Source organism: Streptomyces sp. BBFR25, assembly GCF_044590125.1.
GTDB classification, from domain to species: Bacteria; Actinomycetota; Actinomycetes; order Streptomycetales; family Streptomycetaceae; genus Streptomyces; species Streptomyces canus_D.
This window is the reverse complement of the sequence record NZ_CP172447.1, coordinates 5670437-5898627: the sequence shown is the minus strand read 5'-3', so window position 1 is coordinate 5898627 and position 228191 is coordinate 5670437. Positions and strand designations below refer to the sequence as shown.

Here is a 228191-nt window from a genome sequence, read left to right as displayed (position 1 = left end):
GGGTCGATCATGTCCTCGTTGTAGGCGTTGGGCTCCTGCCCGTACAGGGAGGTGATCAGGGGCGCGAAGACGGCGACCAGGATGAGGACCAGCACCACGATGCCGCCCGCGAGGGCCAGCCGGTCCCTCTTCAGGCGCTCCCAGGCGATCCGGCCCAGGGAGCGCCCTTGTACCGACTTGGCCTCGGCGCCGGCGACCGCCGCTTCCTCTGCCGCACTCGGGGCCGCTTCCGCGGTCGGCTCGTGCAATGGTGCCGTCATCTGGCAGGGACCCCTCTCAACCGGCGGTAGCCGGCCCGCACTTGCCGCTGTAGCGGCGTGATCCAGTCCGTCGTACAAAGAGGCGAGCATCCACCCCTTGTTGCGGGAGTCTTCAACGCTTTGGCGATCTGTAGCCAGACTTGACGGGGAATGGATGCGCAACCGTGATGCTGTTTGAGGTGTTCCGTTATCCGGACAGTGGGTAACGGGGGCCGGACACGGGCGAGTTGGGACATCGGGGACAAGAGGGTGCTTTGCGTCGTCATCTACGCGCGAAGATCGCCTCTTCCGGCAGGGGTCCGCGGGGTCCGCGAACCCCGCGGCCCTCAGTACCGGCTACCGGCCGGAGGGTATCCGTACCCGCCCGCCGGCGCCTGGGCGGGGGCGGCCGCGTGGGCCTCGCGGTCGTAGAACGGGCGCGCGTTGGCACGCAGCCACAGGGCGACCGGGTCGTGGGCGTCGGTCATCGCCACCGTCGACACCGGCAGCCCGTCCGGCACCGCGCCGACGGACTGCTGCATCATCGCGCGCACCGCGTCGACGGCCGGCGGGGAGGTGTCGTACACGTCCAGACCGATGGCGAGGTACGGCGCCCCCAGCGCCGGCTGCACCCAGGCACGGCGCAGCGCGCGGACCGCCGGGGTGCGGTGGGCGTTCTGCGCGAGCAGGGCGTAGAACTGCGGGATCTCGATGGCCGGTTCGGACAGCCGCAGGGGCCCGGCGGGCTGGCGGTCCAGGCCGGAGGCGATGCGGCGCAGGTCGAGCCAGGGAATGCCGACGCCGCCGCCGGGGGCGTGCGGGTTGAGCCAGAGGCCGTAGTGGTCCGGGTAGAGGGCGCGGGCGACCTCCAGGCCGTCGACCACTTCGTACGACCGGTTCCAGCCGCTGGCCGACAGCTCCTGGGCGGAGGTGACGCAGGGCGCGTAGCCGTAGCCTTCGACCTCCATGTTCCCGTACTGGGCGTCCGGAGAGCCGGCCTGGCCGTGCCACAGCAGCATCCAGACCTGGCCGGAGGCGGGGGTGGCGAGGGCGCGCAGCAGGGCCTCGTAGGCGTCGTAGCGCCCGGGCGTCACCTGGCGCAGCATGTGCTCGACCTGTCCGGTCGTGGTGCCGCTGGCGCTCACGTGTATCGCCCCTTCGAGAGTTCCCCCGGTGTCGGGTCCAGCTTAAGGCTCCGCCGGGTGCGGGGGTGCCTAGGAGCTCGGGGCTCCTTGCCGTCCGGCGGGTGCGGGTTTCGTCGTGGTTGATCGCGCCGTTCCCCGCGCCCCTGGGTGAGTTCTCCCAACCGGCGTTTACAGGCCGCTGTTGTAGAACGGCCTGACCTTTTCGCGCATCCAGTCGCAGACCGGGTCCTGGGCCGCCTCCAGGAGGATCAGGTTGACCTGCCATTTCAAGGGGGACTTGGCGAGGGCTCGGCCGAGGGCGTCCAGGGGGAGGGCGCGGGCGTCGCCCTCCCAGTGGGTGAGTTCGACGCCGACGAACAGGACCGGGTCGGCGGTCTCGACGGCGGCCAGGCAGCGGCGCGCGCTGCGTACGACGCCGATGGCGGCGAACTCGGCGGAGGCCGCGGCCAGGAAGTCCACCGGGTCGTCCTGCCAGTCCGGCTCGAAGAGGCGGACCCGGCCGCCGGAGGAGGGCCCGTCCAGCGGCGTGCGTCCGGCCCGGCACAGCTCGGCCACGGCGGGCGGCGGCAGCGGGATGCCGACCACGCCCTCCGGGTTCACCGCGATGCCGACCTGCGGGGGCAGGCCGCGGGCGAACTCCGCGGCGGGGGCGATGGTGTACGCCATGTGCGCCCCCGCGACCTGGCGCAACTGCTCCTCGGAGCTGAACACCGGCACGTACGCCTGGCCGTCGATCTCCAGCGAGGGCAGGTCGAGGGGGCCGCTGTGCGGGCCGCCGCCGTTGGGCAGGGGTATCCACAGGAAGCTGCGGCCGAGAACCTCCACGATCCGGCCACCGGCCGAGGGGATACCGAGGGAGGCGGACAGCACCTCCTCCAGCTCGTTGCCTGGCCATCCGCCGTGCGGGTGGGGGTGCGCCTGTGCCGGGAAGTCCATCTGCCTACCTACCGCCTGCCTGGTACCGCCGTTCGTGGCTGAAAGGCTAACCCGTTCGATCCCGGGGCCCTACCCTGCGTCACCCCGTGAAGGCGATGCGGCGGAGGGTGTCGGCCGCCGCCCGGTCGAGGACGACCGCCGAGGCGCAGCCGGCGGGCAGGGTGCCTTCGGTCACCTCGCGCAGCAGGCGGGAGTTGGCCGTGCGGTGCCGCAGGAACGCGTACCGCGAGACGCCGCGGCCGCGCTCGCGCTGGCCGGCCAGGGCCTCGCCGGGAGCGACGTCGAGGAGCAGCAGGTGCAGGGTGCCCTCCCGGCGGCGGGCCTCGCGGGCCAGCCAGGCGCGCACCCAGGCCTGGGTGCCGCAGTCGTGCACGACGACGCCCTCGCCGGAGCGCAGCGCGCGGCGCAGCCCCGCGTAGTGGGCGAGGCGGACGAGCGGGCGGTAGAGCGCGTACGGCAGGAAGCGCGGCATGCGGCGGTCCCAGCGGTCGCGGGTGTCCTGGGAGTCGATGCGGCCGCCGCGCACGGTGCGCCGCATCAGCGTGGACTTGCCGCTGCCGGGCAGGCCGGTGATCACCACCAGGTCCCGGGGTCCGAAGAGCAGGGCGTGCGGGCTGCGGCCGTCGCGGTCCCGCAGATCGCGGACGACGGGTGCGGTCAGTGGGGCGCATGCCTCGGGGGCCGGAGCGGCGGGCTGCTTGGGCAGCGCGAGTCCGGAGGTCGTGGCGTACGCCGTGGTCCTGTTCACCGTGATCGTCCTCCCCTGGGGCGGTACACGAGTACCTCCCCGTCGAGTGTAAAGAGAAGGTAATGCGCGGGTCTCGCGTTTTCGTTCGCTTACTGCCACAAGCCGGTTACAGATCACGGTCTGCCACGGATGAGCCGGGCGTGCAATGATGGCGGCGCCAACTGCATACCGGCCGTTTGAATCCGCGCGGGAGAGTCCCCGGCCGCGCCGGGGCGCCGAAGGAGCAAGTCCCTCCCTTGAATCTCTCAGGCCCCGTTACCGCGCGGGCGAGGCACATCTGAAAAGCGGACCGCCCCCGACGGCGGTCCCACCCAAGGTGCAAGCCCTGATCGCCGTACTCCGGTGGCCGTGGCGAACCTCTCAGGTTCCGATGACAGATGGGGAGGACCGACCTCGCCCCGTCCTGTCCTGGGAGACGACCGACCGATGAGCAGTACCGAACTGCGCCGTACCGCGCTCGATGCCACGCATCGCGCACTGGGCGCGACGATGACCGACTTCGCCGGCTGGGACATGCCCCTGCGCTACGGCTCCGAGCGCGAGGAACACGTCGCGGTGCGCACCCGCGCCGGTCTCTTCGACCTCTCGCACATGGGTGAGATCACCGTCACCGGGCCGCAGGCGGCCGAGCTGCTGAACCACGCGCTGGTCGGCAACATCGGCAGCGTGAAGCCGGGCCGGGCCCGCTACACCATGATCTGCCGCGAGGACGGCGGCATCCTGGACGACCTGATCGTCTACCGGCTGGGAGAAGCCCAGGCCGCCTCTTCTCACTACATGGTGGTCGCCAACGCCTCCAACGCCCAGGTCGTGCTGGACGCGCTGACCGAGCGGGCGGCGGGCTTCGAGGCCGAGGTGCGCGACGACCGGGACTCCTACGCGCTGCTCGCCGTGCAGGGCCCGGAGTCCCCGGGCATCCTCGCCTCGCTCACCGACGCCGACCTGGACGGCCTGAAGTACTACGCCGGGCTGCCCGGCACGGTCGCCGGGGTCCCGGCGCTGATCGCGCGCACCGGCTACACCGGCGAGGACGGCTTCGAGCTGTTCGTGAAGCCGGAGCACGCCGTCGAGCTGTGGCAGGCGCTGACCCGGGCGGGCGAGGGCGCCGGGCTGATCCCGTGCGGCCTGTCCTGCCGGGACACGCTCCGCCTGGAGGCGGGCATGCCGCTGTACGGCAACGAGCTGTCGACCGCGCTGACGCCGTTCGACGCCGGTCTGGGCCGGGTGGTGAAGTTCGAGAAGGAGGGCGACTTCGTCGGGCGCGCCGCGCTGGCCGAGGCCGCCGAGCGCGCCGCTTCCGAGCCGCCCCGGGTCCTGGTCGGCCTGGTCGCCGAGGGCCGCCGGGTGCCGCGCGCCGGGTACCCGGTCGTCGCCGGCGGCGAGGTGATCGGCGAGGTGACCTCCGGCGCCCCGTCCCCGACGCTGGGCAAGCCGATCGCCATGGCGTACGTCGACCCCGCGCACGCGGCCCCGGGCACGGAGGGTGTCGGTGTGGACATCCGGGGCAGCCACGAGCCGTACGAGGTCGTGGCGCTGCCGTTCTACAAGCGCCAGAAGTAGACACTGGGCGGCGCCGGCCCCCTGTGTCCCGGGCGGCGTCGCCGCCGTGTGACGTACCGCCCCACCACCCCCTTCACCAGCCACTTCCTCGCGTACAGGAGAATTCAGGCCATGAGCAACCCCCAGCAGCTGCGCTACAGCAAGGAGCACGAGTGGCTGTCGGGCGCCGAGGACGGCGTCTCGACGGTCGGCATCACGGAGCACGCGGCCAACGCGCTCGGTGACGTCGTCTTCGTGCAGCTTCCCGAGGTCGGCGACTCGGTGACCGCGGGCGAGACCTGCGGCGAACTGGAGTCGACCAAGTCCGTCTCCGACCTGTACTCGCCCGTCTCCGGCGAGATCACCGAGGTCAACGAGGACGTCGTCAACGACCCGTCGCTGGTGAACAGCGCCCCCTTCGAGGGCGGCTGGCTGTTCAAGGTGCGGATCTCGGACGAGCCGGCCGACCTGCTCTCCGCCGACGAGTACACCGCCTTCACCGCCGGCTGAGGAGTCCCGACCGCATGTCGCTTCTGAACACACCCCTGCACGAGCTGGACCCCGACGTCGCCGCCGCCGTCGACGCCGAGCTGGACCGCCAGCAGTCCACCCTCGAGATGATCGCCTCGGAGAACTTCGCCCCGGTCGCGGTCATGGAGGCCCAGGGCTCGGTCCTCACCAACAAGTACGCCGAGGGCTACCCCGGCCGCCGCTACTACGGCGGCTGCGAGCACGTCGACGTGGTCGAGCAGATCGCCATCGACCGGGTCAAGGCGCTCTTCGGCGCCGAGCACGCCAACGTGCAGCCGCACTCGGGCGCCCAGGCCAACGCGGCCGCGATGTTCGCGCTGCTCAAGCCGGGCGACACGATCATGGGTCTGAACCTCGCCCACGGCGGGCACCTGACCCACGGCATGAAGATCAACTTCTCCGGCAAGCTCTACAACGTCGTCCCCTACCACGTCGGCGACGACGGCCAGGTCGACATGGCCGAGGTGGAGCGCCTCGCCAAGGAGACCAGGCCGAAGCTGATCGTGGCCGGCTGGTCGGCCTACCCGCGTCAGCTGGACTTCGCCGCGTTCCGCAAGGTCGCGGACGAGGTCGGCGCGTACCTCATGGTCGACATGGCGCACTTCGCCGGTCTGGTCGCGGCGGGCCTGCACCCGAACCCGGTGCCGCACGCCCACGTCGTCACCACCACCACCCACAAGACGCTGGGCGGCCCGCGCGGCGGTGTGATCCTCTCCACGGCCGAGCTGGCCAAGAAGATCAACTCCGCCGTCTTCCCCGGTCAGCAGGGTGGCCCGCTGGAGCACGTGGTGGCCGCCAAGGCCGTCGCCTTCAAGGTCGCCGCGAGCGAGGACTTCAAGGAGCGCCAGGGCCGTACGCTGGAGGGTGCCCGCATCCTGGCCGAGCGCCTGGTGCGGGACGACGCGAAGGCGGCGGGCGTGTCCGTCCTGACCGGAGGCACGGACGTGCACCTGGTCCTGGTCGACCTGCGCGACTCCGAGCTGGACGGACAGCAGGCCGAGGACCGCCTCCACGAGGTCGGCATCACGGTCAACCGCAACGCCGTCCCGAACGACCCGCGTCCGCCGATGGTGACCTCCGGTCTGCGCATCGGTACGCCGGCCCTGGCGACCCGCGGCTTCACCGCCGAGGACTTCGCCGAGGTCGCGGACGTGATCGCCGAGGCGCTGAAGCCGTCCTACGACACCCAGGCCCTCAAGGCCCGGGTGAAGGCCCTGGCCGACAAGCACCCGCTGTACCCGGGTCTGAACAAGTAGACACCGCGCCCGAGGGGTGGGGCGCCGCATCCGCCACAAGCGGCCGGGCGCCCCGCCCCTCGGCACCCCCTCCGCACCACCCCCGTTCTGAGGAGTCCCCGTGGCCATCTCGGTCTTCGACCTGTTCTCGATCGGCATCGGCCCGTCGAGCTCCCACACGGTCGGCCCGATGCGCGCGGCCCGCATGTTCGCCCGCCGCCTGCGCAACGAGGAGCTGCTGGACTCCGTCGCCTCGGTCCGCGCCGAGCTGTACGGCTCGCTCGGCGCCACCGGCCACGGCCACGGCACCCCCAAGGCGGTGCTCCTCGGTCTGGAGGGCGACTCCCCGCGCACGGTCGACGTGGAGACGGCCGACGAGCGCGTCGAGACGATCAGGACCTCGGGCCGCCTCCGCCTCCTCGCCGAGCACGAGATCTCCTTCTCCTACGACGACGACATGGTCCTGCACCGCCGCAAGGCCCTCCCCTACCACGCCAACGGCATGACGCTGTGGGCGTACGACGCCGAGGGCACCGAGGTGCTGACCAAGACCTACTACTCGGTCGGCGGCGGCTTCGTCGTCGACGAGGACGCGGTGGGCGCCGACCGGATCGTGCTCGACGACACGGTGCTCAAGTACCCCTTCCGCACCGGCGACGAGCTGCTGCGCCTGGCCAAGGAGACGGGCCTGTCCATCTCCGCCCTGATGCTGGAGAACGAGCGGGCCTGGCGCGACGAGGACGAGATCCGCGAGGGCCTGCTGGAGATCTGGCGGGTGATGCGGGCGTGCGTGGAGCGCGGCATGACCCGCGAGGGCATCCTGCCGGGCGGCCTGAAGGTCCGCCGCCGCGCCGCCAACACCGCGCGCAAGCTGCGCTCCGAGGGCGACCCGCTGGCCCTGTCCATGGAGTGGATCACCCTCTACGCCATGGCCGTGAACGAGGAGAACGCGGCCGGCGGCCGGGTCGTCACCGCCCCCACCAACGGCGCGGCCGGCATCATCCCGGCGGTCCTGCACTACTACATGAACTTCGTGCCCGGCGCCGACGAGGACGGCGTGGTCCGCTTCCTGCTCGCCGCGGGCGCCATCGGCATGCTCTTCAAGGAGAACGCCTCCATCTCCGGCGCCGAGGTCGGCTGCCAGGGCGAGGTCGGCTCCGCCTGCTCGATGGCGGCCGGCGCCCTCGCCGAGGTGCTGGGCGGCACCCCGGAGCAGGTGGAGAACGCCGCCGAGATCGGCATGGAGCACAACCTCGGCCTCACCTGCGACCCGGTCGGCGGCCTGGTCCAGATCCCCTGCATCGAGCGCAACGGCATGGCCGCGGTCAAGGCGGTCACGGCGGCCCGGATGGCGATGCGCGGCGACGGCTCCCACAAGGTGTCCCTCGACAAGGTCATCAAGACCATGAAGGACACCGGCGCCGACATGTCGGTCAAGTACAAGGAGACGGCGCGGGGCGGGCTCGCGGTGAACATCATCGAGTGCTGAGGACACAGACAGCGGCTGTCTCACATCGTGACATCCGCTTTCCGAAAAACAAGACGACTGAGATCGTTGCAGGGCCCATGTTTCGCGCGTGAAAGACCGAGCCATGCCCGCACCAGCCTCCGGCCCAGCGTCCCAGCCACCCGTCAACCCCCGGTCCCGGGTCCTCATCGCCAGCCTCATGGGCACGACGATCGAGTTCTACGACTTCTACATCTACGCGACCGCCGCCGTCCTCGTCTTCCCGAAGCTCTTCTTCCCGAGCAGCGACCCCACCACGGCCCTGCTGTCGTCGTTCGCGGTCTTCGGCGCCGCGATGGTCGCCCGGCCGATCGGCGCCGTCTTCTTCGGACACCTCGGCGACCGGCTCGGCCGCAAGAAGACGCTGGTCGTCTCGCTGCTCACCATGGGCATCGCCACCTTCCTCATCGGCGCCCTGCCGACCTACGCCCAGGCCGGCTGGGTCGCCACCGCGCTGCTCGTGCTGATGCGGCTCGCGCAGGGCTTCGCGCTCGGCGGCGAGTGGAGCGGGGCCGCGCTGGTCGCGACCGAGAACGCGCCCCGGGGCAAGCGCGCCCTGTACGGGACCTTCCCGCAGCTGGGCGCCCCGCTCGGCTTCATCATCGGCAACGGCCTGTTCCTGATCATCGGGGCGCTGCTGCCCTCGGACGCCGGCGCCGACCCCACCCAGCCCTCCGAGGCCTTCGCGAGCTGGGGCTGGCGCATCCCGTTCCTGTTCTCCGCCGTGATGGTCGCGATCGGCCTGTGGGTGCGCTCGCGGCTCGTCGAGTCCACGGTGTTCGCCAAAACCCGCGAGGCCGGCAAGGTTCAGAAACTCCCGCTGGCCACCGTGGTCCAGGGCCACTGGAAGCAGCTGGTCCTCGGCACCTTCATCATGCTGGCCACGTACGTGCTCTTCTACCTGATGACCACGTTCTCGCTGAGCTACGGCCGCGCCGCGAAGGACGCCGACGTGCCGGGGCTCGGCTACAGCTACACCACGTTCGTCCTGATGATGATCTTCGGCGTGGTGTTCTTCGCCGTCTTCACCCTGGTCTCCGGCCCGCTCGCCGACAAGTACGGACGCCGCGCCACCCTGATCTGGATCACCGCCGCGATCGTGGTCTTCGGCCTGGTCTGGGTGCCCCTGATCGGTCTGGGCACGCTCGGCGTGGTGCTGTGGCTGGTGCTCGGCTTCACGCTGATGGGCATGACCTTCGGCCCGATGGGCGCGCTGCTGCCGGAGCTGTTCCCGACGAGTGTGCGCTACACCGGATCCGGCATCGCGTACAACGTCAGCTCGATCCTCGGCGCGGCCGTCGCCCCGTTCATAGCGGTGGCGCTGTGGGAGGCCGGTGACGGATCGCCGTGGCTGGTCGGCGTCTACCTCTCCGCGATGGCCGTGCTGACGCTGACCGCCCTGCTGCTCGGCAAGGAGACCAAGGACGTCTCCCTGGACGAGGGCGAGCCCGACTCCGCCGAGGAGAGCCCCCGGACGGCCGCGGTCGCCTCCTGAACCCGCCGGTCCGCCCGGCGCCGTCCGCCACCGCCGTACGCCGAGCGCCTCGACGCCCGGCGTACGGTCACCGGCGGCTCAGATGCCGCAGTTCGGGGCCGACCAGTACGGCGACGGGTCGAAGGCCACGTGGGTGTGGTCGTTGTGGCCTGGGTAGCCCGGGCCGAGGATCTCCGAGAAGCCGTGGGTCCTGGACTGCTGGGCGAGCCGGCAGAAGCTGGGCGAGCCGGTGAGGTCGGCGGCGTCGCCGTAGAGGTGGCGGCTGGTGGACGAGCCGCCCACCGCGCTGTTGCAGGCACGGGAGCGGAAACCGCTGGAGATCGTGATCGGCACGTCGCCGAGGGCGTGCCGCATCGCCTCCAGCTTCCACATGGTCTTCAGCGCGTTCGCCTTGGCGGTGGCGGCGGAGACCGCGCCGCCCGACCAGTCCGAGTTGCACTTGTTCAGCTCCGCGTAGGAGAAGTGGACGGGTGTGCAGTCCGCGTCCTGGAGCGCGTAGATCTTGCTGAAGGTCGCCGGGCCCGCGACGCCGTCCGCGCCCAGCCCGTAGGCGGCCTGGAACTTCTTGACGGCGGCGGCGGTCCGGGCGCCGTACTGGCCGTCGTAGGAGAGCCGTTCGCCGGAGGTGACCCAGCCCGCGACGCGGATCTGGAGCTGCGTCACGTCGCTGCCGGAGGAGCCCTGGGAGAGGGTGCGGTTCCAGGTGTAGCAGGAGTCGGCGTGCGCGGTGCCGGCGGTGGCGCCCACCCCGGCCACCGCCCCAGCCATGAGCATGACAAATGAGAGAAGGAGACGTGACACGCGTCTGAACATCCCGGCCTCCCGACCGTCGAGTCGTCCATGAACCGGAGCCCAGCGTGGGGCACCGCGCTACGCGCGTCAATGGCGCCCGGGCGAAGCGAAGTCGACGTTTCCGCTTCGAGTGGGGATCGGCCGTGCCATCGTGGGGAATAACCAACTCCCGTCCCCCCACAGCCCCTCAGGGAGGCCCCATGCTGCGCGGCATCGACGTCAGCGCCTACCAGTCCTCCAGTTACGACACCGACGGCCTCTCCTTCGTCTTCGTGAAGGCGACGGAGGGCCGTTCGTACGTCAACCCCAAGCTCTCGGCCCAGACGAAGCGGGCCCGCGACGCCGGACTCGTCGTCGGCTTCTACCACTTCCTGTGGCCGGGCAACCTCACCGCCCAGGCCGAGTACTTCGTCTCCAAGGCCCCCGACCGCAAGGGCGACATCCTCGCCGTCGACTGGGAGACGAACGGCGAGGGCACCCACCCGAGCAACGCGGAGAAGGACAGCTTCATCCGGAAGCTGAAGGCGCTGCGGCCGGACAACCGGATCGTCCTCTACTGCAACCGGAACTTCTGGCTGAACATCGACACCACCTCGTACGCGGGCGACGGCCTGTGGATCGCCGACTACGTCTCGGCGGGCAAGCCGCGCATCCAGGCCAAGTGGCGCTTCCACCAGTACACCGACGACCCGGTCGACACCAACGTGGCGGACTTCGCGAGCAGGGCCGCGCTCAAGGAGTGGGCCCAGAGCGCCTGAGGGCCGGATCAGCCCCGGAAGGCCGCGGGACGCTCCGGGGACGCCTCCGCCAGCGCCTTGGTGACGCCGTCGACGCCCTCGCGCAGGCCGTAGACCGGGGTGTCCGGCTGCTGGCGCCAGGAGTCGTCGATGCCGCCCGCGTCGACGGTGTCGAAGCCCAGCTCGTCGATCAGGGCGCGGACCTTCGTCTTGGCTGCCTCGTCGTCACCGGCCACCGGGAGCGCCATACGGTCGGGTGCGTCGGCCGGACGGGGGCGGTCCAGGATGTCCTGGGCGTAGGTGCCGTTGAAGGCCTTGATCACCGGGTGGCCGAGGTGGCGTTCGGTCCAGCGGCTCTCGGTGAGGCCCTCGTCCTCGATGCCCGCGATCCTGCCGTCCCGCTGCTGCGGGTAGTAGTTGCCGGTGTCGATGACCGCGACGCCCTCCGCCGCCCCGTCCAGGACGCCGGACGGCAGGTCCGGGACCCGCTTCTGCGGGACCGTGACGACCACGATCTCGGCGCCGCGCGCCGCCTCCTCCACCGGCACCGGGGTGGCGCCGGTCTCCTCGGCCAGCGCGGTGAGCGTGTGCGGCCCGCGCGAGTTGGCGACGGAGACGTCGTGCCCGAGGGCGGTGAGCCGCCGGGTGAGGTTGCCGCCGATGTTGCCCGCGCCGATGATGCCGATCTTCATGATGCCGATCGCCTGGCCTTTCGGAGGTCGTGTCACGCGGAGCCCGACGGCTCACGCCCGTGACCAGCCCAACCTCCGGCCGGGGTGAGCTATTCCGCGACGGGGTCGCCCGTCCGGGTGATCGGCGGGCGCCCCTTGGTCGCGGCGTCGTTACTTGTTCAGGTGGGCCCAGAACTCGTCGAACGACAGCTGCTTGTCGCCGTCGAGGTCGCGGCCGGCGATGATCGCCTCGGCCACCGACTCGGTGACGTTCCAGTCGCCGCCCTGGGCGAGCGCGGACTTGAACTCGGCCGCGGTGATGAGGCCGTCCCCGTCCGTGTCGATCCGCTCGAACTGCTTGCGTGCTTCCTCGATGTCGGCCACCGGTCCGCCCCTCGTTCCGTGCATTGGGTCCATCTGACGCAGGTCAGATTAACCGGACGTCCGAGCGCCCAGTGCGGCGACCACCCACCTGAACTGCTCCTCGTGGGCGGAGGGGGGCTCCAGGCCGTTCACGATCGCCGACAGTTCCCGGTAGCGGGCGAGCCGGACGTTGGTCACCGCGGTGAGGCGTTCGAGTACGACGGCGGGGTCGGCGTCGCCGATCAGCGCGCGCACGATGTCGGCGGCCCGCGGCGAGTCCGGTGCGACGCCCTCGCGCAGGGCGTCGCCCGCGAGCTGCACCAGGCGGCTCACGAACCACAGCGAGGAGCCCGCGGGGACGTCCGGCCCCCGGTCCGCCGCGTTGAACTCGATCATCCGGCGCATCGTCCCGCGGAACTCCGGGTCCTGGATCAGCTCGGCCAGCTCCACCCAGGCGTCCACCTGCTCCGAAGTGGGTTCGTCGGGCAGGTCGGCGGCGGCGAAGCGCAGGCGGGTGCGGATGTCGGGGTCCGCGGTGTCGATACCGGCGAACACCTCGGCCATGAAGTCCTCGATGATGCGCCGCCGTTCGGCGGCGGACAGTCGGGCCAGCTTGTTCATCAGGGTCATCTCCTCGGCGGTCGAGCCGCGTCGTGCCACGGTGGACAGCACCGCGCGGGTCACCCTCAGCGAGCTGATCTGGGCGTCCAGGGCACTCACGTGCGCCGCCGCGACCTGGGCGACGGTGGTCTCTCCGGCCAGGACGCGGCGTACGGCGTCCAGGCCGAGGCCCAGTTCGCGCAGGGTCCGGATCAGCTCCAGGCGGGCGACGGACGCGGCGTCGTAGAGCCGGTAGCCGCCCGGGGAGCGGGTGACCGGGGGCAGGGCGCCCTCGTCGGACCAGTAGCGGATGGTGCGCGCCGTGAGTCCGGTGGTGCGCGCCAGTGCGCCGATGGTCATGAGGCCGGTGCCGTCGTCGGTCATGTCTGGGAGTCTGTGCCTTCCAGTGGGTGGAGACTCAAGGAGCGCAGTGTGGCGGAGAGCCTGCGGGACATTCTGGACGCGGCGGCGCGGGGAGCGTTCCCGCCCGCGGACGGCGGGACGAGCGTGGTGCCGCAGCCCGGTGGGCGGGACGCGGGGGTCATCGCCTTCACGGCGCACTCGGTCGTCTTCACCGACGAGGACGAGGGGTGGGTGCGCAAGACCCTGGCGTCGCTGCGCTGCGATCCCCTGGCCGCGACGATGAACGCCCGGTTCCTGGCGGCGTTCGCGGAGCGCACGGGACGGACGACGGACACGATCGACGTGCTGCTGACCGGTGCCCCGCTCCCTGGGCGCCCGGAGGTCGCGCTGACGGAGGTCGCCGATCCGGGGCATCCCCGCGTGGTCGCGGCCCGGCGGCGTCGCGACGGGGTGCGGGTGTGGGCGGCGGACGGCGGGGTGCTGGTGCTGGGCCGCGGGGTGGCCGGGCGGCTGGAGGTTGCCGTGGAGGTGGCGGAGGGCGCCCGGCACCGGGGGCTGGGGCGGCTGCTGGTGACGGCGGCGCGGCAGCTGGGCGGGGGTGAGCCGGTGTGGGCGCAGGTGTCGGCGGGGAACGCCCGCAGTCTGCGGGCGTTCCAGGCGGCGGGTTACCGGCCGGTGGGTTCGGAGGCGCTGTTCCTGCGGTCCTGAGCCGCGGCCGTCCTCTGGGCGGGGCCGGTCAGTGCCAGGGCTGGTAGTGCGGGTTGCTCTCGCAGTCGCTCATGATCTCGGTCTTGGTCTGCCGGTCGACCGGGCAGACGCCGATGATGTACTTCCGCTGGATGCCGCCGGGGAAGGCGACCTCGACCTGGTCGGCCCACTTGTGGGTGTCGCCGATGGTCTTGTTGACGTCGATGCCGCCGGGGGCGTCGATGTAGTAGTTGTAGCCGGACTTGTACCAGGTCTTGTAGAGGTCGTGGTCGTAGCTCGTCGAGACGTACGGCGAGGGCTGGTTGACCAGGACGTACTTCTCGACGTCGTACTGGCCGTTCTCGACGTCCTTGGCGTGGAAGCCCTCTTCGAAGACGACCTGCGGGCCGCGGCTGTCGCTGCGGTAGAGGGTGCCGCAGGTGGTGCGCCAGACCGGCTCGGGGGTGATGCGGTCGATGTCGACGCCGCGGTCGGCTGCGGCCTTGGTCTTGTCGTCGAACTGGGGGCAGGCCGGTGCGGCCTTGGCGGGGGCGGCCGAGGGGGCCGGGGCGGCTCCGGGTGCGGTGGCGGCGGTGGTGGCGAGGACCGCGGAGAGCGACAGGACGGCGGCGGCGGTCCGTCGGCGCAGGCGAGTGGTGATCATGCGGATACGATCCCGGCTGCGGAGGGTCGCGTTCCGGATTCTCACCCGTAGGTGGCGTGTCCCGCGAACCGGCTTGCTTTCAGCGGCACATGGGCTCTCAGCGGTCCACGACCCGCATCTCGAACCAGGTGGTCTTCCCGCGCGGCAGCAGGTCCACGCCCCACCGGTCGGAGAGCTTGTCGACGAGGAAGAGGCCGCGTCCGCTGATGTCCGTCTCCTGCACCGGCATCAGACAGGGCAGCCCCCGGGAGGGGTCGCGGACCTCGACGCGGATCCAGCCGGGGCGGCGGCGCATGCGGAGGCCGAAGATCCGGGCGCCGGTGTGGCGTACGGCGTTGCCGACCAGCTCGGAGACGAGCAGGACGGCGTCCTCCGTGACCTTGGGGCCGAGCTGCCACTGGCGCAGGGCGACGACCTGGGCCAGTCGGCGGGCGGTGGCGGCGGACTCGGGGCGGGAGGGTAACGGAACCTCGCGCTCCGTCGGGTTGCCGAACAGTTCCAGCGCCTTGAGCGCGCGTTCGTCCTCGACCGCCGGCGACCAGCGCGCCGCGGTCGCACGTCCGGCTCCCCGCGGCAGTTCCGTACCATCCAGCCCCGCCATGCCCCCATCATGGCCGCCCTCGGCGGGCTCCGGGGCCGTTCCCGGGGAATAGGCCCCCGCGGGAGCCGGGCCCGGCGACGGTCGATCGGCATATGCCGCAGGCAGTTCGGGGTCGGAAACAGCCCCACTGACCTGCGAGAACGGCTCGGCCGGAGACAAGCGACGGACTCCCTCGACAAGACGCGCTTAATGGTGCGTTAAGGCTGCCATAAACCGCCCCATCGAGGGACCCGGATCAGACACCGCGTCAATTGCAAGGGGTGCGGGGCGACTTCGGACGAGGCACCGTCAGAGGAACTTCGCCTTGCCGGGGCCCTCTTCCACGAAGCTGCGCATCCCGCGTTCTCGGTCCTCCGTGGCGAACAGGCCCGCGAACCAGTTGCGCTCGACGGCGAGACCGGTCTCGATGTCCGTCTCGAGACCGGTGTCGATCGCCTCCTTCGCCGCGCGCAGCGCGATGGCGGGGCCCTTGGCGAGCCGCGCGGCCCAGGCGTGTGCCTGCTCGTAGACCTCGGCGGCCGGGACCACCCGGTCCACCAGGCCGAGCGCCAGCGCCTCGTCGGCCTTCACCTGGCGGCCGGTGAAGATGAGGTCCTTGGCCTTGGAGGGGCCGATCAAGCGGGACAGCCGCTGGGTGCCGCCCGCGCCCGGGATCAGGCCGAGCAGGATCTCGGGCTGGCCCAGCTTGGCGTTCTCCCCCGCGATGCGGAAGTCGGCGCAGAGGGCGAGTTCGCAGCCGCCGCCCAGCGCGTAGCCGGTCACCGCCGCGACCACCGGCTTGGGGATGCGGGCCACCGCCGTGAAGGAGTCCTGCAGGGCGCGGGACCGCGCGATCATCGCCGCGTGGTCCATCACCTGCATCTCCTTGATGTCCGCGCCCGCCGCGAACACCTTCTCGCCGCCGTGGATCACCACGGCGCGTACGTCCTCGCGCCGGGTGATCTCCTCGGCCAGCTCCTTCAGCCGGTCCTGGGTGGCGACGTCCAGTGCGTTCATGGGCGGGCGGTCCAGGCGCAGCGTTCCGACGCCGTCCGCGACTTCGAGATGTACGGTCATGCTCCGCAGGTTAGCGGGCGTTCACTGCCCGTGGGACTGCGGGTGCGTCGTCGGCGTCATGGCCGGTGGTGGGTTGCTCGCGCAGGTCCCCGCGCCCCTTTGGGCGCGGGGACCGTCCCGGCGCTCACGCCTTCCACTTCTCCCAGGACATGTTCCAGCCGTTGAGGCCGTTGTCGGGGGCGATGGTGGCGTCCTCGGAGTTCTTGACGACGACCACGTCGCCGATGAGCGAGTTCTCGAAGAACCAGCGGGCCGGGGCCCCCTTGTCCCAGCCGCCGCGCACGTCGCGCAGGCCGATGCAGCCGTGGCTGGCGTTGCTGTTGCCGAAGACGTCGCCGCCCCAGTAGTTGCCGTGGATGAAGGTGCCGGAGGTGGACAGGCGCATGGCGTGCGGGACGTCCTTGATGTCGTACTCGCCGCCGTAGCCGACGGTCTCGCCGTTCATCCGGGTCACCGGGAGCCGCTCGGTGATGACCATCTGGCCGTTCCAGGTCTCGTAGCCGGGCGCGCCGGTGGTGACGGGGATGGTCTTGATCGTCTTGCCGTCCCGCACGACCTTCATCGTGTGCTTCTTGGCGTCCACGACGGAGACCTGGCTGCGGCCGACGGTGAAGGAGACGGTCTTGGCCTGCTCGCCGTAGACGTCCTCGCGGCCCTCGACGCCGTCGAGGTTGAGGTCGACGGTGACCTTGGTGCCGGCCTTCCAGTACTTCTCGGGGCGGAAGTCGAGGCGGTCGTTGCCGAACCAGTGGCCCTCGACCTCGACGGCCGGCTCGGTCTTGACGGTGATGGCCTTCTCGACGTCCTCGGGGTTGGTGATGCCCCGGGTGAAGCGGATCGAGAACGGCATGCCGACGCCGACCTTCGAGCCGTCCTCCGGAGTGAAGGTGCCGACGAAGGTGTTCTTCGGCGTCAGGGTGGTGAAGCGGGAGTCCTCGGCGGCGGTGCGGCCCTCGGAGTCCTTGGCGACCGCGTGCACGCTGTACGTGGTGGCGGCGGCCAGGTGGGTGGACGGCGTCCAGGTGGCGCCGTCCCCGGATATCTTCCCGTCGATCTTCGCGCCCTTGCCGTCCTTGACGACGACCTCGGTGAGCTTGCCCTTCGCGGCGCCGACCTTCAGGGCGCCGTTGGTGTCGACGGCCTCGGCCCCGTTCGCGGGAGCGATGGTGACGACGGCCGCGGACTGCTCGCCCTGTGCCGCGGTGGAGTCCTTGGCCTTCTCCCCCTTGCCGTCCCCGGCCCCCGAGCCCGAGCCGCTCCCACCGCACGCGGTGACGGTCAGCATCAGCAGCCCGAGTACCGCCCCCGCTATCGGACGCACGTTCACCTTGATCTCCCCTCGCCGGGCCTGGTCCGGCCCGCACCCCAGTGCGCCAGCGCGCACCGGCGCATCGTAACCGCAGGCCAGGGGGTCGGGGGACAGGTGAATTGTCACCGTTCCGTACCGAGTTGGCGGGGGGTGCCGCGAGGCGCGGCCGGTGTCACTTCACCGCGCTGCCCGCCTTCCATTGCTTCCACTTCATGTTCCAGCCACTGAGGCCGTTGTCGGGGGCCACGGTCTTGTCCTTGCTGCGGACCACCTCGACGACGTCGCCGATGAGGCTGCGGTCGAAGAACCAGCCCGCCGGGGTGTCGGACCCGCCGCCCTTGTCGTCGCGCAGTCCGACGCAGCCGTGGCTGACGTTGGCCCGGCCGAAGGTGTCGGCGGGCGCCCAGTAGTTGCCGTGCAGGAAGGTGCCCGAGCTGGTCAGGCGGATGGCGTGCGGGACGTCGGGGATGTCGTACTCGCCGCCGAAGCCGACCGTGCGGCTGTTCATGCGGGTGACCTCCAGCATCTCGGTGATCACCATCCGGCCGTTGTAGGTGGGCGTCGTCGGTGCCCCCGCGGTGATCGGCACGGTGGCCAGCAGGGTGCCGTCCCGGCGCACCTCCATGGTCCGCTCGGCCGCGTCGACGCGGGAGACCTGGCTGCGGCCGACGGTGAAGGAGACCTTCTTGTGCTGGAGCCCGTAGACGCCCTTGGCGCCCTCGACGTCCCGCAGGTCCAGGTCGACGGTGACCTCGGTGCCGGGCTTCCAGTACTCCTTGGGACGGAAGTCGAGGCGGTCCTTGCCGAACCAGTGGGGGCGGATCTCGGTGGCGGGCTTCGCGGTGACCGTGACGGCGCGTTCGACGGCGGCGCGGTCGGTGATCTCCCGGTTGAACTCCAGCGAGACGATCATGCCGGTGCCGACGACCGAGCGGTTCTCGGGGGCGACGTAGGCGATGAAGCGTTCCTCGGGGACCTCGGTGGTGAACGTGGTGTGCCGGGCGGAGCGGTGTCCGCCGCCGTCCAGGGCGACGGCGTCGACCGTGTACTTGGCGGCGAGCGCGAGCCGGTCGTCGTCGGGCCGCCAGCTGAGGCCGTCCTCGGAGATCCGGCCGGGCACCGGGGTCTCCTGCGCGTCCTGCGACCGGACGACCCGCACCGATTCCAGGCGCCCGTCGGGCACCCGCACCGACAGCTTCCTGTCCGGCCGGACGGCCTTGCTCCCGTCGTCGGGGGTGACGCGGATGACGTCCTCGGCGGCGGGCTGTTTGCCGAACATCTCGCCGATGCCCGAGCCGATCCCGGACCCGGCGCCGCCGCCGTCCGAGGTGCATCCGGCGGCTGCGGCCAGCAGTCCCGCGCATGTCAGTAGGGCGGCCAGAGCGGCGCCCGCGCGCCGTGCGCGCTCGTGTACGTGCCTCACATCCACCCGTAACGACCGGTCGGCCCTGGGGAAACGTGAGTGCGAGCCACCCGGTGGGCAGAACTGTGGGGAGGACGACGCGACGGGGAGCAGCGGCCGGGACGCCGCACGCCCTCCTGCCGGACGTCGTTCCACGAGCCGTGGGAGGCTGACAGGTGTCCAGCGCAGCCGAGCAGGAGGCGGTGCCCGGGGAGCGGGCCGCCGCGGGCGGGCGGCCGGTGGCGGACGGGCGGGCCGCCTCGGACGGTCACCCCGCCGTCGTGGTGAACGGCGGGCGGCGCGCCGCGCCGCCGCCCGCCGTGCCGGCCCGGCCGGGCACTCCGGTGCCGCTGGGCGCCCGGTTCCGGACCGGGCCCGACCAGGTGGCGGGGACCAACTTCGCGCTGTGGGCGGGCGGAGCGGAGGCGGTGGAGCTGTGCCTGTTCGACGGGCCGGGCCCCGGTGCCCGCGAGAGCCGGGTGCGGCTGACCGAGCTGACCCACGAGATCTGGCACGGCTTCGTGCCGGGCGTCCGGCCCGGGCAGCGCTACGGCTACCGGGTGCACGGCCGCTGGGACCCGTGGACCGGCGCCCGCTGGAACCCGGCGAAGCTGCTCCTCGACCCGTACGCCCGCGCCGTGGACGGCGACTTCGGCCTGCCGTCCGAGGTGTACGGCCATGTGCGGGACTGGCCGGAGCAGCGGGTGGCGGACACCGTGCGCGACGACCGGGACTCGGCGCCGTTCGTCCCCAAGGGCGTCGTGGTGCACGACGACGACGACTGGTCGGACGACCGCAGACCCAAGACACCGTGGGCGGACTCGGTCATCTACGAGCTGCACGTGCGCGGCTTCACCAAGCTCCACCCCGGCATCCCGCCCGAGTCGCGCGGCACGTACGCGGGCCTCGCACACCCCGCGGCGATCGAACACCTGACGCGGCTCGGGGTGACGGCGGTGGAGCTGCTGCCGGTGCACCAGTTCGCGCACGAGAGCCACCTGCTGGACCGCGGCCTGAAGAACTACTGGGGCTACAACTCGGTCGGCTACTTCGCCCCGCACGCCGCCTACGCCGCCTCCGGCACCACCGGTGAGCAGGTCGGCGAGTTCAAGCGGATGGTGCGCGCGCTGCACGCGGCCGGCATCGAGGTGATCCTCGACGTGGTCTACAACCACACGGCGGAGGCGGGCGAGCTGGGCCCGACGCTCTCCCTGAAGGGCATCGACAACCGCGGCTACTACCGCCTGCAGCCCGACGCCCGCCGGTACGCCGACTACACCGGCTGCGGCAACACCCTGCACGTCGTCCAGCCGCACGTGCTGCGCCTGATCACCGACTCGCTGCGCTACTGGGTCACCGAGATGGGCGTGGACGGCTTCCGCTTCGACCTGGCGGCGGCGCTGGCCCGCTCGATGCACGACGTCGACATGCTCTCCCCGTTCCTCGCGGTGATCGCGCAGGACCCGGTGCTGCGCCGGGTGAAGCTGATCGCCGAGCCGTGGGACGTCGGCTCGGGCGGGTACCGGGTGGGCGCCTTCCCTCCTCTGTGGACCGAGTGGAACGACCGCTACCGCAACGCGGTGCGGGACTTCTGGCGCCACGCGCTGCCGGACGTACGGGAGATGGGGTACCGCCTGTCGGGGTCCAGCGACCTGTACGCGTGGGGCGGGCGGCGGCCGTACGCCTCGGTCAACTTCGTCACCGCGCACGACGGCTTCACGCTCCGCGACCTCGTGTCGTACGAGCGCAAGCACAACGAGGCCAACGGCGAGGGCAACCGGGACGGCACGGACGACAACCGGTCCTGGAACTGCGGCACGGAGGGGGAGACGGACGACGCCGAGGTGCGTGCGCTGCGGCGGCGCCAGCTGCGCAACCTGCTGACCACGCTGCTGCTGTCGACCGGGGTGCCGATGCTGGTCGCGGGCGACGAGATGGGCCGCACCCAGCGCGGGAGCAACAACGCCTACTGCCAGGACAATGAGACCAGCTGGGTGGACTGGAGCCTGCTGGACGACCCTCAGTGGCGCCCCCTGTTCGCGCTGGCCTCACGCCTGATCGCGCTGCGCCACCGGCACCCGGTGCTGCGCCGCCGGGCCTTCTTCTCCGGCCGCGCGCACTCCGCGGACGGCCTGCGCGATCTGGCCTGGTTCACCGCGGTCGGCACGGAGATGACGGAGCGGGACTGGTACGCCCCCGCCGCCACCCTCGGCATGTACCTGTCCGGCAGGGACATCCCGGGCCGCGACGAGCACGGCGATCCGATCACCGACGACAGCTTCCTCGCCGTCCTGCACGCGGGCGAGGAGCCGGCCGGCTTCGTCCTGCCGGGCGCCCCGTGGGCGGAGCGGTACGAGGTGGTCGTCGACACCGGCCGGGAGGAGCAGAGCGAGGAGCCCGACACCACGTACCCCGCGGGGACCGCGATCACGGTCCCGGCCCGGACGGTGCTGCTGCTGCGGGCAAGCGGCTGAAGTCGTGCTCCGAAGCCGAATGTTGCCTCCCGTTTCGGCTCGGTGAACGCGGCGCCGATCTTCTTGACCGGGTCTCCGCGTGCCTGGAAACGTCCCTGGTCGGCGCCTCTTCGGGCGCACCTCCGACCTCGTCCTCCAGGGGATCACGCATGCCCGAGATGTCCCGCCGCCTCTTCGGCTCTCTGGTCGGCGGCGGCGCGGTGAGCGCCGTCGCCGGTACGTCCGCCACCGCCGAGGCCGCCACGCCCGCCACGGTCACGGCTCCCACCGAGCGCCCGTTCGCGGCACGCACCGGGGCCCGGCCCGGCAAACGCCCCAACATCCTGTTCATCCTCGGCGACGACCTCGGCTGGGCCGATCTGTCCTCGTACGGCGCCCCACACATCAGGACGCCGCACCTGGACCGGCTCGCCGCGCAGGGCGTGCGGTTCACCCAGGCGTACTCGGGGTCGGCGACCTGCTCCCCCACCCGGTTCAGCCTCTACACCGGACGCTACCCGGGCCGTACGAAGGGCGGGCTCGCGGAGCCGATCGGCGACCGCGGCCAGGGCCTGGACCCGAACCACCCGACCCTCGCCTCCCTGCTGAAGCGGGCCGGCTACGCCACCGCGCTGATCGGCAAGTGGCACTGCGGCTGGCTCCCCGACCACAGCCCGACCAAGTCCGGCTGGGACGAGTTCTTCGGCAACTTCGGCGGTGCGCTGGAGTACTTCTCCAAACTGGGCCAGCTCGGCGACTACGACCTGTACGAGGGCGACGCCACGTACAAGGACCTGCGCTACTACACCACCGTCCTCACCGAGCGGGCCGTCGAGTACATAGGCCGCGAGCACGACCGGCCCTGGCTGCTCAACCTCAACTTCACCACCCCGCACTGGCCGTGGCTGGGCGAGGACGACGAGGAGACCGGCGCCGCGATCGCCGCCGAGGTGCGCGGCGGGAACGTGCTGGGCGCGCTGCTGCACAACGACGGCGGCTCGGTGGAGAAGTACCGGGAGATGGTGGAGAACCTGGACGCCTCGGTCGGCAAGGTGCTCGCCGCGCTGCGCCGCTCGGGCCAGGAGGAGAACACCGTCGTCGTCTTCGCCAGCGACAACGGCGGCGAACGCTTCTCGTACCAGTGGCCGCTCAGCGGCGGCAAGTCCGAGCTGCTGGAGGGCGGCATCCGGGTGCCGACCCTGCTGCGCTGGCCGGCCCGTGTCGAGGGACGGCAGGTCAGCCACGAGCCGGTCTACTCACCGGACTGGACGGCCACCCTGCTGGAGCTGGGCGGCGCGCGTCCGGACCCGGCGTACCCCCTCGACGGGCACAGCCTCGCCGACTACCTGCTGCGTGGCCGCGAGCTGCCCGAACGCGACCTGTTCTGGCGGGTGCGGGGCAACCGCGCGCTGCGGCGGGGCGACTGGAAGTACTACCGGGACGCGCAGGGCCGCGACCATCTGTACGACCTCGCCGCCGACGCCCGTGAACAGGCGGACCTCGCGGCCGACCGGCCGGAGCTGCTGGCCGAGTTGAAGGGGGCCTGGGAGCGGATCGACCGCGAGCTGCTGCCCTATCCGACGGCCTGAGACCCGGCCGGGGCGTCAGCCGAGGATGCCCCGGTCGTACGCCGTCGCGACGGCCGCCGCGCGGTCGTTGACGCCCAGCTTGGCGTAGAGGTGGGTGAGGTGGGTCTTCACGGTGGCCTCGCTGATGAACAGCTCCCGGGCGATCTCCTTGTTGGAGGTGCCGCGCGCCACCAGGGCGAGCACCTCGCGCTCGCGGGCGGAGAGGGGTTCGCCACCGGGGGTCTTCGGGGCGCGGACGGCGGAGACCAGCCGGGAGGCGACCGCCGGGGAGAGGACCGTGCGCCCCTGCGCCGCCGCGCGGACCGCGGTGAACAGCTCCTCGCGGGGCGCGTCCTTGAGGAGGTAGCCGGTCGCGCCGGCCTCGATCGCGGGCAGGGTGTCGGAGTCGGTGTCGTACGTGGTGAGCACCAGCACCCTCGCGCGGGCGCCGCGCCGGGTCAGCTCCCGGATGGCGTCCACGCCCGAACCGCCCGGCATCCGCAGGTCCATGAGGATCACGTCGGGGTCGAGCGCGGCGGCCCGTTCCAGCGCCTCGGTGCCGCCCGCCGCCTCGCCGAGGACGCGGAAGCCGGGTGCGGACTCGAACATGCCGCGCAGGCCGTCGCGGACGACGGGGTGGTCGTCGACGATGAGGAGGGAGATCGCGGCGTCGGTGGCCGCGGTGGCATCGGTCATGGCGTCATCGGTCATGGCGGACCAACGGTACGCGGGCCGAGACGGCCGTGCCGTGCCCCGGTTCCGCCTCCAGCGTGAGCGAACCGGCGATGCGCTCGGCGCGGGTCCGCATGCCGTCGAGGCCGAAGCCGCCGCCGGGGGTGCGTTCGCGGGCGGTCAGCGGGTCGAAGCCCCGGCCGTCGTCGCGGACGTCGAGGGTGACCTCGTCGCCCATGTAGGAGAGGGTGACACCGACCCGGTCGGCGGCGGCGTGACGGGCCGTGTTGGACAGGGCCTCCTGGGCGATGCGCAGGAGCGTGGCGGCGACCTCGTCGTGGAGTTGCTCGGCGGTGCCGGTGACGGTGAACCGGGCCTGGACGCCGGTGCGCTCGCCCCATTCCGTCACCGTCTTCTCCAGCGCGTCCGGCAGTCCGTCGTCGGCCAGCGCGACCGGCGAGAGGTTGTGCACGGAGCGGCGGGCCTCGCCGAGGCTGTGCCGGGCCAGGGCGAGGGCCCGGTCCAGGTGCTCGCGGCCGAGCGCCCGGTCCGGGGTGGCCGCCACGACCTGGAGCTGGGCGATGATGCCGGTCAGGCCCTGGGCGAGGGTGTCGTGGATCTCGGCGGCCAGTCTGCGGCGTTCGTCGGCGACCCCGGCCTCCCGGGCCTGGACGAGGAGCTGGGCGTGGAGGGCGGCGTTCTCGTCGAGGGCCTGCTGGAGCGCGGTGTTGGTGCGCTCCAGTTCGGCGATGGTCTCGACCCGGGCGCGGCTGCGGGCCTCCTCCATCTCGGCGAGGCGGGCGAACACCACGAGGAGTACGATGTTGACCGCGAGGATCGCGCCGAACAGCATCCACCCCGTGGTGTCGTCCGGCGGCATCCCGCCCGACTGCGAGCCCGCGATCGTCACCGCCGTCAGGAAGATCCCCGCCTTGAGCAGCCGGGGCGGCAGGAGCCGGTCCCCCCCGAAGTAGCCGGCGTAGGCGTAGAAGCCGAAGAGCGGGTTGAGCCAGGCCAGGACGAAGGCGACGGCGCAGCGCACGAAGTAGAGGCACCCGCTCACCAGGTTCGGCCCGGGGCGGCTGCGGGCCGTTCTCGTCCACCACAGCTGCGTGCCGACCGCGACCGCGATCAGGGCGGCCGCCAGGTACCACTCGGGCGCGGTCATGCCGACCAGGTCGGAGGCGGCCGCGGCGACGGCCGTGCCGACGGCGAGCAGGCCGTACGGCCCCCACTGGTGGAACGCCGTCCACTGGCGCTCGACGGTGCCCGCTTCGGTCATCGGGCCAGTGTCGGCCATCGGCACGTTCATTCCCAGCGGAACCAGCGCGAGGCCGCCGACGTGAGCAGCACCGTCCAGGCCACCAGCACCGCCAGGTGGGACCAGCCGGGCCAGTCTCCGGCGGCGGCCTCGTTGAGGGCCTGCGCGGCCGCGCCGAACGGGGTCCAGCCCACGATCCGGGCCAGCAGGTCCGGCATGGCCTGCACCGGCAGCCACACGCCCGCGCAGAACATCGCCGGGAACAGCGCGGCCGACCCGACCGCACCGGCGATCTTCGTGGTGCGGGAGAGCGCCGAGAGCACGGCGCCCAGGGAGAGCGCGGCCAGCACGGCCAGCAGCAGTGCCAGGAGGTAGCCGAGGGGCTGCTCGGGCAGAGCCACGTCGAAGGCGAGCCGTCCGACGGCGAGCGCGAGCAGCGCGGAGACCAGGGCGGCCGCGCCGCACACCACCATCTGCGCGGACAGCAGGGCCGCCGGGCGCACCGGCGTGGCGGACATCCGGCGCAGGATGCCGCGCTCCCGGTAGCCGGTGAGGACCTGCGGCATGCCCTGGAGGCCGCCGACGGTCAGACCGAGCAGCACGGCCACCGGCACGTAGGCGTCGACCGGGCGCAGCCCGCCGAAGGAGGGGTCGGCCTCGCGGAAGGACGGAATGGAACCGAGGATCACCAGCAGCAGGGTCGGGAACACCAGCATCCAGAACAGGGCGCCGGGTTCGCGGCGGAACAGGCGCAGCTCGGTCCTCAGTACGGCGGTGTCGAAGACGTCGGTGGTCATGCGGTGGCCTCCGTGAGGTCCAGGAAGGCGTCGTCCAGCGTGGTGTCGGTGACCCGGAGCTGGTGGGCGGTGACGCGGGTGCGGGCGAGCAGGGTGATGACCGCGTTGACCGTCTCGTCGGTGCCGGACAGGGTGACGCGGCCGTCCTTGAACTCGACGGAGGCGAGTTCGGGCAGCGCGCGCAGGTCCGCCTCGGCCAGCGGCGCGGACGGGGTGAAGCTGATGACGGTGGCACCCGCCGAGCGCCGGATCAGTCCGGCCGAGGTGTCCAGCGCGGCGACGCGGCCCCGGTCGATCACCGCGATCCGGTCGCACAGCCGCTGGGCCTCCTCCATGAAGTGGGTGACCAGCAGCACGGTGACCCCGCCCGCGCGGATGTCCTCGATCAGCTGCCAGGTCTCCCGGCGGGCGCGCGGGTCGAGGCCGGTGGTCAGCTCGTCGAGGACGACGACGCGGGGGTCGCCGACCAGCGCCAGTGCGATGAACAGGCGCTGCTTCTGGCCTCCGGAGAGCTTGCCGAACCGGGTGTCCAGCATCGGGGCGAGGTCCAGCCGTTCGGCGAGCGGACGCCAGTCGGCCGGGGCCGGGTAGAAGGCGGCGTACAGCTCCAGGGCCTCGCGGACGGTGAGCTTGGCCTGAAGTTCGCTCTGCTGGAGCTGAGCGCCGAGGACCTCGGCGACCCGACGGTGGTCGGCGACGGGGTCGAGGCCGGTGACCCGGACCCGGCCCGCGTCGGGGACGCGCAGTCCCTCGACGCACTCCACGGTGGTGGTCTTGCCGGCGCCGTTGGGGCCGAGGACGCCGAAGATCTCGCCCTCCTCGACGGCGAAGGACACACCGTCGACGACGGGGCGGCCGCCGTAGGACTTGCGCAGGTCGGTGACTTCTATGACGGGCATGGCACCAGCGTCCCGGCGGGCGCGGGTCCGGCGCATCGGCCGACGCGCTCGAAGGCGCATCGGCCGATCGGTTGATGCGCCGGTACGACCCCGGTGGGGCCTCCGTACGACCCCGGTGGGCCCGGAAACTCGGTGGGCAGTGTCAGTGGTGAACCGTAGGCTCGCTCCTGATGCCCACGAAACCTGCCCCCGCCACGGATCTCGCTCCCGAGCCCGCTTCGGAAGCCGCCCCGGACGTCGCCGAGAATCGTTCCACCGTACGTGCCCTGCTGCGGCTGTGGCCCTATGTGCGGCCGGTGCGCGTGCGGTTGGGGACGGCCGCGGTGACAGCGATCCTCGCCTCCTGCGTGGGGCTGGTGATCCCGCTCGTCCTGAAGTGGATGGTGGACGGGCCGGTCGCCGACCGCGATCCGGCGGGCGTGTGGCTCGGGGCGCTGTACCTGCTGCTCCTCGGGCTGGCGGAGGCCCTGCTGTTCGGGCTCCGGCGATGGCTGGTGGCCCGGCCGCTCGCGGGGGTCGAGGCGGGCATGCGGGCGGACCTGTACCGGCATCTGCAACGCCTGCCGGTGGCGTTCCACGACCGCTGGGCCTCGGGGCAGTTGCTCTCGCGCGGCACGACGGACCTGATGCTGCTCCGCATGTTCCTCGCCTTCCCGCTGACGTTCCTCCTGGTCAACGGCGTCACGATCCTGGTCGGCGTGGGCATCATGCTGGTCCAGGACTGGACGCTGGGGCTGGTCATCCTCGGGCCCGCCATTCCGGTGATGATCACCTGCGGGATCTTCGAGAAGAAGTACTCGGCGGTGGCGCGGCGCGCGCAGGACCAGGTCGGCGACCTGACGACCGTCGTCGAGGAGAGCGTGCTCGGCATCCGGATCATCAAGGGGTTCGGGCGGCACCGCAGCCAGGCCCGTGCCTTCCACGAGCTGTCGCACACGCTGCGGGGCACGGAGTTGCGCAAGGCACGGCTGCTGGCGGCCATCTGGGCGGTGATCGTGACGCTGCCCGAGGTGGCGATCGGGGCGGCGCTGGTGGTCGGGGCGGTGCAGGTGGCGGACGGGGCGCTGTCGGCGGGGACGCTGGTGGCGTTCCTGTCGACGGCGCTGGCGCTGCGGTGGCCGGTGGAGTCCATCGGCTTCCTGCTGGCGATGAGCCAGGAGGCGGCGACGGCCACGGACCGGTACTTCGAGGTGATGGACGCGGAGGTCGAGTCGCAGAGCGGCGCGAGCCGCCCCGCGCCGGTGCGGGGCGGTGGGGAGCGCGGCCCGGCGGAGCGGGGTGCCGGACTGCGGTTCGAGCACGTGCGGTTCCGTTACCCCGACGCGCCGCCCGACTCCCCGCCCCTCCTCTCAGACGTCGACCTGCACATCCGCCCCGGCGAGTCCATGGCCCTGGTCGGTGCCACCGGCAGTGGGAAGACGACGCTGACCGCGCTCGTGCCGCGCCTGCACGAGGTGACCGAGGGACGGATCACGCTGGACGGGGAGGACATCACCGCCCTGTCCCGCGAGGAGCTGCGCTCGATGGTCGCCGTGGCCTTCGAGGAACCGACCCTCTTCTCGGCCACCGTCGGCGAGAACGTGCTGATGGGGTCCGGCGAGGGCGCCGGTGAAGAGGAGCTGGACCGGGCCCTCGCCGTCGCGCAGGCCGACTTCGCGCACGCGCTCCCCCAGGGCACCGGCACCCAGGTCGGTGAGCAGGGCCTCAGCCTCTCCGGCGGCCAGCGTCAGCGTCTCGCGCTCGCGCGGGCGGTGGTCGGCAGACCGAGGTTCCTGGTCCTGGACGACCCGCTGTCCGCGCTGGACGTGCACACCGAGGCCGCCGTGGAGGCCGCCCTGCGGCAGGTCCTCGCGGACACCACCGCGCTGATCGTGGCCCACCGCCCCTCCACCGTCCTGCTCGCCGACCGCGTCGCCCTGCTCTCCGAGGGCCGCATCACCGCCGTCGGCACCCATCACGAACTGCTGCGCACCAACGCCGAGTACGCCCATCTGATGTCCGGGCTCGACGGCCACGGGGACGACGAGGGATCCCAGGAAGGGGACGGCCGATGACCGCGTCCACCGCCACCGCGCCGGAGAGGGGCCGGCCGGAGGACCCGCGGCGCGGGGACCCGGCCGAGACGGCGGCCCGCGCCGCCGCCGACGACGCGTCGTTCGACCAGGACGTCCTGCCCAGCCCGCAGGGCGCGACCGGCGCGCTGCTGCGCTCCCTGCTGACGCCCATGAAGGCCCGCGTCGCCCTCACCGTCCTCCTCCTGCTGCTCCAGCAGGCGGCCGTGCAGGCGGGCCCGCTGCTGGTGGCGTACGCCATCGACCACGCCGTGCCGGCCCTGCGGGACGACGACCACGGTCCGCTGGTGGCGGTGGGCGCCGGATACCTGCTGTGCTCGCTGACGGCGGGCGGACTCCAGTACGCCTTCATCGCCGCCGCGGCCCGGGTCAGCCAGGACGTGCTGCTGGACCTGCGCGGCCGCATCTTCCGGCACGCGCAGGCGCTGAGCGTCGACTTCCACGAGCGCTACACCTCGGGCCGTCTCATCTCCCGCTCCACCACGGACGTGGAGTCCCTGCGCGAGTTGCTCGACGAGGGGCTCCAGGAGCTGGTGACGGTCATCCTGTCCTTCGTCTACATCGCCGCGCTGCTGCTCTGGCTGGACTGGGGCCTGGGGGCCGTGGCGGTGGCGTCGTTCGTGCCGCTGTACGCGCTGGTCCGGCTCTACCAGCGGCGCGCGGGACGGGTGTACCGGAAACGGTCCACGGCGATCGCGGCGGTGATCGTGAAGTTCGTGGAGACGATGAACGGCATCCGGCCGGTGCGCGCCTTCCGCCGGGAGGCCGCGAACGACGCCGACTTCGCGGTGCTGAACCACCGGCACGAGCGGACCAACGGCGACGCGCTGCTGGAGATGGCCCGTTACGTGGTCGGTTCCCGCCTGGTCGCCAACACGGCCGTCGCGGGCATCGTGCTGTGGGGCGCCTACCGGGTCGCGGACGGCACGCTGGCGCTCGGGGTGCTGGCGGCGGCGGTGCTGTACCTGCGCCGGCTGTACGACCCGATCGACCGGCTGGGCATGTTCCTGAACTCGTACCAGTCGGCGGCGGCCTCGCTGGAGAAGATCGCCGGGCTGCTGGCCCAGACGCCGTCGGTGCCCGAACCGACCGCGCCGAAGGAGCTGCCGCCGCTGGAGTCGGAGCACCCCGGCCGCGAGGTCGTCTTCGACTCGGTGAGCTTCGGCTACCGCACCGGCGGCGAGGTGCTGCCGCGCTTCGAGCTGACGCTCCCGGCCGGGCAGACGGTCGCCGTCGTGGGCTCGACCGGCGCGGGCAAGTCGACGCTGGCCAAGCTGCTCGCCCGGTTCTACGACCCCTCCGTCGGGCGGGTCCTGCTGGACGGCACCGACCTGCGCGACCTGGCCGTGCCCGAACTGCGGCGCGGGGTGGTGATGGTGACGCAGGAGGCGTTCCTGTTCTCCGGCACCGTCGCCGACAACATCGCCATCGGCCGCCCGGAGGCGACGCGGGAGGAGATCGAGCGGGCCGCGAAGGCGATCGGCGCCCACGACTTCATCGCCGCGCTGCCGGACGGCTACGACACCGACGTCCGCAAGCGGGGCGGTCGCATCTCCGCCGGTCAGCGGCAGCTCGTGGCGTTCGCGCGGGCGCTGCTCGCGGACCCGGCGGTGCTGATCCTGGACGAGGCGACCAGTTCGCTGGACATCCCCGGGGAGCAGGCGGTGCAGCGGGCGATGACGACGGTGCTGAAGGGCCGTACGGCGGTCGTCATCGCGCACCGGCTGTCCACCGTGGAGATCGCCGACCGGGTGCTGGTGATGGAGCACGGCCGGATCGTCGAGGACGGCACCCCGGACGAACTGATCGCCGGTACGGGCCGGTTCGCGGATCTGCACCGGGCGTGGCGGGACAGTCTGGCGTGAGGATCGACGCGTACGAGGACCCGGGTACGCCGGACCGCAGGGGCGGCTGGCGGTACCTGGCGTGGCTGGTCCGGCGGCAGTGGCCGCGGTGCCTGGCGGGGGCGGTGCTCGCCAGCGTCTGGATGGTGCTGCTGGCAGCCACCCCGTACCTGATGGCCCGGGCGGTGGACCACGGCCTGGCGCCCGGCGACCTGGGCGCGCTGGCGGGCTGGACCGGCGCCATGGTGGCCGTCGGCGGGGTCAACGCGTGGCTGGGCATGCTGCGGCACCGCACGATGACGAAGGTGCGGATGGACGCCAACTTCCGCACGGTCAAGGTGGTCGTCGGCCAGGCGACGCGGCTCGGGGCGGCGCTGCGCGGGCAGGTGGGGGCCGGTGAGGTCGTCACCATCGGGGTGGGCGACGTGCAGACCATCAGCACCTCCCTGACGGCGGTCGGGCCGGGCGTCGGTGCGATCGTCGCCTACGCGGCGGTCGGCGGGCTGATGCTGTCCGTGTCGCCCCGGCTCGCCCTGGTGGTGCTGCTCGGGGTGCCGCTGCTCGGGGTGCTCCTCGGCCCGCTGATGGGGCGGTTGCAGGGCCGGGAGGCCGAGTACCGCGAGCGGCAGTCCGTGCTGACCGCGCGGATCGGCGACCTCGCGGGCGGGCTGCGGGTGCTGAACGGGCTGGGCGGCAAGGGCCTGGTCGCGGACGCCTTCCGCCGGGACTCGGACCGGCTGCGCGAGCAGGGCTACCGGGTCGGCGCGGTGACCAGCTGGATCCAGGCCCTCGGCGTGGGGCTGCCGGTGCTGTTCCTGGCCCTGGTGACCTGGCTGGGCGCCCGGCTGGCGGCACAGGGGCACATCAGTGTGGGCGAGCTGGTGTCGGTGTACGGCTACGTCGTCGCGCTGGGCTGGCCGGTGGCGTTCCTCATCGAGATGGGCCACCAGCTCAGCCGCGGTGTGGTGGCCGCCCGCCGCGTCGTCGCCTTCCTGCGCCTGGAACCGGAACCGCACACGGGCACCCGGGACGCCCCCGCGGAACCCTCGGTGCTGTACGACCCCGCCTCGGGAGTCCGGGTGCTCCCCGGCCGCCTGACCGCCCTGGTCGCCGCCCGCCCGTCCGACGCCACCGAGATCCTGGACCGCCTGGGCCGCTACACCCCGTCGGACGCGACGTGGGGAGACACCCCCCTGGCCGACATCCCCCTCCCCCAGATCCGCGCCCGCATCCTGGTGGCGGACCCGGAGGCCGACCTCTTCGCAGGCACCCTGAGCGCTGTAATCGGCGATGAGGAAACGCCCCTCAGGGGCGCGGGCAGTGTCGATGTGCGGCTCCGCCGCGTGGGCGCGACAAGCCACAACGCGCCCGCAGACGCGACACAACCGCCCAGGGCAGACGCGACAGCGAACCTCACCGCAGCCCTCCACGCGGCTGCAGCCGAAGACATCGTCCGCGCCCTCCCCGACGGCCTCAACACCCAGCTCGCGGCCCACGCCCACGACCTGTCCGGAGGACAACGCCAACGCATCCGCCTGGCCAGGGCCCTCCTGTCCGACCCGGAAGTCCTCCTCGCCGCGGAACCCACCTCCGCCCTGGACGCCCACACGGAGGCCACCGTGGCCGACCGCCTCAGACACGCCCGCCAGGGCCGCACCACCGTGCTGGCCGCCACCTCACCGCTCCTCCTCGACCGCGCGGACGTCGTGCACCACCTGGTCGACGGCAAGGTCGCCGCCACCGGCACCCACCGCGAACTCCTGGAGGCCGAACCGGCGTACCGCGCCCTGGTCGCGCGGGACGACGAGGGCGCCGAAGCAGACGACGAGGGCGCCGAAGAAGGGGAACCGGCCCGATGACACAGCTGCCCGTCGCCGAGCGCACCGACGTCCGCCGCGCCGCGGCCGGTCTCGTGCGGGCCGACCGGAAATCCTTCGCGGTCGTCCTGGGTCTGAACGCGCTGGCCGCGCTGGCCGGTCTCGCGGGGCCCTGGCTGCTGGGCCGGATCGTGGACGAGGTGCGCGGCGGAGGCGGGGTGGGCGCCGTGGACCGGATGGCCCTCGCCATCCTGCTGTGCTCGCTGGCGCAGTTGCTGCTGGCCCGCTGGGCGCGGTACGTGGGGCACCGGTTCGGGGAACGGACGCTCGCCCGGGTGCGGGAGCGGTACGTGGAGCGGGCGCTGGCGCTGCCCGCGTCCGTGGTGGAGCGGGCGGGGACCGGGGACCTGACGACGCGCGGCACCGCCGACGTGACCGCGGTCGGCACGACGCTGCGCGACGCCGGACCCGAGCTGCTGGTCAACGCGGTGCAGGCGCTGTTCCTCATGGGCGCGGTGTTCGTGCTCGACCCGCTGCTCGGCCTGGTCGGGGTGCTCGGTCTGACGCCGGCCTGGCTGGCGCTGCGCTGGTACCTGCGCCGGGCGCGGGCGGCCTACCTCGCCGAGGGCGCGGCCGGCTCGGAGGTCGCGGAGAGCCTGGCCGCCACGGTGGCGGGGGCCCGCACGGTCGAGGCGTTCGGGCTGGCCGAGCGGCGCGTGGCGGCGAACCACCGCGCGCTGGAGGTCTCGCGGCGCACCCGGTTCCGGACGCTGTTCCTGCGCAGTGTGTTCTTCCCGGCGGTGGACATCTCCTACGTCCTGCCGGTGGCGGGTGTGCTGCTCCTCGGCGGGGTGCTGCACACGCACGGGTCGGCGAGCCTGGGCGCGGTGGTGTCCTGCGCCGTGTACCTCCAGCAGCTGGCCGGACCGCTGGACGAGGTGCTGATGCGGGTCGAGCAACTGCAGGCCGGCAGCGCCTCCTTCGCCCGGGTGGAGGGGCTGGCGCGGGCCCCGCGGGCGGCGGCGGACGAGTCGGCGGTGCCCGCGGACGACCGTATCGACGTGTCCGGTGTGCGGTACGCCTACGAGCGGGGCGGGGAGGTGCTGCGCGGGGTGGACCTGACCGTGCGGCCGGGCGAGCGGCTGGCGGTCGTCGGTCCTTCGGGGGCCGGCAAGACCACGCTGAGCCGGTTGCTGGCGGGCGTCGACGCGCCGAGCCGGGGCTCGGTGACGGTGGGCGGGGTGCCCGTGGTCGCCCTGGGCCCGGAGCGGCTGCGCCGCCAGGTGGTGCTGGTCACCCAGGAGCACCACGTGTTCCTCGGGTCGGTCCGCGACAATCTCCTGATCGCCGAACCGGCGGCCACGGACGAGGAGTTGTGGGCGGCGCTCGCCGCGGTGGGCGCCGAGGGGTGGGTGCGGGAGCTGACCGGGGGCCTCGGGGCCGAGCTGGGCGCGAAGGGGCACTCCGCGGACGGCTCGCAGGCCCAGCAGCTCGCCCTGGCCCGGGTGGTGCTGGCCGACCCGCACACCCTGATCCTGGACGAGGCCACGGCCCTGCTGGACCCGACGACGGCCCGGCACACGGAGCGGGCGCTGGCCGCCGTGCTGGAGGGCCGTACGGTCATCGCCATCGCGCACCGCCTGCACACCGCGCACGACGCCGACCGGGTGGCGGTGATGGAGGACGGCCTGCTGACCGAGCTGGGCACGCACGACGCGCTGGTGGCGGCGGGCGGGGCCTACGCGGCCCTGTGGGGTTCCTGGCACGGGGAGCCGGTCGACCGGGCTACTGACTGAGCGGGCAGTCAGTAGCCCGCCGACAGCACCGGCAAGCAAAGATTCCGTTTATCGAACGTGAACTCCCGGTCAACGGACCAATTCCAGCCAAGTTGCTGACGCGCCCCTGACAAGTAGCGCTTTCTCCTGCCACTCTTCCGTCGGCCCTCCACAGCGCCCCCACAGCTTCCCCACGAGTGCTGTGCAGCGGCCGGCTCGTAGCACGTGGTTTCTGCGTACCGCACAGTTCCGCCCGGCCGGCCACCCGCCGGCCGGTCTCCCCTGGCCGCGAGACCCGCGGCCACGCAGAAGGAGTCAGTGTTGAGCAGCAGCACTCCCCACAGACGCACCTCCCACACCACCTCCTCCACCACCTCCCGCCGCGCCACACACCGGCGTGCGGCGGCCGTCGCGCTGGCCGGTGTCGCGGCGCTGATCGCCACGGCGGTCCAGTCCGGCACCGCCACCGCGGCCCCCGACCCGTCGCCCGCGAAGGGCAACGAGCTGGTCAGACTCAGCCCGTCCGAGCGCGCCGAACTGATCCGCGACGCCAACGCCACCAAGGCGGAGACCGCCGACGACCTGGGCCTGGGCGCCAAGGAGAAGCTGGTCGTCCGGGACGTGCTCAAGGACCGCGACGGCACCGTGCACACCCGCTACGAGCGCACCTACGACGGTCTGCCCGTCCTCGGCGGCGACCTCGTGGTGGCCGGTGAGGCGGGGAAGACGGAGCAGGTCGTGAAGGCCACGGCCAAGGCGATCAAGCCGGCCACCGTGACGCCGAAGATCTCCGCCGCGAAGGCCGAGTCGCAGGCCGTGTCGGCCGCGAAGGCCGCCGGAGCCGAGCAGCCGGACGCCGACCGCGCCCCGCGCAAGGTGATCTGGGCGGCGAACGGCACCCCGGTCCTGGCGTACGAGACAGTCGTGGGCGGCCTCCAGGAGGACGGCACCCCGAACGAGCTGCACGTGATCACGGACGCCGCCACCGGCGCCAAGCTGTACGAGTACCAGGCCGTCGAGAACGGCACCGGCAACACGATGTACAGCGGCACGGTGACGCTGGGCACCGCGCAGTCGGGGTCGTCGTACACGCTGACCGACACGGCGCGCGGCAACCACAAGACGTACAACCTCAACCGCGGCACCTCGGGCACCGGGACGCTCTTCTCCGGCTCCGACGACGTGTGGGGCAACGGAACCGCGTCCAACGCGGAGACCGCCGCCGCCGACGCCCACTACGGGGCGGCGCTGACCTGGGACTACTACAAGAACGTGCAGGGCCGGTCCGGCATCCGCGGCGACGGTGTGGGCGCGTACTCCCGGGTCCACTACGGCAACAACTACGTCAACGCCTTCTGGCAGGACAGCTGCTTCTGCATGACGTACGGCGACGGCTCCGGCAACGCCAACCCGCTCACCTCGATCGACGTGGCCGCGCACGAGATGACCCACGGCGTCACCTCCAACACCGCGGGGCTCAACTACAGCGGCGAGTCCGGCGGCCTGAACGAGGCCACGTCCGACATCTTCGGCGCGGCGGTCGAGTTCCACGCCAACAACTCCTCGGACGTCGGTGACTACCTCATCGGCGAGGAGATCAACATCAACGGCGACGGCACGCCGCTGCGCTACATGGACAAGCCGAGCAAGGACGGGGCGTCCAAGGACTACTGGTACTCGGGGATCGGCGGGGTGGACGTCCACTACTCCTCCGGCCCGGCGAACCACTTCTTCTACCTGCTGAGCGAGGGCAGCGGCACCAAGACCATCAACGGTGTCACGTACAACTCGCCCACCTCGGACGGCCTGCCGGTCACCGGCATCGGCCGCGCCAAGGCGGAGAAGATCTGGTTCCGCGCGCTGACCACCAAGTTCACCTCGACCACCAACTACGCGGGCGCCCGCACCGGCACCCTCGCGGCGGCCGGTGAGCTGTACGGCACCGACAGCGCCGAGTACACCGCGGTGGCGCACGCGTGGGCGGGCATCAACGTCGGCGCCCGGCCCGGTGGCGGCGAGCCCGGCGAGGGCACCACGTTCGAGAGCACCGCGAACGTGAACATCCCCGACTACGGGTCCGCGGTGACCTCGTCCCTCACGGTCTCCGGACGCACCGGCAACGCGCCGAGCAACCTCCAGGTGGGCGTGGACATCGTGCACACCTGGCGCGGTGACCTCCAGATCGACCTGGTCGCGCCCGACGGGTCGACGTACCGCCTGAAGAACAGCGGCAACGACCCGGCGGCGGACGTGCACGAGACCTACACGGTCAACGCCTCCTCCGAATCGGCCAACGGCACCTGGAAGCTGCGCGTCCAGGACCGGGGCCCGGCGGACACCGGCTACATCGACGCCTGGCGGCTCACCTTCCCGTAGGCGGACCAGGCCCGCGGGTGCACCACCCCAAGTCGGGGCGCCGCTCCGGAGGTTCGATTCCTCCGGGGCGGCGCCCTCTCCATGTCCGGCGCCAACCGCGTTTTTTTGCCGAGCACTTACGCCTGCCTTGTTGCCGCTTGACCGAGGTCACACGGCCTTCACACCCCCGCAACACATCCCGGCCGACGATTTTCGGCCAACATCATCACGCCCTCCTGACATGTACGCGCCTTCGGTGTCAGTCTTCCGTCACCCACAGCACCACTTCGCAGCAACCGGCCGGACACCCCACGCCGTCCGGACTCCCCCCACCGAAGGAGCTTGTGTGTCCTCCGTCTTCGCGCGCCACAAGCGCACCACCCTCGCCCTCGCCACCGCGGTCGCCGCCGGAGCGTTGCTCACCACCGGCCTGAGCGCGGGCAACGCCGCCGCCGACAGCACCGCGCCGTCGGCACTCCCGGGCGCCCCCGTCCTGCTCTCGGGCAGCGCCCGCGGCGCGCTCGTCCAGGAGCAGCAGGCCGGCGCGGCCGGCACCGCCCGGGAGATAGGTCTCGGCGCCAAGGAGAAGCTGGTCGTCAAGGACGTGGTCAAGGACCGCGACGGCACCCTGCACACCCGCTACGAGCGCACCTACGACGGCCTGCCCGTCCTCGGCGGCGACCTCGTCGTGCACCGGTCGAAGTCCGGCGCCACCAGAGGCGTCACCAAGGCGACCGAGGCCGCCATAAAGGTCGCCACCGTCACCCCGAAGGTGAAGGCGGCCAAGGCCGAGCAGCAGGCGCTGTCCGCCGCGAAGGACGCCGGGTCGTCGAAGACCGCGGCCGACTCCGCGCCCCGCAAGGTGATCTGGGCCGCCGAGGGCAGGCCCGTCCTCGCCTACGAGACCGTGGTCGGCGGCCTCCAGGACGACGGCACCCCCAACGAGCTGCACGTCATCACCGACGCCGCCACCGGCGCCAAGCTGTACGAGTACCAGGGCATCGAGACCGGCTCCGGCAAGAGCCTCTACTCGGGCACGGTCGAACTCGGCACCACCAAGTCGGGTTCGTCGTACCAGCTGTACGACACCGGGCGCGGCGGCCACAAGACGTACAACCTGGCCCGCAAGACCTCCGGCACCGGCACCCTGTTCACCGACGCCGACGACACCTGGGGCACCGGCGCCGCCTCCAGCGACCCGCAGGACCAGACCGCCGCCGTCGACGCCGCCTACGGCGCCCAGGTCACCTGGGACTTCTACAAGGAGACCTTCGGCCGCAGCGGCATCAAGAACGACGGCAAGGCCGCCTACTCCCGCGTCCACTACGGCAGCAACTACGTCAACGCCTTCTGGTCGGACAGCTGCTTCTGCATGACCTACGGCGACGGCACGGGCAACACCAACCCGCTGACCTCGCTGGACGTGGCCGGGCACGAGATGAGCCACGGCGTCACCTCCAACACCGCGGGGCTCAACTACAGCGGCGAGTCCGGCGGCCTCAACGAGGCGACCAGCGACATCTTCGGCACCGGCGTGGAGTACTTCGCGAACACCTCCGCCGACAAGGGCGACTACCTCGTCGGCGAGAAGATCGACATCAACGGCGACGGCACCCCGCTGCGCTACATGGACAAGCCCAGCAAGGACGGCGCGTCCAAGGACTACTGGGACTCCGGCCTCGGCGGCGTCGACGTCCACTACTCCTCGGGCCCGGCCAACCACTTCTTCTTCCTGCTGGCCGAGGGCAGCGGGGCGCGCACGGTCGACGGGGTGGACTACGACTCCCCGACCTCCGACGGCTCCACCGTCACCGGCATCGGCCGGGCCAAGGCCCTGCAGATCTGGTACAAGGCGCTGACCGAGTACATGACCTCGACGACCGACTACGCCGACGCCCGCACGGCGACCCTGAGCGCGTCCTTGGACCTGTACGGCGCCGACAGCACCGAGTACAAGACGGTGGGCGCGGCCTGGACCGCGATCAACGTGAACTGACCGGAGACGGCAGCGGCACCAACACGGCGGGCGGCACCCGGAACCAGCGGTTCCCGGGTGTCGCCCTACGCTTGGTGCCCATGTCCTTCACGTACGACGACGTCGGCGCCACCCGCGAGCAGGGCGCCTGCCCGCCCGGCTTCCGCCCCATGCACGTACGCACCCGCCTGGGGGAGGGCGAACCGGTGTTCCGGCGGGCGGTCGAGGCCGTGCTCACCTGGGAGATGCACCGGGAGATGGGCGTCGGCATCGACGCGAGCGCGGAGCGCGCCGCGCCCGGCGTCGATGTCACCGTCACCCTCGCCGGCATGATCAAGGCGCCCTGCCGGGTGGTGTGGACCCTGGAGGAACCGCGCCGGGCGGGCTGGGCCTACGGCACGCTGCCCGGGCACCCCGAGTCCGGCGAGGAGGCCTTCGTGGTGGACCGTACGGGTGACGGCACCGTGTGGCTGACCGTGTCCGCCTTCAGCCGCCCCGCCAAGTGGTACGCCAAGGCCGGCGGACCGGCCGCCCGCGCCTTCCAGCACGCCTACGCCCGCCGGTGCGGCACCGTCCTGCGACGGCTGAGCGGCGGCGACGAGGAGGACTGAGCCCGCCCCGGCCGCCGCCGCCCCGCCGCTCACCGCATCAGCAGCCCCGCCGCCTCCGCCAGGTCGCCCGAGGGCACCGCGACGAGGCCGGTCTCCACACCGGACGCCAGCAGCCGGTGCGCGGGCAGGACCCGGACCGTGTAGCCGAAGGGACCGGTGCGGTCCAGGGCGAGCGGGCCCTCGTACATCCAGCGGCCCTCCAGGTCGGGGCCGCCCACCGGCTTCAGCGGCACCTTCGACGCGTCGGTGATCCGGTCCTCGGAGTCCACCCGGCCGGAGACCGCCTGCACCTCCACGTCCTCCGGCGCGAGGTCGCCGAGTTTCACCCGTACCCGCAGCCCGAGGGTGGCGCCGAGTTCGGCGCTGGCGGTGGTGGCCGATGTCTCCACGTGGTCGACGCTCACCCCGGGCCAGGCCGCCCGCACCCGCGCCTTCCACTCGGCGAGGCCGCGCGCGGAGTCCGGGTCCATCGCGCGGTGCGCCTCGGCGGCCGGGGCGTAGAGCCGCTCGACGTACTCGCGGACCATGCGGCCGGCCAGCACCTTCGGGCCGAGCAGGCTGAGGGTCTGGCGCACCATCTCCAGCCACCGGTCGGGCAGCCCGCTCGCGCCCCGCTCGTAGAAGCGCGGGGTGATCCGCTGCTCCAGCAGGTCGTAGAGCGCGTTGGCCTCTATGGCGTCGCGCCGGTCCGGGTCGGTGCCGACGCCGTCGGCGGTGGGGATCGCCCAGCCGAAGTCCGGCTGGTACCACTCGTCCCACCAGCCGTCCAGCACCGAGAGGTTGAGGCAGCCGTTGAGCGCCGCCTTCATGCCGGAGGTGCCGCAGGCCTCCAGGGGCCGCAGCGGGTTGTTCAGCCAGATGTCGCAGCCGGGGTAGAGCTTCTGCGCCATCGCCATGCCGTAGTCCGGCAGGAACACGATGCGGTGGCGCACCCGCGGGTCGTCCGTGAACCGCACCAGTTCCTGCACCAGGCGCTTCCCGCCCTCGTCCGCCGGGTGCGCCTTGCCCGCGACGACGATCTGGATCGGCCGCTCGGGATGCAGCAGCAGGTTCATCAGCCGGTCCCGGTCGCGCAGCATCAGCGTGAGCCGCTTGTACGACGGGACGCGCCGCGCGAAGCCGATGGTGAGCACGTCCGGGTCGAGGGCGTCGTCGATCCAGCCCAGCTCGGCCGTCCCGGCACCGCGCTGCCGCCAGGAGGCGCGCAGCCGCTCGCGCACCTCCTCGACGAGCTGGGCGCGCAGGGTGCGGCGCAGCTCCCAGATGTCCTGGTCGGGGATGTCCGCGACCGAGTCCCAGCGGTCCGAGCCGCCGACGGCCAGCGCGTCCTCGGCCCGCTGCCCGCCGATCTGCCGGGCACCGAGCCGGAACACCTCGGGGGCCACCCAGGTCGGGGCGTGCACGCCGTTGGTGACGGAGGTGATCGGCACCTCGTCGGCGTCGAAGCCGGGCCACAGTCCGGCGAACATCCCCCGGCTGACCCCGCCGTGCAGCAGGGAGACGCCGTTGGCGCGCTGGGCCAGGCGCAGGCCCATCACGGCCATGTTGAAGAGGCCCGGCTCGCCGCCGGGGTAGGTCTCCATGCCGAGCCTGAGGACGCGTTCGACGTCGATGCGCGGGAGTTCGGAGTCGGGGCCGAAGTGGCGGGCGACCAGCTCACGGTCGAAGCGGTCGATACCGGCCGGGACCGGGGTGTGGGTGGTGAAGACGGTGCCGGCCCGCACCGCCTCAAGCGCGGCACCGAACTCCAGGCCCGTGTCGCACAGTTCGGCGATGCGTTCCAGCCCGAGGAATCCGGCGTGGCCCTCGTTGGTGTGGAACACCTCCGGCGCGGCGTGGCCGGTGAGCCGGCAGTAGGTGCGCACCGCCCGGACACCTCCTATGCCGAGCAGCATCTCCTGGAGGAGCCGGTGTTCGCTGCCGCCGCCGTAGAGCCGGTCGGTGACACCGCGTTCGCCGCTCTCGTTCTCCTCGACGTCCGAGTCGAGGAGCAGCAGCGGCACCCGGCCGACCTGAGCCAGCCAGATACGGGCCCGCAGCTCCCGGCCGCCGGGCAGCGCCAGGGCGACGTGCGCGGGAGTGCCGTCGCTCTCCTCCAGCGGGGCCAGGGGCAGCTCGTGGGGGTCGAGGACGGGGTAGTGCTCCTGCTGCCAGCCGTCCCGGGTCAGGGACTGGCGGAAGTAGCCGTGCCGGTAGAGCAGGCCGACGCCGACCAGCGGCACGCCCAGGTCGCTGGCGGCCTTGAGGTGGTCGCCGGCCAGGATGCCGAGGCCGCCGGAGTACTGGGGCAGCGCTGCGGTGATGCCGAACTCGGGTGAGAAGTAGGCCACGGCGGCCGGGAGTCGGCCCGGCTGGGCCTGGTACCAGCGGTCGCCGGACATGTAGTGGTCGAGGTCGTCGGCCACCGCGGTCAGCCGGCGCAGGAAGCGCCGGTCCTCGGCCAGCTCCGCGAGGCGCGCGGGCGGCACGGTGCCGAGCAGCCGTACCGGGTCGCGGCCGGACGCGGTCCAGCACTCGGGGTCGACGGACTGGAAGAGGTCGCGGGTCTCCGGGTGCCAGGACCAGCGCAGGTTGCGGGCCAGATCACTGAGCGGCCGGAGGGGGTCGGGGAGAACGGGACGGACGGTCAGTCGACGGATCGCCTTCACCCGCACGACGTTACCGCGCGTTGTGTCCCTTGTTGGGGCCTTCGCCCTGATGCGCCGGACAGATCTGACGCACACGGCGTGTCGATATGGCCGGATCTTTCCCCGGGGCCTTCTTGTGGCGGTTCGGCCCAGGCGGAAAGCTGCACGTGTCGCGACGCACGCTGATTGCGGGAGCGGCATGCGGGAAAGCGACGGTCAGATCGCCGTGTGTGTCGCGTTGTCGATATACGCGCGAGTAGTTAACAAAGTGCCGGATTGCCCACCGGAAGAGTGTGGGAAGGCTCCTGCGGTAGCCCCGTACGCACCTCGCAGGACCCACCTCCCCAGAGTCATCCGCCCGCCCAGTTGACGCGGACAGGAGCGGTCATGCCCGCCACGCACCACTCGTCAGCAGCCCCCGCGGAGAGCACCACCGTCGTCGGGCGCATCCCCGTCCTGGACGTCCGTCCGGTCGTCCAAGGGGGGCGCAGACCGGCCAAGGCCGTCACCGGCGAGACGTTCGAGGTCTCCGCCACCGTGTTCCGCGAGGGGCACGACGCGGTCGCCGCCAACGTCGTCCTGAGAGATCCCGGGGGCCGGCCGGGCCCCTGGACGCCGATGCGGGAGCTGGCCCCGGGCACCGACCGCTGGGGTGCCGAGGTCACCCCGGACGCACCCGGGCTGTGGTCGTACACCGTGGAGGCGTGGGGCGATCCGGTCACCACGTGGCGGCACCACGCGCGGATCAAGATCCCGGCGGGGATGGACACGGACCTGGTCCTGGAGGAGGGCGCCCGGCTGTACGAGCGGGCCGCCGCCGACGTCCCCGGCAGCGAGGAGCGGCGCGAGCTGCTGGCCGCCGTCGACGCGCTGCGGGACGAGACCCGGCCGCCCGCGTCCCGGCTGGCGGCGGCGTTGACGCCGCGGGTGGACGCCGTGCTCGCCCGCCACCCCCTGCGGGACCTGGTCACCTCCTCCGACCCGCTGCCCCTGCTCGTGGAGCGCGAACGCGCCCTCTACGGCGCCTGGTACGAGTTCTTCCCCCGCTCCGAGGGCACCCCCGCCCAGCCCCACGGCACCTTCCGCACCGCCGCCCGACGCCTGCCCGCCATCGCCGCCATGGGCTTCGACGTCGTCTACCTCCCCCCCGTCCACCCCATCGGCACCACCCACCGCAAAGGCCGCAACAACACCCTCACCGCCGCCCCCGACGACGTCGGCGTCCCCTGGGCCATCGGCTCCCCCGAAGGCGGCCACGACAGCATCCACCCCGCCCTGGGCACCCTCGACGACTTCGACCACTTCGTACGGGAAGCCGCAAACCTGGGCCTGGAAACCGCCCTCGACTTCGCCCTCCAGTGCTCCCCCGACCACCCCTGGGTCCACAAACACCCCGACTGGTTCCACCACCGCCCCGACGGCACCATCGCCCACGCCGAGAACCCGCCCAAGAAGTACCAGGACATCTACCCCATCGCCTTCGACGCCGACCCCGACGGCCTCGTCACCGAAACCGTGCGCATCCTGCGCTTCTGGATGGACCACGGCGTGAGGATCTTCCGCGTCGACAACCCCCACACCAAACCCGTCGCCTTCTGGGAACGCGTCATCGCCGAGATCAACCACGCCGACCCCGACGTCATCTTCCTCGCCGAGGCCTTCACCCGCCCCGCCATGATGGCGACCCTCGCCCAGATCGGTTTCCAGCAGTCCTACACCTACTTCACCTGGCGCAACACCAAACAGGAACTCACCGAGTACCTCACCGAACTCTCCGGGGACGCCGCCGCCTACATGCGGCCCAACCTCTTCACCAACACCCCCGACATCCTGCACGCCTACCTCCAGCACGGCGGCCGCCCCGCCTTCGAGGTCCGCGCCGTCCTCGCCGCCACCCTCTCCCCCACCTGGGGCATCTACAGCGGCTACGAACTCTGCGAGAACACCCCCCTGCGCGAAGGCAGCGAGGAATACCTCGACAGCGAGAAGTACCAGCTCAAACCCCGCGACTGGACCCGCGCCGACCGCGAGGGCACCACCATCGCCCCCCTCATCACCCGCCTCAACACCATCCGGCGCGAGAACCCGGCTCTGCGCCAGCTGCGCGATCTGCACTTCCACCCCACGGACAAGGAGGAGGTGATCGCCTACTCGAAGCGGCAGGGGTCGAACACGGTTCTGGTGGTCGTGAACCTCGACCCCCGCCACACCCAGGAGGCGACGGTCTCGTTGGACATGCCGCAACTCGGCCTGGACTGGCACGAGTCGGTGCCGGTGCGCGACGAGCTGACCGGCGAGACCTACCACTGGGGCAGGGCCAACTATGTGCGCCTGGAGCCGGGCCGTACGCCCGCGCACGTCTGCACGGTTCTGCGACCGTCCCACCCGCAGATCGGAGGGTCACCCATCACATGATCGTCAACGAGCCCGTGCCGGACAAGTTCGAGGACACCCCCGCCAAGGACCGCGACCCGGACTGGTTCAAACGAGCCGTCTTCTACGAGGTCCTCGTCCGCTCCTTCCAGGACAGCAACGGCGACGGCGTCGGCGACCTCAAGGGCCTCACCGCCAAACTGGACTACCTGCAATGGCTGGGCGTGGACTGCCTCTGGCTCCCGCCCTTCTTCAAGTCACCCCTGCGCGACGGCGGCTACGACGTCTCCGACTACACCGCCGTCCTGCCCGAGTTCGGCGACCTGGCCGACTTCGTGGAGTTCGTGGACGCGGCCCACCAGCGCGGCATGCGCGTGATCATCGACTTCGTCATGAACCACACCAGCGACCAGCACCCGTGGTTCCAGGAGTCCCGCACCAACCCCGACGGCCCCTACGGCGACTACTACGTCTGGGCCGACGACGACAAGCAGTTCCAGGACGCGCGGATCATCTTCGTCGACACCGAGGCGTCCAACTGGACCTACGACCCGGTGCGCAAGCAGTACTACTGGCACCGCTTCTTCTCCCACCAGCCGGACCTCAACTACGAGAACCCGGCCGTGCAGGAGGAGATGATCTCCGCGCTGAAGTTCTGGCTGGACCTGGGCATCGACGGGTTCCGGCTGGACGCGGTGCCGTACCTCTACCAGGAGGAGGGCACCAACTGCGAGAACCTCCCGGCCACCCACGACTTCCTGAAGCGGGTGCGCAAGGAGATCGACGCGCAGTACCCGGACACGGTGGTGCTGGCGGAGGCCAACCAGTGGCCGGAGGACGTGGTCGACTACTTCGGCGACTACGCCGCGGGCGGCGACGAGTGCCACATGGCCTTCCACTTCCCGGTCATGCCGCGCATCTTCATGGCGGTCAGAAGGGAGTCGCGCTACCCGGTCTCCGAGATCCTCGCCAAGACCCCGGCCATCCCGTCCGGCTGCCAGTGGGGCATCTTCCTGCGCAACCACGACGAGCTGACCCTGGAAATGGTCACCGACGAGGAACGCGACTACATGTACGCGGAGTACGCCAAGGACCCGCGGATGCGCGCCAACATCGGCATCCGACGGCGCCTGGCCCCGCTGCTCGACAACGACCGCAACCAGATCGAGCTGTTCACGGCCCTGCTGCTGTCCCTGCCCGGCTCGCCGATCCTCTACTACGGCGACGAGATCGGCATGGGCGACAACATCTGGCTCGGCGACCGCGACGCCGTCCGCACCCCGATGCAGTGGACCCCGGACCGCAACGCGGGCTTCTCGTCGTCCGACCCCGGGCGCCTGTTCCTGCCCACGATCATGGACCCGGTCTACGGCTTCCAGGTGACGAACGTCGAGGCGTCCATGGCCTCGCCGTCCTCGCTGCTGCACTGGACCCGCCGCATGATCGAGATCCGCAAGCAGAACGTGGCCTTCGGCCTGGGCAGCTACACCGAGCTGCCCTCCTCCAACCCCGCGGTGCTGGCCTTCCTGCGGGAGTACGGGGACGACCTGGTGCTGTGCGTCCACAACTTCTCCCGGTTCGCCCAGCCCACGGAACTCGACCTGAGCGCCTTCGGCGGGCGCCATCCCGTCGAGCTGTTCGGCGGAGTCCGCTTTCCGGCCGTCGGCGACCTGCCGTACCTGCTGACCCTGGGCGGGCACGGCTTCTACTGGTTCCGGCTGCGCAAGGACGCCGTCTAGATACCGGCCCCGTCCCCGGGCGGGGCGGTTTCCACCGTTCCGCCCGGGGCACGCATCAGTAACCACCCCGACGATCCGGGGAAAGGACGCGACGCCATGTCGGAAGCCGTCATACGCACCGATACGAACCCTCCGGGCCTCCTTGCGTCACTCGATCCACTGCTGCGGGAGTGGCTGCCGCGGCAGCGCTGGTTCGCCGGCAAGGGACGCCCGGTGACCGGCTTCTCCCTGGTCGCGGCCACCGAACTGCTCCCGGCCGACTCCCGCCTCGGCCTCCACCACGTGCTGGTCCGCGCCCACCAGCCGCACACGCCGGCCGGTGGCGCGGCCGAGGAGCCGGGCGACTGCTACCAGCTCCTGATCGGCACGCGCGAGGCGTTGCCGCCCCGGCTCGCGCCCGCGCTGATCGGGCATGTGACCGAGGGCCCGGCGGCCGGACGCACCGCCTACGACGCCCTGTACGACACCCGTCCCGCCGAGGTGCTGCTGGAGGCGCTGCGCACCCGGGCCCGCATCGGCGGGCTGCGCTTCGAGCGGGCACCGGACGTGGACGTCCGCGCGGGGCTGGTGCCGCGGCTGATGACCGCCGAGCAGTCCAACTCGTCGGTCGTGTACGGAGATACGTTCATTCTCAAGCTGCTGCGGCGGATCGTGCCCGGCGTCAACCCCGACCTGGAACTGCCGCTGGCCCTGGCCCGGGAGGGCTGCCCCCGGGTACCGGCACCGGCGGGCTGGATGACGGCCGACCTGGCCGACCGGTCCTGGGTGCTGGGCGTGCTCCAGCCCTATCTGCAGGGTGCGACCGACGGCTGGGAACTGGCGCTGCGCGAGCTGGCCAAGGGCGAGGACTTCACCGCCGAGGCCCGGGCGCTCGGGCGGGCCACCGCCGAGGTGCACACCGCGCTGACCCGCGCGCTGCCGACCGTCACCCTCGGCCACGCCCAGGCCCGGCAGCTCGCCGACGGCATGACCGAGCGGCTGGCACAGGCCGCACAGGCGGTACCCCTGCTCCGGCCGTACGCACCCGCGCTGCGGACGGCGTTCACGGCGCTGGCCGACCTGGCCGCCGAGGGCCGCGCCTGGACCGCGCAGCGCGTCCACGGCGACCTGCACCTCGGCCAGTGCCTGCGCTCGCCCGGCGGGCAGTGGTCGCTGATCGACTTCGAGGGGGAACCGGCGAAACCCCTGGCCGAGCGCCGGCTGCCGCAGCCGACGGTGCGGGACGTCGCCGGGATGCTGCGCTCCTTCGACTACGCCGCGCACTCGGCCGAGATACGCGTGCCGGGCTGGGCCGAGTCCTGCCGGTCCGCGTACTGCACCGGGTACGCGGAGGGCGGCGGCCGGGACCCGCGCACCGATCCGGTGCTGCTGCGCGCCTACGAGACGGACAAGGCGGTCTACGAGGTCCTGTACGAGGCCCGGCACCGTCCCGACTGGCTCCCGGTTCCCCTGGCGGCGGTGCGCCGCCTGTCCGTGCCCGAGCCCGCATGACGCCCACGCCCGCTCCCACTTCGCCCAGGAGGCCCCGCCCGTGACCCCCCGCCCCTCGTCCAGCGGCCCCGAACCGAAGAAGACGACCGGGAAGAAGACAGCCGGGAAGGAGACGGCCAAGGCCGCGAAGAAGGCGGTCGCGAAGAAGGCCGTCACGAAGAAGACCGTCGCCAAGAAGACCGCCCCGAAGAAGACGGCTCCGAGGAAGACCGCGCCCAGGGAGGAAGCCACCGGTGCCTCCCCCGAGACCGAGGTGGCCGTCTCCCCCGCGCTGGACGCCGGTGACCGGGAGCGGCTGCTCGCCGGGACGCACCACGATCCGCACGCGGTGCTCGGCGGCCACCGGGTGCCCGGCGGGGTCGCGTTCCGCGCGTTCCGGCCGTACGCCCTGGCGGTGACCGTGCTGTCCGGGGAGCTGCGGGTCGAACTGCACGACGACGGCGACGGGTTCTTCTCCGGTCTGGTGCCGCTGAGCGAGGTCCCGCTGCACCGGCTGCTCGTGGCGTACGAGGGGACGGTCCAGGAGGTCGAGGACCCGTACCGCTTCCTGCCCACCCTGGGCGAGCTGGACCTGCACCTGCTCGGCGAGGGGCGGCACGAGCAGTTGTGGCGGGCGCTCGGCGCGCACCCGACGACGCGGGACGGGGTGGCGGGCACCCGGTTCGCGGTGTGGGCGCCGAACGCCCGCGGGGTCCGGGTGGCCGGCGGCTTCAACTTCTGGGACGGCACCGGCCACCCGATGCGCTCCCTCGGCTCGACCGGGGTGTGGGAGCTGTTCCTGCCCGGCGTCGGCGCGGGCGAGCTGTACAAGTTCGAGATCACCCGGCCCGACGGCTCCCGCACCTTCCGCGCCGACCCGCTGGCCCGCCGTACCGAGGTGCCGCCCGCCACGTCCTCCGTCGTGCACGCCTCGCACTACACGTGGGGCGACGAGGAGTGGCTGGCCCACCGCGCGGACGCGCCCGCGCACGAGGCGCCGATGTCGGTGTACGAGGTCCACCTGCCGTCCTGGCGCCCGGGACTGACCTACCGCGAGCTGGCGGAGCAGCTCCCGGCCTACGTCGCCGACCTGGGCTTCACCCACGTCGAGCTGATGCCGGTCGCCGAGCACCCCTTCGGCGGTTCCTGGGGCTACCAGGTCACCGGCTTCTACGCGCCCACGGCCCGGCTCGGCGACCCCGACGACTTCAAGTACCTGGTCGACCGGCTGCACCGGGCCGGGATCGGCGTCCTGATGGACTGGGTGCCGGCGCACTTCCCGCGCGACGACTGGGCGCTGGCCGAGTTCGACGGGCGCCCGCTGTACGAGCACTCCGACCCGCTGCGGGCGGCGCATCCGGACTGGGGGACGCTGGAGTTCGACTTCGGGCGCCGGGAGGTGCGCAACTTCCTGGTGGCCAACGCCGTGTACTGGTGCGAGGAGTTCCACATCGACGGGCTGCGCGTGGACGCCGTCGCCTCGATGCTCTACCTGGACTACTCGCGCGAGCCGGGCCAGTGGACGCCGAACGAGCACGGCGGCCGGGAGAACCTGGACGCGGTGGCGTTCCTCCAGGAGATGAACGCGACGCTGTACCGGCGGGTGCCCGGCGTCGTGACGGTGGCGGAGGAGTCGACGGCCTGGGACGGGGTTACGCGGGCCACCCACCATCAGGGGCCGAGCGGTTTCGGCGGACTGGGCTTCGGGCTCAAGTGGAACATGGGGTGGATGCACGACTCGCTGGAGTACATGAGCCGCGAGCCGGTGCACCGCAAGTACCACCACGGCGAGCTGACCTTCTCGATGGTGTACGCGTACAGCGAGAACTACGTGCTGCCGATATCCCATGACGAGGTGGTGCACGGCAAGAAGTCGCTGGTGTCGAAGATGCCCGGCGACTGGTGGCAGCAGCGGGCCAACGAGCGGGCGTACCTGGGCTACATGTGGGCCCACCCGGGCAAGCAACTGCTGTTCATGGGGCAGGAGTTCGCGCAGGGCGCGGAGTGGTCGGAGGCGCACGGCCCCGACTGGTGGCTGCTGGACCCGGAGTACGGGGCGGCGGCGGACCACCGGGGCGTGCGTGACCTGGTGCGGGACCTGAACACCGTCTACCGGGCCACGCCCGCGCTGTGGCGGCGCGACACCCATCCCTCCGGGTTCGCCTGGGTGGTCGGGGACGCCGCCGAGGACGACGTGCTGGCGTTCCTGCGCCTGGACGCCGACGGCACCCCGCTGCTCGCGGTGTCGAACTTCGCCCCGGTGGTCCGCTCCGGCTACCGCCTCGGTGTGCCCGACGACGTCCCGGCCTGGCACGAGGTGCTCAACACCGACGCCGCCCGGTACGGCGGCGGCGACGTGGTCACCCCCGACCCGGTCAAGCCGGAGGCCCAGGGGTGGCACGGCCGCCCGGCGAGCATCCGCCTGACCCTGCCACCCCTGGCGACGGTGTGGCTCCGCCCGGCCTGACCGGCCGGCCCGCCCGTCAGTCCGCGTCCACCAGCCCCTTCGGCAGCGGCTCGCTGTGCAGGACGGCGAGGTGCTGGGTGGCGCGGGTGAGGGCGACGTACAGGTCGCTGGTGCCGTAGCGGCCGGGCTCGACGACCAGGACGGAGTCGAACTCCAGGCCCTTGGACTGGCGGGGGTCCAGGAGGACCGTCTTGTGCGTCAGGTCCGGTTCGGCGCCCGCCGTCACGCCGTCGAGCCGGGCCGCGAGCACCCGGTGCAGCTCGCGCGGCGCGATGACGGCGAGGCGCCCCTCCTCGGGGAGCAGTTCCCGGGCCGCCTCGGCGACGGCGGCCGGGAGGTCGCCGGTGGCGCGGACCCAGGGGCGTACGCCCGTCGAGCGCACCGAACTCGGCGGCGTGAACTCCGGGTCCTCGGCGCGGACCACGGCCGCCGCCAGGTCCATGATCTCGGCCGGGGTGCGGTAGTTGACGCCCAGGCGGGTGTGCTCCCAGCGGTCCTCGACGTAGGGGGCGAGGATCTTCGACCAGGAGCCGACACCGGCCGCCTCCGCGGTCTGCGCCGGGTCGCCGACCAGGGTCATGGAGCGGGTCGGGCAGCGGCGCATCAGCAGCCGCCAGGCCATCGGGGACAGCTCCTGCGCCTCGTCCACGATGATGTGCCCGAACGCCCAGGTGCGGTCGGCCGCGGCGCGTTCGGCGGCGCTGCGGTGGTCGTCCTCCTCCTGGCGCTCGGCGAACCGCTCGGCGTCGATGATGTCGTGCGCCGACAGCACCTCCGCGTCGTCGTCGTGCTTGTCCTCGAACTCGTAGGTCCGGGACGCGTACGACACGTCCAGCACGCCCTGCGCGTAGGCGATCTGCTCCTCGCGCTCGCGTTCGGCGCGGGAGCGGGCGATCCGGTCGTCCACGCCGAGCAGTTCGGCCGCCTCGTCCAGCAGGGGCACGTCGGCGACGGTCCAGCGCCGGGTGACCGGGCGGCGGACGGCGGCGGCGTCCTCGGCGGGCAGGAACGCCTCGGGGGCGGCGAGGAAGTCGGCGACCAGGCGCTGCGGGGTGAGCCGGGGCCACAGCTGGTCGACGGCGGACCAGACCTCGGGGTTCTCGGCGAGTTCGTCGCGGATCTGGGTGATGTCGCTGGGGTCGAGGAGGTTGGAGCCGTCGTAGGGGTCGGTGCCGATGCGCTCGGCGACCATGTCGGTGAGGGTGTTGAGGATGTGGCCCTCGAAGTGCTCGCGGGCCGCGTTGTGCGGGAGCTTCGCGGCGCGGGTGCGCTCGCGGGCGACGTTGACCAGGTCGTCGTCGAGCATGAGGATCTCGCGGTCGTGCTCGATCGCGATGACCGGGTCGGGCAGCGCCTGCCGGTCGCGGACCACCTCGGCGAGCACGTCCGCCATGTCGGCCCGGCCCTTCACGGCCGCCGCCTCGGGCGTGTCCGTCGCCGTGGCCTTCACGCCGGGGAACAGCTCGCCGACGGTGGCGAGGAGCACGCCGGTCTCACCGAGGGAGGGCAGCACCTCGCCGATGTAGCCGAGGAAGGCCGGGTTGGGGCCGACGATGAGGACGGCGCGCTTGGCGAGCAGTTCGCGGTGCTCGTAGAGGAGGTAGGCGGCACGGTGCAGGGCGACGGCGGTCTTGCCGGTGCCGGGGCCGCCCTCGACGACCAGGACGCCGCGGTGCGGGGCGCGGATGATGCGGTCCTGGTCGGCCTGGATGGTCTGCACGATGTCGCCCATGCGGCCGGTGCGCGCGGAGTTCAGCGCGGCGAGCAGCACGGCGTCGCCGGAGGGGTCCTCGTGGCCGGTGCGGGTCTCGTCGCCGAGGTCGAGGATCTCGTCGTGCAGGGCGGTGACCGTGCGGCCCTCGCTGGTGATGTGCCGGCGGCGGCGCAGCCCCATCGGGGTGTGACCGGTGGCCAGGTAGAAGGGGCGGGCGACACCGGCCCGCCAGTCGATCAGGACCGGGGTGCGTTCGGCGTCGTCGGCGCGCAGTCCGATGCGGCCGATGTGGTGGCCCTGTCCGGAGGTGAGGTCGATCCGGCCGAAGCAGAGGGAGCCGTCCACCGCGTTGAGCGCGGCGAGCAGCCCGGAGCGCTCGGCGACCAGGATGTCTCGCTCCAGACGGGCCTGCTGGGGGGTGTTGCCCTGGGCGAGCGCGTCGGTGACGGCGTCCTCGGTGTCGCCGCGCAGCGCGTCCACGCGCGCGTACAGTCCGTCGATGAATTCCTGCTCGTGCAGCAATTCATCGTCCGGAAATTCGGTGTTTGACAATTCCACTCCCGGCCGCATATACTGTGCCTACTGAACTTCTTCGCGACCTCATATTTCTGAAGTCACGAATCAACGAATATACGCAGAGAAATCCCCCGAGCGCAATTGCTCGGGGGATTTTTTCGTGTGCCGACCGGTCTGCCGGGCCGGTCAGAGCACGTCGGCCAGTTCCTCCAGGAGCCGCCGCTTGGGCCGGGAGCCGACCATCGACTTCACCGGCTCGCCGTCGCGGAACACCAAGAACGTCGGCATCGACAGCACCTTGTACGCGTTCGTCGTCGCCGGGTTCCGGTCGACGTTCAGCTGCACCACCCGCAGCCGGTCGCCCTCCTCCTCGGCCAGCGCGCCGAGCACCGGCGCCATCTGCCGGCACGGCGGGCACCAGTCGGCGGTGAACTCCACCAGCACGGGCAGGTCAGAACCGATCACCTCCGCCGCGAAGTCCGCGTCCGTCACCTCGGGCACCCCGCTGGTCTTCATCCGTGTCCTCCCAGTTCGCACTTGGGCTCCGGACCCCCCGGAGCCGCCGCCTCGGCCCGCGTCAACTGCGCGGCGACCTGTGCGCGCACCGACGTGAGCTGCTCGATCAGCGTGTCCAGCTCGGCCAGCTTGCGCCGGTAGACCACCAGGGACGCCGGGCACGAGTCGCCCTCGGGGTGCCCGGCGCGCAGGCACTCCACGAAGGGGCGGGTCTCCTCCAGGTCGAACCCGAAGTCCTGGAGGGTCCTGATCTGCCGCAGCAGCCTCAGGTCGTCCTCGTCGTAGGTGCGGTAGCCGTTGCCGCCCCGCCGTGCGGGCAGCAGGCCCCGCGACTCGTAGTACCGCAGCGTCCGCGTGGTGGTTCCGGCCCGTGCGGCCAGCTCGCCGATTCGCATGCGGACGAACGTAAGCCTTGACCCGGACGTCAAGGCAAGAAGCCCCGCGCCGGGGGGAGGGCGCGGGGCTTCTTCGGGGGGACCGGGCGGCTGAGCAACGGGGGGAGCACCTCAGCCGCCCGGCGTGCGGGGCGTCGTACGGGTGTCAGGCCCGCGCCAGCTCCTTCTCGCCGCCCTGCTCGGGCAGGTCCGGCGCGTCCTCGGTGTCGGCGGCGCCGTGGCCGTCGTCGAGGAGCGTCTTCTCGTCGAACGGGGCCCGGCCGGCCAGCACCTCGTTCACCCGGTCCTTGTCGATCTCCTTGGTCCAGGTGCCGATGAGGACGGTGGCGACGGCGTTGCCGCCGAAGTTGGTCAGGGCGCGGGCCTCGCTCATGAAGCGGTCGATGCCGACGATCAGGCCGATGCCGTCCACCAGGGCGGGCTTGTGCGACTGCAGGCCGCCGGCCAGCGTGGCGAGACCGGCGCCGGAGACACCGGCGGCGCCCTTGGAGGCCACCAGCAGGAAGAGCAGCAGCGGGATCTGCTCACCGATCGACATCGGCGTACCCATGGCGTCCGAGATGAACAGCGAGGCCATGGTCATGTAGATCATGGTGCCGTCGAGGTTGAACGAGTAGCCGGTCGGGACGGTGATGCCGACCACCGGCTTGCTGACGCCCAGGTGCTCCATCTTCGCGATGAGGCGCGGCAGCGCCGACTCCGACGAGGACGTGGACAGGATCAGCAGGAACTCGCGGCCCAGGTACTTGAAGAGCGAGAAGACGTTGATCCCGGCCACGACGCGCAGCACCGTGCCCAGCACCAGGAAGAGGAAGAGGACGCAGGTGACGTAGAAGCCGAGCATCAGCACGGCCAGGCTCTTGAGCGCGTCGACGCCCGCCGAGCCGGTGACGGCGGCGATGGCGCCGAAGGCACCGACCGGGGCCGCCCACATGATCATCGCCAGGACGCGGAAGACCAGCCGCTGGATGTGCTCGATGCCGCGCAGGACGGGCTGCCCGGCCGAGCCCATCGCCTGCAGGGCGAAGCCGCAGAGCAGGGCGATGAGCAGGGTCTGGAGCACCTCGCCCGCGGTGAAGGCGGAGACGATCGTGGTCGGGATGATGCCCATCAGGAAGTCGACGGTGCCCTTGGCCTCCGCGTCGACCTGTGCCTGGCCGGTCTCCTTGACGGCGTCGGTGACCGCGAGGCCCGTGCCCGGGTCCAGGATGTTGCCGACGATCAGGCCGATGGCGAGCGCCACCAGCGACATCACCAGGAAGTAGACCAGGGCGATACCGCCCACCGCGCCGACCTTGGCGGCCTTGCGGACCGAGCCGATGCCCAGCACGATCGTGCAGAAGATGATCGGCGAGATCATCATCTTGATCAGGTTCACGAAGCCGGTGCCGAGCGGCTTCAGCTCGGTGGCGAAGTCGGGGGCGGCCAGACCGACGGCGATACCGAGGGCGACCGCGATGATCACGGCGATGTAGAGATAGTGCGTGCGGTCGCGCTTGGCTTTGGGTGCGGCAGGTGCCGTAGCGGCTTTGCTGGTCACGGCGGCCCTCCTTGACGACGTCGTCGGCATCACCGGCGTGCGGCTCACGTCCGGGGGTGTTGTAGCGGGGACGGGGTGACTATCTCCCGGCATGTGAGCGCGGTCACCCTTGCGTTCATTGAGTTCACAATCCAGCCACGAGAGAGACTGGCGGCATGCACCTCCGCGTCCCGAGACCCCGCAGCCTGGCCGGGCAGCTCTTCGCCATGCAGGCCGTACTGATAGCGGTCGTCGTGGTCGGGTACGCGCTGTTCAGCTACATCAGCGACCGGGGGCAGGCACAGGACGCGGCCGGGCGTCAGGCCAGGGCGGTGTCGCTGGCGATCGCCGACTCGCCGTCGGTGGCGGAGGCGATCCGCACCCCGGACCCGACGGCGCGCCTCCAGCCGTACGCGGTGCGGGTGATGCGGGACACCGACGTCGACTTCGTGACGATCATGAACCCGGAGGGCATCCGCTGGACCCACCCCGAGCCGAAGCAAATCGGCCATCCCTTCCAGGGCCATATCGAGCGCGCGCAGCGGGGCGAGACCTTCACCGAGACCTACACGGGCACGCTCGGCCCCTCGGTCCGGGCGGTCACACCGATCACGGACGACGGCCGGATCGTCGGTCTCGTCTCCGCCGGGATCAAGGTCGAGGAGATCAGCAAGCGGGCGCAGGAGCAGCTCACGGCCCTGACGGGGGTGGCGGCCGGGGCGCTGCTGCTCGGTGCGGTCGGTACGTACGTGATCAACGCGCGGCTGCGCCGGCACACGCACGGGATGAACGCGGACGAGCTGAGCCGGATGCACGACTACCATCAGGCGGCGCTGCACGCGGTGCGGGAGGGGCTGCTGATGCTGGACGGGCAGTACCGTGTCGCGCTGATCAACGACGGCGGTCGGGAGCTGCTGGGCGTGCGCGGTGACGTGGTCGGCGCCTCGGTGGCGGACCTGGGGCTGCCCTCGCAGCTGACGGGGGCGCTGCTGGCGTCGGAGCAGCGGGTGGACGAGGTGCATCTGGCGGCGGAGCGGGTGCTGGTGGTGAACACCTCGCCGGTGTCCGGCGGTGAGCGCCGGGGCACGGTGGTGACGCTGCGGGACGTGACCGAACTGCAGTCGCTGACGGGCGAGCTGAACTCGGAGCGCGGTTTCACGCAGGCGTTGCGTTCGCAGGCGCACGAGGCGGCGAACCGGCTGCACACGGTGGTCTCGCTGATCGAGCTGGGACGGGCGGAGGAGGCCGTGGAGTTCGCGACGGCGGAGCTGGAGCTGGCGCAGGCGCTGACCGACCAGGTGGTGGCGGCGGTGAGCGAGCCGGTGCTCGCGGCGCTGCTGCTGGGCAAGACGGCGCAGGCCAACGAGCGGGGAGTGGAGCTGGTGGTGTCGCAGGACAGCCGACTGGACGACGGACTGCTCCCGCCGTCGCTGCCCGCCCGGGACCTGGTGACGATCCTGGGCAACCTGGTGGACAACGCGGTGGACGCGGCGCAGGGCGCGGTGCCCGCGCGGGTGACGGTCGCGGCGTACACGGAGGGTTCCGGCGCCGACGGCTCCGAGCTGGTGCTGCGCGTGTCGGACACCGGCGCCGGCGTCGATCCCGCCCACGCCGACCTGGTCTTCCAGCGGGGCTACTCGACCAAGCCGGCCGACGAGGGCGGACGCGGCCTGGGCCTCGCCCTGGTCCGGCAGGCGGTGCGGCGGCACGACGGCACCCTGACCGTGACGGAGGCGGAGGGCGGCGGCGCCCGCTTCGAGGCCCGGCTGCCGCTGGGCGATGCCAGGGGCGGCGAGTCGGCCCCGGCCGCGGTGACGGGCAGCAGACCGGGGCCCGGGGGTGCGGTGTGAGACGGCGGCGACCGGTCATGGGGGCCGTCCCGGTCGGCGCGGGCCGCCCGATCGCCGCCGCGCGCCGTGCGGCTCACGGAATCCGCCGCCCCGGCGCGACGGCTCACCCCGGGGGTGCCGTATGAGCACCGCCGACGCGCAGCCCATCCGGGTCCTGGTCGTCGAGGACGACCCGGTCGCCGCCGACGCGCACGTGATGTACGTCGGCCGGGTGCCGGGGTTCACCGCGGTCGGCAAGGCCCACACCGGCGCGGAGGCCCGCCGCATGCTCGACCGCACGCCGGTCGACCTGCTCCTGCTCGACCTCCACCTCCCGGACGTGCACGGACTCCAGCTCGCCCGGTCACTGCGCGCGGCGGGACACCACACCGACGTGATAGCGGTGACGTCGGCGCGGGACCTGACGATGGTGCGCGAGGGGGTGTCGCTGGGCGTCGTCCAGTACGTCCTGAAGCCCTTCACCTTCGCCACCCTGCGCGACCGGCTGGTGCGCTACGCCGAGTTCCGGAGCACCGCCGGGGAGGCGAGCGGCCAGGACGAGGTGGACCGGGCCCTGGCCACCCTGCGCGCCCCCGGCCCGGCGGCCCTGCCCAAGGGCCTGAGCGGCCCGACCCTGGAGCGGGTGACGGGCGCCCTGCGCGGCGCGACCGAGGGCCTCACGGCCGCCGGGGTCGCCGAGGCGGTGGGCATCTCCCGCATCACGGCCCGGCGTTACCTGGAGCACCTGGTGGACGCGGGGCGCGCTGGGCGGAGCCCGCAGTACGGGCAGGTGGGGCGGCCGGAGTTGGTGTACCGGTGGGTGCGGGGGCGGTGAGCCGCGCCGCCCGGCGGGCCTGCGGGCCTGCTCTGCGTCTCCGGTCGGGTCGGGTACGGGCCCGTCACGGCTTCCACCGTGCCACCCCGTGCGTGGAGGCGACGCCGTGACCGTGCCAGGCCCTGCGAGCAGCCCGGTCACCGCCTCGCCCCACTCCCGTACGGCCTCCCGCCTGCGGGGCGCTCACGCCGGCCTCGCGTACCACACGACCTGCGCGGCGAGCCCCGCCACGGCGAGCGCCTCCAGCACCGAGAGTGCGACGAGCAGGGCACCGGCGTCCCCGTTCGCCCAGAAGACGGCCAACGCCGCCAGCGGTACCGCGCAGAACGCCGTCAGGTCGATCACGGTCTGGATCGTCTTCCGGGACCGGCGCCGGGTGTCGGTCCGGTGGTACGCCTCCCACCCGAAGGTCGCGAACCCGCCGCCGTGCGCCGCGAGTTCGGCCAGCTTGGGCCCCAGGTCGTCCCGGACGTAGAGCCCGATCGCCGAGATCTTCTCGTCGTTGACGAGGTAGGTCCACCCGAGGACGAGGCACACCGGCGGCAGCGCGAGGAGCATCGAGGGCTGCTCGGCCTGTGCCGTGGCGGCGATGACGGCGGCGACGACGGCGAGCGTCACGTAGAGGAGGTTGTCCCGGAACCCGATCCTCGCCCTCTGCTCGCTCTTCACGCTCTCGTACTCGGCGAGCAGCAACTGCCCGACCGTGACGTCCTGTTCCGGCATTCGAATCCCTTCTCCCAGCGGTGGCTCATGACTATGCCGGGCACCCGCGTCGAGAAGGGCCGGCTCCCCGGCAGTCCCTCGGTCCGAGCCGGCCGACTGGACGCCCTGGTGGTCCCGGGCATGCTTGCAAAACAGTCATGTCGGCCAGGCGCGGCCCCCTACCCTGTCCCTGATGACACGGGGTATGGAGATGAACGGACCAACCACACGAGCGTCATGCCACTCGCCTTCTCTCTCGCAACCCCCGTAGGGACAGTAGGGAGCCGTCATGCACATCGAGATCGCGGTCGCAGCGAACGACAGTACGGTCATTCATGACTTGTACTACTGGTTCCGTCAAGACGACGATATTTGGCGTCACGCGGAGATGCGGCTGCGGCCGTCGCAGACGAGCGGCACCATGGGAGCGGCCGAGACCATCGACATGGTTCTCAGCCACGGCTTTGACTTGGCGACTCTGGTACTGAGCTACGCCACATGGCGTGCCGGACGTCCGGCGGCCCCTCCGACAACGATCACCGTTGATGATGTGTCGGTAACGACGCAAAGCTCTTCGGAGGAGGAGGTGCGCCGTATCGTGAGTCTGCTGCGGTCTGCATCGCCCGCGACGTCTACGGACGACGGCAGCGCTGGACAGCAACAGGGACAGTCCGCGTCCGGGGATGCCGGATGAGTCTGCCGGACCCCACCAGATCTCGCGCGGTACTGATCGGAGTGGACAGCTATCGTCATCTCGACGATTTACCGGCGGTGAGTAACAACCTCAAGAGACTTGCCGCGCTGTTGAGGAAACCCGAGGTCTGGGGCCTGCCAAAGGATCACTGCGTTCTGCTTCACAATCCCCCCTCGTCCGAGAGGGTTCTCGACGCGGTCCACGAGGCAGCCTCCGAGGCCCGTGAGGCTTTTGTCGTGTACTTTGCGGGCCACGGACTGCTGTCGCAGAACTTGGAGCTGCAGCTTGCCCTGTCGGGGTCCGAGCCAGGAAGACGGATGTACCGGGGCATTTCCTACGACGCTCTTCGCTCGGAGGTCCTGGAGTGCCGCGCATGGAGCAAGGTCGTCATTCTGGACTGCTGCAACAGTGGGAACGCACTGGCCGGCATGGGCACCCAAGACACTGTCGCGGATCAGACGGCAGTGGACGGGACGTATGTGATCACCGCGTCCCCCAAGGGAAAACCGGCCATGGCCCCGGTCGGGGAGAAGTTCACGACCTTCACCGGCGAGTTGGTGAAGGCTATCGATGAAGGCGTCCCCGACGCCGACAGTCTGCTGGACATGGAGTCCCTTTTCCAGCATGTCCGCCACGAACTGATCGCAAGAGGGCTGCCAAAGCCGCAGAAGCGTGCGGGAAACGACGGGCATCGGATCACGCTGTTCCGCAACCGCTGGGCCGGTCGCCCACGTCCTGCGCCGGATACGGGACCGAGGGGCGGATCACTGCGAACAGTCCCGCGGTCCGGCGTCACGGCCGGGTCGGGCGCCCTGGCGGGCGTCACCTCCTTCCGTGCTGACGACGGAAGTCTTCGCCGGGAAGATTTACAGCAGGACCGAAAGCCGGAAGCACCTTCCGACATCGCTCAGAGATCCCCGCGCAGGGGATTGGCGGCATGGATCGAAAAGCCGGTGGGCACTGCGGTACTCGGGGGCGGGGTGATTCTTCTTCTCGCAGGCCTTCTCGTGGCCGCGATGCTCATGCCGGGCAAAAGCTATGGAGACCTTCGATACCAAGGGGGCGACAAACCGAAGGGTGACGAGGGCGGATGCTATGGCATCAGCTACGGTGGCGGCACCGGAGAGCAATGCCACAAGGCCACTTGGGCTTGGCAACTGCCCCCCGGCAAGTCGATAAGGGCAACGTTTAGATTTGAATCGCCTAAGTCCGATCGAGACCTCGTGGGGAAGATTCAACTAAAGGACAGTTGCGGGGCTGCCGTAGAGTGGTCTCTTTCCGCTGATTCGACCCGGGTGGCCGCGGACGATCGGACCATTGAGGACACCCCGGTAGAACACTCTGCCCCTTTGCCGGAAAAGACCAAGCAGGTGGTGCTCGCCGCACGACGCGTCGACACCGACTCCTGTACCGCCACACTTGAGTGGAAAGGGGTGTACCTGGATCCGTAACACCGTATCGCCGTCGCCGGACAGGAGGACCGCTGCCTCACCAACACCGGCGGAGCGCTCCACGCTCTCGTCGGGGACGTCCTGGCCGGCAGGCCGATCACCCCCTCCGGGGGCAATCCTGCGCACACTCATTGACCTGGCTAGACCACTCCTCTTACGTTCGCCACGCAGCCGTCCAGGCCACAGCGTCGTGTGCCCGTAGGAGGTCATGCCCGTGCGCCCCACCGTCCGGTTCACCGCCCTGTTCACCCTCACCGCGCTCGCCTCCACCTCGCTCGCCGCCTGCGGCAGCGGCTCCGGCGGTGATCCGGACACGGTGAAGGTCTCCTTCAAGCAGTCGACGGACAACTCCATCAAGGTGATGGACACCTATCTCGCCGACGTCAAGAAGCAGTTCGAGAAGGCCAACCCCGGCAAGAAGGTCGAGCTGGTGCCGATCAAGGCGCCGGACTCGGAGTACTACACCAAGCTCCAGCAGATGCTCCGCTCCCCCAAGACCGCCCCCGACCTGGTCTACGAGGACACCTTCCTCATCAACTCCGACATCACCAGCGGGTATCTGAAGCCGCTCGACGACTACCTGGCCGACTGGAAGGACTGGGACCAGTTCATCGACACGGCGAAGGCGGCGGCCAAGGGCGAGGACGGCAAGACGTACGGCGTGCCGGACGGGACGGACACCCGGGGCCTGTGGTTCAGCAAGGACGTGTTCGCCAAGGCCGGGCTGCCCGCCGACTGGCAGCCCAAGACCTGGGACGAGGTCCTCGACGCCGCCCGCACCATCAAGGAGAAGGTGCCGGGCGTCACGCCGATCAACGTCTACACGGGCAAGCCCGCCGGTGAGATGGCCACCATGCAGGGCTTCGAGATGCTGCTGTACGGCACGGGGGACGGCGGCGCCGACCCGCTGTACGACAAGGGCGCCAAGAAGTGGATCACGGCGGGGCAGGGGTTCACGGACTCTCTCGGCTTCGTCGAGACCGTGTACAAGGAGAAGCTCGGCCCGGAGGTCTCCGATGCGCTCGACCCCAACTTCTCCACGAAGATCCGCGGTGAGCTGCTGCCCCAGGGCAAGCTCGGGATCGCGCTCGACGGCTCCTGGCTGCCGCAGGACTGGCTGGAGGGCAGCGGGCACGAGTGGCCCGAGTGGTCGAAGGAGCTGGGCCTCGCCGCCATGCCCACGCAGAACGGGCAGGCTCCCGGCCGGGTGAGCATGTCCGGCGGGTGGACCTGGTCCATCCCGGCCAAGGCGGGCAATCCGGACCTGGCCTTCGACTTCATCAAGACGATGCAGACCAAGGCCAACGCCAAGAAGTGGTACATCGCCAACTCCGGCATCGCGGTCCGCACGGACGTCGCGAAGGACCCCGCCTACGTCGACGCCCAGCCCGGCATCGAGTTCTTCACCGACCTCGTCGCCGACACCCACTACCGGCCCGCCTACCCGGCGTACCCGAAGGTGTCCGTCGCCATCCAGGAGGCGATGGAGGGCGTGACGACCGGAGACAAGTCGGTCGAGGAGGCGGCGCGCGGCTACGACGAGGCGCTCAAGGAGGCCACCGACAACCAGGTGGTGAGCCAGTGACGGCGGCCGCGCCGGAGCACGCGGGGCCGGAGGTCCGCAAGAGTCCGCCCGCCCCGGCCCCCTCCGGCCGGCGGACCGGCACGGCCCGCCGGTCCCTGTACCGCGCCCTGCCCGTCTCCCCCGCCGTCGTCCTGCTGCTGCTCTTCCTCGCCGGCCCGATCGTCTACTGCGTCGTCATCGCCTTCACCGACCTCCAGCTCACCGGTCAGGCCCAGGAGTCCTTCGTCGGCTTCGACAACTTCACCCGTGCCTTCAAGGACGAGGCGTTCCTCAACGCCGTATGGCTGACACTGGTGTTCACCGTGCTGTCCTCGCTGATCGGGCAGAACACCCTGGGGCTGGCGCTGGCCTCGCTGATGCAGCGGGCCTCGAAGCCGGTCCGCACGCTCACCGGTGGCATCGTTGTCACGGCCTGGGTGCTGCCGGAGGTGGTCGCGGGCTTCCTGCTCTACGCCTTCTTCCGGCGCGAGGGCACCCTCAACGCCATCCTGGACTGGCTCCATCTGCCCTCGCAGAACTGGCTGTTCACGCTGCCGATCCTGGCGGTGTCCTTCGCCAACGTGTGGCGGGGCACGGCGTTCTCGATGCTGGTGTACTCGGCCGCGCTGAACGAGATCCCCAAGGAGGTCACCGAGGCCGCCGAGGTCGACGGCGCGAGCGGCTGGCGCCGGATGTGGCACATCACGCTGCCGATGATCCGGCGCTCCATCGGCACCAACCTCATGCTCAACACGCTGCAGACCCTGTCGGTCTTCGGGCTGATCTGGGTGATGACGCGGGGCGGGCCGAGCGGCAAGAGCCAGACGCTGCCGCTGTTCATGTACGAGCAGGCCTTCCAGAACAGCCTGATCGGGTACGGCACGGCGGTGGCGCTGCTGCTGTTGCTGATCGGTTCGCTGTTCTCGGTCGTGTACCTGCGCCTGCTGCGGACGGAGGTCTGAGATGACGGACACGCTCACGCCCCGCCGTACGACCCCCGCCGCGCGGCGCAACCGGCGCCGCACCGCGGCCGACGCCGGGCTCCTGCTCGTGGCCGCCGCCTTCGTGCTGCCGCTGGCCTGGGTGGTGCTGTCCGCCCTCGACCCGCACGCGAGTCTGCGGGTGAAGGTGCCCGACGGGGTGACGCTGGAGAACTTCGACGCGATCCTCACCCCGGAGATCACCTTCACCCCGCTGCTCAACAGCCTGATCCTGTGCGGCGGCGCGACCCTGCTGACGGTGGTGTGCGCGGTGCTCGCGGCGTATCCGCTCTCCCGTTTCCGGTCGCGGCTGAACCGGCCGTTCCTGCTCACCATCCTGTTCGCGACCAGCCTCCCCATCACGGCGATCATGGTGCCGGTCTACGCCCTGTTCGTGCGGGTGAACATGATCGACACCATGCAGGGGACGATCTTCTTCTTCGCCGCCTCGCAGTTGCCCTTCGCGATCTGGCTGATGAAGAACTTCATGGACGGGGTGCCGAAGGAGCTGGAGGAGGCGGCGTGGACGGACGGGGCGTCGTCGTTCCAGTCGCTGCTGCGGATCGTGCTGCCGCTGATGGGGCCCGGGGTGGCGGTGGTGACGGTGTTCTCGTTCGTGATGATGTGGGGGAACTTCTTCGTCCCCTTCATGCTGCTGCTCTCCCCGGACCAGATGCCCGCCTCGGTCAGCATCAACGACTTCTTCGGCAACCGGGGCATGGTGGCGTACGGACAGCTGGCGGCGTTCTCGATCGTCTACTCGACGCCGGTCGTGCTGCTGTACGTGCTGATCTCCCGGCGGCTGGGCGGCGGGTTCGCGCTGGGCGGGGCGGTCAAGGGGTGAGCCCGCCCCGGTCCGTACGTTCCTACAATCCGTATCGCTGGCCGAACAGCCCGTAGTCAGCGTCGCCCGGGACCCCTACGGTGTGGCGCGTGCGCCGACCCTCACCCGGCCCGAGCCAGTCGGGCCCCCCGTTCAACGCCCTCGCCGCCCGTCGGCTGCGTGCCGCCCTCAACATGGGGCCCGAGCACGTCGCCCACGGCATACGGGTCTCGTACGGCCTGCCGTACGTCACGCCCGACCTCGTCGTCGCCTGGGAGCGCGGGACCGCCGCCCCCGAGGGCGCGGAGCTGACCGCGCTCGCCGGGGTGCTGTGGTGCTCGCCCGGTGAGCTGATCGGGCGGCCGCAGTCCCTGCGCGAGCACCGCGTCGCCCGCGGTCTGGCACCCGAGGACGTGGCGCGTGCGGTCGGGCTGGGGCTCCCGGCCTACCTGCGGATGGAGGAGGCGGACGACTGGCGCGGCACCGACCGTCAGTCGGCCCAGCTCGCCGACGTGCTCGGCCTCACGCTGCCCGACTTCGTGACCGTCACGGGGCGCGAGGAGAAGCTGGCCGACCTGCTGACGAGTGCGGTGACCACCCGCTGGCAGGGCTGTGTGCGCCCGATCGCCAAGCTGGCGCCGCTGGACCGGCGGGTCCTGGAGAACGTCCTCCAGGTGCTGCACCAGGACTACCAGGGGCGGATGACCGCCACCCTCAGCTGGGGCGGCGGCGCGGCCGACTCCCACGCCGGGGGCCGGGACTTCCTCGACCGGATCGTGGACCACTTCTGGTCGGCGGTCGAGAAGCACCCCTAGCCGCCCGGGAAGAGGGCAGCCAGGGGCTAGAAGACCGACTCCGCCTCGTCCATCCGGTCCTTCGGGACCGTCTTCAGCTCGGTGACCGCCTCCGCCAGCGGCACCATCACGACGTCCGTGCCGCGCAGCGCCGTCATCCGGCCGAAGTCGCCCCGGTGCGCGGCCTCCACCGCGTGCCAGCCGAAGCGGGTGGCGAGCACCCTGTCGTACGCGGTGGGCACGCCGCCGCGCTGGACGTGGCCGAGGATGACCGGCTTGGCCTCCTTGCCGAGCCTGCGCTCCAGTTCGAAGGCGAGCGCGGTGCCGATGCCCTGGAAGCGCTCGTGGCCGAACTTGTCGATGGCGCCCTTGCCGTAGTCCATGGAGCCCTCGGCGGGGTGGGCGCCCTCGGCGACGCAGACGACGGCGAACTTCTTGCCGCGGGCGAAGCGCTCCTCGACCATCTTGACCAGGTCGGCCGGGTCGAAGGGGCGCTCGGGCAGGCAGATGCCGTGGGCGCCGGCCGCCATGCCGGACTCCAGGGCGATCCAGCCGGCGTGCCGGCCCATGACCTCGACGACCATCACGCGCTGGTGGGACTCGGCGGTGGTCTTGAGGCGGTCCATCGCCTCGGTCGCGACGCCGACGGCGGTGTCGAAGCCGAAGGTGCGGTCGGTGGAGGAGATGTCGTTGTCGATGGTCTTCGGCACGCCGACGACCGGGAGGCCCGCGTCGGACAGCATCCGGGCGGCGGTGAGGGTGCCCTCGCCGCCGATCGGGATCAGGGCGTCGATGCCGAAGTTCTGGATCATGTCCGAGGCGTTCTCGCAGGCCTCGCGGAGCCGGTCGCGCTCCAGGCGGGAGGAGCCGAGGATGGTGCCGCCGCGGGCGAGGATGCCGCTGACCGCGTTGAGGTCGAGGGTGCGGTACCGGCCGTCCAGCAGTCCGGCGTAGCCGTCCTCGAAGCCGATGACCTCGTCGCCGTAATTGTCGACCGCTCGGTGCACGACCGACCGGATCACTGCGTTCAGGCCGGGGCAGTCGCCGCCTGCGGTGAGAACTCCGATACGCATCGTGCTGTGTCTCCTGCTCGCTGTTGACACCGGTGAGCCGATTCAATTGTTCCACGGCCCGGAGGGCGGTGGACGCTGACGGGCGCCTTAACCGTCGCCGGAGGTACTGTCAAGAGGGTTCCGCCCACCCCCTCAGCCCGACGAAACGCTCACCCCTACGAAACGGAGAGCACGCGTGACGCGCAGCGTGTACGTGACCGGTATCGACCGCGGCGACGGCCGCCAGGTCGTCGAGCTGGGGGTCATGGAGCTGCTGACCCGGCAGGTCGACCGGGTCGGCGTCTTCCGTCCCCTGGTGCACGACGGGCCCGACCGGCTCTTCGAGCTGCTGCGCGCCCGCTACCGGCTCTCGCAGGACCCGGCCACGGTCTACGGCATGGACTACCAGGAGGCCTCCCTCCTCCAGGCCGAACAGGGCGTGGACGAGCTGGTGTCCGCGCTCGTCGACCGCTTCCACCTGGTCGCGCGGGACTACGACGTCGTCCTCGTCCTCGGCACCGACTACGCCGACACCCAGTTCCCGGACGAGCTGTCGCTGAACGCGCGGCTCGCCAACGAGTTCGGCGCCTCGGTCCTCCCCGTCGTCGGCGGCCGCAAGCAGAGCGCCGAGTCCGTGCTGGCGGAGACCCACAACGCCTTCCGCGCCTACGACGGCCTCGGCTGCGACGTGCTGGCCATGGTGACCAACCGGGTGGCGCGCGAGGACCGGGACGAGATCGCCGAGCGGCTCGCGCACCGGCTGCCGGTGCCGTGCTGGGTGGTGCCGGACGAGCCCGCCCTGTCCGCGCCGACGGTCTCCCAGATCGCGCACGCCCTGGGCGCCCGGGTGGTGCTCGGCGACGACTCCGGGCTCGCCCGCGACGCGCTGGACTTCGTCTTCGGCGGCGCCATGCTGCCCAACCTGCTGGCCGCGCTGACCCCGGGCTGCCTGGTGATCACGCCCGGCGACCGGGCCGACCTGGTGATCGGCACGCTGGCCGCGCACAGCGCCGGCACCCCGCCGATAGCCGGCGTGCTGCTGACCCTGAACGAGGTGCCGGACGAGGGCATCCTCACCCTCGCCGCCCGGCTGGCCCCCGGCACGCCGGTGCTGTCGGTGACCGGCAACAGCTTCCCCACCGCCGAGCGGCTGTTCTCCCTGGAGGGCAAGCTGAGCGCGGCCTCCCCGCGCAAGGCGGAGACCGCCCTCGGCCTCTTCGAGCGGTACGTCGACACCGCCGAGCTGAACCAGCGGGTCTCCGCCCCCAGCAGCGACCGCGTCACGCCGATGATGTTCGAGCACAAGCTGCTCGAACAGGCCCGCTCCGACCTGCGCCGGGTGGTCCTGCCGGAGGGCACCGAGGAGCGGGTGCTGCACGCGGCGGAGGTGCTGCTGCGCCGGGGCGTGTGCGAGCTGACGCTGCTCGGCCCGGTCGAACAGATCCGCAAGAAGGCCGCCGATCTCGGCATCGACCTCGGCGGCGCCGAGCTGATCGACCCGGCCGCCAGCGAGCTGCGCGACTCCTTCGCCGAGAAGTACGCCGCCCTGCGCGCCCACAAGGGCGTGACGGTGGAGCTGGCGTACGACGTGGTCTCCGACGTGAACTACTTCGGCACGCTGATGGTGCAGGAAGGGTTCGCCGACGGCATGGTCTCGGGGTCCGTGCACTCGACGGCGGCGACGATCCGCCCGGCCTTCGAGATCATCAAGACCAAGCCGGACGCCTCCATCGTGTCGTCCGTGTTCTTCATGTGCCTGGCCGACAAGGTGCTGGTCTACGGCGACTGCGCGGTCAACCCCGATCCGGACGCGGAGCAGCTCGCCGACATCGCCGCCCAGTCCGCGTCGACGGCGGCGCAGTTCGGGGTGGAGCCGCGGATCGCGATGCTGTCGTACTCGACGGGCACGTCCGGTTCCGGCGCGGACGTCGACAAGGTGCGCGAGGCCACCGAGCTGGTCCGCTCGCGCCGCCCGGACCTCAGCATCGAGGGCCCGATCCAGTACGACGCCGCGGTCGAGCCGTCGGTGGCCGCGACCAAGCTGCCCGGCTCGGCGGTCGCCGGGCAGGCCAGCGTGCTGATCTTCCCCGACCTGAACACCGGCAACAACACGTACAAGGCGGTGCAGCGCTCGGCCGGCGCCATCGCGGTCGGCCCGGTGCTCCAGGGCCTGCGCAAGCCGGTCAACGACCTGTCCCGGGGCGCGCTCGTGCAGGACATCGTCAACACCGTCGCCATCACGGCGATCCAGGCCCAGCAGTCCCCCAGTGAGAAGGCGTCCGACCTGTGACCGGCACCCGTGTCCTCGTTCTCAACTCCGGCTCGTCGTCGGTGAAGTACCAGCTGATCGACATGCGCGGCGGCGAGCGCCTCGCCGTGGGCCTCGTCGAGCGGATCGGCGAGGAGACCTCGCGGCTCAAGCACACGCCGGCCGGTGGCGGCAGCCGCGAGTGGAGCGGGGCCGTCCCGGACCACGAGGCGGCGCTGAAGGCCGTGGCGGCCGAGCTGGCCAAGGACGGGCTGGGCCTGGACTCCTCCGAGCTGGCCGCGATCGGGCACCGCGTGGTCCACGGCGGTCTGCGCTTCACCGAACCGACGGTGATCGACGACGCCGTGCTCGCCGAGATCGAGCGGCTCGTCCCGGTCGCCCCGCTGCACAACCCGGCCAACCTCACCGGCATCCGGACCGCGCAGGCGCTGCGCCCCGACCTGCCGCAGGTCGCCGTCTTCGACACCGCCTTCCACACGACGATGCCCGAGTCCGCGGCCCGCTACGCGATCGACGTAGAGACCGCCGACGCGCACCGCATCCGGCGCTACGGCTTCCACGGCACCTCGCACGCGTACGTCTCCCGGGAGACCGCGCGGCTGCTGGGCAAGGCGCCGGAGGAGGTGAACGTCATCGTGCTGCACCTGGGCAACGGGGCGTCCGCCTCGGCGGTGCGGGGCGGCCGGTGCGTGGACACCTCCATGGGGCTGACGCCTTTGGAGGGGCTCGTGATGGGTACGCGCTCGGGAGACATGGACCCGGCCGTCATCTTCCATTTGATGCGTGTTGGGGGAATGTCCGCCGACGAGATCGACACTCTTCTCAACAAGAGGAGCGGTCTGATCGGTCTGTGCGGCGACAACGACATGAGGGAGATCCGCCGCCGTGTCGACGCCGGCGACGAGCGGGCGCGGCTGGCCTTCGACGTCTACATTCACCGGCTCAAGAAGTACATCGGCGCCTATTACGCCGTTCTCGGGCACGTGGACGCCGTGGCGTTCACGGCCGGAGTCGGGGAGAACTCGGCGCCGGTGCGGGAAGCGGCCGTGGCGGGCCTGGAGGGGCTCGGCCTGGCCGTCGACGGCGAGCTGAACGGCGTACGCGGCGACGAGGCCCGGCTGATCTCGCCCGCGGGGGCGCGGGTGGCGGTGGCGGTGGTACCGACGGACGAGGAAATGGAGATCGCGACACAGACCTACGCGCTGGTAAATGATTCGGGGAATCTCAATCTCACCTGAGCGGCATCCCGCCCTTTTGTATTTTCCGCCAGACGGAATATTCCGCGCCGAAACAAACCGATAGGATGGCCCCCATGCGCCGTTCGAAAATCGTCTGTACTCTCGGCCCCGCGGTCGACTCCCACGAGCAGCTCGTCACGCTGATCGAAGCCGGCATGAACGTGGCCCGCTTCAACTTCAGCCACGGCACCCACGCCGAGCACCAGGGGCGTTACGACCGGGTCCGGGCCGCCGCCAAGGAGACCGGCCGGGCCATCGGTGTCCTCGCCGACCTGCAGGGCCCGAAGATCCGCCTGGAGACCTTCGCGGAGGGTCCCGTCGAGCTGGTGCGCGGTGACGAGTTCACCATCACCACCGAGGACGTCCCCGGCGACCGGACGATCTGCGGCACGACGTACAAGGGCCTGCCCGGTGACGTCACCAAGGGCGACCAGGTGCTCATCAACGACGGCAACGTCGAGCTGAAGGTCACCGAGGTCGAGGGCCCCCGGGTGAAGACGATCGTCATCGAGGGCGGCGTCATCTCCGACCACAAGGGCATCAATCTGCCCGGCGCGGCGGTCAACGTCCCCGCGCTGAGCGAGAAGGACGTCGAGGACCTCCGTTTCGCGCTGCGCATGGGCTGCGACCTGGTCGCGCTCTCCTTCGTCCGGGACGCCAAGGACGTCGCCGACGTGCACCGCGTGATGGACGAGGAGGGCCGCCGGGTCCCCGTCGTCGCCAAGGTGGAGAAGCCGCAGGCGGTGGAGAACATGGAGGACGTCGTCGCGGCCTTCGACGCCGTCATGGTCGCCCGCGGCGACCTGGCCGTCGAGTACCCGCTCGAGAAGGTCCCCATGGTGCAGAAGCGGCTCATCGAGCTGTGCCGCCGCAACGCCAAGCCGGTGATCGTGGCGACCCAGATGATGGAGTCGATGATCACCAACTCCCGTCCGACCCGCGCCGAGGCCTCCGACGTGGCCAACGCGATCCTGGACGGCGCCGACGCGGTCATGCTGTCCGCCGAGTCGAGCGTGGGCGCGTATCCGATCGAGACCGTCAAGACGATGTCGAAGATCGTCACCGCCGCCGAGCAGGAGCTGCTCTCCAAGGGCCTCCAGCCGCTGGTGCCGGGCAAGAAGCCGCGCACGCAGGGCGGTTCGGTGGCCCGCGCCGCCGCCGAGATCGCCGACTTCCTCGGCGGCAAGGGCCTGGTGGCCTTCACCCAGTCCGGCGACACCGCCCGCCGGCTGTCCCGCTACCGCGCGGCCCAGCCGATCCTCGCCTTCACCACCGACGAGTCGACCCGCAACCAGCTGGCGCTCAGCTGGGGCGTGGAGCCGCACGTGGTGCCGTTCGTGAACAGCACCGACGAGATGGTCGACCTGGTGGACCAGGAGACGGCACGCCTCGGCCGGTTCAGCGACGGCGACATCGTCGTGATCACCGCCGGTTCGCCCCCCGGCGTGCCCGGCACCACCAACATGGTGCGGGTCCTCCACCTGGGCGAGACGCGGCGCGGCTGACCGCCCCCTCCCCCGTGGTACGCACCGAGGGCGCCCCCTGCGACAGGGGGCGCCCTCGGGGCGTGGTGCGGGGGTGACTCAGGTCGTGTACTGGTGCAGCCCCGGGACGTGCAGCGTGCCGCCGAACTGACCGGCCTGGACGACCGTGACCTTGGTGAAGTAGATCAGCGGGATGTCCAGCGGCGGCGGGTTCTCCGGGTCGAAGGTGATCGGGATCAGCCCGAGCAGGTTGCCCGAGATGCTCTCGGTGTACATCACCGTCTCGCCGTCGCGGATCGTGGACGTGGAGCCCTTGGCCGCCTGCACGTGGTAGGTCTTGCCGGCCTGCTCGTCCTTCACCGTCTGGTGCAGGTCGCCGATGTCGGTGCCGTTGGAGATGACGTACTTCAGCACCTTCTTGGTGGTGCCGTTGGCCGTCCGCACCTCGACGACGCCCTTGTAGGAGGCGCCCTTCAGCAGCAGCGAGCTGGCGTTGAGGTACCACGGGTCGTCGGGCAGCGGCAGCTTGTTGTCGACGCCGCCCTCCGCGTCGGTGGCGGCCGGGCAGTCCTCGGCGTCCTTGGCGGCCTCGTCGGCGCTCTCGGAGGCGCTGGGGCTGGGCGTGGCGGTGGCGGCGTCCTCCTTGGCCTTCGCCGCGTCCTCCTTGGCCTTCCGGGCCGCCTCCTTGGCCGCCTCGGCCGCCTTGTCCACCGTGTCCGCGGTGTCCTCGGCCGCCTTCGACGCCGTGTCGGTCGCGCCCTCGACGGTGTCCTTCGCGGTGTCGGTGACCGTGCCGGTCGTGTCCTTCAGCGCGTCGGACGCATCGCCCGCGCCCTCGGACGCCGACGGGGTCGGCGTGGGGCTCGGGCTCTCCTCGGCCTTCTTGCCGCCGGTGAAGATGCCCTCGATGGCGTCGCCGAGGCCGTCCAGCAGCCCGCCCTTGTCCTCCGACTCGGAAGGGGACGGCTCCGCGGCGCCCGCACCGGACGCCTCCTGGCTCTGCGACGCGGAGGGGCTCGGGGCGGGGGCGTCCTGCTCGTCCTTGGCGCCCTTGTCGTCGGAACCTGAATCCGACGAAGAGGGGTCGCCCTGGTCCGAGCCGGCGTCCGTGCCCGCGTCCTCGCCGGTGTCGCCGGTGGAGGCGGAGGGGTCGGGCTCCTTCGCGTCGTCCTTGCCCTCGTCGGCCCCGTCGGTCGCCGAGGGCGAGGGGGTGGGCGAGGCGGACGGGTCCTTCTCGGCGTCCTCCAGGGCCGCCACGCAGTCCTTGTACTCGTCGGCCGTCAGGCTGTTGGAGGGCGGCGCCGCGTCGTTGCCGTCGGCAAGGGCGAGCGTCGGGGTGAACCCCATCCCCATGAGGACGGCCGTGGGCATCGCCGCGATGGCTATCGCCTTGCCGGCCGGCATGTGGAACCTGGTGAACAACGGCTTCTTGGGTGCCGCGTGGCGCGGCCCGGTTCTCACACGGGACGACTCCACGTCAGTCCCGCGGGTCACCTCGTCAGCCGGCACTGTGCCTCCCGTTCGCCCCGTTGGCCGGGCTCGTTCCTGACAGATCGTGCGCCCCCGGTGCCGTGAAGACCTGGGAGGGCTCCCCGTCGTCCATCCCGCCCCGCGGCCCCGGCACCGCGGGGCCGGACGCCTGGGTCCCGGGCGCCGGGTAGCCGGGGAACGCGGTGTCGTCGGCCGCGGGGACCGCGCCCTCGGGCGCGCCGTCCGTGCCCTTGCCCTCCAGCGGCGGCTCGGCCCGCGGCGGCTCGCCCGGCACCCACGACACGGCCATGGCCCCGCCGACCAGCGCGAACAGGAAGCCGATGAGGAAGCCGCCGAGGTTGGAGACGGGGATGGACACCAGCGCCAGCAGGATCGCCGCGACGCCCGCGAAGACCCGGACGTGCTTCTGGAACCACAGGCTGACGCCCAGGACGACCAGCAGCACGCCGATGATCAGGGACCCGGCGCCCGCGGTGGTGGACATCGCCAGCGTCAGGTGACCGATCTGGAGGTTCGCGTACGGGAAGTAGGCGATGGGGAGTCCGCCGAGCGCGACGAACAGTCCGGCCCAGAACGGCCGCGCGCCTCGCCAGGCACGGAACTGCAGCCTCCGGCGGGTGAACTGGCCGGCTGCGGCAGGAGTCTCGGCGCTCATGAAAACAGCTCCCTGGTACGGCTTTGCTGTGGTGGAGATGTGGGCCGCGTGTGAAGTACGGCCGGAGAGGGGACGGGCGGGGGCGCCACCGGCTCCCCCGCCCGTCAAGGAGTGCTTAGTAGCACTCCTTGACACCCTTGGACAGCGACATCTTCAGACCGCTGAGCTTGAAGGTTCCGGCGGTGGTCGCCCACGCCGTCTGCTTCACACCGGTCAGCGTGGCCGAGTCGGCCTGCTGCGAGAACCCGTACGGGTTGGTGGTGTCGCCCTTCTTGATGCCGGGACCCTTGTTGGCGTCCTTGGCGGCCACACCGATGTCGATGCCGCGGAACGTGGCATCGGCCTCGAGGTCCTCGACGTCGATGTACAGGTTCTCCGCCTTGACCGGGGTGTCGCCACCGCCGGCCTTCAGCATGAGACTGACCGAGCCGATCAGCGGGATGTCCGGGGTGACCACGGACTGGCACATGTTCTTGATCTGCGCGGACTTGAACGCCGAGACCGCGACGGGGTGAGCCGTCTTCTCGCCCTTCAGCGTGTAGCCCGAGTCGATCGCGCCGTACTGCATAAAGCCCGTGCCGTCGAGCCGGTCCGCCGTCACCTTGAACGACTGACCGGACACGCTGAACGACGCGGCGAGAGCGCCCTGCGCGAGGGCGACACCTATCGCAGCCGTGGCGGCAACGCTGGGCACCATGACCACAGCGAACCGCTTCCATCTGGTCCCGCCACGCACCTGGGACTCCATATTTCCTCCTTCTCGGACGTACATCTCCTGGCCTCGGCCCCGTCGCCAGTCGGCGACTCGGCCCGGCAGGGATGGGAGAAGTGCTACGTCCTCGGGAAGGAGAGCGCCCGCACTCGGCGGCACGTACCACGCGCCCGAATAACCGGCGATCACCCCCGAGCGACAACCACTGGTCGCGCCTGACACGCATCACGCACAACCCTGCTGGACAGGCTTCGCCGGGTGAGCGAAGACCCCCCTGCCCAAGGGCCGGCATCACTGCCGCCGACCCTGCTCGGTGGGGACCCAGGAACCCCCGCCACCCGACCGGCTGTCGGGGTACGGGAATGGACCGAGCGTCGCCGATCGTGGTGCATTCTCGCCGCCGACACAAGGGGGTTCGTTACTGGCTAGTAGCGGCCGTGTTGCCGCGGGACGACACACCGGTCCCGTACGGCGACGCTGGGTGTGCCCTGAGGGCGGAACAAAACTATTGATCGATGGACAGAGTCCGACAGATCGACGCCGTCGACTTACTGGCAGTAACAGCGGCCGCGATTACCAAGTTTTGGTAAAGCGCGGCCGCAGTGACGCCTCTTCGACAGGTCCTTCACACCCGCCACACGTCGATGGCGTTTAGAACCACCGACCGCGGAGCGGACTAGAACAGAGCGCGGGCGAGCGCCCGACGCGCCGCGGTCACCCGCGGGTCGTCGGCACCGACCACCTCGAACAGCTCCAGCAGCCGCAGCCGTACGGCGTCCCGGTCGTCGCCGGCCGTGACGCGCACCGTGTCGATGAGGCGTCCGAAGGCGTCCTCCACGTGACCGCCCACCAGATCCAGGTCGGCGGCGGCGATCTGCGCCTGGGCGTCGCCCGGCTTGTCGGCCGCCGCCTGACGGACCTTCTGCGGATCGGCGTCCTGCACCCGCTGGAGCAACTCGGCCTGGGCCAGACCCAGTTTGGCCTCCGTGTTGCCCGGCTCCTCGGCCAGCACGTTCTTGTACGCCTGGACGGCACCGCCCAGGTCGCCCGCGTCCATCGCCTGCACGGCGGCATCGAGGGCCGCGTCGTGCGGCCCGGCGGGGCGCTCGGGGGCGGCGGGCCGCTCGGCGCCCGGCTCCGCCTCGGGGTCGACGACGAGACCGGTCAGGCCGAAGCGCTCCTCGGCGACCTGCACCAGCTGGTCCAGGGTCTGGCGGATCTGCGCCTCGCCCGCGGCCCCCTGGAAGAGGGGCAGCGCCTGTCCGGCGACGACCGCGAACACGGCGGGGATGCCCTGGACGCCGAACTGCTGCATCAGCATCTGGTTGGCGTCGACGTCGATCTTGGCGAGGAGGAAGCGCCCGTTGTACTCGACGGCCAGCCGCTCCAGGACCGGGCTCAACTGCTTGCAGGGCTCGCACCACTCGGCCCAGAAGTCGATGACGACCGGGACCTCGGTGGACCGCTGCAGGACCTCACTCTCGAAACCGGCCTCGTCGACCTCGATGACGAGGTCGGCCGGGGAGACGGCTCCCGTACCGCCGTGACGGGCCGCCTCGGCGCGCGCCTGCTCCGCCTTCGCCTTGGCCTCCTGGGCCTGCTTCACCGCGGCGAGGTCGACGACCCCGCTCATGGACATGTTCCGTGGCTGCATGGGTCTATCCTCCCCCGTACGGCGCGCGCGTGTGAAAACCGGGTCGAAAGCCCGCCCGGATGTGTGCTGTTCGGCGTGTGTCCTGCTCGGCGCCGGGTCCCCACCCCACGCCCGTGGTCGTCGCTGGGGCGCGGGCGGACCCGCGCTTTCGCTACGACTCGTAGCGTAATACCGGGACGGCCCACCGGAACACCCCGCCGCGGTGATCTGCCTCACGGCCTGACGCGTGTTACCCGCCGGTTAAGGTCGGGGGATGCAGAGCAGCACCCCCGCCGGCCGTGCCGGACGCCCGCGCAGTGCCGCGGCCGACACCGCGATCCTGGCCGCGACGCGGGCCGCGCTGGTCGACCTCGGCTGGTCGAAGCTCACCCTGGGAGACGTCGCCACGCGGGCCGGGGTTGCCAAGACGACGCTCTACCGCCGCTGGGCGGGCAAGAACGAGCTGGTCGTGGACGCGGTGGCGGAGCTGTTCGACGAGCTGGAACTGCCCGACCGCGGTTCCCTCGCCGCCGACATCGAGGGCGTGGTGCTCCAGTTCGCGGCGATCCTGGCCCGTCCGGAGGCCAGGAGCGGTCTGATGGCGGTGGTCGCGGAGTCCACCCGGGACGACGCGCTGCGCGAGCGCATCCGCACCTCGATCGTCGAGCGGCAGAAGCGCCTGGTGCTGGAGGGCAGGGCACGGGCCCAGGCCCGGGGCGAGCTGCCGCCGGAGCCGGACGCCGCGGAGGCGGCGCGCACCGCGGACCTGATCTTCGACGTGGTCGCGGGAGCGGTGGTGCACCGCACACTGGTCAGCGCCCAGGCGGCGAACGAGGAGTGGGTGCGCGGTCTGACGCAGGTACTGCTGTGGGGCTTGGCCTCACAGCCGACCGAGCCGGCCGACGGCTGACGGGTGACCTCTCGGCCGACCGAGTCGGGTGGTGGGTGGGCATAGGCCGGGGGTCCAGGGGGCGGAGCCCCCTGGAGACACCCGCACCGGCCCCGGCCGCTAGAACCCCGCCGGCTCCGTGTACACCCCCCACTCGTCCCGCAGCACCCCGCAGATCTCCCCGAGCGTCGCCTCCGCCCGCACCGCGTCCAGCATCGGCTCGATCATGTTCCCGCCGGAGCGCGCCGCGGCGAGCATCGCGTCCAGCGCGGAACGCACGGCCGCGTCGTCACGGGCCGCCTTGCGCTCGCCCAGGACCCGCACCTGCTCGCGCTCGACCTCGTGGCTGACCCGCAGGATCTCCAGGTCGCCGGTGACGGAGCCGGTGTGGACGTTGACGCCGACCACCTTCTTGTCGTCCTTCTCCAAAGCCTGCTGGTAGCGGAAGGCCGACTCGGCGATCTCACCGGTGAACCAGCCGTCCTCGATGCCGCGCAGGAGACCGGAGGTGATCGGGCCGACGGGGTGCTGCCCGTCGGGGTGGGCCCGCAGCCCGCGCTCCTTGATCTGCTCGAAGATCTTCTCCGCGTCGGCCTCGATGCGGTCGGTCAGCTGCTCGATGAACCAGGAACCGCCCAGCGGGTCCGCGACATTGGCGACGCCGGTCTCCTCCATCAGCACCTGCTGCGTGCGCAGGGCGATCTCGGCCGCCTGCTCGCTGGGCAGGGCGAGGGTCTCGTCGAGCGCGTTGGTGTGCAGGGAGTTGGTGCCGCCGAGCACCGCCGCGAGCGCCTCCACGGCCGTACGGACCACGTTGTTGTACGGCTGCTGCGCGGTCAGCGAGACACCGGCGGTCTGGGTGTGGAACCGCAGCCACTGGGCCTTGTCGGTCCGCGCCCCGTACACGTCGCGCATCCACCGCGCCCAGATCCTGCGCGCCGCGCGGAACTTGGCGATCTCCTCGAAGAAGTCGAGGTGCGCGTCGAAGAAGAAGGAGAGGCCGGGCGCGAACACGTCCACGTCGAGGCCGCGGCTGAGCCCCAGCTCCACGTACCCGAAGCCGTCCGCCAGCGTGTACGCCAGCTCCTGCGCGGCCGTCGCCCCGGCCTCGCGGATGTGGTACCCGGAGACGGAGAGCGGCTTGTAGGCGGGGATGCCGGCCGCGCAGTACTCCATGAGGTCGCCGATGAGCCGCAGGTGGGGCTCGGGCTGGAAGAGCCACTCCTTCTGGGCGATGTACTCCTTGAAGATGTCGGTCTGCAGCGTGCCGTTGAGCACGGACGGGTCGACGCCCTGCCGCTCGGCGGCGACCAGGTACATGCAGAACACGGGAACGGCGGGCCCGCTGATCGTCATGGAGGTCGTCACGTCCCCGAGCGGGATGTCCTTGAACAGGACCTCCATGTCGGCGGCCGAGTCGATGGCCACCCCGCAGTGCCCGACCTCGCCCAGCGAGCGCGGGTCGTCGGAGTCGCGGCCCATCAGCGTCGGCATGTCGAAGGCGACCGAGAGCCCCCCGCCGCCGTTGCGGAGGATCATCTTGTAGCGCTCGTTGGTCTGCTCGGCGTTGCCGAACCCGGCGAACTGCCGGATGGTCCACGTACGCCCCCGGTACCCGGTCGGATACAGGCCGCGGGTGAAGGGGTACTCGCCCGGCCAGCCGATCCGCTCGAAGCCCTCGTACTCGTCCCCCGGCCGGGGACCGTACACCGGCTCCACGGGGTCGCCGGAGAGCGTGGTGAAGTCCGCGTCGCGCTTGCGCGCCGCGTCGTACCGGGCCTGCCAGCGACGGCGGCCCTCTTCTATGGCGTGAGCGTCCATACCCTCGAATTTACTAGGACGTCCAAGTAAATGTCGATGGGCTACCGCCGTACGGGTGTCCGCACGGCGGTGGGACGGCCGGTGAGGCCCCGGTTACACCTTCGCGGCGGCGGGCGCCTCGGCGCCGGCGACCTTCGCGTCCAGCTCCTGGCTGACCCTGCGCTCCACGAAGAACGCCGCGGTCGGCACGGTCCCGGCGAGCAGCACCCAGAGCTGCTTCTTCACCGGCCACTTCGCCTTGGAGCCCAGGTCGAAGGCGAAGACCAGGTAGATCACGTACAGCCAGCCGTGGGCGATGCTGACGACCTGGGTGAAGTCGGCGGCGCCGCCCAGATCCAGCACGTACTTCGCGATCATGCCGAGGCACAGCGCGATCAGCAGCACACCGGTGACGTACGCCATGACCCGGTAGCGGGTCAGCACGCTCTTTTTCATGGCTCCGAGCGTAACCGTCCGTTTCGCGCGATCTTCGACCGGGTCGGGCGACTCGCCGGGCTCGCCCGGCCCGCCCGGCCCTCCTCGCTCAGTCCTCCTTGAAGTCGCCCGCGGCGACCCTGAGCGGCCTGAGCATCGCGAAGATCTCCCCGCACTCCTCGGCGTCGTACGCGCCCAGGCCGAAGTCCATCGCCATCAGGTCGCGGGTGGCCGCCTCGACGACCTCACGGCCCTTGTCGGTGATGATGGCCAGCGTGCCGCGGCCGTCGTTGGGGTTGGGGCGCTTGGCCACCAGGCCCGAGCGCACCAGCCGGTCGACGGTGTTGGTCACGGAGGTGGGGTGCACCATCAGGCGCTCGCCGATCTTGGACATCGGCAGTTCGCCCGACTTGGAGAAGGTGAGCAGCACCAGCGCCTCGTACCGCGCGAACGTCAGCCCGTACGGCTTGACCACGGCGTCGACCTCGCCCAGCAGGATCTGCTGGGCCCGCATGATCGAGGTGATCGCGGCCATGGAGGGCACACCGCCCCAGCGCTGTGCCCAGAGTTCGTCGGCTCGGGCGATGGGATCGAAGGAGAGACTGAGGGGCTTCGGCACGGCAAGAGACCTTACCGGCCGGTCATATGCCGGTCAGCCCCGTCTCGCCTTTCGATACCACTCGTCACCACCGCCCGCGCCGGGGCGCTCATCCGGCGAGGTGGCGCTCGACCGTCTCGACCTTCGAGGTGAGGCCGTCCGTCACGCCGGGGCGGATGTCCGCCTTGAGGACCAGGGAGACCCGCGGCGCCCGGGCCTCGACGGCGGCCACGGCCCGCCGGACGACGTCCATGACCTCGTCCCACTCGCCCTCGACGGACGTGAACATCGCGTCGGTGCGGTTCGGCAGCCCGGACTCGCGGACCACCCGGACGGCGTCGGCGACGTACTCCCCCACGTCCTCGCCGACCCCGAGCGGCGTCACGGAGAAGGCGACGATCATGCGTTGACGACCCCTTCCTGGCGGGCGCGGGAGGCGATGACCGCGGTCTCGGCCTCACGCTTGAGCTTGCGGTCGGCGAAGAAGCCGCCGGTCGGCAGGACCGAGAGGACGAAGTACAGGGCGGCGGTCTTCAGCGGCCACTTGGCGCGGTTCCAGGCGTCCGCCCAGAAGATCACGTACAGCACGAAGAGGACGCCGTGGATCATGCCCATCGCCGGCACCGCGTTGAAGTCGGTGGTCCGCTTCAGGACGGAGCAGACGAGCAGGAGGAGGAACGAGATCGCCTCGGGGGCCGAGACCAGACGGAGGCGGCGGAGGGCGGTGGCGGTCTTGAGGTCCACGGGTCACCTTCGGTGGGAGGGAGTCGCTGACGGCGCGGCTGGCGTGTGCGCTCCGCCTTGTGAACGGAAGCACAATCGTTCGCCCATTGTGGCAAACAATGCCCCAAGGGATGGACTCAGGGTCGGTCTCCACCCGTGGGCCCTGTTCCGTCCACCCGTGGCGGGGCTACTTTCACAGCGTGGCGATGTTCCGACTTCAAGGCAGCAAGGTCCTCGCCGTCGACCTGACCTCGGACGCCGTGAAGGCGAAGAACGGCTCGATGGTCGCGTACGACGGGGAGATGGCCTTCAAGAAGCTGAGCGGCGGCGGTGAGGGCCTCCGGGGGATGGTGACCCGGCGGATCACCGGCGAGCAGATGACGGTGATGGAGGTGAGGGGGCAGGGGACCTGCTGGTTCGCGGACCGGGCCTCGGAGATCACCCTGGTGGGTCTCCAGGGCGACAAGCTGTACGTCGAGTCGAGCAACTTCCTGGCGGCCGACGCCGGACTGCGCACCGGCACCAGTTTCACGGGCACGCGCGGTGCCTCCCAGGGCAACGGGCTGTTCACCACGACGATCGAGGGGCACGGGCAGGCGGCGATCATGTCCGACGGGCCCGCGGTGGTGCTGCGGGTCGGCGCCCAGTACCCGCTGACCGTCGACCCGGGTGCGTACGTGGCGCACCAGGGGAACCTGCGGCAGTCCTTCCAGTCGGGTGTGACCTTCCGCACGCTGCTCGGGGAGGGCGGCGGCGAGGCCTTCCAGATCCGCTTCGAGGGCGAGGGTCTGGTGTACGTGCAGCCGAGCGAGCGGAACACGATCGCGGGGGATGTCTGAGATGGCCTTCCAGGAGATCAACTCCAAGATGGTCCAGGCGACCGTCGCACCCGGGCAGCGGCTGTTCAGCCAGCGCGGTGCCATGCTCGCCTACCGCGGCGAGGTGTCCTTCACCCCGAATCTCCGCGGCGGCCAGGGCGGGGTCATGTCGATGATCGGACGCCGGGTGGCGAACGAGGACACGCCGCTGATGACCGTCGAGGGCAGCGGCACGGTGTTCTTCGGGCACGGCGGCCACCACGTCCAGGTGATCAACCTGTCGGGCGACACCCTGTACGTGGAGGCGGACCGCCTCCTCGCCTTCGAGGGCACCCTGGAGCAGAGCACGGTGTTCCTCGGCTCGCAGGGCGGCGTCATGGGCATGGTGCGGGGCCAGGTGAGCGGCCAGGGGCTGTTCACCACGTCCCTCAAGGGCCACGGCTCGGTGGCGGTGATGGCCCACGGCGGTGTCTTCGAGGTGCCCATCACCCCGCAGCGCCCGGTGCGCGTCGACCCGCAGGCCTACGTCGCCCACCACGGCGACGTGCGCAACAAGCTGTCCACGGCCCTGGGCTGGCGGGACATGGTGGGGCGCGGCTCCGGCGAGGCGTTCCAGCTGGAGCTGAGCGGCAGCGGCACGGTGTTCGTCCAGGCGTCGGAGGAGAAGCTGTGAGCACGGTCCACCACGACCCGGCGACCCTGCCGGCCGACGACAACGTCAACGCGTACACCTTCTGCGTGGAGCTGAAGGGGAGCCAGTGGTTCCTCCAGAAGGGGAAGATGATCGCCTACTACGGGACGATCGATTTCAACGGGATCGGGCACGGCCGGCTGGACCGTCTGGTGCGCACGTCGTTCCATTCGCCTCTGCACGCGAGCGACTGGGTCGTGGCGGAGGGCTCGGGCAAGATGCTCCTCGCCGACCGGGCCTTCGACGTGAATTCGTACGACCTCGAAGACGGCAACCTGACCATTCGCTCGGGCAACCTGCTCGCTTTTCAGCCAAGCCTCGCGCTCAAGCAGTCGATCGTGCCGGGCTTCCTGACGCTGATCGGAACCGGAAAGTTCGTGGCCGCGTCGAACGGTCCGGTGGTGTTCGTGGAACCGCCGGTCCGGGTCGACCCGCAGGCCCTGGTCGGCTGGGCCGACTGCCCGTCCCCGTGCCACCACTACGACCACGGGTACATGACCGGCCTACTGGGCGGTCTACGTGCGATGACGGGGCTCGGCGGGGCCTCCGGGGAGGAGCACCAGTTCGAGTTCGTGGGGGCCGGCACGGTGCTGCTGCAGTCGAGCGAGGCGCTGATGGCGGAGCAGGCCGTGGGAGCTCCGCCGCAGCAGGCGGGGGTGCCCGGAGGCGGCGCTTCCGGAGGGCCGGGAGGCCGGTCGGGGGCACCGGGGCTTCCCGGACAGCTGGGGGACCTCCAGCGCCGCTTCGGGCTGTGAGCGGTAATCTGCGGAGTGTGACATCGAACGCGTGCGCACCGTCATCGTCACGGACAACCCCTCACTAGTTCGCCTTTCAACCTTTTAGGTAGACTTCATTCATGGAGACCGAGACGGCCACTCGCTGGCTGACCGATACGGAGCAGTGTGCTTGGCGCACCCACCTGGAGGTCAACAGGCTGTTGACGCACCAGCTCGAGAAGGACCTGCAGCCGTTCGGCCTGACAATGAACGACTACGAGATCCTGGTGAACCTCTCCGAGTCGGAGGGCGACAGAATGCGGATGAGCGATCTGGCCACCGCCACGATGCAGTCCAAGAGCCGCCTCTCCCACCAGATCACCCGCATGGAGAACGCGAACCTGGTCCGGCGGGAGAACTGCGAGTCCGACCGCCGCGGGCTCTTCGCCGTCCTCACCGAGCACGGTCTTGAGACGATGCGGAAGGTCGCGCCGCACCACGTGGCCTCCGTCCGCAGGCACTTCATCGACCTGCTGGCCCCAGAGGATCTGACGGAGCTGGACAAGGCGCTCAAGCCCATCGCGGAACACCTGCGCGGGCAGCGGGGACGCTCCTGATCACGCCTTTTACGGCCGTACGGGCCTAGGCACCCGGCAGGCGGAGCTCGAACAGGGCGCCGCCTGCCGGTGCGTCGTGCACCGTGAGCGTGCCGCCGTGCCGTACGGCGACGTCGCGGGCGATGGCCAGCCCGAGTCCGGCGCCGCCGTCGTCACGGCTGCGGGCGGCGTCGAGCCGTACGAAGCGCTCGAAGATCCGCTCCCGGTCGGCCGCCGGCACGCCGTCGCCGTCGTCGGCCACGGCGACCACCACCGCGTCCCCGTCCCGCCGCACGGACACCTCCACCGCCGAGCGGGCGTGCCGCTGGGCGTTGTCGAGCAGATTGGCCAGGACCCGCCCCAGCTGCCCCCGTGATCCGGCCACCCGCACCGCGCCCGCGCCCCGCACACTCACTCCGTCCCGGCCCTCGGCCGCCTCCCGCGCGAGCGCCGCGAGGTCGACCCGGGCGTCGGCAGGCCGCTCCCCCGCGTCCAGCCTGGCCAGCAGCAACAGGTCGGCGGCGAGCCGCTGGAGCCGTACGGTGTCCGCCACGGCGCCCTCCAGGTCCAGCAGTTCCGGATGGGCGGCGGCCACCTCCAGCTGGGTGCGCAGCGACGCGATCGGGCTGCGCAGCTCGTGCGAGGCGTCCGCGACGAAACCGCGCTGCCGCTCCACCGAGGACTCCAGCGCGGCCAGCGTCTCGTTGGTGGTCGAGGCGAGCCTGGCCACCTCGTCGTGGGTGTCCGGCACCGGGACCCGGCGGGCCAGGTCCTCGCTGGCGGTGATCGCGGCCATCTCGCGCCGGATGCCCTCCACCGGGCGCAGCGCGCGCCGGGTGACCAGCCAGGTCACCCACGCCACGACCGCGAGCAGCAGCGGGAAGCCGATCAGCATCACGGTCAGCGCGGTGTTCACGGCGCCGTGTTCGGCGGAGAGCGGGGCGCCGGCGTAGACGGTGAGCGTGCCCCGGTCGTCGGTCTTCACCGGGACGGCGGCGAAGCGGTAGTCCTCCGTGTCCCCGTCGATGGTCGCCGAGCCGTCGCTGACGGTGATCCGTTCGCCGATCTCACCGGGGTCGAGGGACTCGCCGGAGTCGTCATCGTCGTCGGCGTCCTCGTCCCGGCCGTCCGGGGAGGCGGCGGGCCGCGGCTTCACCGCGTCGACGCCGGTGCCGCTGATCCGTTCCAGGTCCTCGCTCGCGGCGACCAGCGCATCGTCCTCGTCGACCACCTGCACCGGCCGGTCGTCCACGTCCAGCGACAGGTCCGCGTACGGCGTCCCGACGGCCAGCTCCGTCGCCACCTCCCGCGCCGAGCGCTCGGCCTGGGTGCCCGCCTCGCCGAGCAGGTTGGAGCGCAGGGACACCAGGACGGCGGTGCCGGCCGCGACGAGGGCGACGGCGACCACGAGGGTCGCGGCGAGCGTGGCGCGGGCCCGCACCGAGCCGAAGAGGCGGCTCACCGCCCGGTCTCCAGCCGGTATCCGGCGCCGCGCACGGTCCGGATGAGCCCGGCGCGCAGCTTGCGCCGCAGCGCGCTGACGTACACCTCGACGATGTTCGGGTCGCCGTCGTAGGCGAAGTCCCAGACGTGCTCCAGGATCTCCGCCTTGGACACCACCTCCCCGGCCCGCACCACGAGCTGCTCCAGGACGGCGAACTCCTTCGCGGTGAGGGTGACCTCGTCCTCGCCGAGGAAGACCCGGCGGGCGGCGGTGTCGACCCTGAGGTCGCCGTGGACGTGCACGGGAGAGGCCCCGGCGCCCTGTCCCCGGCGCCGCAGCAGGGCCTTCACACGGGCGACCAGGACGACGTACGAGAAGGGCTTGGTGAGGTAGTCGTCCGCGCCGGTGTCCAGGCCCTCGGCCTCGTCGTACTCGCCGTCCTTGGCGGTGAGCATCAGGATCGGCACGTCGTGCCCGGCGGCGCGCAGGGCGGCGCAGACCCGGTAGCCGTTGAGACCGGGCAGCATGATGTCGAGGATGACGAGGTCGTACACGCCCTCGCCCGCCCTGTGCAGTCCCTCCAGGCCGTCGTGGACGACGTCCACGGCGTATCCCTCCGCGGTGAGGCCCTTGGCGAGCGACACGGCGAGGCGCTTCTCGTCCTCCACGATCAACAGGCGCATGTCTAGAGGGTCCCAAAGCTGAGCTGAAGATCCCTTCAGGCGGCTTCAGCCTGGCCTCAGCGTCGGTCCGCGACAGTGAAGTCACCGGAAACCGCCGGACTCTGGACGCTTGGAGGAAAACCGCATGAAGCGCAACATCGTGATCGCCGCCGTCACCGCCGCCGCACTGGTCGGGGGCGGTACGGCGACGGCTCTGGCGACGACGGGGGACGACGACCGGGGCACGGCGCCCCGCGCGGACGTGAGCGTGTCGGACGACGGCGGCGTACGGGACGAGGCCGACGACCGCGACGACGACCGGCGCGACGACGACGGCGCCGCCTCCTCGAAGGTGACGGCGGCCGACGCCGTCGCCTCCGCGCTGGCCGACACCCCGGGCACCGCCGTCTCCGCCGAACTGGACGACGAGGACGACGACGGGGACGACTCCGACGACGGGGACGACCGCCGGGAGCGCGCGGCCTGGGAGGTCGACGTCCTCTCCGGCGACGGCACCTGGCACAGCGTCCGGGTCGACCCGGCCACCGGCAAGGTGCTGGGCTCGGAGCGGGACGACGACGAGGACGACACCGCCGAGGTGCGCGCGGCCCTCAAGGGTGCCTCCGTCGACGCCGCCGAGGCGGCGAAGGCGGCGACAGGACACGGCACCGTCACCTCCGTCGAGCTGGACGAGGACGGCTACCGCGGCGACGGCAAGCCCGCCTGGGAGGTCGAGACGCACGCCTCCGGCAAGGGCGAGCAGGACTGGCGGGTCGACCCGAAGACCGGCAAGGTCACCGCCGACCGCTCGGACGACTCGGACGGCTCTCAGGACGCGGACGACTCGGGCGACTCGCACGACTCGGACGACGACTGATCAGTCCCGCCCGCCGGACAGCACCACCGCTGCGGTACCCCGGCACCAGTGCCGCCGCCGCGGCGACCGCGCCGGCGACCGCGAAGCACACCGGCAGCGGCAGCCGTTCCACGAGCACGCCCACCGCGGCGGCGCCGGCCGACATCCCGGCGTTCACGGCGGTGTTGCACCAGGCGCCCGCCCGGACCCGGAATCCGGGCGCCACGCTCTCGTCGGCGATCAGGTACGCCGTGGTCAGCGCCGGGGCCACGAACAGGCCCGCGCACATGACGGCCAGGACCAGCGTGCCGAGTCCGGGCGCGAGGCCCGCGGCGGCGAGGCAGAGACCGACACCGGCCGCGAAGAACGGGAGCCGCGCCCGGGTGGGCGAGGTCCAGGCGACGGCGCCGTTGGCGAGACCGCCGACCGCACTGCCCAACGACAGCGCCGCGAGCACCCAGGCGACCGCGCCGTCCCCGAGGCCGCGCTCCCCCGCGAAGGCCACGACGAGGAGGTCGACGGCGCTCACCGAGACGCCGACGGCCGCCGCGACGACGACGGGCTGCAGCAGGGCCCGGCCCTGTCCGGGGCCGCCCGGCCCGGGTGCGGGGCCGTCGCTCTTCTCCCGCCCCGCCGGACGCAGCGCCGCGGTCGCCGGTGAGGTGACGAAGGCGAGGGTGCCGACCGCCACCAGCACCGCGCTGAGCACGACGCCGACCACCGGCGAGGCGACGGCGACGATGCCGCCGACCAGGAGCGGGCCGGAGACGAAGAGCAGTTCCTCGGCGACGCCGTCCACACTGTAGGCCCGCTGCAACAGCCGCGGGTCCGGGAGCAGTTCGGCCCACACCGCGCGCATCGTGGGGCCGAGCGGGGGCGTGCAGGCGCCCGCGAGCGCGGCGGTCACCGCGAGGACGGCCTCGGAGGTGCCCGGACGCCCGCAGACCGCCGCCAGCGCGCAGAGCAGGACGGCGTAGAGCAGGGCCATGGGCAGCAGGGCCCGGCGCGGACCGTGCCGGTCGACGAGGGAAGCGCGGTAGGGGGACAGGAAGACGCTCGTGGCGCCGAAGACCGCCATGACCATCCCGGCCACGGCGTACGACCCGGTGGACCGGGTCAGGGAGAGCATCAGGGCGAGGGAGACCGTGCCGTACGACAGCCGACCGACGAGGGCGGCCGCGAAGGTTCGGCGGGCATGGGGGACGCGGAGCACGGCGGCATAAGAGGGCCGCGAAGATGGCGTGGACACGGGAAAGTTCCTCAAGGGGAGGCAACGAGGGGACGCCGATGCGCGCGACGGCCGGATACGGCGGTCGCGCGCGGGGCGGGCCCTAGGCCAAGAGGAGGAACATGCAGGGCAGTTTAGCCCCTCCGGCGCTTGAGGACGAGGCCGTTCAGGCCGAAAGCGGGGTCTGGGGGCGCAGCCCCCAGGGACGGGAACGGGAAGGGGCGGCGGGGGCGAAAGAAACCCCGCGCCGTCAAGCCCCCCGCGCCGCTCAGCCCTGCGTCAGCCCCGCGACCAACTCGTCCGCAGCCCGGTACGGATCCAGCTCCCCCGCCACGATCCGCTCCGCCAGCGCGCCCAGCCGCCGGTCCCCGTGCAGGTCACCGATGCGCTCGCGCAGCGTGGTGACGGCGATCGTCTCGACCTCGCGGGCGGCCCGGGCACGGCGCCGTTCGGCGAGGACGTCCCGTTCCTCCATCCACGCCCGGTGCTTCTCCAGCGCCTCGACGACCTCGTCGACTCCCTCGCCGCGCGCGGCGACCGTCTTGACGATGGGCGGGCGCCAGTCACCGGCGGCGCGGGCCTCGCCGAGGCCCAGCATGTGGTTCAGTTCGCGGGCGGTCGCGTCGGCGCCGTCGCGGTCGGCCTTGTTGACGACGTAGACGTCGCCGATCTCCAGGATTCCGGCCTTGGCCGCCTGGATGCCGTCGCCCATGCCGGGGGCGAGCAGGACGACGGAGGTGTCGGCCTGGGAGGCGATCTCGACCTCCGACTGGCCGACGCCCACCGTCTCGACCAGGACCACCTCGCAGCCGGCCGCGTCCAGCACGCGGATGGCCTGCGGCGCTGCCCAGGCCAGGCCGCCGAGGTGGCCGCGGGTCGCCATCGAGCGGATGTAGACGCCGGGGTCGGAGGCGTGCTCCGACATCCGCACCCGGTCACCGAGCAGGGCGCCGCCGGAGAAGGGGGAGGACGGGTCGACGGCGAGCACGCCGACCCGCTTGCCCTGCTTGCGGTACGCCGTCACCAGCGCCGAGGTGGAGGTCGACTTGCCGACGCCCGGGGAGCCGGTCAGGCCGACCACGTAGGCGTTGCCCGTGAGCGGCGCGAGCGCCTCCATGACCTCCCTGAGCTGCGGGGACGCCCCTTCCACCAGGGAGATCAGCCGGGCCACGGCCCGCGGCCGGCCTTCTCGGGCCTGGGCCACCAGTGAGGAGACGTCCTGCATCACAGCTCCGTTCAGCTCCGTTCGGAATGTCGTGGCTCCGGGGGTGTCAGGCCCCGGGCACCCGCACGATCAGCGCGTCGCCCTGACCGCCGCCGCCGCACAGCGCCGCCGCGCCGACGCCGCCGCCGCGCCGCTTCAGTTCCAGGGCGAGGTGCAGCACCAGCCGGGCGCCGGACATGCCGATCGGGTGCCCCAGGGCGATGGCACCACCGTTGACGTTCACCTTTTCGGTGGACACGCCGAGGTCCTTCATTGACTGGACGGCGACGGCCGCGAACGCCTCGTTGATCTCGATGAGGTCCAGGTCGCCGACCTCCAGGCCCTCCTTCTTCAGGGCGTGCCGGATGGCGTTCGACGGCTGCGACTGCAAAGAGTTGTCCGGGCCCGCGACATTGCCGTGGGCGCCGATCTCGGCGATCCACTCCAGGCCCAGCTCCTCGGCCTTGGCCCGGCTCATGACGACCACGGCCGCCGCGCCGTCGGAGATCTGCGAGGAGGAGCCCGCGGTGATGGTGCCGTCCTTGGCGAAGGCCGGACGCAGCTTGCCGAGCGACTCGGCGGTGGTGTCGCCGCGGATGCCCTCGTCCTTGCCGAACAGCACCGGGTCGCCCTTGCGCTGCGGGATCTCGACCGGGGTGATCTCGGCGTCGAAGACGCCGTTCTTCTGGGCGGCGGCGGCACGCTGGTGGGACAGGGCGGCGATCTCGTCCTGGGCGGCGCGCTCGATGCCGAGCCGGGTGTTGTGCTTCTCCGTGGACTCGCCCATGGCGACGTTCTCGAAGGAGTCGGTCAGGCCGTCGTAGGCCATGGCGTCGATCATCTGGACCGCACCGTACTTGTAGCCCTCGCGGGACTTCGGCAGCAGGTGCGGGGCGTTGGTCATGGACTCCTGGCCGCCGGCGACGATCACGTCGAATTCACCCGCGCGAATGAGCTGGTCGGCGAGTGCGATGGCGTCCAGGCCGGAGAGGCAGACCTTGTTGATCGTGAGCGCCGGGACGCTCATGGGGATGCCGGCCTTGACGGCGGCCTGGCGGGCGGGGATCTGCCCGGCACCGGCCTGGAGCACCTGCCCCATGATCACGTACTGGACCTGGTCGCCGCCGATCCCCGCGCGGTCGAGCGCGGCCTTGATCGCGAAACCGCCGAGGTCGGCCCCGGAGAAGGACTTCAGGGAGCCGAGCAGCCGCCCCATCGGGGTGCGCGCACCCGCGACGATGACGGAAGTCGTGCCGTTCGATGCAGAAGACATGGCTGCGATCCCCTTTTCCGGCCCGCACAGGCCGAGGAGTGAACGAGGGTTTACTCGAATGTACTGAGCGGTATGCCGCCCGTCACCGGGCTGTCGGTGTGATCGCGCGCACGTTGCGTAACCACCTCCGGAGCGCTGCACTGAGACCATGCTGACGCGAATCGACCACATCGGAATCGCCTGCCACGATCTCGACGCGACCGTCGAGTTCTACCGTGCCACCTACGGCTTCGAGGTGTTCCACACCGAGGTCAACGAGGAGCAGGGCGTGCGCGAGGCCATGCTCAAGATCAACGATACGTCGGACGGGGGCGCCTCGTACCTCCAGCTCCTGGAGCCCACCCGCGAGGACTCCGCGGTCGGCAAGTGGCTCGCGAAGAACGGCGAGGGCGTCCACCACATCGCGTTCGGTACGGCGGACGTGGACGCGGACGCCGCGGACGTCCGGGGCAAGGGCGTACGCGTGCTGTACGACGAGCCCCGGCGCGGTTCCATGGGGTCGCGGATCACCTTCCTGCACCCCAAGGACTGCCATGGCGTACTGACAGAACTGGTCACATCGGCGGCCGTTGAGTCACCTGAGCACTGACCCTCGTACATAGGGGCCGGTAGGGTTGGGTGCGGTCGCCGCTCAGTCCAGGGTGACCCGGTCCTGTCATCGTGCGACGACGGGACCGCCGGGGTCGTGTTTCGGGGGGTCGGCGACGGGGCAGCAGCACACGCTCCGCCGTTGATCTGACACCATTCCCCGGGGGCCCCGTCCGGCGGACGGACGGAGCCCGTTCGGGAAGATTTGCGACCAGGGGACGGATGGGACCGCGCAGTGCGGGGCTACGAGAGCCAGGAGCGAGAGCCGGCGGCTGACGTCGACCACCTCTCTCGGTTCGAGGCCGAGATGAAGCGGCTGAAGACCGAGCGGGAAAAGGCGATCCAGCACGCCGAGGACCTCGGCTACCAGGTCGAGGTGCTGCGCGCCAAGCTGCACGAGGCGCGGCGCACCATCATGTCCCGGCCCGCCTTCGACGGCGGCGACATCGGGTACCAGGCCGAGCAGTTGCTGCGCAACGCGCAGACGCAGGCAGACCAGCTGCGCGCCGACGCGGAGCGGGAGCTGAGCCAGGCGCGGGCGCAGACCCAGCGGATCCTCCAGGAGCACGCCGAGCAGGCCGCCCGGCTCCAGGCGGAGCTGCACCAGGAGGCGGTGACCCGCCGCCAGCAGCTCGACCAGGAGCTGGCCGAGCGCCGGCAGACCGTCGAGTCGCACGTCAACGAGAACGTGGCGTGGGCCGAGCAGCTGCGCGCCCGCACCGAGCAGCAGGCCCGGCGCCTGCTCGACGAGTCCCGTGCCGAGGCCGAGCAGGCGATGGCCGCGGCCCGCGCGGAGGCGGAGCGGCTGACCGCCGAGGCCCGGCAGCGGCTGCGCAGCGAGGCGGAGAGCGCGCGGGCCGAGGCCGAGCAGTTGCTGCGCCGGGCCCGTGCCGACGCCGAGCGGCTGCTGAACGCCGCCTCCACGCAGGCGCAGGAGGCCACCGACCACGCCGAGCGGCTGCGCAGCTCCACCGCCACCGAGTCGGAGTCCACCCGCCGCGAGGTCCAGGAGCTGAGCCGGGCCGCCGAGCAGCGCATGTCGGAGGCCGAGGAGGCGCTGCGCAAGGCGCAGGCCGAGGCCGAGAAGGTGGTCGCCGAGGCCGAGGAGGCCGCGGCCAAGGCGCTGTCGAGCGCGGAGGCCACCAACGAGCAGCGCACCCGCACCGCCAAGGAGCAGGTCGCCCGGCTGGTCGGCGAGGCCACCAAGGACGCCGAGAACACCAGGTCCGAGGCCGAGCAGGTGGTCGCGGACGCCCGTGCCGAGGCCGAGCGGATCGTCACCGAGGCCGCCGAGAAGGCCCGCACGATCACCGCCGAGGAGTCGGCCACCCAGCTGTCCAAGGCGGCCAAGACCGCCGAGGACGTGCTGAACAAGGCGTCCGAGGACGCCAAGCGCACCACGAAGGCCGCCACCGAGGAGGCCGAGCGGATCCGCACCGAGGCCGAGGCCGAGGCGGACCGGCTGCGCGCCGAGGCGCACGACATCGCCGAGGAGCTCAAGGGCGCGGCGAAGGACGACACCAAGGAGTACCGCGCCAAGACCGTCGAGCTGCAGGAGGAGGCGCGCCGGCTGCGCGGCGAGGCCGAGCAGCTGCGGGCGGACGCGGTCGCCGAGGGCGAGAAGATCCGCGCCGAGGCCCGCAAGGAGGCCGTGGCGCAGATCGAGGAGGCGGCGAAGACCGCCGAGGAGCTGCTGGCCAAGGCCAAGGCGGACGCGGACGAGCTGCGGCAGAGCGCGACGGCGGACAGCGAGAAGGTCCGTACCGAGGCCATCGAGCGGGCGACGACCCTGCGCCGGCAGGCCGAGGAGACCCTGGAGCGCACCCGCGCGGAGGCCGAGCGGCACCGCGCGGAGGCCGCCGAGCGGGTGGCGGAGCTCCAGGCGGAGGCCGAGCGGGCCGCCCGCGAGCTGCGCGAGGAGACCGAGCGCGCCGTCGAGGCCCGGCAGGCGGAGGCCGCCGAGGAGCTGACGCGGCTGCACACCGAGGCCGAGGAGCGCCGCACCGCCGCCGAGGAGGCGCTGAGCGGCGCCCGCGAGGAGGGCGAGCGGATCCGCCGCGAGGCCGCCGAGGAGAGCGAGCGGCTGCGCACCGAGGCCGCGGAGCGGATCCGTACGCTCCAGCAGCAGGCCGAGACGGAGGCCGAGCGGCTGCGCACCGAGGCCGCCGCGGACGCGTCCGCCTCCCGCGCGGAGGGCGAGGCCGTCGCCGTACGGCTGCGTTCGGAGGCCGCGGGCGAGGCGGAGCGGCTGAAGTCGGAGGCGCAGGAGAGCGCCGACCGGGTGCGGGCGGAGGCGCAGAGCGCCGCCGAGCGCATCGCGGCCGAGGCGTCGGAGGCGCTGGCCGCCGCCCAGGAGGAGGCCGCCCGGCGCCGCCGCGAGGCGGAGGAACTCCTCGGCTCGGCCCGGCAGGAGGCCGACCAGGAGCGCGAGCGGGCCCGCGAGCAGAGCGAGGAGCTGCTGGCCTCGGCGCGCAACCGCGTGGAGGAGGCGCAGGCCGAGGCGACCCGGCTGGTCGAGGAGGCCGACCGGCGCGCCACCGAGATGGTGTCGGCCGCCGAGCAGCACGCGGCGCAGGTGCGGGAGTCGGTCGCCGGGCTGCACGAGCAGGCCCAGGAGGAGATCACCGGGCTGCGCAGCGCGGCCGAGCACGCCGCGGAGCGCACCCGGCACGAGGCGCAGGAGGAGGCGGACCGGGTCCGCGCCGACGCCTACGCGGAGCGGGAGCGGGCCAGCGAGGACGCGGGACGGCTCAGGCGGGAGGCGCAGGAGGAGACCGAGGCCGCCAAGACGCTGGCCGAGCGGACCGTGTCCGAGGCCATCACCGAGGCCGACCGGATCCGCGCGGACGTCGCCGAGCACGCCCAGCGGGTGCGCACGGAGGCCTCCGACGCCATCGCCGAGGCCGAGCAGTCCGCGTCCCGCACCCGGGCGGACGCCCGCGAGGACGCCAACCGCATCCGGTCCGACGCGGCGACGCAGGCGGACACCCTGATCACCGAGGCACGTTCCGAGGCGGAGCGGCTCACCACCGAGACGGCGGCCGAGACCGACCGGATCCGGACCCGGACGCTCGCGGAGGCGGAGCGCGTCACCGCCGAGGCGGCGAGCGAGTCCGAGCGGGTCAGGACCGAGGCGGCCACCGAGGCGGAGCGGCTGCGCACCGAGACGATCGCCGAGGCCGACCGGGTCCGGGCCGAGGCGAGCGCCCGGGCCGAGCAGCTGGTCTCGGACGCCACCGGGGAGGCGGAGCGGCTGCGGGCCGAGGCCGCCGACACCGTCGGCTCCGCGCAGCAGCACGCCGAGCGGATCCGCACCGAGGCGGACCGGGTCCGCCGCGAGGCGGCCGCGGAGGCCGAGCGGGTCACCACGGCAGCCCGCGAGGAGGCCGAGCGCACCCTCGACGAGGCCCGCAAGGACGCCAACAAACGGCGCTCCGAGGCGGCCGAGCAGGTCGACACGCTCATCACGGAGACCACCGCCGAGGCCGACAAGCTGCTCACCGAGGCGCAGCAGCAGGCGCAGAAGACCACCGCGGAGGCCGAGTCGCAGGCCGACACGATGGTCGGCGCCGCCCGCACGGAGGCCGACCGGATCGTCCAGGAGGCGACGGTCGAGGGCAACACCCGGGTGGAGAAGGCCCGTACGGACGCGGACGAGCTGCTGGTCGGCGCCCGCCGGGACGCGACCGCCATAAGGGAGCGCGCGGAGGAGCTGCGCGAGCGCCTCACCTCCGAGATCGAGGAGCTGCACGAGCGGGCCCGCCGCGAGGCCGCCGAGACGATGAAGTCGGCCGGCGACCGCTGCGACGCGCTCGTCAAGGCCGCCGAGGAGCAGCTGGCCAAGGCGGAGGCGAAGGCCAAGGAGCTGGTGTCGGAGGCCAACTCCGAGGCGGGCAAGGTGCGTATCGCCGCCGTCAAGAAGGCCGAGGGGCTGCTCAAGGAGGCCGAGCAGAAGAAGGCCACCCTGGTCCGCGAGGCCGAGGAGCTGAAGGCGGAGGCGGTCCGCGAGGCCCGGCGCACGGTCGACGAGGGCAAGCGCGAGCTGGAGGTGCTGGTCCGGCGCCGCGAGGACATCAACGCGGAGATCTCCCGGGTGCAGGACGTGCTGGAGGCACTGGAGTCGTTCGAGGCACCCGGGGGCGCGAAGGACAACGGGGTGAAGGCCGGTGCGACGGTGGGCGCCCCACGTTCGGGTGGCAAGTCGTCAGACGGCTAGCATTCGGGGTGGTTTGGGTGTCTGCTGGAGATCTTTGGCCGAGTCCCGATGGGACCCCCGCCCGAGGCTTTGGCAAGCCATCCGAGGGTCAGCCACTCAAAAGAGGTGTCATTCTCCGTATCAAACGTGCATCCGCTCGATGACACACCGCATTGGCGCCTAGGATTCCCTCTATCACCTCACCCGGTCTCTTTCGACAGGAACCCCATGAGCGACACTTCCCCCTACGGCTTCGAGCTTGTGCGGCGTGGGTACGACCGCGCTCAGGTGGACGAACGTATCTCCAAGCTCGTCTCCGACCGTGACAGCGCTCTCGCCCGCATCACCGCTCTGGAAAAGCGCATCGAGGAGCTCCACCTCGAAACCCAGAACGCCCAGGCCCAGGTCAACGACGCCGAGCCGTCGTACGCCGGTCTCGGTGCCCGGGTCGAGAAGATCCTGCGGCTCGCCGAGGAAGAGGCGAAGGACCTGCGCGAGGAGGCCCGGCGCGCGGCCGAGCAGCACCGCGAGCTGGCCGAGTCGGCCGCCCAGCAGGTGCGCAACGACGCGGAGTCGTACGCCGCCGAGCGCAAGGCCAAGGCCGAGGACGAGGGCGTCCGGATCGTCGAGAAGGCCAAGAGCGACGCCTCCCAGCTGCGCTCCGAGGCGCAGAAGGACGCGCAGTCCAAGCGGGACGAGGCCGACGCCCTCTTCGAGGAGACCCGCGCCAAGGCCGCGCAGGCCGCCGCCGACTTCGAGACGAACCTCGCCAAGCGCCGCGAGCAGTCCGAGCGCGACCTGGCCTCCCGTCAGGCCAAGGCCGAGAAGCGGCTCGCGGAGATCGAGCACCGCGCGGAGCAGCTGCGCCTGGAAGCGGAGAAGCTGCGCACGGACGCCGAGCGCCGGGCCCGCCAGACCGTGGAGACGGCGCAGCGCCAGTCCGAGGACATCGTGGCCGACGCCAACGCCAAGGCCGACCGGATCCGTTCGGAGTCGGAGCGCGAGCTGGCCGCCCTCACCAACCGCCGCGACTCCATCAACGCGCAGCTCACCAACGTGCGCGAGATGCTGGCGTCCCTCACGGGCGCCGCGGTGGCCGCCGCTCCGGCGGTCGAGGACGAGTCGGTCTCCCGCGGAGTGCCGGCCCAGCAGTCCCGCTGAGGCTGTTCGGCCGACCCAGGTGTGTACGCCTGCTGAATACGTACGAACAAGGACGAGGCCTTCTGTCACTGGGGTGGCAGTGGGCCTCGTCCCGTTCTAGCGTGGGCGCCATGATCGAGCTCGAGGGGCTGACCAAGCGGTACGGCGAGAAGGTGGCGGTCAACAATCTCTCCTTCACCGTCAGACCCGGCATCATCACGGGCTTCCTCGGCCCCAACGGCGCGGGCAAGTCGACGACCATGCGGATGGTGCTGGGCCTGGACCGGCCGACCGCCGGGGACGTGCGGATCGACGGCAAGCACTACGACCAGCTCAAGGACCCGCTGACGTACATCGGCGCGCTCCTCGAGGCGAAGGCCTGGCACGGCGGGCGCAGCGCCTACAACCACCTGCTGTGCCTGGCGCAGAGCAACGGCATCCCGGCGAGCCGGGTGCGCGAGGTGCTGGACACGGTCGGTCTCTCGGCGGTCGCCAAGAAGAAGACCAAGGGCTTCTCGCTCGGCATGGGGCAGCGGCTCGGCATCGCCGGCGCGCTGCTCGGCGACCCGCGGATCCTGATGTTCGACGAGCCGGTCAACGGCCTGGACCCCGAGGGCATCCACTGGATCCGCAATCTGATGAAGACCCTGGCCTCCCAGGGCCGTACGGTCTTCGTCTCCTCCCACCTGATGAGCGAGATGGCGCTGACCGCGGACCATCTGGTGGTCATCGGCCAGGGCAGGCTGCTGGCGGACACGTCGATGGCCGAGTTCATCGCGGAGAACTCCCGCAGCTACGTCCGGATCCGCACCCCGCAGCGCGAGCAGCTGCTCGACGCGCTGCACGGTGCCGGGGTCGCGGTCGTCGAGGCGGGCGAGGGGGTCCTGGAGGTGGACGGCGACAAGTCGGAGGCCGTCGGCGAGCTGGCGGCGCGGCAGCAGATCGTGCTGCACGAGCTGAGCCCGCAGCGCGCCTCGCTGGAGGAGGCGTTCATGCAGCTGACCGCGGAGTCCGTGGAGTACCACGCGCACGACGGGCAGCCGCCCGGCGCGGTGCCGCAGCAGCAACAGCCACCGGGGCAGCCTCCGCAGCAGCCGTGGGGCAGCGACTGGAAGAGGGGTTGAGCATGGCGGCGACACAGGTCGTCCGGTCCGAGTGGACCAAGATCCGGTCGGTCGCGTCCACGGTGTGGACGCTGGGCCTCGCCGTGGTCGTCACCATCGCCCTCGGCATGCTGATCTCGGCCCTGTCGAAGAGCGAGTTCGGCGACATGAGCCGGCGGGACCAGCTCTCCTTCGACCCGACCTTCATCAGCTTCGCCGGCACCAGCCTCGGCCAGCTGGCGATGATCGTGTTCGGGGTGCTGGTCGTGGGCAACGAGTACAGCTCCGGGATGATCCGCACCTCGCTGGCCGCCGTGCCGCGGCGGGGCACCTTCCTGTCCAGCAAGATCGCGGTGGCCACCGCCCTCGCGCTGGTCGTGGCCATGGTCACCAGTTTCGCCACGTTCTTCCTGGGCCAGGCGATGCTCGGCGACCTCAAGGCGTCGATCGGCGACCCGGGCGTGCTGCGCGCGGTGTTCGGCGGCGGCCTCTACATGACCCTCATCGCGATGTTCTCGATGGGCGTCGCGGCGATGCTGCGCTCACCGATGCTGTCGCTGGGCATCCTGATGCCGTTCTTCTTCCTGATCTCCAACATCCTGGGCAACGTCCCCGCGACGGAGAAGGTCGGCCGGTTCCTGCCGGACCAGGCCGGAAGCAAGATCATGCAGGTGGTCACGCCGATCGACGACGACGTCCCGTACGGACCGTGGGGCGGCCTCGGGATCATGGCACTGTGGGTGATCGCGGCACTCGTGGGCGGATACCTGGTGCTGAAGCGGCGGGACGCCTGACCCCCGCCCGGCTTCCGGACGGCGTCGGATTTTGCCCGCGCTTGAACGGAACCGTCAGCGCCTGGATATCCTCCTAACCCTTACGGGGGCGTGTGCCCTGCTGTCCCTGAACCTTTCGATGGGTGCGGAGCATGATCGAGGCTGTCGGCCTGACCAAGCGATACGGCGACAAGACCGCTGTGTACAACCTCTCCTTCCAGGTGCGGCCCGGTGCCGTCACCGGCTTCCTGGGGCCCAACGGCTCCGGCAAGTCGACGACGATGCGCATGATCCTGGGCCTGGACAACCCCACCGCGGGGCACGTGACGATCGGCGGCCACCCGTACCGCAGGCTGCCGAACGCCGCGCGCCAAGTCGGCGCGCTCCTGGACGCCAAGGCGGTGCACGGCGGCCGGTCCGCCCGCAACCATCTGCTGAGCCTCGCCCAGCTGTCCGGCATCCCGGCCCGGCGGGTGGACGAGGTGCTCGGCGTGGTCGGCCTCCAGGACGTGGCCAAGCGGCGCTCCAAGGGCTTCTCGCTCGGCATGGGCCAGCGGCTCGGCATCGCCGCCGCGCTCCTCGGCGACCCCCAGGTGCTGCTCTTCGACGAGCCGGTCAACGGCCTCGACCCCGAGGGCATCCACTGGGTGCGCAACCTGATGAAGGCGCTCGCGGCGGAGGGCCGCACCGTCTTCGTCTCCTCGCACCTGATGAGCGAGATGGCGCTGACCGCCGACCACCTGATCGTCATCGGGCGCGGCCAGCTGCTCGCCGACATGAGCGTGACGGAGTTCATCTCGGCCAACTCCGCCGACTTCGCGCGGGTGCGCACTCCGGACACCGATCCGCAGCTGCGCGAGAAGCTGACGTCGGCGCTGACCGAGGCGGGCGGGCACGTGATGCCCGAGCAGGACGGCGCGCTGCGCGTGACCGGCCTCGCCCTCCCTCGGATCAGCGACATCGCGCACGACACCGACGTACGGCTGTGGGAGCTGTCGCCGCACCAGGCCTCGCTGGAGGAGGCGTACATGCGGATGACGCAGGGCGCCGTGGACTACCGGTCGACCGCCGACCAGAAGGCCGGGCTCCAGCAGCCCCTGCCGCCCGGCGCGCAGCCGCCGATGCCGGTGCCCGGACAGGGCCAGCCCGACTGGTACGCCCCGCCGCCGCCCCAGCAGGGCGGTCAGCCCTTCGCCGCGCCGCAGGGCGCGCCGGGTCAGGTGCCGGCGGGCCCGTACGGCGCGCCGGTGGCGCCCGGGGCGGTGCCGGGGGGCCGGCCGGCCAACCCGTACGCGGCGCAGCAGGCGCCCCAGGCCCCGCCGATGCCCCAGGCCCCCGCCGCGGCTCCGGCGCCGCCCGCGGCCGCCTCCGCGCCCGTCACCGACCCGAACAAGCCCGAGGACGCCCGATGAGCACGCCCCAGCCCCCGATGCAGCAGGCCGCGCCCGACTGGCACGCGGCGCCCGGTTCGCCGTACCCGACGTACACGTCGCCGATCCCGGTGGTGCGCACGACCCTCGCGCACGCACTGGCCTCGGAGTGGACGAAGATCAAGTCGGTGCGCTCGACGATGTGGACGCTGGGCGTGTTCGTCCTGCTGGTGCTCGGCATCGGGCTGCTGACCGGCGCGGTGGTGGCGAGCTCGGACTCCGACCTGGCCGGCGAGAGCGCGCTGAGCCTCGGCTTCTTCGGGCTGCTGCTCGGCAGCATGTGCGTGATCACGCTCGGCGTGCTGACCACCGCCTCGGAGTACGGCACGGGGATGATCCGCACGACGATGACCGCCTGCCCCAGCCGCGGCCGGGTGCTGGCGGCCAAGGGCATCGTGTTCTTCCTGGTGGCCTTCGTGGTGACGCTGGTCTCCGCGACGCTGGTCGGGCTGGCCCACGTGTCCATGCTGGAGGGCAACGGCGCCGAGAACCCGACCGGCGCGGAGTGGCTGAAGGGCACCGTCGGCGTCTCGCTCTACGTCGCGCTGCTGGGGCTGCTCTCGCTGGCCATGGGCTCGATCATCCGGCACTCGGCGGGCGCCATCACCATCATGATCGGCGTCCTGCTCGCCCCGCTGGTGATCGCGCTGTTCATGTTCTCGGAGTCGCTCAAGGACGTGCAGCAGGCGCTGTTCGAGTACTCGATCCCGAACCAGATGAGCATCTTCTACGCCAACTCGCTCTCCGAGTCCGGGCCCTCGGGCTGGGACCCGCTGTGGATCGTGCTCGGCGTGACGGCGGCCGCGTTCGCCGCCGCCTTCGCCCTGCTGGAGAAGCGGGACGTGTAGAGCGGCTCAGAACCTCGGCGCGTTACGGGACCGCTGCACCCGCGTGGTGCGGCGGTCCTTCGCGCTCCAGCAGGCCTTGTGCCAGTGCCGGCGGTCGTCGACACCCGCGTGCCCGGGCCAGGCCACCACGTGCGGGACACCGTCCGGAATGAGCTGGTCGCACCCCGGGCAGCGGTACGCCTTGCCCTGCGCGCTGGCGCCCGCCACGTGCCGTACGTTCCACTCCTCGCCCTGCCAGCTCTCCGAGGACTGCCAGCCGCCGTACCGGCCGGAGCCGTCCTCCTCGGCGCTCCGGCCGGACGAACCGGCTCCCTTGGGTCGGTTGCGACGCGGGGACACGGGACACCTCACGGAGCTATACAGGAAGCAGGGCGGCATCCAGCCTACGCGGCACGGACACGGGTACGCGTACGGCGCCGAACACCGCAAGCCCCCCGACCGGTGTTGCCCGTCCGGGCCCACGCACCGTCCCACAACGGCCGATTCTGCAGACAATCCGCAAATCCCTCCGTCCGGCCGTGTCCTCGGCACGTGTCAGGCGGTTATGCCGTGTGGGGGAGCTCCATGTCGGGGCCGAGGAAGCAGGAAAAGGCAATGCGCGTAGGAAGTTTCGTGTTGGGTGCCCAGTTCCCGGGCCAGGGCCAGGGGGAAGCGCTGCACCGCGCGGTCCGCTCGGCCGAGGTCGCCGAGGAGGCCGGGCTCGACACCGTCTGGCTGGCCGAACACCACTTCGTGCCGTACGGCACGTGTCCGTCGGCCGTGACCCTGGCCGCCCTGCTGCTGGGCCGCACCCGGCGCATCCGGGTCGGCACCGCGGTCAGTGTGCTGCCCACCGTCCACCCCGTGGCGCTCGCCGAGCAGGCCGCGCTGCTGCACGTCACGAGCGGCGGCCGCTTCTCGCTGGGCGTGGGCCGCGGCGGTCCGTGGGTGGACCTGGAGGTGTTCGGCGCGGGTCTGGAGGCGTACGAGAAGGGTTTTCCGGAGTCGCTCGACCTGTTGCTGCGCTGGCTGCGCGAACCGGCCGTCGGCGCCTCGGGGGACCGGTACCGCTTCCGCGAGGTGCCGGTCGTGCCGCGGCCGTCGGAGTCGCTCTCCGAGGAGCCGGGCCCGGAGGTCGTCGTCGCCTGCACCTCGCCGTCGAGCGTGCGGCTGGCGGCCGAGCGGGGACTGCCGATGCTCCTCGGGATGCACGTCGGCGACGAGGAGAAGGCGGAGATGGTCGCCCTGTGGAGCCGTCACGCCCGCGCGGCCGGGCGCCCGGCGGCGGAGATCCACGACGCGGGGCACGTCTCGGCCGGCGTCTGCCAGATCGCGGACCGGCGCACGGACGCGGCGGAGACCCTGCTCAAGGCGATGCCGGGCTGGCTGCGGCAGGGCCTGGGCGCCCATGTCACGGTGGACGGCCGGGCCCGGCAGATGCGCGACCCGTACGCGTACACCGAACTCCTCTGCGGGCTGCACCCGGTGGGCACGCCCCGGCTGTGCGCGGACCGGCTCGCGGCGACCGGCGAGCGGACCGGCATCTCCCGCTTCGCCCTGCTCGTCGAGGGCTCGGGAGACCTGGCGGCGACCGAGGAGAACGTACGCCGGCTCGGGGCCGAGGTACTCCCCCAGCTCCGCTGAGCCGGCGGGCGGGGAGCTTGCCGCTCCGGTACAGAACTGCACCTCCCGCGTACGGAGCGGCAAGCGGGCGCTCTAGGGGCCGTCAGCAGTCGCGCAGTTCCGGCGACTGGTTCAGCAACTGGCTGCGCACCGAGGTGAACTTGGTCAGTGTCTCGTCGACGGAGGAGTCCAACGGGAACACCGCCACCCGGTGGCAGTTCTGGAAGGCCAGCCGCACCCCGAAGTGCCGCTGCAGTGCACCGCGTATGGCGTCACTCGCGAGCGCACGCAGGAGCTGACCGCGCGCCTGCTCGTCCGGCGGGGGCGTCTGGTTGTCGGCGAACGCTCCGCCGTCGACCTTCAGCTGTGCCACCAGGGAGCTGACCATCTCCCATGCGTAGGGCAGGGAGGTCCGGACGCAGTCGACGAAGTCTGCTTCGTCGACCTCGCCTCGCTCGGCCTGTTCGAGTAGGGCCGGTGAGACGTCGAGCGACATGGGTTCTCCTCTCGCACCCCCGACCAGCAGGGGTTGCCGGACAGTTAAGGGAGTGCGCGATTCCGAACACGCTGCGTACACAGGTCGCGACCTCCCGTTCAATACCGTAAGCAACCGATCGTGACCGCACCAGGAGAATGCCCAGATGGACACCATCCCGTAGGCCCACAATCGGCCAGTGCGCAAGACGGGGCCAATGGGAGAAGTGGGACAGCGCACGCGGTGCCCGGGTCCGGGCGAATCGCGTCGGGCCGGGCGCGTCGAGTAGCGTTGCCGACCATGCGTCTCGTCATTGCCCGCTGCTCCGTCGACTACGCCGGACGGCTCACCGCCCACCTGCCCTCGGCCCCCCGGCTGATCCTGGTCAAGGCGGACGGCAGCGTCTCGATCCACGCCGACGACCGGGCCTACAAGCCCCTCAACTGGATGTCGCCGCCCTGCACCCTGAAGGAGGGCACGGGCGAGGAGGAGGGCGTCTGGACCGTCGTCAACAAGGCGGGCGAGAAGCTCATCATCACGATGGAGGAGATCCTCCACGACTCCTCGCACGAGCTGGGCGTCGATCCGGGCCTGATCAAGGACGGCGTGGAAGCACACCTCCAGGAGCTGCTCGCCGACCGCATCGACACCCTGGGCGAGGGCTACACCCTCATCCGCCGCGAGTACATGACCGCCATCGGCCCGGTCGACATCCTGTGCCGGGACGCCCAGGGCGGGACCGTCGCGGTCGAGATCAAGCGGCGCGGCGAGATCGACGGTGTGGAGCAACTCACGCGCTACCTGGAGCTGTTGAACCGCGACCCGCATCTCGCCCCGGTGCGCGGCGTCTTCGCCGCCCAGGAGATCAAGCCGCAGGCCCGCGTGCTCGCCACGGACCGCGGCATCGGCTGCCAGGTGCTGGACTACAACGCTCTGCGAGGCATCGAGGACGACAAGCTGCGGCTGTTCTGAGGGCGCGTCAGGTACGACGTGCGGGAGGGCCGGGTCCGTGCGGCGGACCCGGCCCTCCCGCGTTGTCGCCCGTCCGGTGGGGTCAGATGACCGGGCCCGGCACCGTGCCCGGTCCGCCGGTCGCCGCGCCGCTCTGCGAGGCGGTCGCGGGGGACCCGGCGACGGTGGGGGTGTTGCTGTCACCGGCGCTGGTGGACGATTCCGGGGGCGTCCCGGTCGTCTCTCCGCCCGACGGCTCGGGACTGGTGGACGGACTGGTCGTGGGGTCGGGCGGCGGCGAGCTGGACGGCGGCGGCGGCGAGCTGGAGGTGCTCGGCGGAGTACTCGGCGACTTGCTCGGCTCGTCCGGCGACCCGGGGTCGTCCGGGCTCTCCTCGTCACCGGGGTCGGTGGTGCCGCCGGTGCTGCTGGGCCCGTCCGAGGGCCGCCCCGACTCCGTCGGCGTCGGGTCGTCCGTCGTGCCCGGGGTGCCGTCCGGGCCCGAGTCGGTCGGGCCGCCGGGCGTCTCCCGGTCCTTGCCGTCGTCCGAGGGCCGGTCGGCGCCCAGGCTGCCGTCGTCGACGCCCTGGCTGGCCGACGGGTTGACGCCGACCTCGTTGGAGGGATCGCCGGGGTCGTTCTCCGACGTGGCTCCCAGGGTCACCACCGTGCCGAGCACGGCGACGAGCAGCGCGCCCGCTCCGGCGGCCACCAGGTTCCGCCGGGCGAAGCCCTTGATGCCGCCCGCGACCGTGCGGGAGGGCTCCTCCTCGGGCTCCCGGCGGGTGACGAGGGTCGGGGACTGGGGCGGCGGCTGGAGCGGCGGGAAGGGCGCGGGGACGCCCGCGGACGGCGACACCGACTCCTCGTTGCGGGTGTCGGGCACCTCCTCCCCCACCGTCGGACCGAGCCCGGCGCCGACGACGCCGAACCCGGCGACCGGCGCCGCCTTGCCGAACGCGCCCGCGCCGCTGCCCAGGCCGGGGGTGTCCCCGGTGCGGTCGGCGACCAGCGCGAGGGCGCGGCGGCCCGCCACGGCGCCGCGCTTGTCGGAGAGCGCGCCGCGCAGCCCGATGGAGGCCTCCAGCTCGGCGCGCGCCCGGTCCAGTCGGTCCTCGCACAGCGCGAGGACGCCGAGCTCGTGGTGGAAGTAGGCCTGTTCGGCGACGTCACCGGCGAGCCGGGAGGCCTCGGTGCCGGAGCGCAGCGCCCGCTGCCAGGCGCTCCAGTGCAGTCCGGCGGCGAACGCGGGCGCCGCGGTGCGGGCCAGCTGGACGGCGGGGCTCTCCGCGTCGTCCCCCGGCGGGGTCGTCGTCGGCACCAGCACGGCGAGGGCGGCCAGGACGGCGTCGGCCTCGGCGCAGACCCGCTCCGGGGTGACCGAGGGGTGCCCGGCCCACCAGGCGTAGTGCTGGGCGGCGGCCAGCGCCCGCTCCCGTACGGCGTCGGCGTATCCGGCGCTCTCCAGCTGGGTGAGCACCCCGGCGGCCAGCCGGTAGCGGGAGCCGACCGGGGAGACCAGTCCGCAGTCGGTCAGCTCGCCGAGGGCGGCGTCCGCGTGGGTGTCGCCGACCAGGGCGGGCAGGTGCGCCTGGTGCGGCACCTCGCCGCCGAGGGCGACGGCGAACTCCAGGGTGGCGCGGGCGGAGGCGCTCAGCCGGGAGGCGAGCAGCGGTGCGGGCGCGGCGGCCTCGCCGAGGGACGGCAGGGGGACGTCGTCGGCCTCGGCGGCGTCGTAGGGGGTGTCCTCGGCCGGACGGGCGTCGGCGAAGACGCCGAACTCGTCGACGGCGTCGGCACCGGCCCGCTCCCGGTCCCGGCGGCGCAGCAGGGCTCCCGCCTGGACGAAGCGCAGCGGCAGGCCCTCGGACTCGAACCAGAGGTCTCCGGCCCAGTTGGCCTCCTCCTCGGTGAGGGGGCGTCCGGCGGCGCGCTCCAGCAGCTCCACGCCGTCCGAGCGGTCCAGGCCGGTGAGGAAGACCTCCTCGACGGCCGAGTCGGCGGAGGGTGCGGCCACCTCCGGGGTCGCGCCGAGGAGGAAGGCGCACTCGGGGGTGGCGTCGAGCAGCTCGTCGAGCGCGGCGCCGCCGAACTCGAGGTCGTCCAGGACGACGACCGCGCCCACCTCGCGCAGGTGTCCGAGGAGTTCCGCCCGGTCCGGGCGGTGCAGGGGCGCGCGGTGGACGGCGTAGAAGAGGTCGTGGAGCAGGTCGTCGGCGGTGCGGTGGTGGCCGCTCAGCCGGATGACGCCGTCGGGCGCGAGGCCCGCGCAGTCCTCGGCGACGAGGTCGAGGAGGCTGGTGCGGCCGGAGCCGGCGGGGCCGGTGAGGCGGACGGAGCGGCCGCGGGCGAGCAGCCGCACCAGGCGTTCGCGTTCGTCCTCGCGGGCCAGCAGGCCCAGGACGGTGCGGACCGGTCCCGGGGGCACGGGCGGGCGCGCGGCGCGCTCCGCGTCGGCGCGTTCGGCCGCGGTGAGCTTCTCGGGCCGGGTGGGCCGCTCGGTGGGCGGGCAGACCTCTATCTCGCTGCCGTCGACGGGATTGACGGTGAGCAGGAAGTCGCCGGACACCAGCTGCACCGTGCGGGCGAGCGCGGGCGCGTGCTGTCCGAAGTCGGAGGTGAGGGGGTCCCTGTGCGGGCGCGGGCGCGGCGCCTGGTGGTCGCCGTCCTGGCCGTACTCCTCAGGGCCCCGGTTGTTCGGGTCCATTGGTTCAAGCCCCCCAAAAGCGTCGTGTGCAGGGCCCTGGCAGGGGCCACCCTCCCGGCCCTGCCGCACACCGCACTGTCGCTTCTGGTCCGGGCCCGCCGGCGGGTTTGCAAAGGCAGCGGGCAGCCAGACCCTAAACCTTCGCCCAGTATCGCCGACAGTCCGGGGTGCCGGGCCGCCCGAGAGGTCACGGTCTCGTGAGGATTGCGTGTGTCGGAGGTGTGAACCTTCACTTACACGCGGGGCAGGGTCTCCACACCGATGCCGCCCTCGATGGCGAGGATCCGGTGCAGCCGGGTGGCCACCAGCAGGCGCTGCATCTGCGGCGGCACGTCGCGCAGCACCAGTCGCCGCCCGCAGCGCCCGGCCCGCCGGTGGGCTCCCATGATCACGCCGAGTCCGGTGGCGTCCCAGGAGTCCAGTTCGGACAGGTCCAGCACCAGGTCGCCGACTCCGTCGTCGACGGCCGAGTGCAGGACCGTACGGGCGTCCGCCGCGCTGCGGACGTCGAGGCGGCCCCCGACGACCAGCTCGACGTGGTCGCCCCTGATGTGCATATGCGCTCCCCGGCGTGCGTCTTCTTCGTCGTCTTCTTCGTCTTGGCGTTGCGTTCCGTGCGTGTGGTCTCTCGGCGATATCAGGTGTTGCATCCTCTGACTGGCCGAAACGACCGGAGGTTGCCGCCTGTAAGCGAACCGATACCGAATTCACCCCGGCGTGTGACGTCTGCCGCGGCTGATGTGACCTCAGTGCTTGTAGAAGCCCTGCCCGCTCTTGCGGCCGATGTCACCGGCGTCCACCATCCGGCGCATCAGCTCCGGCGGGGCGAACTTCTCGTCCTGGGACTCGGTGTAGATGTTGCCGGTGGCGTGCAGCAGGATGTCGACGCCCGTCAGGTCGGCGGTGGCCAGCGGTCCCATGGCGTGGCCGAAGCCCAGCTTGCAGGCGAGGTCGATGTCCTCGGCGGTGGCGACGCCCGACTCGTAGAGCTTCGCGGCCTCGACGACGAGGGCGGAGATGAGCCGGGTGGTCACGAAACCGGCGACGTCGCGGTTGACGACGATGCAGGTCTTGCCGGTGGACTCGGCGAACTCGCGTGCGGTGGCGAGCGTCTCGTCGCTGGTCTTGTAGCCCCGCACCAGCTCGCACAGCTGCATCATGGGGACCGGCGAGAAGAAGTGGGTGCCGACGACCCGCTCGGGGCGCTGCGTCACGGCCGCGATCTTGGTGATCGGGATGGCGGAGGTGTTGGACGCGAGGATCGCCCCGTCCTTCACCAGCTTGTCCAGGGTACGGAAGATCTCGTGCTTGACTTCCAGTTTCTCGAAGACGGCCTCGACGACGACGTCCGCGTCGGCGGCGGCGTCCAGGTCGGTGGTCGCGGTGATGCGCCCGAGGGCGGCCTCGGCGTCGTCGGCGGTGAGCTTCCCCTTGGCGACGAACTTGTCGTAGGAGGCCCTGATGCCGTCGGTGCCGCGCCGCAGCGCCTCGTCGGTCACGTCGCGCAGGACGACGTCCCAGCCCGCCTGCGCGGAGACCTGGGCGATGCCGGATCCCATGAGACCGGCTCCGATGACGGCGAGCTTCCGTGCCACTGTGCGACTCCCCTGATACGCGCTGATTTCCGTCTCTCGGCCGGAGATTAGCGGGCGTGAGGCGCTGTGTGACCGGTTAGTAACGCGCGTCACGTCTCAAATGACGGACGTCACACCGAGGGGTGCCGCCCCGGTGTCACTCGGCGCCCCGTACGGCGTAGTTGAGGACCTTCTCGCTCAACAGGTCCTCCATCTCGTCCAGCAGCAGGAGCACCTCGCGGGAGACCTCCGAGGGCTTGCCGCCTGCGAGCATGCGCTGTCCGATGGTGGCGATGACCGTGCCGTGCAGCCAGTTGATCTGACCGGCCATCAGGGCGGAGGTCGTGTCGTCGGCCGCACCGCCGGTCTCCTCGCGCAGGGTGTGCTCCAGGTTCAGGAGCACTTCCTGGCCGATCGCCCACATCCGCGAGCGCAGGGCGGGCGAGTCCTGGATGACCTTCATGAACTTCGCGTAGCCGTCCATGAGACCGACGCGGGGCGAGACGGTCTCGACCTCCTCGCGCAGTTCGCGCAGGACGGCCCGCGCCGCCGACTCCCCGTCGCGCCGGCCCCGCACCCAGCGCGACAGCCGGTCGATCACGCCCTTGGAGCGGTCGAGGAACAGGTCCTCCTTGGCCGGGAAGTAGTTGTAGACGGTGTTGACGGAGACGTTCGCGGCGTCCGCGACCTCCGCCACCGTCACGGCCTCGAAGCCGCGCTCCAGGAACAGCCCCGTGGCGACATCCGAGATGTACTGCCGGGTCTGCCGCTTCTTCCGTTCCCTGAGTCCCTCGGCCATGCCCGCATCCTAGCTTCACTGGGGCCGATGGAAATTTGGGGCCGTTGCAAAATTTCAGTGACTCTGTTTTTCTGGGGCGCATGGCAATCATCAGTACGGCCGGACTGGCCCGTACCTTCGTGACCAAGCGCGGTCCGGTCGAGGCGGTGCGCGGCATCGACCTCACCGTCCGCGAGGGCGAGATCCTCGGCTTCCTCGGCCCCAACGGCGCCGGGAAGACCACCACCCTGCGGATGCTCACGACCCTGCTCGCCCCCACCGGCGGCGCGGCCACCGTCGCCGGGCACGACCTGGCGACCGACCCGGCCGGGGTGCGCGCGGCCTGCGGGTACGTGGCGCAGTCGGGCGGGGTGGACACCCAGATCACCGTGCGGGAGGAGCTGGTCACCCAGGGCCGCCTGTACCGGCTGACCAAGGCGCGGGCCGTGGAGCGCGCCGACGAGCTGGCCCGCGACCTGGACCTCACCGGGCTGCTCGACCGCAAGTGCGGCGCGCTGTCCGGCGGGCAGCGGCGCCGGCTCGACATCGCGATGGCGCTCACGCACCGCCCCGAGGTGCTCTTCCTGGACGAGCCGACCACCGGCCTGGACCCGGGCGCCCGCGCCGACCTGTGGGACCTGGTCCGCGGACTGCGCGACGAGCACGGCACCACGGTCTTCCTGACCACCCACTACCTCGACGAGGCCGACGCCCTCTCCGACCGCCTGGTGGTCGTGGACGGCGGCGTGGTGGTCGCCGAGGGCACCCCGGCCGCCCTGAAGCTGGAGTTCGGCGGCTCGCCCGACGCCTCCCTCCAGGACACCTTCCTCGCCGTCACCGGCCGCAGCGCCGCGCCGGCCGACGCCACCCCCGTAGCCGTCTGACACCCCGTAGCCGTCCGACCCCTGGGAACACCGATGCTGCTCCACGACACCGGCCTCGTCTACGGCCGCTATCTGCGCCAGTCGCTGCGCTCCCGCTTCGCGCTGCTGTTCGGCGTGCTGATGCCGCTGCTGTACCTGCTCTTCTTCGGCCCGCTGCTGACCGACCTGCCGCTCGGCGGGCGGGGCAGCTCCTGGCAGGTGCTGGTCCCCGGCCTGCTGCTGCAACTGGGCCTGTTCGGCGCCTCCTTCGCCGGGTTCTCGATCATCATCGAGAACGGCCAGGGGGTGGTGGAGAGGATGCGCGTGACGCCCGTCAGCCGCCTGGCGCTGCTCCTGGGACGGGTACTGCGGGACGCGACGGTCTTCGCCTTCCAGGCGGTGCTGCTGGTGCTGGCGGCCGTGGTGATGGGCCTGCGCGCGCCGCTGCCCGGCGTGCTGATCGGCTTCGCCTTCGTCGCCCTGCTCACGGTCTCGCTGGCCTCGCTGTCGTACGCGCTGGCGATGAAGGTGCGTACCCCGCAGGAGTTCGGGCCCACGATCAACGCGCTGACCATGCCGTCGATGCTGCTGTCCGGCCTGATGCTGCCGATGACCCTGGGCCCGGCGTGGCTGGACGTGCTCTCGCACCTGATGCCGTTCCGCTATCTGGTGGACGCGGTGCGGGACGCGTACGTCGGCTCCTACGCGACGGCGCACATGCTGTACGGCGTCCTCGTCGCCCTGGCCTTCACCGCGCTGGCCGTGACGGTGGGCACACGCGTGTTCCGGACCGCCGGGGCGTAACTACGCTGGCCCCATGGTCAACCTGACGCGCATCTACACCCGGACCGGCGACCAGGGCACCACCGCCCTCGGTGACATGAGCCGGGTCCCCAAGACCGACCTCAGGATCTCCGCCTACGCCGACGCCAACGAGGCGAACGCGGTGATCGGCTCCGCCATCGCCCTGGGCGGCCTGTCCGAGGAGGTCGTCAAGGTCCTCGTCCGCGTCCAGAACGACCTGTTCGACGTGGGCGCGGACCTGTCGACACCGGTGGTGGAGAACCCGGAGTACCCGCCCCTCAGGGTCGAGCAGTTCTACGTCGACAAGCTGGAGGCGGACTGCGACCGCTACCTGGCCGAGGTGGAGAAGCTCCGCTCCTTCATCCTCCCCGGCGGCACCCCCGGCGCGGCCCTGCTGCACCAGGCGTGCACGGTGGTCCGCCGGGCCGAGCGCTCCACGTGGGCGGCGCTGGAGGTCCACGGCGAGACGATGAACCCGCTCACCGCGACCTATCTGAACCGGCTCTCCGACCTCCTGTTCATCCTGGCCCGAGTGGCCAACAAGGAGGTCGGGGACGTGCTGTGGGTGCCGGGCGGGGAACGCTAGACGCTCCGCTGCGTGTGCCGGGGACCGGTGCCGTCCTTCGGCTGCGACTCCGTCGTGGCCGGTCGCGCCCACGCGGCGGAGCCGCATGTCGACTCAGTCCCGCGCCCCTTCGGGGCACTTTCCGGCGGGCCCCGGACCGACTCCGTGTGTCAGACGTGCCGGCGCGCGGCACCGTACAGGCCCCAGGCGGTCTGCGCGCCGCCGACGCACATCAGTACGACGCCCACCTTCGTCAGGGTGACCAACGGGACCTCCACGCCGCCGGTGGTCAGCCACACGGCCAGCCCGGCGAGCAGGGTGACGACGCCCTCCAGCAGGTTCTTCGACGCCCGGGTCACCGGTGTGCCTCCTGCTTCCGCGCCTCGGCCGGGACCTCAGGCGTGCCGGCCGGGTCCTTCTTCGGCCAGATCAGGTACGCGAGGGCCACCGCGCCGTGGATGCCGAGGGCGCGGATCGCCGCCCACTGGAAGGCGCGCAGGGACGAGACGTCGCCCTCGTCACCGACGTACCAGACCGCGCCCTGGAGCAGCGCGCAGGCCACGGTCGCGCCGAGCAGGGTGCGCAGCCACAGGCGGCCCTCGTGGGCGGCCCGGGCCCTGCCGTAGCGCGGGGGCTTGGGCGGTGGCGGGCCGCCGGCCAGGCGGTGTGCGGCGTGGCCGTCGAGCCAGCGGATCGTGTAGTGGCCGTAGGCGACGGTGTAGCCGATGTACAGCGCGGCCAGGCCGTGCTCCCAGCCGGGCTCGGCGCCGTTCTTGAGGTCGTACGCCGTCACGGCGAACAGCACCAGTTCCAGCACCGGCTCGCACAGCAGCAGGACCACGCTGGTGCGCCGCCACTTCAGCAGGTAGCGGGCGCCGAGTCCGAGGGCCAGCAGCACCCAGAAGCCCACCTCGCAGGCGATGATCAACGCGACGACCACGACGTACCCCCTTCGTTCACCCTTCCAGGCTCCCGTGGGAATCCGCCCGGATCGTCGTCGGCGGTGACGAACCTCCGGTACATCGAAAGATGCAGTGCGTGACCCTTCCCGGGGATCAGGCGGGCGGGGCGCGGGCCGTGTTGGATGGTGACATGGCCGCACGACTCCCCCGCCCGCGCCGCTTCGACGTGTACGTCGCGTCGGCCGGTCTGCTCGGCGGGCTGCTCCTGTGGGGCATCGGCCTGGGCGTGCGGCCGGCCGACGAGCCGATCGTGCTGTTCGACGGCCGCTGGCCGCTGCTGGTGCCGCTCGCCGTCATGGCGGGCTGCGAGCTGCTGCGCCGGGCGGCCCCGCGCACGGGTCTGCTGATCGGCACGGTGGCGCTGATCGCGGACACGCTCACGCAGGGCAGCCTGGTCACGGTGATCATGTACACCGACCTGATGTACGCCGCCGTGCTGTACGGCACGCCCGCCTCGGCCCGCCGCATCCCGTGGATCACCGGGCTGCTCACGGTCGCCTCGACACTGGTGCCGTTCGCCGTGTGGCGGGTGCCCGAGACGCTGCTCATCGGCGTCGCCGTCGGCGTCGTGTCCTTCGCGCCCGCCTCCACGGGGCTCATCGTCCGCAACCACCGCGAGGCCGCCGACGCCGCCCTGCTGCGCGCCGAGCAGACCGCGCTGCTGGCCGAGATGGACCGGGTCCAGGCGGTGACGGCGGAACGCTCCCGGATGGCCCGCGAGCTGCACGACATGGTCGCCAACCACCTCTCCGCGATCGCCATCCACTCCACCGCCGCCCTCTCCCTGGACGACGCGGCGACCACCCGGCAGGCACTCGGCGTGATCCGCGAGAACAGCGTGGCGGGACTGGCCGAGATGCGCCGCCTCATCGGCATCCTGCGGGACAGCGGCGGGGACACCGAACCGGCTCCGGCCCCCACCCTCGGCGGGCTCGGTGCGCTGGTCGACGGCGCCCGCGCCAACGGCCTCGATGTCGCCCTGGAGTCGGCATCCGGGGACAACCTGCCCGCGCCGGTCGAGCTGGCCGCGTACCGGATCGTGCAGGAGTCGCTCACCAACGCGCTCAAGCACGCCTCGCGGGGCACCGTCCGGGTCCGGCTCGACCGGCACGACGGCGCCCTGCGGGTCGAGGTGACCAGCCCGTACGGCGACCGGGACACCCCGCGCGCCCCGGGTTCCGGTGCCGGTCTGGTCGGGATGCGGGAGCGGACCGCGCTGCTGCACGGCACGTTCGAGGCCGGGGCGGTGGCGGACCCCGGCTCCGCGGGCGGCAAGATCTGGGCCGTGCGCGCCACGCTGCCCCTGACCGAAGGAGACCTCGCATGATCCGCGTCCTCGTCGCCGAGGACCAGTCCGCCGTCCGTGCGGGACTGGTGCTGATCCTGGGCAGCGCACCGGACATCGAGGTGGTCGGCGAGGCCGCGGACGGCGAACAGGCGGTGGCGCTGGCCCGGGAACTGCGCCCCGACCTGGTGCTGATGGACGTGCAGATGCCGCGCCTGGACGGCGTGACGGCGACCCGGACCGTGGTCGGGGAGGGTCTCGCCGACGTGCTGGTGCTGACCACCTTCGACCTGGACGAGTACGTCTTCGGGGCGCTGCGGGCGGGAGCCGCCGGGTTCCTGCTGAAGAACACCGAGGCCAAGGACCTGATCGCGGCCGTGCGCACGGTGGCGGGCGGCGAGGGCATCGTCGCCCCGGCCGTCACCCGGCGGCTGATCGCCGAGTTCGCCGCGCGGCCGGTGCGGGAGCCGACCGCGGACCCGGAGGTGCTGCGGGACCTGACCCGGCGTGAGCGCGAGGTGCTGTCCTGTCTCGGCGAGGGGCTGTCCAACGCGGCGGTCGCCGAGCGGCTCGAGATGGCGGAGGCCACGGTGAAGACGCACGTCAGCCGGCTGCTGGGGAAGCTGGGGCTGCGCAGCCGGGTGCAAGCGGCGGTGCTGGCACAGGAGTTGGGCGTCTAGTTTTCCCTCTCCGGCACAGGCTCAACCACCGGTTCGCACATTGGTCCAGACCTATTGACCTATGGTCCAGACCTTTCTATTCTCGCGGCACTGCGGGCATGAGGCTCAGTCATGCCCTCGACAACACCCCATATAAGGAGGCGCACATGCGCTTCAGACACAAAGCCGCGGCACTCGCAGCGACCCTGGCGCTTCCCCTCGCCGGGCTGGTCGGCCTCGCGAGCCCGGCCCAGGCGGCCACCAGCGCGACGGCCACCTTCGCCAAGACCTCGGACTGGGGCACGGGCTTCGGCGGCAGCTGGACGGTGAAGAACACCGGCACCACCTCGCTCAGCTCCTGGACCGTCGAGTGGGACTTCCCCTCCGGCACCAAGGTGACCTCCGCCTGGGACGCCACCGTCACCAACTCCGGCGACCACTGGACCGCCAAGAACGTCGGCTGGAACGGGACGCTCGCCCCCGGCGCCTCGGTCTCCTTCGGCTTCAACGGCAGCGGCCCCGGCTCCCCGTCCAACTGCAAGCTCAACGGCGGCAGCTGCGACGGCACCTCGGTCCCCGGCGACGCGGCCCCCTCCGCGCCCGGCACGCCCACCGCCTCCAACATCACCGACACCTCGGTGAAACTGTCCTGGTCGGCGGCGACCGACGACAAGGGCGTCAAGAACTACGACGTCCTGCGGGACGGCGCGAAGGTCGCCACCGTCACCGGCACCACCTACACGGACAACGGCCTCACCAAGGGCACCGCCTACTCGTACAGCGTCAAGGCCCGCGACACCGCCGACCAGACCGGTCCGGCCAGCGGCTCCGTGAAGGTCACGACCACCGGCGGGGACGGCGGCAACCCCGGCACCGGTGACGAGGTCAAGCTGGGCTACTTCACCAACTGGGGCGTCTACGGGCGCAACTACCACGTGAAGAACCTGGTCACCTCCGGCTCCGCCGACAAGATCACGCACATCAACTACGCCTTCGGCAACGTCCAGGGCGGCAAGTGCACCATCGGCGACGCCTACGCCGACTACGACAAGGCGTACACCGCCGACCAGTCCGTCGACGGCGTCGCCGACACCTGGGACCAGCCGCTGCGCGGCAACTTCAACCAGCTGCGCAAGCTGAAGGCCAAGTACCCGAACATCAAGATCCTCTACTCCTTCGGCGGCTGGACCTGGTCCGGCGGCTTCCCCGACGCCGTGAAGAACCCGGCCGCCTTCGCCAAGTCCTGTCACGACCTGGTCGAGGACCCGCGCTGGGCCGACGTCTTCGACGGCATCGACCTGGACTGGGAGTACCCGAACGCCTGCGGTCTCAGCTGCGACGAGACCAGCGCCCCGAACGCCTTCAGCAGCATGATGAAGGCGATGCGCGCCGAGTTCGGCCAGGACTACCTGATCACCGCGGCCGTCACCGCCGACGGCTCGGACGGCGGCAAGATCGACGCCGCCGACTACGGCGAGGCCTCGAAGTACATCGACTGGTACAACGTGATGACGTACGACTTCTTCGGCGCCTGGGCGAAGAACGGGCCGACCGCTCCGCACTCGCCGCTGACCGCGTACGACGGCATCCCGCAGCAGGGCTTCACCACCGCCGACGCGATGGCGAAGTTCAAGTCCAAGGGCGTCCCGGCCGACAAGCTGCTGATCGGCATCGGCTTCTACGGCCGCGGCTGGACCGGCGTCACGCAGTCCGCGCCCGGCGGCACCGCCACCGGCCCGGCGACCGGCACGTACGAGGCGGGCATCGAGGACTACAAGGTCCTCAAGAACAGCTGCCCGGCCACCGGCACCGTCGCGGGCACCGCGTACGCCCACTGCGGCTCCAACTGGTGGTCCTACGACACCCCGGCCACCATCAAGTCGAAGATGGACTGGGCCGAGCAGCAGGGCCTCGGCGGCGCCTTCTTCTGGGAGTTCAGCGGCGACACCACGAACGGCGAACTGGTGAGCGCCATCGACAGCGGCCTCAAGTAACACCAGCTGTCAGGACAATTAAGCGACATTGACGCGCTGACCGGGCGGGGCTGCTTCCAGCCACGCGAGGAATCCGGTCAGCGCGTCTTCGCTCATCGCCAGTTCGAGCCGTGTGCCCCGGTGCAGACAGGCCAGGACCACGGCGTCGGAGAGCAACGCCAGCTCCTCCTCCCCGTCCGGCACCCGGCGGCCGTCCACCTCGATCGAGGAGCGCTCGAGGACGCGGCGCGGGCGGGGGGAGTACGAGAAGACGCGGTACCACTCGACCCGGTCGCCGTTGTAGCGGGCCACGCCGTAGGCCCAGCCCTTGCCGTCGGTGGTGTCGCCCTCCTTGGGGGCGTCCCAGCGCAGGGAGCAGTCGAAGGTGCCGCCCGAGCGCTGGATCAGCCGGCGGCGCAGACCGAAGACGAAGAGGCCGATCACCACCACGGCCACCACGATTCCGCACACAGTCAGAGCGAGGGCCATCGACACCGACCTCCTCGTCTCCTAGGTAACGGAACGGAAAAAACACCCGGATCTGCCTCAGCCGCGGCCGGGTCCGGATGGCTCCGGTCCCAGCCGCGGCTGAGTGACGTCATGGCACGACGCTATCGCACTGTGCTGTGGATCAGCGTCCCGCCGCCGCGCGCAGTCGGACGTCCGCGCGACGCTCGGCGTGGGCGTCGCCCTCCGCCTTCGCCTGTTCGAGCTTCCGCTCGGCGCGGTGGACGTCGATCTCGTCCGACAGCTCGGCGATCTCGGCCAGCAGCGACAGCTTGTTGTCGGCGAACGAGATGAAACCGCCGTGCACCGCGGCGACGACCGTCCCGCCGTCACTCGTACGAATGGTCACCGGGCCCGACTCCAGCACACCGAGCAGCGGCTGGTGACCGGGCATGACGCCGATGTCGCCGGACGTGGTGCGCGCGACGACCAGGGTGGCCTCGCCGGACCAGACCTCTCGGTCGGCCGCGACCAGCGCGACGTGCAGCTCAGCAGCCAAGGTGGCTCCTCGGGTCACCACCCGGCGGGAGAGCCGGGTGTTGGTTACAAGTCTAAGGGGCGTGCCGGAGGGGACGGGACGCGCCCGCCCCCTCCGGGTGGTGAACCGTGCGGCTCACCGCGAGCCGGGGCTCAGGAGACGCCCAGCTCCTTGGCGTTGTTCTTCAGGTCCTCGATGCCACCGCACATGAAGAACGCCTGCTCCGGGAAGTGGTCGTACTCGCCGTCGCAGATCGCGTTGAAGGCCGCGATCGACTCGTCCAGCGGGACGTCCGACCCGTCGACGCCGGTGAACTGCTTGGCGACGTGGGTGTTCTGGGACAGGAAGCGCTCCACGCGACGGGCGCGGTGGACGACGAGCTTGTCCTCTTCGCCCAGCTCGTCGATACCGAGGATCGCGATGATGTCCTGCAGGTCCTTGTACTTCTGCAGGATGTTCTTCACGCGCATCGCGGCCTGGTAGTGGTCCGCCGCGATGTACCGCGGGTCGAGGATGCGGGACGTCGAGTCCAGCGGGTCCACGGCCGGGTAGATGCCCTTCTCGGAGATCGGACGGGAGAGCACCGTCGTCGCGTCGAGGTGGGCGAAGGTGGTGGCCGGGGCCGGGTCGGTCAGGTCGTCCGCGGGGACGTAGATCGCCTGCATCGAGGTGATCGAGTGACCACGGGTCGAGGTGATGCGCTCCTGGAGGAGACCCATCTCGTCGGCCAGGTTCGGCTGGTAGCCCACCGCGGAGGGCATGCGGCCGAGCAGGGTCGACACCTCGGAGCCCGCCTGGGTGAAGCGGAAGATGTTGTCGATGAAGAACAGCACGTCCTGCTTCTGGACGTCGCGGAAGTACTCGGCCATGGTCAGGCCGGCCAGCGCGACGCGCAGACGGGTGCCCGGCGGCTCGTCCATCTGACCGAAGACCAGCGCGGTCTTGTCGATGACGCCGGACTCGCTCATCTCGTCGATGAGGTCGTTGCCCTCACGGGTGCGCTCACCGACACCGGCGAACACGGAGACACCGTCGTGGTTGTTGGCGACGCGGTAGATCATCTCCTGGATGAGCACCGTCTTGCCGACGCCGGCGCCGCCGAACAGACCGATCTTGCCGCCCTTGACGTACGGGGTCAGCAGGTCGATGACCTTGACGCCGGTCTCGAACATCTCGGTCTTCGACTCGAGCTCGTCGAAGTTCGGCGCCTTGCGGTGGATCGGCCAGCGCTCACCGGTGTAGGTCTCGTCGACGTTCAGCACCTCACCGAGGGTGTTGAACACCTTGCCCTTGGTGAAGTCGCCGACGGGCACGGAGATGGCCGAGCCCGTGTCGGTCACCGCGGCCTGGCGGACCAGACCGTCGGTGGGCTGCATGGAGATGGTGCGGACCAGGCCGTCACCCAGGTGCTGGGCGACCTCCAGGGTCAGCGTCTTCAGCTCGCCCGCCTGCGCCGGGTCGGCGACCTCGACGTGGAGGGCGTTGTAGATCTCCGGCATCGCGTCGACGGGGAACTCCACGTCGACGACCGGGCCGATGACCCGGGCGACGCGGCCCGTGGCCGTCGCGGTCTCAACAGTGGTGGTCATTAGTTGTCACTCCCCGCGTTCGCGTCGGCCAGGGCACTGGCGCCACCGACGATCTCGCTGATTTCCTGGGTGATTTCGGCCTGGCGGGCCGCGTTGGCAAGACGGGAGAGCGTGTTGATCAGCTCGCCCGCGTTGTCGGTGGCCGACTTCATCGCGCGCCGGGTGGCGGCGTGCTTGGAGGCAGCCGACTGGAGCAGCGCGTTGTAGATGCGGCTTTCGACGTAGCGAGGCAGCAGGGCGTCGAGGACGTCCTCCGCCGACGGCTCGAAGTCGTACAGCGGAAGGATCTCGTCCTTCGCGCCCGACTCGGCGGCCACCTCGTCGAGGCTCAGCGGCAGCAGCCGGGAGTCGATCGCCGTCTGCGTCATCATCGAGACGAACTCGGTGTAGACGATGTGGAGCTCGTCCACGCCGCCCTCGGCCGTGTCCTTCTCGATGGCCTCGATCAGCGGCGCCGCGACCTTCTTGGCGTCCGCGTACGTCGGCTCGTCGGTGAAGCCCGCGAACGACTCCGCGACCTTGCGCTCGCGGAAGTTGTAGTGGGCCAGACCGCGGCGGCCGACGATGTACGTGTCGACCTGGCGGCCCTCACGCTCGAGGCGCTCGGTCAGCTGCTCCGCCGCCTTGATGGCGTTGGAGTTGAAGGCGCCGGCCAGACCGCGGTCGCTCGTGAGGAGCAGGACCGCGGCACGGCTCGGGCTGTCCGCCTCCGTGGTGAGCGGGTGCTTCGTGTTCGACCCGGTACCGACCGCCGTGACCGCGCGGGTGAGCTCCTGCGCGTACGGCGTGGAGGCCGCCACCTTGCGCTGCGCCTTGACGACGCGCGAGGCGGCGATCATCTCCATCGCCTTGGTGATCTTCTTGGTCGCGGTGACGGATCGGATGCGACGCTTGTAGACCCGGAGCTGGGCTCCCATGAGTCAGGTCCCTTCCTTACGTCACTTGGCGGCGGACGGGGCGTCCTCGCCGAGCAGCTTGCCGTCCGAGGTCTCGAACTGCTTCTTGAACGACGCGATCGCATCGGCGACGGCCTGCAGGGTGTCGTCCGACATCTTGCCGCCCTCGCGGATGGAGGTCATGAGGCCCTGCTCCTGGCGGTGCAGGTACTCGAGCAGCTCCTTCTCGAAGCGGCGGATGTCGCCGACCGGCACCTCGTCCATCTTGCCGGTGGTACCGGCCCAGACGGAGACGACCTGGTCCTCGGTGGCCATCGGCTGGTACTGGTCCTGCTTCAGCAGCTCGACCATGCGCTGACCGCGCTCCAGCTGCGACTTCGACGCGGCGTCCAGGTCGGAACCGAAGGCGGCGAACGCCTCCAGCTCACGGAACTGGGCAAGGTCCACGCGCAGTCGGCCGGAGACCTGCTTCATGGCCTTGTGCTGGGCGGAGCCACCGACGCGGGAGACCGAGATACCGACGTTCAGGGCCGGACGCTGACCGGCGTTGAACAGGTCGGACTCCAGGAAGCACTGGCCGTCGGTGATGGAGATGACGTTGGTCGGGATGAACGCCGACACGTCGTTGGCCTTGGTCTCGACGATCGGCAGACCGGTCATCGAGCCGGCGCCCTCGGCGTCGGAGAGCTTCGCGCAGCGCTCCAGCAGACGGGAGTGCAGGTAGAAGACGTCACCCGGGTAGGCCTCACGGCCCGGCGGGCGGCGCAGCAGCAGCGACACGGCGCGGTAGGCGTCGGCCTGCTTCGACAGGTCGTCGAAGATGATCAGGACGTGCTTGCCCTCGTACATCCACTGCTGGCCGATGGCCGAGCCGGTGTACGGCGCCAGGTACTTGAAGCCGGCCGGGTCGGACGCCGGGGCGGCCACGATGGTCGTGTACTCCAGCGCGCCGTTCTCCTCCAGCGCACCGCGCACGGACGCGATGGTGGAGCCCTTCTGGCCGATGGCGACGTAGATGCAGCGGACCTGCTTGCTCGGGTCGCCGGTGCGCCAGTTGTCGCGCTGGTTGATGATCGTGTCGACGGCCAGGGCGGTCTTGCCGGTCTGGCGGTCGCCGATGATCAGCTGACGCTGACCGCGGCCGATCGGGGTCATGGCGTCGACGGCCTTGTAGCCCGTCTCCATCGGCTCGTGCACCGACTTGCGCTGCATGACCGTGGGGGCCTGCAGTTCGAGGGCGCGGCGACCGGACGTCTCGATCTCGCCGAGGCCGTCGATCGGGTTGCCGAGGGGGTCGACGACGCGGCCGAGGTAGCCCTCGCCGACGGCCACGGAGAGGACTTCACCGGTACGCGAGACCGGCTGCCCCTCCTCGATGCCGCTGAACTCACCGAGGACGACGCAACCGATCTCGCGCTCCTCGAGGTTGAGGGCGAGGCCGAGGGTGCCGTCCTCGAACTTCAGCAGTTCGTTGGCCATGGCCGAGGGCAGGCCCTCGACCTTCGCGATGCCGTCGCCGGCAAGGGTGACCGTACCGACCTCCTCGCGCGAGGCCGCGTCCGGCTTGTACGACTGGACGAAGTTCTCCAGTGCGTCCCGGATCTCCTCCGGCCGGATCGTGAGCTCCGCCATCTGAGTTCCCTGCTCTCCTTGTTGGGCCCGAAGTTTCACTTGGGGGGTATTCCACGAGTCGGGACTCCCCCCAATAAGAGGTGAATCCTCTGCACGGCCCAACCAGGGCCGTCGTAAGTACGTACTGCTACTGCTCTGTTACTGCTGTTTTGCTGTGCTGTTGTCGCGACCGCGGTCGCGGGAAGCGTCAGCTCGCCAGCCGGCGGCCGGCGTCCTCCAGGCGGTCCGCGATGGAGCCGTTGATGACCTCGTCACCGACCTGCACCCGGATTCCGCCGAGGACCTCGGGGTCCACGTCGAGGTTGAGGTGCATCGGACGGCCGTAGACCTTCGCGAGGGCCGCGCCGAGGCGCTGCTTCTGCGTGTCGCTCAGCGGCACCGCCGAGGTGACCACGGCGACCATCCGGTCCCGCCGGTCGGCGGCGAGCTTGGACAGGGACTCGAGTCCCGACTCCAGGCTACGTCCCCGCGGCACGGTGACAAGGCGCGTCACCAGACGCTCGGTGGTCCGCTCCGCCCGGCCGCCGAGCAGTTCGCGCAGCAGCTCGCCCTTGGCCGCGGTGGTGGCCGACCGGTTGGTGAGCGCGGCGCGCAGCTCGGTGTTGGAGGAGACGATCCGGCCGAACCGGAACAGCTCGTCCTCGACGTTGTCGAGCCGGCCCCGCTTCTGGGCGGCGGTGAGGTCGGCGGTGTTCGCCAGCTCCTCCAGTGCGTCCACCAGGTCGCGGGACTGCGACCAGCGGGAGCGCACCATGCCGGCCACCAGGTCGACGGCCGGGCCGCTGACCTGGGTGCCGAGGAGACGCTGCGCGAGTTCGGCCTTGGCCTCGCCGGCCTGCGCCGGGTCGGTGAGGACCCGACGCAGCGACACCTCGCGGTGGAGCAGCGCGGTGACGGCGGCCAGCTCGTCGGCGAGCGCGCCGGCGTCCACGGACGTGGAGTCCGTCAGCGCGTCGAGACGCTCGCGTGCGGCGGCCAGCGCCTCGCGGCTCGCTCCGTGCATCCCACTCATCGGGTTGCCTCTGCCGTCGTCGCCTTGTCGTCCAGCTCGTCCAGGAAGCGGTCGATGACGCGGCTCTGGCGGGCGTGGTCCTCGAGGGACTCGCCGACGAGCTTGCCGGCCAGGTCGGTGGCCAGCTTGCCGACGTCCTGGCGCAGCGCGGACGCGGCGGCCTTGCGGTCGGCCTGGATCTGGGCGTGACCGGCGGCGATGATCTCCTCACGCTGCCGCTGGCCTTCCGCGCGCATCTCGGCGATGAGCGTGGCGCCCTGCTCCTGCGCCTCCTGACGCAGTCGCGCGGCCTCGTGCCGGGCCTCGGCGAGCTGGGCCTTGTACTGCTCAAGGACGCTCTGGGCCTCGGTCTGCGCGGCCTCGGCCTTCTCGATACCGCCCTCGATGGCCTCGCGACGCTCTTCCAGAACCTTGTTGATGTTCGGGAGGAGCTTCTTGGCGAGGAAGCCGAAGACGATGACGAAAGCGATGAGGCCGATGACAACTTCCGGCCACGGCGGGATGAGGGGATTCTCCTTCTCACCCTCAGCCGCCAGGAAAACCAGGGCGGAGTTCACATCAGTGCCTTTCGTCGAAAGGGTCGGTCGTCAGTGCTCGTCTTAGTAGACGAACGGCATGACGAGACCGATGAGGGCGAGCGCCTCACAGAACGCGAAGCCCAGGATCTGGTTGGCGCGGATCAGACCGGCCGCCTCGGGCTGGCGGGCGAGGGCCTGGGTGCCGTTACCGAAGATGATGCCGACGCCGACGCCGGGGCCAATGGCGGCCAGGCCGTAACCGACGGAGCTGAGCGAACCTTCGACGGCAGCAAGGGTCTGGGACATGCCAGTTCTTCCTTCTCTTTACGGACCGGTGGGGGTTGGCCACCGGACGGCTGGGGTGTGATGCGGGACGACTCAGTGGTGCTCGGCGAGCGCGCCCTGGATGTAGGTGCAGGTCAGCAGCACGAACACGTACGCCTGCACGGCCTGGATGAAGAGCTCGAAGGCCGTCATGATGATCGTCATCACGAACGAGACGCCCGCGTAGGCGATGCCGATGCCGTTCAGCATGTACCAGCTGGCGATCGTGAAGAGGAGCAGCAGCGTGTGGCCCGCGAACATGTTCGCGAAGAGCCGGACGGCGTGGGTGAAGGGGCGGACGATCAGGTTCGAGAAGAACTCGATCGTCATGGCCAGCGGCAGCACCGCGCCGAGCGACTTGTCGTAGCCCGTGACGTTCTTGAAGAAGCCCACGAAGCCGTGGCGCTTGAAGGTCAGCGAGACCCACAGGACGTAGACGATCAGGGCCATGCCCGCCGGGTAGGCGATGATCGACGTCACCGGGAACTGGGCGACCGGGATGATCGACCAGAGGTTCATCATCCAGATGAAGAAGAAGAGCGTCACGACGAGCGGGACGTACTTCTCGCCTTCCTTCTTGCCGATCGTCTCGTACACCACGCCGCGGCGGATGAAGTCGTAGCCGGCCTCGGCGACCATCTGGAGCTTGCCCGGGACAACCTTCGGCTTGTTGAAGGCGGCCCAGAAGAAGCCCACGATGATGATCGAGCCGAGCAGGGCGAGCAGCATCGGCTTGTTGAAGTACATGCCGTTGCCGTCTGCGTTGCCCCAGAGCGGCTCGAAGAGGAACGAGTGCAGGCCGGGAGCCGGGAAGCCACACCCGTCGAACAGGTGGCAGTCGGTCTCGAAGGCGAGCACCTGCGTCGGGTCAGCACTCACCGCGGGCTCCTTCATCGTGGCGCATGGGTACGGCAACCTCGTTGTGTCGGCGCGGCGCGTAACCGCTGTTCGGCACGGGACTGGTGTAACGGATGTGGGGGCGGCTGTGGGGCATCTCGCCTCGCGATTCAGCAGGCGTCAGCCGAGATGCCCGCGCCCGCGATGCCGCAGTTGGCACCGGACGATAGCAGGACTTCACATGCCTCTTTATCCCGGCCCTACCCCTCACGACGAGTGGCCCGTCTTTTCGGGCTTTTCGCCCTTCGGTTCGGGCTCGACGTAGAGGATCTTGGCCTTCATGTGCGCCCGCGTCTGCGCGGCGATCCACGCGAGCGTGACGGCGACCAGGGTGATCGCGAAGGACCGGGGGTTGAACAGCGTCGTGTTCTTGAACGCCGCGAGGAAGACGAACAGCAGCAGGATCTGTGCCGCGTAGAGCATCAGGCCCATCGCCTGGAAGAGGTGCGGAAGCGATTTGGCGGTGCGCTGCAGGACGTAGAGGCCGATCCCCATGAAGAGCATCGCCACCACGGTCGCGACGACGGCTCCGACCGCACCCTTGCCACCGGCGACCACGGCGCTGACGACGGCGGCTACAGCGCCGACGGCAGCCGTGGGCACGGCAGCCTGAAGCAGGATCCGGACGTCATTGGACGGCATGGCGGCAACTCCGCTTTCAACACACAGGGGGCAGGTGTCGTCATGGACGAGCGTAGCCCCGGGGCGGACGGTGTCCGCACGTTCAAGAGACCGTCGCACTACGGTCCTTGGGCTCTACCCCGGGAATACTCGTGAACCGTATCACAAACTATTTGATGAGGTCTTTACCTGTGGGTGTGCTTGCTGTCACACGTGAGAGTGACAGTGCGCGTTTGTGCAATTACCGCGCCCACTTGTCTGGTAATGGGGGGTTTCGCCCCTCTCACCTTTTCTACCGTGCCCGCGTACGGGGTCCGACGGCGGTCGCCCCGTTGACGCCCGAGACGCCGACGGTGACGCGCACCCGCTCCTCGTCGTCGTCCTCGTCCGCGGCCACCGCGGCCTCTTTCTCGGCCGGGGCGGCGGCCGCCCGGCGGCGCCGGTAGCGCGGCGGCACGAAGGCCTCGGCCCAGCGGGGGGCGCGCGGCGTGAAGCGCGGCAGCAGGAGCAGGACCAGGCCGATCGCGCTGAGGAAGACGACGCCCAGCACGATCCACATCGACGCCGCGTTCACCGAGTAGGCGAGCGCCCCGAACGCGATCAGCGCCGAGAAGAAGTACATGATCAGCACCGCGCGGCTGTGCGAGTGGCCGATCTCCAGCAGGCGGTGGTGCAGGTGCCCCCGGTCGGCGGCGAACGGCGACTGGCCGCGCCAGGTGCGGCGCACGATCGCCAGGATCAGGTCGGCGGCCGGGATGGCGATGATGGTCAGCGGCATCAGCAGCGGGATGTAGACCGGCACCATCTGGTGCACGGTGTTGCGCTCGGAGCCGCCGAAGAGGCTGTCCGGGTCCACCTGGCCCGTGATGGAGATGGCGCTCGCCGCCAGGACCAGGCCGATCAGCATCGAGCCGGAGTCGCCCATGAAGATGCGCGCGGGATGGATGTTGTGCGGCAGGAAGCCCAGGCACATGCCCATCAGGATGGCCGCGAACAGCGAGGCGGGCGCCGCGGCCTCGATGCCGTACGAGTACCAGATCCGGTAGGCGTACATGAAGAACGCCGCCGCCGCGATGCACACCACGCCGGCCGCGAGACCGTCGAGGCCGTCCACGAAGTTGACCGCGTTGATGGTCACGACGACCAACGCCACGGTGAGGAGCGTGCCCTGCCACTGGGTCAGCGCGACCGTGCCCACGGTCGGGATGGGAAGCCACAGGATCGTCAGACCCTGCACAACCATCACGCCGGCGGCGATCATCTGACTGCCCAGCTTGATCAGGGCGTCGATCTCGAACTTGTCGTCCAGGACACCGATCAGCCAGATCAGCGCGGCGCCGGAGAGCAGCGCCCGCGGTTCGTTGGACTTCTCGAAGACCTGGTGGAGGTTGGTCAGGTGGTCGGCGACCAGCAGACCCGCGCACAGTCCGAAGAACATGGCGATACCGCCGAGCCGCGGAGTGGGTTCCCGGTGCACGTCACGTGCCCGGATCTCCGGCATCGCTCCCGCCACGATCGCGAACTTCCGTACCGGCCCGGTCAGCAGATACGTCACCGCGGCCGTGACGCAGAGCGTCAGCAGGTATTCACGCACGGGCTTCCCCACAGGTCTCGCTGGCCATTCCCAGCCTCACAGCCTAGCGATGCAGGCATATGGATGAGGACTTCCGGGTAGCGACGATGGTTGCACGTGCCGCTGTGCACGCGTGTGCGCCCACCCTGCCTCATTCCGGATACGGGGGAAACTCCGTCACCAGATCCCGTACGTCGTCCCGCGCCGCGGCGGCCTCCGTGTCGCCCCTGAGCACCCCGGCGAGCAGCGTGGCCACCGCCCGCATCTCCCGCTCCCCCATGCCCTGCGTGGTCACCGCCGCCGTGCCCAGGCGCAGGCCGCGGGCGTCGCCGTGCGGCAGCGCGCAGCAGTCCAGGACGATCCCGGCCGCCGCCAGCCGGCCCCGGGCGACCTTCCCGTCGACGCCGAGCGGGGCGGGGTCGACGGTGAGCAGGTGGGTGTCCGTACCGCCGGTGGTGACGACCAGTCCCTCGGCGGCCAGGTGGGCCGCGAGCGCCCGCGCGTTGGCGACCACCTGGTGGGCGTACGCGGCGAAGGCGGGGGTCGCCGCTTCCCCGAAGGCGACGGCCTTGGCGGCGATGGTGTGCATCTGGGCGCCGCCCTGGGTGAAGGGGAAGACGGCCCGGTCGACCCGCTCGGACAGTTCGCTTCCGCACAGGATCATGCCGCCGCGGGGTCCGCGCAGCACCTTGTGCGTGGTGGCGCAGACGATGTCGGCGTACGGCACCGGGCTGGGCGCCGCTCCCCCGGCGACCAGGCCGATCGGGTGCGCGGCGTCCGCGATGAGGTAGGCGCCCACCTCGTCGGCGATGGCGCGGAAGGCGGCGTGGTCGAGGTGGCGGGGGTAGGCGATGGAGCCGCACACGATCGCCTTGGGGCGGTGGGTGCGGGCCAGGGTGCGCACCTGGTCATAGTCGATCAGCCCGGTCTCCGCGTCCACGCCGTAGCCGACGAAGTCGAACCAGCGGCCGGAGAAGTTCCCCGGCGAGCCGTGGGTGAGGTGGCCGCCGTACGGCAGGCCCAGGGCGAGGACGGTGTCGCCGGGGCGCAGCAGTGCGGCGTAGGCGGCCAGCACGGCGGAGGAGCCGGAGTGCGGCTGCACGTTGGCGTGCTCGGCACCGAACAGCGCCTGGGCCCGCTCCGCGGCGAGCCGCTCGGCGACGTCGACGATCTCGCAGCCGCCGTGGTGCCGGGCGCCCGGGTAGCCCTCGGCGTACTTGTTGGCCAGCGGCGAGCCGAGGGCGGCCAGCACGGCGGGGGACGTGAAGTTCTCGGCGGCGATCAGCTGGAGGGTCGTCGACTGCCGACGGCCTTCGGCGAACAGGATCTCGGCCAGCTCGGGGTCCTGGCGCAGCAGGACGCCGAGCGAGCTGTCATCGGCCTCGATGATGTCGTGGGTGACCGACATGGTGCGCTCCGGGCATGCGTCGACGGTGACGTACGACCAATGTAGGCCCGCAACCCCCACCCCGCCTCACGCCCGCGCCGGAACCCCCGTCAGTGCTGTCACCACGGGGACCCCGACCCTCACGCGCCCCTCGCACCGCCCGGCCCTGGCGGGCCTCACGCCCGCGCGGGGACCCCCGTCAGGGCCGTCACCACCGGGTCGAGTGCCTGGTGTATCTCGTCGCCGATCGAGCGGAAGAAGGTCAGGGGGGCGCCGTACGGGTCGTACACCTCGTCCGCCTCCACCGTGGGGGCCAGGAGCCACCCGCGCAGCGCGGCGGCCGCGCGGACCAGGGCGCGGGCGCGGGTGACCACGCCGTCCTCCAGGGGAGGGAGCGTCGCCGGGTCGATGGCGTTCACCAGGCGGGTGAACTCCTTCAGGGTGAACGTGCGCAGGCCCGCCGAGTGGCCCATGGAGATGACCTGGGCCCGGTGGTCGCGGGTCGCGGTGAGCACCAGGTCGGCACGGATCACGTGCTCGTCGAGCAGCTCTCGGCCGGTGAAGCCGGCGGGGTCGGCGCCGAAGTCCGTGAGGACCGTCTCGGCGTTCGCCTCCATGGGGGCGCCTTCGTGGCCCCAGGTGCCGGCGCTCTCCACGATCAGGCCGCCGCCCAGCACACCGAGCCGCTCCTGCACCGCGTGCCGGGTCAGCCGCTCGGTGATGGGCGAGCGGCAGACGTTTCCGGTGCTGACGTGGAGGATGCGGAAGCTGTCGCGCGGAAGTCCGACGAACGTGGTCGTGATCTCCGCGGCGCGTTCCCCGTTGCCTATGCCACGCCCCGTCTCAGGGGCCGTCAATTCGCCACCTCGAGGTCGGGTACCACCTTGCGCAGTTCCTCCGCCGACAGCGCGCCCGCACGCAGCAGGACCGGCACCTCGCGGGTGACGTCGACGATGGACGACGGGACGATGCCGGGCGTGGGCCCGCCGTCGAGGTAGACGGAGACGGAGTCGCCGAGCATCTGCTGGGCGGCGTCGCAGTCCTCGGGGGCCGGGTGGCCGGTCAGGTTGGCGGAGGAGACGGCCATCGGGCCGACCTCGGTGAGCAGCTCGATGGCGACCGGGTGCAGCGGCATGCGGACGGCGACCGTGCCCCGGGTCTCGCCCAGGTCCCACTGGAGGGACGGCTGGTGCTTGGCGACCAGCGTCAGCGCGCCGGGCCAGAAGGCGTCGACCAGTTCCCAGGCCATCTCGGAGAAGTCCGTGACCAGGCCGTGCAGGGTGTTCGGCGAGCCGATGAGGACCGGGGAGGGCATGTTGCGGCCGCGCCCCTTGGCCTCCAGCAGGTCGCCGACGGCCTCCGCGGCGAAGGCGTCCGCGCCGATGCCGTACACGGTGTCCGTCGGCAGCACCACGAGCTCGCCCCGGCGGACGGCGGACGCGGCCTCGCGCAGACCGGTCACTCGGTCGGTCGAGTCGTTGGTGTCGTATCGCCGTGCCATTTAGCGGGCCTCCTCGTACACGTACTGCGGGATCGAAGTCAGCGGGGTGCGGCCGCTCACGGCAGTGCCTTGCGGGCGGTCGCGAACCTGGGCCGGTTGTTGAGGTCGGGGTGGTCGGCCGCGTCGGCCCAGCCCCGCTCCTCGGTGAAGATCCACGGCACCTGGCCGCCCTGGGTGTCGGCGTGCTCGACGACGACCACGCCGCCGGGGCGCAGCAGCCGGTGCGCGGTGCGTTCCAGGCCCCGGATCAGGTCGAGGCCGTCCTCGCCGGAGAACAGGGCAAGCTGGGGATCGTGGTCGCGGGCCTCGGGGGCGACGTACTCCCACTCGGTGAGCGGGATGTACGGCGGGTTGGAGACGACCAGGTCGACCTGGCCGTCGAGGTCCGGGAAGGCCGTCAGGGCGTCTCCCTGGCGCAGGTCGACCCTGGACCCCTCCATGTTCTTGCGCGTCCACACCAGGGCGTCCTCGGACAGCTCCACGGCGTGCACGCGGGAGCGCGGCACCTCCTGGGCGAGCGCCAGCGCGATGGCGCCCGAGCCGGTGCACAGGTCGACGATGCAGGGCTCGACGACGTCCATGGCGCGCACCGCGTCTATGGCCCACCCGACGACCGACTCGGTCTCGGGGCGGGGCACGAAGACACCGGGGCCGACCTGGAGCTCCAGGTAGCGGAAGTAGGCGCGGCCGGTGATGTGCTGGAGCGGCTCGCGCGCCTCGCGGCGGGCGACGACCTCCCAGTACCGGGCGTCGAAGTCCGCGTCCGGCACGGTGTGCAGCTCGCCCCGCTTGACGCCGTGCAGATACGCGGCGAGTTCCTCCGCGTCGGTGCGCGGCGAGGGCACGCCGGCGTCGGCCAGCCGCTGGGTGGCCTGGGCCACCTCCATGAGCAGCAGGTTCACGCTGGTCCTCCGGGGCTGAGCTGTGGTCCGGTGCGGGTGGTGCGGCGGTGCTCAGGCGGCGGCGAGCTTGGCCGCCGAGTCCGCGTCGACGCAGGCCTGGATCACCGAGTCGAGGTCGCCGTCCAGGACCTGGTCCAGGTTGTACGCCTTGAAGCCGACGCGGTGGTCCGAGATGCGGTTCTCCGGGAAGTTGTACGTGCGGATCTTCTCGGAGCGGTCGACGGTGCGGACCTGGCTGCGCCGGGCGTCCGCGGCCTCCTTCTCCGCCTCCTCCTGCGCCGCCGCGAGCAGCCTGGAGCGCAGGATACGCATCGCCTGCTCCTTGTTCTGCAGCTGGCTCTTCTCGTTCTGGCAGGAGGCGACGACTCCGGTCGGGATGTGCGTGATGCGCACGGCGGAGTCGGTGGTGTTGACGGACTGGCCGCCGGGTCCCGAGGACCGGTAGACGTCGATGCGGAGGTCGTTGGGGTTGATCTCGACGTCGATCTCCTCGGCCTCGGGGGTCACCAGGACGCCCGCCGCGGAGGTGTGGATGCGGCCCTGGGACTCGGTGGCCGGCACCCGCTGCACGCGGTGCACGCCGCCCTCGTACTTCAGCCGCGCCCAGACGCCCTGTCCGGGCTCGGTGGCGCCCTGACCGCCCTTGGTCTTCACGGCGACCTGGACGTCCTTGTAGCCGCCCAGCTCGGACTCGGTGGAGTCGATGATCTCGGTCTTCCAGCCGACCCGCTCGGCGTACCGCAGGTACATGCGCAGCAGGTCACCGGCGAAGAGCGCCGACTCGTCGCCGCCGGCGCCGGCCTTGATCTCGAGGATGACGTCCTTGTCGTCGCTGGGGTCGCGCGGGACCAGGAGCAGGCGCAGCTTCTCCGTCAGCTCATCGCGCTGCTTGTCCAGCTCCTTGACCTCGGCGGCGAAGTCGGGGTCGTCGGCCGCGAACTCGCGCGCGGTCTCGATGTCGTCGCCGGTCTGCTTCCAGGAGCGGAACGTGGCGACGATCGGAGTCAGCTCGGCGTACCGCTTGTTCAGCTTGCGCGCGTTGGCCTGGTCGGAGTGGACCGACGGGTCGGCGAGCTTCTTCTCCAGGTCGGCGTGCTCGGCGACGAGTTCCTCGACGGCCTCGAACATCTTGGGCTCCTGCTTACTGCTCGGGAAGGGGAAGGCGGGCGACCAAAAACGCCGGTCCCGGCGCTCCCCGGGGAGGGGATGCGGCCGTGGACCGGCGGTTGGAGGCTCGCTACTTCTTGGAGCCGGCGGCCTTGCCGAAGCGGGCCTCGAAGCGGGCCACACGGCCACCGGTGTCGAGGATCTTCTGCTTGCCCGTGTAGAACGGGTGGCACTCGGAGCAGACCTCGGCCCGGATGGTGCCGGACTGGATGGTGCTGCGGGTGGTGAACGACGCGCCACAGGTGCAGCTGACCTGCGTCTCGACGTACTCGGGGTGGATGTCGCGCTTCAAGGTGTCTCCTACTGTTCCGGGAGGGCGCCGGGTCGCAGCCGCGGGGTGCGGAAGCGTGAACCGGAGCCGACGTACCAGTCTGCCAGGACTGGCGCCATCCCCCAAAACCGGGGGGCGGGGTGAACTATTCCCCGGAGTTGACGACGCCCTTGGCCTCACCCGTGGCCGTGCCCTGCGTGGCCGACTCGGGGATCGGGCGGTCGTTCTTCAGGGCCGTCCAGACCTGCTGGGCCTTGCCCTCCTCGACCAGGACGCGGTTGGCGTCGGCGGGGTCGTAGATCACCGGCATGGTCACCATGTGCATCTTGTCCGGGCCGATTCCCTTCAGGCCGCTCGCGAAGGACATCAGGGAGTTCACCGAGCCCAGGTCGGAGTCGGTGGTCACGGTCTTGGTGGCGGTGTCGGCGATGTCGTACAGCTTCTTGGGGTTGCCGAGCAGGCCGACGTCCTTGACCTGGTCGACCAGGGCCTTGACGAAGGCCTGCTGGAGCTGGATGCGGCCGAGGTCGGAGCCGTCGCCGACGCCGTGCCGGGTGCGGACCAGGCCGAGGGCCTGCTCGCCGTCGAGCCGGTGGGTGCCGGCCGTGAGGTCGAGGTGGCTGTCGGGGTCCTTGATGTCCTCGGTGGTGGTGACCTCGACGCCGCCGAGGTCGTCGATGAGGTTCTGGAAGCCGCTGAAGTCGACCTCCAGGTAGTGGTCCATGCGCAGGCCGCTGATCGACTCCACGGTCTTGACGGCGCAGGCGGCGCCGCCGGTGGAGTAGGCGGAGTTGAACATGACGTCGTCGGCCGCGGGGTGCTCGCCGCCGTCGGTGTCGGTGCAGTCGGGGCGGTCGATGAGGGTGTCGCGCGGGATGGAGACCACGCTGGCCTTCTTGTGGCCCTTGTAGACGTGCACGATCATCGCCGTGTCCGAGCGGGCGGTGCCGTCGTCGGTGCCGCCGCCGAGCTTCTTGTTGCCGCCGGACCGGGTGTCGGAGCCGAGGACCAGGATGTTCTGCGAGCCGTTGTCGGCCTTCTCGGGCCGGTCGGCGCCGAGCGCCTGGTCGATGTCGACGCTCGTGAGGTTGCCGTTGAGCTTGAAGTACAGGACTCCGGCTCCGGTGCCGCCCAGGACCACGATGCCCGCGGCGCTCCAGGCCGCGACAAGCAGGGCCTTGCGCCGCTTGGCCGTGGGCTTGCGGCGGCGGCCCTTGCCCCGGCGGCCGGGGCCGGGGGTGCGGGACTGGCCGGGGCCGGGTATCGCGGGATCCGGCGTGCTCTCGGCGGACATGGGCTCCTCGGTGTTCGTCCGGTCGGTTACCCCCTGCGCTCAGGGTCGGGTCGGTCGGCTCCGGCGGTTTCGGCGCCGGTACCTCACCATGGTCCCTCCGTAGCTCAGACGGCGGAACTCGGGACAGGGTTGCACAACCGTCTGTGGCGACCCGGTGGGGAAACGGTGACGGAGCGTGTTCGGCGGTCCGGGGCACACCTCGCTGACCTGGGCGTCCGCCGGGGCGGGTCCGTACGCACCGGATCGGGCCCCGGGCCGGGGCGTGTGGCGAAGGTCGCAGCCGCGGGCCTGCCGAACGGCGACGGGGCCGCCCCCGAGGTGGAGGCGGCCCCGCGGGGATCGTTCGCTCAGCCGAAGAGGTTGAACGCGTTCCAGCCGCCGCCGACCCGGACCCGGGCCTTGAACGTGGCCGTGCCCGACGTGCCGGTGCCCTTGTACAGCCACAGCACACCGGAGCTGTCGCGGGCCAGCAGGTCGGGCCTGCCGTCCCCGGTGGTGTCACCGGCGGTGGCGAGGGCGCTGTAGGCGTTCCAGCCGCCGCCGACCCTGACCCGGCTGCCGAGCGCCGGAGCGGCCTTCCCGGTGCCCGGGTACAGCCACAGGACGCCCGAGCCGTCCCGCGCCAGCAGGTCGGGCCTGCCGTCCCGGGTGTAGTCGCCCTTGCCGGTGATCGTGTACGAGGCCCAGCCGCCGCCGATCCGGACGCGGCTGCCGAACGTGCCGTCGCCCTTGCCCGGGTAGAGCCACAGGACGCCGTCCTTGTCCTTGGCGACCAGGTCGGGCAGGGCGTCGCCGGAGAGGTCGCCCGGGACGCGGAGGTCCTTCATCGCGTTCCAGCCGCCGCCGACGCGGATCGACTCGTAGGCGTCCTCCCCGTTGAAGGCGAGCGTGTACAGCACGCCGTCCGAGGCGCGGTACACGTAGTCCTGCCAGGAGTCGCGGTCCAGGTCGCCCTGGCGCACCAGGTTCACCCCGCTCCAGTCGCCGAGCGAGAGGCGGTCGCCCAGGTAGGGGAACTGGTCGCCGAACGAGTAGTACTCGTACGCCTCGCCGCCCGGGGTGCGGGCGAAGAGGTCCGCCAGGCCGTCGAAGTCGAGGTCGGTGTCGTCGACGCGGGAGTTGACCTCGCCGACGTACGAGCTGACCTTGGCGTAGACGGCGTAGGCGCCCGAGGCGACGCAGTCCTCGACGCCCCAGGACACCACGCCGGCGATCCGGCCGTTGACCACGAGCGGGCCGCCGGAGTCCCCGTTGCACGGGGAGACCGTACCGGCGTCCTGGCCGGAGGCCGGGTCACCGGCGCAGGCCATCTGGCCGGGCACGAAGTCGGAGCCCCAGAACGAGGTGCAGGAGGCGTCCGGACGCATCGGCACGGTCGCCTTCTTCAGCGTCGGCGAGATGTCCTGGCTGGTGGAGCTGGTGCGCCCCCAGCCGTACACCGTCGCCGGGGTGCCGTTGGAGTAGGAGGCGGTGTCGCCGCTCGTCGTGGGCCGCAGCGTCTTGTACGGCAGCGCCTCGGTCAGCGTGAGCACCGCCAGGTCGCCGCCCGAGGTGGTGCTCGGCCGGTACGTGGGGTTGACCCACTGGCTCCACACACCGGCGACCCGGCCGCCGTGCACGTCGGCACCGTCGGGCAGCTGGGCGGTACCCGCGAGGACCGCCCCGTTCTCCGACCAGTCCAGGCCGTACACGCAGTGCGCGGCGGTCAGGACCTTCGCCGGGGCCACCAGGGTGCCGCCGCAGAAGTAGCCCTCGTCGTCGGCGGGGTCGGCGTTGCCCTTGTCGTCGTAGTAGTGCAGCTGCACCATCCACGGCGCCTCGGAGATCGACGCGTCCTTGCCGCCGATGATCTTCGGGTCGACCCGGCCGGACGGGGCCCCGGCGCTCGGGGTGGCCTCGGGCGTGCCGGGGGCGGTCGCGGTGTCGCCCTTGAGGGCGGCACCGGAGTCCCGGACGCGCTGCGCCAGCTCGGCGGGGGACGCGGTGGCGGGCCGTTCGGTGACGGCCGGCCGGGGCGGGACGGGGGCCCCGCCGGACGCCTGGGCGGGGGCGGCGGCGAGGACCGCGCCCGACAGGGCGAGTGCGGCGGTGGCCGCGGGAAGAGCCAGCCGGGCTCTTCGAGGGGTAGAGGTCACTCAGGTCTCCTGTCGCTGTAGACGCAGGCAGGAGAGAAGCGCCCGGCGGGCACGGGTCCGTGCGTGCGGACAGCACGGATCGCCGATCACCCTGTGGGCGTATCCGAAAATACGTTCCCCCCCACTGCGGTGCGCTGATCCTACAAGCCCGGCAAGCCGAAAGTCCCGCCCCGTCACCGGTGTGACGAAGCGGGACCTCGGACTGCGATCGGGAGGACCGGCGGTGACTCAGTCGCCGTTGCCGGGCGTCGGCGTCGTCTTCTGGATCTGCATCAGGAACTCGGCGTTCGACTTGGTCTGCTTCATCTTGTCGAGGAGCAGCTCGATCGCCTGCTGCTGGTCGAGGGCGTGCAGCACCCGGCGCAGCTTCCAGGTGATGGCCAGCTCGTCGCTGCCGAGCAGGATCTCCTCCTTACGGGTGCCGGACGCGTCCACGTCCACCGCGGGGAAGATGCGCTTGTCGGCGAGCTTCCGGTCGAGCTTCAGCTCGGCGTTGCCGGTGCCCTTGAACTCCTCGAAGATGACCTCGTCCATGCGGGACCCGGTGTCCACCAGCGCGGTGGCGAGGATGGTCAGCGAACCGCCGTCCTCGATGTTGCGGGCCGCACCGAAGAAGCGCTTCGGCGGGTACAGGGCGGTCGAGTCGACACCACCGGACAGGATGCGGCCGGAGGCCGGGGCGGCGAGGTTGTACGCACGGCCCAGACGGGTGATCGAGTCGAGCAGCACGACGACGTCGTGACCCAGCTCCACCAGGCGCTTGGCGCGCTCGATGGCCAGCTCCGCGACCGTGGTGTGGTCCTCGGCGGGGCGGTCGAAGGTCGAGGAGATGACCTCGCCCTTCACCGACCGCTGCATGTCGGTGACCTCTTCCGGACGCTCGTCGACCAGGACGACCATCAGGTGGCACTCGGGGTTGTTGTGCGTGATCGCGTTGGCGATCGCCTGCATGATCATGGTCTTGCCGGTCTTCGGCGGGGCCACGATCAGACCGCGCTGCCCCTTACCGATCGGCGCGACCAGGTCGATGATGCGGGTGGTGAGGACGCCCGGGTCCGTCTCCAGACGCAGTCGGTCCTGCGGGTACAGCGGCGTCAGCTTGTTGAACTCCGGCCGACCGCGGCCGTGTTCGGGCGCCATGCCGTTGACGGAGTCCAGGCGCACCAGCGCGTTGAACTTCTCGCGGCGCTCGCCCTCCTTGGGCTGGCGCACGGCACCGGTGAGGTGGTCGCCCTTGCGCAGGCCGTTCTTGCGGACCTGGGCGAGGGAGACGTACACGTCGTTGGGACCGGGCAGGTAGCCGGAGGTCCGGATGAACGCGTAGTTGTCGAGGATGTCGAGGATGCCGGCGACCGGGATGAGGACGTCGTCCTCATTGATCTGCGGCTCCTGCTGGATGTCGTCGCGCCCGCGACGGCCCCGGCGGTCCCGGTAGCGTCCGCGGCGGCCGCGACGGCCGCTGCCGTCGTCGTCGTAACCGTCGTCGTGCTGCTGGCGGTCCTGGCGTCCGCCGCCGCCCTGCTGCTGACGGTCCTGGCGTCCGCCGCCCTGGCTCTGCTGGTCGTCGCCCTTGCTGCGCCGGTCGCGGCCGCCACGGTCGCCACGCTCGCCGCGGTCGCCGCGGTCGCCGCGCTCACGGCGGTCGCGACGGCGGCCCTCGCCGCCCTCGCCGTCGGATCGGGCGTCGCCCTGGCCCTGCTGGTGGCCCTGCGTCTGCTGCGTGGCCGACGCGTCGGCCTTCGGCTCGGCGCGGGTCTCGACGGCGACCGTGTCGGTGCCGCCGGACGGGCTGCCCGCGTCGGCGGTGGCCCGGCGACGACGGCGCTCGGAGGGGGCGTCGTCGGCGGGGGCGGCCTGCTCGGCCGAGGCGTTGACCTTGGGGGACGGCTGACCGGGAATCTCGATCTGCTGCTGGGCGGCCTTGTCGGCGGCCGCCTTGTCCGCCTTCTTGTCGGCCTTGCCGGCCTTCTCCGCGCTCCCCGCCTTCTCGGCGGGGGCCTCGTCGCCCGTACGGGTCCGGGAGGTGCTGCGGCGCTTCGGCTTGGTCTCGCCGGCGGTGTCCGCGGCGGGCGCGGCCTTGGCGGGGGCTCCCCCCGCGGCCTGCGCCTCCTTGATGACCTCGATCAGCTGGCTCTTGCGCATCCGCGCGGTGCCCCTGATGCCGAGGCCGGATGCGACCTGCTGCAGCTCGGCCAGCACCATGCCCTCGAGGCCGGTACCGCGGCGCCGCCGGGAGCCGGCACCGGTGGCAGGCGCGGAGGCGTCCGTGGCGGGCGCGGCAGCGGTCTCCTCGACACGTGCGCCCATCAGATCGGTGGTGTCGCTCACGAAGGGTCCTTCCCTGGAGCGGACGTCGGCCTGTCTGGCTCGGCGACCGGTTGTGCTGTCCGGCTTCGGTCCTTGCTGTGCGAACCGTGCCGGGGCGGTGGTCCGCCTGAACGGCGGAAGAGATATCTGGTGATGGCGCTTCCCCTAGCCGTGGCACCCGGTGTCTGTGTCAGGCGGCGTGGTCGCACCGGTTCCGAAACTCCCCCAGAGGGGGTAACCCCCTCTGGCGGGCCGCTCAGTGCCCGTGTCGGCCGTACTGATCACGTACGACGTCCACTGCACAATGCGGCTTGGGGGGCTCCCGGAAGAATGTCTGTCCCGGACGGGGACACGAGGCACCTCGCCATGGTGGGGTCGGGTGCAGACTTGAGATTAACACTACCGGATCCAACAAACATTCCCCCTCTCGAAATCCGGCAACCGTCCGCGTCAGGTGTCACTGGCGGTCGCCAGAGGCAGGACGCTCGCGCCCTGCTGGTCCAGGTCGAGCCGGTTGGCCGCCCAGTCCGTACCGGCCAGCGCCTCGACCTTGTCGGCCGTGTCGGCGTCGGCCAGTGCCATCACCGTGGGTCCGGCACCCGAGATCACCGCGGGGATGCCGTCACCACGCAGCCGTTCCACCAGCGCCGCGCTCTCCGGCATGGCCGGCGCGCGGTACTCCTGGTGCAGGCGGTCCTCGGTGGCCGGCAGCAGCAGCTCGGGGCGCCGGGTGAGGGCCTCGACGAGCAGCGCGGCGCGGCCGGCGTTGGCGGCGGCGTCGACGTGCGGGACGCTGCGCGGGAGCAGTCCGCGCGCGGTCTGGGTCAGCACCGGCTTCCCGGGCACGAAAACCACCGGAACGATGGAATCGGCGGGCTCCATCCTGATCGCCCGAGCGGCGCCGGAATCCATCCAGGACAGGGTGAAACCGCCCAGCAGACAGGCCGCCACGTTGTCGGGGTGGCCCTCGATCTCGGTGGCGAGGTCGAGCACCGCGGCGTCGTCGAGGCGGGCCTCGCCGCCTATGGTCACCGCGCGCGCGGCGACGATGCCGGCGCAGATGGCGGCGGAGGAGGAACCGAGGCCGCGGCCGTGCGGGATGCGGTTGGCGCAGACGATCTCCAGGCCGCGCGGCTGTCCGCCGAGCAGGTCGAAGGCGGTGCGCAGGGAGCGGACGAGGAGGTGCTTCTCGTCGCGCGGGAGGGTCTCGCTGCCCTCACCCGCGATGTCGATGTGCAGCCCGGAGTCGGCCACCCGGACGACCACGTCGTCGTAGAGACCCAGCGCTAGGCCGAGGGCGTCGAAGCCCGGACCGAGATTGGCGCTGGTGGCGGGGACGCGCACCCTGACGGCGGCGGCGCGGAAGGCTGGACCGGCCATCGCTCGATGACTCTCCTTGAGCTGCGTGACTGTCGAGAACTGGCGTGACTGTCGAATGACATTCGATGACGGTGACGTACCGAACCCTGGGCGCGACGCGGGGACGGCGCGGCACCGCGGCATATGCGGCAGGCGGGTTAGGTACAGCCTATCGAAGGAAGGTTCTGTGGCGACATAGGGCGCACAGGAGGCGCACGATGCGTGTCGTAAGCCCCCCGTGCACCCCCTGTCGGTGGCCTTCCCGGCCGGGCGTCGCTTACGCCCTCTTGCGCCGGTCGTGTCGCACCGGCGCGGCGTCCCGGACCAGGCCGGGCCGCTCAGACCAGGGCGCTCAGACCAGGCCGAGCCGCTCGGCCGCGGTCGCCGCGTCGACCGGGACGGTGACCGGCTGCGGGGCACCCGCGACGGCCCAGTCCGGGTCCTTGAGCCCGTTGCCGGTGACGGTGCACACGATGCGCTGCCCCGGGTCGACCTTGCCCTGCTCGGCCGCCTTCAGCAGACCGGCCACCGACGCGGCGGACGCGGGCTCCACGAAGACACCCTCCTGGGAGGCCAACAGCCGGTAGGCGCGCAGGATCTCACGGTCCGTCACCTCGTCGATGGCGCCGCCCGACTCGTCCCGCGCGGCGAGCGCGAAGTCCCACGAGGCGGGGTTGCCGATCCGGATGGCGGTGGCGATGGTCGACGGGTCCTTGACGACCTCGCCGCGCACGATCGGGGCGCTGCCGGAGGCCTGGAACCCCCACATGCGGGGCCGCTTCGTGCTGACCTTGTCGGCGGCGTACTCCTGGTACCCCTTCCAGTACGCGGTGATGTTGCCCGCGTTGCCCACCGGGAGGACGTGGATGTCGGGCGCGTCGCCGAGCATGTCCACGATCTCGAAGGCGGCCGTCTTCTGCCCCTCGATACGCACCGGGTTGACCGAATTGACCAGCGCCACGGGGTAGTTGTCGCTGAGCGCGCGGGCGAGCGTGAGGCAGTCGTCGAAGTTGCCGTCGACCTGGAGGATCTTCGCGCCGTGCACGAGGGCCTGGCCCATCTTGCCGAGCGCGATCTTGCCCTGCGGCACCAGCACGGCGGAGACCATGCCCGCGCGCACACCGTAGGCGGCGGCGGAGGCGGAGGTGTTGCCCGTGGAGGCGCAGATGACGGCCTGCGCGCCCTCCTCCTTCGCCTTGCTGATGGCCATGGTCATGCCGCGGTCCTTGAAGGACCCGGTCGGGTTCGCCCCCTCGACCTTGAGGTGGACCTCGCAGCCCGTGCGCTCGGAGAGCACCTGCGCGGGCACGAGCGGGGTGCCGCCCTCACGGAGCGTCACGACGGGCGTGCTGTCGGAGACGGGCAGCCGGTCCCGGTACTCCTCGATGATTCCGCGCCACTGGTGGGTCATTGCTGGTTACTCTCCTTCAACCCGCATGATGCTGGCGACACCCCGCACGGTGTCGAGCTTGCGCAGCGCCTCGACCGTACCGCCGAGGGCGGCGTCGGACGCGCGATGGGTGACGACGACGAGGGATGCCTCGCCGTCCTTGCCGGACTGCCGCACGGTGTCGATGGAGACACCGTGCTCCGCGAACACGGTCGCGACCTGGGCGAGCACGCCCGGTTTGTCGGCCACGTCGAGGCTGATGTGGTAGCGCGTGACGACGTCGCCCATCGGCGACACGGGGAGCGCGGCGTACGCGGACTCACCGGGTCCGGTGGCACCGCCGATCCGGTTGCGGCAGACGGCGACGAGGTCGCCGAGCACGGCGGACGCGGTCGGCGAGCCGCCGGCGCCGGGCCCGTAGAACATGAGCTGCCCGGCGGCCTCGGACTCCACGAACACGGCGTTGTACGCCTCGCGCACGTTGGCCAGCGGATGGCTGAGCGGGATCATCGCGGGATGCACGCGCGCGGTGACCGATCCCCCGTCCGCGGCCCGCTCGCAGATGGCGAGCAGCTTGATGGTGCAGCCCATCTCCCTGGCGGAGGCGAAGTCGGCTGCGGTGACCTCGGTCATGCCCTCGCGGTAGACGTCGTCGAGGCGCACGCGCGTGTGGAAGGCGATCCCGGCGAGGATGGCGGCCTTGGCGGCGGCGTCGAAGCCCTCGACGTCGGCGGTCGGGTCGGCCTCGGCGTACCCGAGGGCGGTGGCCTCGTCGAGCGCCTCCTGGTACCCGGCCCCCGTGCTGTCCATGGCGTCGAGGATGAAGTTGGTCGTCCCGTTGACGATGCCGAGCACTCGGTTGACCTTGTCGCCGGCCAGCGACTCGCGCAGCGGCCGGATCAGCGGGATGGCACCGGCGACGGCGGCCTCGTAGTAGAGGTCCTTGCCGTGCTCGTCGGCGGCGGCGTGCAGCGAGGCGCCGTCCTGGGCGATGAGCGCCTTGTTGGCGGAGACCACGGAGGCGCCGTGCGCGAAGGCGGTGGTGATGAGCGTCCGCGCGGGCTCGATCCCGCCGATGACCTCGACGACGACGTCGATGTCCCCGCGCTTGACGAGGGCGGTGGCGTCCGTGGTCACCAGGGCCGGGTCGATCCCTTCCCGCACCTTGTCGGGCCGCCGTACGGCGACCCCCGCGAGCTCCACCGGGGCCCCGATCCGGGCGGCGAGGTCGGCGGCGTGCGTCGTCATGATGCGCGCCACCTCTGAGCCGACCACTCCACAGCCCAGCAGCGCCACCTTCAGCGGACGCGTACGCATCATCCGACCTCGTTTCCTCTTACCGTCTACGGTTGGACCAGTCTCACGCACCGGACGGGATTTTCTGCCTTTCGTCCGGATCGTGAGACGTTTATTTCATTTTCGGAGGGGTCGCGGGCCGCAAGATCTTCACCCGCGGGGCTCCGCCGCCGCGGGGCGTCACCCCACGTCGAGCCGCAGCAGGTCCTCCTCGGTCTCCCGCCGCACGATGACCCGCGCCGCGCCGTCCCGCACGGAGACGACCGGCGGACGCAGCACGTGGTTGTAGTTGCTGGCCATGGAACGGCAGTACGCCCCCGTCGCCGGTACGGCGATCAGGTCACCCGGTGCCAGGTCCCCCGGCAGGAACGCGTCCTTGACCACGATGTCCCCGCTCTCGCAGTGCTTGCCGACGACGCGCACGAGCATCGGCTCGGCGTCCGAGGTGCGGGAGACGAGCGCGACGCTGTACTCGGCGTCGTAGAGCGCGGTGCGGATGTTGTCCGACATCCCGCCGTCCACGGAGACGTACGTCCGCAGCCCGTCGAGCGGCTTGACGGTGCCGACCTCGTACAGCGTGAAGGCGGTGGGCCCCACGATGGCGCGCCCGGGCTCGACGGAGATACGGGGGGTGGCGAGCCGGGCGGACTCGCACTCCCTCGTCACGATCTCGGTGAGCGCCTTGGCGATCTCGTGCGGCTCGCGGGGATCGTCGTCACTGGTGTACGCGATCCCGAGCCCGCCCCCGAGGTCGATCTCGGGCAGTTCGACCCCGTGCTCGTCCCGGATGTCCTTGAGCAGCCCCACGACCCGGTGCGCGGCGACCTCGAAGCCCGACATGTCGAAGATCTGCGAACCGATGTGCGAGTGGATCCCGATGACCTCGAGCCCGTCCAGCTGGAGCGCCCGACGCACCGCTTCCGCCGCCTGCCCCCCGGCCAGCGGAATCCCGAACTTCTGGTCCTCGTGGGCGGTGGCGATGAACTCGTGCGTGTGCGCCTCGACCCCGACGGTGATCCGGATCTGCACCCGCTGCCGCTTGCCGAGGGACTGCGCGAGGTGCGCGACCCGCACGATCTCCTGGAACGAGTCGAGCACGATCCGCCCGACCCCGGCGCGGACGGCGCGCTCGATCTCCTCCGGGGACTTGTTGTTGCCGTGGAAGGCGATCCGCTCGGCGGGCATCCCGGCGGCGAGGGCGGTGGCCAGCTCCCCGCCGGAACACACGTCGAGGTTGAGCCCCTCCTCGTCCAGCCACCGCACGACGGCACGGGACAGGAAGGCCTTCCCGGCGTAGAAGACGTCGGCGTCGGTCCCGAAGGCGGTGCGCCAGGCCCGCGCCCGGTCCCGGAAGTCGGCCTCGTCGAGGATGTAGGCGGGGGTGCCGTACTCCTCGGCGAGCTGCGTGACGGTGATCCCGCCGACGGTGACGACGCCGTCCGCGTCCCGCCCGACGGTGTGGGCCCAGACCTTGGGATCGAGGGCGTTCAGGTCCTCCGCCGGGGCGGTGTAGTGCCCCTCCGGCAGGACATCGGCGTGACGGGGCCCGGCGGGGTGTGCGGAACGGCTCATGGCGTCTTCTGTGCTCTCTCAGAGGTGGTCGGGTGCGTCGATGCCGAGGAGGGCCAGGCCGCCGGCCAGCACCGCCCCGACGGCTTCGGCGAGCGCCAGCCGGGCACGGTGGGCGGCCGAGGGTTTCTCCCCGCCGCGCGGCAGCACGGTGGGCAGGAACGGCAGCGCGGCGTCGGCGACGGTGACGAGATGCCGGGCGAGCCGGTCGGGGGCGCGGTGGTCCGCGGCGGCGGCGAGGACGCGGGGGTGGTCGGCGAGGGCGGCGAGGAGGTCCTCCTCGGCGCTCTCGCCGAGGGGGCCTGGTGCGGCGGTGAACCCGAGGTCGGCGGCGTTGCGAGCGGCGGCACGGGCACGGGCGTGCGCGTACCGCACGCGGAAGAGGGGGTTGCTCTCGCGTTGGACCAAGTGCTCGCTGCCGACCCGGGGCCGGTCGTGGGCCGCGGGGTGGAGCAGGGCCCAGCGTCCGGCGTCCCGGCCGAGGGACATCGGGTCGGCGGACTCGAGGGCGGGGACGGGTCGGACGTTGACGGGCAGCTCGGCGGGGGCGTGACCGACGGCGTCGACTCGGACCCCGAGGACGGAGGTCCAGGCGTCCTCGAACCCCTCGGCGGTCACCCGCACCAGCGCCCCCTGGGACCGCAGCAGCCGCGCGCATACTTCAGCGACGACGACGGCACGCAGCTCGTGCGGACAGTGCAGCTGCACGACGCGCCCGTCAGCGTGGTCGGCGTACCCGTACCGCTCCCCGCGGCGCAGGACCTCGCCGACGACCCCGATGGCGGAGGAGGCACTGTCGAGCGAGATGTTGATGAACCCCGGCCCGGTGAGGACGACGTCGGTGATCCCGTCGGCCCCGAGAAGGTGGGGCCGCAGCACCTCGGCGACCCGGAGCGGCGGCTGTCCGGCCGGCCGGGCCAGCTGGAGGGCGATGTTGGTGGCGTAGTCCCCGCACCCGCCGGGCCCCGGCGGCGTGACCACGGCACGCGTCGGCACGGCCACGCTCAGCTCCCCCGCGTCGACGGCGCGACGCACCGCGTGCAGCACGGTGCGGGAGAGCTCGACGGGGGTCACGGGACAAGCGTATGGGAGGAGGGGGGTGGGGAGGCCAGCCGATATGTGTCAGTCCCGGGATATGGACGCGGGCCGCGGACGGCTCACTCTCCCCCGGCGAGCCCCGGCACCGGCGACGGCGAGGCTCCGGCTCCGGAGCCCGGCCCGGACGCCCCTCGGACGGCGGACCCGCTGATCTTCCGCTCGACCAACTGCCGTACGAGACGGATCAGCTCGGCCGGCTCGAAGGGCTTGGACAGAAAGGCGTCGGCCCCCGCGGCGAACCCGGCGTCGACCTCGTACTGCGTACAGGCACTGACGATCGCGATCGGCAGGTCCCGGGTCCGCGGATCGGCACGCAGCCGGGCGGCGGTCCTGAGCCCGTCCAGCCGGGGCATGACCACGTCCAGTGTCACGGCGTCGGGCCGCACCTGATGGACGACTTCCAGACACTCGACACCATCGCCCGCGGTCACGACCTCGAAGCCCTCCAGCTCGAGGTTGACCCTGATCAGCTGCCGGATGACCTTGTTGTCGTCCACAACAAGAATCCGGCCGGACGCCCTAGGCACAACTCGAGAGTAGGTCCGGACCGGCCACCGCGTCCGGGTTTTCCCCACTTCCACCCCCTGCGGGGGACAACGCCCCGCACAGGCACCGCCACGACCCGCCAAAACCCGTTCATGACCACCCCGGACGAGCTGGTAGTGTTCTACCCGTCGCCGCGAGCAACACCGACCGCGACGGACACGCCCCCGTAGCTCAGGGGATAGAGCAACGGCCTCCGGAGCCGTGTGCGCAGGTTCGAATCCTGCCGGGGGCACTCGCCAAGGACAGCAGAAATCATCTGCTGACCAGGGCGGATGCCGACAGAAGAGAGCGGGAACCAGTCTCACTGGGTCCCGCTCTTTGTCGTTGGTTCGCACTGATCGCGAGTGAGCGACGAGTGGAGTGGCTTCGACCTCAGCCCTTGATGCGCGCTCTGCCCGCGCTTGGACGGAGCTCCCGTGGTCTGCGACGGGGTGCATCGTGGGCACGCGGCTCCGACGCCTGCTCACGATGCCTAAGCCATCGGCGAACGCCCCCGCGCCCGGCCTTCCTTCGAAACGATCCAAAGCGCCTTAGGCCCGCCTAGACTTTCCGACGCCGTAGTGGTCACCGAGAAGCGGACGTTCCCACGTGCGCAGGTGTAGCTTTCACAGCAAGACCCAAGGGAAGGATTGCCCGTGAGCCCTCTTGAAGGAAACGGCATTGATATCTGGTACGAGGAAGGTGAAGAAGACGACCTGCGTTCCGTCGTCGCGAAATACCTCCCTCGGACGGTCGTATGGACGACGGACTGGACGACCGGGGCTCTCATGGATCAAATCCAGCGCGAAGTCTTTGACGTTGATCCGCCATTTCAGCGCCGATCCGCCTGGACGGATCGCAAATCTTCCCTCTACATTGAGTCACTTCTGCTGGGCTGCCCGGTCCCACCAATCACACTGGCTGAACTACCGCCTGAATTGGGAAGCGATTTCCAATATGCAGTAATCGACGGGAAGCAGCGGCTTGGCGCCATCAAAAAGTTTGCCGTCGAACAGAAACTTGCTCTAACGGGCCTCGAAACCCTTCCGCACCTCAATAAATTGAAGTACACAGACGTGCGAGAGATTCCAGAATTCTCCCGATTCGAGAATCTCCCAATTCGCACCGTTGTCATGCGAAACTGGGCGAAGAGCGAGGTGTTGCAATTCGTCTTTCATCGCCTAAACACTCAAGTAACGCCTCTATCCACACACGAACTCCGCCGTTCCCTTTACACCGGAAAATTTACCGACTTCCTGGATGCGAGTTCAGGGCAGAGCAAAGGCCTGCGACAGATCCTCAACATCAGCCAGGCCGACTCCAGGCTCCGTGATGCCGAACTACTTCTCCGCGCCGTTGCATTCTCATGCTTCTTCTCAAGCTACAACGGGAACCTCAAGACCTTCCTTGACCGAGCCACTGAGACTCTCAACAAAAACTGGACGGCGTCAAACCAGGGGCAAATTCAAAAACTTGTAACGGAGATCGACCACGCCATCTCGGCAACATACGAGATCTTCCAGGACGCCGCCTTTCAGCGTATCGAGGCGGGGGAACCGATCGGACGCTTCAATAGGACCATTTTTGACATGATGGTTCTCTCCTTCAGGTTCCCTGAGGTCCGCGCCGCCGCTGTCGAGAAGGGCGCCGCCGTTTACGAGGCGTTCGAGCAATTGAACGCAGATCCCGAGAAGTCACGCTGGTTGCAGTCCACGACCAAGACTAAGGATGCCGTTCGGGGCAGGGTGACGGAGTGGGGCAAGCTACTCACTGCGGCGCTAGGAATGCCGGGCCTGGACGAGAAGCTCACCCAGTCGGCAGTGAGCGGGCTCTCACTGGGCGGTCGAGGAATCTGAGGAATGAAGAACCGTGACCTCATGCGGATAGCGCAGCGTGTTGATCGACGCGAGGTGTGCCTCAGAAGTAGATTCATCACCCCTATTGCCCAAATCACAGCCTGGGACCCGGAGTCTTTGGACTTCAGCGCGGCCTATGTGGGCCTCCTGCATGCCGAAGCAGAGTCCGCCCTAGAGGAAATGGTTAAGGGGATCCTTAAGAACTCTCGGGAGAAAACCGAGAAACACTCCGTTCATCCGGTACTGCTGAATTGTGTGGCGTACTTTTCGGCACAACTGAAGAATGGGGTAGGGGATCTTGGGCTGATCCCACCTCGTTCGGCGCTAAGGAAGGATAGCGCCAGTCTCATGCAGGCATGGGACAACTTGGGGGCAAGAGTATACTTCGACAACCTAATCAAAGGGAATAACGGCGCCGGCCTGAAGTACGTAGAGAAGCTACTCCACCCACTCGGGATCTCCGTGACTCCGAAGAAATTCAAATCACTCAGCAGCGCCGGAGTCACGGAGGTTTTCGCGTTAGGCGGAGAGGACTATACGAAACTGCAGGAGCTCGTAAAACTTCGCGGCCTTGCAATGCATGTGAGCTCTCGGGAATTCGCAGACGGCGTGCAGGCTTACACGCCTCTTTCAATTTCCAAGAGCGGCCGAGAAGCTGCAGAATTCACCCTATCCTTGGGCAAGAGGCTTGCTCGATCTGCACTATAGCGATAGCACAGCTTTCTGGTGTACCGTCGCTGGTGGGCACCGCTTGATGCGATGCCCACCACGAAGAATCATTGACCAGCTAGTTTCTGTTATTCCACCCCATCGCCTGCTCGATCTTCTTGTTATTCTCTGCCTCGCTCTCATCAATACATCCCGCGTACCTGCGGTGGATGACCTCTGGCGAGTTGCCGGCGCGTCGCGCCACTTCGGCAACGGGAAGGCCGGCACGAAGCCAGTTCGTGATGCAGGTAGCACGAAGGTGGTACGGCTTCCGGGCCAGTGGTGACTCCACCTTGTCGGGTGGCAGCGCCAGCGGTCTGGCTTCCTGCCACACCCGCCAGTAGCTTGAGGTACCGAGCAGCTCTCCCCGTTCGTTGGAGAACAGTCGCCCATCCCTGGCGGTGCCGAACTCCGTTAGATGTGCTCGGAGCATCGCCACTAATACGGGTGGAATCGGTACGGGCCGGTCCGTCCCGGGATCCCGTGACTTCAGCCCTCGCTTATCGTGGCGTTCGCCTGAGTCGGTCCATTTCCTTCCGGAGATCGGCCGGGTCTCCCGGAGAGTAAGGGTTCCCCATCCATTCTCGGGGAGATGGCAGTCCGACAACCGGAGTCCGACCACTTCCGCCGGTCGCATCGCTGCGTACAGGATGCAGGCGAAGAACGCGACAAGGCGCCTCCCCCGGTTACGGTGCACCGAGCCGACATACGACACTGCCGTAAGCAGTTGCCTTCCCTGTACCTCATTGACCAAGACCCGCGGGTCCACGGCGTCGCTCTTACTTGAAGTGGGCCGCTTCAGTCCAGCGAGCGGATTTTCGTCTAGGTAGTCCTCCTGGATCGCATACTCCATAGCCGTGTTGAATCCGCGACGGCGACGCTTGTACGTGTCCGCTGCCGCCGGGGTGTCATCCAGTTTGAATGACAGCCGGTAGTGAACGTCTCGAACGACCTTAGGGTCTCTGAGTGAGGACAGGGAAAGTGAGTGGTTCGCCAGCCACGCACAGACTTTCTCCAGGGCCGGCGGGGGCTGTTCGTCCTTATGAGCAGGCACGACGGCCCAACGCACGGCGAGCCGTACGTCTTCCAGGTGTGGCGCTCCCGGGTTATCCGCCATCATGCCCAGCGCTGCGGTAGCGAGGCTGTCCGCCAGCCCCTCGCGGGTCTTGGCGGCTGCCGTGCGCCAGCGGACTCCCATGTACTCACGGCTGAAGTCCCACCATGAGAGGTCGGGCTTCGCGTTCTCTTTCGCGGCGGCAGCTCGGAGTTCGGACTCCGGCAAGCCGCTGTCGACGGCGAACGCTTCGCCCCTGCGCATTGCCTGCCACAACTCGGAGCGACGACTCTCCGCGAGTGCCAGAGTGGCGAAGCTAGCCGACTTCACCTTGCCGGCCACAGTCCAACGAACCTGGTACGGAGCTCTCTTGCTCCGCACCTTGTTCACCTTCCATACGCGTACGTCGGTGGAGAGAACGGGTTCGTCCGACGCGGGCGGGCACCCCCGGCGGGGGGTGCCCGGATCCTGATGGTTGCTGCGACGGTTCACGCGGTTTCCTCCAGGCTGGAGATCCAACGCTCTAGATCCGACCTGCGGACGCGCACGGCACCGTTCGGGAGCTTGATCGCCTTGGGCCCTTTCCTGAGTTGTCGCCAGCGGTAAAAGGTTGCGCGTGGAACGCCAATTTCGGCGATGACCTGGGGGATGCTCAGCATCTCGTCTCGAGCCACAGTCACTTCCTTCCGTGCTGGACGGCGGACGCAGAGTCGGACAGTCGGACACCGGGGTCTTGAAGGTGTCCGGTCTGTTCGTGCAGGTCAGATGGGACAGTCGGACAGTCGGACACCTGGGACACCTCCGGGGGTGGAGTGTCCGGGTAGTAGCGGCCGCCTGCGCCCTTAGTGAGCTGTCCCGCTTCTGCCATCCGGGAGCAGTACCGGCGCACGGTGTCCGCATCGATATCCGGCAGCGCGGCGACGATTTCCCTCGGGCGCACGCCGGGGTTCTCCCTGACGTACCGCAGGATCGATGCGCGGGTGTCGCCAATGGTGTGGTCCGAGACCGGTCCATCGAGCATCTGCCAGGCGCCGGAGGCTGCTTGGAACTTCAGGGCGTATTCGGCTTCGTCGACGTCGCGTCCCGTGACGTGCAGGATGCCGTCCGCCTGACCGCGCGCCCGTTTCAGCACAAGCGTGGCGTCTGCCGCTCCGGCGATGCCGTTGGTGCCGGACACCTCCGTGAGGAAGTCCTCCGAGGCTGCCTTGCGGACGTGGTGGACCAGTACCACGGCGATGCCGTAGTAGTCGGCGATCCGCTTGGCGTAGCCGACGGCGACGTAATCCGCGTCGTACGCGGACACGCCCTGCGGTGCGGGACCGCGCATCTTGGCGAACACGTCGATGACGACTATGCGCGCGTCCGGGTTGCGCTCCAGCCAGTTGGCGATGGCATCACTACCCCCCTGGGGGAAGGAAGGGCACTCGGTGACCAGAGTCAGCCCGGCCGGGGCCGCCTGTCCTCCCAAGATCTTGCGCATACGGGTCTGGAGACGGCGGGGGGTGTCCTCCAAAGCGAGGTAGAGGACCGGGCCGCCTTGCACGGGCACGGAGTCGAAGGCATGCCCGCCGGCCGCGACCGCTAGGGCCAGACCGAGGGACAGCCAGGACTTTCCAACCTTGGGCGGGCCGGCGAGCAGGGTCACGCCCTCAGCGAGGATGCCGGGCACGGCCCACTTCGGTTCCGGGAAGTCCGCGGCCATGAGCTGATCGGCGGTCCATGCGGTGCGGGGGCGCTCCCGCTTCGGCAACTCGCGCGGAGTCGCCTCGGGGTCGCTGGGAACGGAGTACAGGTGCAGCGGTGGGATGGGGTTGGTACTCATGCCGCAACCTGCCTGGGGCGGTGGGCTCCGGCGCGCAGACCGGAGGCGATGGTGCGGCGGGCTTCGCGCTCGCTCTGGCCGACGCTAAGTGCCGCTTCGATGAGCTTCTCTGTCACCTCGTACGCGTCTAGCTCTCCCCCGGCAACCAATTGACCGAGGGCGACGGAGGCGATGTAGAGCGCGTTGTTGTGTTGGTGCTCGCCGGAGCCGGTGACGCGGGCCAACTCGCCGTTGACTGCGGCGTTCAGGAACTTGCCGCGCCGGTCGCGGGCCGTGAGCGGGACCGTGACCGGCCGCTGCGGGGGCAGCGGTGCCGGGCGCAGCCGCTCGGCGAGCCAGCCCGGCAGCGGTGCTACAGGGCCGTGGTGGGCGACTGTGTAAGGACGTCCGCCGAAGGTGCTGCCCGCGCCGACGACGAGCCCGCCGACGGCGCGGGTGTCGACCTTCCAGCCGAGCCCGCGGGCGCTGTCTCCGGCGGTGTTGCGCAGCGGCTCGCCCTCGGGGGCGGCGAAGTACAGGTGCGTGCCGCCGCTCCAGGTGCGGACCGTGTACGTGCCGGCGGGGAAGGGCTTGCTGTGGCGCTCGCAGAGCAGGGCGAGCACGTCGGCGCCGTCGGTGACGCCGTGCGCGGCCCATTCGGCCGGCGGGGTGTCGTCCGGGCCCTTGGGGGTGTCGAGGTCGATGACGATGAGTCCGGAGGGGCCGGTGGCGATGCCGACGTTGTAGGGGGCGTGTGTCCAGCACCGGGTGATGCGTTCTTGATCGGTGGTGGCGCGGGTCTCCCAGTCGCGGACGGCGGGGCGCTTGGCGCCGGTGATGAGGGGAAAGACGTGCCAGCCGCGCGACGCTGCGTCAAGCGCCGCGGTGAGCTGGGCAGGGCCGTCCAGTTGAGGCATGCTGGAGGTTCTCCTGTTCTGTCGAAGGGACAAGGGAGCCGGGGCGGGCGCGGTCTTGTGGTGAGAGGCGCCCGCCCCGGGCGTGTCTAGAACGGCGGCTCGTTGCCCGCAGCCGGAGCACCGGCCGAAGCGGGCGCGCCCCATCCGCCGGAGGCGGGGGCAGCGGTGTTCCATGCGTCGGTGGCCGGGCCGGAGGCGGCGCCGTTGCGCTGGACGCGTGCGACCTTGGCCGTGGCGAACTGGAGCGAGGGGCCGATGTCGTCGACTTCCAGGCCGAGCATCGAGCGGTTCTCGCCCTGGTCGTTCTGCCAGTTGTGCTGACGCAGACGGCCGGTGACGACCACGCGCATGCCCTTGGTCAGGCTCTCGGCGATGTGCTGGGCAAGGTCTCGCCACGCGGTGCAGCGCAGGAACATCGCGGTGCCGTCCTGCCACTGCCCGGAGGTCTTGTCGTAGCGGCGCGGGGTGGACGCAACAGAGAACTTGACCAGCGCGGCACCGGACAGGGTGAACCTCAGCTCGGGGTCAGCGGCGAGGTTGCCGACGATGGTGATGGGGGTCTCTCCCACGGACATGGGATCACTCACTTTCGGGACAGGGTCGTCAGGCCGCATCGAGGGTGGGTTGCTGCCAGGTGGGCAGCGCGCTGAGGACGTGCGTGCGCCAGCGCAGCGCGTAGGGGAGGCAGTTGGCGCAGTTCTTGTGCGTGTGGCCGGGCAGCGGGGGCCTGCGGCGTGCGTGGTAGCTCCATGCAGCAGAGTCCGCGGAGGCGAGCAGATAGCCGACCTGTGCCAGACCGAGGGTTTTGAAGCCGAAGCCGTGCAGGCGCAGTCCGCGCGCGGCCATGGCGGTGACGATCGCGGCGCCCTCGCGGGTGGACTGCAACCGGCACACCGATCCCAGACCCACCACCGGCTCACGGGCGAGGTCGACACCGGCCCGCGCGTACTGCTCGGCGCACCATTCGTAGTCCGGGACCGTGCGGCCTTGTAGGACGGGGATGATGCGCAACTCGGGGGCGAGTGAGCGCAATTCCAGAAAGTTCGCCACGGTGCGGTGCTGGTGCTCGCGCACGCTCAGGTGCGTCCCGGCGAAGGTGAGCGGGCCCGCGGTGCCGCCGTGGATGATGAGGTCTTCGCACATCCAGTCCTGCGGTGCCGCCCAGTCGTAGGGGCCCACGCACTCCCATATGCGGCGCAGGTCGTCCACGTACTGCCGCGGGGTGCGCGTCCAGCGGCCGTGCCGCTGGAGTTCGGTGAAACCGCCGGAGTCCACCGCGTACGGGCCCTGCGCCGCATCGAGCTTGACCGCGGCGGTGAAGTGCTCGGACTTCAGGAACAGCGGCACGCGGGTCAGGCGCACCCAGTGCCGTTTGTGGGTGGTCAGGTAGAACTTCACCGGTCCCCCCGCGCGGCCGGGAGCTCCGGGAGTCCCGCGGCTTCGAGGGCCTTGGGGTCGAAACCGGGCAGCGCGGCGCGGGTGACGAGTGCCTGCGCGAGCTGTTCGGCATAGGCGGCGCCGGTGCGGGCCACCTCGATCTGTGTCGTGGCTCGCAGGGTCTCGACGCGCTCGACGTGGGCGCGTTCCTCGCGCCGCTCGCTCGCGTGCCGCTCGTACGTGACGCGTTCGCGGCGGTCCTTGCGCCAGTAGCGGGCGGCGAGCCCGTACGCGCCGGCGGTGGCGACCGACCACAGCAGCAGTGGCAGCGGGAGCCCGTCGGCGTATCCGGCAACGCCCGCGAAGGCGAGGGCGCCGGAGGCGGCGAACGCGGTCCCGGCAATCGTGCTGTCTCCGGCGCGGCCGACGCTCGCGCACGCTCCCGCGGCGGCGGCGCCGATGGACAGTGCGGCCATGAGCACGGCGTTGCCGACGGAGTGTTCGGCGCCGTTGGCGTTCCAGATCCGGGCCAGCGCGAGCACGGTTGTGGTGGCGAGTGCGGGTGCAGCCTTGGGTGCGACGATGGCGAGCCAATGACGCTGCACGGTCGGTTCGTTCACGGTGTCGGTCTCCCGTCAGTTGCCGAGGTCGCTGAGGGCGTCGGCGCACGCCTGCACGACGTCATGGATGGGCTCGTACGCGCCGGTCCCGGCGGCGAAGAAGCCGAAAAGGAACAGCACCAGGGCGGCGCCGCCTCCGGCGGACTTGGTCTTGACGGCGAAGGCGGACGCGGCGCCGAACAGCAGCACGGCGGAGATGTCGAGGATCATCGGGAGCCTTCCGGGCGGGGGGTGTCGGTGCCCGCGCGGTAGATGCGGGCCCAGCGGTTGTAGAGCCAGCGGCCGACGCGTATGCGCTTGCCGGTCGCGCGGCAGCGGCGGCAGTCCTTGCCGCGCTTGAGCCGTCCCTTGCGGTCGGTCTTGAGCGCGTGGCCCATGCCGCGGCACGTGCGGCAGTTACCGAACGGCGAGGCCGCACACACGGCGACGTAACACAGTGTGACGCCGAGCAGGAGGGTGATAGCGAGCAGGGCAGGGGTCATGAGGGGCCCTTCCAGGCGGGTTTCAGGGGATTCCGCAGGTGGGCCGCTATCCGCTAGCAGCCTGATCAAAGGCGGTTTGGGGCGCTAGCGGGGCCGCTAACGTTAGCGGGGCGTGCCGCTATCGTTAGCGGCCCCGAACACTCAGCCCGCGTCCCGGTTTCCGTCACGCTCCGCAATCACTGCGGTGACGTGGGAGCGGTCGATGCCGCGCCGGTTGACGACCTTGCCCTTGATCCGGCGCCCCACCTGGATCGTGGAGACGCCGTGCGGCTTCAGGGCCGCGGCGAGGGACTCGGGGTCCCAGCCGCCGTAGACGTCCTCGCGCAGTTCGGCGAGCCGGGCGACGACGGTTTCGGACCACACCTTGGGCTCATCAGCCGGGACGACGGCGAGGATGTCGGCGAGCAGGTCGTAGCCGCTCGCGACCGGCTCGGGTGCCTCCCCGAGCGCGTACCCGGACAGCAGTCCGGCCTTCTCGCGGGCCCTGCGGGCACGGGCGGCGATGTTGTCCGCGCCCGGCGCGTCCACGTAGACGGAGGACACGATGCGGGCATCGGAGCCTTCACCGACGAAGTAGTGAATGCCCTTGTCACCCCAGGCGAACATGGTCGCCCGCACGCCGCGCTTGTACGCGGACGTGCCGAGCACCATGTCGTTCTCAAGCTGGCCCATGACTTTCAGGCACCAGCGGGCCGACGCGTTCGCGGAGATGCCCGTGGGCAGCGCCTTGGCGTCCGGGCGCTGCGTGGCCAGCAGCAGCACGATCCCGGTGGCGGGGCCGCGCTTGACCAGGTCGGTGCCGATTTCCTCGAACTCCTTGCCGTGCTCCGGGTGCTCGAAGAGCACCTGGCACTCATCCACCCCGATCACGATCGGGTGCAGACCAAGGGAGCGCTTGTCGGCAAGAGCGCTGGTTACCTTCGACTCGGGGCAGATGTCCCGGGGCAGCGAGCGGATCACCTTGGTACGGCGCCGCAGTTCCTCGCGCAGCGCCCGCCAGTCGTTGAGCGCGTACAGGATGGCTTCGTCGTCGTCTCCGGCGGCGTGCCGGTGGGAGACGGCGTTGCCGACCGGGTCCAGGTCGCCGGTGCCCTTCATGTCGTAGGTGTGCAGCTCGGCGCGCGGGTCCAGGGCGGCGATGAGCAGCAGCAGCCTGAGCAGGAACGTCTTGCCCATGCGCGGGATGGCGCCGATGATGCCCGCGATGTACATCAGCGTGACCTCGATCCAGCGTCCGCGCTGGTCGGTGCCATAGGCGACGGGCTTGAACAGGTCCACCGATCCGGACTTGAGCAGGGGCCATGTGGGCTTCTTGGCCTTGTTCATGTCCTGGTCGCCCACCCACAGCACGAGGTGGCCGGTGTGCTCGTCCGGCACCGCTTCGGGCCACACGCAGCCCAGCGGGCGGCGCAGGCCGGAGGCGAGCCGGTCGCGGCGCTCGATGACGTCCGTGACGGTGACGCCGTAGGGGAGGTTGCCCTCCGCCCGCCAACCGGGGCCGTCGCGGGTGATCGGGGCGGTGAACTCGAACCCGTCCCTGCCCTTGGACTGCGCCTGGTTGATGGCCGGGATGCCCAGCGCACCCAGTGCCCGCAGCACGATGTCACTGGTGAGCTTGACCGCCTTGGGCAGCTCAACCGCGCGGTGGATGACCGGTGCGTCCGCCCGGCGGCCGGCGAACCCGAGCGCCATCACGACCGTGCCCACCGACACCGCCTGAAGCCAGCCGGGGGCGAGCACGTACAGGGCGAGCGCGGAGCCCAACCCGACGAACATCGCCAGCACGGCCACAAGGGTGCGCAGTCGAACCCTGCCGTCACGCTGCCGCGACAGCTTCAGGTACTCGGCCGCGTCCTCGCGCCGTACGGCGGCGAGTCGGACCGGCTCGCCCTCGCGGTCGGCCACCCACCGCATGGTGCCGCCCACGAACCGCGCGGCACCGGTCGGCGCCTGCAAGGCAAGGCGGGCGGCGTAGACCGGGGCACGCAGCGCGTGGTACCCGGCGGCGTGCGCGTAGTGGCGGGCCACCCACACGGACGCGGTCCGCAGTTCCGCCAGCGAGCGCAGCCACACCGGCACGACCGCCCTGCGCTGCGCTGCGGCCAGCCGACCGAGGTAGCCCGGACCGGTGGCGGTCGGGGTCGACTGGTCGACTGTCACGGGAGCGGTCGGGTCGGCCAACTCGGCACCCGACCGGCTCGCGTCGGAGTCGGGCGACCGGTCGGCGTCGGGTCGGGTGGTCGGGTCGGCCCACTCGGTGCGTGCCGACCGTGCCTTGTCGAGGTTGACCACGTCGCCTCCGGACGGGGTGTCGGAGTCGGCGGCCATCTCGGCTTCCAGCCGGTTGAAGAGTTCGTTGTCGTCGTCGGGGTGCTTCACTGAGACTTCCTTCCGGAAATGGCGGGAGGGTGGGCCCGGCCGACGCTGTAGGAGGTGGGCGGCCGGGCCCGTGTTGGCGATGGTGAGTGCAGGGCAGCGCTGGAGAGGACCGGAATCCGGTCGCCGGAACGCGCGTGCTACAGGTCGAACAGGCCGCACTGATCCGTAGCGGCCGCAGGCAGTCGCTTGCGGGCGAGCCGGGCGGCAGCGGTGTGGCAGTCGGGGCACCACGCCCGCAGCTCACTCGCCGGGAGGCGAGCGGCGGCGACGTCGGTGGCGAGCGGGTCGACCGGCGCGGCCATGAGCCGTACCCGGCGCCCGTGCTTGCTGGTGTAGTGGTCGTGCTCGTGCTGGCACCGGCCGTCGCCCTTGGCGTGCGCGTTGCCGCACTCGCCCTCGCACTGGCAGCGGTAGTTGGCCGCACCCATGACCGTGGTGAACACGGCGGCACCGACGAGGGGCTGTGACTTCACGCCGCCACCCCCACCACGGGCGAGTCCTGGCGGGCGCCCGTTCGGCCGGCACGTCGTCCGGTGACGCTGGCGAACAGCCAGCCGAGCCCGGCGCGCCGGGTTCCGGCGCGAGCCTGTTTGGCCGCGTACATCGCCTCATCCGCCCGCCGCAGCAGCGCGGACAGGTCGTCGGCGGGGAAGTCCGCGGCACGTACCCAGCCCAGCGAGACCGTGGTGGATACGGCCGGGTCCTGGCCGTCGACCGGCCGGGCGAGCACCCCATGTAGCACGGGGAGCAGATCTCCGGCCGTGCCGTGGTCGTCGATGAGGACGGCGGCGAACTCATCGCCTCCGAGCCGCCCGGCGACCCCGGTACGGCCGACGTGGTGGGCGAGGCGGTCGGCGGTCGCCTTCAACAGCGCGTCCCCGGCCGCGTGCCCGTAGGTGTCGTTGATCTGCTTGAACTTGTCGACGTCGGCCAGCACCACGACCGCGCGCGGGTCCTTGAGTAGAACCGTGGCGCGGCGGGTGAAGCCGTCGCGGGTGCGTAACCCGGTGAGCGGATCACGCCGGGCGGTGTTCAGGCAGCCTCGCAGCCACCACACATGGACCGCCCAACCAGCGGCGAGCGGCAGCGCGGACAGCAGGACCGTGGCCAGGGTGTTCACGCTGCCACCCCCTCGGCACCGTCGCCGGACGCGTCCGACTCGGGGTTGTCGACAGAGTGCAGGGCGCGCCCGTCGGCTCGCTCGGCGAGCAGGACGTCACGCACCTGCCGGGCAGGGCCGGAGCCGCAGTGCAGTTCCTTGCGCAGCGCCTCGGCGTTGATCTGAGCATCCGTCCAGTCGGCCGTGGCGGTGCGTGCCTCGGCGAGCAGTTCGGCCGTCGTGCGCTGCACCGTCCTGGCCTTGCCCGTCGTCGGCCGCTTGCGCGACGGCTTCGTTGCCTCGCTCTTCGGCTTCTCGGGTGCCTGATCCGGCTTCGGGCTTGGTACGTCGTCGCCAGCGGGGGCGAGTTCGCCCGTGCGCAGCATCACGCGCTCGCGCCGCGGGGTCTTCCAACGCCACTTCCAGCCGTACCGCTCGTGCAGGTCCGCGCGGGCCAACAGCCGCTCCCGCTCGTAGGCGAGCGCCCGGCGGTAGGAGGTGACCTCCCACAGCGTCATGCGCCGCCACAGCGCGAACGTCGACACCGGGGCCAGGAACCAGCGAGAGAACCGGATCTTTTCCATGCGTCGGCCGGTGGCGGCGCCGATCCGGGCGGCGTAGATGTGGGCGCCGACCTCGGAGAACACCACCCACAGCAGCGGCATGGTGCCGTGCGCGACCTTGGCCCACACGTCGTGTCCGGCGGCGACGTTGAGCCCGCAGGTGACCAGGGTGAGCGCCCAGGGCACGAACCGCACCCACGCGAGCGCCATGTCCATCCGGATCAGCAGCAGGTTGGCGACGGTGAACACCGGGATGGCCACGTCGATACCGACGGGCAACATCCACGGTTCACCGAACCCCCACCTCGCGGCGGCGGCCGACACGGCGTCGAAGGAGGAGATCAGGCCGAGCGCGCCGACTCCGGCCGCGGCGAGCGCGCCGAACCCGGCAAGGCCCATTTCCGGCTTGGTCAGCGGGGGCACCGCCGGACGTTCGGCGGTGGGTGTCGTCTCGGTGGTGGTCATACCGCACCCCCGTTCAGCGGCCGGATCTGGGTCGCGGCCATCAGTTCCACCTGCACTGGGTGCGGGTGGTACTCGGAGGTGGCGTCCTCGCACCACTCCCATTCAGCGTCCTCGGCGAGCGTGAAGCCGAGCGAGGCGAGCGCCGCCGCGCGCTCTTCGACCGTCGGGGCCTGCGGCGACGTGGGCCACGTGAAGGTGGGCCAGTCACTGACCAGGCCGGTCATGACGATGAAGAGCTGCCAGCACGGCCCGGCGGTCCGCTCCGGAGCCGTCGTGCCGCAGCAGCGCATCGTGATCTGAGCCCGCAACACCCGCCGGTTCATCGCGCACCCCCGACCGCGAGCAGGACAGCCAGGATGAGCAGGGCGCCGCCCATGCAGGTCACGTCGACCGCGCGCCGCAGGCAGGTGAACTTGGCGACCGCGAGGCGGGACAGACCCGCGATGTCGGCAGCCAGATCACGGGACACGGCGTCGCTGATCTGCTCGGGGGTCAGGGTGGCCCACAGCGGGAAGCCGTGCCGCCCCTTGATGTTCGGCCGCACCGATCGCAGCAGCAGACCGGCCGCCGCGACCAGCACCGCCATGCCGAGCCCGCCCACCACGTACGCGGGCAGGTTCATCGGCAGGTCACGGGCGACCGTCCAGGCGCCGGCGAGCACCGCGCCGACGAACGCGAGCAGGAGAGCCGTCTTGGTGTCGGTCCGCGTGATCTCCGCCTTCACCTCCGCATGAGCGGCGGCGAGCAGGGTGCCGGTGTCCGGGGCGCTCATGCCGCCGCTCCCTTCCGGGAGGGCCGACGACGCACGGCCGGGCGGACCAGCGGGACGACGTTGAACAGCTCCGGGGCGTGCGCCTCGATCACCTCGGCGGCGATGCGGGCTACGTCGTCGGGGAGCTCCGGGTTGTCGGCGAGGATGTCGCGGGCCGCGTCCAGCCGGGCCGCGCGCTCCTCCTCGGTCTCGCCCTCTTCCCCGAGCCACAGCTCAGCCGGGGTGCCCAGGGCCAGTTCGATGAAGTCGTTGACGGAGACGGCCTGATGACCGCCGATGTACGTGCGCATGCAGCGCTCCTGATGTCGAAGGGACAAGGAAGGTGCCGGCGGTCGTGGCCTGGTGGTGAGAGGCGACCGCTCTGGAGAGCAGGCAGTGAAGTGCGTTCCGGCTCCCCTCGACGCTGCTCGTACGAGACGAGCAGCGGAGGCAACCGGCGCAGCGCGGATGCATGACGCTGCGGAGGGGTTGGAATCGCGCGGTCTTGCATCCGCGCGGCCGTCACTTCGGGGGAGACGGCTCAGAGACCCACTTATGTACGCCTGCGACCAGGCGTTTCTCAAAGATCAACCGCTTCCTTCAGGCCCGTTTCACGGGGCCCTCCGGGCGTGGATTCAGATTGACTTATGTCAATCGGGCTGTCAAGGAGGTCCGGCGAGAACTCTGAGATTGACTTAGTCCGGCTACTCTCGAACCCATGGAGCACAGCTCAGAAGCGCCCAGGCAGGCGCCCACGGCCAAGGACATCGCTGCGGACTTCCGAGCGAAGATCACAGGATCGAAGCGCGAGTACGAACCGGGAGATCGACTCCCCGCGGCTCGCACACTCGCCAAGCAACTTGGCGTGCAGCTCCTGACCGTTCAGAGCGCGTACGGCCAGCTCCGCGACGAGGGGTTGGTTCTCACCCAGCAAGGCCGCGGAACGTTCGTCCGTGACCCCTCGATGCCGCTCGGCACCGAGCCGGGCAGTAGCCCCGCGTTCACCGCACTGGCCGCAGAGCTCAGCTCGATTCATGACGCTCTTCGTCTGCTCGGTGAGCGACTGGACCGCCTTGAACAGCATGGGGGCGAAGGGACTCCACCCTCGCCGTGAGTTCGTCCGCACGCCTCAGCAGTCGTTCAGCCGTGGCACGCGCCTCGCTCAAACTCGCTTCGATCAAGGCAAGTTCCGTGGGAGTCAGACCTCCCAACTCGCCGCTTCGCTCATTGATCCTTGGCATGGCAATGAGCATGCGGCCGGAAATGGAAGAGGACCCGGACAGACTGTCCGGGTCCTCTTTCCTGGCAGGTCAGGCAGGTTGACGACTCGTCACCGCGTGGCTTCCTCCACGGCGTCCAGTACTGCGGCCCACGGAAGTTCACGCCCCGCTGGCGCTTCCCTCGGCTCGTACAGCGGCCAGACGTCGGGGCCGTAGACGACGTGCACTCCCCCAGCACGAAGAGCGTTGATGTGGCCTTGCCACGCGGGGTGGCGAGCATGCGCAGCGTTCACCCGCGGGAAGACGACGACCGGCAGACCAAGGGTGCCGATAGCCTCGCCAACCTGGGTCAATGCCTGGTTGTCCATCAGGCCAGTCGCGAGCTTGGCGACCATGTTGGCGGAGGCGGGAGCGACCACGTAGCAATCAACCGGCGGATGCGGCCGGGCCTCACCAGGCAGGCGCGGTTCGTCGCGTACGGGTAGACCGGTGAGCTTCTCCAGCCGCTCAACCTCCCCACTCATCCGCAGCCACTGACCTGCGGTCGGCGTCAGCGTGACGGCCACCTGCCACCCGCGATCCATCGCGGGTTCGACGAGACCGGTACGCAATGCCTCTACGCCTCCGGCCGCCGACCCGACGACCCCGAGCACCCCGCGTTTGCCTGAACTCACTGCACCGCCCTGCACCGTTGCGCCATCACGAACACCTCGGACGAACGCGAACCGCCGGTCACGGGGGACTGCTTGATCAAATCCCGCAGCGTCTCGCGCACCCTCGGATTGTTGCGTACGAGCTGCGGCGACGTGCGCTCAGCCGTACGCAGCTCCGCGAACGCCTCGTCTCCTTGGCCGGCGAGCGACAGAGCCCGCGCGTAGTCGATGCGGTGGGAGACGCTGCGCTCCTGCGGCATGTGGTCGACGTTGATCCGGCCGTGTTCCACCACGTACGAGACGTTGTCCAGGTCCAGCTCAACAGACAGGCGATGGAGCAGGACGTTCGTCGGCCCGAATCCGGTCTGCCAGTAGTTCTCATCCGACCCGAGGTCGTCCGCGAGTTCTTCGGCACGGTCCAACAGCCCCGTTGCAGTGGGCCGATCCTGATGCCGCGCTGCCGCGACTGCGGCACGCAGGTGGATCATCCCGAGCAGGCTGAGCGCGGCCGGGTCGTTCTCTGTTACCTGGGACGACAGCCACCTTGCCGCCGTGTTGCCCAATTCGAGAGCGTCGTCGTAGCGCCCGTTGGCAAGCAGAGCATGCGTGCCGGACCGGGCCGCGGAGGCCAACACGAGCGGGTCGTCCGACTCGTCAGCGGCTCGCATCGCGCGCTCGGCAGCGAGCCATGAGATGTCAGACTCACCGATCTTCGCGAGCGTCGTGGCAGCGAGGTGGTGCGTGCGCGCCGACACTGCCCAGCAATCGCTACGGTCGTCACCGCGACGCGCCGCGCGCTCCTCCAGTTCCTGTGCAGTCTGCAACAGCACGGGAAGAGCGGCGATGACACTGCCGAGCCGTCCGCCCTGGTAGTCGTTCCATGCCTGCTCCACCCGCACGGCTACAGGGGCGGGCGTCGGCAGCTGGGTCTCAGCCTCGGAGCCGAAGAGCAGTCGCGAGAGGCGACGCGGGCTCATGAGGGCGTCGCGTACGGCGGGGACGTCGTCCTGTTGGCGCTCGTCTTCCATGAGGACGGCCTGTCCGAGCAGGTCTCCGAGTGGTACACGCAGAATGCGCGACAGATCCGCGAGCATGTCGATACGGGGCGGCTTCCGGCGCCCCGTCTCGATCTTCGCGAGCCAGTCAGTGCTACGACCGACCAGACCGGCCAGCACCTCTTGCGTGTAGCCGCGGCGCTTCCGGTAGAACGCGATGCGCTCGCCAATGCTGAGGTGATCTCCAAGACCACGCATTGCGTGTTGCCTCCTGCGTTGTAGGGGCCCGCTTCACGGTACCGAGCCTGCCGTCACACTGGACAGATGGTCCTTCCTGTCCGCTCGACCGAGCGTGAGGCACCCAACGGCAAAGGACCCGGACGAAGTGTCCGGGTCCCTGCTCACTCGATCAGGAACGGAGCCTGTGGACAGGCCATGTCCCTACTGTCCGAGCGTCCCGATACCTGAGTTGACCTGGCCGAATGGGTGGGACAACAGGGCGCTCCGCTGAACTGCCTGTCCGATCGCGACGTGGCTGCCCCCGGGGTGTTACAGCCACGCGGCAGCGCGCCCCTGGTAGGCGCTTCACGGACCTCCCTCTACGCGTTTCCGGCTTTCGGTTGCGATCGCTTCGAGCTCTGGAGGGAGTAACTGAATGAAGTTAGATGCGTTACCCCAGCTACGAAAGGAGACGAGATCGCGAATCACTCTAGAGGACAGTTCCTCATCACCAGCCGAAGCTGCAATTGTCACAAATTCTGCCACCTCACGCTCAGCGACTAACTCAACCAGCGACTGAATCAACCCCTCCCGAATATCCCACATCTCTTTCTCCCCCAGCAACTGGTACAGATCCCATCGATGCTTACTAGAGTGACCACTTCCGTAACGAGCAACAAGCGTGGACACACCCTCTGGACAACCTAGCGAGAGGAATTCTCGAATTAGCAGCAGAACAGCGCTCGGAGAAGCAGGCCAAACATCGTCAGAATTCCAAGTGTTTCCCACTTTCCAGCCGTGGCCCCTTTTATGTAGCGAGACCAGGAGCCCGGCTATTTCCGCTAGGCTCCTTTCATCCCGAACGACCCTGACCAAGGTAGCTGCATAACCAGTGGCACCAGCCCGCATCATCAGGTCAGCAAGTTGACAGACATCGAAGATGGGTCGCACTCTGGCAAACGCACCCACGAAGATCCTCCCCTCTGCCGGAAACCATCCATCATCCGATGAGGGCGGAAGGAGGGAAGCCAAGGCTGGAACACGAGAGGGGGGCAAGCGTTCAGCCAACCCTTCCAGTAGCCCCTTGGCGAAGTTGACCCAATTGCGCTCCTTCAGTTTGTGCAGAATATCGACGATGGTTTCCGGCGGCCGATTCTCAGCCAACTCAATAATGGGAGTTACATCACCCGAAGCGCTAGCTTCCTCAAAGGCTCGAAGTGTGGGATCTTTAGAGTAAGTTTCAGTCACCGCTTCCACAAACGGTTCCTCTGCCGCAACCCAGAGAGCAATAAACCGCGAACTTTCGGCATCCTCTCCGGGACCGCTGATGGCCTGACTGGCCAAAACGCGAACGAGGCTGTCCAATTGCTTGACCGTAGGCCAGCGTCGCCCGGAGAGGATTTGTGAGACCAAATCTCTGTTCATAGTCGCACTGAGATCGTCTCTCTTTAATACCTCGGTGCTTATGCTGCGAACGCCCGGGGTGTCAGCTAGGCGGTAGAGCCTGTGTAGCTCAATGAGCACGTCGCGTCTTGGACCTGGAGGTATCTGGTCCGTTCCGGGCAGGGAGATCCCCCGAGCACCCCTAGTGGACATGCGTCCTATCCCGTCTGTAAGTGTCAGCAAGTGTCATCAGGTGTCCAACACCCTAGATGAACCAAAGCCTCTGAGCTGTGCGAACGACCAGTCTCCTCTTCGAGCTGTCACCGGGTTGCCAGCTACTCCACGCGTCGCCAGTCAATGGAGATGCAGTCGCGGGCCGTCCACGGAACGGGCTTCCCCACGCCGCGCTGCGAGCCGACCAACTGGAGGACAGGTGACAGGACAGCGCCCGAGTGAGCGCCACGAGATGAGACGTCGGACGATAGGGATGCAACTGCTTCTCGCAACCCTTGGCGGGGTCTGCTCTGCGGCCGGCAAGCGAGCCTTGGAGTGGTGGCTAGGTTGGTGCGGCGGAGACTGAGTCTGCCGCTCGGCACAACTGACACCCCAGGCAATGGGAGCCTCGGCGTGTGAGGGGCGTGTGGATCAGAGAAGCGCACGCCCCTTGCGCGGCTTCTTCGCAGGCCGGAGCCCTGGCAGAGTCTCAGTGAGCGTGCTCTCCGGAGCCATCTGCGCCAGTCAGAACGTGCTCAGGGTGCTAGTGCAAGCGTTCCGCTTCAGACTGCCGTCTGCACTGCTTTTAGGAACTCTGTCCACAGGGGCATGCTCCGGCCGGGCAGGACGCCCTTGAGGGTGAGTTGCAGGGTGCGGCGCAGGGGGTGGGGGGACTGCATGATTGCCTCGTTCCGGGCTGCTAGACGGGCGAGTTCCACCTGGGTGGGCAGCCGATCGCTCTTGGCTCCGTTGCAAGCGGCATGCGCCGGGGCGAGGTTCCACAGGGCGTCCAGATCCGGGCCGTTCCAAGAGCCGACGCTGCCGAAGCGGTGCATCAAGGAGAACGGAAACACGTGGTCGACGGCTATGGCATCGCTCGCGCTCAGGACGTCGTCGCAGATCAGGCAGCGGCCATGTTGGAAACCAACCGTGGCCTCAACGATGCCGGTCACCGAGCGGCGGCGGCGTTTGTCAGTGATCTTAAGCGTGTCCCAGTCGACCGTGATGCCCTCCTCGACCAGGCTGCGACCGACGCCAGCAGCGAAGGAGCTCTCTACGATGCTCCAACGCGCGCCCAACTCCGCAGCCAGGACTGGTGCCTGCTCCGACTGTGCCAATCGGAGCAAGTCTGAGGTCAGCCGCACCACGCGCTGCCGCCCTGTTCCAGCCAACTCATAGAAGGTATGGGGCACCGCAGTGTCACCGCGCAGGTTGTGGAACTTCTGCATCACCATCGTCGGCATTGAGCGCACCGCGGACGCCAGCAGCCGCTCAGTGGGATTGTCAGCAGCCAGCGTCGCAGCACTCTCCTGCTCGGCGACGACTAGGAAATCTTTCTCGCCCAACTCCACTGCTTGCGGCGCCTGTGGGTCCCGGGCCAAGTGGCGCACCATGCCCAAGCTGTAAGAGGCGGCGAACTCGGCAAGCGGAACATCGTCTCGTCCATGCCTCCCGAACTCCAACAACGCCTGGCCAAGGGCGAACTTATAGGTGCGCGAGTTGGCGCCCATCAGCACTGCCAGCCTCCACGACGCGCGCGCCGAAGCATCCTGGGCGTAGAACTCCCGCCCGCTCACTCTCCCCCCTTGCGCAGGGCAACCGTCTGCCACCACACCTCGGCACGGCCGAGCCGGTCCGTGCCCTCCTCTACGAGTCGCACCAACTTCAGCCCCGCTCGCTCCCCGTCCCGCACGACCTCCTCGGCGGGCACGTCGAACATCACGCGGTCCGTCGGCGGAGCTCCGCGTCGTAGCGAAATGATCAGCAGTCCTGACGGAGCCAGCAGCGCGGCAAGGCGCTCCATCGCTTGGTCACGCACCGGCGGGGGGAGGTGCATCCAAACCGCCGACAACAGCGCCAGCTCAAAAGGCCCTTGCAGCCGGGACAGCTCAGGGAGCGATTCCTCCACCCAGCAGACGTTTTCGCTCGGGTGCAGGCTCCGCGCGACCTCCTGTAGCTCGCGCACCGGCTCTGCCGCCACCACCTGGTAGCCGCGCTGCGCCAGTGCCGCGGCATCCCGCCCAGTGCCAGCGCCGACATCCAGCACCCTCGCTGGGGCTGGCGGCAGCAGATCCACCACCCCGCCATGCACTTCTTCGAAGGTGACGCTGCCGTACCGCTGCCCAAGGGTGCCGGCGTTTTGTGCGTAGTAGGGCTGGACACCCGCAGCGAGCTGGCCCACCGCCGGCGACTCGTTGGGGTGAGTGAAGTTCTCGCCTGTAGCGACCATGGCCTCAAGTTACGGGAACGCTCTGACAACGTCAGGCGCGCGAGGGCAAAGGGAGAGCCCGCCCAGGACTGCCGGGACACCATGTGTCCCATGTGTCCGGCTGTCCGGTTAAAGCCCTGGCCTGCACAAATAGGCCGGACACCGTCATCGGCCCCGTGTCCGGGTGTCCGGCCTGGAAGGCTGCAACACGCATAGCTCGGTGTTGCAGCCTTCATGCGCGCAGCACTCAGCGGGGCGCCCAGCGCCAATATCTCCTTGGCGCTGTGGATCTTCCATGAACACGCCACCTCGTTCGCCTGCACTTCCAAGAAGAAGCGATCAGCCGACATGCTTGAGGAGTGACCACCCCTCCGAGAAAGACCCATGAAGAGCCTGTGGCCCCGGTGCTACTCTTCTCCGCTGACGGCCATATGGATGTCATTCATGACCTGGCGGTAACCGACGAACTCATAGACACACCCGACGAAGTCCATAAAGCCTTCGACGGCCTGGGCCGCCCCCTGCAAGCTGTCGGCCCGGCCGGCAAGGTTTCGTTCCGTCTGACTTCCGACCAGCCAGAGGAAGCCAAACTTCGAGCACGCGTTGCTCGCTACTACTCGGTCTACGCCAGCCGACATCCGACCGGGGTCCCGCCTCAGGAGACAGATCTCGCCGCGTTCGTACGCGCAGTCGCCAACGACGAAGTTGTCGAGTAACGGCAGCAAGGCCACTACCTGTGTCCCAGTCACGGACCGGGCAACCCTAGACAGCCGCAACGGCCCGACCTGCTTTGGCAGGTCCACAAAGCTGCCTGACGCGCTGGAAGGCTATGGAGCCACGCTCCCCCGCGACAGCACCGCCGCGGGGCAGTTGGAACCACGACCCATTGTCAGACACTTGGCGTAGCCTCCGTCCAGTGCCGAGAGATGGCACCTCGACATGCAACCGCCACGGGGGTGACGTTCGTGACTGCTTGGCTCCTTACCTGCAACCCTGACGTTTTTAATCTGGAAGCATTCCGACGTGACGGCAGGCCGTTGGAGGCCTGGAGTGTGGCTCGCTACCGGTCGGAGCTTTCAGATGGGGACAGCTTCGTCATGTGGCTTACTGGTCCCCGTGGAGGGTTGATTGGGCGTGGCCACCTGACCGGCGAGCCGTTCTTCAGCGAAGGCGCCAGCAACGGCGACTACTGGCAGCAAGACCCCGGACCTCGCTGGTACGTCCCCTTGAAAGTCGACGACTGGCTCGACACCCCAGTTGCCCGCAGCCAGTTCACGGAGGATGAACGCTTCACGGACACCACGACTCTGCGGACTCTGTTCGCAGCCAATCCGCACCGCCTCTCCGAGGTCCAGTGGGAGGCCTTTGACGAGGCGTTCGCAAAGGCCTCCACTGCCCTACCCGAGGAAGAAGAGTGGCATCTCCGGCCTGGGGACATGATCCGTCGGGTGGAGCTGCATGACCGGTACGGCGGGAGCCGGCAAGGCGGCATCTGCAAGTCCGCTCGCACCGACAACGTGCTCATCTTCACCGATCCTAAAACAGGTCATCAGCACGGCTACTTCGACGAGTGGGCGGAGGATGGTTCGTTCCACTACACCGGCGACGGCCAAGAAGGGCCCCAGACCTTCGACAGCTTGGGCAACAGGTCGATCCGTGACCACCTTCAACTGGGCCTCAAGCTAAGGCTTTTTGAGGGATCTCGTGGAATCGTGCGCTACGTGGGTGAGTTTGCCGTTGACCCAGCTTCGCCTTATTCCTACGCGCAGGCTCCTGAAACAGGTGGTGGACCGCTTCGCCGGGTCATTCGGTTCCACCTCGTGCCCGTGGGCTCAACCGAACAGCCGCCCACAGTCCCGATCGGCTGCGGCTATCGCCCCGTCGATGAATTTGTGCAGCCTGCGCCGGCACAGCCGGGCACCCCAGACGCAGGGCTGACCGAGCGGAACCTCCAAGCGCACCGAAGGCTGCAGAATGAGTTGGCGACGGCTGCCGCGGCTCGTGGTCTGGAAGTCCTGTCACCACGTGCCACCGATCCTGACTTTGACCTTGCTTGGCGCAGCTCTGAGAAGAACCTCACCGTCTGCGAAGTTAAGTCGCTAACGGAGGCGAATGAGACTCGGCAACTCCGTGCGGGCGTCGGTCAGTTGCTTGACTATCACGACAGGCTTCAGGGGCGAGCCACGAAGGTCCAAGCCGTCCTCTGGGTCGAGTATGAGCCGAGCGAGGCACGGTGGATCGACCTGTGTCAGCGAGTAGGCATCACGCTGGCGTGGCCCGGCAGGGAAGATGACGTCCTCGCCTAAGTGCCGTCACCCCCGCCGGCGCCCAGCAAGGTCACGGTTTCGAGTGAGTGGCGAGTGAGAACCGAGCCCTGACCTGCTTCACGCCCAAGAAGTCGCAGGTCAGGCGCATATCCAACTATGCCATGCGCATGCTCTCCGGAGCCGTGTGCGCAGGTTCGAATCCTGCCGGGGGCACCTTGCAGAAGGTGCCCAAAGACCCCGTCACCAGCGGAAACGCTGGAGCCGGGGTCTTCGCGTATGTGCAGGCGGATGCCGCCGGAAGCAGCCGTTTGCCACTGATCACGTTGTAATGGCGTGTTGATCTTGGAGGGCTCCGCAGCAGGTCAGCGGAGGTTTCGAGAGGCCTCAGCACGTCTCTGTGGACTATGCGTGGACGGACGGAAGCCCCGGATCGCTCCGGGGCTTCCGTCCATTGATCGTGACCGTCTTCAGTTCTCGGTGTCGTCCTCCCCGAGCCCTTGCATGATCCGGTCGTTCATCTCCTGCTCCTGGCCGTCGATGCACTTGGCGTAGATCTTCAGGAGCACGTCCACCGAGTGGCCGGCGCGAGCGGCGACCTCCGGGGCGGGCACTCCCGAGTTGAGCCACTGGGAGACGCCCGCATGCCGGAGGTCGTACGGCCGAAAGGCGAGGACCGAGGACACCTGGTCGGGGACGAGAGCCAGTTCACGAGCCTGCTTCCACGCTCGGGAGTACGACGAGGCGGCGATCACGTTGCCCCGCTCACTGGAGAACAGCCGGCCGTCCTCCGCCGTGCCGAACTCGTCCAGGTGGTCGAGGAGCAGCCTCACGAGCGGGGGCGGAATCGGCACGGTGCGCACCTCTCCCTGGGCCCGCTGCTTCAGCCCTCGCCGATCGTGCGCCTCGCCGGAGTCGGTCCACGCCTTACCTGCCGTCGGGCGGGTCTCCGCCAGCTCGATGCGGCCCCAGCCCTGGGCCGGAAGCGTGCAGTCGGAGCGGCGGAGGCCGAGTGCCTCGCCCGGCCTCATGGCCGCGTAGTACAGGCATCCGAAGAAGGCCCGCAGCCGCCGGCCGCTTGCCCGCTCGTAGCCGCCCACGTAGGTGAGTGCTGTGAGAAGCTCTCGGGCCTGTCGCGGGTTGACCACCACCCGGCGGTCGACTTCCTGCACCGCCCGCTTGCCTCGCTTGCGCCGGACGCGGCTCAGCGGGTTGGAGGTGAGGTGCTCCAGCTCCACCGCGTACTCCAGTGCGTTGAAGACGACGGCCCGCCGACGCCGATAGGTCTGGGTGGCCGCAGGCTTGCCGTCCAGCCTCCGGCTCAGCCCGTCGATCAGCTCATGCACACGGCTGATCTCCTGCAGCTCCCCCACCGGAAGCGAAGCCTTTTCGATCCACCGGACGGCAGAGGCGATCTCCTCCGGACGCTCCCGCTCCCTGCGCGGCACGGGCAGGACGTACGAGCGCAGCGCCCGACGCAGCACCTCTGGAGCGGGCCGCCCCCGTCCCGGCTTGACCAGGACGGGAACAACCGTCGCCAAGGCGTCCGTCATGCTGTCCCGCTGCTTGGCCGACGCCTCCGCCCACCGGGCATCGACGTACTTGGTCGCCAGGTCGAGGAAGGACAGCGCCGCCTTGCCGCCACGCAGAGAATCGGGCAGTCCGGTCACCGTGTCGAACGGCTCGCCCTTGTCGAGCGCCCGCACGAGCTTGGCGCGGAAGCGGTCGGCCAGTGCCTTGGTCTTGTGCGACTCGCTGAAGGGCTGTCCGTCCACCACCCAGCGCACGAGGTAGGTCGGTTTCTTGGTGGTCTTGTTGACCGAGAGCTTCCACACGGAAGCCTTGTAGGACTTCACGACGCCGCCCCCTCCGCCCGTTCCTCCAACCAGTCGTCGAGCACGTCACGCCGGACCCGGAGCTCACCGTTCGGCAACCGGATGCAGGCCGGCGCGAGGCGCAGTTCCCGCCAGCGGTAGAAGGTGCGTCGGGAGATGCCGCCCAGTTCGTCGAGCACCTGGCGCACGGTGAGCAGCTCGGCAGTCGTCGAGCGGGTGTCACGCGCCATGGGAAGCACCGCCCTCCCGCACCGAGGCAGCGAGGAGCGCCGCTTCCGGCGAGTAGCCGCGCCCCGCGTAGCGCCACCGACCGACCGTGACCGTCGGGTGGCCGGCCAGACCGAGGGAGGCCCGTTGCTGGTCCGCCCGGTGGTCGGTACGCGCCTGCCGGAGGGCGGTCAACGTGGTCGAGTAGCGGCGGGACTTGGTGGAGAAGTGGCCGCCGTACCCGAGCATGTGGGCCCAGCGACGCAGGCCGAGCGGCGCGAACTCCGGTAAGCCGCCGAGCCACCAGCACGTGGCGATCATGCGGAGCACGTGAGCGCGCACCGGCAGCATGACCATGTCCCGCGCGTGACGGATGCGACCGTCCACCGCGCCGGCGGACTCCGCTCCCTTGGTGGCGTACTTGGCGATGTAACCCGCAACGGAGGCCGGGGAAGCAGGCCGCTCCCCCGCGTCCCGCCGGTACGAGGTGACCGGACGTACGTCGACCTGGGCGCCGAAGCGCAGTGCCCGCGGACCGATGACGCCCGCACCGGGGGCGTTCAGCCCCACGCGTCCGACCACCGCCCGTACGGAGTCGACCAGGAGCGGGACGGTTGCCCAGCGGGGCGGATGCGAGTCGGGTCCGTCCGGCCCGTCGAGGCGGATCACGGCATGGAAGTGGACCAAGCCCCGCCGCTGGTACTCGGCGACTTTCGCGTACGACAGTCGGGCGACCTCCCCGAATTCGGTACGGGACAGACCGGCTCGGCGTGCGGTCTCCCGCCGGAGCTCCAGCCCGAAGCGGTGCCAGAGCCTGCCGGCGAACGCGTGCCAGAGGACGGCTCCCGCGTAGTCGTAGCAGCGCGGGCAGAGGGGTTCGCCGAGGCGAGGATCATCCTCTGAATGCCGCTCCCGGCAGCCGGCCGGAGTTCCGTGCGGGCAGCGGTCCCCTGTCCGACGAGGCCGACAGGGTGGCACGCGTCCGCCACGTTCACGGGTGTGGACCGGGCCGAACCCGGGGGCGGTGAGCGTGGCGAACACCCGCGGGTGACCGCTCACCGCCTCCGGGACGTTCTTGCCGCCGACGAGGCCGGCACGGACGAGTTGGTACGTGTCCGCCCGGTACAGAGCCGAGCAGGCCGGGCAGACCGTCGCCCGCCGGTTGCCGCACGCGGTGAGCAGGCGACCGCCGTAGACGTCCGAGCCGTAGGAGAGCAGAGCGGCACCGTTCGTCGTGTCGTAGACGGTGGCCGCGCCGACCAGGTGAATCGGGTTGGTACAGCCGCCGAGGCGGACGATGTTCCGGCGCCAGGCCTCGAACTCCGGCTCCGACGTCCTGTCGACGAGAGCGACGACGCTCTGTGGAAGGGCGGTAGTCATCAGCGACCACCCCCGTCGCCGAACGCCTGCCCCATCACGGCCGAAATCCCTTCCGGCCGAGTCTTGGCGCTGAAGCGAAGTGTCGGGTCGGTGAGCCAGACGGCGGCCGCGTGTGCGGGACACAGCCACTGCTCGGTTCCGTCGAGTTCGACGAGGACGATCTGTTCCCGTCCGGCGCAGGTCGAGACCTGCGTGTCGCGCTGCCTGAGGTCGCAGTCGAGCGACGGGGATTTGCGCGAATGATGCGCGGTGGACAAAGTGTGGGTGCTCCTTTCACTGCTCATGTGGCGGATGGAGTGGGTTCCTGACGGGGTCGGGTTTGGCGACTTCGCGCCCCGTCGGGAGCCCTTCGTACGGGCGATCACTGCCGTTCCTCGGGAGGGATCCCGACGGCCCCGTACGAGATCGGGCCGAAGTCGCGGCGCGCGTCGAAGTAGCCCCGGCCGATGTCCTCCGTCGGCACGCCGAGCGGAGCGGCGACGGACTCCACGCCGTCGCGGCGGGCGTCGGAGTCGGAGGCGTCGACCAGGACGACGACGGACGAGTGGCGCGGTACGGCGACGGCCGGATTGGCGGTCAGGAAGTCGGCCAGCTCCCGCAGACCGGCCAGGAAGGCGGCGCGGTCACCGGAGCGGATGACGTAGTCGGACACAGGAAGTCCCCTTGTCGGGTCGGTGATGAGGCGTTTCAGAAGCGGAGTTGGCCGAGGAAGCCGTTCACGCCGTCGAGGAGCGCTTGAACGAACGGCGCGGCCACGGTCCGGGCGAGCAGGAAGCCGAAGGTTCCGCAGAGCAGCGCGTCGGCCCACCTGAGGTACCGGATGCGCAGGAGGAACCAGATCAGCAGGCCGAGCAGCAGCACGGCCGACATGGACACCAGCACGGCAGTCCCCTCTCACAGCGCTTCGACGTGGAGCTCGGACAGGACGGGGGTCAGGTGCGCGTACTCCGCGGCGACGGCTTCCGCCTCCGCTTCCGTGATCAGGTGGGACCGGGCGCGTTCCCAGCCGTCGCCGGAGGCGAGGACGGCCGTACCTGCCTGTTCCGGGGCGATGGCCTGCGCCGCCTTGAGCGCGTCGGGGTTGAGGTCGCCGAGGGCCATCTCCGCCGTACCGGGGTCGGCCACGCGGTGACACACCCGGCCGCCGAGCTGTGCCCGCAGAGCTGTGACACCGGGTCCGAGGTCGGAGCCGACGCGTTGTCCGGCCACGACGAGGAAGACACCCAGTGCCGCACCGAGTTGGGCCAGCCGGATCAGCGCCGTGCCGGCTGCATGCGCTTCGTCCTTCTCGCTCCGGCTCGCCACGAGGAAGAGTTCCGCTATCTCGTCGACAATGACGACGACGGGGACCGGGCGTTCTTTGTCAGTCAGACCCCAGATGTTCCGGACGCGGGCAGCCCGGCAGAGGGTCATCCGGTCGAGGGTCAGGTCGACGAGAGCCGCCAGCAGCCGGACGGCTTGTTCTCGGTTCGTCGCCAGGGCGGACAACCGCGGCTCGTAGAGGGACAGTTCCATGCCGCCCTTGCAGTCGATCCCGACCAGGGCGACGGATTGCGGGGCGAGGCCCGCCACGAGGGCGTTGATCAGGGTCGACTTGCCGGAACGGGTGGCGCCGACGATCAGCCAGTGAGGCACGCGCCGCAGGTCGACCACCCACGCGGCCCCGGTCTCCAGGGCACCCACGGTCACGCGGAGCAGATGGCCGGGCCCTCGCTGCTTCGGCACCCGAGGATCGGCCAACGGGTCGGCCGCCGAGGCGACGATGCGCACGATCCCCGGCTTCCAGGAGGTCACCCGTACCGCGTGCACCTGCCAGTTCTCCGCCATGGCGGGAGCGGCCTTGACGAAGTGCTCCGGCACCTGCCCCGGCAACAACCGCACGAGGAGTGCGAAACCGCCGGAGGACGGGCGTATGAGCCCTCTCCGGGGCACCCGCGGCTGCAGCGGAGGCGCCCCTTTGCCGACGAGCCCGGACACCACGGTCAGCGCCGGTCGACGACTCACGGCGAGCCCGCAGCCGGCCATCAAGGGCCGCCAGGTCTGCACGACCCGGAAGGCCACGGCCGGGAAGCCGCATAACAGCCACCAGGCGGCGGGGTAGCGGCGGTGCAGGGCCGGGCCCGCCAGAAGCAGACCCGACACCAGCACTGCGGCCACCACCAGAACCCAGCTCGGCCAGGTCTCACCGGCCGAAGTGGCGGAGGCCAGTTTCATCACTGCCCGGCCCCCTTGCCCGCCGTGGTGGCGGGAGCGCTCAGGGGCCGGATCTCCGCCGCACGGAACGCGATCCCGTGCCGCCCCTCGTTCTCCCACGGCGTGGCGACCAGGTCCCGCACGGCCACCGGCATGCCGAGCTGCACACCGGCCGGCTCGCCGGCCACGCTCACGTTCACGACGTCGGCCGACGCACCCGCCATCAGGCAGAGGCCGACCTGGTACACGGTCTTGCCCGTGTCGCGGTCAACGCGAAGCTGACCGGTCTCACGGTTGGCGACCCGCGGAGCCGGGGGCACGGCACAGATGATCCCCGTGTACTTCGCGGTGTCGATCGGAAGGGTTGTCACTTTTCGGATCTCCTCATCTCAGGCACCCGAAGGCCATTCCTCCGGGTTGCTAGACCACCCGTACTACGGGCGCCACGGACAAGATTGGCCACCCGTAGTACGGGTTGTCAACCGCCTTCGTGTGGGAGAAGCTAGGTTCCGTCCGTGGGCGGTTACGTTCCACCCACGGACGGAAGAAGCAGTGACCACGGCCGTGGAGGGCACGCATGCCGCCGAAGAACACGCAGCCGAAGTACCGGCAGATCGCCGACTACCTGCGCGAAGGCATCCTGGACGGCACCTTCCCCGCCGGCCAACCGCTGCCTTCCGAGGAGGCGTTGGCGAAGCAGTTCGGCGTGACGCGCCCCACTGTCCGCCAGGGCCTGAGCGAACTCCGGGCATCAGGTCTCGTCGAAGCCATCATGGGCCGCGGCACCTTCGCCCGCTCCCCCCACAGCCGCCCCAGCCACACGCGCCCGCGCGGCGTACGCCGGACCACGGACGGCCGCTACATCGAGGCGGACGGCATCCGCTGGACAGACGCCGAGCCGCCGGTAGCCACCCGTACCGACGCCCCGCTAGCCCTGGCGGACCTACTCCGCATCCCGCCGGGCGAGCCGATGTTCACGTACGACGCGCTGCAAACCGCGGACCACGGCCACCTCCGTCAACTCCACCGGACGTATGTCCCGTTCTCGGTGCTCATCGACACCAAGTACGAGGAGGAGGCCCCACCGCCGGCGCCGGAGCTCTACACGGCGCTCGCCGGCCTGGGACACGAGCTCCACTTCACGGAGTACATCCGCACCCGCATGCCCCTACCCGATCAGGCTCAGGCGCTACGACTCGCCGACGGGGTCCCGATGCTCCACGTCATCCGCGTGACCCTCACCGAGTCGGACAAGCCCCTCGCCCTGGAGGAGTTCCACCTTCCAGGCGACGAGCTGGAGCTGTCGTTCCGGCTGTAGCACGGCCGAGTTGGCTCAGACTTTCTCTACGTCATCAAGGCGGCTCGCTCCGCTCACCGCGCGCGGCCCGGGCGCCGGCCGGGCCTGCGCTCCTGTCTCCGCCCCGCTCCAGCCCGGCCGGCGCCCGTGCCGCGCTCAGAGCAATCAGCCGCCTGATGCCAGAGAAGGGGCACGCCGGGGCTGGGGCGGTCGGCTCCACGGCTTTAGGCAGCCACTTTGGCGCGAGCCTCGCAGATCATGGCCCCAACGTCGTGCTTTACCGGGCATGTCCACAGACTGCCCGACGCGCCGGAAGCTTACGGGGCCATGATCACTCGCGCCAAAGCAGCTCCAGCCCAAAGCCGCTCCACCGACCTCGTCCTTCACTCTGCACCGAGGGACGCAATGTCCTAATTCACGACGGTGACTGACCAATTGAGCCGTTGCGAGTAAGACACAAGGCCCGAGCTGTACGATCACGGCATGGACGCCGGATTGGCCGCTATAGGCGGCGCCGTAGTTGGATCTTTTGCAACCCTCGGAGCTTCGCTTGCCGCCGGCTGGTACCAGCGAGAAGGAGTCCGAATAACCGCTCGAAGCGAACATCGAAAACAGCGCCATAACGCACAGGAGGGCGCGTATCGAGAGTACATCAAGGCCGTGACAGAAACTATCACGCTACTCACAGACGTCCACTTGCCCACAACCACGATAAGGGGAACGGATGGCGAGATTTTCACAACAATTAGTTCCCGCTTCGATCCGTCAATAGTTTTCACCGATGAATTTTTCGATGAGTTAGAGCTTCGCGAGACCCAGTTTAGATCAGCTTGGATTGAAGTCTCACTCGTGGGCCCATCAAGGGTTGCCGAGAAGGGGAAGAAGCTGATCCAATCTATTCAGCAGGCCAGCATGATGGCAGGGTTTACCGCAGCGGTCATTGATGAAAGCAGCAGTAACCTGGAGGACGAAAGCACTGGGCGGGATCTCGCCCGCACCTTCAAGGATTTTGCGCGCGACGTCCACGAGGCCAGCACCCAGCTTGATTCATTTACTTCTGCCGCACGGGATTGCCTCGACGATGATGGGGTCTCAAAGAAAGCGCAGATCTGACCTTCAAAGCAATCATGAACCGCTTGCTGCCAGCAGCACACGGACAGGACAGATGGTTTCCAAGCCCGTGCGGCGTTCGCCCTCATAGTAGGGCGCGAGACAAGGCGGGTGCGCAGGCTGGGCTGCAACCCGGCTGACTCCCGCATGACGACGGAAGCCACTTGGGATCTGCGTAACAGGGCACCGCATACGGGTACATCGACGGCTGTAGCCCCAAGCGAGTCGCCGACAATATGAGGAAGTATGGTGGCTTCATCCCGGGCATCCGGGCTGGCCGACCGACCGCTGAGTACCTCTCGTACGTGCTCAACCGGATCACCTGGCCGGGTTCGCTGTACTTGGGCCTGGTCGCTCTCGTGCCGACGATGGCGTTGGTTGGTTTTGGGGCGAACCAGAACTTCCCGTTCGGCGGGACCAGCATCCTGATCATCGTGGGTGTCGGTCTCGAGACGGTGAAGCAGATCGAGAGCCAGCTCCAGCAGCGCAATTACGAAGGGTTCCTCCGCTGATGCGAATCGTCCTCGTCGGGCCGCCGGGTGCCGGTAAGGGTACGCAGGCCACGCGCCTCGCTGAGAAGCTGCGGGTACCGCACATCTCCACGGGCGACCTGTTCCGGGCCAACATCAGCCAGCAGACCGAGCTGGGCAAGCTCGCCAAGTCCTACATGGACGCCGGCAACCTCGTCCCCGACGAGGTCACCATCGCCATGGCCAAGGACCGCATGGAGCAACCGGACGCGGAGAACGGCTTCCTGCTGGACGGCTTCCCGCGCAATGTCTCGCAGGCCGAGGCGCTGGACGAGCTGCTGACGACCGAGGGCATCAAGCTGGACGCGGTGCTGGACCTGGAGGCCCCCGAGGAGGAGGTCGTCAAGCGGATCGCCGGCCGGCGCATCTGCCGCAACGACTCCGCGCACGTCTTCCACGTCACGTACAAGAAGCCGGCCAAGGAAGGCGTCTGCGACGTCTGCGGCGGCGAGCTGTACCAGCGTGACGACGACACCGAGGCGACGGTCCGCAACCGGCTCGAGGTCTACCACACGCAGACCGAGCCGATCATCGACTACTACAAGGCCCAGAGCCTGGTGGTCACGATCGAGGCCATGGGCCCGGTCGACGAGGTCACCGGCCGCGCGCTGGCGGCACTCAAGCGCCAGCGCTGAGTAATCGGTTGGAGCTCCTTTGCGACTTCCGCAAGGTTCGCCCAAAGCCCGCCGGGCCACGTGCAATGCGGCCTGGCGGATACTCAACGTAGAGCCCAGCGAGGCTAGTGCTGTGACCGCATAGGTTCACCGGGTTGCTCGTTGTGCTGGTTGGAAGCGATGTCGCTTCCAACCAGCAGGGGAGGCGGGATGGCACCACCGGTCACGGTCCGGAGACTGACGGAGCAGGAGGGGCAGAAGCTTCAGCAGATCGTTCGGCGAGGTAGTACGAGCTCGGTGCGGTTTCGGCGGGCGATGATGCTGCTGGCCTCGGCCGGCGGCAGCACGGTCCCGGTGATCGCGCGGCTAGTCCAGGCGGACGAGGACACCGTCCGGGACGTGATCCACCGCTTCAACGAGATGGGGCTCGCATGCCTCAACCCTCAGTGGGCGGGAGGCCGTCCCCGCCTGCTGAGCAGTGACGACGAGGACTTCGTCATCCAGACGGCCACCACCCGCCCGACCGTGCTGGGCAAGCCCTTCACCCGCTGGTCGGTCCGGAAACTTGCCGACCACCTGCGCCGGAACATAACCAGGCCCGTCCGGATCGGCCGCGAGGCCCTGCGGTGCTTACTGGCCCGCCGGGGGATCACTTTTCAGCGAACGAAGACCTGGAAGGAGTCCCCGGACCCGGCCTTTGATGCCAAACTGGAGCGAATCGAGTACGCGGTCAACGAGCGTCCTGAACGCACGTTCGCCTTCGACGAGTTCGGGCCACTGGGCATCCGCCCCACCGCCGGCTCCTGCTGGGCCGAACAGAGCCGCCCCGACCGGCTGCCTGCCACCTACCGCCGCACCCACGGCATCACCTACTTTCACGGTTGCTACTCCGTCGGCGACGACAAGCTGTGGGGTGTCAACCGGCGCCGCAAAGGCATCGATCACACCTGGGCCGCCCTGCGGTCGATCCGAGCAGCCCGCCCGGACGGCGGCCCGATCTACGTGATCCTGGACAACCACTCCGCCCACCTGAACTGGAAGATCCGCAGGTGGGCGGCCAGGAACAAGGTCGAGCTGTGCTTCACACCCACCTACGCGTCCTGGGCCAATCCCATCGAGGCTCACTTCGGGCCGCTGCGGCAGTTCACCCTCGCCAACTCCCACCATCCGAACCACACCGTCCAGACCTGGGCCCTGCACGCCTACCTGCGCTGGCGCAACCCGAACGCCCGCCACCCCGGCGTCCTGGCCGCCCAGCGCCGCGAACGCGCACGCGTCCGCAGCGAACGAGGTCTCCGCTGGGGCGGCAGGCCACTGCCGGCCGCAGCCTGACCCCGCTCAACCCGGCGAAGTCACAGCATTAGTCGTCGAACTCGAAGCCCGAAGCCTCCGCACGGGCAATGATGTCGCGGACTGCCTCGGGGCTCGTGATGACGGATTCGACGGCCGTCTTGAGTCGCGCGAGGTCGCCCGAACTGCCGACCGCGCAGAACATGCCAGCCTCGCTGTCGAAATCGACGTGCTCGGCAATATCCGGCCAGGCAAACCGAACGAGACCCTCCCAGAAGTACCCGTTCGGCTCGTGCCCGGCGGCAACTACTGCGGCATCGGCAGCAAGGCTGCCGGCATCCAACGTCAGCGAGTGCTCGCCATCGAGGTCATGGAGGTGGATGGTCACGGCGCGATCGTCTCACCCCAGCACGCGAACCGTTCGTCTGGTCCCTCACAACTCTCGAACCCGGTGAACCTTCTCGGTCACAGCACTAGCCAAAAAGCAGGCTCGCTACACGATGGGTGGGGAGATGCAGTAATCGGTCATTTTTTCAATGCCGTATCTAGCACCACCAGGCCCTCGATGCGGTACTGATGAGGCGGCCATGTCGACATTCAGCGCTAGCAACTGCGCCACCAAGTCATCGTCGGTATTGAATCCGTAGGCAGCTAGCACTGCCTCATCGAGTTGCGCGTGAAGCTCGCGAAGCTTGTTTTTACCGGGAATCTGGAGCGAGTCGTACTGCTTTGCCAACGAGACTCCTCGCTCAATATATTCCTCACGCGTTTGGAGAATCTTCGCGCCGATGCTAGCGACGACGTCGGCTAGCTGCTTAGTTGCCGATTGAGGCCATGGGAAGGAGTCCCAAACAGTAGTCGACGTGTACCGCGGGTCGCTCTTGATATGCGAGCAACGTGCCCGCAGCCAAGCGGCGTGCGTAGAGGAGCTGAGGACGCCGAAAGAAAATTCATCATCGAGCGCAAAGGCCGTGACGGCATCACCAGGGTGAATGGCGGAATCTACGAAGGCAAAAATCGCGATTCGATTCTCCGTCATGTGGCGCGAGGTGGCCAAATAGCGTGGAATTTTGACGATTTCGTTTATCAGTTCAGGACGTCTACGCCACAGTTGCCACCAGCGATTCATAAAAAGTTGATGCTGGTTTTCGGGTCGAAACTTTGGGTTACTGTCGGCCCCCTTCTGATTCTTGACACGTTCCTTAGCCAACAACTGCTCTCGCTTCGGCAGGACGAAATTTTTGAGGTGGCCTGCTAGACGAGGATGGAGCGCATCCAAGCGGCCGAAGTCAGATTCGGGGACATCCACTACCCAGCGATTGATGGCGGCGCTGTGGAGAAGCTCTCGACCACCCAAGAAGGGGTGAATATACTTCACACTCTCCGGTTCCTTGCTGATGATTTCACGGCGCCTGCTGCGATCAATCAGATAGCCCGCAACGATGCCTGCTGTCTGCCCCTGAAAACATGTTGGTGGACTCTGGTTACAGGCAAGCGGCTGCGCCTTGCGGGCGTCAACGGCTGTCGAAAGCGAACTGGAAATATAGTCGGCAGTTAGGCGCAGATCCCCGTCGTTCAGCCATAGAATTTTTGGGCTGACGTCAACCGCCTTACTCCAGTTTACGATCGAGACGTGAACTGTAGCGTCACCAGACCACGGCTTACTCGATACGGCATTGAAGATGTGCCCATCGTTATCGACTACGTAGTCGAGACTAGCAATTCGTGATTGATTGTCGCGAATGGAATTTGTCGCCACAAATCCGGCGCGGGCACCAGGCTTAAGGTGATCATGCGCCAGCGGAAACCAGTAGGTGACGAAGTCGGAGACGCCTCTAACGTTCGGATACCTCTGTGCCAGGCGTTGGCAGTAATCCGCACCGAGCTCCTCTGACATCCTGCGTCGCCCCATGAACGGCGGATTACCGATAATTACATCGGCCTTCGGCCATGGCGTGAATAGCGCATCTGCGGCGATGATGCTGCTGTCCAAGTTCTCAAGGGGAAGCACCTGCTGATCGTCGTGCAGCTCATCCGATGACAGCTTTTTTGCGAGCATCATCGTGACTTTAGCAATTTCAACGGCGAACTCGTTTTTGTCAATCCCATGGAAATTCGCCGTCGGAATGAAAGAGAGCGTCCCCTGTCCACTGGGGCCAGACTTACGACGCTCCGCCAGCTTGGCGTGGATGTCGCGCTCTAGCCTACGGATCTCCCGATACGCGACATATAGAAAGTTCCCAGATCCACATGCAGGATCCAAGACCTGGTATGCGGCCAGCTCGCCAAGCAAATTTTCCAAATCAGCGATCGTGGTCGCATCGTCAATCTTCTGTCGCCAAGGGTCGACAATCGTAGGGCCAACCACCAATGCTATGTCGGCCTGACTAGTGAAGTGTGCGCCGTATGCGTGACGCTCACCTTGATCCATGCTGGTCTCAAAAAGAGTACCGAAGATTTCCGGCCGGACAGCCGACCAATCCGTTTGACAGGCCTTATGCAAGCGCAGCAGTTCGTCTCGTTCGAGGTCGAATCCCGCGATATCTGCGAACAAGCCACCATTGAAGTATGGTGTGCCCTTGAATCTGCCGGCGGGAGTAGTTCCTCGAGTGTTCATTTCGCGGAACAGACCAAAAATAAGGTCGTAAGAGCTCGCCCCCTGAGTGCACTCTTCAACCGCCTGAGAGAAGCTATGCCTGGGCAGAAGGCCGATGTCTTGGGCGAACATCGCCATCACCGACTGCAGTACGAAGCGCTGCGCTTGCCTTCGTTCTATCGACCGGTCCAAGAGGGTCCGGAAGACACTTGTTACCTGAGCTGCAGCCTCCCGAGTGACTTCAACGAGATCGTTGCCAAAAGACGGCTTTTCCTCAATCGGCAACAAAAAGGCAAGCGCATCCCATCGCTGAGCGAGCTTACTTATAGGTACACGGTCGACCGGCTCGTCCATTTGAGCGTTGAAGTCGTAGATCCAGAACTCATCAAAATTACAGAGGATTACATATCGCGGTCGATCAGGTACCGCGCGAACCCAGTAATCAAAGGCCTGACGGTAATGCTGCAGAAGATTGGCGCCAGCCTTCTTCATTTCGATGAGGCAGCGACCAGGCCACAAGAGGTCAGCGAATGAGGTGCCCTTGTCGTCCTTTTTCTTTAGGCGGTGTTCAAGAGTCGCACCGGCCTCGGCGACACCAGCATGCCCGAACGCCCTAAACAGACGGTCCAGGAACATTTGCGCTTCGCCTTTTTCGTCCCCTTTTAGAAACGCATGCCGGTACGCAACAAATTCATCGATACGCTGCCTGAGAGGTCCGGGATCCGTCGCCGTCATGCGCGAAGTATAGAGGCCGTGGGCGCGTCGGGCCTCGCTATCTTCGATCTGCCACCTATCATGAGGTCGGTGGCCAGGCGAGGACACGATCACTGAGGCTACTCGTTCCGCGCGGAAGCTCGCTCGCCTCGGCCGTTCCCCGGCAGGCATGAGGACTGCCAAGCCAGTGGATTGGCTCGCTGCCCCGTGTAGCTTGGGCTGTGGCGCTTGTTGTCCGTCAGCTTCTGTTCGGCCGACACAGCTAGAAGCGGCTCCGCGAGGCGTGCAGCCCGGCCTGGGGGCAACCAGACCGGGCCTAAACCCGCGGAGCGGTGGTTGAGCCCGGCTGGCGTTTGCGGTCGGGCTCAACGCCCCGTTTGCTCCACGAGGGCAGCGACCGCTACGAGGAGGCTGAGGGCTGACAGGATTACCTGCCAGCGGTCCGGCTCTGGCCAGCGCTTCCGCTTTCTCCTCAACGATCGATCCTGCATCGCTGCTCTCCTCTTCCTGGAACGCCGGCTTGTCTGCTCGGCTGGAGTCTGCAGAGAGGAGGAACAAGCAGGCAGAGATTAACGCACCAACTATGGTCAGCGCGGGCCACGTTGAATCGCGCAAAGCAAAACTGCCTCATCGGTAATACTTTCACGAGTACTTCTTCTGAAACGTCTTCTTCTCCGGGGGTCTTTTTTGGTCCCCTGGCTCCAAGCAAGCCCTCAGGCGGCGACACGGCGGCTTGAGCGGAACAGAACAAGTATTCATCCCGCGTGGGCGTATGTGGCCCAAATCACATGCACCCGGTCGCGTCGGTAGTCTAGGTTCCGCCCTACGACGCGGCGGGATCGCCACTGATGCGGGCGAGGGTCGCCGCGAATTCTCGGTTGTCGGCGCCGATGTGACAGGCTCGCGTCCAGTACCAACCGAAATACTGGCGTTGAACCGGCAGGGTCAGTTCTAGTGGTGCTTCGGCAGGGCGTCGTGGACCATTCGTGGACGAACCCTGCTTTGCGGATTGCAGACGTGCCGCTGACCAGCTCCGTTCCATAGGACCGAAGGGCCCTCCGGAGCCGTTCCCGCGAGGCGCGCTCCGCGTCAGCGGGGCACGTCTGCCGCCGCCTTCTATGCAGCCGAGCCGAGGGCTGCTGCATGGGGTTGTGGCTGCTTTGTGTCAGGCGTCAGGGGAGCCTTGATCGATGCCGAAGTGTCGGGAGACCTCTTCGATAGTGAAGCGGGCGCGGAGCTTGCATGCGGAGTTCTGGTTGGCGAAGAAGCCCGTGCGCCACAATGCCTCTTCGCGTGGCACAGCACGCTCCCAAGTGACCGGGACGATCCACTCACGAGGATCCTCCGTACCGTTTGCAGCTCCGTCCGCGGCACGTCGGTAGGTGCCCGCCAAGGAGAGATCGGACATGCGGCGGCTTTCACCCTCGATGCTGAGGGCTGCGTCTTCGAACGGTTGCGGTTCGCCGGAGACCGTGCCGACGCCCACGTAGCCCACCTTGGGGATATGTGTGAACACCCTCGCCCCCAGTGGGAGGGACCGGAGCGTCCGCGAGAACCATTCCCCGCCGCCGGCTGACACGAATCCGTAGCGAAGGGCGTCGTCCCAATTTCTGCCCCCGGTCTCATCACCGAACGACACGTACCAATCCGACCCGTTCCACGGCTCCTGCTTGCCACGGCCCTTCGCCCCAGCTGACGGCACCACGGCCTCGGTCTCGTCCATCAACCAGGTGCGGGCCAGATAGGAGCGCCCATCGTCCTCGAAGTAGCGAAAGAAGAGCACGTTGACCGGGACCTGGAACCCAGAAGCCAGGTAGGTGACGATCCGCTCCGTTGCGGCATCGATCTCACTCGCGACGATGGTGAGAGCGTGGGTCGAATTGAGGGCTTCCGGCGGAGTGCCGCCGAACCGCACCGCGAACGCCTCGTCCAACTCCTCCGCCAGACCTCTGCCGCGGGCGTAGGAGGTGTAGATGTCGCGTATCTGCTCGTTTGTGAGCTCCTGGACCCAGGAACCGTAGTCGAGAACCTGAGCCACCACTTCCCGAGGTGTGCGGTCTCGCTTGAGCTCCAGAACGTGCAAGCCCCCCTCGGCATCCATACCTAGCAGGTCAACGACCTTGCCGTACTGCGTGACCACCTGCCGGCCGATCAGCAGCAACGGATGCCCCAGGATGCCGGGATCGGCCTCAATGAGCTCTTCCAGCCGGGACTCCAAAGGCATCGGCCGCGTAGCGACTCGCACGGGCTTGTCGTCCACACGCCACAGCCCAAACTCCAGCGGCATCGCCGATCCCCCTCCGTTCAGACCACAGAACCCGGCTGACCAGGCACGGCAAACGACAGTATGACGCCGAAGCCTCGCCTGCCAGTGGGCCTAGTGTGGTCCGGCTCCACGTGATTGCCGTTGCGGTACAGCAGCGAAGTACAGCAACCACCATGACCGCAGCCGACCGCCAAGAGCCGTCAAGGGCTGACTGACCAGCCCACCAGACTTAAATGACCATCCAACCGAGAGCTCGGGACGAAGAGGGCGTGGGTTCACGTATCAGCGCAGAGGCTTCCGGCGCAGCTTGGGGAGGGGCTTGGCGGGACCGAACTGCCAGTCGAGACGGCTGCCAGGATTCTTCTCGATCCTCAGCATGATCGACTGGGAAGCGGAGAACTTAAGGACGAGTCCAGCGCGGAACCTTCCATCTGCTTGCCGGTCCCAGACAAGATCACTGTTTGTCCTGGCCCACGCCGCCACATCCATGAACCTTGAGAGCAAGGGTGGTGGCTCGGCGTCCTTCTTCTTGCCCTCGTCCATCAACTCTTCCCCCACGCTTCTGAAAGATCGGCACCTTGACGATCTCAAGGTTCGTACGTCTCTCGGGCTCCAACTCACGCTTGCTGGTCTCGGCCGCGCTCGCACTGTAGGACACGAGGGACCGGACCCGCTGACGATTCGGGCAGTTCCGCTCCACCGTGAGTTTGTCCATGTGGCCGACAAGTTGGCTGTCCTCCTGGCCGACGAGCAGGAGCCTGATAGCAAGCCTCGCTGGGCCGTGACAACGGACAGCCCGATCGCGATGTGTTCGTCGACCCCACAGTCCCTGCCACACCTACCTGCGACGCCGGACACACAGCCCACAACCAGCACGACTAGAAGCGAAGCAACGAACACCCAAACGGTTGTCGCTGCGTCGTAGGACTGGTACACGACGGCCAGCATGCAGCAGCGGATATGCGGCATGCGGCTGGTAGCCCTGCACCACTAGCGCACCAGATCGAGCGGGGAACAGCGGGGAATCACGGTGAGAGCAGCCAGGCCCGACAAGACCACTCACCGAGCCTCTACCCAGGTCAGCGCACGAACGAGCTCATCATGAACCGCAGTTTCCCAAGCTGATGTCATCACTGGCCTGCCGCTTCGTCCGGGCTGCGGCGCTGGGGCGCCGGTCCCGGCCGAGCGGCAGACCAGCCACGTTCGCGAGGACAGCAAATGGCCCCGTACGACAACGCTGAGAGAACGATGTCGTACGGGGCCAGACCAGTCGACCGCAGGAGCACGCTCGAACCGCGGCCGACCGGCGTTTGAGCAGCGGTTCAGACGGCAGATGTCTCGGCCGTCGTGCCGTGCAACTCTGCTTGGAGCCCTGCCGCGATGAGCTTCGCCAGCATTTCGGCCGCGTCGGGGCGCACGGTTCCCAGCTGCACCAATCCGTCGCCGAAGACGTTCACGTCGGCCATCAAGCCGGGGAAGTCGGAGTCCAAGCCGAGCAGCACGAGTTGGTCGGCCAGGGTGCCGGCGCTTCGGCGCGCACGGTTCCAGCCTCGGACGTAGGGCACGCCGGGCACCAGGTCCTCCGCCCGTTTGGCCACCACTCCTCGCCGGTCGGTCATGACGTCAGATCCTTCCCTTGTGTTCATCGGCTGTGGTTGATGCGTGACCGTCGCCGTCACAGTCGCGGCCGTATCCGCTTGCCAGTGCCAGCCGCAGAAGCTCGGCGAGTCGCTCGGCCGTGTCGGGTGAGACCCGTCCCAGCTCGACGAGACCGTGTCCGAAGGCGTTCAAGTCCGCACGCAGGTAGGGGAAGTCCTTCTCCAGCCCCGCTCGCACGAGGACGTCCCGCAATGCGGTGGTGGCGTTTCGAGCCGCGTACCAGCCGTCGCTCTCAAGAGGTGACCACGCGGCAGCGTCGCGCCCGACGGTCGGCTCATCCGGCATCGGTGGTCGTCTCCTCGGGGAGCGCGGCAACCGCCGCGTAGGGAGTCGGGTACTGCTTGTCGAAGCGGTCGATCCTCGCCAAGAGTTCCGCGGAGGCGACCAGCGCAGTCGCGAGAGCCACCGGCCGCAGCGGGTTGGCCTCCGGCCGGCGCGTCGGTGCCCGGAGCCACTGGTAGCGGTCTTCGGACAGCGGAATGGGGCCGGGCACGACGACGGCCGAACCATCGCTGAGGTAGCGGTAAGGAGGCGGAGACGAGGTTTCACGGTCGAGGTAGTACGTGAAGGTCTCCCGGCTCTGCGAGCCCAGGAAGAAACCGACTCGCTGCGCCTTGCGGTCGATGACCGAAGGTCCCATCGGCATCCCGCTGCGCTGGAGGCGGTCGAACATCTCCATTCCGAGGCGCTGTTCCACGCTCACCACGTCGAAGAAGCGGCCGGTTGGCAGGAGGCAGGGCATCCGCGGGTCATCCGCCCAAACCTGTCGGCACTCGGTCGGGTTGTCCGCTGCCGCAGACAGCCACTCCATGCCCCGCCTGGTCATCCTCTGCACGTCATCTCACCCTCAGTCGGACTGCGGTGCGGCCTCGGTGCCGCCGTGGGTCCACACTCCCGGCCCTGCACCTGGCCAGGGCAGATGACGAGGGGTGACGGGGGATGACGCGTCCACGCCCGTCGCGTCATCCCCCGTCACCTGCTCCTTGCGAGCGATCTCCGATTACTACGTGCAAGAAGCAATGACCAGCGCGTACATTCGGTCGGGCAGACCGAGTGTTCGTACCGGCGTACGCACAGGGAATGAAGGGCTACGTCCTCATGAAGCCGACCAGTGCCCGCTTACGGGAAGCTCGCACCGGCCGGGGCTGGAGTCAGCCGCGGTTAGTGAGGGAGTTACGCCGAGCGGCAGCCCAGCGCGGGCATCAACTCCCGTCGGACGCCAGTGTGAAGCGCCGTATCGCGAGTTGGGAGAACGGGCACAGCTCGCCCGACGACTTCTACGGGCCGCTTCTGTGCGATGCCTTCGCGACGAGTCCGACGGAACTCGGCCTGGACTACGGAGAGGCGGAGGACGCTTCGGTACTCGACGCCTCGTACCCCGCCAGCCCTGATGACGCCATTCAGACGGTCGGCCAGTTGTGGCGCGCGGACCTCAACCACTACGACCCGCTACTCACCGCGGAACCGTCCGAGCCGGCGTGGAACGAAGCGTCCCTCCGGTGGCTCGTTGCTCCCGAGCCGAGCATTCCCCGGCCGCGTGCCGAGGGGGTGCGAGTCGGTCTCGGCGACGTGGCAGCGATCAAGACCACCGCGGACATGTTCGCCCAGCTTGACGATCAGTTCGGCGGTGACCATGCACGCCACTCGGTCATCCAGTACCTCAACAACGATGTGGCCCCACTCCTGCAAGGCCGGTACACCGAGCAGGTGGGCAGGGCCCTGTTCTCGACCGTGGCGGAAGCAACGCTTCTTGCCGGTTGGATGTCCTACGACGCCTGCCACCACGGACTCGCCCAGAGGTACTTCCTCCAGGCCCTCCGCCTCGCCCAGGACGCCAACGACCGTCGGCTCGCGGGCAGCATCCTGTCAGCGATGAGCCACCAGGCGACCTTCTTGGGGCGGTACACGCAGGCCGCGACTCTTGCCCGTGCAGCGCTCATGGGTATCTCTCCGGTGGCCACACCGACGCTGCGGGCTCAGTTCCACGCGATGGAGGCCCGCGCACTTGCTCGCACCGGAGATGTCGCCGCCTGCGAGGCCGCGCTCAACGCGGCGACCAAGGCCCTCGAAGGTCGAAACAGCGACGACGAGCCGGAGTGGATCAGCTACTTCGACGAGGCCGAGCTCGCCGCCGAAGCCGCCCACTGCTTCCGCGACGTCAACAGCGCCCGTCGGGCGGTGTCCCACGCTGAGAACGCCATGAGCGGCAGCCATGTACGAAGCGACTTCTTCGCGACGATGGTCCTCGCCGACGCCCACTTGCGCGCGGGGGACGTCGAGGAGGCATGCCGTGTAGCCCTGGACGCTCTGGATCTCGGCGAACAGCTCAAGTCTGCGCGGTGCGTCAGCTACCTCGCCGAGTTCCGCCGGACCCTCAGCGCCGCCGGCCACAGTGCCGCTGCACGCGACCTCGCAGACGAGGCCAGCGAGCACCGGCTGTGGATCGCCGCGGGGGCGTAGGGCTTCTCGGCCTGTTCCAGGGTCACGGAGCTAGCCAGTGCTGCGCTCAGGCTGCGCTGCCAGTGCCTAGAAGGCACTCCACGAGTCGCGTCCCTCGCCCGCCCGCAGCGACCGCATCCGTCGAGCGAACTCGGTCGCAGAGCGCTCACTCACGTCGACTTGGTGACCGAGCCACGCCACCATCATCAGTTCCCGCAGGTCGGCCAGAGTCTCGTACCCCGGCCAGTTCATGAGGTCGAAGCCGTACCGGTGGACGAACTCCGCGTACTCCGCCTCCGTGTGCCAGCCGTACCGGTCGTAGTAGAGCGCGGTCAGGATCAGGTCCCACTCGCGCGGGGCGAGGGCGAATCCGTCGAGGTCGATGAGGACCGCATGACCGTCCCGATGGCGGAGGATATTCCCGATGTTGGCATCACCGTGGATCATCCCGAAGGGCAACACGAAGTCCAGCCGGTCGTACTCCTTGGCGAGCTTGGCCGCTCGTTCCTCCAGGAAGGACCGGTCCTCCGGAGAGACAGCGTGCAAGCCGTCCAGCGAGGCCGACAGCTTGGCCAGGGGATCGAAGTAGGGGAGCCTCAGCGACTCGGGTTCTTGCAGCCAATGCAGGCGACGGAGCAGATCGGCCAGCTCGCCGACCGTCGCGTACTCCTCCCGCTCCTGGACGCTCTCCCAGAAGGTCACCACCAGGCCGCGGATGAGGACGGGTTGTGCGATGGCGGTCGGCACACGTGTGGCCGGGAAGTCGATCATCCCCAGCCATCGGGCGACGCCCACGGCCCGTTCCATCTCCGCCAGGACGGCAGGATCACGCGCGATGCGGACGATGATCGGTAAGGACGCCAGCCGGTACACCGCATTGGAGCCCAGGCGCAGCAGTTTTGCCCCGGTGGAGTCGAGGCCGGCCGCCTCGCACGCCTCACGCATGACGGCTTCCACGCCCTCCGCCGTGAACTCCGTGCCGTCGCCGTGCGCTTCGCCGTCAGTGCCCGAGATCATGCCTCCGACGATACGGCGCGGTCCCACCCCCGGACAGGGCACCCACGTAATAGGGGCGTGATGATCTTGACTGGGTCCCACCTCCGGCACCACTCCCCCGCAGGTCAGAGCCCCGGCAGCCTTCACTCTCACCTGGCCTCCGGAGCCGTGTGCGCAGGTTCGAATCCTGCCGGGGGCACCCTGCATGAGGTGCCCAAAGACCCCGTCACCAGCGGAAACGCTGAGGCCGGGGTCTTCGCGTATGTGCAGGCGTATGCCGCCCGGAGCAGGCGCATGTCGGCGTCTGTGGACTATTCGTGGACAGGAGCTTGGACTGTCTCCCCTGGTCGGCCCCATAGTTTCCGGAGGAGCCGTCAGCCGGCGTCCGGCCACTCCTCACGGGGCGAAGGCGGCTCCGGATCGTTCTGCCGCTCCACTCGCCGCGCGTTCTCCCCTCGTAGGGACGTCAACCACGGCCACAGATCCGGCAGAGGTTGTGCAGGGCAGGCGAGGCGGTGCTCGACGCGGCACCGCTGGAACTGATCCGGCGGGCACACCCCGTAGACCGTCACCCGCCCATCGGACAGTTCGATCCACCGGTGCTCCGCCGGCACCGTATGGGCCAGCGGATTCATGTCCGGCTCCAGCAGCACCCACTCTTGCTCAAGCGTCGGCACTCGGTCCTGCAACAGACCGCAGTCAGGACAAAAGGACTGTCCACCACTCAGCCGCCGCGGTTCCCTCTCCAAAAGCCCCATACCGTGAGGGTCGCCAGTCCGTCAGCCTCCGCGTAGAGCGCGAACCGGACGGAACCCGTGGGGCAGTAGTCCACCAGCGGAGCCAAAAGCGACGCGGCAGGTGCAACCGACAACCAACGACCGACGATACGCGGCCGAGATACGGCGAAGCCCCAAGTCCAAAGGGCCAGTCAACAGCGGAAACGCTGTGGTCGGGGCCTCTGCTCTGGATGTCGCGCGATCAGGCCCCGGTGGAGGTCGGCGATCTCAGAAACTTCGGGTGTGTGGGTCACCCTCGTCCAGGGCACGAAAGTTCAGGACGTTTGGCATGACCTCGGCGGAGAGTGTCCAGCCGCCGCGGTGGTCGGCGTCGGGTACGGAGAAGAAGGCGGCTCCGGTGCGTAGGGCGGCTCCGCGCATCAGTTCGTGCCAGGGGTCGGCTGTGCCGCAGTGCATCAACACCAGCTGAACGCCTGGTACCGGGTGACCGACCGCCGGGTGGTTCCGCTGAACGAGGAGGCCCGCGCCTCCGTCGGCGCCGGGGGCACCGGCCTGGCGCGCTACCAGCGGCTGGTCCACCAGCGGTACGCCGACAAGCTGCCGGGGTCGCGGTACGACGAGCGCTGGTACGCCGGTGGGTACGGCAGCCGGACCGACCGGACGCGGGTCGCCGCTGACGCCGATGCCGCCGGCTCGGGGTCGCCGGGCAACGGGCCGGTCGCCGCAGGGGCGGGTGCCCTCGCGGTGGCCGGGGTGGCAGGGGCCGTCGGCGGGCTGGTGGTCCGTCGGCGGCGGCTCGCCAGGGAGTGAACGGGTGATGAGGCTGGGGCCCTCGACGCGCGTGCGGCGGTCGGGGGCCCCTCGGCCGGGCGCGGGGCGTCGCGCGGCCGGGGACCGTCAGCGCGGGATCTCGGTGAGCGCCTCCGTCAGGGGCTTCCGGGTCAGGGCCGGGACCTCGCAGTCGGGGGCCGCGTGGCCGACGGGGAAGAGGATGTAGGGGCGTTCGTTGGCGGGGCGTTCGCAGATTCTGGTGAGGAAGGCCATCGGGTTGGGGGTGTGGGTGAGGGTGCTCAGGCCCATCGCGTGCAGGGCGGTGATGAAGAGGCCGCAGGCGATGCCGACGCTCTCGTTCACGTAGTAGTTCTTGCGCAGCGAACCGTCCGGCATCGCGGTGCTCTTCTCGGCGAAGCAGACCACGATCCACGGGACGACGTCGAGGAAGCCCTTGTCGGAATCCGTTTCCAGGCGGGCGAGCGCGGCGCGCCACTCGGGTGGGATGCGTCCGCCCTCGTAGTTGACCCGTTCCTCCTCCTCCGCGGCGACCCGGATGCGGTGCTTGGTCTCGGCGTCGCCGATCACGGCGAACTTCCACGGCTGGAAGTGGGCGCCGGAGGGTGCGGTGTTCGCGGCGGCGACGGCCAGGTCGACGCACTCGCGCGGGACCGGCTCGTCGCTGAAGAACCGGACGCTGCGCCTGCGGTCGACGAACGACACGAAGTCCTTTCCCCGCCGGACCATTTCGGCCTCGTCGTACCGGTCGGGCCGGTAGGGGACGAACGGGTGCGTGTGCTGCCTCACGGATCTCCTCACGGATCTCCTCCTGTGACGGGAGCACATAGGGTCGGACGCGTAGTGCCTATTGGGCAACAGACCCTTTCTCTGGTTGTCTATTTGGCAAGTGAAGTGGCATCGGGGTGCCCTTCGGGTGGCAGATCGGCAGGTACGGTGGCACGACAGGGGCTCGACCGGCTCGACGGCCGGATGCTGCGGCTGCTCCGGGAACGTCCGCGTGAGGGCCTGCTGGAGATCGCCAGGCAACTCGGGGTCGCCCGCGGTACCTTGCAGGCCCGGCTCGACCGGCTGACCGGTTCCGGCGTGGTGACCGGTTACGGGCCGGACATGGACGTCGCCGCCCTCGGGCACGTGGTCCAGGCGTTCACGACGTTCGAGGTGGACCAGTCGGCCCGCGAGGCCATCGCGGCGCGGCTGCGAGCCGTGCCGCAGATTCTGGAGGCGCACGTCGTGACCGGCCCCGGTGACATCTGGTGCCGTATCGCGGGCACGAGCAACCAGCATGTGCAGCAGGTGATCGACCAGGTGCTGGCGGTGCCGGGGGTGCGGCGCAGTACGACGGTCATCGCGCTGAGTGCGGTCGTCCCCTACCGCGTCCAGCCCCTGGTCGACGAGGTGTCCGGTCTGTCGGAGCCCCGGGGCTGACCCCGCGCTCAGGCCCGCCAGATCTCCCCGATGCGTTCCGCGTGAGCCGTGCCCTGGCGCCTGCCCTCGCGGGCCGCCCCGGGGATGCGGGAGGCGTCCAGGGCGTTGCGGCCGAAGGCGCGGCGGGCCTCCCGGTCGGGGGTCAGCAGGGCGACCCGGGCGCCGCGCGCGGAGAGGGTCTCGGCATGGCTCCGTGCGCTCGGGCTCGCTCCCGCCCCCTTGGGGATCGGGGCCAGCACGACGACGCGCGCGCAGTCGTCGACGAGGTCGGCGTTGGTCGTGGAGCGGACGCCGCCGTCCATCCAGCGGCCCGAGCCGATGGTGATCGGCGGGAAGAGCGGCGGCAGTGCGCAGGTGGCCGACATGGCGTGCAGGAGGTCGGTCCCGCTGTCGGCGTCGAAGGCGGTCGGTTCACCGGTGAGCGCGTCGACGGCGAACATCCGGACGGTTCGGTCGGGCCAGTCGCGGACGGGGAGTTGGGGGCCTATGGCGTCGAAGACCGCGGTCTCCGGCACGTCCCGCACGGAGAGCGCGAGCCGGCCGAGGCGCTTGACCACCGTCGCCGGGTCGCGCGAGCCCAGCGCGGCCCACAGGTACCTGACCGTCATGCCGAGAGTGAAGTCCACGTCCAGCATGACGCGTTCGCCGTTGAGCTGCTCCTTGTAGAGGTCGGCCGGGGCCGATCCCCTGGCCAGGTCGAGCGCCAGCAGCGACCCCGCCGACGTGCCCGCCAGGACGTCGGCGTCCATGAGGTCCACCCCGGCGTCGGCCAGTCCTGCCAGGACGCCGATCTGCCATCCGTACGCGGTCAGGCCGCCCCCGCCCAGCACCAGTGCCGTGTCCGCCACGTCCGCCCCTTCCCATACTGGGGACCACTCCCCGTTTACCGCCGGACGCGACGCTAGCAGGTAAACGGGGAGTGGTCCACGCTTGGGGGGGGTGCCTCAGGAGCGGGCCAGTACCGACCCCACCACCTGGCGCAGCATCGCCGCCGGGTCGGGAGCGGGCCCCGGGGAGCGCCAGGCCACGAAGCCGTCGGGGCGGACCAGGACCGCGCCGCCGCGGGTCACTCCGTGGGCGCGCGCCCAGTCGGTCTCCTCGTCGTCCGGGGTCAGGTCGGCCCCGGGCGTCCCGCCCACGCGGTACGACTTCAGCGGGACCCGCATCCCGGCGGCCACCTCGGCGGCCGCCTCGTGCCAGCCGGTGGGCTGGGCCGCGTCGCTGAGCAGGACGAGGGAGTCCTCGTAGAGGTCCAGGGTGGACAGGCGCTCCTCGCCCCGGCGGAGCCAGAGGTGGGGAGCCCGGCTGCCGGGCGCGCCGGACAGGTCGAGGCCCTCCGGGACCACCGGCGTCGCCGGGTCGGCGCCGACGACCGCGCCCCGGGGGTAGCGGTAGCCGAGGGCGACGTTGAGGATGCCGCGCTGCGGACCGCCACCGGGACCCCCACCGGGACCGCCGCCGGGCGCACCTCCCGGCCCGCCGGGACCACCTGGCGCACCGCCGGGGCCGCCCGGCCCCCCGCCCCCCACGACCGGCGGCGGCGCGAACCCCGGGTGGCTGTGCTCGACCGAGCGGTGGGCGGCACGGGCGCTGGTGGCCTCCGCGACCGGGCGCCGTTCCATGTCGTAGGTGTCCAGGAGGCCCTCGCCCGCCCAGCCCTCCAGGACCGCGGCCAGCTTCCAGGCGAGGTTGTGGGCGTCCTGGATGCCGGTGTTGGAGCCGAAGGCGCCGGTGGGGGACATCTCGTGGGCCGAGTCGCCGGCCAGCAGGACGCGGCCGGAGCGGTAGCTGCGGGCGACGCGCTGGGCGGCGTGCCAGGGGGCCCTGCCGGTGATCTCGACGTCCAGGTCCGGGTCGCCGATCGCGCGGCGGATGTGGGCGGCGCAGCGCTCGTCGGTGAAGTCCTCGACCGTTTCGCCCTGTTCGGGGTGCCACGGGGCGTGGAAGACCCAGTTCTCGCGGTTGTCGACCGGCAGGAGGGCGCCGTCGGCGTTCTCGTCCGTCAGGTAGCAGACGATGAAGCGGCGGTCGCCCACGACGTCGGCGAGGCGGCGGGAGCGGAAGGTGATGCTGATGTTGTGGAAGAGGTCGCCGGGGCCGCTCTGACCGATGCCGAGCTGCTCGCGGACGGGGCTGCGGGGGCCGTCGGCGGCGACCAGGTAGTCCGCGCGGATGGTGGTGTGCTCGCCGGTCTCCCGGCTCTTGACGATGGCGGTGACACCGTCGGTGTCGGCCTCGAAGGAGAGCAGTTCGGTGCCGAAGCGCAGGTCGCCGCCGAGGTTGACGGCGTGGGTGAGGAGTTCGGGTTCGAGGTCGTTCTGGCTGCACAGGCACCACGAGCTGGGGCTGAAGCGGGCCAGTCCGCCGCCCGGGTCGATCTGCTTGAAGAGCCACTCGCCCGCGTCCCCGGCCAGGGTCGGGGCCTGCAGGATGCCGTGGTTGTCGGCCAGGGTGGCGGCGGCCCGGCGGATGTCCGGCTCGGCGCCCGCCACCCGGAAGATCTCCATCGTGCGCACGTTGTTGCCGCGCCCGCGGGGATGGATGGAGGTGCCCGCGTGCCGCTCCACCAGGGTGTGCCGGACGCCCAGCCGCCCCAGGAACACCGAGGTCGACAGGCCCACCAGGGACCCGCCGACGACCAGGACCGGGACGCGGTGGGTCCGGTCGCCCCCTGGGGCGCCGCCGGACCGGTCGGCTCTTTCGTTCATGGTTCGTCCTCCGTTGTGCGACAGGTGTGCGACAGGTGCGACTGACGTGCGTCTGCCGTGCGGCAGACGTGCGGCAGACGTGTGAGTGGGTCCGACAGGGGTGCGCCGGGGCCTTCATGCATGCCCCGTGCGGCCCGTCGGGGCCCGCGGCGGCGCAGGCTTCACCCGCTTAACCCTCCTGGTTCGCGGACCTCGCGGGCACGGCCCACGATCGTGCTTACGCGACCGTCGCACCCCGCCCGCCCGGCGGGCGCCGCCGACGATCGCCCCAGTCCACGACGAAGTTCCCGGAGAAGAGGTGGGCCGGATGACGGTCTCTCCCGTCGTAGCGACGGATGCCCCGAGCACGGACGCGACGGATGCCACCACGGCGTCGGGCACGGCGTCGCCGTCGCCCGCCGTGGCGACGGAAGTGGGTGGCGTGTCGATATCCGCGTTCGACGGCAACCGCGTGCGGGTGGTCCTGATGCTGGACGTCCACGACGGAATGCAGCAGGAGTTCCTGGACGCCTACGAGCGCATCCGCGACCGGGTCGCCGCCGTTGAGGGCCACGTCAGCGACCAGCTCTGCCAGTCCCTGGAGAACCCGACCCAGTGGCTGCTGACCAGCGAGTGGGAGAGCGCCGCGCCCTTCCTGGCCTGGGTCAACAGCGACGAGCACCTGGACACCGTGGAGCCGCTGCAGACCTGCGTCCGCGACACCCACTCGCTGCGCTACAGCGTCCTGCGGGAGACCGAGGGCGCCCGTCCCGCGCCCGGTGAGCCGCGCTCGGCCCCCCGGATCGGGGGCAACGTCGTACGCCACGCCCTGACCTTCACCGTACGGCCCGGCACCGAGGCCGAGACCGCCCGGCTGCTGTCCGAGTACGTGTCGCCCGACGCCCACGTGGACGGCACCACGCGGCTGCTGCGCACCTCGCTGTTCATGTCCGGCAACCGGATCGTGCGGGCCGTGGAGGTGCGCGGCGACCTGCAGACCGCGCTGCGCCACGTCGCCCGGCAGCCCGGGGTGCGGGCCGTGGAGGAGGCGTTGAACCCGTATCTGGAGCAGGACCGGGATCTCGCCGACCCGCGGTCGGCCCGGCGGTTCTTCACCCGGGCCGCCATGCCGGCGGTCCACCACGCGGCCTCCCCCGGCCGGGCCGGTGCGCGCGTCGAGCGGCTCGCGCTGCTCTACCCGGTGCGTCCGGGCGCCGGTGCGGAACTGGCCCGGCTGCTGGCCCGCCAGGACGCGTCCACCGCGCAGGCCCCGGACAGCCCGGTGCTCGCGGCCACCGTCTTCCACCGCGACGACCTCGTCGTACGGCTCGTCGACGTGGACGGCGACCCCGAGGCCGCGCCCGCGGACGTCCTCGGCCTGCGCGGGCCGGAGGCCGCCGAGGCCGCCGGGCGGTTGCTGGACACCGCCGCGCTCGGCGTCGACGGGGTGTCGGCCGAGGCCGCCGCGCAGGCCCGGCTGCTGGCCCCGCTGCGGATGACGCCCCTCACCGACCGGCGTTCGGCCGGCTCCTGAACCACGCTCCCCGCGACCGCGCGGCGGCCGGGTCCGACGGCGTGCCCGCCCGCGGGTCCGCGCGAACCCGCCGCAGCTTCCGCGGTCTTTCCCGCCTCTCCCCGCTTCTCCCCGCTTCTCCCCCTTCCTCCCGTCACCCCGGAGTGAACGACATGACAGACCAGCAGGTACGCATCGTCTCCCTCGGCGACATCGCCCCGAACCGCCGCCGCGGCGGAGACCTCCGCGCCCTTCTCACGCCCACCACCGCCGGGTCGACCAGCGGCTTCATGGGCGTGGCCATCGTGCAGCCCGGCGACCGCATCGCCGAGCACTACCACCCGTACTCCGAGGAGTTCGTGTACGTCACGGAGGGCGCCCTCGAAGTGGACCTGGACGGGGTGCCGCACTCGCTCGCCACCGGCCAGGGGCTGCTGATCCCGCAGGACATGCGCCACCGCTTCCGCAACGCGGGCGACGTCGAGGCGCGGTTGGTGTTCCACCTGGGGCCGCTGGCCCCGCGCCCGGAGCTGGGCCACGTCGACACGGAGGACGCGGAGGGCAACGCGCTCCCGTGCGACGGGGCGCACGCGGGCCACGCGAGCCACCCGGACCGCGCCGGTCACGAGCGGCCCGCCACGGCGGCCGAGGTGGTGTCATGACCCGGCGCCGGGTCGCCGTCACGGGCATAGGCGTCGTCGCCCCGGGCGGGATCGGCGTGCCCCAGTTCTGGGGGCTGCTGTCCGAGGGCCGTACGGCGACGCGCCGGATCTCCCTGTTCGACCCGGCCGGGCTGCGTTCGCAGATCGCCGCCGAGTGCGACTTCGAGCCGTCCGACCACGGGCTCGGCCTCGCCACCGCCCAGCGCTGCGACCGGTACGTGCAGTTCGCGCTGGTGGCCGCCTCGGAGGCGGTGCGGGACGCGAACCTCGACATGGACCGCGAGGACCCCTGGCGGGCCGGTGCCACCCTCGGCACGGCGGTCGGCGGCACCACCCGGCTGGAGCACGACTACGTCCTGGTCAGCGAGCGCGGCTCGCGCTGGGACGTCGACGACCGGCGGGCCGAGCCGCACCTGGAGCGTGCCTTCACCCCCGCCACCCTCTCCTCCGCGGTCGCCGACGAGTTCGGGGTGCGCGGGCCGGTGCAGACGGTCTCCACCGGGTGCACCTCCGGCCTCGACGCCGTCGGGTACGCCTATCACGCGGTCGCCGAGGGGCGGGTCGACGTGTGCCTGGCGGGTGCGGCGGACTCGCCGATATCGCCGATCACCATGGCCTGCTTCGACGCCATCAAGGCGACCTCGCCGAACAACGACGACCCCGCGCACGCCTCCCGCCCCTTCGACGCCGACCGCAACGGCTTCGTCATGGGCGAGGGCGCGGCGGTGCTGGTCCTGGAGGACCTGGAGCACGCCCGGGCCCGGGGCGCGCACGTGTACTGCGAGGTCTCCGGCTACGCCACCTTCGGCAACGCGTACCACATGACCGGGCTCACCAAGGAGGGCCTGGAGATGGCGCGGGCCATCGACACGGCGCTGGACATGGCCCGCCTCGACGGCTCCGCGATCGACTACGTCAACGCGCACGGCTCCGGCACCCAGCAGAACGACCGGCACGAGACCGCGGCCGTCAAGCGCTCGCTGGGCGAGCACGCCTACGCGACGCCGATGAGCTCGATCAAGTCCATGGTGGGCCACTCGCTCGGCGCGATCGGCTCGATCGAACTGGCCGCGTGCGTGCTGGCGCTGGCCCACCAGGTGGTGCCGCCCACGGCCAACTACACCACCCCCGACCCCGAGTGCGACCTGGACTACGTGCCGCGCGAGGCACGCGAGCGGACGCTGCGGCACGTGCTGTCGGTGGGCAGCGGCTTCGGCGGTTTCCAGTCCGCGGTCGTACTGAGCGGCAGTGAAGGAGGGCTGCGATGAGCGGACCACAACGGACCGGCAGCGGCGGTGGAAGCCGGCGCGCGGTCGTCACCGGACTCGGCGTGGTGTCGCCGCACGGCACCGGTGTCGAGGCGCACTGGAAGGCGGTCGCCGACGGCGCCAGCAGCCTCGGGCCCGTCACCCGGGAGGGCTGCGCGGACCTGCCGCTGCGAGTCGCGGGCGAGGTGCACGGCTTCGACGCGACCGAGACGGTCGAGGACCGCTTCCTCGTCCAGACCGACCGGTTCACGCACTTCGCGCTGGCCGCCACCCAGCACGCGCTGGCCGACGCCCGGTTCGGCCGGGCCGATGTCGCCTCGCCGTACTCGGTCGGCGTGGTCACCGCGGCCGGTTCGGGCGGCGGCGAGTTCGGGCAGCGGGAGCTGCAGAACCTGTGGGGCCAGGGCTCGCGCCACGTCGGCCCCTACCAGTCGATCGCCTGGTTCTACGCGGCCAGCACCGGCCAGGTCTCCATACGCAACGACTTCAAGGGCCCCTGCGGGGTCGTGGCCGCCGACGAGGCGGGCGGCCTGGACGCCCTGGCGCACGCGGCGCTGGCCGTGCGCAACGGCACCGACACGGTGGTCTGCGGCGCGACGGAGGCACCGCTGGCCCCGTACTCGATCGTCTGCCAGCTGGGCTACCCCGAGCTGAGCCGGGCCGTCGAACCCGACCGCGCCTACCGCCCGTTCACCGACGCGGCCTGCGGGTTCGCACCGGCCGAGGGCGGTGCCGTACTCGTCGTCGAGGAGGAGGGGGCGGCCCGGGAGCGCGGGGCGGACGTGCGGGCGACGGTGGCCGGGCACGCGGCGACCTTCACCGGGCCCGGCCGCTGGGCCGAGTCCCGGGAGGGGCTGGCCCGCGCGATCGAGGGCGCCCTGGCCGAGGCGGGCTGCCGGCCCGAGGAGGTCGACGTGGTCTTCGCGGACGCCCTCGGGGTCCCGGAGGCCGACCGGGCCGAGGCGCTGGCCCTGACCGACGCGCTGGGCCCGCACGCCGGGCGGGTGCCGGTCACCGCGCCCAAGACCGGCACCGGGCGGGCGTACTGCGCGGCGCCGGTGCTGGACGTGGCGACGGCGGTGCTCGCGATGGAGCACGGGCTGATCCCGCCGACGCCGCACGTCTTCGACGTGTGCCACGACCTGGACCTGGTGACCGGGCGGGCCCGCCCCGCCGAGCAGCGCACCGCCCTGGTCCTGGCGCGCGGGCTCATGGGATCCAACTCGGCGCTCGTCCTGCGCCGGGGCGCCGTCCCGGCCGAGGGCCGCTGACCGAGGGCCGCCGACCGACGGCCCCACGACCGACGTCCACGGAGGAATCCGTGACCGACCAACCCGAGTCAAGGAGGACACCCATGACCGACCAGCTGGACTACCAGGTGACCGTCGAGGAGCTGTCGGCGCTGATGAAGAGCACCGCCGGCGTGCACGTCGACCCGATCATCCTCCAGCAGCAGGCCGACGACGGTTTCGACACCTTCGGCCTGGACTCCCTCGGCCTGCTGGGCATCGTGGCCGAGCTGGAGAAGCGGTACGGACTCGGCCTGCCCGAGCAGGCCGAGCGCTGCAAGACGCCCGCGGATTTCCTCGCGCTGGTCAACGGCGCCCTGAAGACGGGAGTGTGACATGGCAGGGCACACCGACAACGAGATCACCATCGCCGCCCCGATGGAGCTGGTCTGGAACATGACCAACGACATCGAGAACTGGCCCCGGCTGTTCAGCGAGTACGCCTCCGTCGAGGTGCTCGACCGCGACGAGGACCGCGTCACGTTCCGGCTCACCATGCACCCGGACGCCGACGGCAAGGTGTGGAGCTGGGTCTCCGAGCGGGTCGCGGACCCCGTCACCCGCACGGTCCGCGCCCAGCGGGTGGAGACCGGCCCCTTCCAGTACATGAACATCGTCTGGGAGTACGCGGAGACCGCCGAGGGCGTCGTCATGCGCTGGACGCAGGACTTCGCGATGAAGCCGGACGCGCCCGTGGACGACGCGTGGATGACGGACAACATCAACCGCAACTCCCGTACGCAGATGGCGCTGATCCGGGACCGGATCGAGCAGGCGGCGGGCGAGCGGCGGACCGCGTCGGTGCTCGCCGACTGACACCGACGGACATCGGCGAAGGGCAGCACCCCATGCACCACACACTGATCGTCGCCCGGATGGCACCCGGCGCGGCACCGGACATCGCGAAGGTGTTCGCGGAGTCCGACAGCGGTGAACTGCCGCACCTGGTGGGCGTCAACCGGCGCAGCCTCTTCGAGTTCGGTGACGGCGTGTACCTGCACCTCATCGAGAGCGACGAGGACCCGGCCCCGACCATCGGCAGACTGACCGGGCACCCGGAGTTCCGCCAGGTCAGCGAGCGGCTCGAACCGTACGTCTCGGCGTACGACCCGGCGACCTGGCGCGGTCCGAAGGACGCGATGGCGCGCTGCTTCTACCGCTGGGAGCGGTCCCCCGCCGGCTGACGGCGCTCCGTCCCCGCATGCGTCGGGGCCGCCCGGTCTCCACCGGGCGGCCCCGACGCGGGCGTTCTGGGCGAAGACGTTCCGGGGCGTCGAACGGTTGCCCGCACGGGTCGGATGTCCGCGTGAGAAGGCACACCTCGGAAACCGTGCCGCTTTCGCACGTCCGTCCGCTTGGATCTTGGGGGTACAACAGCACATCGGAGTCCGCTGTGCGCGCCCCGACGACCAGCAGAGAGGACGCACCCCGTGGGCCGAACCACCGCCCGCCGGACCGGCCGGAGAACCGGCCCGGACGGTGCCGGGGGCAGATCCCGCTCCCTGGGACGCAGACGCCGCGGACCCGCCCGCGCGGCCCTGGCCTGCCTCGCCCTCGGGGGCGTCCTGGTCACCGCGGGTGCCGCCGTCGCGTACTGGCGGGAGACCCGGCCGCCGGTGACGGACGACCAGGTGGCCGACGTCAAGGACGCCCTGGACGCCTCCACCCGTACGCCGCCCCCCTCCGGCTCCCCCTCGGCGGCACCGTCCCCGAAGACCTCCCGGTCGCCCTCGGCCCCGCCCTCCCCCGGCACCATCGCCATTCCGGCGACCGGACCCGGCACCTTCGTCACCGCCCGGGCCGACGGCTCGACCGTGGGCACCGGCAGCCGCGTACGCCGCTACAAGGTCCTGGTGGAGGAGGGCATCGACGTCCGGCCGAGCGCCGCCGCCGCCGAGATATCCGAGGTGCTCGCCGACCGCCGCGGCTGGACCCGGGACGGGCGCAACTCCTTCCGGCTGGTCGGCAGCGGTTCCTACGACTTCGTGGTGAAGATCGCCACGCCGGGCACCGTCGACGAGATCTGCGGCGCCGCGGGCCTGCTCACCCGGGGCGAGGTCAACTGCAGCGTCGGCACGGACGTCGTGGTGAACCTCAAGCGCTGGGTGCTGGGCTCCCCTCAGTTCGACGGCCCGATCCACGAGTACCGGGCGCTGATCGTCAATCACGAGGTCGGGCACCGCATCGGTCACGGCCACGAGACCTGCCCCGGGGCCGGCCGGCCCGCTCCGGCGATGATGCAGCAGATCAAGGGCCTCAAGGGGTGTGTGGCCAACGCCTGGCCCTACGACGAGGACGGCGCCTACCTGGGCGGCCCCTCGGTGCCCTGAGCACGCCCGGCGCGTTCGGCGGACGGTTTACGGGACAGGACACGGGGCGGGGGGTGAGGATCTGACCATGACCACCACATCTGGCTTCGACCCCCGTGCCCTGCTGGCGGAGAGCCGGCTCGGCGTCCTGGCGACGATCAAGTCGGACGGCCGCCCGCAGCTCTCGCCCGTCATGCCCGCCTACGACCCCGACGCGGGCGTCATCCGCGTGTCCACCCGCGAGGGCCTCGCCAAGACGGCGAACCTGCGCCGGGACCCGCGGGCCGCGCTGGAGGTGACCGCCCAGGACGGCAGGTCCTGGGCCACCGCCGAGGGCGTGGTCACCCTCACCGGGCCGGGCACCGACCCGCACGGACCGGAGGTCGAGGCGCTGGTGGAGTACTACCGCGCCGCGGCCGGGGAGCACCCGGACTGGGACGAGTACCGGTCGACGATGGTGTCCGACCGCCGGGTGCTGCTCACCCTCACGGTCGAGCGCGTGTACGGCGCCGACATCGGCTGAGGCGGGGCGCGCGCTCCGCAAGTTCCGTGCCTCGGCGGTGAAGGATCCGGCCGCCGTTCCCGTATCTCCTGGCGTAGCCGTACGAGCACGCGCGCGAGCGCGCGCGTTCGTCCCCCGCGTCGCCCCTGGAGGCACCATGCGCCTGTCCCGCAGCAGGATCGGAGTCGTCGTCCTGTTCGGTGCGATGACCCTGACCCTCACCGCGCTGGCCTTCCCGGCCGTGCTCGGTCTGGACAAGGCCGACGGCGACCAGAACCGGGTGGTGGCCAGTACGAAGTTCGGTCCGCTCACCGAGGCCGACCGCGACTTCGTGGTCAAGGTCCGCGCCGCCGGGCTGTGGGAGTACCCGCTGGGCGAGATGGTGATGGAGCGCGGTACGACGAAGGCGATGAAGACGGCGGGCGAGCACCTGGTCGTCGGGCACGCCGGTCTCGACGCGATGTGCCGGGAGATCTCCCCCGAGTTGGGCATCACGCTGCCCAACCGGGCCTCCCCGCAGCAGGAGGGCTTCGTGGCCACCGTGGACGCGAAGAGGGGCGGGGAGTTCGACGCGTCGGCGGTCAACATCATGCGGGTGACCCACGGTCAGATCTTCCCGGCCATCGCCAAGATCCGGGCCTCCACCAAGAACACCCTCGTGCGGCAGCTGGCTGACCTGGCCAACGACACCGTCCTGGACCACATCACGGTGCTGGAGAGGACCGGGCTGGTCGAGTACGACCAGGTCACCTTCCAGCAGACCGGCCCGGCGAAGCTGCCGAGGGACAAGGTCACCCCGCCCCCGCCGCAGCCGGGCGAGCGGGTGCTGGTGCTCAAGCCGCGCCCCGACCTGAACGTGAACACCGCCTCCCCGACGCCCACTCCGTCCCCGGCGGCCCCCTGAGCACCGGGGCGCGGGCCCTATTACGACCGCGTCACGACCGGGGGCGCGGGGAACGGGCCGCCGGTCGCGCACGTTCTTACGGGGTGGCGGCCGACGGAGTCCGCCGGGCCATGACCATCCGGTGCCGGACCCGGTGGTGGGCGGGCCGACCCCTCCTCCCGCCCGCGTCCGTCCGGGGCCGACGACGAGAAGAGCGGGACCATGACCGCTTCCGGACCGGGCAGCGGCGACACACCGGGTGAGCCGGACGGTGCGCCGGACGTGCCCGAGTACGTCTGGCGGCTGTTCCTGGAGGACGACGAGCGCGCCATCCGCGCCTCCGCCCCCAGGGAACCCTCCGCGCGCGACCGGGTCCCCGGATGGCGACCGGAGGAGCCGCCCGCCGGTCACACCGATCACCCCGGTCACGAGCACCCCGGTCACACCGACCGCCCCGATCACCCCGATCACCCCGACCGCACTCGTGGCACGGTCGGCGAGGCGTGGCGCCGGGAGGAGACCTGGACCGGACCGGCCTGGCGCGAGCTGGACGGCCGGGCCCGGCTGCGGCGCACGGGGCGCGTGCTCGGCACGGCCGCCGCGGTCGCCCTCGCCCTGACCGCGTGGTCGCAGCTGTCCACCGGTCCGGCCACCCCGGGCAGCGGACCGGCGGAGACCATCGGGCAGCGCCTGGAGGAGAGCCCCGCCCTGCCCACACCGGCCTCACTCGCCCCGGCCTCCCTCTCGCCGACGGAGTCCGCCGCGGCGAGCCCCGCCGTCTTCGAGCCCGCGCCGTCCGCGATACCCCGGGCGTCCGCGTCCGCCTGGACGATCGACTGAACGCCCGGCCCCGGAGCGCACCCACCGGCCGAAGTGACCGCCCGCGCCCCGCCCGTCAGGCGCTGCGCCTGCGGGACGCCGTCTTCTTGGCGGTGCTCTTGCCCGTGCCCCTGGCCGCGGCCTTGTCGCCGCCGCTCCCGCCGGTGCTCTTCGCCGCGGTCTTCTTGGCGGTGCTCTTGGCCGCCGTCTTCTTCGCGGACCCCGCGGACCTCGCCGTCGACTTCTTCGGCTCCGCCTTCTTCGCCGCCGCCGTCTTCTTCGCCGCCGTCGACGTCGACTTCTTGCCGCCGGTCTCCTTGGGGGCCCGCCGGGAAGTGGTCTTGCGCTGCGGCAGGGATCTGACCTCCGCCTCCTCGGCCGACCCGGCCTCCTCGCCGTCCCGGGACTCCCGCGCCGCCCGCACGCTGCTCTCCAGCGCGGCCATCAGGTCCAGCACCTTCCCCGGCGCCGCCTCCGCGGGGGCCTCCGGGGGCCGCTCGCCGGCCGCCTTGGCGGCGATGACCTCCTCGACGGCCTCCTGGTACTCGTCGTGCAGGTCGTCCAGGTCGATCTCGCCGAGGGTGTCCATGAGGGCGTCCGCGAGGTCCAGTTCCTGGTCGCGCACGGTGACCCCGCCCTCCGGGGCGACGCCCTCGGGGGCGCGCACCTCGTCCGGCCACAGCAGGCCGTGCATCGCGATGGCGTCGCCGACGACCCGGAGCATGCCGAGGCGCTCCCGGCCGCGCAGCGCGAACTTGGCGATCGCGACCCGGTTGCTGCGCTTGAGCGCCTCGCGCAGCAGGGTGTACGGCTTGGCGGCCGGGGCGCCGCTCGCCGCGAGGTAGTAGGCCGAGCCCATCTGGAGCGGATCGATGCGGTCCTCGGGGACGAAGGCCACGATCTCGATCGTGCGGGCGGTCGGGATCGGCAGCTGGGACAGGTCCTCGTCGGTGATCGGGATCATCGAGCCGTCGGCGTCCTCGTAGGCCTTGCCGATCTCGGCCTGGGTGACCTCGCGGTCCTCCAGTTCGCACACCTTGCGGTAGCGGATCCGGCCGCCGTCCTCCGTGTGGATCTGGCGGAAGGAGACCGAGTGGCTCTCGGTCGCGTTCACCAGCTTGATCGGGATGCTGACCAGGCCGAAGGAGATGGCGCCGTTCCAGATGGATCGCACGTGCAGCACCTTTCCTGTCGGGCGACTACCGAATGAGTTCCGGGCGGTTTGTCCGGGTTTCGTGAGACTCTCATGGTATGGCGCCTATCACGGAAGTGGAGGGGCGGCGGGTGGCCCTCAGCAACCTGGACAAGGTGCTGTATCCCGCGGCCGGCTTCACCAAGGGCGAGCTGCTGCACTACTACGCGACGACCGCTCAGGTGCTGCTGCCGCACCTGCGGGACCGCGCGGTCTCCTTCCTGCGGTATCCGGACGGCCCGGACGGCCAGGTGTTCTTCGCCAAGAACGTGCCGCCGGGTACGCCCGACTGGGTCACCACCGCCGAGGTGCCCCGCTCGGAGGGTCCGGCCCGGATGGTGCTGGTGCAGGACCTGGCGAGCCTGATGTGGGCGGCGAACCTGGTGACCGAGTTCCACACCCACCAGTGGACGGCGGACGACCCCGGCGAGGCCGACCGGCTGGTGTTCGACCTGGACCCGGGGCCGCCCGCGACGGTGGTGCAGTGCTGCGAGGTCGCGCTGTGGCTGCGGGAGCGGCTGGCGGCGGACGGGATCGAGGCGTACGCCAAGACCTCCGGGGCCAAGGGGCTGCATCTGCTGGCGGGGGTGCGGGGGTCGTCCTCGGAGCGGGTGTCGGAGTACGCGAAGGCGCTCGCGGTGGAGGCGGAGCGGGCGCTGCCGGAGCTGGTGGTGCACCGGATGACGCGCAGCCTGCGGCCGGGGAAGGTGTTCGTGGACTGGAGCCAGAACGCCGCGCGCAAGACCACGGCCGCCCCGTACACCGTGCGCGCCCGCGAGGTGCCCGCGGTCTCCACGCCGGTGACCTGGGACGAGGTCGCCGGATGCGGACGGGCGGAGCAGTTCGTCTTCCTGCCGCCGGACGTCGGCCCCCGCCTGCAGGACTACGGCGACCTGCTGGCGCCGCTGTTCGAGCGGCGCCGGGCGGCGACGCTGCCCTGAGCCGGCCCTCAGAGTCGCTTCCAGGTGGCCCGGTCCCGGGCCATGGCGTGCAGGGCCTCCACGTCCGCCGGTTTCAGCGCCCCTCCCGCGCGGCCCAGGTCCGGCAGCTCCCGGTCGGTGAGGACGCGCACCGAGCGGGGTGCGGCGGTGTGGGAGACGTGCGCCGGCCCGACGAGGACGAGGACGGGGCGGACCTGTGCCGTCAGGGCGTGGGAGGCCCGGTCGGCGTCCGCGCGGACCCGGCGCAGCACGGGGCGGGGAGCGCGGCGGCCCAGCGTCACCAGCGGGTCGGCGATCCGCACCCGCTGGCCGCGGGCGGGCAGCACGTGGAGGGCGAAGAGCCCGCCGGGCCCGATCAGCAGGTGGTGGACGCGGTCGCCGCCGGGCAGCGGGAGGGAGTGCAGGGTGTGCCAGCCCGCGCCGTCGAGACGGTCGAGGGCCGCCCCGGTCGCCTGCTCCGCGGCCAGCTCCCGGCGGCGCGGGTCGCGGCGCAGCCGGTGTGCCGGTGCGGGCTCGCGCTCCAGGGCGACCAGGAGGGCCTCGCCGGGCCGGTTGGGGGCGAGGTCGTCGTCCGGGTGGAGGGTGAGCCGGGCCAGCTCGGCGGGGGTCGGCACCGGGGGCGGGCCGACCGTGACCGGGCCGGTGACGAAGGGACGGAGGGCCTGGAGGACCTCGTCCCTGCGGTCGTCGCTCAGCAGGTTGACGCGGGCCGTCTCACGGTCGTACCAGGCGACGTTCGCGCCGTCCGGAAGGCAGACGTAGAGCCGTTCCCGGCCGTGGTGCCGGGTCGGCACGACGCGCAGTCCGTCCATGCCATCACCACCCCCCGTCCATGGGACCAGGCGGGGTGCTGCCGGGGCAAGAACCCGGCTACCTTGGGGAGGAGTTGGGCAAGCCCTGGGCGGGACTGGGGAGGCGCCGGTGCGGACCCGAGGGAAAGGCCCCGACGTGCCGGCCCCGGACCGGCCGTGGGACGAGATCGTGCCGGGGCTGTGGATGGGCGGGCACGAGTTCCGGCGGTCGGCCGGGCGGCTGGAGTCCGCCGTGGTGCGGGACGAGTTCGACCTCGTGCAGACGCTGCTGCGGCTGCCCGGACACGGGCCGGACGAGGGTGTCGAGCACCATGTCTGGCCGATCCCGGACGGCCCCCTGGACGGCACGCAGCTCGCCGGGGTGATCCGGCTGGCCCGGGCCGCGGGCGAGGCGCTCGACGAAGGCCGCAGGGTCCTCGTCCGCTGCTATCACGGGTACAACCGCTCCGGTCTCGTCGTGGCGCACACGCTGATGCGCCGGGGCTGCGGCGCCGAGGAGGCGATCCGGCTGATCCGGGCCCGGCGCTCGCCGTGGGCGCTGCACAACGACCTGTTCGTGGCCTATCTCCGGGCCGGTCTGGCCACCGTGCGGCTGCTGGAGGAACTGGCCGAGTAGCCCGGCGGGCCCGTGCGCACGCAAAATGGCCTTCCGTACGAAGACGCGTGGGTGCCGCCGGGTCCGCGGTGCCGCCAGCGGCCGTGCGGGACCGCCGACGCCGATCACCGAACCCCTGGAGTGCAGTGCTCCCGAGCCGCCGCGGGCATCCCGCCCGCGTCCCCGCCGCCCTCGCGCTGCTCCTGGCGACCGCGGCGACCGGCGCGCTGGCGGCCTGCGGGGACACCGGCGGGCTCGAGGACGCCGGGTCGACGCCCGCCGCGCGCCAGCCGGCCCGGCTCTGGCCCGGCCTGACGCCGGCGTCCAGTCCGGCGTACGACATCGGCGAGGTGGAGCACGCGCCGGTGCGGGGCGTCGCCGTGCCCGGCGGCGACATCCGCAGGGCGGACCCGGTGGCCGCGGTGCGGGCCGAGATCGCCGCGCACCCGGACGACTACGCGGGCGCGAAGGCGCCGTACCACGAGACGTCAGTGCGGATGGCGGACTGCGGCCCGGACGGCGCCGGTGACGGCGGCTGCCCGGTGCTGCGGCCGTACTACCGCGACCTGACCGGTGACGGGCGGCCCGAGATGACGCTGGGTTTCCGGCTGCTGCCGGACCGGCTGACGGCGGTGCGCGTGTACACCGTCGAGAAGGACCGGCTGGTGCGGATCATGTCCTACGAGGACGCCGTGAGCGCGGTCGAGCTGGCCGGGCGGACGGTGATCGTCCGCTCCCCCTCGGAGGTCGCCGGGTACGAGTACCGCCTGCAGTGGACCTGGGACGCGGACCAGCGGGCCATGCTGCTGACCAGCGACGAGATGCTGCGCACCGACGACGGCGGACAGCACACGAAGCGTCCGTCCGCCGCGCCGTCCACCTCACCGGCACCCTCCGCGTCCTCCTCGGCGAGCGCCCGGTGAGGCTCGCGCTCCCCCGGTGGACCGGACCGCTCGCGGTGAAGGCGGCCGTCTTCATCACCGTGATGTGCTGCGCCCTCGCCGCGCTGCTCGGCGTCCTGGTGCACGTCTCGGTGACCAACCGGACGGTGGGCGAGGCGCGTGACGTCGCCCTGTCCCGGCTGCGGGAGGCGACGGAGTCGTACGAGGCGGGGGACCCGCTGCGCCGCGGGGCCGCGGTCGATCCGCCGGGGCTGCCGCGGGGGCTGCGGGAGCTGGCCGTGTCGGGCCGGCGCGGCACGGTGGTCGACGAGTACGCGGGGCGCCCCACGATGTGGGCGGCGGGTCCCGCCGACGGCGGCCGGGTGCTGGCGGTGCGGGTCGACCACTCCCAGGGTCGGGCCACCATCGACAGCCTGGACGGCACGCTCGTGTGGGCGTCGGCGCTGGCGATCGGGGCGACGCTGCTGGTCGGCGCGTTCGCGGTGACGCGGGTGACGCGGCGGCTGCACGCCACGGCGCGGGTGGCGCGGCGGATCAGCGCCGGTGACCTGGACGCGCGGGTCGGCGATCCGCGGGCGCAGGATGCGACGCGCCCGCAGGACGAGGTGGCGTCGGTGGCCGCCGCGCTGGACTCCATGGCGTCGTCGCTTCAGGGCAAGCTGCTCGCCGAACAGCGCTTCACCGCGGACGTGGCGCACGAGCTGCGCACCCCGCTCACCGGCCTGCACGCGGCGGCCGAGCTGCTGCCGCCGGGCCGCCCCACCGAGCTGGTGCGCGACCGGGTGGCGGCGCTGCGCACCCTCACCGAGGACCTGCTGGAGATCTCCCGGCTGGAGAGCGGGCGGGAGCTGCCCGCGACGGAGCCGGAGGAGCTGGGCGCGCTGGCCCGGCGGGTGGTGCGGGGCTCGGGCACCGGCACGCGCGTGGACGTCGTACGGGACGCGTGGGTGGAGACCGACCGGCGGCGCCTGGAGCGGGTGCTGGGCAACCTGGTCGCGAACGCGCACCGGCACGGGCGGGCGCCGGTGGTGCTGACCGTGGACGGCGCGGTGATCACCGTACGGGACCACGGGGACGGCTATCCGGCGTACCTCCTGGCGCACGGGCCGCAGCGGTTCCGCACCGAGGGCGGGACGAAGGGGCACGGCCTGGGGCTGACGATCGCGCTGGGGCAGGCCGAGGTGCTCGGGGCGCGGCTGGAGTTCACCAACCCGCCGGACGGCGGGGCGCTGGCGCGGCTGACTCTGCCTCAGCAGCCCTGACCACGGCACCTGCCCCGATGGCTCAGCGCGGCGGGCGGCGGACCCGGGGCGCTCCTAATGTGGCGGTTAGTCACCTGAAGACCCGTTCGCTCCCGGGAGGTACTCCCATGTCGCCACTGTCCGCACCGGCCTCGCACTCGTCCCTGGTCCGCGGCCTCGCCACCGCCCTCGCGGCCGGCGCACTCGCCACCGCCGTCGCCGTCACGCCCGCCGCCGCGAGCGACGGGCGGGGCGGCGACGCCGGCTCCGCCTCCGCCGTCACCGGTGAGGGGAACCGCGGCGGGATGGGCGGTGACGAGTGGGGCGGGAGCGACGGCCGCCAGGAGCAGGGCCGCTACCGGGGCGTCGTGACGGCCGACCGGCTCGCCCTGCGCACCTCGCCGACCCGCGGGTCGGACGTCATCCGGTACGCCCGCCGGGGCGAGGTCGTCTCCATCTACTGCAAGACGCCCGGCGACCGGGTGAAGGGCAATCCCCTCTGGTACCTCCTCACGGACGGCACCTGGGCCTGGGGCGCGGCCCGTTACATCGACAACATCGGCCCCGCGCCGCGCTGGTGCTGAGCCGCACGCCGCACACACCCCATCATTTGGGTAAGTTCCGGACATGACCAAGGCCGGAACCGGAACCGGGATCACCGTGGCACAGGCGGACACCCCCGCTCCCGTCGCCCGGCTCCCCCGGCGCCGGGGCATCGAACTCGCGCTCATCGTGATGGCCGTCCTGCTGTCGGTCTTCGGCTACTGCAACGTCGGCCTCGCCCAGCGGGGCGCCCTGCCGCCCGGCGCCGTCGGCTACGGCGCCGGGCTCGGTGTGCTCGCGGTCCTCGCGCATCTGGCGGTGCGGCTGCGCGCCCCGTACGCCGACCCGCTGCTGCTGCCCATCGGGGTGCTGCTCAACGGGCTCGGGCTGGTGCTGATCTACCGGCTCGACCTGGAGACGCCGGGCGACCGGGCGGCCCCGGCCCAGCTGGTGTGGTCGACGCTGGGTGTCGCGCTGTTCATCGTGGTCGTCCTGCTGCTGCGCGACCACCGGGTCCTGCAGCGCTACGCCTATGTGTGCGTCGCCGCGGCGCTCGCCCTGCTCACCGTGCCGATCTTCTTCCCGGCGGTGAACGGCGCCCGCATCTGGATCCGGATCGAGGACTTCTCCATCCAGCCCGGCGAGTTCGCGAAGGTGCTGCTCGCGGTGTTCTTCGCCGCCTACCTGGCCGCCAACCGCAGCGCGCTGGCGTACGCGGGCCGCCGGGTGTGGCGGCTGCAACTGCCCACCGGCCGGGTCCTGGGCCCGATCCTCGCGGTGTGGCTGGTCAGCGTCGGCGTCCTGGTCCTGGAGCGGGACCTCGGCACCTCGCTCCTCTTCTTCGGCCTGTTCGTGGTCCTGCTCTACGTCGCCACCGGCCGCACCGGCTGGATCGCCGTCGGGCTGCTGCTGGCCTCGCTGGGCGCGGTCGCCGTGGGCTGGCTGGAGCCGCACGTGCACAACAGGGTGGAGGACTGGCTGCACCCCTTCGCGTCCATCGAGGCGGGCGACGGCCCGGGCCAGCTGGCCCAGTCCCTGTTCGCCTTCGCGGCGGGCGGGGTGACCGGCACCGGTCTCGGTCTCGGCCACTCGGTGCTGATCGGCTTCGCCGTCAAGTCGGACTTCATCCTGGCGACGGCCGGTGAGGAGCTGGGCTTCCTCGGCCTGAGTGCCGTCTTCCTGCTGTACGGGCTGCTGGTGGAGCGGGGCTACCGGGCGGGCCTGGCCGCCCGCGACCCCTTCGGGCGGCTGCTCGCGGTCGGCCTCTCCTCGATCGTGGCGCTCCAGGTGTTCGTCATCGCGGGCGGGGTGACCGGGCTGATCCCGCTGACCGGCATGGCGATGCCGTTCCTGGCGCAGGGCGGGTCCTCGGTCGTCACCAACTGGGCGATCGTGGCGCTGCTGATCCGGGTCAGCCACGCGGCCCGGCGCGGGACGCCCTCGTGACCCGGTACATCCGGCACGCGGCCGTCTTCTGCGCCCTGCTGCTGGTCGCCCTGGTGGTCAACGCGGCCCGGGTGCAGATCGTCCAGAAGCCGGAGTACGACGACAACCCGGCCAACCGCCGCCCCGACATCGCCCGCTACCAGCAGCCGCGCGGCGACATCCTGGTCGGCGACGAGGCGGTCACCGGCTCCCGGGACACCGGCGAGCACCTGCGCTTCGAACGGACCTACGCGAACGGGCCGATGTACGCGCCGATCACGGGTTTCGCCTCGCAGGCGTACGGGACGACGCTCCTGGAGCACGCCGAGGACGGCCTGCTGTCCGGCGCCGATCCGATGCTCGCGCCGCTGCCACTGTGGAACGACGTCACGGGCGCCCACAACCCGGGCGGCGACGTGGTGACGACGATCGACGGGGCCGCGCAGCGGGCGGCGTTCGAGGGGCTCGACGGACGCAAGGGCGCGGTGGCCGCGATCGAGCCGGCCACCGGCCGCATCCTGGCCCTGGTCTCCACCCCCTCCTACGACCCGCAGTCGCTGTCCGGCAACAGCGCGGCCGCCACCCGCATCTGGCACCGGCTGAACGCCGACCCGGACAAGCCGATGCTCAACCGGGCGGTGAGCCGGACCTATCCGCCGGGTTCGACGTTCAAGGTGGTCACCGCGGCGGCGGCGCTGGACGCGGGCGTGGTCCGCGACCTGGACGCGCCGACCCGCTCCCCCGACCCGTACACCCTGCCCGGGACCCGGACGAAGCTGACGAACGAGGCCGAGGGGTGCCGCGACGCCTCGCTGCGGGAGGCGTTCGAGTGGTCCTGCAACACGGTGTTCGCCAAGCTCGGCGTGGACGTGGGCGTGCGCGGCATGACGGCGATGGCGGAGGCCTTCGGCTTCAACGACGACGGGCTGCGGGTCCCGTTCCCCGTCGCACGAAGCACCTTCGACACCTCGGTGGACCGGGCGCAGCTCGGCCTGTCGTCGATCGGCCAGTACAACACGCGCGCGACGCCGCTCCAGATGGCGATGGTGGCGGCGGCGGTGGCGGGCGGCGGCCAGGTGCGCTCGCCCTACCTGGTGGAACGGACGCTGCGGGCGGGCGGCAGCCTGGTGGCGGCGGCCGGGTCGCGCCCCTCGCGGGAGGTGATGCGCCCCTCGACGGCGGCGCTGCTCAAGGAGCTGATGACCGGGGTGGTGGACCAGGGCACCGGCGCGAAGGCGGCGGTCCCGGGCGCCACGGTCGGCGGCAAGACCGGCACGGCCCAGCACGGCGTCGGCAACTCGGGCACGCCGTACGCCTGGTTCATCTCGTGGGCGCGGGGCGACGGGGACGTGGAGCCGAAGGTCGCGGTCGCGGTGGTGGTCGAGGGCACGACGGCGGACCGGGAGGGCATCAGCGGGGGCGGGCTGGCGGCGCCGATCGCGCGGGGGGTGATGGAGGCGGTTCTTGGGGGGTGAGGGAGGGGATCACCGGCGACGGTTCACGGCGGTGAGGTCAATGTCGATGAGGAAAGGTACGGTCAGTTTGAGGCGGTTGTGGAAGATGCCGGTCAGACCGTACGCCTGCGTGGCAGGGTCGATCTCGTAGACGTAGACGACCGGCAGCCCCTGATTCTCTTCCACACGCCAGTAGTAAGGAATGCCCGCCCGCGCGTACTTCGGCGGCTTCACCTCTCGGTCCCGGTCTTCCGATTCCTCGGACACGACCTCGACGGCAATCACCACGTCCTCCGGCCGGTACCAAGTCTGCTTCGGTCCGGTGTCGGCATCCGCGTGGAACACGAGAACGTCGGGTTCCGGCCGGTTGCGTTTGTTGAGCTTGATGGTCATCTCGCGGATGACGTCCAGCTCTTCCGGCGCCTGCGCCAACAGGGCATTGTCCAGCAGTCGGATGACACGTGAGTGGAAATTGGTCTGCGGACTCACGAAGACAAGGCTCCCGTCGATCAGCTCCGTGTGCGGAGGCAGGTTGGGAAGCTCGTCGAGGTCGTCCGCCGTCCAGCCGCCCTCCGGCGGACGGGGCCACTCGTAGTCGTCGTCCAGCCCGTAGTCACGCGCGGCGCTCATGATCGCTCCCATGTACCGGAGTCTGACGGACACGGCCAGCGTACCCAGGACGAACGCCGACGGGGCGCTCCATCGAGTGGTCCCGCGCCGAGGCGTTGACGCCGCCCCACCTTTACTCGCGGTCAACAACTTCCGCGCAGGGGATTGACGAGCTTGCTGACACGCAGTCTCATAAGACGCAGCACGCTGGAGTGACCGCGGGTAACACGATCCGTTCGACGAGGTGGGACACAGCCATGACGACGCTGACGGAAGCCGACGCGCTCGAGGGCCTGCGCGACGCGCTCGGCCTGCTCAAGGACCGGGAGCAGGTGGCCGAACGGCTGCTCGACTCGTCCGCCAAGCACTCCTTCGACCCGGACAAGGAGCTGGACTGGGACGCGCCGTTCGAGGACGGCAAGTGGTTCTGGCCGCCGGAGCTGGTGTCGCTGTACGACACGCCGCTGTGGCAGCGGATGAGCGAGGAGCAGCGCATCGCGCTCTCCCAGCACGAGGCCGCCGCGCTCGCCTCGCTCGGCATCTGGTTCGAGCTGATCCTGATGCAGCTCCTGGTCCGGCACATCTACGACAAGGCCGCGACGAGCGCCCACGTGCGCTACGCGCTCACCGAGATCGAGGACGAGTGCCGGCACTCGAAGATGTTCGCCCGGCTGATATCCCGCGGCGAGACCCCGTGGTACCCGGTGAGCCCGGTCCACCAGCACCTGGGGCGCCTGTTCAAGACGATCTCCACCACGCCCGGCTCCTTCACCGCCACGCTGCTCGGCGAGGAGGTCCTGGACTGGATGCAGCGGCTGACCTTCCCGGACGAGCGGGTCCAGCCGCTGATCCGGGGCGTCACGCGCATCCACGTGGTGGAGGAGGCCCGGCACGTGCGGTACGCCCGTGAGGAGCTGCGCCGGCAGATGGTGACGGCTCCGAAGTGGTCCCAGGAGTTCACCCGGGTCACCTCCGGCGAGTTCGCCCGCGTCTTCTCCAAGGCCTTCGTCAACCCCGAGGTCTACACGAACGTCGGCCTGGACAAGCGGGAGGCCCTGGCCCAGGTCCAGGCCAGCGGCCACCGCAGGGAGATCATGCAGACCGGCGCGAAGCGCCTCACCGACTTCCTGGACGACATCGGCGTACTGCGCGGCGTCGGCCGGAAGCTGTGGCGGTCGTCGGGACTGCTGGCGTAGTCCGGCCGGTCCGGTCCGCCGACGTGGGTGGGTCCCGGTTCGTGCGGGTTACGCTGCGGTTCATGACCCCGCAGGCCCCCACCCCCGCCTACCGCCGACTCAGCGTCGAGGAGCGCCGCGTCCAGTTGCTGGAGGCGGCGCTCGTCCTCTTCGCGCACCGGCCGCCGGAGGAGGTCTCCCTGGACGACGTGGCCGAGCAGGCCGGGGTGTCGCGGCCGCTGGTCTACCGCTACTTCCCCGGGGGCAAGCAGCAGCTGTACGAGGCCGCGCTCGGGTCCGCCGCCGACGAGCTGAGGCTGTGCTTCGACGAGCCCCGCGAGGGCCCGCTGCTGGCCCGGCTCTCCCGCGCCCTGGACCGCTACCTCACCTTCGTCGACCAGCACGACACCGGCTTCAGCGCCCTGCTGCGCGGCGGCAGCGTGGTCGAGACCTCGCGGACCTCGGGCATCGTGGACGGGGTGCGCCGGGCCGCCGCCGACCACATCATGCGCCACCTCGACGTCACCGAGCCCGGCCCCCGGCTCCGGATGACCGTCCGGATGTGGATCACGGCGGTGGAAGCGGCCTCGCTGATCTGGCTGGACGAGGACAAGCAGCCGCCCGTCGACGAGCTGCGGGACTGGCTGGTGGAGCAGTTCCTCGCGGTGCTGACGGTCACCGCCCGCCGCGACCCGCAGACCGCCACGCTGGTCGAGGCGCTGGCGGCGGGCCTGTGACACCGGGCGCCGGCCTCGGACACCGGCGGCGCCGATCACCGACACTGGTGCCGTGAAGAGCGAAGACACCCCCTTCGAGGGCGGCCCCATGGACGGACGCGTGCTGCCCGTCCTGGTCGGGATGACCGGGCACCCGCCGAAGACGTACCGCATCCCCGTCCCGGACCCGGACGGCGGCCCGCCCACCGTGCTGGTGTACCGGCGCGTGCCCCGGGACGCGCGGGGCGGGCTGCGGTTCGCCCGGTGGAAGTACGCGTACGACCCCTCGGGCGGGCAGGGCTCCGGCCGGAAGTGGCCGTGGTCGAAACCGGACCGCCCGGCGGCCGCCGATCCAGACGCCACGCCGCGCGGCAAGCCGGACGACGCGGACGGGTGACCCCCTTGCGCCGATCCGCGCACACTCGGCGCGCGCGGCCCGCGATCCCGCCACATGCTCACCGTGCGGAGCGGACCCACCGCCCCGCACCGGAGGTGATGGCGTGTCAGGAAGGCTCCTGCGTCTGGTGTGTACGGCGGTGGTGACGGCCGGGATCGTCCTCGCGCCCGTGCCCGCCGCGGCCGAACCCGGACCCGGCCCGGCCGAGGGGGCGCCGGGCGACCGTACCGTGGCCGGACTGCTGACGGACCTTCAGCGGCTGTACCGCGAGGCCGAGCAGGCCACCGAGTCCTACAACGGCACCGAGGAGCGGCTGAAGAAGCAGCGCGCCCGGGTGGCGGGGCTGAACGCCGAACTGACCCGGACCCGGCTGTCGCTGCGGGACAGCCGCGGCGCGGCCGGGCGGCTGGCCCGGCAGCAGTACCAGAGCAGCAGCGACCTCTCCCCCTATCTGCGGCTGCTGCTGGCCCGCGACCCGCAGCACGCCCTCGACCAGGGACATGTGATCGGCCGGCTGTCCAAGGAGCGGGCCGAGACGGTGGGGCGGCTCACCGGCGACGCGAGGAAGGCCGACGAGCTGGCGGGGCGGGCCCGTGCGGCCCTGGACGAACAGGTGGCCCTCGCCGCGCGTCAGGTAAAGGAGCGGGACGCCGTGCGCGAGCGGCTGCGCGCCGTCGAGGAGATGCTCGCCTCCCTCACCCCCGAGCAACTGGCCGCCCTGGCGGAGCTGGAGCGGAGCGGGACCGACCAGGAGCAGGAGCGGTTCCTGGCGTCCGGCGCGCTGGGCGACGACGCCAAGCCGTCCGCCGAGGGCGAGAGGGCGGTGCGCTTCGCGGTGGGGCAGCTCGGCAAGCCGTACGAGTGGGGCGCGGAGGGACCGGCGTCGTACGACTGCTCCGGGCTGACCTCCGTGGCCTGGCAGCGGGCCGGGACGCCGATCCCGCGGACCAGCCAGGAGCAGTGGGCGCGCCTGGACCGCGTGCCGCTGGACGGACTGCGCCCCGGTGACCTGGTGGTGTACTTCCCGGAGGCCACCCACGTGGCGATGTACCTCGGCGACGGCATGGTGGTCCAGGCACCGCGCCCCGGCGCCGACGTCAAGGTGTCCCCGATCGCCGCCAACCCGGTCCTGGGCGCCGTCCGCCCCGACCCCGGCGGGGAGCCCGTACGGACCTACACCCCACCGAGGCTCCCCACGGGGGCGACGGACGGTCCGGACCGGGGGTACGCGGACGCGGGTCCTCCCGCCCGGTAAGTCCCGGGCCCGCGACAGGGGGCGCCGGGTCCGCGCGGCGTGATCCCTGACCGCCCGACGGGCGCGACGTCAGCCTCGGCCGCCCGACGGGCACGGAACCCCGGCCGCCCCACGGACACAGCGTGAACTCCGGCCACCCGACGGGCGCGGCATCAACCCCGGCTACCCGCCAGGCACGGCATCGGCCCCGGCCACCCCACGGGCACGGCGTGGACCCCGGCCGCTCGGGGGGACATGTGCGTCCGGCGGTCGCGACGTGCGTCCGCCGGTGGGTTGCCCCGTCCGACCGCCGAAGGCCTACGCGCCGGCCGCGCCCGAGACCTCTGCGAGGTAGCCCTCGGTCTTCGCCGGGTCGTAGAAGAAGTTCTCGAAGTCGGCCGGGTCGTTGAAGCCGTTGGCGAAGCGGTCGGCGACCGGCTGGAGCTGACCGGCGGCGCCGATCAGGTTCAGGACGTGCTCCGGCGGCGGGGCCAGCATGGCGTTGGTCCACTTGGTGACGTGCTGGGCCGTCTGCCAGTAGCGGTCGAAGGTCTGCTGCATCCAGGCCTCGTCGAACTCCTTCTCCCCCTGCTCCAGGATCGAGGCGAGGTAGGAGGCGGCGCACTTGGACGCGGAGTTGGAGCCCTGCCCGGTGATCGGGTCGTTGGCGACGACCACGTCGGCCACGCCGAGGACGAGACCGCCGCCGGGGAGGCGGCCGATCGGGTTGCGGACGGTCGGGGCGTAGCGGCCGGCCAGGGTGCCCCCGGCGTCGGTCAGTTCGACCTTGGTGGCCCGCGCGTACTCCCAGGGGAGGAACTTCTCCATGAGTTCCAGGGTCAGGGAGAGGTGCTCCGCCGGGTCCTTGACGTCCTTGAAGGCGTCGAGCGGGCCGCCGGGTATGCCCTCCCAGAAGAGGATGTCGGCGCGGCCCGAGGTGGTGAACGTCGGCATGACGAACAGCTCGCCGACCCCCGGCACCAGGTTGCAGCGCACGGCCTCCGTCTCCGGGTGCTCCGGGCGCGGGCCCATCCCGTGGACGTAGGCGACGGCGAGGGCGCGCTGCGGCTCGCTGTACGGGGAGCGGGAGGCGTCCCGGCCGAACATCTGGACCAGCTCGCCCTTGCCCGCCGAGACCAGGACGAGGTCGTAGGCGCGGGAGAAGTAGTCCAGGTCGCCGACGGCCGCGCCGTGGATGACCAGCTGGCCGCCGCGCTGCGCGAAGGTCTCCATCCAGCCCGCCATCTTCACCCGCTGGTCGACCGACTGCGCGAAGCCGTCGAGGTGCCCCAGCCAGTCGATCGCGCGCTGCGAGGGGCCCGGGTCGAAGGAGCCGGGGGCCGCCACCGAGACGCCGAGTCCCTCGATCTTCGGGGCCTGGGACTCCCAGAAGTTCAGCTGGAGATCGCGCTCGTGCTGGAGTGCCGTGTGGAACATGCACTGCGTCGACATGACCCGGCCGGTGCGGATCTCGTCCGCGGTCCGGTTGGACATCAGGGTGACCTCGTAGCCGTGCGACTGCAGGCCGAGGGCGAGCTGGAGACCGGACTGGCCGGCTCCGACGACGAGTATCTTCCGCATGCGGTTTTCCGTCTCCTACTCGGGGTTCGTCTACTCGGGTGTTTCGTCGAGCGCGTGGCCCACGAGGGACAAGAGGGTCTCGATGGCCGAGATCCGACGGCGCGCATCCATGATCATTACAGGTATGTGCGCCGGGATCGTCAACGCCTCCCGCACGTCCTCCGCATCGAACAGCTCGCTGCCGTCGAAGTGGTTGACCGCGACGACGTACGGCAGTCCGCAGCTCTCGAAGTAGTCCAGCGCCGGCCAGCAGTCCTTCAGGCGCCGGGTGTCGGCCAGCACGACCGCACCGATCGCGCCGCGCACCAGGTCGTCCCACATGAACCAGAACCGCTGCTGGCCCGGGGTGCCGAACAGGTAGAGCACCAGGTCGTCGTCGAGCGTGATGCGGCCGAAGTCCATGGCCACGGTGGTGGTGAGCTTGCCCGGGGTGGCGGTGAGGTCGTCGGTCTCCTCGCTCGCCTCGGTCATCAGCGCCTCGGTCTGCAGGGGCGTGATCTCCGAGACGGCGGTGACCAGCGTGGTCTTGCCCACGCCGAACCCACCCGCGACGACGATCTTCGTGGCGACCGGAGCGCGGGTGGGGTCCGTCTGCCAGGGCTGCACGGGCCCGTCGGTGTCGACGAGCGGGGGGACGCCGAACGCGGCGGCGTCAGAGACGACGGAGTCCACTGAGCACCCTTTCGAGCAGAGCGCGGTCCGGGCGGCCCGTGCCGTGGCCGGTCCCGGTGCCGTACACACGGATCTTTCCCTGGTCCGCCAGGTCGCTGAGGAGCACGCGGACCACGCCGAGCGGCATCTTCAGCAGCGCGGCGATCTCGGCCACCGTACGCATACGGCGGCACAGTTCGACGATGGCCCGCATCTCCGGCATCACGCGGGAGGTGAGGCCGCCGTTCGTCAGTTCCTTGCGCTCCTCGGCGGCTTCCAGCGCGGCGGTGCCGGCCGTGGCGCCGACGAACGTCTCGACGAGCAGGACGTGGCCGAAGCGGGTCCGGCCGCCGGTGAGCGAGTAGGGGCGCACGCGGGCCGGTTTGCGGTCGGCGCCGCGCACGGGGAGGTGCCCCCGGCCGTTCTTGGCGGGACTGCTGCTCATCGGGCGCTCCCCGTCGACTCGGACTCCAGGGATTTCCGCAGCTCGGTGCGGAGTTCGGGGGTCAGGACGTGGCCGGCGCGGCCGACGAACAGCGCCATGTGGTACGCCACGACGCTCATGTCGCAGTCCGCGGAGCCGTGCACGCCGAGCAGCGAGCCGTCGCTGATCGACATCACGAACAGGCTGCCCTCGTCCATGGCGACCATCGTGTGCTTCACGGTGCCGAAGTCCATCAGCCGGGCGGCGCCGACGGTCAGGCTGCCCACGCCGGACACGACGGTGGCGAGGTCGGCGGCGGAGCCGCGGGGGCCCGCCCGGGGCGTCTCGCGGACCTGCCGGGCCTCCTCGTTGCGGCCGGGATCGGAGGACAGGAGCAGGAGCCCGTCGGAGGAGACCACGGCGACCGACTGGATGCCGGGCACCTCCTCGACGAGGTTGGACAGCAGCCAGTGGAGATTGCGGGCTTCACTGCTCAGTCCGAAGGTACTGGGCGCGGTCAACTGCTTGCCTCCTCGACGGTGCCCCCCGTGGCTTCTTCGGTTGTGTCCGCGTCGCCCGGCGTCTGGTGCCGTCCGGTGCGATCCGCGATCTCCGCCTCGACATCGCGGCGGCCCGCCTCCGCCCCCTGGCGGAATCCGCCCAGGCGGCGGCGGAGCGCGGCGGCGTCGACGGAACCCGACGTGCGCGGCCGTGGGGCCGCCGCCGGGGTGGTGAGCTTCGGGGTCCGCTTGGGCAGCCCCTTCTCGGTGACGGGCTCGGCGGGCTCGGCACCCTCGTCCGCGGTGCGGTCGTGGGCGTCGGGGCCGATGGCGTAGGGGTCGGCGGCCCGAGGGCCGGGGATCCGGGCGGCGTCGGTATCCGGCGAGGGCTGTTCCGCTGCCGGTTCCGGTGCCGGCTCCGGTGCCGGTGCCTCGGACGGGTCCGGGGGCGTCGGGGGCAGCAGGAGCGCCATCGTCGCGTCGTCGGGGAGGTCGTGGCCGGGGGCGTTCGCCGCCTCGCGGGACGACGCATCCGCCGCGGGCTCCGGATCGGCCGCGGTGCCCGTGCCGGAGCGCGGGTCCGTGCCGGGGCCCGGGTCCGAGTGGGTGCCCGTGTCCGTGTCCGCGTCCGGTGCCTGGTCCGTCGCCGGTCGCGATGCCCGCTCCGGGGCGGTGTCCCGGGTGGTCCCGGAGGCCGGGTCCGCGACGGGCTCCGACGCCGGGGGCGTCACGGAGGCCGGGGCATCGAACGGGTTCGGGTCCCGGCTCTCCACCTCGTCGGCTGCGTCAGACGCGGCGGCGGTCTCGGAACCAGTGCCCGCATCCGACTCGACGGGCGTCTCGGCCCCGGAGCCCGCGCCGCTCTCGGTGCCCGCCTCGGCACCGGAGCCCGTCTCGGACTCGGCCCGTCGTACGGCCCGTTCCGCCGAGGCCACCAGGGGGTCCGCGCTCTCCTGCGTGCCCTTCTCCGCGCGGCCGTGCAGGACGTTGGAGTTGGCCTCCGCGTCGGCGCCGGGCAGGGTGAAGGAACCGGTGCCGTCGGACACCGGCACGGTCGGGGCCAGCGCGGCCGGAGGGGCCGCCGCGAGCAGGGGGCCCGGGAGGACGACGACGGCCGCGACGCCGCCCTGCTTCTGCTCCCGCAGCCGGACCCGCGCCCCGTGCCGGTGGGCGAGCCGGGCGACGACGTAGAGGCCAAGCCCGAGACCGTCCTCGCCCTCCTGGTCGTACGGCGCGTCCGGGTCGAAGTCGGTGAGGCGGGCGTTGAGCCGCTGGAGGCGTTCGGTGGCCATGCCGATGCCCTCGTCCTGGACGGAGAGCATCACCTCGCCGTTCTCCAGGAGCCAGCCGGAGACCTCGACGGGCAGGTCCGGCGGCGAGAAGGAGGTGGCGTTCTCCATCAGCTCGGCCAGCAGGTGGGAGAGGTCGTCGGCGGCGAACCCGGCCACGTGCGCGTGCGGCGGCAGCGCGGCGATGCGCACCCGCTCGTACCGCTCGATCTCGCTGACCGCGGCCCGGACCACGTCGACCAGCGGCACCGGGGAGGCGCTGTGCTGGACGTGCTCGGTTCCGGCGAGGACGAGGAGGTTCTCGCTGTGCCGGCGCATGACCGTGGCGAAGTGGTCGAGCTTGAACAGCGTGGCGAGGCGGTCCGGGTCCTGCTCGCGCTCCTCCAGGCTCTCGATGACGGCGAGTTGCCGCTCGACCAGGCCGAGGGTGCGCAGCGCGAGGTTGACGAAGGTGGAGCCGATGCTCTTGCGCACCACCTCCAGCTGGGCGGCGGACTCGGCGAGTTCGGCGCGCAGTTCCTCGCGGGCGTCGGCCATCTTCTGCCGCTGGCCGACCAGGTGCTTGCGGTCGGACTCCAGCGTGGCGACCCGCCCGGCGAGCGTGGCGGCGTGCGTGTGCAGGGCGTTGACGGAGCGGACCACCTGCGCGAACTCGTCGTTGCGGCCGGTGAAGGCGATCGGCTCCTGAGCCGTCGCGTCCTCCGCCTCGGCCAGCCGGGCCGAGCCGCGGCGCAGCACCGACAGCGGACGGGTCAGGGTGCGGGCCAGGGCGGTGGCGATGCCGACGGCGAGCAGGATCAGGGCGCCGAGGACGGCGATCCGGATCTCCAGCGCGGTGACGTCGTCGTCGCGCAGCTGCTCCAGGGCCTGGACGCGCTTCTCGTACAGGGCGGACTCGGCGCCGCGCATCGCGTCCACGCGGGCGGAGAGCGCGGCGTCCAGCCGCTTGGTGCTGGTGCGCAGGTCGCCGTCGGAGAGGGTGGGCTCGTCGGTGAGGCCGGCGAGGTACTTCTCGGCCGAGTTGACCTCGGGCCCGGCGACGGTGGCGTCGAAGCTGCTCCGTGCCTCCTTGGGTGCGCCCTCGCGGAAGTCGGCGAGGGCCGCGTCGGAGCGCACCCGGGCCTGCTGCGCGGCGGCGGCGAGGGCGTCGCGCTGCTCGGCGTCGGCGTCCGAGGTGCTGGTCGTCTCGGTCGGCAGGCCGGTGACCGGGTCGATGACGGTCTCGGTCGTGCTCGGCACGTTCAGGGCCGCCAGCAGCAGACCGCGGGTGGCGGCGGCCTGCTGGACGGCGGTGTCCAGCTCGGCGAGGGCGTAGGCGCCGGAGCCCGCGCGCGGCGGCATCTCCTCGGCCAGCTGCTCGGCCAGGGCGTGGAGTTCGGTGATGGCCTCCGAGTACGCCTCGTGGGCCTGGAGCGCGGTGCTCTTGCCGGTGAGGGCGGCGCGGCGCAGCGCGGCGACCGCGTCGAGGTCCTCGCGCAGGGAGGCGGGCGTGTCGGGGTCGGCGCGCAGCTCCTCCACCTGGCGGTCGACGCGGGCGCTGCGCTGCTCGGAGGGCGCCTTGGACTTGGGGCGTCCGGCCGCGATGTACGGGGTGACCTCGTCGCGCTCGTCGGCGAGGGAGTGGGCGAGGGTCAGCGCGCCCTGGGTCTGCTCGGCGAGCGTCACCAGCTCCTGGGAGTCGTGCAGTTGCCCGGAGGCGGCCACGACCGACGGGGCTCCGGCTCCGGCGACGGCGGCCGCCACGACCGCCACCGCGACGATGAGGCGGTTGCGTACATGGGTGGGACGGCCCTTGCCGACGGGGGCCTGTGGCGGCTGCGGAGGGGTGGAGGTGCCGGGGGTGCGCTCCGCGCTCCCCACGGGGGCCGCCTGCTTGCCTGTGCGACGAGGCCGCGTCTTCTGCACCGGTGCTCGCATTCCTGACTCGTGTACCCGGGGGTCCGGGTGGCGCTCCGTCAACTGGCCGGTCGGGGGCGCGTGCACCCTCCGCCGGGCGCTGGGCTGCTCCCCTGCCGCCGGCAGTGCGTCGGGCGGGGAGACCGCGTGAGCGGGGCAGGCCCCCCACCGGTTCCCGACCCTCCCAGTGCCGGTGGGCGGTGAGCGCGCATCATCCGACCCGCCACCCGAAGGAGTGAACCCCGGAGGGGAGTTGAGGAGCAAGTTCCCCCGGCTCGTGCCGCACGGGTGTCCGGCGAGCCGGTTGGACGTCTGCGGCGGGCGGTGGCACTATGTGCCGCCACGCGCCGCCGGAGGCTGGAATTCCACCCCAAATCCGGCGCCTGACCTGCGTAGGGGCGTCGATTCCGGGAGGTCCGGAGGAAGTTGCCAGCCTTGTGCGAACGCCGTGAAGGGGTCGTGCAGACTGGCCGGATGCGTACGGAACTCGTCTCGGAACCAGGCCTCGCCGACCAGCCCAACGAGGACTTCGCGAGCGTCGGACTACCGGCCTCGGGACGGGGTGGTTCACTCGTCGTGCTGGACGGCGTGACGCCGCCACGGACCGCGACGGGCTGTCTGCATTCCGTGCCCTGGTTCACGGCGCGCCTGGGTGGGGCGCTGACCGAACTGACCGTTTCACTCCCGGATCTCCCCCTCGCCGATGCCCTGTCCCGCGCCATCGCTCGTACCGCGGCGGTGCACGCGGAAACCTGTGACCTTTCTCACCCACGCACACCGCAGGCAACCGTGGTCCTCGCCCGCTGGTCCCCCGCCGAGGTCGAGTACCTGGTCCTGTCCGACTCGGCCCTGCTGGTGGAGGCGTCCGACGGCACCCTCACCCCCGTCCTGGACGACCGGCTGTCCCGGCTGCCCCGCTCGGCGCTCGTGAGCGACGCGGTGGTCGACGCCGAGCTGCGCAACAAGGAGGGCGGGTTCTTCACGGCCGCGGCCGACCCGGAGGTGGCGGCGCGCGCCGTGACGGGGGCGCTGCCGCGTGCGGAAGTGCGGACGCTGGCGGCGCTGACGGACGGGGCCGCGCGGTGGGTGGAGAAGTTCGGGGAGGGCGACTGGGCGGACTGCCTGGCACTGGTGCGCAAGCAGGGCGCGCAGGCCCTGGTGGACCGGGTGCGGGAGCTGGAACGCGCGGACGCGGCGGGTGCCCGGGCGTTCCTGGGACGCAGCAAGACGCACGACGACGCGACGGTGGTCTACGCCGAGTTGTGAGACGGACGGCCGCAGGGCACCGGTACTACTTCTCCATCCCCCGGTTGAGTTCGTGCAGCAGCCGGGCCAGTTCCGTGACCTCGCGCGGGTCCCAGTCGGCGAGTCGGCGGGCGTACCGGGCCCGGCGGGCCTCCCGGACCCGGCCGACGCGTTCCTGGCCCTCCGGGGTCAGGGTGACCAGCCAGGCCCGGCCGTCCGCGGGGTCCGGCTCGCGGGCGACGAGTCCGAGGTCCTCCAGGGCGCGCAGCTGGCGGGACATCGTCGCCTTGCCGACGCCGATGAAGGCGGCCAGCTCGGTGGCGCGCTGGCCGCCGCACTCGCCGAGCCGGACGAGAAGGCCGTACGCGGACGACTCCAGGTCGGGGTGGACCTCCCGGGCCATCTCCCCCTGGTTGGCCCGTGCCCGCCGCAGCAGGACGGTCAACTCCCGTTCCAGGGCGAGGAACTCGGGTTGGTTCACACCACTGCCGGACAGGCGGGCTTCGCCTGCGCGACCGCCGCCGTTCCCGTCTTCGTGCACGTCAGCCCCTGCCTCGCTTTTTTTCCGGTTTTCCCGGTCCTGAAAGTTTCCACCACTGGCCGCCATCGCCGCAGCTCGCCAAGTATTTCGCAGGCTTAGACCAACGGCGGTTCCCGGACCTCTTCCACCCGCCGTTTCTACGTGCGTAGAGTCTTCACCGGACCTCCGGATGGCATGCGCACGCCATTCCCGTGCCCTCCAGGGGTTCTCCCCACTCGCGCATCCCCCACCGAGCACCACCGAGCCATCGGAGGCACGTCATGCCCGTGCACAGATCCGGATCGGCCCGCGGACGGCGGTTCGCCGTCACCGGGATCCTGCTCGCCGCGTTCTCCCTCGTGTTCACCCTTCCCGCCGACGCCTCGTCGTCCGCGGACGTCCCACCCCGCGGCTCCGCCCACATGGGCATGGGCGTCGCGGCCCACGACGGCGAACACGGCACCCCCGTCCCGGGCCGCGCGGTCCAGACGGAAGGCGTCGACGTCTCCAGCCACCAGGGCAACGTCGCCTGGTCGACCCTGTGGAACAGCGGCGTCAAGTGGGCCTACGCCAAGGCCACCGAGGGGACGTACTACACCAACCCCTACTTCGCCCAGCAGTACAACGGCTCCTACAACGTCGGCATGATCCGGGGCGCGTACCACTTCGCCACCCCGGACACGACGAGCGGCGCCGCCCAGGCCAACTACTTCGTCGACCACGGCGGCGGCTGGTCCAGGGACGGCAGGACGCTGCCGGGCGCGCTCGACATCGAGTGGAACCCGTACGGTGCCGCCTGCTACGGCAAGTCGCAGAGCGCGATGGTCTCCTGGATCCGCGACTTCCTGAACACCTACAAGGCCCGCACCGGCCGGGACGCCGTCATCTACACGGCCACCAGCTGGTGGACCCAGTGCACCGGCAACTACGGCGGCTTCGCCGCCAACAACCCGCTGTGGATCGCCCGGTACGCCTCGACGGTGGGCACGCTGCCGGCCGGCTGGGGCTTCTACACGATGTGGCAGTACACGTCGTCAGGACCGACGGTCGGCGACCACAACAAGTTCAACGGCGCGCTGGACCGCGTCCAGGCGCTCGCGAACGGGTGACGCACGACACGTGCGGCGACGGCCCGGACTCCACAGGGAGTCCGGGCCGTCCCCTTTCCTCATCCGGTCGCGTCCGTCACGCCGCGACCGGAACCTCGCGCTCCGCACCGTTGGTCGCCGGTGCGAGCGCCAGTTCCAGGACCTGGCGGACGTCGGTGACGGCGTGCACGTCGAGCTTGTCCAGCACCTCCGCGGGGACGTCGTCCAGGTCGGGCTCGTTGCGCTTGGGGATGATCACCGTGGTGATCCCCGCCCGGTGCGCGGCGAGCAGCTTCTGCTTGACCCCGCCGATCGGCAGCACCCGCCCGGTCAGCGAGACCTCGCCGGTCATCGCCACGTCGGTGCGGACCAGCCGGCCCGAGAGCAGCGAGGCGAGGGCCGTGGTCATGGTGACGCCGGCGCTCGGGCCGTCCTTGGGGACCGCGCCCGCCGGGAAGTGGATGTGCGCTCCCCGGTCCTTCAGGTCGCCCACCGGCAGTTCCAGCTCGGCCCCGTGACTGCGCAGGAAGCTCAGCGCGATCTGCGCCGACTCCTTCATCACGTCGCCCAGCTGACCGGTCAGGGTCAGCCCCGCCGCGCCGGTCTCCGGGTCGGCCAGCGACGCCTCGACGTAGAGGACGTCGCCGCCCGCGCCGGTGACCGCGAGGCCGGTGGCCACGCCGGGCACCGCGGTGCGCCGCTCGGCCGGGTCCTGGGCGGACTCGGGCACGTGGTGCGGCCGCCCGATCAGCGAGCGCAGGTCGCCCTCGGTGACGGTGAACGGCAGCTCCCGCTCGCCCAGCTCGTGCTGGGCCGCCACCTTGCGCAGCAGCCGCGCGATGGACCGCTCCAGGGTGCGCACGCCCGCCTCGCGGGTGTACTCGCCCGCCAGCTTGCGCAGCGCGCCCTCGTCGACGGTGACCTCGTCGGCGTCCAGTCCGGCCCGCTCCAGCTGGCGCGGGAGCAGGTGGTCACGGGCGATGACGACCTTCTCGTCCTCGGTGTAGCCGTCGAGGCGGACCAGCTCCATGCGGTCGAGCAGGGCCTCGGGGATGGCCTCCAGGACGTTGGCGGTGGCGAGGAAGACCACGTCGGACAGGTCCAGCTCGACCTCCAGGTAGTGGTCCCGGAAGGTGTGGTTCTGGGCCGGGTCCAGGACCTCCAGCAGGGCGGCGGCCGGGTCGCCCCGGAAGTCGGAGCCCACCTTGTCGATCTCGTCGAGCAGGACGACCGGGTTCATGGACCCCGCCTCCTTGATGGCCCGCACGATCCGGCCGGGCAGCGCGCCGACGTACGTGCGCCGGTGGCCGCGGATCTCGGCCTCGTCGCGGACGCCGCCGAGGGCGACGCGGACGAACTTGCGGCCCATCGCGTGGGCGACGGACTCGCCGAGGCTCGTCTTGCCGACGCCGGGCGGGCCGACCAGGGCCAGTACGGCACCGCCGCGCCGGCCGCCGACCACGCCGAGGCCCCGGTCGCCGCGCCGCTTGCGCACGGCCAGGTACTCGGTGATGCGCTCCTTGACGTCCTTCAGGCCCGCGTGCTCGGCGTCGAGCACGGCCTGGGCGCCCTGGATGTCGTAGGCGTCCTCGGTGCGCTCGCTCCACGGCATCTCCAGGACCGTGTCGAGCCAGGTGCGGATCCAGGAGCCCTCGGGCGACTGGTCGGAGGACCGCTCCAGCTTGTCGACCTCCTTGAGCGCGGCCTCGCGGACCTTCTCCGGCAGGTCGGCGGCCTCGACCCGGGCGCGGTAGTCGTCGGACTCCTCGCCCTCCTGCTCGCCGTTGATCTCGCGCAGCTCCTTGCGGACGGCTTCGAGCTGGCGGCGCAGCAGGAACTCGCGCTGCTGCTTGTCGACGCCCTCCTGGACGTCCTTGGCGATGGTCTCGGCGACGTCCTGCTCGGCGAGGTGGTCGCGCAGCTGCTGCGTGGCGAGCTTCAGGCGGGCGACCGGGTCGGTGGTCTCCAGCAGCTCGACCTTCTGCTCGGTGGTGAGGAAGGGCGAGTAGCCGGAGTTGTCGGCGAGCGCGGACACGTCGTCGATGGCCTGGACCCGGTCGACGACCTGCCAGGCGCCGCGCTTGCGCAGCCATGCGGTGGCGAGGGCCTTGTACTCCTTCACCAACTCGGCGACCTGGCCGGGCAGCGGATCGGGAACGGTCTCGTCGACCCGGGTGCCCTCGACCCAGAGCGCGGCGCCCGGGCCGGTGGTGCCGGCGCCGATGCGCACCCGGCCCCGGCCGCGGATCAGGGCGCCGGGGTCGCCGTCGGCCAGGCGGCCGACCTGCTCGACCGTGCCGAGCACGCCGGTGGCGGCGTGGGTGCCGTCGATGCGCGGGACGAGGAGGACCCGGGGCTTGCCGGGCTCGGACCTGGCGGCGGCCTGGGCGGCCTCCACCGCGGCCCGTACCTCGGCGTCGCTCAGGTCCAGGGGGACGACCATTCCGGGCAGGACCACTTCGTCGTCGAGCGGCAGCACGGGCAGGGTGAGCGGTGTGAAGGCGGCGGACTCAGCAGCCATGATCTCCCCTTCGGCAGTCAAGTTGAGTTACATCGACTCAATGAAAGGGAGCCTCGGATTGTTCCCCAAGGGTTGTTCGCTCTGAGCGATCAAGCTCCGCGGGTCGCGACCCGCCTCTCGGACAGCACCGTCGCAACGGCCCGCATTCCTCCGCCGGGGGGTGCCAGGATGGGCCGATGCCCCTCACTACCCACGACTCCCCCGAGGCCCCCGAGGTGCTGGACCGCCGCGAGGGTCCGTACGGCGAGGTGGTCCTGCGCCGGCACGGGACGCTGCTGCAGATCATCGCGAACGGCTGCTTCCTGATGGACACCTCCGACGGGCGTTCGGAGCGGCGCCTGGTCGACGCGGCGGCCGACGCGCTGGCCGCCACCGGCGGGCGGACCGCGCCGCACCTGCTCATCGGCGGGCTCGGCGTCGGCTTCTCCCTGGCACACGCGGCCGCCGACCCCCGCTGGGGCCGGATCGCGGTCGTCGAACGCGAGGCCGCCATCATCGACTGGCACCGCACGGGACCGCTGGCCGCGCTCTCCGCCGACGCGCTGGCCGACCCCCGCGCGCAGATCGTCGAGGCGGACCTGGTGGGTTACGTCAATGAGACATCCGACACGTACGACGCCCTGTGCCTGGACATCGACAACGGCCCCGGCTGGACCGTCACCGAGGGCAACGACGGGCTGTACGCACCGGCCGGACTGGCAGGCTGCGCACGCCTGTTGAGGCCCGGCGGGGTGCTCGCCGTATGGTCCGCGCAGCCCTCTCCGGAATTCGAAGAAACCTTGCGTAATGCCGGTTTCCAGCAGGTGCGTACCGAAGAGATCCCCGTTGCCCGGGGCGTTCCGGACGTCGTGCACATCGGCGTCGGGCCTGGATAGCAAAGGCGCGGTGACTCCCCGTACGCTGCTGCCCTGACGCGGATCATTCAAGCGTCAAGCGCAGTCATGGGATCACCCCACGGATTCCGGAAAGCACACCTCAGGGGCGGGCGATGGAGCAGACACAGACCTCCCACAACGGCACGGCCACCCAGGGCGCCCAGCGTCGGGTGCTGGTGGTCGAGGACGATCAGACGATCGTGGACGCCATCGCGACCCGTCTGCGCGCCGAGGGGTTCCTGGTGCAAACGGCGGGCGACGGTCCGTCCGCCGTCGACACGGCCGAGGCATGGCAGCCCGACCTGCTGATCCTCGACATCATGCTGCCCGGCTTCGACGGCCTGGAGGTCTGCCGGCGCGTGCAGGCCCAGCGGCCGGTGCCGGTGCTGATGCTCACCGCGCGCGACGACGAGACGGACATGCTGGTCGGTCTCGGCGTGGGCGCCGACGACTACATGACCAAGCCGTTCTCGATGCGCGAGCTGGCCGCCCGCGTGCACGTGCTGCTGCGGCGGGTGGAGCGGGCCGTGGTGGCCGCCTCGACGCCGCGCAGCGGCATCCTGCGCCTGGGCGAACTGGAGATCGACCACGCGCAGCGCCGGGTGCGGGTGCGCAGCGAGGACGTCCACCTCACCCCCACTGAGTTCGACCTGCTGGTCTGCCTGGCGAACACCCCGCGCGCGGTGCTCTCCCGCGAGCAGCTGCTCGCCGAGGTGTGGGACTGGGCGGACGCCTCCGGCACCCGGACCGTGGACAGCCACATCAAGGCGCTGCGCCGGAAGATCGGCGCCGAGCGCATCCGCACCGTGCACGGCGTGGGCTACGCGCTGGAGACGCCGACGCCATGAGCCGAGGACGGGAAGCCGCACGCAGGAGCCCCGGCTCCCGGCACTCGGGGGAGCCCTGGGGCGGCGTACGCCCGTTCTCGATCAAGACCAAGCTCGGCGCGCTCGTCGTCACGTCGGTGCTGATCACCACCGGCCTGTCGGTGATTGCGGTGCACACCAAGACGGAGCTGCGCTTCATCACGGTGTTCTCGATGATCGCCACGCTGCTGATCACGCAGTTCGTGGCGCACTCGCTGACCGCGCCGCTGGACGAGATGAACGCGGTGGCCCGGTCCATCTCGCACGGCGACTACACCCGCCGGGTGCGCGAGAACCGCCGCGACGAGCTGGGCGACCTGGCCGTCACCATCAACCGCATGGCCGACGACCTGGAGGCCCAGGACCTCCAGCGCAAGGAGCTGGTGGCGAACGTCTCGCACGAGCTGCGCACCCCGATCGCGGGCCTGCGCGCGGTGCTGGAGAACATCGTCGACGGCGTCACCGAGGCCGACCCGGAGACCATGCGCACCGCCCTCGGCCAGACCGAGCGGCTCGGCCGGCTGGTGGAGACGCTCCTTGAC

The 228191-nt window shown here is 70.7% G+C and carries 215 protein-coding genes, 1 tRNA gene and 1 riboswitch (2 of these 217 running past the window's edge); of the genes, 93 read left to right on the top strand and 123 right to left on the bottom strand.

Translation table 11 applies throughout. The features are described from left to right. The 4 genes from ACGH52_RS27055 to ACGH52_RS27040 all read right to left on the bottom strand — a co-directional run. Window positions 1-260: the 5' end (the start) of an ABC transporter permease gene (locus ACGH52_RS27055; RefSeq protein ID WP_076976431.1), read on the bottom strand. It extends 748 nt beyond the left edge of the window; the window shows 260 of its 1008 coding nt (coding positions 1-260); its start codon is at window positions 258-260; the stop codon falls past the left edge of the window. 326 nt (window positions 261-586) lie between these two features. Further along, on the bottom strand, window positions 587-1384 hold the full coding sequence (locus ACGH52_RS27050) for an enhanced serine sensitivity protein SseB C-terminal domain-containing protein (protein ID WP_076976430.1): 798 nt from the start codon (window positions 1382-1384) through the stop codon (window positions 587-589). Window positions 1385-1552: 168 nt separating this feature from the next. Then, window positions 1553-2320 (bottom strand): enhanced serine sensitivity protein SseB, encoded by a 768-nt coding sequence (locus tag ACGH52_RS27045; protein ID WP_121703864.1) that lies wholly within the window; start codon window positions 2318-2320, stop codon window positions 1553-1555. Window positions 2321-2399: 79 nt separating this feature from the next. Then, complete coding sequence (locus ACGH52_RS27040; protein ID WP_059302271.1) at window positions 2400-3068, bottom strand: AAA family ATPase; 669 nt, start codon at window positions 3066-3068, stop codon at window positions 2400-2402. Window positions 3069-3245: 177 nt separating this feature from the next. Beyond that, window positions 3246-3339: riboswitch (glycine riboswitch) on the top strand. A gap of 155 nt (window positions 3340-3494) precedes the next feature. Between ACGH52_RS27040 and gcvT the strand changes: the two genes are divergently transcribed. The 5 genes from gcvT (at window position 3495) to ACGH52_RS27015 (ending at window position 9375) form a co-directional block, all read left to right on the top strand. Then, window positions 3495-4628 carry a glycine cleavage system aminomethyltransferase GcvT gene (gene gcvT / locus ACGH52_RS27035; RefSeq protein ID WP_399943060.1) on the top strand — a complete coding sequence of 378 codons (1134 nt, stop codon included), beginning with the start codon at window positions 3495-3497 and terminating at the stop codon, window positions 4626-4628. A 111-nt stretch (window positions 4629-4739) separates the two neighbouring features. Continuing rightward, window positions 4740-5117 carry a glycine cleavage system protein GcvH gene (gcvH, locus tag ACGH52_RS27030; protein WP_059302269.1) on the top strand — a complete coding sequence of 126 codons (378 nt, stop codon included), beginning with the start codon at window positions 4740-4742 and terminating at the stop codon, window positions 5115-5117. Between the two features lie 14 nt (window positions 5118-5131). Further along, window positions 5132-6394, top strand: coding sequence for a serine hydroxymethyltransferase (gene glyA / locus ACGH52_RS27025; protein WP_210974404.1), 1263 nt, complete (start codon window positions 5132-5134; stop codon window positions 6392-6394). Window positions 6395-6494: 100 nt separating this feature from the next. Beyond that, a complete protein-coding gene (locus ACGH52_RS27020) occupies window positions 6495-7862 on the top strand; it encodes an L-serine ammonia-lyase (protein WP_399943056.1) in 1368 nt (455 codons plus the stop codon). Window positions 7863-7965: 103 nt separating this feature from the next. Next, entirely contained in the window at window positions 7966-9375 is a 1410-nt protein-coding gene (locus tag ACGH52_RS27015) for an MFS transporter (RefSeq protein ID WP_121700880.1), read from the top strand. 78 nt (window positions 9376-9453) lie between these two features. Here the strand turns inward: ACGH52_RS27015 and ACGH52_RS27010 are convergent, their stop codons facing one another. After that, on the bottom strand, window positions 9454-10188 hold the full coding sequence (locus ACGH52_RS27010; RefSeq protein WP_059302265.1) for a D-Ala-D-Ala carboxypeptidase family metallohydrolase: 735 nt from the start codon (window positions 10186-10188) through the stop codon (window positions 9454-9456). A gap of 179 nt (window positions 10189-10367) precedes the next feature. Between ACGH52_RS27010 and ACGH52_RS27005 the strand changes: the two genes are divergently transcribed. Further along, complete coding sequence (locus ACGH52_RS27005; protein ID WP_076976423.1) at window positions 10368-10925, top strand: glycoside hydrolase family 25 protein; 558 nt, start codon at window positions 10368-10370, stop codon at window positions 10923-10925. Between the two features lie 8 nt (window positions 10926-10933). On the opposite strand, the gene ACGH52_RS27000 is transcribed toward ACGH52_RS27005, so the two are convergent. From ACGH52_RS27000 to ACGH52_RS26990, 3 genes are all read right to left on the bottom strand, one after another. Beyond that, window positions 10934-11605, bottom strand: coding sequence for an NADPH-dependent F420 reductase (locus tag ACGH52_RS27000; RefSeq protein WP_399946885.1), 672 nt, complete (start codon window positions 11603-11605; stop codon window positions 10934-10936). A 141-nt stretch (window positions 11606-11746) separates the two neighbouring features. Beyond that, window positions 11747-11959, bottom strand: a complete 213-nt coding sequence (locus tag ACGH52_RS26995) for an EF-hand domain-containing protein (RefSeq protein ID WP_059302262.1) — start codon at window positions 11957-11959, stop codon at window positions 11747-11749. Between the two features lie 48 nt (window positions 11960-12007). Beyond that, window positions 12008-12922: a MerR family transcriptional regulator gene (locus tag ACGH52_RS26990; RefSeq protein WP_076976420.1), complete on the bottom strand. Its 915-nt coding sequence runs from the start codon at window positions 12920-12922 to the stop codon at window positions 12008-12010. A 48-nt stretch (window positions 12923-12970) separates the two neighbouring features. Here ACGH52_RS26990 and ACGH52_RS26985 point away from each other — a divergent pair, with 48 nt between their 5' ends. Further along, on the top strand, window positions 12971-13609 hold the full coding sequence (locus ACGH52_RS26985) for a GNAT family N-acetyltransferase (protein WP_399943051.1): 639 nt from the start codon (window positions 12971-12973) through the stop codon (window positions 13607-13609). A gap of 28 nt (window positions 13610-13637) precedes the next feature. On the opposite strand, the gene ACGH52_RS26980 is transcribed toward ACGH52_RS26985, so the two are convergent. From ACGH52_RS26980 to ACGH52_RS26960, 5 genes are all read right to left on the bottom strand, one after another. Further along, entirely contained in the window at window positions 13638-14252 is a 615-nt protein-coding gene (locus ACGH52_RS26980) for an ADP-ribosyltransferase (protein ID WP_059302259.1), read from the bottom strand. A 97-nt stretch (window positions 14253-14349) separates the two neighbouring features. Next, window positions 14350-14853, bottom strand: a complete 504-nt coding sequence (locus ACGH52_RS26975) for an ATP-binding protein (protein ID WP_059302258.1) — start codon at window positions 14851-14853, stop codon at window positions 14350-14352. Window positions 14854-15141: 288 nt separating this feature from the next. Further along, complete coding sequence (locus ACGH52_RS26970; protein ID WP_059302257.1) at window positions 15142-15909, bottom strand: enoyl-CoA hydratase/isomerase family protein; 768 nt, start codon at window positions 15907-15909, stop codon at window positions 15142-15144. Window positions 15910-16033: 124 nt separating this feature from the next. Then, on the bottom strand, window positions 16034-17236 hold the full coding sequence (locus ACGH52_RS26965) for an Ig-like domain-containing protein (protein WP_076976417.1): 1203 nt from the start codon (window positions 17234-17236) through the stop codon (window positions 16034-16036). 154 nt (window positions 17237-17390) lie between these two features. Next, window positions 17391-18641 carry an Ig-like domain-containing protein gene (locus ACGH52_RS26960; protein ID WP_121703008.1) on the bottom strand — a complete coding sequence of 417 codons (1251 nt, stop codon included), beginning with the start codon at window positions 18639-18641 and terminating at the stop codon, window positions 17391-17393. 155 nt (window positions 18642-18796) lie between these two features. Between ACGH52_RS26960 and glgX the strand changes: the two genes are divergently transcribed. Together glgX and ACGH52_RS26950 are read left to right on the top strand one after the other, a co-directional pair. Beyond that, on the top strand, window positions 18797-21094 hold the full coding sequence (gene glgX, locus ACGH52_RS26955) for a glycogen debranching protein GlgX (protein ID WP_399943047.1): 2298 nt from the start codon (window positions 18797-18799) through the stop codon (window positions 21092-21094). A 149-nt stretch (window positions 21095-21243) separates the two neighbouring features. Beyond that, window positions 21244-22662 carry a sulfatase gene (locus ACGH52_RS26950; protein ID WP_399943044.1) on the top strand — a complete coding sequence of 473 codons (1419 nt, stop codon included), beginning with the start codon at window positions 21244-21246 and terminating at the stop codon, window positions 22660-22662. A gap of 15 nt (window positions 22663-22677) precedes the next feature. Here the strand turns inward: ACGH52_RS26950 and ACGH52_RS26945 are convergent, their stop codons facing one another. Genes ACGH52_RS26945 through ACGH52_RS26930 form a run of 4 tightly spaced genes read right to left on the bottom strand, consistent with a single transcriptional unit; the run spans window position 22678 to window position 26270 of the window. Further along, window positions 22678-23352 carry a response regulator transcription factor gene (locus tag ACGH52_RS26945; protein WP_121703005.1) on the bottom strand — a complete coding sequence of 225 codons (675 nt, stop codon included), beginning with the start codon at window positions 23350-23352 and terminating at the stop codon, window positions 22678-22680. Beyond that, on the bottom strand, window positions 23342-24595 hold the full coding sequence (locus tag ACGH52_RS26940; RefSeq protein WP_399943040.1) for a sensor histidine kinase: 1254 nt from the start codon (window positions 24593-24595) through the stop codon (window positions 23342-23344). The genes ACGH52_RS26945 and ACGH52_RS26940 overlap by 11 nt, the downstream gene beginning before the upstream one ends. A 26-nt stretch (window positions 24596-24621) precedes the next feature. Next, window positions 24622-25371, bottom strand: coding sequence for an ABC transporter permease (locus ACGH52_RS26935; protein WP_121703003.1), 750 nt, complete (start codon window positions 25369-25371; stop codon window positions 24622-24624). Continuing rightward, window positions 25368-26270, bottom strand: a complete 903-nt coding sequence (locus ACGH52_RS26930; protein WP_399943036.1) for an ABC transporter ATP-binding protein — start codon at window positions 26268-26270, stop codon at window positions 25368-25370. The genes ACGH52_RS26935 and ACGH52_RS26930 overlap by 4 nt, the downstream gene beginning before the upstream one ends. Window positions 26271-26440: 170 nt before the next feature. Here ACGH52_RS26930 and ACGH52_RS26925 point away from each other — a divergent pair, with 170 nt between their 5' ends. The 7 genes from ACGH52_RS26925 (at window position 26441) to ACGH52_RS26895 (ending at window position 38719) form a co-directional block, all read left to right on the top strand. After that, the gene (locus ACGH52_RS26925) at window positions 26441-28324 is read left to right on the top strand and encodes an ABC transporter ATP-binding protein (protein WP_399943032.1); all 1884 of its coding nucleotides are present in this window, start codon (window positions 26441-26443) and stop codon (window positions 28322-28324) included. Next, window positions 28321-30207: an ABC transporter ATP-binding protein gene (locus ACGH52_RS26920; RefSeq protein WP_399943029.1), complete on the top strand. Its 1887-nt coding sequence runs from the start codon at window positions 28321-28323 to the stop codon at window positions 30205-30207. Before ACGH52_RS26925 ends, ACGH52_RS26920 begins: the two co-directional genes overlap by 4 nt. Continuing rightward, window positions 30204-32045 (top strand): ABC transporter transmembrane domain-containing protein, encoded by a 1842-nt coding sequence (locus ACGH52_RS26915; RefSeq protein ID WP_399943026.1) that lies wholly within the window; start codon window positions 30204-30206, stop codon window positions 32043-32045. Before ACGH52_RS26920 ends, ACGH52_RS26915 begins: the two co-directional genes overlap by 4 nt. Then, a complete protein-coding gene (locus tag ACGH52_RS26910) occupies window positions 32042-33799 on the top strand; it encodes an ABC transporter ATP-binding protein (RefSeq protein ID WP_399943023.1) in 1758 nt (585 codons plus the stop codon). The genes ACGH52_RS26915 and ACGH52_RS26910 overlap by 4 nt, the downstream gene beginning before the upstream one ends. A gap of 300 nt (window positions 33800-34099) precedes the next feature. Continuing rightward, on the top strand, window positions 34100-36154 hold the full coding sequence (locus ACGH52_RS26905) for a M4 family metallopeptidase (protein ID WP_171987414.1): 2055 nt from the start codon (window positions 34100-34102) through the stop codon (window positions 36152-36154). A 325-nt stretch (window positions 36155-36479) separates the two neighbouring features. After that, the gene (locus ACGH52_RS26900) at window positions 36480-38129 is read left to right on the top strand and encodes a M4 family metallopeptidase (protein ID WP_399943020.1); all 1650 of its coding nucleotides are present in this window, start codon (window positions 36480-36482) and stop codon (window positions 38127-38129) included. Window positions 38130-38209: 80 nt separating this feature from the next. Next, entirely contained in the window at window positions 38210-38719 is a 510-nt protein-coding gene (locus ACGH52_RS26895; protein WP_007444697.1) for a DUF1990 family protein, read from the top strand. Window positions 38720-38748: 29 nt separating this feature from the next. Here ACGH52_RS26895 and ACGH52_RS26890 read toward each other — a convergent pair whose 3' ends face one another. Then, complete coding sequence (locus ACGH52_RS26890) at window positions 38749-41367, bottom strand: glycosyltransferase family 1 protein (RefSeq protein ID WP_399943016.1); 2619 nt, start codon at window positions 41365-41367, stop codon at window positions 38749-38751. 366 nt (window positions 41368-41733) lie between these two features. Here ACGH52_RS26890 and ACGH52_RS26885 point away from each other — a divergent pair, with 366 nt between their 5' ends. The 4 genes from ACGH52_RS26885 (at window position 41734) to glgB (ending at window position 49395) form a co-directional block, all read left to right on the top strand. Then, window positions 41734-43761, top strand: a complete 2028-nt coding sequence (locus tag ACGH52_RS26885; protein WP_399943013.1) for an alpha-1,4-glucan--maltose-1-phosphate maltosyltransferase — start codon at window positions 41734-41736, stop codon at window positions 43759-43761. Then, complete coding sequence (gene treS / locus ACGH52_RS26880) at window positions 43758-45458, top strand: maltose alpha-D-glucosyltransferase (protein ID WP_399943010.1); 1701 nt, start codon at window positions 43758-43760, stop codon at window positions 45456-45458. Before ACGH52_RS26885 ends, treS begins: the two co-directional genes overlap by 4 nt. A 96-nt stretch (window positions 45459-45554) precedes the next feature. Next, complete coding sequence (locus tag ACGH52_RS26875) at window positions 45555-46949, top strand: maltokinase (protein ID WP_399943007.1); 1395 nt, start codon at window positions 45555-45557, stop codon at window positions 46947-46949. Window positions 46950-46989: 40 nt separating this feature from the next. Beyond that, window positions 46990-49395, top strand: coding sequence for a 1,4-alpha-glucan branching enzyme (gene glgB / locus ACGH52_RS26870; protein WP_399943004.1), 2406 nt, complete (start codon window positions 46990-46992; stop codon window positions 49393-49395). Window positions 49396-49411: 16 nt separating this feature from the next. Here the strand turns inward: glgB and ACGH52_RS26865 are convergent, their stop codons facing one another. The 4 genes from ACGH52_RS26865 to ACGH52_RS26850 form a co-directional block, all read right to left on the bottom strand. Continuing rightward, the gene (locus tag ACGH52_RS26865; RefSeq protein ID WP_076976391.1) at window positions 49412-51679 is read right to left on the bottom strand and encodes an AAA family ATPase; all 2268 of its coding nucleotides are present in this window, start codon (window positions 51677-51679) and stop codon (window positions 49412-49414) included. A gap of 132 nt (window positions 51680-51811) precedes the next feature. Next, a complete protein-coding gene (locus ACGH52_RS26860) occupies window positions 51812-52126 on the bottom strand; it encodes a co-chaperone YbbN (protein WP_076976402.1) in 315 nt (104 codons plus the stop codon). Between the two features lie 11 nt (window positions 52127-52137). Beyond that, window positions 52138-52536: a MerR family transcriptional regulator gene (locus ACGH52_RS26855; protein WP_059301518.1), complete on the bottom strand. Its 399-nt coding sequence runs from the start codon at window positions 52534-52536 to the stop codon at window positions 52138-52140. Between the two features lie 145 nt (window positions 52537-52681). Continuing rightward, entirely contained in the window at window positions 52682-54076 is a 1395-nt protein-coding gene (locus ACGH52_RS26850) for a cation:dicarboxylate symporter family transporter (RefSeq protein ID WP_059301517.1), read from the bottom strand. A 155-nt stretch (window positions 54077-54231) separates the two neighbouring features. Here ACGH52_RS26850 and ACGH52_RS26845 point away from each other — a divergent pair, with 155 nt between their 5' ends. Both ACGH52_RS26845 and ACGH52_RS26840 read left to right on the top strand, forming a co-directional pair. Continuing rightward, window positions 54232-55905: an ATP-binding protein gene (locus tag ACGH52_RS26845; protein ID WP_399942999.1), complete on the top strand. Its 1674-nt coding sequence runs from the start codon at window positions 54232-54234 to the stop codon at window positions 55903-55905. A gap of 121 nt (window positions 55906-56026) precedes the next feature. Next, complete coding sequence (locus ACGH52_RS26840) at window positions 56027-56719, top strand: response regulator (protein ID WP_063124421.1); 693 nt, start codon at window positions 56027-56029, stop codon at window positions 56717-56719. Window positions 56720-56902: 183 nt separating this feature from the next. On the opposite strand, the gene ACGH52_RS26835 is transcribed toward ACGH52_RS26840, so the two are convergent. After that, window positions 56903-57442, bottom strand: a complete 540-nt coding sequence (locus tag ACGH52_RS26835; RefSeq protein ID WP_399942996.1) for a hypothetical protein — start codon at window positions 57440-57442, stop codon at window positions 56903-56905. Between the two features lie 268 nt (window positions 57443-57710). Between ACGH52_RS26835 and ACGH52_RS26830 the strand changes: the two genes are divergently transcribed. The 6 genes from ACGH52_RS26830 (at window position 57711) to ACGH52_RS26805 (ending at window position 63748) form a co-directional block, all read left to right on the top strand. After that, window positions 57711-58115 carry a hypothetical protein gene (locus tag ACGH52_RS26830; RefSeq protein ID WP_399942993.1) on the top strand — a complete coding sequence of 135 codons (405 nt, stop codon included), beginning with the start codon at window positions 57711-57713 and terminating at the stop codon, window positions 58113-58115. Continuing rightward, a complete protein-coding gene (locus ACGH52_RS26825; protein ID WP_399942991.1) occupies window positions 58112-59566 on the top strand; it encodes a caspase domain-containing protein in 1455 nt (484 codons plus the stop codon). The genes ACGH52_RS26830 and ACGH52_RS26825 overlap by 4 nt, the downstream gene beginning before the upstream one ends. A gap of 208 nt (window positions 59567-59774) precedes the next feature. Further along, window positions 59775-61151 (top strand): ABC transporter substrate-binding protein, encoded by a 1377-nt coding sequence (locus ACGH52_RS26820; protein ID WP_399942988.1) that lies wholly within the window; start codon window positions 59775-59777, stop codon window positions 61149-61151. Beyond that, complete coding sequence (locus ACGH52_RS26815) at window positions 61148-62092, top strand: carbohydrate ABC transporter permease (RefSeq protein ID WP_076976384.1); 945 nt, start codon at window positions 61148-61150, stop codon at window positions 62090-62092. Before ACGH52_RS26820 ends, ACGH52_RS26815 begins: the two co-directional genes overlap by 4 nt. 1 nt (window position 62093) lies before the next feature. Then, complete coding sequence (locus ACGH52_RS26810) at window positions 62094-62954, top strand: carbohydrate ABC transporter permease (RefSeq protein ID WP_059301509.1); 861 nt, start codon at window positions 62094-62096, stop codon at window positions 62952-62954. An 80-nt stretch (window positions 62955-63034) separates the two neighbouring features. Next, window positions 63035-63748, top strand: a complete 714-nt coding sequence (locus ACGH52_RS26805; RefSeq protein ID WP_121700553.1) for a helix-turn-helix transcriptional regulator — start codon at window positions 63035-63037, stop codon at window positions 63746-63748. 26 nt (window positions 63749-63774) lie between these two features. On the opposite strand, the gene ACGH52_RS26800 is transcribed toward ACGH52_RS26805, so the two are convergent. Then, entirely contained in the window at window positions 63775-64800 is a 1026-nt protein-coding gene (locus tag ACGH52_RS26800) for an ATP-dependent 6-phosphofructokinase (protein WP_052840620.1), read from the bottom strand. 175 nt (window positions 64801-64975) lie between these two features. On the opposite strand from ACGH52_RS26800, the gene pta reads away from it, so the two are divergent. From pta to pyk, 3 genes are all read left to right on the top strand, one after another. After that, window positions 64976-67069, top strand: coding sequence for a phosphate acetyltransferase (gene pta / locus ACGH52_RS26795; protein WP_076976381.1), 2094 nt, complete (start codon window positions 64976-64978; stop codon window positions 67067-67069). Further along, window positions 67066-68286: an acetate kinase gene (locus ACGH52_RS26790; RefSeq protein ID WP_076976380.1), complete on the top strand. Its 1221-nt coding sequence runs from the start codon at window positions 67066-67068 to the stop codon at window positions 68284-68286. The genes pta and ACGH52_RS26790 overlap by 4 nt, the downstream gene beginning before the upstream one ends. Window positions 68287-68360: 74 nt before the next feature. Next, a complete protein-coding gene (pyk, locus tag ACGH52_RS26785; RefSeq protein ID WP_076976400.1) occupies window positions 68361-69791 on the top strand; it encodes a pyruvate kinase in 1431 nt (476 codons plus the stop codon). Between the two features lie 78 nt (window positions 69792-69869). On the opposite strand, the gene ACGH52_RS26780 is transcribed toward pyk, so the two are convergent. From ACGH52_RS26780 to ACGH52_RS26765, 4 genes are all read right to left on the bottom strand, one after another. Then, entirely contained in the window at window positions 69870-71279 is a 1410-nt protein-coding gene (locus tag ACGH52_RS26780) for a hypothetical protein (RefSeq protein WP_399942981.1), read from the bottom strand. Then, window positions 71269-71916, bottom strand: coding sequence for a DUF6114 domain-containing protein (locus ACGH52_RS26775; RefSeq protein ID WP_399942978.1), 648 nt, complete (start codon window positions 71914-71916; stop codon window positions 71269-71271). Before ACGH52_RS26775 ends, ACGH52_RS26780 begins: the two co-directional genes overlap by 11 nt. A gap of 115 nt (window positions 71917-72031) precedes the next feature. After that, complete coding sequence (locus ACGH52_RS26770; protein ID WP_362767031.1) at window positions 72032-72664, bottom strand: DUF6230 family protein; 633 nt, start codon at window positions 72662-72664, stop codon at window positions 72032-72034. Between the two features lie 640 nt (window positions 72665-73304). Beyond that, a complete protein-coding gene (locus ACGH52_RS26765) occupies window positions 73305-74282 on the bottom strand; it encodes a tetratricopeptide repeat protein (protein ID WP_171987410.1) in 978 nt (325 codons plus the stop codon). Between the two features lie 253 nt (window positions 74283-74535). Here ACGH52_RS26765 and ACGH52_RS26760 point away from each other — a divergent pair, with 253 nt between their 5' ends. Beyond that, entirely contained in the window at window positions 74536-75171 is a 636-nt protein-coding gene (locus tag ACGH52_RS26760; protein WP_076976375.1) for a TetR/AcrR family transcriptional regulator, read from the top strand. A 99-nt stretch (window positions 75172-75270) separates the two neighbouring features. Here the strand turns inward: ACGH52_RS26760 and ACGH52_RS26755 are convergent, their stop codons facing one another. The 5 genes from ACGH52_RS26755 to ACGH52_RS26735 form a co-directional block, all read right to left on the bottom strand. Then, complete coding sequence (locus ACGH52_RS26755) at window positions 75271-76971, bottom strand: methylmalonyl-CoA mutase (protein ID WP_399942974.1); 1701 nt, start codon at window positions 76969-76971, stop codon at window positions 75271-75273. 93 nt (window positions 76972-77064) lie between these two features. Beyond that, entirely contained in the window at window positions 77065-77406 is a 342-nt protein-coding gene (locus ACGH52_RS26750; protein WP_076976373.1) for a DUF3817 domain-containing protein, read from the bottom strand. 88 nt (window positions 77407-77494) lie between these two features. Next, on the bottom strand, window positions 77495-78004 hold the full coding sequence (locus ACGH52_RS26745; RefSeq protein ID WP_399942971.1) for a MarR family winged helix-turn-helix transcriptional regulator: 510 nt from the start codon (window positions 78002-78004) through the stop codon (window positions 77495-77497). Between the two features lie 88 nt (window positions 78005-78092). Continuing rightward, window positions 78093-78386 (bottom strand): MTH1187 family thiamine-binding protein, encoded by a 294-nt coding sequence (locus ACGH52_RS26740; protein WP_030187368.1) that lies wholly within the window; start codon window positions 78384-78386, stop codon window positions 78093-78095. Further along, window positions 78383-78727 carry a DUF3817 domain-containing protein gene (locus tag ACGH52_RS26735; protein WP_059301497.1) on the bottom strand — a complete coding sequence of 115 codons (345 nt, stop codon included), beginning with the start codon at window positions 78725-78727 and terminating at the stop codon, window positions 78383-78385. Before ACGH52_RS26735 ends, ACGH52_RS26740 begins: the two co-directional genes overlap by 4 nt. A 185-nt stretch (window positions 78728-78912) precedes the next feature. Between ACGH52_RS26735 and ACGH52_RS26730 the strand changes: the two genes are divergently transcribed. The 4 genes from ACGH52_RS26730 (at window position 78913) to ACGH52_RS26715 (ending at window position 81548) form a co-directional block, all read left to right on the top strand. Further along, window positions 78913-79545 (top strand): AIM24 family protein, encoded by a 633-nt coding sequence (locus ACGH52_RS26730; protein ID WP_059301496.1) that lies wholly within the window; start codon window positions 78913-78915, stop codon window positions 79543-79545. 1 nt (window position 79546) lies between these two features. Next, the gene (locus tag ACGH52_RS26725) at window positions 79547-80197 is read left to right on the top strand and encodes an AIM24 family protein (RefSeq protein ID WP_059301495.1); all 651 of its coding nucleotides are present in this window, start codon (window positions 79547-79549) and stop codon (window positions 80195-80197) included. Next, window positions 80194-80970, top strand: a complete 777-nt coding sequence (locus ACGH52_RS26720; RefSeq protein ID WP_059301494.1) for an AIM24 family protein — start codon at window positions 80194-80196, stop codon at window positions 80968-80970. Before ACGH52_RS26725 ends, ACGH52_RS26720 begins: the two co-directional genes overlap by 4 nt. Window positions 80971-81071: 101 nt before the next feature. Then, on the top strand, window positions 81072-81548 hold the full coding sequence (locus ACGH52_RS26715; protein WP_076976372.1) for a MarR family winged helix-turn-helix transcriptional regulator: 477 nt from the start codon (window positions 81072-81074) through the stop codon (window positions 81546-81548). Window positions 81549-81573: 25 nt separating this feature from the next. Here the strand turns inward: ACGH52_RS26715 and ACGH52_RS26710 are convergent, their stop codons facing one another. Beyond that, the gene (locus ACGH52_RS26710; RefSeq protein WP_210974646.1) at window positions 81574-82989 is read right to left on the bottom strand and encodes an ATP-binding protein; all 1416 of its coding nucleotides are present in this window, start codon (window positions 82987-82989) and stop codon (window positions 81574-81576) included. Beyond that, window positions 82986-83654 carry a response regulator transcription factor gene (locus ACGH52_RS26705; protein ID WP_121702465.1) on the bottom strand — a complete coding sequence of 223 codons (669 nt, stop codon included), beginning with the start codon at window positions 83652-83654 and terminating at the stop codon, window positions 82986-82988. Before ACGH52_RS26705 ends, ACGH52_RS26710 begins: the two co-directional genes overlap by 4 nt. A gap of 124 nt (window positions 83655-83778) precedes the next feature. Between ACGH52_RS26705 and ACGH52_RS26700 the strand changes: the two genes are divergently transcribed. Next, the gene (locus ACGH52_RS26700; RefSeq protein WP_399942964.1) at window positions 83779-84510 is read left to right on the top strand and encodes a PepSY domain-containing protein; all 732 of its coding nucleotides are present in this window, start codon (window positions 83779-83781) and stop codon (window positions 84508-84510) included. On the opposite strand, the gene ACGH52_RS26695 is transcribed toward ACGH52_RS26700, so the two are convergent. The 3 genes from ACGH52_RS26695 to ACGH52_RS26685 form a co-directional block, all read right to left on the bottom strand. Further along, on the bottom strand, window positions 84428-85738 hold the full coding sequence (locus ACGH52_RS26695; RefSeq protein ID WP_399942962.1) for an MFS transporter: 1311 nt from the start codon (window positions 85736-85738) through the stop codon (window positions 84428-84430). The two genes, ACGH52_RS26700 and ACGH52_RS26695, sit on opposite strands and share 83 nt — an antisense overlap. A gap of 247 nt (window positions 85739-85985) precedes the next feature. After that, window positions 85986-86942, bottom strand: coding sequence for a methylmalonyl Co-A mutase-associated GTPase MeaB (gene meaB, locus ACGH52_RS26690; RefSeq protein ID WP_059301488.1), 957 nt, complete (start codon window positions 86940-86942; stop codon window positions 85986-85988). Between the two features lie 46 nt (window positions 86943-86988). Continuing rightward, window positions 86989-88194 (bottom strand): acetyl-CoA C-acetyltransferase, encoded by a 1206-nt coding sequence (locus ACGH52_RS26685; RefSeq protein ID WP_121702463.1) that lies wholly within the window; start codon window positions 88192-88194, stop codon window positions 86989-86991. Window positions 88195-88342: 148 nt separating this feature from the next. Here ACGH52_RS26685 and mce point away from each other — a divergent pair, with 148 nt between their 5' ends. The 7 genes from mce (at window position 88343) to ACGH52_RS26650 (ending at window position 98271) form a co-directional block, all read left to right on the top strand. Further along, on the top strand, window positions 88343-88783 hold the full coding sequence (gene mce / locus ACGH52_RS26680; RefSeq protein ID WP_121702462.1) for a methylmalonyl-CoA epimerase: 441 nt from the start codon (window positions 88343-88345) through the stop codon (window positions 88781-88783). Window positions 88784-89017: 234 nt separating this feature from the next. Further along, a complete protein-coding gene (gene scy, locus ACGH52_RS26675; protein WP_399942957.1) occupies window positions 89018-92998 on the top strand; it encodes a polarized growth protein Scy in 3981 nt (1326 codons plus the stop codon). Between the two features lie 207 nt (window positions 92999-93205). Further along, complete coding sequence (locus ACGH52_RS26670) at window positions 93206-94138, top strand: hypothetical protein (RefSeq protein ID WP_059301484.1); 933 nt, start codon at window positions 93206-93208, stop codon at window positions 94136-94138. A gap of 110 nt (window positions 94139-94248) precedes the next feature. Next, the gene (locus ACGH52_RS26665) at window positions 94249-95241 is read left to right on the top strand and encodes an ABC transporter ATP-binding protein (protein ID WP_193777659.1); all 993 of its coding nucleotides are present in this window, start codon (window positions 94249-94251) and stop codon (window positions 95239-95241) included. Between the two features lie 2 nt (window positions 95242-95243). Next, window positions 95244-96014 (top strand): ABC transporter permease, encoded by a 771-nt coding sequence (locus ACGH52_RS26660; protein ID WP_193777658.1) that lies wholly within the window; start codon window positions 95244-95246, stop codon window positions 96012-96014. Window positions 96015-96145: 131 nt separating this feature from the next. Beyond that, the gene (locus ACGH52_RS26655; RefSeq protein ID WP_059301481.1) at window positions 96146-97405 is read left to right on the top strand and encodes an ABC transporter ATP-binding protein; all 1260 of its coding nucleotides are present in this window, start codon (window positions 96146-96148) and stop codon (window positions 97403-97405) included. Continuing rightward, window positions 97402-98271: an ABC transporter permease gene (locus ACGH52_RS26650; RefSeq protein WP_361467738.1), complete on the top strand. Its 870-nt coding sequence runs from the start codon at window positions 97402-97404 to the stop codon at window positions 98269-98271. The genes ACGH52_RS26655 and ACGH52_RS26650 overlap by 4 nt, the downstream gene beginning before the upstream one ends. 6 nt (window positions 98272-98277) lie before the next feature. On the opposite strand, the gene ACGH52_RS26645 is transcribed toward ACGH52_RS26650, so the two are convergent. Then, on the bottom strand, window positions 98278-98610 hold the full coding sequence (locus tag ACGH52_RS26645; protein WP_399942952.1) for an ATP/GTP-binding protein: 333 nt from the start codon (window positions 98608-98610) through the stop codon (window positions 98278-98280). 255 nt (window positions 98611-98865) lie between these two features. Between ACGH52_RS26645 and ACGH52_RS26640 the strand changes: the two genes are divergently transcribed. Beyond that, window positions 98866-99894, top strand: coding sequence for an LLM class flavin-dependent oxidoreductase (locus ACGH52_RS26640; protein ID WP_076976363.1), 1029 nt, complete (start codon window positions 98866-98868; stop codon window positions 99892-99894). An 82-nt stretch (window positions 99895-99976) separates the two neighbouring features. On the opposite strand, the gene ACGH52_RS26635 is transcribed toward ACGH52_RS26640, so the two are convergent. Further along, complete coding sequence (locus ACGH52_RS26635) at window positions 99977-100369, bottom strand: SCO5389 family protein (RefSeq protein ID WP_003973607.1); 393 nt, start codon at window positions 100367-100369, stop codon at window positions 99977-99979. A gap of 279 nt (window positions 100370-100648) precedes the next feature. Between ACGH52_RS26635 and nucS the strand changes: the two genes are divergently transcribed. Beyond that, a complete protein-coding gene (gene nucS / locus ACGH52_RS26630; RefSeq protein ID WP_059301477.1) occupies window positions 100649-101320 on the top strand; it encodes an endonuclease NucS in 672 nt (223 codons plus the stop codon). 82 nt (window positions 101321-101402) lie between these two features. Here nucS and ACGH52_RS26625 read toward each other — a convergent pair whose 3' ends face one another. The 4 genes from ACGH52_RS26625 to ACGH52_RS26610 all read right to left on the bottom strand — a co-directional run bounded on the left by ACGH52_RS26625 (window position 101403) and on the right by ACGH52_RS26610 (window position 106379). After that, window positions 101403-104006, bottom strand: a complete 2604-nt coding sequence (locus ACGH52_RS26625) for an ATP-binding protein (protein ID WP_399942947.1) — start codon at window positions 104004-104006, stop codon at window positions 101403-101405. 233 nt (window positions 104007-104239) lie between these two features. Further along, a complete protein-coding gene (locus ACGH52_RS26620) occupies window positions 104240-104563 on the bottom strand; it encodes an STAS domain-containing protein (protein WP_030187305.1) in 324 nt (107 codons plus the stop codon). Between the two features lie 189 nt (window positions 104564-104752). After that, window positions 104753-105601 carry a 3-hydroxyacyl-CoA dehydrogenase family protein gene (locus ACGH52_RS26615; protein ID WP_059301475.1) on the bottom strand — a complete coding sequence of 283 codons (849 nt, stop codon included), beginning with the start codon at window positions 105599-105601 and terminating at the stop codon, window positions 104753-104755. Between the two features lie 136 nt (window positions 105602-105737). Then, entirely contained in the window at window positions 105738-106379 is a 642-nt protein-coding gene (locus tag ACGH52_RS26610; RefSeq protein ID WP_059301474.1) for a TetR/AcrR family transcriptional regulator, read from the bottom strand. 80 nt (window positions 106380-106459) lie between these two features. Between ACGH52_RS26610 and ACGH52_RS26605 the strand changes: the two genes are divergently transcribed. From ACGH52_RS26605 to ACGH52_RS26595, 3 genes are read left to right on the top strand one after another with little or no spacing between them, the layout of a single operon-like run. Continuing rightward, a complete protein-coding gene (locus ACGH52_RS26605; protein WP_059301473.1) occupies window positions 106460-107242 on the top strand; it encodes an ABC transporter ATP-binding protein in 783 nt (260 codons plus the stop codon). A gap of 33 nt (window positions 107243-107275) precedes the next feature. Continuing rightward, the gene (locus ACGH52_RS26600; protein ID WP_059301472.1) at window positions 107276-108025 is read left to right on the top strand and encodes an ABC transporter permease; all 750 of its coding nucleotides are present in this window, start codon (window positions 107276-107278) and stop codon (window positions 108023-108025) included. A gap of 13 nt (window positions 108026-108038) precedes the next feature. Beyond that, window positions 108039-108611: a cob(I)yrinic acid a,c-diamide adenosyltransferase gene (locus ACGH52_RS26595; protein WP_059301471.1), complete on the top strand. Its 573-nt coding sequence runs from the start codon at window positions 108039-108041 to the stop codon at window positions 108609-108611. Between the two features lie 149 nt (window positions 108612-108760). Here ACGH52_RS26595 and ACGH52_RS26590 read toward each other — a convergent pair whose 3' ends face one another. Together ACGH52_RS26590 and ACGH52_RS26585 are read right to left on the bottom strand one after the other, a co-directional pair. Continuing rightward, on the bottom strand, window positions 108761-108949 hold the full coding sequence (locus ACGH52_RS26590; RefSeq protein WP_399942941.1) for a DUF5708 family protein: 189 nt from the start codon (window positions 108947-108949) through the stop codon (window positions 108761-108763). Further along, window positions 108946-109530, bottom strand: coding sequence for a hypothetical protein (locus tag ACGH52_RS26585; RefSeq protein ID WP_399942938.1), 585 nt, complete (start codon window positions 109528-109530; stop codon window positions 108946-108948). Before ACGH52_RS26585 ends, ACGH52_RS26590 begins: the two co-directional genes overlap by 4 nt. Before the next feature lie 152 nt (window positions 109531-109682). Between ACGH52_RS26585 and ACGH52_RS26580 the strand changes: the two genes are divergently transcribed. The 3 genes from ACGH52_RS26580 (at window position 109683) to ACGH52_RS26570 (ending at window position 113490) form a co-directional block, all read left to right on the top strand. Beyond that, on the top strand, window positions 109683-110879 hold the full coding sequence (locus ACGH52_RS26580; RefSeq protein ID WP_076976359.1) for a sensor histidine kinase: 1197 nt from the start codon (window positions 109683-109685) through the stop codon (window positions 110877-110879). Then, entirely contained in the window at window positions 110876-111517 is a 642-nt protein-coding gene (locus ACGH52_RS26575) for a response regulator transcription factor (RefSeq protein WP_059301467.1), read from the top strand. Before ACGH52_RS26580 ends, ACGH52_RS26575 begins: the two co-directional genes overlap by 4 nt. 146 nt (window positions 111518-111663) lie before the next feature. Beyond that, a complete protein-coding gene (locus ACGH52_RS26570) occupies window positions 111664-113490 on the top strand; it encodes a glycoside hydrolase family 18 chitinase (RefSeq protein ID WP_121702608.1) in 1827 nt (608 codons plus the stop codon). A gap of 18 nt (window positions 113491-113508) precedes the next feature. Here the strand turns inward: ACGH52_RS26570 and ACGH52_RS26565 are convergent, their stop codons facing one another. The 26 genes from ACGH52_RS26565 to ACGH52_RS26440 form a co-directional block, all read right to left on the bottom strand. Then, window positions 113509-113958 carry a DUF2550 domain-containing protein gene (locus ACGH52_RS26565; RefSeq protein ID WP_059301465.1) on the bottom strand — a complete coding sequence of 150 codons (450 nt, stop codon included), beginning with the start codon at window positions 113956-113958 and terminating at the stop codon, window positions 113509-113511. A gap of 142 nt (window positions 113959-114100) precedes the next feature. Continuing rightward, window positions 114101-114475 (bottom strand): F0F1 ATP synthase subunit epsilon, encoded by a 375-nt coding sequence (locus ACGH52_RS26560; protein ID WP_030187277.1) that lies wholly within the window; start codon window positions 114473-114475, stop codon window positions 114101-114103. A gap of 131 nt (window positions 114476-114606) precedes the next feature. Next, on the bottom strand, window positions 114607-116043 hold the full coding sequence (atpD, locus tag ACGH52_RS26555; protein WP_059301464.1) for a F0F1 ATP synthase subunit beta: 1437 nt from the start codon (window positions 116041-116043) through the stop codon (window positions 114607-114609). Next, window positions 116043-116960 carry a F0F1 ATP synthase subunit gamma gene (locus tag ACGH52_RS26550; protein WP_059301463.1) on the bottom strand — a complete coding sequence of 306 codons (918 nt, stop codon included), beginning with the start codon at window positions 116958-116960 and terminating at the stop codon, window positions 116043-116045. Before ACGH52_RS26550 ends, atpD begins: the two co-directional genes overlap by 1 nt. Before the next feature lie 21 nt (window positions 116961-116981). Next, the gene (atpA, locus tag ACGH52_RS26545; protein WP_059301462.1) at window positions 116982-118571 is read right to left on the bottom strand and encodes a F0F1 ATP synthase subunit alpha; all 1590 of its coding nucleotides are present in this window, start codon (window positions 118569-118571) and stop codon (window positions 116982-116984) included. 187 nt (window positions 118572-118758) lie between these two features. Continuing rightward, window positions 118759-119574 (bottom strand): F0F1 ATP synthase subunit delta, encoded by an 816-nt coding sequence (locus tag ACGH52_RS26540; RefSeq protein ID WP_059301461.1) that lies wholly within the window; start codon window positions 119572-119574, stop codon window positions 118759-118761. A 5-nt stretch (window positions 119575-119579) separates the two neighbouring features. After that, on the bottom strand, window positions 119580-120140 hold the full coding sequence (locus ACGH52_RS26535; protein WP_079033134.1) for a F0F1 ATP synthase subunit B: 561 nt from the start codon (window positions 120138-120140) through the stop codon (window positions 119580-119582). Between the two features lie 42 nt (window positions 120141-120182). Further along, window positions 120183-120407 (bottom strand): ATP synthase F0 subunit C, encoded by a 225-nt coding sequence (gene atpE / locus ACGH52_RS26530; protein ID WP_030545783.1) that lies wholly within the window; start codon window positions 120405-120407, stop codon window positions 120183-120185. A 72-nt stretch (window positions 120408-120479) separates the two neighbouring features. Continuing rightward, window positions 120480-121319, bottom strand: coding sequence for a F0F1 ATP synthase subunit A (atpB, locus tag ACGH52_RS26525; protein WP_059301460.1), 840 nt, complete (start codon window positions 121317-121319; stop codon window positions 120480-120482). A gap of 210 nt (window positions 121320-121529) precedes the next feature. Beyond that, the gene (locus ACGH52_RS26520; RefSeq protein ID WP_030187255.1) at window positions 121530-121964 is read right to left on the bottom strand and encodes a hypothetical protein; all 435 of its coding nucleotides are present in this window, start codon (window positions 121962-121964) and stop codon (window positions 121530-121532) included. 271 nt (window positions 121965-122235) lie between these two features. Next, window positions 122236-123537: an MraY family glycosyltransferase gene (locus tag ACGH52_RS26515; RefSeq protein WP_076976352.1), complete on the bottom strand. Its 1302-nt coding sequence runs from the start codon at window positions 123535-123537 to the stop codon at window positions 122236-122238. 130 nt (window positions 123538-123667) lie between these two features. Further along, window positions 123668-124924, bottom strand: coding sequence for a serine hydroxymethyltransferase (gene glyA, locus ACGH52_RS26510; RefSeq protein WP_399942929.1), 1257 nt, complete (start codon window positions 124922-124924; stop codon window positions 123668-123670). A gap of 155 nt (window positions 124925-125079) precedes the next feature. Beyond that, on the bottom strand, window positions 125080-125760 hold the full coding sequence (locus ACGH52_RS26505; protein WP_076976350.1) for a protein-tyrosine-phosphatase: 681 nt from the start codon (window positions 125758-125760) through the stop codon (window positions 125080-125082). Further along, window positions 125757-126404, bottom strand: a complete 648-nt coding sequence (locus ACGH52_RS26500; protein ID WP_121700882.1) for an L-threonylcarbamoyladenylate synthase — start codon at window positions 126402-126404, stop codon at window positions 125757-125759. Before ACGH52_RS26500 ends, ACGH52_RS26505 begins: the two co-directional genes overlap by 4 nt. Window positions 126405-126460: 56 nt before the next feature. Continuing rightward, on the bottom strand, window positions 126461-127306 hold the full coding sequence (prmC, locus tag ACGH52_RS26495) for a peptide chain release factor N(5)-glutamine methyltransferase (protein ID WP_059301455.1): 846 nt from the start codon (window positions 127304-127306) through the stop codon (window positions 126461-126463). Window positions 127307-127357: 51 nt separating this feature from the next. Continuing rightward, window positions 127358-128434, bottom strand: a complete 1077-nt coding sequence (prfA, locus tag ACGH52_RS26490; RefSeq protein ID WP_059301454.1) for a peptide chain release factor 1 — start codon at window positions 128432-128434, stop codon at window positions 127358-127360. A gap of 109 nt (window positions 128435-128543) precedes the next feature. Further along, on the bottom strand, window positions 128544-128765 hold the full coding sequence (gene rpmE / locus ACGH52_RS26485; protein WP_059301453.1) for a 50S ribosomal protein L31: 222 nt from the start codon (window positions 128763-128765) through the stop codon (window positions 128544-128546). 124 nt (window positions 128766-128889) lie between these two features. Then, entirely contained in the window at window positions 128890-130038 is a 1149-nt protein-coding gene (locus ACGH52_RS26480) for an LCP family protein (protein WP_121700883.1), read from the bottom strand. A 347-nt stretch (window positions 130039-130385) separates the two neighbouring features. After that, a complete protein-coding gene (locus tag ACGH52_RS26475) occupies window positions 130386-132173 on the bottom strand; it encodes a trypsin-like serine protease (RefSeq protein WP_399942923.1) in 1788 nt (595 codons plus the stop codon). A 228-nt stretch (window positions 132174-132401) separates the two neighbouring features. Further along, window positions 132402-134501 (bottom strand): transcription termination factor Rho, encoded by a 2100-nt coding sequence (gene rho / locus ACGH52_RS26470; protein ID WP_210974659.1) that lies wholly within the window; start codon window positions 134499-134501, stop codon window positions 132402-132404. Between the two features lie 429 nt (window positions 134502-134930). After that, window positions 134931-135860 carry a homoserine kinase gene (gene thrB / locus ACGH52_RS26465; RefSeq protein ID WP_059301449.1) on the bottom strand — a complete coding sequence of 310 codons (930 nt, stop codon included), beginning with the start codon at window positions 135858-135860 and terminating at the stop codon, window positions 134931-134933. 331 nt (window positions 135861-136191) lie between these two features. After that, the gene (gene thrC, locus ACGH52_RS26460) at window positions 136192-137250 is read right to left on the bottom strand and encodes a threonine synthase (protein WP_059301448.1); all 1059 of its coding nucleotides are present in this window, start codon (window positions 137248-137250) and stop codon (window positions 136192-136194) included. A 6-nt stretch (window positions 137251-137256) separates the two neighbouring features. Next, on the bottom strand, window positions 137257-138549 hold the full coding sequence (locus ACGH52_RS26455) for a homoserine dehydrogenase (protein ID WP_076976345.1): 1293 nt from the start codon (window positions 138547-138549) through the stop codon (window positions 137257-137259). Window positions 138550-138705: 156 nt separating this feature from the next. Next, window positions 138706-140097, bottom strand: a complete 1392-nt coding sequence (gene lysA, locus ACGH52_RS26450) for a diaminopimelate decarboxylase (protein WP_059301446.1) — start codon at window positions 140095-140097, stop codon at window positions 138706-138708. 18 nt (window positions 140098-140115) lie between these two features. Next, a complete protein-coding gene (gene nrtL, locus ACGH52_RS26445; RefSeq protein WP_399942918.1) occupies window positions 140116-141168 on the bottom strand; it encodes an ArgS-related anticodon-binding protein NrtL in 1053 nt (350 codons plus the stop codon). Between the two features lie 83 nt (window positions 141169-141251). Continuing rightward, window positions 141252-141719, bottom strand: a complete 468-nt coding sequence (locus tag ACGH52_RS26440) for a response regulator (RefSeq protein ID WP_399942915.1) — start codon at window positions 141717-141719, stop codon at window positions 141252-141254. A 179-nt stretch (window positions 141720-141898) separates the two neighbouring features. On the opposite strand from ACGH52_RS26440, the gene ACGH52_RS26435 reads away from it, so the two are divergent. The 3 genes from ACGH52_RS26435 to ACGH52_RS26425 all read left to right on the top strand — a co-directional run bounded on the left by ACGH52_RS26435 (window position 141899) and on the right by ACGH52_RS26425 (window position 144281). Beyond that, window positions 141899-141970 (top strand) — tRNA-Arg (locus ACGH52_RS26435). Window positions 141971-142373: 403 nt separating this feature from the next. Then, window positions 142374-143573 carry a DUF262 domain-containing protein gene (locus ACGH52_RS26430; protein ID WP_399942913.1) on the top strand — a complete coding sequence of 400 codons (1200 nt, stop codon included), beginning with the start codon at window positions 142374-142376 and terminating at the stop codon, window positions 143571-143573. A gap of 3 nt (window positions 143574-143576) precedes the next feature. Then, window positions 143577-144281 (top strand): hypothetical protein, encoded by a 705-nt coding sequence (locus ACGH52_RS26425; RefSeq protein WP_399942910.1) that lies wholly within the window; start codon window positions 143577-143579, stop codon window positions 144279-144281. 79 nt (window positions 144282-144360) lie between these two features. On the opposite strand, the gene ACGH52_RS26420 is transcribed toward ACGH52_RS26425, so the two are convergent. From ACGH52_RS26420 to ACGH52_RS26345, 16 genes are all read right to left on the bottom strand, one after another. Continuing rightward, complete coding sequence (locus tag ACGH52_RS26420) at window positions 144361-145827, bottom strand: tyrosine-type recombinase/integrase (RefSeq protein ID WP_399942907.1); 1467 nt, start codon at window positions 145825-145827, stop codon at window positions 144361-144363. Beyond that, window positions 145824-146015 (bottom strand): helix-turn-helix transcriptional regulator, encoded by a 192-nt coding sequence (locus ACGH52_RS26415; protein ID WP_399942904.1) that lies wholly within the window; start codon window positions 146013-146015, stop codon window positions 145824-145826. Before ACGH52_RS26415 ends, ACGH52_RS26420 begins: the two co-directional genes overlap by 4 nt. Further along, a complete protein-coding gene (locus tag ACGH52_RS26410) occupies window positions 146012-147157 on the bottom strand; it encodes an AAA family ATPase (RefSeq protein ID WP_399942901.1) in 1146 nt (381 codons plus the stop codon). Before ACGH52_RS26410 ends, ACGH52_RS26415 begins: the two co-directional genes overlap by 4 nt. Further along, a complete protein-coding gene (locus tag ACGH52_RS26405) occupies window positions 147154-148053 on the bottom strand; it encodes a bifunctional DNA primase/polymerase (protein ID WP_399942898.1) in 900 nt (299 codons plus the stop codon). The genes ACGH52_RS26410 and ACGH52_RS26405 overlap by 4 nt, the downstream gene beginning before the upstream one ends. 86 nt (window positions 148054-148139) lie before the next feature. After that, a complete protein-coding gene (gene ssb / locus ACGH52_RS26400) occupies window positions 148140-148628 on the bottom strand; it encodes a single-stranded DNA-binding protein (RefSeq protein ID WP_399942896.1) in 489 nt (162 codons plus the stop codon). Window positions 148629-148656: 28 nt separating this feature from the next. Then, on the bottom strand, window positions 148657-149451 hold the full coding sequence (locus ACGH52_RS26395; RefSeq protein WP_399942893.1) for a hypothetical protein: 795 nt from the start codon (window positions 149449-149451) through the stop codon (window positions 148657-148659). Beyond that, window positions 149448-150050, bottom strand: coding sequence for a hypothetical protein (locus tag ACGH52_RS26390; RefSeq protein ID WP_399942890.1), 603 nt, complete (start codon window positions 150048-150050; stop codon window positions 149448-149450). Before ACGH52_RS26390 ends, ACGH52_RS26395 begins: the two co-directional genes overlap by 4 nt. 15 nt (window positions 150051-150065) lie before the next feature. Beyond that, on the bottom strand, window positions 150066-150260 hold the full coding sequence (locus ACGH52_RS26385) for a hypothetical protein (protein ID WP_399942888.1): 195 nt from the start codon (window positions 150258-150260) through the stop codon (window positions 150066-150068). Then, on the bottom strand, window positions 150257-150532 hold the full coding sequence (locus ACGH52_RS26380; protein WP_399942885.1) for a hypothetical protein: 276 nt from the start codon (window positions 150530-150532) through the stop codon (window positions 150257-150259). The genes ACGH52_RS26385 and ACGH52_RS26380 overlap by 4 nt, the downstream gene beginning before the upstream one ends. A gap of 141 nt (window positions 150533-150673) precedes the next feature. Next, the gene (locus ACGH52_RS26375; RefSeq protein ID WP_399942882.1) at window positions 150674-152911 is read right to left on the bottom strand and encodes a cell division protein FtsK; all 2238 of its coding nucleotides are present in this window, start codon (window positions 152909-152911) and stop codon (window positions 150674-150676) included. A 137-nt stretch (window positions 152912-153048) separates the two neighbouring features. Next, window positions 153049-153384, bottom strand: coding sequence for a hypothetical protein (locus ACGH52_RS26370; protein WP_399942880.1), 336 nt, complete (start codon window positions 153382-153384; stop codon window positions 153049-153051). Beyond that, window positions 153381-154031, bottom strand: a complete 651-nt coding sequence (locus tag ACGH52_RS26365) for a GGDEF domain-containing protein (RefSeq protein WP_399942877.1) — start codon at window positions 154029-154031, stop codon at window positions 153381-153383. Before ACGH52_RS26365 ends, ACGH52_RS26370 begins: the two co-directional genes overlap by 4 nt. After that, window positions 154028-155038 (bottom strand): DUF2637 domain-containing protein, encoded by a 1011-nt coding sequence (locus tag ACGH52_RS26360; protein WP_399942874.1) that lies wholly within the window; start codon window positions 155036-155038, stop codon window positions 154028-154030. Before ACGH52_RS26360 ends, ACGH52_RS26365 begins: the two co-directional genes overlap by 4 nt. Then, window positions 155035-155361 carry a DUF6303 family protein gene (locus tag ACGH52_RS26355; RefSeq protein ID WP_399942871.1) on the bottom strand — a complete coding sequence of 109 codons (327 nt, stop codon included), beginning with the start codon at window positions 155359-155361 and terminating at the stop codon, window positions 155035-155037. Before ACGH52_RS26355 ends, ACGH52_RS26360 begins: the two co-directional genes overlap by 4 nt. Further along, window positions 155358-155810, bottom strand: coding sequence for a Pycsar system effector family protein (locus ACGH52_RS26350; protein ID WP_399942868.1), 453 nt, complete (start codon window positions 155808-155810; stop codon window positions 155358-155360). The genes ACGH52_RS26355 and ACGH52_RS26350 overlap by 4 nt, the downstream gene beginning before the upstream one ends. Beyond that, entirely contained in the window at window positions 155807-156100 is a 294-nt protein-coding gene (locus ACGH52_RS26345; RefSeq protein ID WP_399942865.1) for a hypothetical protein, read from the bottom strand. The genes ACGH52_RS26350 and ACGH52_RS26345 overlap by 4 nt, the downstream gene beginning before the upstream one ends. Before the next feature lie 407 nt (window positions 156101-156507). Between ACGH52_RS26345 and ACGH52_RS26340 the strand changes: the two genes are divergently transcribed. Continuing rightward, window positions 156508-156903 (top strand): GntR family transcriptional regulator, encoded by a 396-nt coding sequence (locus ACGH52_RS26340; RefSeq protein WP_399942862.1) that lies wholly within the window; start codon window positions 156508-156510, stop codon window positions 156901-156903. Between the two features lie 216 nt (window positions 156904-157119). On the opposite strand, the gene ACGH52_RS26335 is transcribed toward ACGH52_RS26340, so the two are convergent. From ACGH52_RS26335 to ACGH52_RS26315, 5 genes are all read right to left on the bottom strand, one after another. Further along, the gene (locus tag ACGH52_RS26335; protein ID WP_399942859.1) at window positions 157120-157683 is read right to left on the bottom strand and encodes a flavoprotein; all 564 of its coding nucleotides are present in this window, start codon (window positions 157681-157683) and stop codon (window positions 157120-157122) included. Next, window positions 157680-158915 (bottom strand): helix-turn-helix domain-containing protein, encoded by a 1236-nt coding sequence (locus ACGH52_RS26330; protein WP_399942856.1) that lies wholly within the window; start codon window positions 158913-158915, stop codon window positions 157680-157682. Before ACGH52_RS26330 ends, ACGH52_RS26335 begins: the two co-directional genes overlap by 4 nt. A gap of 327 nt (window positions 158916-159242) precedes the next feature. Further along, window positions 159243-160241, bottom strand: coding sequence for a hypothetical protein (locus ACGH52_RS26325; protein ID WP_399942853.1), 999 nt, complete (start codon window positions 160239-160241; stop codon window positions 159243-159245). Between the two features lie 794 nt (window positions 160242-161035). After that, window positions 161036-162049, bottom strand: a complete 1014-nt coding sequence (locus ACGH52_RS26320; RefSeq protein ID WP_399942851.1) for an HNH endonuclease — start codon at window positions 162047-162049, stop codon at window positions 161036-161038. Further along, window positions 162046-162702: a class I SAM-dependent methyltransferase gene (locus tag ACGH52_RS26315; RefSeq protein WP_399942848.1), complete on the bottom strand. Its 657-nt coding sequence runs from the start codon at window positions 162700-162702 to the stop codon at window positions 162046-162048. The genes ACGH52_RS26320 and ACGH52_RS26315 overlap by 4 nt, the downstream gene beginning before the upstream one ends. Window positions 162703-163040: 338 nt before the next feature. Here ACGH52_RS26315 and ACGH52_RS26310 point away from each other — a divergent pair, with 338 nt between their 5' ends. Both ACGH52_RS26310 and ACGH52_RS26305 read left to right on the top strand, forming a co-directional pair. Further along, complete coding sequence (locus ACGH52_RS26310) at window positions 163041-163397, top strand: hypothetical protein (protein ID WP_399942846.1); 357 nt, start codon at window positions 163041-163043, stop codon at window positions 163395-163397. 249 nt (window positions 163398-163646) lie between these two features. Continuing rightward, window positions 163647-164987 (top strand): hypothetical protein, encoded by a 1341-nt coding sequence (locus tag ACGH52_RS26305; protein WP_399942843.1) that lies wholly within the window; start codon window positions 163647-163649, stop codon window positions 164985-164987. A 428-nt stretch (window positions 164988-165415) separates the two neighbouring features. On the opposite strand, the gene ACGH52_RS26300 is transcribed toward ACGH52_RS26305, so the two are convergent. The 8 genes from ACGH52_RS26300 to ACGH52_RS26265 form a co-directional block, all read right to left on the bottom strand. Further along, complete coding sequence (locus tag ACGH52_RS26300) at window positions 165416-166801, bottom strand: tyrosine-type recombinase/integrase (protein WP_399942840.1); 1386 nt, start codon at window positions 166799-166801, stop codon at window positions 165416-165418. Then, window positions 166798-167010 (bottom strand): helix-turn-helix transcriptional regulator, encoded by a 213-nt coding sequence (locus ACGH52_RS26295; protein ID WP_399942837.1) that lies wholly within the window; start codon window positions 167008-167010, stop codon window positions 166798-166800. The genes ACGH52_RS26300 and ACGH52_RS26295 overlap by 4 nt, the downstream gene beginning before the upstream one ends. After that, window positions 167000-168367, bottom strand: a complete 1368-nt coding sequence (locus tag ACGH52_RS26290; RefSeq protein WP_399942834.1) for a replication initiator — start codon at window positions 168365-168367, stop codon at window positions 167000-167002. The genes ACGH52_RS26295 and ACGH52_RS26290 overlap by 11 nt, the downstream gene beginning before the upstream one ends. Next, window positions 168367-168624 carry a hypothetical protein gene (locus tag ACGH52_RS26285; RefSeq protein ID WP_399942832.1) on the bottom strand — a complete coding sequence of 86 codons (258 nt, stop codon included), beginning with the start codon at window positions 168622-168624 and terminating at the stop codon, window positions 168367-168369. Before ACGH52_RS26285 ends, ACGH52_RS26290 begins: the two co-directional genes overlap by 1 nt. 104 nt (window positions 168625-168728) lie before the next feature. Then, window positions 168729-169019, bottom strand: coding sequence for a hypothetical protein (locus tag ACGH52_RS26280; protein WP_399942829.1), 291 nt, complete (start codon window positions 169017-169019; stop codon window positions 168729-168731). 35 nt (window positions 169020-169054) lie between these two features. Then, window positions 169055-169249, bottom strand: a complete 195-nt coding sequence (locus ACGH52_RS26275; protein WP_062642117.1) for a hypothetical protein — start codon at window positions 169247-169249, stop codon at window positions 169055-169057. Window positions 169250-169261: 12 nt separating this feature from the next. After that, window positions 169262-170581 carry an FtsK/SpoIIIE domain-containing protein gene (locus ACGH52_RS26270; protein ID WP_399942826.1) on the bottom strand — a complete coding sequence of 440 codons (1320 nt, stop codon included), beginning with the start codon at window positions 170579-170581 and terminating at the stop codon, window positions 169262-169264. Then, entirely contained in the window at window positions 170581-170931 is a 351-nt protein-coding gene (locus ACGH52_RS26265) for a hypothetical protein (RefSeq protein WP_399942823.1), read from the bottom strand. Before ACGH52_RS26265 ends, ACGH52_RS26270 begins: the two co-directional genes overlap by 1 nt. Window positions 170932-171137: 206 nt before the next feature. On the opposite strand from ACGH52_RS26265, the gene ACGH52_RS26260 reads away from it, so the two are divergent. The 5 genes from ACGH52_RS26260 to ACGH52_RS26240 all read left to right on the top strand — a co-directional run bounded on the left by ACGH52_RS26260 (window position 171138) and on the right by ACGH52_RS26240 (window position 175443). Next, window positions 171138-171878: a GntR family transcriptional regulator gene (locus tag ACGH52_RS26260; protein ID WP_399942820.1), complete on the top strand. Its 741-nt coding sequence runs from the start codon at window positions 171138-171140 to the stop codon at window positions 171876-171878. A 462-nt stretch (window positions 171879-172340) separates the two neighbouring features. Next, a complete protein-coding gene (locus ACGH52_RS26255) occupies window positions 172341-172970 on the top strand; it encodes a hypothetical protein (RefSeq protein WP_399942817.1) in 630 nt (209 codons plus the stop codon). 197 nt (window positions 172971-173167) lie between these two features. Next, window positions 173168-173479: a preprotein translocase subunit SecY gene (locus ACGH52_RS26250; RefSeq protein ID WP_399946879.1), complete on the top strand. Its 312-nt coding sequence runs from the start codon at window positions 173168-173170 to the stop codon at window positions 173477-173479. Next, on the top strand, window positions 173479-174132 hold the full coding sequence (locus ACGH52_RS26245; RefSeq protein ID WP_399942815.1) for an adenylate kinase: 654 nt from the start codon (window positions 173479-173481) through the stop codon (window positions 174130-174132). The genes ACGH52_RS26250 and ACGH52_RS26245 overlap by 1 nt, the downstream gene beginning before the upstream one ends. A 189-nt stretch (window positions 174133-174321) precedes the next feature. Then, window positions 174322-175443 (top strand): IS630 family transposase, encoded by a 1122-nt coding sequence (locus ACGH52_RS26240; protein ID WP_399942813.1) that lies wholly within the window; start codon window positions 174322-174324, stop codon window positions 175441-175443. Window positions 175444-175471: 28 nt separating this feature from the next. Here ACGH52_RS26240 and ACGH52_RS26235 read toward each other — a convergent pair whose 3' ends face one another. The 7 genes from ACGH52_RS26235 to ACGH52_RS26205 all read right to left on the bottom strand — a co-directional run bounded on the left by ACGH52_RS26235 (window position 175472) and on the right by ACGH52_RS26205 (window position 183471). After that, entirely contained in the window at window positions 175472-175789 is a 318-nt protein-coding gene (locus ACGH52_RS26235) for an Imm51 family immunity protein (protein ID WP_399942810.1), read from the bottom strand. A gap of 105 nt (window positions 175790-175894) precedes the next feature. Next, on the bottom strand, window positions 175895-178732 hold the full coding sequence (locus tag ACGH52_RS26230; RefSeq protein WP_399942807.1) for a DNA methyltransferase: 2838 nt from the start codon (window positions 178730-178732) through the stop codon (window positions 175895-175897). Window positions 178733-179876: 1144 nt separating this feature from the next. Next, window positions 179877-180998 carry an endonuclease NucS domain-containing protein gene (locus ACGH52_RS26225; protein WP_399942804.1) on the bottom strand — a complete coding sequence of 374 codons (1122 nt, stop codon included), beginning with the start codon at window positions 180996-180998 and terminating at the stop codon, window positions 179877-179879. 261 nt (window positions 180999-181259) lie between these two features. Continuing rightward, window positions 181260-181520: a hypothetical protein gene (locus ACGH52_RS26220; protein WP_399942801.1), complete on the bottom strand. Its 261-nt coding sequence runs from the start codon at window positions 181518-181520 to the stop codon at window positions 181260-181262. Between the two features lie 779 nt (window positions 181521-182299). Further along, window positions 182300-182596, bottom strand: a complete 297-nt coding sequence (locus ACGH52_RS26215) for a hypothetical protein (RefSeq protein WP_399942799.1) — start codon at window positions 182594-182596, stop codon at window positions 182300-182302. A gap of 4 nt (window positions 182597-182600) precedes the next feature. Then, the gene (locus ACGH52_RS26210; protein ID WP_399942797.1) at window positions 182601-182921 is read right to left on the bottom strand and encodes a hypothetical protein; all 321 of its coding nucleotides are present in this window, start codon (window positions 182919-182921) and stop codon (window positions 182601-182603) included. Continuing rightward, window positions 182911-183471, bottom strand: coding sequence for a bifunctional DNA primase/polymerase (locus ACGH52_RS26205; RefSeq protein ID WP_399942794.1), 561 nt, complete (start codon window positions 183469-183471; stop codon window positions 182911-182913). The genes ACGH52_RS26210 and ACGH52_RS26205 overlap by 11 nt, the downstream gene beginning before the upstream one ends. 389 nt (window positions 183472-183860) lie before the next feature. Here ACGH52_RS26205 and ACGH52_RS26200 point away from each other — a divergent pair, with 389 nt between their 5' ends. After that, window positions 183861-185096 carry a hypothetical protein gene (locus ACGH52_RS26200; protein WP_399942791.1) on the top strand — a complete coding sequence of 412 codons (1236 nt, stop codon included), beginning with the start codon at window positions 183861-183863 and terminating at the stop codon, window positions 185094-185096. A 66-nt stretch (window positions 185097-185162) separates the two neighbouring features. Here ACGH52_RS26200 and ACGH52_RS26195 read toward each other — a convergent pair whose 3' ends face one another. Together ACGH52_RS26195 and ACGH52_RS26190 are read right to left on the bottom strand one after the other, a co-directional pair. Beyond that, a complete protein-coding gene (locus ACGH52_RS26195; protein WP_399942788.1) occupies window positions 185163-186092 on the bottom strand; it encodes a phosphotransferase family protein in 930 nt (309 codons plus the stop codon). A gap of 353 nt (window positions 186093-186445) precedes the next feature. Next, window positions 186446-186829: a DUF6083 domain-containing protein gene (locus tag ACGH52_RS26190; protein ID WP_193777789.1), complete on the bottom strand. Its 384-nt coding sequence runs from the start codon at window positions 186827-186829 to the stop codon at window positions 186446-186448. A gap of 429 nt (window positions 186830-187258) precedes the next feature. Between ACGH52_RS26190 and ACGH52_RS26185 the strand changes: the two genes are divergently transcribed. Next, a complete protein-coding gene (locus ACGH52_RS26185; protein ID WP_399942784.1) occupies window positions 187259-187618 on the top strand; it encodes a hypothetical protein in 360 nt (119 codons plus the stop codon). 87 nt (window positions 187619-187705) lie between these two features. Here the strand turns inward: ACGH52_RS26185 and ACGH52_RS26180 are convergent, their stop codons facing one another. After that, window positions 187706-188386: a nitroreductase family protein gene (locus ACGH52_RS26180; protein ID WP_399942781.1), complete on the bottom strand. Its 681-nt coding sequence runs from the start codon at window positions 188384-188386 to the stop codon at window positions 187706-187708. 147 nt (window positions 188387-188533) lie between these two features. On the opposite strand from ACGH52_RS26180, the gene ACGH52_RS26175 reads away from it, so the two are divergent. Beyond that, window positions 188534-189025 carry an Lrp/AsnC family transcriptional regulator gene (locus ACGH52_RS26175; RefSeq protein WP_121703501.1) on the top strand — a complete coding sequence of 164 codons (492 nt, stop codon included), beginning with the start codon at window positions 188534-188536 and terminating at the stop codon, window positions 189023-189025. Window positions 189026-189033: 8 nt separating this feature from the next. On the opposite strand, the gene ACGH52_RS26170 is transcribed toward ACGH52_RS26175, so the two are convergent. Further along, window positions 189034-189873, bottom strand: a complete 840-nt coding sequence (locus ACGH52_RS26170; protein WP_399942778.1) for a patatin-like phospholipase family protein — start codon at window positions 189871-189873, stop codon at window positions 189034-189036. A gap of 96 nt (window positions 189874-189969) precedes the next feature. Next, on the bottom strand, window positions 189970-191733 hold the full coding sequence (locus ACGH52_RS26165) for an FAD-dependent oxidoreductase (RefSeq protein WP_399942775.1): 1764 nt from the start codon (window positions 191731-191733) through the stop codon (window positions 189970-189972). Between the two features lie 307 nt (window positions 191734-192040). Here ACGH52_RS26165 and ACGH52_RS26160 point away from each other — a divergent pair, with 307 nt between their 5' ends. From ACGH52_RS26160 to ACGH52_RS26110, 11 genes are all read left to right on the top strand, one after another. Then, the gene (locus ACGH52_RS26160) at window positions 192041-193246 is read left to right on the top strand and encodes a SchA/CurD-like domain-containing protein (RefSeq protein ID WP_399942772.1); all 1206 of its coding nucleotides are present in this window, start codon (window positions 192041-192043) and stop codon (window positions 193244-193246) included. A gap of 152 nt (window positions 193247-193398) precedes the next feature. After that, window positions 193399-193887: a cupin domain-containing protein gene (locus ACGH52_RS26155; RefSeq protein ID WP_399942769.1), complete on the top strand. Its 489-nt coding sequence runs from the start codon at window positions 193399-193401 to the stop codon at window positions 193885-193887. Further along, window positions 193884-195155 carry a beta-ketoacyl synthase gene (locus tag ACGH52_RS26150; protein ID WP_076976334.1) on the top strand — a complete coding sequence of 424 codons (1272 nt, stop codon included), beginning with the start codon at window positions 193884-193886 and terminating at the stop codon, window positions 195153-195155. The genes ACGH52_RS26155 and ACGH52_RS26150 overlap by 4 nt, the downstream gene beginning before the upstream one ends. Further along, window positions 195152-196426 carry a ketosynthase chain-length factor gene (locus ACGH52_RS26145; protein ID WP_121700878.1) on the top strand — a complete coding sequence of 425 codons (1275 nt, stop codon included), beginning with the start codon at window positions 195152-195154 and terminating at the stop codon, window positions 196424-196426. The genes ACGH52_RS26150 and ACGH52_RS26145 overlap by 4 nt, the downstream gene beginning before the upstream one ends. A gap of 83 nt (window positions 196427-196509) precedes the next feature. Then, window positions 196510-196779 carry an acyl carrier protein gene (locus ACGH52_RS26140; protein WP_399942765.1) on the top strand — a complete coding sequence of 90 codons (270 nt, stop codon included), beginning with the start codon at window positions 196510-196512 and terminating at the stop codon, window positions 196777-196779. Window position 196780: 1 nt separating this feature from the next. Continuing rightward, the gene (locus ACGH52_RS26135) at window positions 196781-197260 is read left to right on the top strand and encodes an SRPBCC family protein (protein ID WP_059301430.1); all 480 of its coding nucleotides are present in this window, start codon (window positions 196781-196783) and stop codon (window positions 197258-197260) included. A gap of 32 nt (window positions 197261-197292) precedes the next feature. After that, window positions 197293-197628: a TcmI family type II polyketide cyclase gene (locus ACGH52_RS26130; protein ID WP_059301429.1), complete on the top strand. Its 336-nt coding sequence runs from the start codon at window positions 197293-197295 to the stop codon at window positions 197626-197628. Window positions 197629-197874: 246 nt separating this feature from the next. After that, window positions 197875-198774 carry a DUF3152 domain-containing protein gene (locus tag ACGH52_RS26125; protein ID WP_399942761.1) on the top strand — a complete coding sequence of 300 codons (900 nt, stop codon included), beginning with the start codon at window positions 197875-197877 and terminating at the stop codon, window positions 198772-198774. Between the two features lie 67 nt (window positions 198775-198841). Next, window positions 198842-199276, top strand: a complete 435-nt coding sequence (locus ACGH52_RS26120) for a PPOX class F420-dependent oxidoreductase (protein ID WP_121700734.1) — start codon at window positions 198842-198844, stop codon at window positions 199274-199276. Between the two features lie 136 nt (window positions 199277-199412). Then, window positions 199413-200159, top strand: coding sequence for a DUF4142 domain-containing protein (locus ACGH52_RS26115; RefSeq protein ID WP_121700735.1), 747 nt, complete (start codon window positions 199413-199415; stop codon window positions 200157-200159). 201 nt (window positions 200160-200360) lie between these two features. Continuing rightward, on the top strand, window positions 200361-200978 hold the full coding sequence (locus ACGH52_RS26110; RefSeq protein ID WP_121700736.1) for a hypothetical protein: 618 nt from the start codon (window positions 200361-200363) through the stop codon (window positions 200976-200978). Window positions 200979-201033: 55 nt separating this feature from the next. Here ACGH52_RS26110 and ACGH52_RS26105 read toward each other — a convergent pair whose 3' ends face one another. Next, entirely contained in the window at window positions 201034-202131 is a 1098-nt protein-coding gene (locus ACGH52_RS26105) for a Ku protein (protein WP_193777398.1), read from the bottom strand. 77 nt (window positions 202132-202208) lie between these two features. Here ACGH52_RS26105 and ligD point away from each other — a divergent pair, with 77 nt between their 5' ends. Further along, entirely contained in the window at window positions 202209-203090 is an 882-nt protein-coding gene (ligD, locus tag ACGH52_RS26100) for a non-homologous end-joining DNA ligase (protein WP_121700738.1), read from the top strand. Between the two features lie 8 nt (window positions 203091-203098). Here the strand turns inward: ligD and ACGH52_RS26095 are convergent, their stop codons facing one another. After that, window positions 203099-203902, bottom strand: coding sequence for a nuclease-related domain-containing protein (locus ACGH52_RS26095; RefSeq protein ID WP_399942755.1), 804 nt, complete (start codon window positions 203900-203902; stop codon window positions 203099-203101). A 109-nt stretch (window positions 203903-204011) separates the two neighbouring features. On the opposite strand from ACGH52_RS26095, the gene ACGH52_RS26090 reads away from it, so the two are divergent. From ACGH52_RS26090 to ACGH52_RS26065, 6 genes are all read left to right on the top strand, one after another. Then, complete coding sequence (locus ACGH52_RS26090) at window positions 204012-204518, top strand: dual specificity protein phosphatase family protein (protein WP_399942752.1); 507 nt, start codon at window positions 204012-204014, stop codon at window positions 204516-204518. Between the two features lie 125 nt (window positions 204519-204643). Then, complete coding sequence (locus tag ACGH52_RS26085) at window positions 204644-205420, top strand: hypothetical protein (protein WP_399942749.1); 777 nt, start codon at window positions 204644-204646, stop codon at window positions 205418-205420. Beyond that, entirely contained in the window at window positions 205417-206661 is a 1245-nt protein-coding gene (locus tag ACGH52_RS26080) for an ATP-binding protein (protein WP_121700568.1), read from the top strand. The genes ACGH52_RS26085 and ACGH52_RS26080 overlap by 4 nt, the downstream gene beginning before the upstream one ends. A gap of 107 nt (window positions 206662-206768) precedes the next feature. Continuing rightward, window positions 206769-207224 carry an SH3 domain-containing protein gene (locus ACGH52_RS26075; protein WP_210974691.1) on the top strand — a complete coding sequence of 152 codons (456 nt, stop codon included), beginning with the start codon at window positions 206769-206771 and terminating at the stop codon, window positions 207222-207224. A gap of 43 nt (window positions 207225-207267) precedes the next feature. Next, window positions 207268-208629: an FtsW/RodA/SpoVE family cell cycle protein gene (locus ACGH52_RS26070; protein ID WP_399942745.1), complete on the top strand. Its 1362-nt coding sequence runs from the start codon at window positions 207268-207270 to the stop codon at window positions 208627-208629. Continuing rightward, entirely contained in the window at window positions 208626-210083 is a 1458-nt protein-coding gene (locus ACGH52_RS26065; protein ID WP_399942742.1) for a penicillin-binding transpeptidase domain-containing protein, read from the top strand. The genes ACGH52_RS26070 and ACGH52_RS26065 overlap by 4 nt, the downstream gene beginning before the upstream one ends. Before the next feature lie 9 nt (window positions 210084-210092). Here the strand turns inward: ACGH52_RS26065 and ACGH52_RS26060 are convergent, their stop codons facing one another. Further along, window positions 210093-210692 carry a Uma2 family endonuclease gene (locus tag ACGH52_RS26060; protein WP_076976398.1) on the bottom strand — a complete coding sequence of 200 codons (600 nt, stop codon included), beginning with the start codon at window positions 210690-210692 and terminating at the stop codon, window positions 210093-210095. A gap of 236 nt (window positions 210693-210928) precedes the next feature. Between ACGH52_RS26060 and ACGH52_RS26055 the strand changes: the two genes are divergently transcribed. From ACGH52_RS26055 to ACGH52_RS26040, 4 genes are all read left to right on the top strand, one after another. Continuing rightward, entirely contained in the window at window positions 210929-211867 is a 939-nt protein-coding gene (locus ACGH52_RS26055; RefSeq protein WP_059301405.1) for a diiron oxygenase, read from the top strand. A gap of 62 nt (window positions 211868-211929) precedes the next feature. Further along, complete coding sequence (locus tag ACGH52_RS26050; protein ID WP_210974692.1) at window positions 211930-212583, top strand: TetR/AcrR family transcriptional regulator; 654 nt, start codon at window positions 211930-211932, stop codon at window positions 212581-212583. Between the two features lie 52 nt (window positions 212584-212635). Beyond that, window positions 212636-212959, top strand: a complete 324-nt coding sequence (locus tag ACGH52_RS26045) for a hypothetical protein (RefSeq protein ID WP_076976319.1) — start codon at window positions 212636-212638, stop codon at window positions 212957-212959. Between the two features lie 103 nt (window positions 212960-213062). Further along, window positions 213063-214214 (top strand): NlpC/P60 family protein, encoded by a 1152-nt coding sequence (locus tag ACGH52_RS26040; protein WP_399942737.1) that lies wholly within the window; start codon window positions 213063-213065, stop codon window positions 214212-214214. A 297-nt stretch (window positions 214215-214511) separates the two neighbouring features. Here the strand turns inward: ACGH52_RS26040 and ACGH52_RS26035 are convergent, their stop codons facing one another. Genes ACGH52_RS26035 through ACGH52_RS26015 form a run of 5 tightly spaced genes read right to left on the bottom strand, consistent with a single transcriptional unit; the run spans window position 214512 to window position 220555 of the window. Then, window positions 214512-215774, bottom strand: coding sequence for a styrene monooxygenase/indole monooxygenase family protein (locus tag ACGH52_RS26035; RefSeq protein ID WP_076976317.1), 1263 nt, complete (start codon window positions 215772-215774; stop codon window positions 214512-214514). Between the two features lie 30 nt (window positions 215775-215804). Next, window positions 215805-216446 (bottom strand): ATP/GTP-binding protein, encoded by a 642-nt coding sequence (locus ACGH52_RS26030; RefSeq protein ID WP_059301396.1) that lies wholly within the window; start codon window positions 216444-216446, stop codon window positions 215805-215807. Beyond that, a complete protein-coding gene (locus ACGH52_RS26025) occupies window positions 216427-216870 on the bottom strand; it encodes a DUF742 domain-containing protein (RefSeq protein ID WP_059301394.1) in 444 nt (147 codons plus the stop codon). Before ACGH52_RS26025 ends, ACGH52_RS26030 begins: the two co-directional genes overlap by 20 nt. Then, the gene (locus tag ACGH52_RS26020; protein ID WP_171987404.1) at window positions 216867-217370 is read right to left on the bottom strand and encodes a roadblock/LC7 domain-containing protein; all 504 of its coding nucleotides are present in this window, start codon (window positions 217368-217370) and stop codon (window positions 216867-216869) included. The genes ACGH52_RS26025 and ACGH52_RS26020 overlap by 4 nt, the downstream gene beginning before the upstream one ends. Continuing rightward, entirely contained in the window at window positions 217367-220555 is a 3189-nt protein-coding gene (locus ACGH52_RS26015) for a nitrate- and nitrite sensing domain-containing protein (RefSeq protein ID WP_399942732.1), read from the bottom strand. The genes ACGH52_RS26020 and ACGH52_RS26015 overlap by 4 nt, the downstream gene beginning before the upstream one ends. A 453-nt stretch (window positions 220556-221008) precedes the next feature. On the opposite strand from ACGH52_RS26015, the gene ACGH52_RS26010 reads away from it, so the two are divergent. Beyond that, window positions 221009-221800 (top strand): protein phosphatase 2C domain-containing protein, encoded by a 792-nt coding sequence (locus ACGH52_RS26010; RefSeq protein ID WP_399942729.1) that lies wholly within the window; start codon window positions 221009-221011, stop codon window positions 221798-221800. 25 nt (window positions 221801-221825) lie between these two features. Here the strand turns inward: ACGH52_RS26010 and ACGH52_RS26005 are convergent, their stop codons facing one another. Beyond that, complete coding sequence (locus tag ACGH52_RS26005) at window positions 221826-222320, bottom strand: MarR family winged helix-turn-helix transcriptional regulator (protein ID WP_076976314.1); 495 nt, start codon at window positions 222318-222320, stop codon at window positions 221826-221828. Window positions 222321-222580: 260 nt separating this feature from the next. Between ACGH52_RS26005 and ACGH52_RS26000 the strand changes: the two genes are divergently transcribed. Next, entirely contained in the window at window positions 222581-223408 is an 828-nt protein-coding gene (locus ACGH52_RS26000; RefSeq protein WP_076976313.1) for a lysozyme, read from the top strand. Between the two features lie 76 nt (window positions 223409-223484). On the opposite strand, the gene lon is transcribed toward ACGH52_RS26000, so the two are convergent. After that, window positions 223485-225908: an endopeptidase La gene (lon, locus tag ACGH52_RS25995; protein ID WP_121702054.1), complete on the bottom strand. Its 2424-nt coding sequence runs from the start codon at window positions 225906-225908 to the stop codon at window positions 223485-223487. Between the two features lie 176 nt (window positions 225909-226084). On the opposite strand from lon, the gene ACGH52_RS25990 reads away from it, so the two are divergent. From ACGH52_RS25990 to ACGH52_RS25980, 3 genes are all read left to right on the top strand, one after another. Continuing rightward, a complete protein-coding gene (locus ACGH52_RS25990) occupies window positions 226085-226783 on the top strand; it encodes a hypothetical protein (protein ID WP_059301384.1) in 699 nt (232 codons plus the stop codon). A 113-nt stretch (window positions 226784-226896) separates the two neighbouring features. Continuing rightward, on the top strand, window positions 226897-227631 hold the full coding sequence (locus ACGH52_RS25985; RefSeq protein ID WP_003973686.1) for a response regulator transcription factor: 735 nt from the start codon (window positions 226897-226899) through the stop codon (window positions 227629-227631). Then, window positions 227628-228191: the 5' portion of a cell wall metabolism sensor histidine kinase WalK gene (locus tag ACGH52_RS25980; protein WP_059301382.1), read on the top strand. The gene runs 561 nt beyond the window's last position; only the first 564 of its 1125 coding nucleotides appear in the window; the start codon lies at window positions 227628-227630; the stop codon falls past the right edge of the window. The genes ACGH52_RS25985 and ACGH52_RS25980 overlap by 4 nt, the downstream gene beginning before the upstream one ends.

What these genes read in the sequence shown, in the direction of transcription:
- ACGH52_RS26190 (WP_193777789.1), bottom strand. Translation starts at nt 186,829, where the DNA reads ATGGGGCTTTTGGAGAGGGAACCGCGGCGGCTGAGTGGTGGACAGTCC.
- ACGH52_RS26620 (WP_030187305.1), bottom strand. Translation starts at nt 104,563, where the DNA reads ATGCACATCAGGGGCGACCACGTCGAGCTGGTCGTCGGGGGCCGCCTC.
- ACGH52_RS26405 (WP_399942898.1), bottom strand. Translation starts at nt 148,053, where the DNA reads ATGCCTCAACTGGACGGCCCTGCCCAGCTCACCGCGGCGCTTGACGCA.
- ACGH52_RS26825 (WP_399942991.1), top strand. Translation starts at nt 58,112, where the DNA reads ATGAGTCTGCCGGACCCCACCAGATCTCGCGCGGTACTGATCGGAGTG.
- ACGH52_RS26820 (WP_399942988.1), top strand. Translation starts at nt 59,775, where the DNA reads ATGCCCGTGCGCCCCACCGTCCGGTTCACCGCCCTGTTCACCCTCACC.
- ACGH52_RS26865 (WP_076976391.1), bottom strand. Translation starts at nt 51,679, where the DNA reads ATGCGGCCGGGAGTGGAATTGTCAAACACCGAATTTCCGGACGATGAA.
- ACGH52_RS26685 (WP_121702463.1), bottom strand. Translation starts at nt 88,194, where the DNA reads ATGTCTTCTGCATCGAACGGCACGACTTCCGTCATCGTCGCGGGTGCG.
- ACGH52_RS26640 (WP_076976363.1), top strand. Translation starts at nt 98,866, where the DNA reads ATGCGCGTAGGAAGTTTCGTGTTGGGTGCCCAGTTCCCGGGCCAGGGC.
- ACGH52_RS27045 (WP_121703864.1), bottom strand. Translation starts at nt 2,320, where the DNA reads ATGGACTTCCCGGCACAGGCGCACCCCCACCCGCACGGCGGATGGCCA.
- atpB (WP_059301460.1), bottom strand. Translation starts at nt 121,319, where the DNA reads ATGAAGGAGCCCGCGGTGAGTGCTGACCCGACGCAGGTGCTCGCCTTC.
- ACGH52_RS26115 (WP_121700735.1), top strand. Translation starts at nt 199,413, where the DNA reads ATGCGCCTGTCCCGCAGCAGGATCGGAGTCGTCGTCCTGTTCGGTGCG.
- ACGH52_RS26565 (WP_059301465.1), bottom strand. Translation starts at nt 113,958, where the DNA reads ATGGCCCTCGCTCTGACTGTGTGCGGAATCGTGGTGGCCGTGGTGGTG.
- ACGH52_RS26775 (WP_399942978.1), bottom strand. Translation starts at nt 71,916, where the DNA reads ATGAGCGCCGAGACTCCTGCCGCAGCCGGCCAGTTCACCCGCCGGAGG.
- glyA (WP_399942929.1), bottom strand. Translation starts at nt 124,924, where the DNA reads ATGTCGGTCACCCACGACATCATCGAGGCCGATGACAGCTCGCTCGGC.
- ACGH52_RS26295 (WP_399942837.1), bottom strand. Translation starts at nt 167,010, where the DNA reads ATGGCGCGTGACACCCGCTCGACGACTGCCGAGCTGCTCACCGTGCGC.
- ACGH52_RS26000 (WP_076976313.1), top strand. Translation starts at nt 222,581, where the DNA reads ATGCCCGTGCACAGATCCGGATCGGCCCGCGGACGGCGGTTCGCCGTC.
- ACGH52_RS25985 (WP_003973686.1), top strand. Translation starts at nt 226,897, where the DNA reads ATGGAGCAGACACAGACCTCCCACAACGGCACGGCCACCCAGGGCGCC.
- ACGH52_RS26095 (WP_399942755.1), bottom strand. Translation starts at nt 203,902, where the DNA reads ATGGACGGACTGCGCGTCGTGCCGACCCGGCACCACGGCCGGGAACGG.
- prfA (WP_059301454.1), bottom strand. Translation starts at nt 128,434, where the DNA reads ATGTTCGAGGCCGTCGAGGAACTCGTCGCCGAGCACGCCGACCTGGAG.
- ACGH52_RS26655 (WP_059301481.1), top strand. Translation starts at nt 96,146, where the DNA reads ATGATCGAGGCTGTCGGCCTGACCAAGCGATACGGCGACAAGACCGCT.
- ACGH52_RS27015 (WP_121700880.1), top strand. Translation starts at nt 7,966, where the DNA reads ATGCCCGCACCAGCCTCCGGCCCAGCGTCCCAGCCACCCGTCAACCCC.
- thrB (WP_059301449.1), bottom strand. Translation starts at nt 135,860, where the DNA reads ATGGCCGGTCCAGCCTTCCGCGCCGCCGCCGTCAGGGTGCGCGTCCCC.
- gcvH (WP_059302269.1), top strand. Translation starts at nt 4,740, where the DNA reads ATGAGCAACCCCCAGCAGCTGCGCTACAGCAAGGAGCACGAGTGGCTG.
- ACGH52_RS26705 (WP_121702465.1), bottom strand. Translation starts at nt 83,654, where the DNA reads ATGCGCCTGTTGATCGTGGAGGACGAGAAGCGCCTCGCCGTGTCGCTC.
- ACGH52_RS26225 (WP_399942804.1), bottom strand. Translation starts at nt 180,998, where the DNA reads ATGCCGCTGGAGTTTGGGCTGTGGCGTGTGGACGACAAGCCCGTGCGA.
- ACGH52_RS26340 (WP_399942862.1), top strand. Translation starts at nt 156,508, where the DNA reads ATGGAGCACAGCTCAGAAGCGCCCAGGCAGGCGCCCACGGCCAAGGAC.
- atpE (WP_030545783.1), bottom strand. Translation starts at nt 120,407, where the DNA reads ATGTCCCAGACCCTTGCTGCCGTCGAAGGTTCGCTCAGCTCCGTCGGT.
- ACGH52_RS26595 (WP_059301471.1), top strand. Translation starts at nt 108,039, where the DNA reads ATGGTCAACCTGACGCGCATCTACACCCGGACCGGCGACCAGGGCACC.
- ACGH52_RS26245 (WP_399942815.1), top strand. Translation starts at nt 173,479, where the DNA reads ATGCGAATCGTCCTCGTCGGGCCGCCGGGTGCCGGTAAGGGTACGCAG.
- ACGH52_RS26930 (WP_399943036.1), bottom strand. Translation starts at nt 26,270, where the DNA reads ATGCCCGTCATAGAAGTCACCGACCTGCGCAAGTCCTACGGCGGCCGC.
- ACGH52_RS26480 (WP_121700883.1), bottom strand. Translation starts at nt 130,038, where the DNA reads ATGTCCGCCGAGAGCACGCCGGATCCCGCGATACCCGGCCCCGGCCAG.
- ACGH52_RS26670 (WP_059301484.1), top strand. Translation starts at nt 93,206, where the DNA reads ATGAGCGACACTTCCCCCTACGGCTTCGAGCTTGTGCGGCGTGGGTAC.
- meaB (WP_059301488.1), bottom strand. Translation starts at nt 86,942, where the DNA reads ATGCAGGACGTCTCCTCACTGGTGGCCCAGGCCCGAGAAGGCCGGCCG.
- ACGH52_RS26150 (WP_076976334.1), top strand. Translation starts at nt 193,884, where the DNA reads ATGACCCGGCGCCGGGTCGCCGTCACGGGCATAGGCGTCGTCGCCCCG.
- ACGH52_RS26715 (WP_076976372.1), top strand. Translation starts at nt 81,072, where the DNA reads ATGGAGACCGAGACGGCCACTCGCTGGCTGACCGATACGGAGCAGTGT.
- lon (WP_121702054.1), bottom strand. Translation starts at nt 225,908, where the DNA reads ATGGCTGCTGAGTCCGCCGCCTTCACACCGCTCACCCTGCCCGTGCTG.
- atpA (WP_059301462.1), bottom strand. Translation starts at nt 118,571, where the DNA reads ATGGCGGAGCTCACGATCCGGCCGGAGGAGATCCGGGACGCACTGGAG.
- ACGH52_RS26660 (WP_193777658.1), top strand. Translation starts at nt 95,244, where the DNA reads ATGGCGGCGACACAGGTCGTCCGGTCCGAGTGGACCAAGATCCGGTCG.
- ACGH52_RS26950 (WP_399943044.1), top strand. Translation starts at nt 21,244, where the DNA reads ATGCCCGAGATGTCCCGCCGCCTCTTCGGCTCTCTGGTCGGCGGCGGC.
- ACGH52_RS26230 (WP_399942807.1), bottom strand. Translation starts at nt 178,732, where the DNA reads ATGACGGCGACGGATCCCGGACCTCTCAGGCAGCGTATCGATGAATTT.
- ACGH52_RS26410 (WP_399942901.1), bottom strand. Translation starts at nt 147,157, where the DNA reads ATGAGTACCAACCCCATCCCACCGCTGCACCTGTACTCCGTTCCCAGC.
- gcvT (WP_399943060.1), top strand. Translation starts at nt 3,495, where the DNA reads ATGAGCAGTACCGAACTGCGCCGTACCGCGCTCGATGCCACGCATCGC.
- ACGH52_RS26155 (WP_399942769.1), top strand. Translation starts at nt 193,399, where the DNA reads ATGACAGACCAGCAGGTACGCATCGTCTCCCTCGGCGACATCGCCCCG.
- ACGH52_RS26015 (WP_399942732.1), bottom strand. Translation starts at nt 220,555, where the DNA reads ATGCGAGCACCGGTGCAGAAGACGCGGCCTCGTCGCACAGGCAAGCAG.
- ACGH52_RS26455 (WP_076976345.1), bottom strand. Translation starts at nt 138,549, where the DNA reads ATGATGCGTACGCGTCCGCTGAAGGTGGCGCTGCTGGGCTGTGGAGTG.
- ACGH52_RS26315 (WP_399942848.1), bottom strand. Translation starts at nt 162,702, where the DNA reads ATGGTCGCTACAGGCGAGAACTTCACTCACCCCAACGAGTCGCCGGCG.
- ACGH52_RS26360 (WP_399942874.1), bottom strand. Translation starts at nt 155,038, where the DNA reads ATGACCACCACCGAGACGACACCCACCGCCGAACGTCCGGCGGTGCCC.
- ACGH52_RS26355 (WP_399942871.1), bottom strand. Translation starts at nt 155,361, where the DNA reads ATGAACCGGCGGGTGTTGCGGGCTCAGATCACGATGCGCTGCTGCGGC.
- ACGH52_RS26770 (WP_362767031.1), bottom strand. Translation starts at nt 72,664, where the DNA reads ATGGAGTCCCAGGTGCGTGGCGGGACCAGATGGAAGCGGTTCGCTGTG.
- ACGH52_RS27010 (WP_059302265.1), bottom strand. Translation starts at nt 10,188, where the DNA reads ATGTTCAGACGCGTGTCACGTCTCCTTCTCTCATTTGTCATGCTCATG.
- ACGH52_RS26240 (WP_399942813.1), top strand. Translation starts at nt 174,322, where the DNA reads ATGGCACCACCGGTCACGGTCCGGAGACTGACGGAGCAGGAGGGGCAG.
- ACGH52_RS26600 (WP_059301472.1), top strand. Translation starts at nt 107,276, where the DNA reads ATGCTGCTCCACGACACCGGCCTCGTCTACGGCCGCTATCTGCGCCAG.
- ACGH52_RS26350 (WP_399942868.1), bottom strand. Translation starts at nt 155,810, where the DNA reads ATGAGCGCCCCGGACACCGGCACCCTGCTCGCCGCCGCTCATGCGGAG.
- ACGH52_RS26110 (WP_121700736.1), top strand. Translation starts at nt 200,361, where the DNA reads ATGACCGCTTCCGGACCGGGCAGCGGCGACACACCGGGTGAGCCGGAC.
- ligD (WP_121700738.1), top strand. Translation starts at nt 202,209, where the DNA reads ATGGCGCCTATCACGGAAGTGGAGGGGCGGCGGGTGGCCCTCAGCAAC.
- ACGH52_RS26725 (WP_059301495.1), top strand. Translation starts at nt 79,547, where the DNA reads ATGGCCTTCCAGGAGATCAACTCCAAGATGGTCCAGGCGACCGTCGCA.
- ACGH52_RS26220 (WP_399942801.1), bottom strand. Translation starts at nt 181,520, where the DNA reads ATGGACGAGGGCAAGAAGAAGGACGCCGAGCCACCACCCTTGCTCTCA.
- ACGH52_RS26425 (WP_399942910.1), top strand. Translation starts at nt 143,577, where the DNA reads ATGAAGAACCGTGACCTCATGCGGATAGCGCAGCGTGTTGATCGACGC.
- ACGH52_RS26700 (WP_399942964.1), top strand. Translation starts at nt 83,779, where the DNA reads ATGAAGCGCAACATCGTGATCGCCGCCGTCACCGCCGCCGCACTGGTC.
- ACGH52_RS26120 (WP_121700734.1), top strand. Translation starts at nt 198,842, where the DNA reads ATGACCACCACATCTGGCTTCGACCCCCGTGCCCTGCTGGCGGAGAGC.
- ACGH52_RS26010 (WP_399942729.1), top strand. Translation starts at nt 221,009, where the DNA reads ATGCGTACGGAACTCGTCTCGGAACCAGGCCTCGCCGACCAGCCCAAC.
- ACGH52_RS26060 (WP_076976398.1), bottom strand. Translation starts at nt 210,692, where the DNA reads ATGAGCGCCGCGCGTGACTACGGGCTGGACGACGACTACGAGTGGCCC.
- ACGH52_RS26650 (WP_361467738.1), top strand. Translation starts at nt 97,402, where the DNA reads ATGAGCACGCCCCAGCCCCCGATGCAGCAGGCCGCGCCCGACTGGCAC.
- ACGH52_RS26990 (WP_076976420.1), bottom strand. Translation starts at nt 12,922, where the DNA reads ATGACCGACGACGGCACCGGCCTCATGACCATCGGCGCACTGGCGCGC.
- ACGH52_RS26570 (WP_121702608.1), top strand. Translation starts at nt 111,664, where the DNA reads ATGCGCTTCAGACACAAAGCCGCGGCACTCGCAGCGACCCTGGCGCTT.
- ACGH52_RS26580 (WP_076976359.1), top strand. Translation starts at nt 109,683, where the DNA reads ATGGCCGCACGACTCCCCCGCCCGCGCCGCTTCGACGTGTACGTCGCG.
- ACGH52_RS26165 (WP_399942775.1), bottom strand. Translation starts at nt 191,733, where the DNA reads ATGAACGAAAGAGCCGACCGGTCCGGCGGCGCCCCAGGGGGCGACCGG.
- ACGH52_RS26830 (WP_399942993.1), top strand. Translation starts at nt 57,711, where the DNA reads ATGCACATCGAGATCGCGGTCGCAGCGAACGACAGTACGGTCATTCAT.
- ACGH52_RS26975 (WP_059302258.1), bottom strand. Translation starts at nt 14,853, where the DNA reads ATGGCGGGGCTGGATGGTACGGAACTGCCGCGGGGAGCCGGACGTGCG.
- ACGH52_RS26845 (WP_399942999.1), top strand. Translation starts at nt 54,232, where the DNA reads ATGCACCTCCGCGTCCCGAGACCCCGCAGCCTGGCCGGGCAGCTCTTC.
- ACGH52_RS26135 (WP_059301430.1), top strand. Translation starts at nt 196,781, where the DNA reads ATGGCAGGGCACACCGACAACGAGATCACCATCGCCGCCCCGATGGAG.
- ACGH52_RS26810 (WP_059301509.1), top strand. Translation starts at nt 62,094, where the DNA reads ATGACGGACACGCTCACGCCCCGCCGTACGACCCCCGCCGCGCGGCGC.
- ACGH52_RS26740 (WP_030187368.1), bottom strand. Translation starts at nt 78,386, where the DNA reads ATGATCGTCGCCTTCTCCGTGACGCCGCTCGGGGTCGGCGAGGACGTG.
- ACGH52_RS26940 (WP_399943040.1), bottom strand. Translation starts at nt 24,595, where the DNA reads ATGACCGAAGCGGGCACCGTCGAGCGCCAGTGGACGGCGTTCCACCAG.
- lysA (WP_059301446.1), bottom strand. Translation starts at nt 140,097, where the DNA reads ATGAGCCGTTCCGCACACCCCGCCGGGCCCCGTCACGCCGATGTCCTG.
- ACGH52_RS26540 (WP_059301461.1), bottom strand. Translation starts at nt 119,574, where the DNA reads ATGCACGGAGCGAGCCGCGAGGCGCTGGCCGCCGCACGCGAGCGTCTC.
- glyA (WP_210974404.1), top strand. Translation starts at nt 5,132, where the DNA reads ATGTCGCTTCTGAACACACCCCTGCACGAGCTGGACCCCGACGTCGCC.
- ACGH52_RS26270 (WP_399942826.1), bottom strand. Translation starts at nt 170,581, where the DNA reads ATGAAACTGGCCTCCGCCACTTCGGCCGGTGAGACCTGGCCGAGCTGG.
- ACGH52_RS26025 (WP_059301394.1), bottom strand. Translation starts at nt 216,870, where the DNA reads ATGAGCAGCAGTCCCGCCAAGAACGGCCGGGGGCACCTCCCCGTGCGC.
- ACGH52_RS26130 (WP_059301429.1), top strand. Translation starts at nt 197,293, where the DNA reads ATGCACCACACACTGATCGTCGCCCGGATGGCACCCGGCGCGGCACCG.
- ACGH52_RS26195 (WP_399942788.1), bottom strand. Translation starts at nt 186,092, where the DNA reads ATGATCTCGGGCACTGACGGCGAAGCGCACGGCGACGGCACGGAGTTC.
- ACGH52_RS27005 (WP_076976423.1), top strand. Translation starts at nt 10,368, where the DNA reads ATGCTGCGCGGCATCGACGTCAGCGCCTACCAGTCCTCCAGTTACGAC.
- ACGH52_RS26050 (WP_210974692.1), top strand. Translation starts at nt 211,930, where the DNA reads ATGACCCCGCAGGCCCCCACCCCCGCCTACCGCCGACTCAGCGTCGAG.
- ACGH52_RS26635 (WP_003973607.1), bottom strand. Translation starts at nt 100,369, where the DNA reads ATGTCGCTCGACGTCTCACCGGCCCTACTCGAACAGGCCGAGCGAGGC.
- ACGH52_RS26070 (WP_399942745.1), top strand. Translation starts at nt 207,268, where the DNA reads ATGACCAAGGCCGGAACCGGAACCGGGATCACCGTGGCACAGGCGGAC.
- ACGH52_RS26550 (WP_059301463.1), bottom strand. Translation starts at nt 116,960, where the DNA reads ATGGGAGCCCAGCTCCGGGTCTACAAGCGTCGCATCCGATCCGTCACC.
- ACGH52_RS26145 (WP_121700878.1), top strand. Translation starts at nt 195,152, where the DNA reads ATGAGCGGACCACAACGGACCGGCAGCGGCGGTGGAAGCCGGCGCGCG.
- ACGH52_RS26605 (WP_059301473.1), top strand. Translation starts at nt 106,460, where the DNA reads ATGGCAATCATCAGTACGGCCGGACTGGCCCGTACCTTCGTGACCAAG.
- atpD (WP_059301464.1), bottom strand. Translation starts at nt 116,043, where the DNA reads ATGACCACCACTGTTGAGACCGCGACGGCCACGGGCCGCGTCGCCCGG.
- ACGH52_RS26210 (WP_399942797.1), bottom strand. Translation starts at nt 182,921, where the DNA reads ATGCCGGATGAGCCGACCGTCGGGCGCGACGCTGCCGCGTGGTCACCT.
- ACGH52_RS26610 (WP_059301474.1), bottom strand. Translation starts at nt 106,379, where the DNA reads ATGGCCGAGGGACTCAGGGAACGGAAGAAGCGGCAGACCCGGCAGTAC.
- ACGH52_RS26765 (WP_171987410.1), bottom strand. Translation starts at nt 74,282, where the DNA reads ATGCAGCCACGGAACATGTCCATGAGCGGGGTCGTCGACCTCGCCGCG.
- ACGH52_RS26380 (WP_399942885.1), bottom strand. Translation starts at nt 150,532, where the DNA reads ATGACCCCTGCCCTGCTCGCTATCACCCTCCTGCTCGGCGTCACACTG.
- ACGH52_RS26035 (WP_076976317.1), bottom strand. Translation starts at nt 215,774, where the DNA reads ATGCGGAAGATACTCGTCGTCGGAGCCGGCCAGTCCGGTCTCCAGCTC.
- ACGH52_RS26260 (WP_399942820.1), top strand. Translation starts at nt 171,138, where the DNA reads ATGCCGCCGAAGAACACGCAGCCGAAGTACCGGCAGATCGCCGACTAC.
- ACGH52_RS26055 (WP_059301405.1), top strand. Translation starts at nt 210,929, where the DNA reads ATGACGACGCTGACGGAAGCCGACGCGCTCGAGGGCCTGCGCGACGCG.
- ACGH52_RS26520 (WP_030187255.1), bottom strand. Translation starts at nt 121,964, where the DNA reads ATGCCGTCCAATGACGTCCGGATCCTGCTTCAGGCTGCCGTGCCCACG.
- ACGH52_RS26875 (WP_399943007.1), top strand. Translation starts at nt 45,555, where the DNA reads ATGTCGGAAGCCGTCATACGCACCGATACGAACCCTCCGGGCCTCCTT.
- ACGH52_RS26140 (WP_399942765.1), top strand. Translation starts at nt 196,510, where the DNA reads ATGACCGACCAGCTGGACTACCAGGTGACCGTCGAGGAGCTGTCGGCG.
- ACGH52_RS26215 (WP_399942799.1), bottom strand. Translation starts at nt 182,596, where the DNA reads ATGACCGACCGGCGAGGAGTGGTGGCCAAACGGGCGGAGGACCTGGTG.
- ACGH52_RS26345 (WP_399942865.1), bottom strand. Translation starts at nt 156,100, where the DNA reads ATGCGCACGTACATCGGCGGTCATCAGGCCGTCTCCGTCAACGACTTC.
- ACGH52_RS26760 (WP_076976375.1), top strand. Translation starts at nt 74,536, where the DNA reads ATGCAGAGCAGCACCCCCGCCGGCCGTGCCGGACGCCCGCGCAGTGCC.
- ACGH52_RS26330 (WP_399942856.1), bottom strand. Translation starts at nt 158,915, where the DNA reads ATGCGTGGTCTTGGAGATCACCTCAGCATTGGCGAGCGCATCGCGTTC.
- ACGH52_RS26855 (WP_059301518.1), bottom strand. Translation starts at nt 52,536, where the DNA reads ATGCGAATCGGCGAGCTGGCCGCACGGGCCGGAACCACCACGCGGACG.
- ACGH52_RS26840 (WP_063124421.1), top strand. Translation starts at nt 56,027, where the DNA reads ATGAGCACCGCCGACGCGCAGCCCATCCGGGTCCTGGTCGTCGAGGAC.
- mce (WP_121702462.1), top strand. Translation starts at nt 88,343, where the DNA reads ATGCTGACGCGAATCGACCACATCGGAATCGCCTGCCACGATCTCGAC.
- ACGH52_RS26895 (WP_007444697.1), top strand. Translation starts at nt 38,210, where the DNA reads ATGTCCTTCACGTACGACGACGTCGGCGCCACCCGCGAGCAGGGCGCC.
- ACGH52_RS26910 (WP_399943023.1), top strand. Translation starts at nt 32,042, where the DNA reads ATGACACAGCTGCCCGTCGCCGAGCGCACCGACGTCCGCCGCGCCGCG.
- ACGH52_RS26255 (WP_399942817.1), top strand. Translation starts at nt 172,341, where the DNA reads ATGGACGCCGGATTGGCCGCTATAGGCGGCGCCGTAGTTGGATCTTTT.
- ACGH52_RS26385 (WP_399942888.1), bottom strand. Translation starts at nt 150,260, where the DNA reads ATGATCCTCGACATCTCCGCCGTGCTGCTGTTCGGCGCCGCGTCCGCC.
- nucS (WP_059301477.1), top strand. Translation starts at nt 100,649, where the DNA reads ATGCGTCTCGTCATTGCCCGCTGCTCCGTCGACTACGCCGGACGGCTC.
- ACGH52_RS26290 (WP_399942834.1), bottom strand. Translation starts at nt 168,367, where the DNA reads ATGACTACCGCCCTTCCACAGAGCGTCGTCGCTCTCGTCGACAGGACG.
- pyk (WP_076976400.1), top strand. Translation starts at nt 68,361, where the DNA reads ATGCGCCGTTCGAAAATCGTCTGTACTCTCGGCCCCGCGGTCGACTCC.
- ACGH52_RS26755 (WP_399942974.1), bottom strand. Translation starts at nt 76,971, where the DNA reads ATGGACGCTCACGCCATAGAAGAGGGCCGCCGTCGCTGGCAGGCCCGG.
- ACGH52_RS26980 (WP_059302259.1), bottom strand. Translation starts at nt 14,252, where the DNA reads ATGATCACCACTCGCCTGCGCCGACGGACCGCCGCCGCCGTCCTGTCG.
- ACGH52_RS26970 (WP_059302257.1), bottom strand. Translation starts at nt 15,909, where the DNA reads ATGACCGTACATCTCGAAGTCGCGGACGGCGTCGGAACGCTGCGCCTG.
- ACGH52_RS26500 (WP_121700882.1), bottom strand. Translation starts at nt 126,404, where the DNA reads ATGGCACGGCGATACGACACCAACGACTCGACCGACCGAGTGACCGGT.
- ACGH52_RS26935 (WP_121703003.1), bottom strand. Translation starts at nt 25,371, where the DNA reads ATGACCACCGACGTCTTCGACACCGCCGTACTGAGGACCGAGCTGCGC.
- ACGH52_RS26575 (WP_059301467.1), top strand. Translation starts at nt 110,876, where the DNA reads ATGATCCGCGTCCTCGTCGCCGAGGACCAGTCCGCCGTCCGTGCGGGA.
- ACGH52_RS25990 (WP_059301384.1), top strand. Translation starts at nt 226,085, where the DNA reads ATGCCCCTCACTACCCACGACTCCCCCGAGGCCCCCGAGGTGCTGGAC.
- ACGH52_RS26920 (WP_399943029.1), top strand. Translation starts at nt 28,321, where the DNA reads ATGACCGCGTCCACCGCCACCGCGCCGGAGAGGGGCCGGCCGGAGGAC.
- ACGH52_RS26925 (WP_399943032.1), top strand. Translation starts at nt 26,441, where the DNA reads ATGCCCACGAAACCTGCCCCCGCCACGGATCTCGCTCCCGAGCCCGCT.
- ACGH52_RS26160 (WP_399942772.1), top strand. Translation starts at nt 192,041, where the DNA reads ATGACGGTCTCTCCCGTCGTAGCGACGGATGCCCCGAGCACGGACGCG.
- ACGH52_RS26075 (WP_210974691.1), top strand. Translation starts at nt 206,769, where the DNA reads ATGTCGCCACTGTCCGCACCGGCCTCGCACTCGTCCCTGGTCCGCGGC.
- ACGH52_RS26730 (WP_059301496.1), top strand. Translation starts at nt 78,913, where the DNA reads ATGTTCCGACTTCAAGGCAGCAAGGTCCTCGCCGTCGACCTGACCTCG.
- ACGH52_RS26800 (WP_052840620.1), bottom strand. Translation starts at nt 64,800, where the DNA reads ATGCGTATCGGAGTTCTCACCGCAGGCGGCGACTGCCCCGGCCTGAAC.
- ACGH52_RS26750 (WP_076976373.1), bottom strand. Translation starts at nt 77,406, where the DNA reads ATGAAAAAGAGCGTGCTGACCCGCTACCGGGTCATGGCGTACGTCACC.
- ACGH52_RS26835 (WP_399942996.1), bottom strand. Translation starts at nt 57,442, where the DNA reads ATGCCGGAACAGGACGTCACGGTCGGGCAGTTGCTGCTCGCCGAGTAC.
- ACGH52_RS26945 (WP_121703005.1), bottom strand. Translation starts at nt 23,352, where the DNA reads ATGACCGATGACGCCATGACCGATGCCACCGCGGCCACCGACGCCGCG.
- treS (WP_399943010.1), top strand. Translation starts at nt 43,758, where the DNA reads ATGATCGTCAACGAGCCCGTGCCGGACAAGTTCGAGGACACCCCCGCC.
- ssb (WP_399942896.1), bottom strand. Translation starts at nt 148,628, where the DNA reads ATGTCCGTGGGAGAGACCCCCATCACCATCGTCGGCAACCTCGCCGCT.
- ACGH52_RS26885 (WP_399943013.1), top strand. Translation starts at nt 41,734, where the DNA reads ATGCCCGCCACGCACCACTCGTCAGCAGCCCCCGCGGAGAGCACCACC.
- ACGH52_RS26665 (WP_193777659.1), top strand. Translation starts at nt 94,249, where the DNA reads ATGATCGAGCTCGAGGGGCTGACCAAGCGGTACGGCGAGAAGGTGGCG.
- thrC (WP_059301448.1), bottom strand. Translation starts at nt 137,250, where the DNA reads ATGACCCACCAGTGGCGCGGAATCATCGAGGAGTACCGGGACCGGCTG.
- ACGH52_RS26625 (WP_399942947.1), bottom strand. Translation starts at nt 104,006, where the DNA reads ATGGACCCGAACAACCGGGGCCCTGAGGAGTACGGCCAGGACGGCGAC.